Annotated in this window: 179 protein-coding genes, 4 tRNA genes, 1 pseudogene and 1 riboswitch; of the genes and pseudogenes, 74 read left to right on the forward strand and 110 right to left on the reverse strand. The window is 63.2% G+C overall.

What is annotated here, in order from left to right:
* Positions 1-172: 172 nt before the first annotated feature.
* The 4 genes from AQ12_RS22455 to AQ12_RS10495 all read right to left on the reverse strand — a co-directional run bounded on the left by AQ12_RS22455 (position 173) and on the right by AQ12_RS10495 (position 2645).
* On the reverse strand, positions 173-499 hold the full coding sequence (locus AQ12_RS22455; RefSeq protein WP_082151546.1) for a hypothetical protein: 327 nt from the start codon (positions 497-499) through the stop codon (positions 173-175).
* A 668-nt stretch (positions 500-1167) separates the two neighbouring features.
* Complete coding sequence (locus tag AQ12_RS10485; RefSeq protein ID WP_048439862.1) at positions 1168-1536, reverse strand: hypothetical protein; 369 nt, start codon at positions 1534-1536, stop codon at positions 1168-1170.
* 97 nt (positions 1537-1633) lie between these two features.
* On the reverse strand, positions 1634-2077 hold the full coding sequence (locus AQ12_RS22750; protein WP_152682751.1) for a hypothetical protein: 444 nt from the start codon (positions 2075-2077) through the stop codon (positions 1634-1636).
* Between the two features lie 130 nt (positions 2078-2207).
* Positions 2208-2645, reverse strand: a complete 438-nt coding sequence (locus AQ12_RS10495) for a hypothetical protein (protein ID WP_048439864.1) — start codon at positions 2643-2645, stop codon at positions 2208-2210.
* Between the two features lie 337 nt (positions 2646-2982).
* On the opposite strand from AQ12_RS10495, the gene AQ12_RS10500 reads away from it, so the two are divergent.
* Positions 2983-3876: a dienelactone hydrolase family protein gene (locus AQ12_RS10500; protein WP_048439998.1), complete on the forward strand. Its 894-nt coding sequence runs from the start codon at positions 2983-2985 to the stop codon at positions 3874-3876.
* A 29-nt stretch (positions 3877-3905) separates the two neighbouring features.
* Here AQ12_RS10500 and AQ12_RS10505 read toward each other — a convergent pair whose 3' ends face one another.
* The 7 genes from AQ12_RS10505 to AQ12_RS10535 form a co-directional block, all read right to left on the reverse strand.
* Positions 3906-4289: a YXWGXW repeat-containing protein gene (locus AQ12_RS10505; protein ID WP_048439865.1), complete on the reverse strand. Its 384-nt coding sequence runs from the start codon at positions 4287-4289 to the stop codon at positions 3906-3908.
* A 138-nt stretch (positions 4290-4427) separates the two neighbouring features.
* On the reverse strand, positions 4428-5426 hold the full coding sequence (locus AQ12_RS10510) for an aldo/keto reductase (protein WP_048439866.1): 999 nt from the start codon (positions 5424-5426) through the stop codon (positions 4428-4430).
* A gap of 109 nt (positions 5427-5535) precedes the next feature.
* Complete coding sequence (locus AQ12_RS10515; RefSeq protein WP_048439867.1) at positions 5536-6321, reverse strand: 2-keto-4-pentenoate hydratase; 786 nt, start codon at positions 6319-6321, stop codon at positions 5536-5538.
* Between the two features lie 4 nt (positions 6322-6325).
* The gene (locus AQ12_RS10520; RefSeq protein ID WP_152682752.1) at positions 6326-6904 is read right to left on the reverse strand and encodes a hypothetical protein; all 579 of its coding nucleotides are present in this window, start codon (positions 6902-6904) and stop codon (positions 6326-6328) included.
* A 56-nt stretch (positions 6905-6960) separates the two neighbouring features.
* Positions 6961-7794, reverse strand: a complete 834-nt coding sequence (locus tag AQ12_RS10525) for a lytic transglycosylase domain-containing protein (protein WP_048439869.1) — start codon at positions 7792-7794, stop codon at positions 6961-6963.
* A gap of 176 nt (positions 7795-7970) precedes the next feature.
* Positions 7971-8771, reverse strand: coding sequence for an SDR family NAD(P)-dependent oxidoreductase (locus AQ12_RS10530; protein WP_048439870.1), 801 nt, complete (start codon positions 8769-8771; stop codon positions 7971-7973).
* Positions 8768-9421, reverse strand: a complete 654-nt coding sequence (locus tag AQ12_RS10535; RefSeq protein WP_048439871.1) for a glutathione S-transferase — start codon at positions 9419-9421, stop codon at positions 8768-8770. The genes AQ12_RS10530 and AQ12_RS10535 overlap by 4 nt, the downstream gene beginning before the upstream one ends.
* Before the next feature lie 149 nt (positions 9422-9570).
* Between AQ12_RS10535 and AQ12_RS10540 the strand changes: the two genes are divergently transcribed.
* A complete protein-coding gene (locus AQ12_RS10540; protein WP_161799014.1) occupies positions 9571-11460 on the forward strand; it encodes a TonB-dependent siderophore receptor in 1890 nt (629 codons plus the stop codon).
* Positions 11384-12037 (forward strand): annotated as a pseudogene (locus AQ12_RS23305) (YfiR family protein); the annotation flags it as partial. The gene AQ12_RS10540 and the pseudogene AQ12_RS23305, both read left to right, overlap by 77 nt.
* A 69-nt stretch (positions 12038-12106) precedes the next feature.
* Here AQ12_RS23305 and AQ12_RS22465 read toward each other — a convergent pair.
* From AQ12_RS22465 to AQ12_RS10560, 4 genes are all read right to left on the reverse strand, one after another.
* Positions 12107-12688 (reverse strand): DUF2889 domain-containing protein, encoded by a 582-nt coding sequence (locus tag AQ12_RS22465; RefSeq protein ID WP_082151547.1) that lies wholly within the window; start codon positions 12686-12688, stop codon positions 12107-12109.
* Positions 12689-12724: 36 nt separating this feature from the next.
* A complete protein-coding gene (locus AQ12_RS10550) occupies positions 12725-13723 on the reverse strand; it encodes a tripartite tricarboxylate transporter substrate binding protein (RefSeq protein WP_082151532.1) in 999 nt (332 codons plus the stop codon).
* Between the two features lie 191 nt (positions 13724-13914).
* Positions 13915-15951: a penicillin-binding protein 1A gene (locus tag AQ12_RS10555; protein WP_048439874.1), complete on the reverse strand. Its 2037-nt coding sequence runs from the start codon at positions 15949-15951 to the stop codon at positions 13915-13917.
* Between the two features lie 76 nt (positions 15952-16027).
* Positions 16028-17440, reverse strand: a complete 1413-nt coding sequence (locus tag AQ12_RS10560; RefSeq protein ID WP_048439875.1) for a coniferyl aldehyde dehydrogenase — start codon at positions 17438-17440, stop codon at positions 16028-16030.
* A 112-nt stretch (positions 17441-17552) separates the two neighbouring features.
* Between AQ12_RS10560 and AQ12_RS10565 the strand changes: the two genes are divergently transcribed.
* Complete coding sequence (locus tag AQ12_RS10565; protein ID WP_048439876.1) at positions 17553-18236, forward strand: glutathione S-transferase family protein; 684 nt, start codon at positions 17553-17555, stop codon at positions 18234-18236.
* A 9-nt stretch (positions 18237-18245) separates the two neighbouring features.
* Here AQ12_RS10565 and AQ12_RS10570 read toward each other — a convergent pair whose 3' ends face one another.
* The 3 genes from AQ12_RS10570 to AQ12_RS10580 all read right to left on the reverse strand — a co-directional run bounded on the left by AQ12_RS10570 (position 18246) and on the right by AQ12_RS10580 (position 21697).
* Positions 18246-19406 (reverse strand): Fic family protein, encoded by a 1161-nt coding sequence (locus AQ12_RS10570; protein WP_048439877.1) that lies wholly within the window; start codon positions 19404-19406, stop codon positions 18246-18248.
* An 88-nt stretch (positions 19407-19494) separates the two neighbouring features.
* Positions 19495-21147: a M20/M25/M40 family metallo-hydrolase gene (locus tag AQ12_RS22095; RefSeq protein ID WP_053076671.1), complete on the reverse strand. Its 1653-nt coding sequence runs from the start codon at positions 21145-21147 to the stop codon at positions 19495-19497.
* A 7-nt stretch (positions 21148-21154) separates the two neighbouring features.
* A complete protein-coding gene (locus AQ12_RS10580; protein WP_161799015.1) occupies positions 21155-21697 on the reverse strand; it encodes an SRPBCC domain-containing protein in 543 nt (180 codons plus the stop codon).
* Between the two features lie 119 nt (positions 21698-21816).
* Here AQ12_RS10580 and cls point away from each other — a divergent pair, with 119 nt between their 5' ends.
* The 4 genes from cls to AQ12_RS10600 all read left to right on the forward strand — a co-directional run bounded on the left by cls (position 21817) and on the right by AQ12_RS10600 (position 27769).
* Complete coding sequence (gene cls, locus AQ12_RS10585) at positions 21817-23082, forward strand: cardiolipin synthase (RefSeq protein ID WP_161799016.1); 1266 nt, start codon at positions 21817-21819, stop codon at positions 23080-23082.
* Between the two features lie 13 nt (positions 23083-23095).
* Complete coding sequence (locus tag AQ12_RS10590) at positions 23096-24367, forward strand: BNR repeat-containing protein (protein ID WP_048439878.1); 1272 nt, start codon at positions 23096-23098, stop codon at positions 24365-24367.
* A gap of 29 nt (positions 24368-24396) precedes the next feature.
* Entirely contained in the window at positions 24397-25713 is a 1317-nt protein-coding gene (locus AQ12_RS10595) for an LLM class flavin-dependent oxidoreductase (RefSeq protein WP_048440003.1), read from the forward strand.
* Positions 25714-25777: 64 nt separating this feature from the next.
* Positions 25778-27769, forward strand: coding sequence for an ATP-binding protein (locus tag AQ12_RS10600; protein ID WP_053076674.1), 1992 nt, complete (start codon positions 25778-25780; stop codon positions 27767-27769).
* A 2-nt stretch (positions 27770-27771) separates the two neighbouring features.
* Here the strand turns inward: AQ12_RS10600 and AQ12_RS10605 are convergent, their stop codons facing one another.
* Positions 27772-28134 carry a translation initiation factor Sui1 gene (locus AQ12_RS10605; protein ID WP_048439879.1) on the reverse strand — a complete coding sequence of 121 codons (363 nt, stop codon included), beginning with the start codon at positions 28132-28134 and terminating at the stop codon, positions 27772-27774.
* 48 nt (positions 28135-28182) lie between these two features.
* Between AQ12_RS10605 and AQ12_RS10610 the strand changes: the two genes are divergently transcribed.
* The gene (locus tag AQ12_RS10610) at positions 28183-28722 is read left to right on the forward strand and encodes a M15 family metallopeptidase (protein ID WP_048439880.1); all 540 of its coding nucleotides are present in this window, start codon (positions 28183-28185) and stop codon (positions 28720-28722) included.
* Here AQ12_RS10610 and AQ12_RS10615 read toward each other — a convergent pair whose 3' ends face one another.
* Positions 28723-29721 carry a tripartite tricarboxylate transporter substrate binding protein gene (locus tag AQ12_RS10615; protein WP_152682754.1) on the reverse strand — a complete coding sequence of 333 codons (999 nt, stop codon included), beginning with the start codon at positions 29719-29721 and terminating at the stop codon, positions 28723-28725.
* Between the two features lie 169 nt (positions 29722-29890).
* On the opposite strand from AQ12_RS10615, the gene AQ12_RS10620 reads away from it, so the two are divergent.
* Genes AQ12_RS10620 through AQ12_RS10630 form a run of 3 tightly spaced genes read left to right on the forward strand, consistent with a single transcriptional unit; the run spans position 29891 to position 32257 of the window.
* Positions 29891-30310 (forward strand): hypothetical protein, encoded by a 420-nt coding sequence (locus AQ12_RS10620; protein ID WP_048439881.1) that lies wholly within the window; start codon positions 29891-29893, stop codon positions 30308-30310.
* Positions 30311-30345: 35 nt separating this feature from the next.
* Complete coding sequence (locus tag AQ12_RS10625) at positions 30346-31461, forward strand: NADH:flavin oxidoreductase/NADH oxidase (protein WP_048439882.1); 1116 nt, start codon at positions 30346-30348, stop codon at positions 31459-31461.
* Between the two features lie 58 nt (positions 31462-31519).
* Positions 31520-32257 carry a metallophosphoesterase gene (locus tag AQ12_RS10630; RefSeq protein WP_048439883.1) on the forward strand — a complete coding sequence of 246 codons (738 nt, stop codon included), beginning with the start codon at positions 31520-31522 and terminating at the stop codon, positions 32255-32257.
* Here AQ12_RS10630 and AQ12_RS10635 read toward each other — a convergent pair.
* Both AQ12_RS10635 and AQ12_RS10640 read right to left on the reverse strand, forming a co-directional pair.
* On the reverse strand, positions 32251-32745 hold the full coding sequence (locus AQ12_RS10635) for a Crp/Fnr family transcriptional regulator (RefSeq protein WP_048440006.1): 495 nt from the start codon (positions 32743-32745) through the stop codon (positions 32251-32253). The genes AQ12_RS10630 and AQ12_RS10635 overlap by 7 nt on opposite strands.
* A 14-nt stretch (positions 32746-32759) precedes the next feature.
* Positions 32760-33947, reverse strand: coding sequence for a PLP-dependent aminotransferase family protein (locus tag AQ12_RS10640; RefSeq protein ID WP_048440007.1), 1188 nt, complete (start codon positions 33945-33947; stop codon positions 32760-32762).
* A gap of 179 nt (positions 33948-34126) precedes the next feature.
* On the opposite strand from AQ12_RS10640, the gene AQ12_RS10645 reads away from it, so the two are divergent.
* Positions 34127-34429, forward strand: coding sequence for a helix-turn-helix domain-containing protein (locus AQ12_RS10645; protein ID WP_082151535.1), 303 nt, complete (start codon positions 34127-34129; stop codon positions 34427-34429).
* Positions 34430-34487: 58 nt separating this feature from the next.
* A complete protein-coding gene (locus AQ12_RS22470) occupies positions 34488-36167 on the forward strand; it encodes a dienelactone hydrolase family protein (protein WP_082151536.1) in 1680 nt (559 codons plus the stop codon).
* 177 nt (positions 36168-36344) lie between these two features.
* Here the strand turns inward: AQ12_RS22470 and AQ12_RS10655 are convergent, their stop codons facing one another.
* The 4 genes from AQ12_RS10655 to AQ12_RS10670 form a co-directional block, all read right to left on the reverse strand.
* Positions 36345-37928 (reverse strand): trans-aconitate 2-methyltransferase, encoded by a 1584-nt coding sequence (locus AQ12_RS10655; RefSeq protein WP_048439884.1) that lies wholly within the window; start codon positions 37926-37928, stop codon positions 36345-36347.
* Between the two features lie 89 nt (positions 37929-38017).
* On the reverse strand, positions 38018-39127 hold the full coding sequence (locus tag AQ12_RS10660; RefSeq protein ID WP_082151537.1) for an ABC transporter substrate-binding protein: 1110 nt from the start codon (positions 39125-39127) through the stop codon (positions 38018-38020).
* A 142-nt stretch (positions 39128-39269) separates the two neighbouring features.
* On the reverse strand, positions 39270-41261 hold the full coding sequence (locus AQ12_RS10665) for a S9 family peptidase (RefSeq protein WP_053076677.1): 1992 nt from the start codon (positions 41259-41261) through the stop codon (positions 39270-39272).
* Between the two features lie 27 nt (positions 41262-41288).
* Positions 41289-42896 (reverse strand): gamma-glutamyltransferase family protein, encoded by a 1608-nt coding sequence (locus AQ12_RS10670; protein WP_048439886.1) that lies wholly within the window; start codon positions 42894-42896, stop codon positions 41289-41291.
* 58 nt (positions 42897-42954) lie between these two features.
* On the opposite strand from AQ12_RS10670, the gene nth reads away from it, so the two are divergent.
* Positions 42955-43593 carry an endonuclease III gene (nth, locus tag AQ12_RS10675; RefSeq protein WP_048439887.1) on the forward strand — a complete coding sequence of 213 codons (639 nt, stop codon included), beginning with the start codon at positions 42955-42957 and terminating at the stop codon, positions 43591-43593.
* A 20-nt stretch (positions 43594-43613) separates the two neighbouring features.
* Here nth and AQ12_RS10680 read toward each other — a convergent pair whose 3' ends face one another.
* From AQ12_RS10680 to AQ12_RS10745, 14 genes are all read right to left on the reverse strand, one after another.
* On the reverse strand, positions 43614-44000 hold the full coding sequence (locus tag AQ12_RS10680) for a RidA family protein (RefSeq protein ID WP_048439888.1): 387 nt from the start codon (positions 43998-44000) through the stop codon (positions 43614-43616).
* 5 nt (positions 44001-44005) lie between these two features.
* Positions 44006-45142: a DSD1 family PLP-dependent enzyme gene (locus AQ12_RS10685; RefSeq protein ID WP_048439889.1), complete on the reverse strand. Its 1137-nt coding sequence runs from the start codon at positions 45140-45142 to the stop codon at positions 44006-44008.
* A gap of 42 nt (positions 45143-45184) precedes the next feature.
* Complete coding sequence (locus AQ12_RS10690; protein ID WP_048440011.1) at positions 45185-46594, reverse strand: efflux transporter outer membrane subunit; 1410 nt, start codon at positions 46592-46594, stop codon at positions 45185-45187.
* 5 nt (positions 46595-46599) lie between these two features.
* The gene (locus AQ12_RS10695) at positions 46600-49872 is read right to left on the reverse strand and encodes an efflux RND transporter permease subunit (protein ID WP_048439890.1); all 3273 of its coding nucleotides are present in this window, start codon (positions 49870-49872) and stop codon (positions 46600-46602) included.
* Positions 49869-52946 carry an efflux RND transporter permease subunit gene (locus AQ12_RS10700; RefSeq protein ID WP_048439891.1) on the reverse strand — a complete coding sequence of 1026 codons (3078 nt, stop codon included), beginning with the start codon at positions 52944-52946 and terminating at the stop codon, positions 49869-49871. Before AQ12_RS10700 ends, AQ12_RS10695 begins: the two co-directional genes overlap by 4 nt.
* Entirely contained in the window at positions 52943-54664 is a 1722-nt protein-coding gene (locus AQ12_RS10705) for an efflux RND transporter periplasmic adaptor subunit (RefSeq protein WP_048439892.1), read from the reverse strand. Before AQ12_RS10705 ends, AQ12_RS10700 begins: the two co-directional genes overlap by 4 nt.
* 154 nt (positions 54665-54818) lie before the next feature.
* On the reverse strand, positions 54819-56462 hold the full coding sequence (locus tag AQ12_RS10710) for an alkaline phosphatase family protein (protein WP_053076678.1): 1644 nt from the start codon (positions 56460-56462) through the stop codon (positions 54819-54821).
* 9 nt (positions 56463-56471) lie between these two features.
* Positions 56472-56909, reverse strand: coding sequence for a universal stress protein (locus AQ12_RS10715; RefSeq protein ID WP_048439893.1), 438 nt, complete (start codon positions 56907-56909; stop codon positions 56472-56474).
* Positions 56910-56974: 65 nt separating this feature from the next.
* A complete protein-coding gene (locus AQ12_RS10720; protein WP_048439894.1) occupies positions 56975-58408 on the reverse strand; it encodes a cobyric acid synthase in 1434 nt (477 codons plus the stop codon).
* Positions 58405-59196, reverse strand: a complete 792-nt coding sequence (locus AQ12_RS10725; protein ID WP_238587698.1) for an ABC transporter ATP-binding protein — start codon at positions 59194-59196, stop codon at positions 58405-58407. Before AQ12_RS10725 ends, AQ12_RS10720 begins: the two co-directional genes overlap by 4 nt.
* Positions 59193-60200, reverse strand: a complete 1008-nt coding sequence (locus AQ12_RS10730; RefSeq protein ID WP_048439895.1) for an iron ABC transporter permease — start codon at positions 60198-60200, stop codon at positions 59193-59195. The genes AQ12_RS10725 and AQ12_RS10730 overlap by 4 nt, the downstream gene beginning before the upstream one ends.
* Entirely contained in the window at positions 60197-61120 is a 924-nt protein-coding gene (locus AQ12_RS10735) for an ABC transporter substrate-binding protein (RefSeq protein ID WP_238587699.1), read from the reverse strand. The genes AQ12_RS10730 and AQ12_RS10735 overlap by 4 nt, the downstream gene beginning before the upstream one ends.
* A gap of 55 nt (positions 61121-61175) precedes the next feature.
* On the reverse strand, positions 61176-61988 hold the full coding sequence (locus AQ12_RS10740) for a cobalamin-binding protein (RefSeq protein WP_048439897.1): 813 nt from the start codon (positions 61986-61988) through the stop codon (positions 61176-61178).
* A 21-nt stretch (positions 61989-62009) separates the two neighbouring features.
* The gene (locus AQ12_RS10745; protein ID WP_082151538.1) at positions 62010-63824 is read right to left on the reverse strand and encodes a TonB-dependent receptor domain-containing protein; all 1815 of its coding nucleotides are present in this window, start codon (positions 63822-63824) and stop codon (positions 62010-62012) included.
* Between the two features lie 84 nt (positions 63825-63908).
* Positions 63909-64175: riboswitch (cobalamin riboswitch) on the reverse strand.
* A 35-nt stretch (positions 64176-64210) separates the two neighbouring features.
* Here AQ12_RS10745 and zapB point away from each other — a divergent pair.
* The 5 genes from zapB to AQ12_RS10770 all read left to right on the forward strand — a co-directional run bounded on the left by zapB (position 64211) and on the right by AQ12_RS10770 (position 68373).
* Positions 64211-64423 (forward strand): cell division protein ZapB, encoded by a 213-nt coding sequence (gene zapB / locus AQ12_RS10750; protein WP_048439898.1) that lies wholly within the window; start codon positions 64211-64213, stop codon positions 64421-64423.
* A 41-nt stretch (positions 64424-64464) separates the two neighbouring features.
* The gene (locus AQ12_RS10755; RefSeq protein ID WP_048440015.1) at positions 64465-64818 is read left to right on the forward strand and encodes a cell division protein ZapA; all 354 of its coding nucleotides are present in this window, start codon (positions 64465-64467) and stop codon (positions 64816-64818) included.
* A gap of 356 nt (positions 64819-65174) precedes the next feature.
* Positions 65175-66587, forward strand: coding sequence for an adenylate/guanylate cyclase domain-containing protein (locus AQ12_RS10760; protein ID WP_048440016.1), 1413 nt, complete (start codon positions 65175-65177; stop codon positions 66585-66587).
* A 14-nt stretch (positions 66588-66601) separates the two neighbouring features.
* The gene (locus AQ12_RS10765; RefSeq protein ID WP_048439899.1) at positions 66602-67414 is read left to right on the forward strand and encodes a sulfite exporter TauE/SafE family protein; all 813 of its coding nucleotides are present in this window, start codon (positions 66602-66604) and stop codon (positions 67412-67414) included.
* A gap of 26 nt (positions 67415-67440) precedes the next feature.
* Complete coding sequence (locus AQ12_RS10770) at positions 67441-68373, forward strand: methionyl-tRNA formyltransferase (protein WP_048439900.1); 933 nt, start codon at positions 67441-67443, stop codon at positions 68371-68373.
* A gap of 132 nt (positions 68374-68505) precedes the next feature.
* Here the strand turns inward: AQ12_RS10770 and AQ12_RS10775 are convergent, their stop codons facing one another.
* A complete protein-coding gene (locus tag AQ12_RS10775) occupies positions 68506-69405 on the reverse strand; it encodes a LysR family transcriptional regulator (RefSeq protein WP_048439901.1) in 900 nt (299 codons plus the stop codon).
* 116 nt (positions 69406-69521) lie between these two features.
* Between AQ12_RS10775 and gcl the strand changes: the two genes are divergently transcribed.
* The 7 genes from gcl (at position 69522) to AQ12_RS10810 (ending at position 76917) form a co-directional block, all read left to right on the forward strand.
* A complete protein-coding gene (gene gcl / locus AQ12_RS10780) occupies positions 69522-71318 on the forward strand; it encodes a glyoxylate carboligase (protein ID WP_048439902.1) in 1797 nt (598 codons plus the stop codon).
* A 109-nt stretch (positions 71319-71427) separates the two neighbouring features.
* Positions 71428-71688, forward strand: a complete 261-nt coding sequence (locus tag AQ12_RS10785; RefSeq protein ID WP_048439903.1) for a hypothetical protein — start codon at positions 71428-71430, stop codon at positions 71686-71688.
* Between the two features lie 24 nt (positions 71689-71712).
* Entirely contained in the window at positions 71713-72480 is a 768-nt protein-coding gene (locus AQ12_RS10790) for a fumarylacetoacetate hydrolase family protein (RefSeq protein ID WP_048439904.1), read from the forward strand.
* Positions 72481-72497: 17 nt separating this feature from the next.
* Positions 72498-73604, forward strand: coding sequence for a 2-dehydropantoate 2-reductase (locus AQ12_RS10795; protein ID WP_082151539.1), 1107 nt, complete (start codon positions 72498-72500; stop codon positions 73602-73604).
* A gap of 155 nt (positions 73605-73759) precedes the next feature.
* Positions 73760-74704 (forward strand): tripartite tricarboxylate transporter substrate binding protein, encoded by a 945-nt coding sequence (locus AQ12_RS10800; RefSeq protein ID WP_238587705.1) that lies wholly within the window; start codon positions 73760-73762, stop codon positions 74702-74704.
* Between the two features lie 133 nt (positions 74705-74837).
* Positions 74838-75359 carry a tripartite tricarboxylate transporter TctB family protein gene (locus tag AQ12_RS10805; protein WP_048439906.1) on the forward strand — a complete coding sequence of 174 codons (522 nt, stop codon included), beginning with the start codon at positions 74838-74840 and terminating at the stop codon, positions 75357-75359.
* 28 nt (positions 75360-75387) lie between these two features.
* Positions 75388-76917, forward strand: coding sequence for a tripartite tricarboxylate transporter permease (locus AQ12_RS10810; RefSeq protein ID WP_048439907.1), 1530 nt, complete (start codon positions 75388-75390; stop codon positions 76915-76917).
* A 108-nt stretch (positions 76918-77025) separates the two neighbouring features.
* Here AQ12_RS10810 and AQ12_RS10815 read toward each other — a convergent pair whose 3' ends face one another.
* Positions 77026-77634, reverse strand: a complete 609-nt coding sequence (locus AQ12_RS10815; protein WP_048439908.1) for a Crp/Fnr family transcriptional regulator — start codon at positions 77632-77634, stop codon at positions 77026-77028.
* Positions 77635-77784: 150 nt separating this feature from the next.
* Between AQ12_RS10815 and oxc the strand changes: the two genes are divergently transcribed.
* The 6 genes from oxc to fdhF all read left to right on the forward strand — a co-directional run bounded on the left by oxc (position 77785) and on the right by fdhF (position 87263).
* Positions 77785-79494 carry an oxalyl-CoA decarboxylase gene (gene oxc, locus AQ12_RS10820; RefSeq protein WP_048439909.1) on the forward strand — a complete coding sequence of 570 codons (1710 nt, stop codon included), beginning with the start codon at positions 77785-77787 and terminating at the stop codon, positions 79492-79494.
* Positions 79495-79542: 48 nt separating this feature from the next.
* The gene (gene frc, locus AQ12_RS10825; RefSeq protein ID WP_048439910.1) at positions 79543-80805 is read left to right on the forward strand and encodes a formyl-CoA transferase; all 1263 of its coding nucleotides are present in this window, start codon (positions 79543-79545) and stop codon (positions 80803-80805) included.
* Between the two features lie 104 nt (positions 80806-80909).
* Positions 80910-81377 (forward strand): PAS domain-containing protein, encoded by a 468-nt coding sequence (locus AQ12_RS10830; protein ID WP_048439911.1) that lies wholly within the window; start codon positions 80910-80912, stop codon positions 81375-81377.
* 73 nt (positions 81378-81450) lie between these two features.
* A complete protein-coding gene (gene frc, locus AQ12_RS10835; protein ID WP_048439912.1) occupies positions 81451-82698 on the forward strand; it encodes a formyl-CoA transferase in 1248 nt (415 codons plus the stop codon).
* Between the two features lie 7 nt (positions 82699-82705).
* Complete coding sequence (locus tag AQ12_RS10840) at positions 82706-84421, forward strand: NADH-ubiquinone oxidoreductase-F iron-sulfur binding region domain-containing protein (RefSeq protein ID WP_048439913.1); 1716 nt, start codon at positions 82706-82708, stop codon at positions 84419-84421.
* A 10-nt stretch (positions 84422-84431) separates the two neighbouring features.
* Positions 84432-87263 carry a formate dehydrogenase subunit alpha gene (gene fdhF / locus AQ12_RS10845; RefSeq protein WP_048439914.1) on the forward strand — a complete coding sequence of 944 codons (2832 nt, stop codon included), beginning with the start codon at positions 84432-84434 and terminating at the stop codon, positions 87261-87263.
* A gap of 43 nt (positions 87264-87306) precedes the next feature.
* On the opposite strand, the gene AQ12_RS10850 is transcribed toward fdhF, so the two are convergent.
* The gene (locus AQ12_RS10850) at positions 87307-87648 is read right to left on the reverse strand and encodes a DUF86 domain-containing protein (RefSeq protein ID WP_048439915.1); all 342 of its coding nucleotides are present in this window, start codon (positions 87646-87648) and stop codon (positions 87307-87309) included.
* On the reverse strand, positions 87638-87946 hold the full coding sequence (locus AQ12_RS10855; protein ID WP_048439916.1) for a nucleotidyltransferase family protein: 309 nt from the start codon (positions 87944-87946) through the stop codon (positions 87638-87640). Before AQ12_RS10855 ends, AQ12_RS10850 begins: the two co-directional genes overlap by 11 nt.
* Before the next feature lie 103 nt (positions 87947-88049).
* Between AQ12_RS10855 and AQ12_RS10860 the strand changes: the two genes are divergently transcribed.
* On the forward strand, positions 88050-88964 hold the full coding sequence (locus tag AQ12_RS10860; RefSeq protein WP_048439917.1) for a transglutaminase family protein: 915 nt from the start codon (positions 88050-88052) through the stop codon (positions 88962-88964).
* Positions 88965-88995: 31 nt separating this feature from the next.
* Here AQ12_RS10860 and AQ12_RS23310 read toward each other — a convergent pair whose 3' ends face one another.
* The 5 genes from AQ12_RS23310 to AQ12_RS10880 form a co-directional block, all read right to left on the reverse strand.
* Positions 88996-89172 carry a hypothetical protein gene (locus AQ12_RS23310; RefSeq protein ID WP_238587701.1) on the reverse strand — a complete coding sequence of 59 codons (177 nt, stop codon included), beginning with the start codon at positions 89170-89172 and terminating at the stop codon, positions 88996-88998.
* A 94-nt stretch (positions 89173-89266) separates the two neighbouring features.
* The gene (locus AQ12_RS10865; RefSeq protein ID WP_048439918.1) at positions 89267-90067 is read right to left on the reverse strand and encodes an enoyl-CoA hydratase/isomerase family protein; all 801 of its coding nucleotides are present in this window, start codon (positions 90065-90067) and stop codon (positions 89267-89269) included.
* Positions 90064-91272: a CaiB/BaiF CoA-transferase family protein gene (locus tag AQ12_RS10870; protein WP_048439919.1), complete on the reverse strand. Its 1209-nt coding sequence runs from the start codon at positions 91270-91272 to the stop codon at positions 90064-90066. Before AQ12_RS10870 ends, AQ12_RS10865 begins: the two co-directional genes overlap by 4 nt.
* A gap of 7 nt (positions 91273-91279) precedes the next feature.
* Positions 91280-92254, reverse strand: a complete 975-nt coding sequence (locus AQ12_RS10875; RefSeq protein WP_048440018.1) for a tripartite tricarboxylate transporter substrate binding protein — start codon at positions 92252-92254, stop codon at positions 91280-91282.
* A gap of 147 nt (positions 92255-92401) precedes the next feature.
* Positions 92402-93631: an alanine--glyoxylate aminotransferase family protein gene (locus AQ12_RS10880; RefSeq protein ID WP_048439920.1), complete on the reverse strand. Its 1230-nt coding sequence runs from the start codon at positions 93629-93631 to the stop codon at positions 92402-92404.
* 127 nt (positions 93632-93758) lie between these two features.
* On the opposite strand from AQ12_RS10880, the gene AQ12_RS10885 reads away from it, so the two are divergent.
* From AQ12_RS10885 to AQ12_RS10895, 3 genes are read left to right on the forward strand one after another with little or no spacing between them, the layout of a single operon-like run.
* Entirely contained in the window at positions 93759-94463 is a 705-nt protein-coding gene (locus AQ12_RS10885) for a GntR family transcriptional regulator (protein ID WP_048439921.1), read from the forward strand.
* 53 nt (positions 94464-94516) lie between these two features.
* Positions 94517-97528, forward strand: coding sequence for an FAD-binding and (Fe-S)-binding domain-containing protein (locus AQ12_RS10890; protein ID WP_048440019.1), 3012 nt, complete (start codon positions 94517-94519; stop codon positions 97526-97528).
* Between the two features lie 26 nt (positions 97529-97554).
* A complete protein-coding gene (locus AQ12_RS10895) occupies positions 97555-98010 on the forward strand; it encodes a GNAT family N-acetyltransferase (protein WP_048440020.1) in 456 nt (151 codons plus the stop codon).
* 62 nt (positions 98011-98072) lie between these two features.
* Here AQ12_RS10895 and AQ12_RS10900 read toward each other — a convergent pair whose 3' ends face one another.
* The gene (locus AQ12_RS10900; RefSeq protein ID WP_048440021.1) at positions 98073-98255 is read right to left on the reverse strand and encodes a ribbon-helix-helix protein, CopG family; all 183 of its coding nucleotides are present in this window, start codon (positions 98253-98255) and stop codon (positions 98073-98075) included.
* A gap of 240 nt (positions 98256-98495) precedes the next feature.
* Between AQ12_RS10900 and AQ12_RS10905 the strand changes: the two genes are divergently transcribed.
* The gene (locus tag AQ12_RS10905; protein ID WP_048439922.1) at positions 98496-99845 is read left to right on the forward strand and encodes a protein kinase; all 1350 of its coding nucleotides are present in this window, start codon (positions 98496-98498) and stop codon (positions 99843-99845) included.
* 32 nt (positions 99846-99877) lie between these two features.
* On the opposite strand, the gene AQ12_RS10910 is transcribed toward AQ12_RS10905, so the two are convergent.
* Positions 99878-100693 carry a beta/gamma crystallin-related protein gene (locus AQ12_RS10910; RefSeq protein WP_048439923.1) on the reverse strand — a complete coding sequence of 272 codons (816 nt, stop codon included), beginning with the start codon at positions 100691-100693 and terminating at the stop codon, positions 99878-99880.
* 164 nt (positions 100694-100857) lie between these two features.
* Between AQ12_RS10910 and AQ12_RS10915 the strand changes: the two genes are divergently transcribed.
* Positions 100858-101580, forward strand: a complete 723-nt coding sequence (locus tag AQ12_RS10915) for a ribonuclease activity regulator RraA (RefSeq protein WP_048439924.1) — start codon at positions 100858-100860, stop codon at positions 101578-101580.
* A 21-nt stretch (positions 101581-101601) separates the two neighbouring features.
* Here the strand turns inward: AQ12_RS10915 and AQ12_RS10920 are convergent, their stop codons facing one another.
* From AQ12_RS10920 to AQ12_RS10955, 8 genes are all read right to left on the reverse strand, one after another.
* Positions 101602-102873: a type II toxin-antitoxin system HipA family toxin gene (locus AQ12_RS10920; RefSeq protein ID WP_048439925.1), complete on the reverse strand. Its 1272-nt coding sequence runs from the start codon at positions 102871-102873 to the stop codon at positions 101602-101604.
* On the reverse strand, positions 102870-103247 hold the full coding sequence (locus tag AQ12_RS10925) for a helix-turn-helix domain-containing protein (protein WP_048439926.1): 378 nt from the start codon (positions 103245-103247) through the stop codon (positions 102870-102872). Before AQ12_RS10925 ends, AQ12_RS10920 begins: the two co-directional genes overlap by 4 nt.
* A 98-nt stretch (positions 103248-103345) precedes the next feature.
* Entirely contained in the window at positions 103346-104872 is a 1527-nt protein-coding gene (locus AQ12_RS10930) for a malonyl-CoA synthase (RefSeq protein ID WP_048439927.1), read from the reverse strand.
* Positions 104873-105856 carry a tripartite tricarboxylate transporter substrate binding protein gene (locus AQ12_RS10935; RefSeq protein ID WP_048439928.1) on the reverse strand — a complete coding sequence of 328 codons (984 nt, stop codon included), beginning with the start codon at positions 105854-105856 and terminating at the stop codon, positions 104873-104875. It lies immediately after the preceding gene.
* Between the two features lie 52 nt (positions 105857-105908).
* Entirely contained in the window at positions 105909-107213 is a 1305-nt protein-coding gene (locus tag AQ12_RS10940; protein ID WP_048439929.1) for a malonyl-CoA decarboxylase domain-containing protein, read from the reverse strand.
* Positions 107210-107878 (reverse strand): GntR family transcriptional regulator, encoded by a 669-nt coding sequence (locus AQ12_RS10945; protein WP_048439930.1) that lies wholly within the window; start codon positions 107876-107878, stop codon positions 107210-107212. The genes AQ12_RS10940 and AQ12_RS10945 overlap by 4 nt, the downstream gene beginning before the upstream one ends.
* A 263-nt stretch (positions 107879-108141) precedes the next feature.
* Positions 108142-108969, reverse strand: coding sequence for a prolipoprotein diacylglyceryl transferase (gene lgt / locus AQ12_RS10950; protein WP_048439931.1), 828 nt, complete (start codon positions 108967-108969; stop codon positions 108142-108144).
* A gap of 36 nt (positions 108970-109005) precedes the next feature.
* The gene (locus tag AQ12_RS10955; protein ID WP_048439932.1) at positions 109006-109950 is read right to left on the reverse strand and encodes a LysR family transcriptional regulator; all 945 of its coding nucleotides are present in this window, start codon (positions 109948-109950) and stop codon (positions 109006-109008) included.
* Positions 109951-110021: 71 nt separating this feature from the next.
* Between AQ12_RS10955 and ilvD the strand changes: the two genes are divergently transcribed.
* Positions 110022-111716, forward strand: a complete 1695-nt coding sequence (ilvD, locus tag AQ12_RS10960) for a dihydroxy-acid dehydratase (protein WP_048439933.1) — start codon at positions 110022-110024, stop codon at positions 111714-111716.
* On the opposite strand, the gene AQ12_RS22100 is transcribed toward ilvD, so the two are convergent.
* From AQ12_RS22100 to AQ12_RS10980, 4 genes are all read right to left on the reverse strand, one after another.
* Positions 111710-114349 (reverse strand): 7TM diverse intracellular signaling domain-containing protein, encoded by a 2640-nt coding sequence (locus AQ12_RS22100; protein WP_161799017.1) that lies wholly within the window; start codon positions 114347-114349, stop codon positions 111710-111712. The genes ilvD and AQ12_RS22100 overlap by 7 nt on opposite strands.
* Positions 114346-114948, reverse strand: coding sequence for a response regulator (locus AQ12_RS10970; protein WP_053076681.1), 603 nt, complete (start codon positions 114946-114948; stop codon positions 114346-114348). The genes AQ12_RS22100 and AQ12_RS10970 overlap by 4 nt, the downstream gene beginning before the upstream one ends.
* A gap of 14 nt (positions 114949-114962) precedes the next feature.
* Positions 114963-116075 carry a transporter gene (locus AQ12_RS10975; protein ID WP_048439934.1) on the reverse strand — a complete coding sequence of 371 codons (1113 nt, stop codon included), beginning with the start codon at positions 116073-116075 and terminating at the stop codon, positions 114963-114965.
* A 125-nt stretch (positions 116076-116200) separates the two neighbouring features.
* On the reverse strand, positions 116201-116443 hold the full coding sequence (locus tag AQ12_RS10980; protein ID WP_048440024.1) for a TIGR04438 family Trp-rich protein: 243 nt from the start codon (positions 116441-116443) through the stop codon (positions 116201-116203).
* Positions 116444-116539: 96 nt separating this feature from the next.
* On the opposite strand from AQ12_RS10980, the gene AQ12_RS10985 reads away from it, so the two are divergent.
* Positions 116540-116851 carry a c-type cytochrome gene (locus tag AQ12_RS10985; protein ID WP_048439935.1) on the forward strand — a complete coding sequence of 104 codons (312 nt, stop codon included), beginning with the start codon at positions 116540-116542 and terminating at the stop codon, positions 116849-116851.
* Between the two features lie 207 nt (positions 116852-117058).
* Here AQ12_RS10985 and acs read toward each other — a convergent pair whose 3' ends face one another.
* On the reverse strand, positions 117059-119044 hold the full coding sequence (gene acs / locus AQ12_RS10990; protein WP_048439936.1) for an acetate--CoA ligase: 1986 nt from the start codon (positions 119042-119044) through the stop codon (positions 117059-117061).
* Between the two features lie 209 nt (positions 119045-119253).
* On the opposite strand from acs, the gene AQ12_RS10995 reads away from it, so the two are divergent.
* Entirely contained in the window at positions 119254-119859 is a 606-nt protein-coding gene (locus AQ12_RS10995; RefSeq protein WP_048439937.1) for a TIGR00645 family protein, read from the forward strand.
* Positions 119860-119880: 21 nt separating this feature from the next.
* A complete protein-coding gene (locus tag AQ12_RS11000) occupies positions 119881-120966 on the forward strand; it encodes an FAD-dependent oxidoreductase (protein ID WP_193387970.1) in 1086 nt (361 codons plus the stop codon).
* 1 nt (position 120967) lies between these two features.
* On the opposite strand, the gene AQ12_RS11005 is transcribed toward AQ12_RS11000, so the two are convergent.
* Positions 120968-121852 carry a hypothetical protein gene (locus AQ12_RS11005; RefSeq protein WP_048439939.1) on the reverse strand — a complete coding sequence of 295 codons (885 nt, stop codon included), beginning with the start codon at positions 121850-121852 and terminating at the stop codon, positions 120968-120970.
* A 2-nt stretch (positions 121853-121854) separates the two neighbouring features.
* Positions 121855-123234 (reverse strand): class II fumarate hydratase, encoded by a 1380-nt coding sequence (fumC, locus tag AQ12_RS11010; protein ID WP_048439940.1) that lies wholly within the window; start codon positions 123232-123234, stop codon positions 121855-121857.
* A gap of 141 nt (positions 123235-123375) precedes the next feature.
* On the opposite strand from fumC, the gene AQ12_RS22985 reads away from it, so the two are divergent.
* Positions 123376-125238 carry a FimV/HubP family polar landmark protein gene (locus AQ12_RS22985; RefSeq protein WP_053076682.1) on the forward strand — a complete coding sequence of 621 codons (1863 nt, stop codon included), beginning with the start codon at positions 123376-123378 and terminating at the stop codon, positions 125236-125238.
* Positions 125239-125333: 95 nt separating this feature from the next.
* Here the strand turns inward: AQ12_RS22985 and AQ12_RS11020 are convergent, their stop codons facing one another.
* From AQ12_RS11020 to AQ12_RS11035, 4 genes are all read right to left on the reverse strand, one after another.
* Complete coding sequence (locus AQ12_RS11020) at positions 125334-131102, reverse strand: S-layer family protein (RefSeq protein WP_048439941.1); 5769 nt, start codon at positions 131100-131102, stop codon at positions 125334-125336.
* A 66-nt stretch (positions 131103-131168) separates the two neighbouring features.
* On the reverse strand, positions 131169-132494 hold the full coding sequence (locus AQ12_RS11025; RefSeq protein WP_048439942.1) for a CsgG/HfaB family protein: 1326 nt from the start codon (positions 132492-132494) through the stop codon (positions 131169-131171).
* 17 nt (positions 132495-132511) lie between these two features.
* Positions 132512-133159, reverse strand: a complete 648-nt coding sequence (locus AQ12_RS11030) for a hypothetical protein (RefSeq protein WP_053076683.1) — start codon at positions 133157-133159, stop codon at positions 132512-132514.
* A 203-nt stretch (positions 133160-133362) separates the two neighbouring features.
* The gene (locus AQ12_RS11035) at positions 133363-134097 is read right to left on the reverse strand and encodes a glycosyltransferase family 32 protein (RefSeq protein WP_048439943.1); all 735 of its coding nucleotides are present in this window, start codon (positions 134095-134097) and stop codon (positions 133363-133365) included.
* 64 nt (positions 134098-134161) lie between these two features.
* Here AQ12_RS11035 and AQ12_RS11040 point away from each other — a divergent pair, with 64 nt between their 5' ends.
* The 10 genes from AQ12_RS11040 to murI all read left to right on the forward strand — a co-directional run bounded on the left by AQ12_RS11040 (position 134162) and on the right by murI (position 140522).
* Positions 134162-134815, forward strand: a complete 654-nt coding sequence (locus tag AQ12_RS11040) for a trimeric intracellular cation channel family protein (protein ID WP_048439944.1) — start codon at positions 134162-134164, stop codon at positions 134813-134815.
* A 55-nt stretch (positions 134816-134870) separates the two neighbouring features.
* The gene (locus AQ12_RS11045) at positions 134871-135572 is read left to right on the forward strand and encodes a DUF937 domain-containing protein (protein ID WP_048439945.1); all 702 of its coding nucleotides are present in this window, start codon (positions 134871-134873) and stop codon (positions 135570-135572) included.
* The gene (locus AQ12_RS11050; RefSeq protein ID WP_048439946.1) at positions 135572-136237 is read left to right on the forward strand and encodes a sulfotransferase; all 666 of its coding nucleotides are present in this window, start codon (positions 135572-135574) and stop codon (positions 136235-136237) included. Before AQ12_RS11045 ends, AQ12_RS11050 begins: the two co-directional genes overlap by 1 nt.
* A gap of 3 nt (positions 136238-136240) precedes the next feature.
* Positions 136241-137038, forward strand: coding sequence for an FkbM family methyltransferase (locus AQ12_RS11055; RefSeq protein WP_152682759.1), 798 nt, complete (start codon positions 136241-136243; stop codon positions 137036-137038).
* Positions 137039-137100: 62 nt separating this feature from the next.
* Entirely contained in the window at positions 137101-137382 is a 282-nt protein-coding gene (locus AQ12_RS11060; protein ID WP_048439948.1) for a zf-TFIIB domain-containing protein, read from the forward strand.
* Positions 137375-137515, forward strand: coding sequence for a hypothetical protein (locus AQ12_RS23140; protein WP_193387972.1), 141 nt, complete (start codon positions 137375-137377; stop codon positions 137513-137515). Before AQ12_RS11060 ends, AQ12_RS23140 begins: the two co-directional genes overlap by 8 nt.
* Complete coding sequence (locus AQ12_RS22990) at positions 137512-137679, forward strand: hypothetical protein (RefSeq protein WP_161799018.1); 168 nt, start codon at positions 137512-137514, stop codon at positions 137677-137679. The genes AQ12_RS23140 and AQ12_RS22990 overlap by 4 nt, the downstream gene beginning before the upstream one ends.
* Before the next feature lie 71 nt (positions 137680-137750).
* Positions 137751-138077 carry a c-type cytochrome gene (locus AQ12_RS11065; RefSeq protein ID WP_048440027.1) on the forward strand — a complete coding sequence of 109 codons (327 nt, stop codon included), beginning with the start codon at positions 137751-137753 and terminating at the stop codon, positions 138075-138077.
* Between the two features lie 106 nt (positions 138078-138183).
* Positions 138184-139737, forward strand: a complete 1554-nt coding sequence (locus AQ12_RS11070) for a fumarate hydratase (protein WP_048439949.1) — start codon at positions 138184-138186, stop codon at positions 139735-139737.
* A 14-nt stretch (positions 139738-139751) separates the two neighbouring features.
* Positions 139752-140522, forward strand: coding sequence for a glutamate racemase (gene murI / locus AQ12_RS11075; protein ID WP_082151540.1), 771 nt, complete (start codon positions 139752-139754; stop codon positions 140520-140522).
* Between the two features lie 29 nt (positions 140523-140551).
* Here the strand turns inward: murI and AQ12_RS11080 are convergent, their stop codons facing one another.
* The 18 genes from AQ12_RS11080 to AQ12_RS11165 form a co-directional block, all read right to left on the reverse strand.
* Entirely contained in the window at positions 140552-141850 is a 1299-nt protein-coding gene (locus AQ12_RS11080) for an MFS transporter (RefSeq protein WP_048439950.1), read from the reverse strand.
* Between the two features lie 12 nt (positions 141851-141862).
* Positions 141863-142492 carry a DUF6806 family protein gene (locus tag AQ12_RS11085; RefSeq protein ID WP_048439951.1) on the reverse strand — a complete coding sequence of 210 codons (630 nt, stop codon included), beginning with the start codon at positions 142490-142492 and terminating at the stop codon, positions 141863-141865.
* Between the two features lie 48 nt (positions 142493-142540).
* The gene (locus tag AQ12_RS11090; RefSeq protein ID WP_048439952.1) at positions 142541-146170 is read right to left on the reverse strand and encodes a calcium-binding protein; all 3630 of its coding nucleotides are present in this window, start codon (positions 146168-146170) and stop codon (positions 142541-142543) included.
* A gap of 155 nt (positions 146171-146325) precedes the next feature.
* Positions 146326-146417: transfer RNA gene (locus tag AQ12_RS11095), tRNA-Leu, on the reverse strand.
* 89 nt (positions 146418-146506) lie between these two features.
* Positions 146507-146580 (reverse strand) — tRNA-Cys (locus tag AQ12_RS11100).
* Positions 146581-146666: 86 nt separating this feature from the next.
* Positions 146667-146742: transfer RNA gene (locus AQ12_RS11105), tRNA-Gly, on the reverse strand.
* Positions 146743-146803: 61 nt separating this feature from the next.
* On the reverse strand, positions 146804-149254 hold the full coding sequence (gene lon / locus AQ12_RS11110; RefSeq protein ID WP_048439953.1) for an endopeptidase La: 2451 nt from the start codon (positions 149252-149254) through the stop codon (positions 146804-146806).
* Between the two features lie 66 nt (positions 149255-149320).
* A complete protein-coding gene (gene clpX, locus AQ12_RS11115) occupies positions 149321-150586 on the reverse strand; it encodes an ATP-dependent Clp protease ATP-binding subunit ClpX (RefSeq protein ID WP_048439954.1) in 1266 nt (421 codons plus the stop codon).
* Between the two features lie 123 nt (positions 150587-150709).
* The gene (gene clpP / locus AQ12_RS11120) at positions 150710-151318 is read right to left on the reverse strand and encodes an ATP-dependent Clp endopeptidase proteolytic subunit ClpP (RefSeq protein ID WP_048439955.1); all 609 of its coding nucleotides are present in this window, start codon (positions 151316-151318) and stop codon (positions 150710-150712) included.
* A gap of 185 nt (positions 151319-151503) precedes the next feature.
* Positions 151504-152814: a trigger factor gene (gene tig, locus AQ12_RS11125; RefSeq protein ID WP_048439956.1), complete on the reverse strand. Its 1311-nt coding sequence runs from the start codon at positions 152812-152814 to the stop codon at positions 151504-151506.
* A 70-nt stretch (positions 152815-152884) separates the two neighbouring features.
* The gene (locus AQ12_RS11130) at positions 152885-153778 is read right to left on the reverse strand and encodes a class I SAM-dependent methyltransferase (protein WP_161799019.1); all 894 of its coding nucleotides are present in this window, start codon (positions 153776-153778) and stop codon (positions 152885-152887) included.
* The gene (locus tag AQ12_RS11135) at positions 153769-155730 is read right to left on the reverse strand and encodes a tripartite tricarboxylate transporter permease (protein ID WP_048439958.1); all 1962 of its coding nucleotides are present in this window, start codon (positions 155728-155730) and stop codon (positions 153769-153771) included. The genes AQ12_RS11130 and AQ12_RS11135 overlap by 10 nt, the downstream gene beginning before the upstream one ends.
* 22 nt (positions 155731-155752) lie before the next feature.
* On the reverse strand, positions 155753-156799 hold the full coding sequence (locus AQ12_RS22995; protein WP_161799020.1) for a tripartite tricarboxylate transporter substrate binding protein: 1047 nt from the start codon (positions 156797-156799) through the stop codon (positions 155753-155755).
* A complete protein-coding gene (locus AQ12_RS11145) occupies positions 156796-158595 on the reverse strand; it encodes an acetate--CoA ligase family protein (protein ID WP_048439959.1) in 1800 nt (599 codons plus the stop codon). Before AQ12_RS11145 ends, AQ12_RS22995 begins: the two co-directional genes overlap by 4 nt.
* A gap of 4 nt (positions 158596-158599) precedes the next feature.
* The gene (locus tag AQ12_RS11150) at positions 158600-159862 is read right to left on the reverse strand and encodes a porin (RefSeq protein ID WP_048439960.1); all 1263 of its coding nucleotides are present in this window, start codon (positions 159860-159862) and stop codon (positions 158600-158602) included.
* Positions 159863-159874: 12 nt separating this feature from the next.
* A tRNA-Leu gene (locus AQ12_RS11155) sits at positions 159875-159961 on the reverse strand.
* Between the two features lie 68 nt (positions 159962-160029).
* Positions 160030-163263, reverse strand: a complete 3234-nt coding sequence (locus AQ12_RS11160) for an efflux RND transporter permease subunit (RefSeq protein ID WP_048439961.1) — start codon at positions 163261-163263, stop codon at positions 160030-160032.
* 21 nt (positions 163264-163284) lie between these two features.
* The gene (locus tag AQ12_RS11165; protein WP_082151543.1) at positions 163285-164430 is read right to left on the reverse strand and encodes an efflux RND transporter periplasmic adaptor subunit; all 1146 of its coding nucleotides are present in this window, start codon (positions 164428-164430) and stop codon (positions 163285-163287) included.
* A gap of 132 nt (positions 164431-164562) precedes the next feature.
* On the opposite strand from AQ12_RS11165, the gene AQ12_RS11170 reads away from it, so the two are divergent.
* A complete protein-coding gene (locus AQ12_RS11170) occupies positions 164563-165612 on the forward strand; it encodes a squalene/phytoene synthase family protein (RefSeq protein WP_048439962.1) in 1050 nt (349 codons plus the stop codon).
* Positions 165609-166448, forward strand: a complete 840-nt coding sequence (gene hpnD / locus AQ12_RS11175; RefSeq protein ID WP_048439963.1) for a presqualene diphosphate synthase HpnD — start codon at positions 165609-165611, stop codon at positions 166446-166448. The genes AQ12_RS11170 and hpnD overlap by 4 nt, the downstream gene beginning before the upstream one ends.
* Here hpnD and AQ12_RS11180 read toward each other — a convergent pair.
* Both AQ12_RS11180 and AQ12_RS11185 read right to left on the reverse strand, forming a co-directional pair.
* Complete coding sequence (locus AQ12_RS11180) at positions 166390-167133, reverse strand: hypothetical protein (protein WP_048439964.1); 744 nt, start codon at positions 167131-167133, stop codon at positions 166390-166392. The two genes, hpnD and AQ12_RS11180, sit on opposite strands and share 59 nt — an antisense overlap.
* 135 nt (positions 167134-167268) lie before the next feature.
* The gene (locus tag AQ12_RS11185) at positions 167269-167961 is read right to left on the reverse strand and encodes an HAD family hydrolase (RefSeq protein WP_048439965.1); all 693 of its coding nucleotides are present in this window, start codon (positions 167959-167961) and stop codon (positions 167269-167271) included.
* A 17-nt stretch (positions 167962-167978) separates the two neighbouring features.
* Here AQ12_RS11185 and hemH point away from each other — a divergent pair, with 17 nt between their 5' ends.
* A complete protein-coding gene (gene hemH, locus AQ12_RS11190) occupies positions 167979-169082 on the forward strand; it encodes a ferrochelatase (protein WP_048439966.1) in 1104 nt (367 codons plus the stop codon).
* 110 nt (positions 169083-169192) lie between these two features.
* Here the strand turns inward: hemH and AQ12_RS11195 are convergent, their stop codons facing one another.
* The 8 genes from AQ12_RS11195 to AQ12_RS11230 form a co-directional block, all read right to left on the reverse strand.
* Entirely contained in the window at positions 169193-170104 is a 912-nt protein-coding gene (locus AQ12_RS11195; protein WP_048439967.1) for an alpha/beta fold hydrolase, read from the reverse strand.
* Positions 170105-170169: 65 nt separating this feature from the next.
* Complete coding sequence (locus AQ12_RS11200) at positions 170170-172395, reverse strand: 3-hydroxybutyrate oligomer hydrolase family protein (RefSeq protein ID WP_048439968.1); 2226 nt, start codon at positions 172393-172395, stop codon at positions 170170-170172.
* Positions 172396-172447: 52 nt separating this feature from the next.
* Positions 172448-173512 (reverse strand): branched-chain amino acid ABC transporter permease, encoded by a 1065-nt coding sequence (locus AQ12_RS11205; RefSeq protein ID WP_082151544.1) that lies wholly within the window; start codon positions 173510-173512, stop codon positions 172448-172450.
* Entirely contained in the window at positions 173509-174486 is a 978-nt protein-coding gene (locus tag AQ12_RS11210) for a branched-chain amino acid ABC transporter permease (protein WP_152682761.1), read from the reverse strand. The genes AQ12_RS11205 and AQ12_RS11210 overlap by 4 nt, the downstream gene beginning before the upstream one ends.
* Before the next feature lie 17 nt (positions 174487-174503).
* Entirely contained in the window at positions 174504-175229 is a 726-nt protein-coding gene (locus AQ12_RS11215; RefSeq protein ID WP_048439970.1) for an ABC transporter ATP-binding protein, read from the reverse strand.
* The gene (locus AQ12_RS11220) at positions 175230-176033 is read right to left on the reverse strand and encodes an ABC transporter ATP-binding protein (RefSeq protein WP_048439971.1); all 804 of its coding nucleotides are present in this window, start codon (positions 176031-176033) and stop codon (positions 175230-175232) included.
* Positions 176034-176156: 123 nt separating this feature from the next.
* The gene (locus tag AQ12_RS11225; RefSeq protein WP_048439972.1) at positions 176157-177359 is read right to left on the reverse strand and encodes a substrate-binding domain-containing protein; all 1203 of its coding nucleotides are present in this window, start codon (positions 177357-177359) and stop codon (positions 176157-176159) included.
* 165 nt (positions 177360-177524) lie between these two features.
* Positions 177525-178973, reverse strand: coding sequence for a sigma-54-dependent Fis family transcriptional regulator (locus tag AQ12_RS11230; protein WP_048440032.1), 1449 nt, complete (start codon positions 178971-178973; stop codon positions 177525-177527).
* Positions 178974-179133: 160 nt separating this feature from the next.
* On the opposite strand from AQ12_RS11230, the gene AQ12_RS11235 reads away from it, so the two are divergent.
* Both AQ12_RS11235 and AQ12_RS11240 read left to right on the forward strand, forming a co-directional pair.
* Positions 179134-179571 (forward strand): CesT family type III secretion system chaperone, encoded by a 438-nt coding sequence (locus AQ12_RS11235; protein WP_082151545.1) that lies wholly within the window; start codon positions 179134-179136, stop codon positions 179569-179571.
* Between the two features lie 19 nt (positions 179572-179590).
* Positions 179591-181930, forward strand: a complete 2340-nt coding sequence (locus AQ12_RS11240) for a hypothetical protein (protein WP_152682762.1) — start codon at positions 179591-179593, stop codon at positions 181928-181930.
* Here the strand turns inward: AQ12_RS11240 and AQ12_RS11245 are convergent.
* From AQ12_RS11245 to AQ12_RS11255, 3 genes are all read right to left on the reverse strand, one after another.
* A complete protein-coding gene (locus tag AQ12_RS11245; protein WP_048439975.1) occupies positions 181927-183429 on the reverse strand; it encodes a tripartite tricarboxylate transporter permease in 1503 nt (500 codons plus the stop codon). The two genes, AQ12_RS11240 and AQ12_RS11245, sit on opposite strands and share 4 nt — an antisense overlap.
* A gap of 1 nt (position 183430) precedes the next feature.
* Entirely contained in the window at positions 183431-183943 is a 513-nt protein-coding gene (locus AQ12_RS11250; protein ID WP_048439976.1) for a tripartite tricarboxylate transporter TctB family protein, read from the reverse strand.
* Positions 183944-184080: 137 nt separating this feature from the next.
* A complete protein-coding gene (locus tag AQ12_RS11255; RefSeq protein WP_048440033.1) occupies positions 184081-185040 on the reverse strand; it encodes a tripartite tricarboxylate transporter substrate binding protein in 960 nt (319 codons plus the stop codon).
* Positions 185041-185168: 128 nt separating this feature from the next.
* On the opposite strand from AQ12_RS11255, the gene AQ12_RS11260 reads away from it, so the two are divergent.
* The 6 genes from AQ12_RS11260 (at position 185169) to AQ12_RS23000 (ending at position 191327) form a co-directional block, all read left to right on the forward strand.
* On the forward strand, positions 185169-185843 hold the full coding sequence (locus tag AQ12_RS11260) for a response regulator transcription factor (RefSeq protein ID WP_048439977.1): 675 nt from the start codon (positions 185169-185171) through the stop codon (positions 185841-185843).
* Positions 185843-187291, forward strand: coding sequence for a sensor histidine kinase (locus AQ12_RS11265; protein WP_048439978.1), 1449 nt, complete (start codon positions 185843-185845; stop codon positions 187289-187291). Before AQ12_RS11260 ends, AQ12_RS11265 begins: the two co-directional genes overlap by 1 nt.
* On the forward strand, positions 187291-187704 hold the full coding sequence (locus tag AQ12_RS11270; RefSeq protein ID WP_048439979.1) for an RNA-binding S4 domain-containing protein: 414 nt from the start codon (positions 187291-187293) through the stop codon (positions 187702-187704). Before AQ12_RS11265 ends, AQ12_RS11270 begins: the two co-directional genes overlap by 1 nt.
* A gap of 117 nt (positions 187705-187821) precedes the next feature.
* Positions 187822-188775, forward strand: coding sequence for a TAXI family TRAP transporter solute-binding subunit (locus tag AQ12_RS11275; RefSeq protein ID WP_048439980.1), 954 nt, complete (start codon positions 187822-187824; stop codon positions 188773-188775).
* A 75-nt stretch (positions 188776-188850) separates the two neighbouring features.
* Positions 188851-191061: a TRAP transporter permease gene (locus AQ12_RS11280; protein WP_048439981.1), complete on the forward strand. Its 2211-nt coding sequence runs from the start codon at positions 188851-188853 to the stop codon at positions 191059-191061.
* Between the two features lie 110 nt (positions 191062-191171).
* Entirely contained in the window at positions 191172-191327 is a 156-nt protein-coding gene (locus AQ12_RS23000) for a hypothetical protein (RefSeq protein ID WP_161799021.1), read from the forward strand.
* A gap of 80 nt (positions 191328-191407) precedes the next feature.
* Here AQ12_RS23000 and AQ12_RS11285 read toward each other — a convergent pair whose 3' ends face one another.
* Positions 191408-191590, reverse strand: coding sequence for a hypothetical protein (locus tag AQ12_RS11285; RefSeq protein WP_048439982.1), 183 nt, complete (start codon positions 191588-191590; stop codon positions 191408-191410).
* A gap of 138 nt (positions 191591-191728) precedes the next feature.
* Between AQ12_RS11285 and AQ12_RS11290 the strand changes: the two genes are divergently transcribed.
* Genes AQ12_RS11290 through AQ12_RS11300 form a run of 3 tightly spaced genes read left to right on the forward strand, consistent with a single transcriptional unit; the run spans position 191729 to position 193963 of the window.
* Positions 191729-191986, forward strand: a complete 258-nt coding sequence (locus AQ12_RS11290) for a helix-turn-helix domain-containing protein (protein ID WP_048439983.1) — start codon at positions 191729-191731, stop codon at positions 191984-191986.
* A gap of 3 nt (positions 191987-191989) precedes the next feature.
* The gene (locus tag AQ12_RS11295) at positions 191990-193333 is read left to right on the forward strand and encodes a type II toxin-antitoxin system HipA family toxin (protein WP_048439984.1); all 1344 of its coding nucleotides are present in this window, start codon (positions 191990-191992) and stop codon (positions 193331-193333) included.
* A 9-nt stretch (positions 193334-193342) separates the two neighbouring features.
* Positions 193343-193963, forward strand: coding sequence for a LysE family translocator (locus AQ12_RS11300; RefSeq protein ID WP_048439985.1), 621 nt, complete (start codon positions 193343-193345; stop codon positions 193961-193963).
* A gap of 157 nt (positions 193964-194120) precedes the next feature.
* Here AQ12_RS11300 and AQ12_RS11305 read toward each other — a convergent pair whose 3' ends face one another.
* The 4 genes from AQ12_RS11305 to AQ12_RS11320 form a co-directional block, all read right to left on the reverse strand.
* Positions 194121-194447, reverse strand: a complete 327-nt coding sequence (locus AQ12_RS11305) for a hypothetical protein (RefSeq protein WP_048439986.1) — start codon at positions 194445-194447, stop codon at positions 194121-194123.
* Positions 194444-194641 carry a hypothetical protein gene (locus AQ12_RS11310; RefSeq protein ID WP_048439987.1) on the reverse strand — a complete coding sequence of 66 codons (198 nt, stop codon included), beginning with the start codon at positions 194639-194641 and terminating at the stop codon, positions 194444-194446. The genes AQ12_RS11305 and AQ12_RS11310 overlap by 4 nt, the downstream gene beginning before the upstream one ends.
* 119 nt (positions 194642-194760) lie before the next feature.
* Positions 194761-195129 (reverse strand): hypothetical protein, encoded by a 369-nt coding sequence (locus tag AQ12_RS22770; RefSeq protein ID WP_152682763.1) that lies wholly within the window; start codon positions 195127-195129, stop codon positions 194761-194763.
* Complete coding sequence (locus AQ12_RS11320; protein WP_048439988.1) at positions 195126-196010, reverse strand: hypothetical protein; 885 nt, start codon at positions 196008-196010, stop codon at positions 195126-195128. The genes AQ12_RS22770 and AQ12_RS11320 overlap by 4 nt, the downstream gene beginning before the upstream one ends.
* A 104-nt stretch (positions 196011-196114) precedes the next feature.
* On the opposite strand from AQ12_RS11320, the gene AQ12_RS11325 reads away from it, so the two are divergent.
* Positions 196115-196540 (forward strand): transcriptional regulator, encoded by a 426-nt coding sequence (locus tag AQ12_RS11325; protein ID WP_048439989.1) that lies wholly within the window; start codon positions 196115-196117, stop codon positions 196538-196540.
* 473 nt (positions 196541-197013) lie between these two features.
* On the opposite strand, the gene AQ12_RS22775 is transcribed toward AQ12_RS11325, so the two are convergent.
* The 3 genes from AQ12_RS22775 to AQ12_RS23010 all read right to left on the reverse strand — a co-directional run bounded on the left by AQ12_RS22775 (position 197014) and on the right by AQ12_RS23010 (position 198056).
* The gene (locus AQ12_RS22775) at positions 197014-197325 is read right to left on the reverse strand and encodes a hypothetical protein (RefSeq protein ID WP_152682764.1); all 312 of its coding nucleotides are present in this window, start codon (positions 197323-197325) and stop codon (positions 197014-197016) included.
* Positions 197322-197477 (reverse strand): hypothetical protein, encoded by a 156-nt coding sequence (locus tag AQ12_RS23005; RefSeq protein ID WP_161799022.1) that lies wholly within the window; start codon positions 197475-197477, stop codon positions 197322-197324. The genes AQ12_RS22775 and AQ12_RS23005 overlap by 4 nt, the downstream gene beginning before the upstream one ends.
* A gap of 276 nt (positions 197478-197753) precedes the next feature.
* The gene (locus AQ12_RS23010; protein ID WP_048439992.1) at positions 197754-198056 is read right to left on the reverse strand and encodes a hypothetical protein; all 303 of its coding nucleotides are present in this window, start codon (positions 198054-198056) and stop codon (positions 197754-197756) included.
* Positions 198057-198564: 508 nt separating this feature from the next.
* On the opposite strand from AQ12_RS23010, the gene AQ12_RS11345 reads away from it, so the two are divergent.
* From AQ12_RS11345 to AQ12_RS23145, 4 genes are all read left to right on the forward strand, one after another.
* Positions 198565-198996 (forward strand): DNA-binding transcriptional regulator, encoded by a 432-nt coding sequence (locus AQ12_RS11345; RefSeq protein ID WP_048439993.1) that lies wholly within the window; start codon positions 198565-198567, stop codon positions 198994-198996.
* 153 nt (positions 198997-199149) lie between these two features.
* On the forward strand, positions 199150-199548 hold the full coding sequence (locus AQ12_RS11350) for a hypothetical protein (RefSeq protein WP_152682766.1): 399 nt from the start codon (positions 199150-199152) through the stop codon (positions 199546-199548).
* Positions 199549-199588: 40 nt separating this feature from the next.
* Positions 199589-200137 carry a HEPN domain-containing protein gene (locus tag AQ12_RS11355; protein ID WP_048439995.1) on the forward strand — a complete coding sequence of 183 codons (549 nt, stop codon included), beginning with the start codon at positions 199589-199591 and terminating at the stop codon, positions 200135-200137.
* 14 nt (positions 200138-200151) lie between these two features.
* Positions 200152-200697 carry a hypothetical protein gene (locus tag AQ12_RS23145; protein ID WP_152682767.1) on the forward strand — a complete coding sequence of 182 codons (546 nt, stop codon included), beginning with the start codon at positions 200152-200154 and terminating at the stop codon, positions 200695-200697.
* On the opposite strand, the gene AQ12_RS11365 is transcribed toward AQ12_RS23145, so the two are convergent.
* Positions 200690-201187, reverse strand: a complete 498-nt coding sequence (locus AQ12_RS11365; protein ID WP_238587703.1) for a putative molybdenum carrier protein — start codon at positions 201185-201187, stop codon at positions 200690-200692. The genes AQ12_RS23145 and AQ12_RS11365 overlap by 8 nt on opposite strands.
* A 41-nt stretch (positions 201188-201228) precedes the next feature.
* Between AQ12_RS11365 and AQ12_RS11370 the strand changes: the two genes are divergently transcribed.
* A complete protein-coding gene (locus AQ12_RS11370; protein WP_238587704.1) occupies positions 201229-204327 on the forward strand; it encodes a DEAD/DEAH box helicase family protein in 3099 nt (1032 codons plus the stop codon).
* Positions 204328-204372 lie beyond the last annotated feature (45 nt).

The raw sequence follows: 204372 nt of genomic DNA on the forward strand, positions 1-204372 counted from the left end.
GTTCGACGCTGCTTTGACGGGGTCCCATTCAAATCTCATCCATACATTGTATGGATGACGACACAGCCGTCAAGCACGGGGTTTCTGCGCTGCCTAACGCAAAGATGACCGGACCACAACAGAATACGGCGAAGCCGCAACCTGGTGTGGGGGGTCCGTGTCGGTTGACATGTTATGCAGCTTCATCGGGAAAGTGAGTGAGATTCTTTGCCCAAAGCGACATTGGTTTGAGCTTCGAGAACAGCCAGAGGCCAAGCACGCAGGCACTGCCAAGAAAGGCCGTTAGCGAAACTGCAAACAATCCGCCCAACAGGGGTCCTAGTAGAAAACCAGCAATGCCATGAACGGCAGCGCCATTCCAGCTAACTGTGTTTGCCCCAAACGCGGCAAGAAGCCCAAACACGAGGCCGAGTGGTACTAACGAAAAGATAAGCCCGACAAATACAAGCTTGTAAATAGAGCCCACGTACAGGCGAGTTAGAGAGATTCTCGTAAACATGCGCTCATCCCGCCTCTGCGGCATAACGTTCGAGCTAAGCGGGCGACAGCGGTAGGACGCCAGGCCCGTGCGGCGCATGATGAACAGAGGCGCCGCGCGGGCCTGGTGGCCTGCCGATGGCGCTCCGCTTGAGCGAGGGGTTAGGCCTCATTGTTTGGAGGTTTCGTGCCAGGCGGTGGATTGTAGGAGGACATTAATGCGGGTGACTCGGTTGATTCGGTGCGTTTGGCCGAAGTGCTTTCGAACTGACGTAGAAGAGCAGCCCGCGCGACAGGTGCTAGCTTTGACTCGTTGATGCCGTTCCTTGCGCAGTAGTCTGACTTGAGCCATTCACCCAGGGTCTTCTTTCTCTTGCTTGAGTTACATCCCGTGCAGCAAAGAGCGATATTGTCCAGGGTAATGAGCGCCGGGTCATTGATGATGTGCTCCCAAGACGCCCGCCTATTACCGGCAGGACCGATTGGAGCAAACTCGCTACCGCAGTAGACGCAGACCAAGTCTCTGCTGGCGACTTGCAGTGCGAGTTCCTTTCGGATTCCCCATTGGTTGCGCGGCGGAATGTGAGACGGAAAGGTATTCATGAGGCCTAACGTAGAAATGACCGGCGCACCAGAGAAGGAGCGACCGCAGGGAGTGGACGCACTTGTGCGTCCGTGTCGATTGCCAAGTTAGACCTCACGATGCCTCCACCAGTCGGCAACATCCCAAATGACGTTTTCGTCTGTCAGTTGGTGACTCTCGCGAATCGTAACGATGCAGCAGTGGTTGAACACGAAATATCCGGCGTGCTGAGCGAAAACGGCGACAGCCTCGCGAGTTAGCGAGATCAGCGCGAATGCATACCCAAAATCCCAAACGCTATCCGGGAACTGTCGATCATCTCCGTAGCAGACGCGCACGCGCTGATAGGGGAACTCGGATTGAAGAATTCCGGTTCGCTGAACGTCCTCTATCGAACGCTCCAGGTGTGAAGCGAGTTCAGGAAGAAACGCATCGAAGACCAATTGGTTTTGAGCGCGCCAGATATCGAACGCCATGATGCCTAACGTAAAAATGACCGGCGCACCAACACTTGCGGCAAAGCCGTCTCCTGCAGTTGTGGGTCCGCGTCGATTGACATGTTAGACAGCAGCCCTAGAAATGCACGCATATCCCGAAATAGAGATCATCGTTCTCGAGAAAGACGAATGGTTTGTTGGTACTGCGTACAAATTCATCAACTACCAGCACATAGACGTTGGTCCCGTACCCTGCCCCTTGCTGCAGCCGCATTGTGGTAACTGCCTTGAATGAATTTCGGTCCGAGCCGACGTCGATAACATCTGGTTTGGTGACATAGGCGTTCTTCAACGCGCCCGCCATCAAACCAGTTCGACGTTCCACCGTGAACTCTCTGCCGATGTATGAGTTCCGAATAGTGGTCGACCCGCGAGATGGATTCGCTTCTGCGGTTGCCACGCGATCAATTTTGCACCGATAGTCTTGCAGGAGCTGCGCCGAAACTGATGCGGCACATGCCCAGCCCGCCAAAATCAGAGAAGCAGTAGTGAGTGAGAAAGATACGCCGAGACGAATCATGCTGTCTAACGTTCGAGGTAACGCGGGACCGGCGGTGGGGTGCTTGGCCCGCGAAGCCGATGATGCAGCACACGGCTTCGCGGGCCAAGTGCCCCGCCGCTGGGCCTCGCGTTGACCGAGGGGTTAGGCCTCACTGTGCGCCGCCGTTCGAGAACTGGCATTCGTGTCCTTCCGCACTCCACTTGCCTCCACCGTCTAGGCACTTGTCTTGGGCGATGAAGTCACGCGCCGACGAGAAGCCGCTCCACATCGCTGCGGCAACTGTGGTGAACACGACGAAGCCAAGGACTGCGCAGAACGCATACCAGGCTGCTCGCGCGGCTGAGTAGTCCTTGCCTTCAGCCCTTCTTTCGAAGTAGCGCGTTCCTTGTTTCAGTCCAGGCAGTGACATGAAGAGGGACGCAGTTTGCTCAACGACAGCGTTTGCCAAGAGGCACGCGGGTACGAAGGCAACGGCACGCAAGGCCCACTTCACTGGACCTTCCGGTTGCAGTAGCGCCAGAGCGATCGCCGCACCGATGGCGACTGCGAACCAGAGCCACAGCAGTAGAAGCAGTTTGCGCGGCATGAGGAACGGGGGCTGGACTTGAGGCCTAACGTAATGTAGCCAGCATTCCACCCTGCCGGATAAAATCGCCCACCGCCACACAAAGTGCCTCCGCACCCGCGCAATTCCCGCTCATCGCCCGACTCTTCATCACTCGCCTCCCCTTGTAACCCGTTCCCGCCAATATATCCCGCAACCTCCCAAGTGCCGGATAAAACTGCCGGATAAAACTGCGTACCCCTAACGGCGTGCGTAATTTGCGTCGAGCATTCGCCCTCATCTATAGGGGCTTGCGCACGAACCCGCGCTCAAGAACTGCGCTTGTCGGTACCCTCCGATCCCTTTTGGAGTGAAGTACATGCAGCCTCGCCTGACCGCCAGAGATTTCGACCAGGACCTGCTCATCCTTTTCGATGCCTATGTTCACGGCGACCTCGATCGCCGGGGCTTTCTCAACAAGGCGCAAAAGTTCGCGAAGGCGGGTGTCACCGCTGCGGGCCTGCTTGCAGCACTCAGTCCCAACTTCGCCGCCGGCCAGCAAGTGCCCAAGGACGACGCGCGCCTCAAGACCGAGTGGATCACCTTCCCTTCACCGCTGGGCAATGGCACGTCAAAGGGCTACCTGGCACGACCGGCCAGCGCAGGGACCAGCAAGCTTCCCACCGTCCTGGTCATCCATGAAAACCGGGGACTCAATCCGCACATCGAAGACATCACGCGCCGCCTCGCGCTCGACGGCTTCATGGCTTTCGCACCTGACGCGCTGACACCGCTGGGCGGCTATCCCGGCGATGAAGACAAGGCCCGCACGCTGTTCGCGCAGCTCGACCAGACCAAGGCTCACCAGGACTTCTTTGCAGCAGCGGCCTACCTGCGCGCGCGCCCCGACTCCAACGGCAAGATGGGCGCAACCGGCTTTTGCTATGGCGGCGGCGTGGTCCACACGCTCGCCACGCGAATGCCCGACCTGGCCGCAGCGGTCCCCTTCTACGGCAACACGCCCGCCCCGGAAGAAGCCGCCAAAGTGAAAGCGCCGTTGCTGGTGCAACTCGCCGCCGTGGACGAGCGCATCAACGCGGCGTGGCCTGCTTATGAAGCGGCGCTGAAGGCCGCCGGCGTCAACCATGTGATGCACCAGTACCCCGGCACGCAACACGGCTTCAACAACGACACAACCCCACGCTACGACCCCGCCGCCGCAAAGCTGGCGTGGGATCGCACCGTGGGGTTTTTCAAAGCCAGGCTCGCGTAGGTGCTACGCGGCGCGGCTCCCCGGCAGCTTTAGCTCCTGTTGGGGTTGTTCGGACGCGCGTCGTCGCGGTTGCGCACGCCGTCACCATCACGGTCGCGATTGCGCATGCCGCGCTCCCAATGGCCGCGCACCAGCATCCAGCGGCCATTGCGCTCGACCCACTGATCGGGCACCCAATGCGAACCGCGGCGCTCACGGATGTAGCGCCCTGCAACCCACACATGCTTGCCGCCACGCCATTCCCAATGGCCTGGCGCCCATTCAGAGCCACGACGCTGCGGCGGACGGGTCTCATCACGCGGAGGCGGCGGCGCTTCGCGGATGATGATGGTGCGGGTTTGTGCAGACGATGCGAAAGGCACCGATGCGAATGTCGCGCCAATCACGGCGGCGAGCAGGATCTTCTTGAACATGTAATTGATCTCCTGAGGGCTGGTCGAGCAACAGGATTGAAGCTCTCCTTGACCAACGCCCACAGTCACGCCGCGTTGACGGCCACCATGTAGGACAGGACCGCCACTCGCACTGTCCAATGGCTGAACTTCAACCCATCAGTTGCGCGCCGGCAGCGGATACGCGGGGTCGTTGAATCCCGGCGTCGAGGGGTGGCCCGCAGCCACGAACGAATCGACGATCGCTTCATCTTCGGCAGTCCACCGGTATTCAAGCGCAGGCAGATAGTCCTGCCACTGCGCAAGCGTTCGCGGCCCCGCAATGACCGCACTCACCGCGTTGTGCGCCAGCACCCAGGCCGTCGCAAACTGCGCCAGGCTGATGCCCTGTTTCGCGGCATGCGCCTTGAGCTTGTCTGCGATCACCAGCGACTCCGGTCGCCATTCGGTCTCGGCGATCCGCTTGTCTCCACGAGCCGCACGCGTGCCCGCCGGTGCTTCCTGGCCGGGTGCATATTTGCCGGTGAGAACACCACGCGCAACCGGGCTGTAGGGCACAACGCCGATCCCGTAGTTGCGGCACGCCGGAAGAATCTCGACCTCGGGCATGCGGTTGAGCAGGTTGTAGTAGGGCTGGCAAACCACCGGGCCGGGCATGCCGAGCTGGCCGGCGAGCCGCATGATCTCGGCAATACGCCAGCCACGAAAGTTGGAAACGCCCCAATACCGGATCTTGCCCGCACGCAGCAATGCATCGATGGCACGCAGCGGCTCTTCCAGGTCCATGCCGTTCTCATCGCGGTGCAGGTACAGGATGTCGATGTGATCCATCGCCAGGCGCGCCAGACTCTCATCGACCTCGCGCAGCATCCAGCTGCGCGAGTAGCTTCCTTCATTCGCGCGGCTGGACATCTTGTTGCCCAGCTTGGTAGCGACCACCCAGTCATGGCGCCCCGACTTGAGCAGTTGCCCCACCATCGCCTCGGATGCACCACGCGTGTAGACGTCGGCTGTGTCGATGAAATTCACGCCGTGTTCGTGCGCGTGGGCGACGATGGACTTCGCCTCATCGATGTCGGTCTGGTCGCCGAACATCATGGTTCCAAGGCATAGGGCAGAAACTTGCAGCGGGCTTTTACCCAGGTGTCGATATTGCATGAATGTGTGTTTACCGTTTAAGCCTGCACGTCGATGAAGTCAAGCGCCGCACCTGCCACGCCTGCTACACCCAGAAAATTGCGCTTGTCCATTTCCCAGTTTCCTCTTTTCAGCTGAAATTGATTTCGAGCGGCGGCAATGCGCTGTCGAACCGCGCGGTCCAGCGTTCACCGGGCGCTACCGGCCACGCGTCAGTCCATGTGCCGGTGGTCACCACGTCGCCTGCTTTCAGGTCGGGCGACCCGGGGCAATTGCGCAGGGCCTCCAGGAAGTGCAGCAGTGCATGCAGCGGCCCATCGAGCACGTTCGCACCCACGCCCTCCTCCACAGCCTCATCGCCCTTGCCGAGCACGACACGCGCCTTTGCCAGATGCTGGTCGAACTCGTCCGCATGACGCGCGATCGCGAGGACCGGCGTGCGAGGCCCCACCAGCAGCCTCGCATGCAAGCCACCGTCGGCCACGGTATCGGCTGCGACGAACTTCCAGCCCGGCTGGTGCGAATCGACCACCTCGAAGCCGGGCGCGATCCACTCGACCGATTCGAACAACTGCTGCAGGCTTGCGTGCGCAGGTGGCGTGCTGCGCATGCCGAACACAGCCTCGGGCTCCAGGCGCGGCTGGCAGGTGCCTGCAAGCGACACAACCGCCTTGCCCTCGCAGTGGGTCACTGTCGTGCTCCAGACCGTGCCCCAGATCGGCGCAAAGACGTTGTAGCGCGGCCAGATGGTGCGATTGGTAAAGCCTATCTTGTAGCCCAGCGGTTGCTCGCCACGCGCGATCCGCAGTTCGCGTACGGTCAGCGCGTGTTCATAGGCAACCCCCAGGTCCAGGCCGCTTCCTGCGTCCCACAGGGTGGCCTGGTCGTAATGGGCCAGAAGTTCTTGCGGCGACATGCCGTCAGTCGCCCATGTGGAACCAGTCCGTTTCGGGCAGGCCACGCATGAACGAGAGCACCGCATCGAGGCGTCCGTGCTGCGCGGCCCATTCCAGGTGTTCGCGCAGGCACATCCGCTTGGAAAGCGATGGCGTGTTGGCCCACGACGAGCCGACGAGAGGCGGCGGCGGCTTGCCCTTTTGCACATCGGGCAGCATGGCAAAGAGTTCTTGCCAACGCTCGGGCTTGGGGCAGACACGGTTGTTGCGGCGTGCCTCGACCATCGCGTCCTCGACCGTGGCCGGACCGACGGCCGGTGCGGGCGTCAACGCAGGGGTGCTCGCCATCGTGAGCCCACCCGCAGCGGTACGCGCATAGCGGCGGTCGCCCGGGGTGTCCTGCGGGGTGCTCGAAAGAGGTGCCGTGTCGGCGAAGCGGCGATCGGCGTGGGCCTCCATCTCCTGGAAACTGGCCCAGGCCGAGTCTGTGTCTCGCTCGACGGCCTCGGTGCCGGCGCGAAAATCGCGGGGGAGATAGAGCTCGCCTCTGTCGGTCAGAAGCGAGTCTTTTCTTCGTTTGGGTTTACCAGGCAGAGTTGACATGTAGATGCCAACTCTACCGCGCCAAGCCCCTGCGCGCCACGAGAACCAAAGACCGCCTAGCTGCCGTCCTGCGGGGACGCAAGCGATGCGACTGTGTCTGCGGCGCGGCCGGTCACACGGGTGACGCGCTGCTGTGCGTCGATGAGCGCGGCTTCAACGGCACCATTGCGTGCGTTGGCGATGTGCAGCTGCGTCTCGCGCGGCAGCTTCTCGGTGTTCTTGCCGTTCCAGGTGTTGCGGCCCTTGGTGGACAGGTTGTAGTAGATCGAGACGCCTTCACGCAGCTTTTGCGCACGCTCGGCAGAACTCAGTTTCAGGCCGTCCAGGCGGTCGTCGCTCCATTTGGCGGCTTGCTTCATGTGCACCGCGGCCACGTGGATCGCCTCGACAGGATCTTCCGGGTTGGTCAGGCCCAGCGCACGCGCAGTGGCGGGTTCGAACTGCGCGATGCCCAGGTTGGGCGTGCCGTTCTTGCTGGCACCCATGCGCGGGACCCACGAGGTCTCGGCGTAGATGATGCCGTACACATCCTTGAAACTCAGGCCCACTTCGGAAAGCCCTGCCTGCCTGGCAGCGGACTTGGCCAGGATCATCCGCGAGTTCATGTCTGGCGTGAGCAGCATCGTGCCGCCCATGCGGGTCTGCACCCATTGCAGCTTGGCGCGCACCTCCGCGTAGTAACCGGCCTTTGGCGATGGAGGCAAAGCCTTGGCAACCGCGACAGGCGCAGCGGGTGCAGCGGCAGGCGCTGCTGGCGCAACCGGCGCGGTAACCTGGGCAAGGAGTTCCTGCGTTTGCAGCTCATCTTGCACTTCGAGTGCAACAAAGCTTGCAAGCGCAACAGCAGTGAATCCAGCAACGGCAAAGGAGGCAGACCAGCGAAGCGTCATGTGTGTAGTCCCTTTCTTACATCAGGTAGGAAAGGACCGGCACACGTGTCAGGAGTTCACCGGTGTTTCAAGATGATTTGCATTGAGGCCGCAAAACGCCAACTATTCCACGCGTAAACCCGGATAAAACTCAGCCGTTGCGCAGTGAAAACCCTGCTGTCAATCGCCGCTCGAACTCAGCGTTGGGGCTGCGCCATGGGCCTCGATCCCAGATGAGTTCCCGCATCGAGCAGCAGCAATTCACCCGTCACGGTACGCGCGCCATCGATGAGCCAGGCGATGGCCTGCGCCACATCTTCAGGCGAACACGCGGTGCCCAGCGGCGTTGCGTTCTCGTACGCAGCGAGAGTCTTTTGGTAGCCCGCCTCACCGATGCCCTCCACGAACCAGCGCGAGGTGATCAGGCCCGGACACACGGCGTTCACGCGCACTTCGGGGGCCATCGTTCGCGCCAGATGAAGCGTCATCGAATTGAGCGCGCCCTTCGATGCGATGTACGGAATGGACGAGCCGATACCCAGTGCACCGGCAATGGATGAGACATTCACAATGCATCCACGCGAACTCTTGAGGTGCGGCGCGCAGGCGCGAACCATCTGGAAGGAACCGATGACGTTCACGCCCATGATGCGATTGAATGCCTGGGCATCCAGCGCATCCCAGGCTGCAGCTTGCGCAAAGACTGACACGCCCGCGTTGTTGACCAGCGCATCGATGCGCCCCCACTTGTCGAGCGTGGCCTGCACCATCGCCTTGCAGTCATCATCGTTGGACACATCGGCGCGCACGAGCAGCGTCTGTGCACCTGCATCACGACATCGCGCTTCGGTCTCGCGTGCCTCTGCCTCGCTGCGCGAATAGTTGATGACCACGTGATGGCCGCGCGTGGCAAGGTCGAGCGCGCTCGCGGCGCCCACACCCGTGGCCGAGCCGGTAATCAGGACGACCTTGCCCGCAGTCCTGTTCGCGCTTGTCATGGCTTGGCCTTGGGCTGCGTCGCGGCCTTGCGGTCGGCGGAAACACGCTGACCCGAGGGCCGCTCCGAGATCATCTTGACGTAACCCTTGTAGTCAACGCCGCCAGCAAGCAGCAGGTCCTCACCGAACACGATCTTGGTGGCCATGCCGATCAGGGGCAGGTGATTGAACGCGGCGCAGTCGGCTTGCGTCAGCGAGTCCCCTGCAACGTAGGGCGAGAACCTGGCAAGCCGCTTGAAGGCCGCGATGTTGTGTTCGAGCTGCTTGCGAATGCGCGCTGCATTCGATTCGCTCAAGGGCGCTGCGCCAAAGAACGCTTGTCCGTAGAGCTGGCGCGCGACGATCTCCAGGTGCCAGTCGATGAAGGTGGTGAGCTCACGCACTTTGGCCGCAGCGAACGCATCGGCAGGCATGAGCGCCGGCTCGGGCCACTTCGCTTCAATCCATTCCAGCATGGGCTGGCTTTCGCAGATCGCGCCTTCATCGCATCGCAAAAACGGAATCTTGCCCAGCGGCGATGCACCGAGCACGGCTTCTTCGGTGCTGTGCGTGGCTGCGTGCACCTCCTCGAAGGGCACGCCCTTTTCGAGAAGGACGAGCTTGACCTTGTTGTAGTAATTCGAAATAGGCAATCCGTGCAGCGTCAGCATTTGTGATGTCTCCTGGTAAGTGGCAATTCGCATTTTGCCCAAGGGTGAATTGAAAACAACAGGTGCGGGTAATGCGGGCGACAGGCCTGTTGCGGCTGCTTTGCATGGCTAATAATCATTGCTTTTTACAGCGAGGCACCATGGATTTCATGCCCAAGCGCCTGTCTGTCATTGCGATGGGTGCAGCCCTTGCCGCGTTGGCGCATCCATCGGCGTCGGCACAACAGGTCGCCAGCCTGCTCGACCTTTCACTCGAGCAGCTCGCCAACATTGAAGTCACCACCTTTTCAAAGCGCGCGCAGCGCCTGGCCGACGTACCGGGCTCGGTGTATGTCATCAGCAGCGAGGACATCCGTCGCTCGGGCGCAGTGAGCCTGCCCGAAGTGCTGCGCCTGGCACCCAACCTGCAAGTGGCCCGCGCCGACGCCAACCAGTACGCCATCACCGCGCGCGGCCTCAACACGGTGCTGGCCAACAAGATGCTCGTGCAGATCGACGGCCGCACGGTTTACTCGCCGCTGTTTTCCGGCGTGTTCTGGGAAGAACACGACCTCATGCTCGAAGACATCGAGCGCATCGAAGTGCTCAGCGGCTCGGGCGGCACGCTCTACGGATCGAACGCGGTCCACGGCGTCATCAACATCATCAGCAAGCCGGCACTCGATACGCAGGGGGCGCTGGTCAGCGGCACCGTTGGCTCGAACGAACGAAACCTCGCCGCACGCTACGGCTCCCGCACTGACAGCGGGACACCGTTCAGGCTCTATGCCAAACGCACGCAGCGCGATGCGTTTTCCCTCACCAGCGGCGCATCGGTGCGCGATGCCGCGTCACACACCCGCGCGGGCTTTCGCGCAGATCACAGCGACGGGGCTCGCGCACTCACGCTGCAAGGCGATGCGTACCAGGCCGACATCGACCAGGGAGCCACGACGCGGCGCCTGCAAGGCATGAAGCTCGCGGGCCGCTGGACCCAGGACCTCGGCGACAACGGACGCACGGAAGTGCATGCCTATTTCGACCGGACGGTGCGCGAGCAGCCCGGTTCCATCCACGATCAGATCGATACATTCGATCTCGAATTCCAGCACGCATTCACACCCCGGCGCGGACACCAGTTGGTCTGGGGTGCGGGCTATCGCTGGCAACACGACAAGGCGCAAAACATCGCGCCCGCCTCGCTCGCGTTCCTGCCTGCCGACAAGCGGCTGGATCTGGCCAACGTGTTCGCACAGGACGAGATCTCCATCACCGACACCCTCAAGTTCACGCTCGGCGGCAAGCTGGAACACAACGTCTACACCGGCACCGAGTTTCTGCCCAATGCGCGCCTGGCCTGGAACATCACGCCCAGTCACTTGCTGTGGGGCGCCGTTTCGCGGACCGTGCGGGCACCGTCGCGCGTCGACCGGGAGTTCTTCTCGCCTGGCACGGCGCCCTTCAACATTGCGGGCGGGCCCCGCTTCGACTCCGAAGTGGTGCGCGTGATCGAAGCCGGCTTTCGCGCACAACCGACGTCGGCCATCACGTACTCGGCCACGATCTTTCATCACGACTTCAGCAAGCTGCGCTCGCTCGACGCCATGCCGGGTGGCGCCACGCTCAACAACAATCTCGAAGGCCGCCTCTACGGCCTGGAAGCCTGGGGCACATGGCGCGTGACGGACAACTGGAAACTCAATGCGAGCACCGTCCACCTGCGCGAGCGCTTTTCGGCGCTGCCGGGTACGGCGCCCATCAACGCGCTCGCATCGCTGGGCAACGACCCGCGTTCACGCTGGGCGCTGGGCACTTCCTACGATTTTGGTGGGGGCCACGAAATCGACCTGCAGGCTCGTCACATCGGTCGCCTGTCCAATCCGGTGGTGCCGGCCTACACGGCCGTTGATGCACGGTGGGGCTGGCATGCCAGTCCCGGCGTGCAACTGTCGCTTGCGCTGCGCAACCTGGGACGCGCCCGCCATGTCGAATGGGGACCGCCGGCAACGCGCGCCGAGGTGGAACGAAGTGTGTTGCTCAAGGCAACCTGGCGCTTGTAGGAGGCCGAACGTGAACCACAGCACCCTCACCTCGTGGACCGCGACGAAGTTGCGCTGCCTGGCGCTGGCAGCCGTCCTGCTTGCAAGCCTGGGCGTGCTGGCCGCGCTGCTGCCCCAGACGGCGCAGGCACAAGCCACCGAGCGCCAGCGCAGCGCGCTGGTCAAGGCTGCGTTCCTGCACAAGTTTTTCAGCTTTGTGGAATGGCCCGACGGAACCTTCGCGCGGCCTGACACGCCGGTGCGCATCGGCGTGATCGGCGACGATGAAATCCTGGCGGACCTGCAGGAACTCGCGAAAGACCGGGCACGCGACGGCCGGCCTGTGACTGTCGTGAAGATCGCGCCTACCGAAGCGCCGGGCGGCGTGCACATCCTGTACATCCGGCAGTCGAGCGCGGCGCGCATGGCCGACACGCTCAGTGCGGTGCCCGAAGGCGTGCTCACCGTGGCCGATGCAGACTCGGCGCATCCCAAAGGCAGCGTGATGAGCTTCTTCCTGGAAGACGACCGGGTGCGGTTCGGCGTCTCCATCGAAGCAGCGGTGCGCCAGCGGCTGCGGCTGAACTCCCGGCTGCTGTCGGTGGCACGCAAGATTCAGGGTGCGCTCGACCTGCCTTCATTGTTTGCGGCAGTCGGCCGCAGCCTGTCAGATGCGGCGCTTGAGGGGCTGCCATCCCACGAAGCGTGGATAGTGGCGCTGCGTGACCGGGCCGTCGAAATCCCAGGCGATGCACTTGCCCAGGTGGTAAGGCGGCTGGTCGCTATTCGACTCGGTTAGGCCGGCCTGGCGGCGCAGGCGGTTCTGGTAAGAGGGAATCGTCTGGTAGGCGGCCGTGGCCATGTTGAACAGCAGTTCGCGCAGGTGCGTGCAGCCGCGCACGCCGCCCAGCGCCTTTTCGATCGCCTGACGCCATCCCGGCCCCATCGTCGCGCCTATCATTTTCTGCATCGGCGCCTTGCCCTGCTGGCATTCGTCGAACGGTGTGTCGTCCGATGAGCTTTCTATCGCCTGAATGACGAACGAATCGTTCACGGTGACCCGAATCGACATGCCATGGATAGGCGTGCCCGGCGGCATCACGCCGCGTTCGGAACGCTCGATCTGGTAGGCCTTGACGTCGGTGAGTTCGGCCTCGATATCCCACATGCCGTCTTCGCGATGAAAGCCGCGATAGACAACGCTGCGGGTGTGGAGGTGCGTGCGGGGTGAGGCGGGTGAGAGGGGCATGGGCAACATTGTCCCACCAGCATGACAGTGCCGACCCTAGTCCGGCTTGGCCCCGGACTCTTTCACGACCTTCGCCCACTTCGCGGTTTCAGCCTGCATCAAGGCCGTCAGCGCCTCGGGCGTACCGGCCGCGACCTCCAGGCCCAGGCCGCCCAGCTTTTCCTTCACGTCGGGCATGGCCAGCACCTTCAGCGCTTCCTGGTTGATGCGCATCTGGACATCGCGCGGCATGTTGGCCGGGCCCAGCAAGGCGAACCACGATGTCGCCTCAAAGCCTGGCAGGCCCGACTCGGCAATCGTCGGGATATTGGGCGCGGCTGGCGAGCGGGTGGCGCTGGTCACTGCGATGGCCTTGAGCTCGCCCGACTTCACCAGCGGCAATGCCGAGGGCATGTTGTCAAAGATCATCTGGATGCGGCCGCCCAGCAGGTCCGGAATCGCCTGCGCCCTGCCCTTGTAAGGCACATGCTGCATCTTCACGCCGGCCAGCGTATTGAACAGTTCACCCGACAGGTGGATCGAGGTTCCGCTGCCGGACGAGCCGAAGCTGAGCGCCGACTTCCTTGCGAGTTCGACCAGTTCCTTCACGTTGTTGGCGGGCACTGTCTTGTTGACCACCAGCAGGTTGGGCGTGGACGCGAGAAACGTGATTGGCGTGAAGTCCTTGATGTGGTTGTAGGGCAGCTTGTCGTAGAGCGCGGCGTTGATTGCGTGCGTCCCCACGGTGCCGATGATGAGCGTCGCGCCATCGCCCGGGCTCTTGGCGACAAAGTCGCTGCCGATGTTGCCGCCTGCACCGGGCTTGTTGTCCACCGTGACCGGCTGGCCCAGCGATGCCCACTTTTCGGCGAGCACGCGCGCGAGGGTGTCCGGCGCGCCGCCCGGCGGAAAGGTGACGACGATTCGAATCGGCTTGGTCGGCCAGACCGCTCCCTGGGCCTTGGCGTGTTGAGTCCACGCAAGGCCTGCAACCACGATACCGGCGCCGACCAGAAGATGCCGCAGGTGTGCGCGGCGGACAGTTGGATGCTTCATTGGCGTTGTCTCCTTTTGCCAGCGAGCTTACGGCGGGGCGCTGCGCTTGTCAGTGAGGGTTTGACCCCACGGCCGTGCGTGCCACGGCACAAGGTTGTCATTGCGGGCTCGACCGGCAATCCATCTTCAATCAACCGCAGTCGCCGCTTCGCGGTGGATGCCGGATCGAGTCCGGCATGACAGGCAGTGGGTCAAAACCCTCGCAACAATCGCCCCAGGAACCCACGCACAAAGTCCTCGGGCCGCTGCCTCTGCACCTGCTGCTCAGGTGCTGGGCGGGGCTCGGGCCTGGGCCTTGGAATTGCGAACTCGGCGCGCGAGTCGATCCACTTCGCTCGCAGCGACTGCTGGAAATAGTCGCCGACCATCGGCAACGCACTGCGCGCGCCCTGCCCCCAGGTCCCCATGTTCACCGTGTTGTCGTTGTAGCCGACCCACGCGCCCGCCACGATCTGCGGATGCATCATGATGAACCAGCCATCGCTGTTGTCCTGGGTCGTTCCGGTCTTGCCGGCCACATCGGCCTGGATGCCGTAGCGGTTGCGAATCGCGGTGCCGGTGCCGTTGTCGATCACGCCGCGCATGGCATCGACCAGCATCAAGGCACTGCCGCGCGGCATGCCCTGTTCGGCCACCGGCGGCGCAAAGGTTTCGAGCACATTGCCCTTGCGGTCTTCCACCCGCACCAGCAGCACGGGTTCGGAGTACATGCCCTCGTTGGCGATCGCGCCATACGCCGCGACCATTTCCTTGAGCGTGACCGGGCTGGTGCCCAGCGCGAGCGACGGGACCGCTTCGAGCTTGCTCTGGCGCACGCCCATCGCCCGCGCCAGATCCACCACCCGCTGCGGCCCCACACGCTGCATCAGCTGCGCCGTGATCGTGTTCTTGGACTGCGACAGCGCCTCGCGCAGCGTCATCGTGTCGCCGGTCGGCGGCGCCTCGTCGGTGGGCGTCCAGATATCGCCACCGGAAATCTTGTAGCTCACCGCCTGGTCGATGAACGTGGAAGATGCATCAAAGCCCTGGATGAATGCCGCGCCATACACGAACGGCTTGAACGTGGAGCCGGGCTGGCGCCTGGCCTGCACGACGTGGTCGAACTGCTCTTTCTCGAAATCGCGGCTGCCCACCCACGACAGGATCTGACCGTTGCGTGGGTCCAGCGACATGAAGCCGGCCTGCAGCATTCGCCGCTCATCGCCCTTCTTGCGCTGTCCGTCGGCCAGCGCCTGCAGGTTCGCCATGTTGCGCGCAACGGCTGCGTTGGCCGCGCGCTGATGACGCGAACTGATGGTCGTGCGGATCACCAGACCGTCGGCATAAATGTTGTAGCCCTTGCGGTCGGCCCAGCCGATCAGCCACTGACGCACGAACTGGGCAACGTGCGGCGCCTGGCCCGGTGGCTCGACCTGCCGCTCGAAATTGGTGACGAGCCTGCGCGACTGCAGCGACGCCAGGCGTGCCGGATCGAGCTTGCCGTTCTTGGCCATCTGCGAGAGCACGACGTTGCGCCGCTCCAGCGAACGCTCGGGGTTGAGCACCGGGTTGTAGATGCTGTTGCCCTTGAGCATGCCGATCAGTGTCGCGCTCTCCAGGATGTCGAGCTTGTCGGCCGACTTGTCGAAATAGGTGCGGGCCGCCATCTCGATGCCAAACGCGTTGTAGAGGAAAGGCACCGTGTTGAGGTAGGTCTCCAGGATCTCGTCCTTGGTGTAGACGAACTCGATCTTGATCGCCGTGATGGCTTCTTTCACCTTGCGGTTGATCGAGCGCGCGCGGCCGATCTCTTCGGGGTACATGTTTCGCGCGAGCTGCTGCGTGATGGTCGAGCCGCCCTGCATGTCGCCCGTCAATGTCTGGCCCATCGCGCCAATCGTGCGGCGCACATCCACACCGTGGTGGCTGTAGAAGCGCTTGTCTTCGGTGGCGATGAGCGCATCGATCACATACGGCGAAATCTTCTTGCGCGTGACCCATTGCCGGTTGATGCGCTTGAACTCTGCAAGCACGACGTTGTCGGACGACATGACCACCGCCGGGGTTTCGCTCTTGCCCTTTTTCAGGTCACCGATGCCCGGCGTGAACGGAATCATGAAGAGCACGTATGCCAGGACCAGGCCCGGCAACACCAGGGCGGCTCGCACCGGATGGCGCCTGGCGGCCTCCCAAAGACGTTCTAGAGCTAGGCGCGCCGATACGGCAGCGCGTCGGATGGCCGGGTGCATCAGGCGAGGCTAAAGCGGAGCGCGGCCATGCGCTGTAGGACTGCGGCGCGAACGCAACCTTGCAAGGGCCGGGGCATCACGCGGCCAGCTTCCTGAGCAGGCCGATCATCCGGTCGAAGGTGCGTCCGTAGGGCGGGTGAAACAGGCGTGTCCCGGCGAAGCGCGACTGCACGAACACCGGCTTTTCCTTGCTGAAGGTGCGAAAACCCCACTCACCGTGATACGAGCCCATGCCGCTTGCGCCCGTGCCGCCAAACGGCTGCTCTTCCTGGCCCAGGTGCCAGATGCAATCGTTGACCGTCACGCCGCCCGCGTGCGTCTGCTCCAGGGCGTGCTGCTGCGCCTGCGCGTCTGCGCCGAACCAGTACAGCGCCAGCGGACGTTCGCGCCTGCGGATATAGGCCAGCGCTTCATCTGCCTTGTCGTACGCGATCACCGGCAGCAGCGGGCCGAAGATCTCTTCCTGCATCACCGTCATCGTGTCGTTCACGTCGAGCAGGAGCTGCGGCGCCAGCTTGCGACCATCTGGCACTTCATCGTGGGTGGACACGACACGCGCGCCCTTGGCCTGCGCGTCGGCCACCAGCGCCTGCAGCCGCGACAGGTGACGCGGCGTCGCGATGCTGGTGTAGTCGGGGTTGGCGCCTATCGTCGGGTAGAGCGTGCGCATGCGCTGCACGATGGCATCGACCAGCGGCTGCACCATCTCGCGTGGCACCAGCAGGTAGTCGGGTGCAACACAGGTCTGCCCTGCGTTGAGCAGCTTGCCGAACGCAATACGCTCTGCCGTCAAGGCGATGTCTGCCGTGCGGTCAACGATGGCCGGCGACTTGCCGCCGAGCTCCAGCGTGACAGGCGTCAGGTTGCGCGCCGCCGCCTGCGCGACCATGCGGCCCACCGCCGTGGACCCGGTAAAGAACAGGTGGTCGAAGGGCAGCGCGGTGAAGGCCTTGCCCACTTCAGCATCACCCACGATCACCGTCATTTCTTCGGGCGCGAAATGCTCGCGCACCATGCGAGCCATCAATTCGGACGTGGCCGGTGTCAGCTCCGACGGCTTGATCATCACGCGGTTGCCTGCAGCGAGCGCGGCAAGCGCAGGGGCCATTGCCAGGTAGTACGGGTAGTTCCAGGGCGACACGACGCCGACCACGCCGACCGGCTGGCGCAGCAGGCGGTTGCTCGCAGGCCAGAAGTGCATCGCCGTGGGGACCCTGCGCGGCTTCATCCAGCCGCGCAAGTGGCTCATTGCGTGCCGCACGCCTGCCTGCACGGTGAAGATGTCGGCCAGCAAGGTTTCCTGATGGGCGCGATGTCCGAAGTCCTGGGCAATGGCAGCGATCAAGCCGTCGGTGTGTTGTGCAGTCATCGCCTTCAGGCGTTTCAGGCGATCAAGGCGAACCGCCTCGCTGGGGAATGGGTCGGCGTTGAAGGCCGCGCGCTGCTGCTCCAGCGAAACCTGCAGGTGTTCGGCGATGTCCTGTTTCATGGCGGCCTCTCGTTTGGCGGGAGCTTAAAGCATTACTCCCGGCAGCACAGGCCCCGGTACAAGGGCCAAGTCCCTAAACTGTGCTTCCGACAAAAACCCCAAGGAGCATTGCGTGGCGCTGACCCTCTACTTCCACCCCCTGTCCTCTTGCTGCCACAAGGTGCTGATCGCCTTGTACGAGATGCAGATTCCGTTCGAGGGGCGCCTGCTCAACCTGGGCGACGAGAAGGAGCGCAGCGATTTCGTGGCGCTGTGGCCCACCGGCAAGATGCCGCTGCTGCAAGACGGCGACCGCGTGGTGCCCGAGACCACCATCATCATCGAATACCTCACCCTGCACCATGCGTCGCGGAACTACCGTCTCGTGCCCTCCGACCCGGACGCAGGCCTTGAAGTTCGCCTGTTGGATCGCCTGCTCGACCTGTACGTGATGACGCCGATGCAGGCCATCGTCGGCGACCGGCTGCGGACGGAAGCCGACCGCGACCCGATCGGTGTCGCGAAGGCACGTTCAACACTGGCCATGGCCTACGACATGCTGGAGCAACGACTGGCAGGCCGCACCTGGGCGGCGGGCGAGCACTTCAGCATGGCCGATTGCGCCGCCGCGCCTGCGCTTTTCTATGCCACGACCCTGGTGCCGCTGACGCAGGCGCATCCACTGCTGGCCGCGTACTTCGAGCGGCTGGTGACTCACCCGGCCGTCGCACGCACGCTGGAAGAGACCAAGCCGTACCTGCAGTTCTATCCGTACAAGGAAGCGATGCCCAGGCGGTTCATGCCGCAGGCCGCGTGATCAGCAATTTCACCTGAGAAAGAGCAGCGCGCGCTTGTCGGTCGGCCTGCGCCCGGTGTTGATGAACTCGACGAGGTCACGCGCAACGGACTCAATATCGAAGCCGTGCGTTCGCATGCGAACGGGAATGTCACTTCCCCGCACCACTGATCGTGCGTAGCCCTCGATGAACGTCTGCTCCATGACCAGCGTATTGCCAAGTTCGTAGAACGATGCCATCCCGCGTATGTAGTCGGCCTTGTCCACATCGGCGAATGAAAAGGGCAGCAGTCCACCCGCAAGCAAGGCAGCGTTGGCCGCCAGGCGTGAGGTCCGCTTGTTTCCATTGGCAAATACCTGGACATATGGAATGCGCGTCATCAGGTACAGCGCAGCCTCCACCGGACGCAACCCGCGCGCCTGCGCAACGATTGCATCCAGCATGGCGGACGCGAAACCGGTGCCCGGACGAAACGGGGGAAGGTAAGCCGACGCCCCAAGATTGACCTCTTCGTACTCGCGTGGTTTGCCGCGTTGATGCACAGGCAGGAAATGGTCCGACTCTGCCGCTTCGGCCACGCCATGATCATGGGTGACCAACGCGTGCATGGCGCAAATGTTGTCCCGTGTCACCTCGCGATGAGTCCACAGAAATTCAGCAGCCGTCTTGTGATTGAGCACGAGCAGCGCGTCGGCTGTCGGCTTGTCCTTGTTCTTCTGGCCGTACTGGATCAACGCCTGGGTATCCAGGGCCGAATAGCTTCCTCCCTCAAGGATCGACGAGCCCCAGGAAAAATCCACCAGAAAATTCGTCAGAAACCGCTTGTCCACAGGCGTCGCGATCGCCTGGATGCTTTCGCAGCGGACAGCTTTTTCTTCGGCGAGGTTCGGCTGCGAGGCGAGCAGCTCTGGCTTGAACACGGCGACCTGCCGCTGCTGCGCAGCTACCCGGAAATAGGCATCGATGTCGGAGCGTGTCAGCGGTGAAGCCGAAACATAGCGCGTGGCCCTGCCCGCGCCGACGCGCCTGGCAACGCCTTCGTTGACCAACTCTGCGAGACGCCGGTTCAGCGTTGAACGGCTGACATCCGCAAGCTCATGCCCCAGGTCTTCCGGCGAAATGCCGACCGGACCCGCAGCCGCGATGGACTCGGCGAGCAGGGTGCGAAGCGTTAAGCGGGAATCATCCATGTTTGACAAGGTTTATACATCGCAAGTCATTGATTATTATGATTTTTTCAAAATCCTGTCATCAAAAATGCTCTTACGCGTATTCGAGTCAATAGCGCCGCGCCATCGCCCGGATCATCTCCGCCACCAGCACCAGCCGCCGGGGAATCCGGTCGATCAGCACGAACTCTTCGTCGGACGAGTGATAGTTGCCGCCGGGCAGTCCCATGCCCTCGACCACCGGTTTGCCCGACTGTGAAGCCCACGCCGCGTCGGTGCCGCCATAAGAGCGCGCATACAGGGTGAGGCTTGCGCCAAGCTGCCCGTTGATCGCCTTGGCCAACAACGCCAGGTCGCGCCCCTCGTCGGTCGCATTGAAAGGCGGGAAGAACAGCCCATCGGTCACCGTGATTTCGGAACCGGCGAACCGGGTCTGCGCGATCTTCGCGCGCACCACATTCACGAGGTCGGCGTAGGCCTGCGCATCGGGCACTCGCTGGTCGGCGGACGCAAACGCCTGGCTCACACCCTCCAGGCGCTCCGGCAAGCCGGGCCGGGTGACGGCAGTGATTTCAGCGCCGGAGATCATCGCCTTTGCGCCGGCTGCGGCCAGGGTCTCGATCACCGCGCGCTCATCCGCTGCCGCAGGCATGGCCACCACCCCGATCAGGTTGCCGCGATCGGGAATGATGTTGGGAACCATGCCGCCCGACGCATTGCGCCAATGCACCTGAACGCCGTTGATCCGCGCTGCCGCCGCGCCCACCCGTTGCACGATGGCGGCGACCTCCTCCACGGCATTGACACCCAGTTGCGGTGCGACGCCGGCATGGGAAGCACGTCCCTTCACTGCAAAGACAAGCGTCGTGTACTGGAAACCGGGCACGGGCAATTTCTCGACCGCGGCCGAATCCTCTGCACGCAGGATGGTCCAGTTCATGCGCGTGCCCTGCACTTCGCGCTGCGCGTCGCGCGTGCGCAGGATCATGTCGGCCAACTCCTCGATCGGCCGGGCGACAGGGCCAGCCGACGCGCCTGACGCGCCAGACACGCGAGGCCGGATGCGCGCGGCCAGCTGGCCCACGCCCGAAGTCCCGAGCACGATGCCCTCGTCGATGCCGGTGGGCTCGCCATTGAGCACCACATCGTGCTCGCGGGCCAGGCTGCGGATCAGGTCGCGCGAGCCCACCGAGCCCCGCTCCTCGTCGCTGGTGAATGCCATCGTCACGCGCTCGTAGTCGGTGAACCCTCGCGCCTTCAGCAGCTTCATCACATGCAGGAAAACGGCGATACCCGACTTGGCGTCTGCAATTCCCGGCGCAATCGCGCGATTGCCGGCGATGCGAAATGGCCGCGAAGCCGCAGTGCCCTGCGGATACACCGTGTCCATGTGGGCGATGAGCAGGATTCGCGCCTTGCCAGTGCCCTTGAACGTGAGCACCAGGTTGGGTCCCACCACGCCGTCGGCGGGTCGAATGCGCTCGACTTCGCCGCCCATGCCTTGCGCCATCGCCGCAATGGCAGCCACCACTTCGCCAAGTCCTTGCGCCTGTCCCGAACCCGAATCAAACGAGGTGAGCAGCCTGAGCGTGTCCACAACCTGCGGTGCTTCCTGCTGCGCCAGGGGCAGCAGCTGCGCATCGAGCTGCGGAGCCAGCGATAGCGAAGGGGCAGGAGCAAGGGAGGCAGAAGGTGCTTGCCCAAGCGCAGGCCCAACCGCACAAACCAGTGCGGCAGTGGCGAGGACGCGGATCGCCTTCACGGCCTTCTCATGAAGCCTTCTTCATGCGTTCCAGCCACTCGGTCCAGTCGACGGGTCCGCTGGCAAAACGCTTTTTCAGGCTGGCCAGCACCTGGGGCCAGGCACGTGAAAAATAGTCATGGGTCTTGTCCCATTCGCCGCCATCGCCCCACCCCACGTGGTGCAGGCGAACGCGTGTGGCGGCCCCGTCAGGCTCGAACCTCAGAATGACCACCGTGCGCTGCCTGCGCGCCTGCGCCAGGTGCGGCGGCGCATTCCAGGTGAAGGTCAGCATCCGGTTCTCCTGGAAGGCGAGGATGCGCATGTCGTCCGCGCCCTTGAGCCCCGGCGGCGCGTACGGGTTGATATAGATCTGGAACGGGCCGTCGACCGCGAGTTCGACTTTCGCGTCGGGTGCAAAGAAAGTCTTGATCCCTTCGGACGTGGTCCATGCCTGCCAGACGGCTTCGACTGGCGCGGCAACGACCACTTCGGCTTCAATGGCGCGCTCGGCCGCGCTGGCCGAAAGAGCGGCCACGGACATGGCAGCGGCTATCAACGATTTCTTCATCAAAGGTCCTTTCGCCAGGGACATCAACCTGCCCATGAGCCACTTTAGTTCAATGCGGCGCGTCAAATGACGGCTTCTTCCTACCCCGTGGCTCTGCAGCGACGCCCAGAATGGCGCCCATGCATATTTCTCTCTGGATTGGTTTGGGGGTCCTGGCCCTCATCGCGGTGCTCATCCTCACGATCTGGTCGATACGCCGCCACCGCGACCCGAACCTGTGTATCGAGTGCGACGAAAGCATCGACAGGCTCGTGCCATCGTTGTCCGGGCTGACGCTGGGTAGCGCACTGGGGGGCAACTCGGTTGAAGTCCTGCAAAACGGCGCGTTCTGGGACGTGCTCCTTGACCGTATCAATACGGCGGAAAAATCCGTCCACTTCGAAACCTTCCTGTGGAAGGAAGGCGAGCTCGGCACGCGCATGGCTCAGGCCCTGGCCGGGCGTGCGCGCGCTGGTGTCAAGGTGCGCGTGCTGCTCGACGGCAACGGGTCCAAGAAGGTCGGTGAAGCTTCGGTCCAGCTGATGCGCGACGCCGGTGCCCGCGTCAAGATGTTCCACAAGACCTCACTGCGCAACCTGGGCGTGCTCAACGACCGCGACCACCGCAAGCTGGTCGTGATTGACGGCAAGGAAGCCTTCGTCGGTGGTCACTGCGTGGTCGATGAGTGGCTGGGCGACGCCGAGGACGGCAAGCATTTCTCGGACGTCAGCGTGCGCTTGCACGGTCCCATCGTGCACAGCATCCAGGGCGCATTCAGCGAAAACTGGGTGGGCACTTCCGGCGAGATTTTCGTGGGGGAAGACTACTTTCCTGAAATCGAAAAGGCCGGCGATGTCACGATTCACGCCGTGTTCGCAAAGCCGGAGAATTCGGCGCCCACCATCAAGATCCTGCACCACACCGCGATCTGCCTGGCGCGCAAGAGCATCTGGATCCAGAACCCGTATTTCATCCCGGAAGCCGAGGCCATCGAAGCCTTTGGCGAGGCCGTCAAGCGCGGTGTCGATGTGCGGGTGCTGATGCCTTCCACCGGCGGCTCGGATAACCCCATGGTCCAGCACGCGGGGCATCGCAACTTTGAAAAGCTGCTCAAGTGCGGCGTGCGGCTGTTTGAGTATCCGCACACGCTGCTCCACCAGAAGATCATGACGGTCGACGGTGTCTGGAGCGCCATCGGTTCCAGCAATTTCGACAGCCGCTCGTTCGAGACCAACGACGAGATCACGCTGGCGATCAATGACGAAAACGTCACCCGGCAGCTCGACGCCGTCTTCGAGCGATACGTCAAGCGCGCGGAAGAAGTGAAGCTGGAAGAATGGAAAAAGCGCAGTCTCTGGCTCAAGGCCAAGGAGCAGGGTTTCTACTTCTTCCACGAGTTGCTTTAAGCGCCCGCGACTCATGACGGGTGAAGTTGTTTTCATTGCTGATGAAGGCTGGGCCGCCAGCTCTGTGAATGTGCTGGCGAACCAGTGCAATACCCTGGTGACAAGCGGCGAGCACCAGTGGGCCGTTTTCTACGACGCCACCGGCCATCTGGTCATCGCGCGGCGTTTGCTGGGCCAATCGCACTGGGATCTGTCACGAACACCGCACACCGGCCGCGTGAACGATGCGCACGACACAGCGGTGATCGCGGTGGATGGCGACGGTTATCTCCACGTCGCCTGGGACCATCACTGCAGCCCCCTGAACTACGCGCGGGGCGTCGCGCCGGGCGCGCTGGAGTTGAGTGCGCCCGAGCCGATGACACGCAGCAACGAGCAGCGCGTCACCTATCCCGCCTTTCTTCGCCTGCCCGATGGCGGCCTGCTGTTTTTCTATCGCCATGGCGCGCCCCGCAACGCGGTGCTTGTCCTCAATCGATACGACCTTGCGACCAGGCGATGGCGCCAGGTGCATCGCGCCGTCGTCAGTGGCGAAGGCACGGGCAGCGCCTACGCGGCCATGCATCTGGATGAATCGGGCACCTTGCACCTGGCATGGAACTGGCGGGACAACGCAGACGTGGCGAGCAATCACGACCTTTGCTATGCCAGCTCCAGCGATTTCGGAGAGACCTGGTCCACAACGCGTGGTCAACCGCTTCAGATGCCGATCACCAGCCAGACCGCAGAGTACGCGCTGCGACTGCCGCAGAACCATTCATTGATGAACCCGCCTGCCCTCACGGCCGATGCAGACGGCAGGCCGTGCCTGGTTTCTTACTGGGCGCCGCCCGGCACCGATGTACCGCAGTTCCACCTCGTCCGTCACGACGGCATCGGATGGTCGGTCTCGCAGATCACCCGGCGCCGCGCTGCATTTTCCCTTCACGGAAAGGCGACGAAGCACCCGCCCATCTCGCGCGCCGCCATCGTCGCGCGCCGGTCGAGTCACGGCGGCAACGAGCTGCACATGATCTATCGGGACGACGAACTCGGTGAACATGTGTTTGCCGTCTCATGCAACGATGTTGAACGGCCCCGGTGGATCTGGACCCAGCTCACCGACGCTTCGGTGGGCGCATGGGAGCCCTCGGTGGATGCGCAGCAGTGGCGGCTGCACGGCAAGGTGCACATGCTTTTGCAGAACGTCCGCCAGCGAGATGGAAACGACAACGAAGGGGGCAAGGTCGCCGCCACGCCCGTCTCGGTGCTGTCGTGGGGTACGCTTGTGTTCATCACGCGCTGAATCCCTCGCGCGCCCGGATGAAAGAGCCCATGCCACGCCAGATCCACGTCAACGCCTTCGACATGAACTGTGTCGGCCACATTCAGCAGGGCCTGTGGACGCATCCGCGCGACCAGTCGATGCGCTACACCGACATCCATTACTGGACCGACTACGCACGGCGGCTGGAGGCGGGCCTGTTCGACGGCATCTTCTTTGCCGATGTGCTGGGTGTGTATGACGTGCTCGGTGGCAGCCCCGATGCGGCTGTGCGCCATGCGGTGCAGGTGCCGGTCAACGATCCGATGATGCTCATCCCGGCCATGGCCGCAGTGACCGAGCACCTGGGTTTCGGCGTCACGGCCAACCTCACCTATGAGCAGCCGTTCATGTTCGCGCGCCGCATGTCCACGCTCGATCACCTCACCAAAGGCCGCATCGGCTGGAACATCGTCACAGGGTATCTCGACAGCGCAGCGCGCGCGGCCGGCTTCACTGGGCAGATGGCGCACGACGACCGCTACGACATGGCCGATGAATACATGCAACTGGTTCGCCAGCTGTGGGAGGGCAGCTGGGACAGCGATGCGGTCGAGCGCAATCGCGAAACGGGCCAGTACGCCGACCCCGCCAAGGTGCGCATGATTCACCACCAGGGCAAGCAGTACAAGGTCGATGCCATGCACCTGAGCGAGCCCTCGCCGCAGCGCACGCCGGTGCTCTACCAGGCCGGCGCTTCTGCGCGCGGCTCGCGCTTTGCAGCCACCCATGCCGAGTGCGTGTTCCTCAACGGCCAGAGCCAGCCGGCAGTCAAGAAGATTGTCGAAGGCTTGCGCGCGCAGGCCGTCGAGCAGGGCCGGCGGGCCAACGCCATCAAGGTCTTTCTGGGTGCGACCATCATCACCGGCCGCACCGACCAAGAGGCGCAGGAAAAGTTCAGGGACTACGAGCGGTATGCCAGCTCCGAAGCCGCGCTGGTGCACGCGGCCGCATCGCTGGGAATCGACTTCAGCAAATACGATATCGACGAGCCGATCGACACCGGCAAGAGCAACGCCATCGTCTCCAATGTCGAGGCGATGACCCGGGCCGCAGGCCCGCAGTGGACACGCCGCAAGCTGCTGGATCAACTGGTGCTGGGCAGCCGGCAGGCACCCTGGGTGGGGAGCGGAGAGGCGATTGCCGGGCAGATGATCGAGTGGTGCGAAAGCGCGGATGTGGACGGCTTCAATCTGTCGCGCACCGTCGTGCCCGAATGCTTCGATGATTTCATTACTTTTGTCGTACCGCAATTGCAGGAACGTGGCGCATTCAAGACGGGCTACGCCAGCGGAACGCTCCGCCAGAAACTCTTTGGGCAGGAGTAAGCCCCGTCCTACAGCGTTGCGCGCAGCTGTGCCTTAACCTACGGGGCTCAATAATCCGGCCCCGATGCCGCCTGACGTGACCCGCGACGACATCCAGCGCCTCTTTCGTACCCTGCCCGGCCTCTTCCTCGTGCTGGAACCGGGCCCGGACTTCATCATCGTGGCGGCAAGCCAGGAATACCTTCACGCGACGCACTCGGACACCTCCATCTTCGGCCAGCCCGCATTCGAGGTTTTTCCCGAAAGCATCCAGACCTCCGGCAGCGCCGGTGCCTCCAGGGTCGAGCAATCGTTCCAGCGGGTGATCGACACCGGCCTGCCCGACGAGATGCCCCTGCAACGCTATGACGTTCGAGCGCCCGACAGCAACGCGTTCGAGGAAAAATGGTGGGCCGCCGTCAATGCGCCTGTCCTGGACGCCCAGGGCAAGGTGCAATATGTGGTTCATCGCGTCGTCGATGCGAGCGCCCATGCGAACAGTGAATCAGTCGAGGTCCTGGTCGAACGCGCGCGCCTGGTCGCCGAATCCGAGAAGCAGCGCCGCATCTACGAGACCGTGCTCAACAGCACGCCGGACCTGGTCTATGTGTTCGACCTGGACCACCACTTCATCTACGCCAATGAAGCCCTGTTGAAGATGTGGGGCACCAACGATTTCTACGGCAAGAAACTGCGCGAGCTGGGCTACGAAGAGTGGCACGCGGCCATGCACGACCGCGAAATCGAGCAGGTCAAGGCAACGCGGATGCCCATACGTGGCGAGGTCCCCTTCAACGGCACGGACGGCAGGCGGATCTACGACTACATCTTCGCGCCCGTCATCGGCCCCGACGGGCGCGTCGTCGCCATCGCGGGCACCACCCGCGATGTCACCGACCGGCAGGCCGCCGAGCAGGCCATGCGCGAACAGGCGCAAAAGCTTGCCGAGTCCGACCGGGCCAAGGACGACTTCCTGGCCACGCTGTCGCACGAACTTCGCAACCCGCTTGCACCGCTGCGCAACTCGATCGCGCTGCTGCGCATGGGTGCGGGCGATCCGAAGTCGGCGCCTATCCACTCGATGATGGAACGCCAGATCAACCATGTGGTCCGGCTGGTCGATGACCTGCTGGAAGTCTCGCGAATCAACCGGGGCCTGTTGTCGCTGCGCAAGGACCGGGTCTGCGTCGCCGATGTGGTGCGCAACGCGCTGGAGGCCAGTGAAGGGCTCATACAGGCGGCCGGCCACACGCTGTCGGTTGACCTGCCCACGCAGGCCATGTGGCTCGATGGTGACGCGGTGCGGCTGTCGCAGATATTGGACAACCTGCTCAACAACGCGGCCAAGTACACGCCCGGCGGCGGCCAGATTGCGGTGACGGTTCGAAGCGAAGCGGGCCACGCAGTCATCAGCGTTCGCGACAACGGCCCCGGCATCAGCGCGGGGGCCCAGGCGCGGCTTTTCGAAATGTTCAATCGCGGCGACCAGAACGTGGCGGGCGTCACCGGCGGCCACGGTGGGCTGGGCATCGGCCTGGCGCTGTCGCGGCGCCTTGCCGCCATGCACGACGGCACGCTGGATGCGCGCAGCGACGGCGCGGGCAAAGGCAGCGAATTCGTGCTGCGCGTTCCATTGGCAGGGCCATTCGATACGGCCCCTGCGGTCCCACCGCAATCCACGACACAATCTTCACCTATACATATGCCACTCGACAAAACGCGCGTCCTCGTCGTTGACGACAACCATGATGCAGGCGACACCATGGGCCAGATCCTGGAACTGCTGGGCGCCGACGTGCGCACGGCCCGCGACGGGCTGGAGGCGCTTGCCACCTTCCAGGACTACCGGCCTTCAGTCGTGTTGCTCGATATCGGCATGCCGGGTATGAGCGGCTATGAAGTCGCGCAGGCCATTCGCACGCGCTACCCGGGCGATACCACCAAGCTCGTCGCCCTGACCGGATGGGGCCAGGACGACGACCGTCGCCGGGCGCGCGACGCGGGCTTCGACCACCACATGGTCAAGCCTGCCGATATCGCCGCACTCGAAGCGCTGCTTGCGTCGATGCAGGCCTGAGCCTAGCCTCCTGCGCGCTTGACCTTGTGTCCTTGCGCCGTCAACAGCGCCACGACCTTGTCGCAGTGATCGCCCTGCACTTCGATCACGCCGTCTTTGACCGTACCGCCCGAGCCGCATGACGCCTTGAGCTGCTGCGCGAGCTTGACCAGGTCCGCCTCTGCCAGCGCGACGCCCTTCACCACCGTGACGGCCTTGCCGCCGCGCCCCTTGGTCTCGCGCGAGACGCGCACGATGCCGTCGCCCGCAGGCACGGCAGCGGCTTTCTTGCAGCCGCAGCGGTCGACCGAGTTGCGGCACACGGGGCACATGCGGCCAGCGTCGGTGGAATAAACAAGGCCGCCAGAGGTTGATCGCGATTTCATCGGCAATATTTTGCGCGAGCCGGCCTGGCCCCGTATATTTGACTCACGATGGCCATCGACCTGAATCTTCTCGACCCCGCGTTTGCCGCGCAGGTCACCAGGTTGCTGCAAAAGTGCAGCTCGCTCGGTTACGAGATGCGCCCCTATGCAGGCATGCGCAGCCCCATCGAGCAGGCCAGGCTCTGGCGGCAATCACGGCCCATCGAAGAGATCAAGGCAAAGATCGCGGCCTTCGATGCCGCAGGCGCGAATTTTCTGGCGTCGTGCCTGCGCAAGGCCGGGCCGCAAAACGGCGACCACGTCACCGACGCCCCGCCGGGCTACTCATGGCACCAGTGGGGCGAAGCCGTCGATGTTTTCTGGGTGGTCGGGGGCAAGGCGCAGTGGTCGACCCGCACCCTCATCAAGGGCCGCAACGGCTACCGCGTTTACGCCGATGCTGCAGCAGCGATGGGCTTGACTGCAGGTGGGCTATGGCCCCGGTTCAAGGACTGGCCGCATGTGCAACTGCGTGCGACGGGCAGCCCGGCCAGGGCCCTGACCCTGCTGCAGATCGATTCAGCGATGAAGGCGCGCTTCGGCCACTAGCTAGTCCAGCGGCTTGATGTCCAGCTCCTGGGCGAGCTTGACCCACTGCTGCGCATCGCCTTCGACCTTGCGTTTCATCTCGACCGGGCCCGCAACTGCGACATCCATCGCCATGCCCACAAGCCGCTCCCGCACATCCGGCATGGCCAGCACCTGCTCCATCGCCGATGCCAGCTTGTCGACCACCGGCCGTGGCATGTTGGCCGGGCCCATCACGCCGAACCACTGCTCGTAGTCCATGCCATTGACGCCCAGTTCAGCGAAGGTGGGGACATCCGGAAAATCGACATTGCGTCTTGCGCCCGTCACTGCGAGCGCGCGCAGCTTGCCCGACTTGACCTGGGTCCCGGCGCTTGCCATCGTCGTGATCATCACGTTCACCTGGCCGCTCATCAGATCGACCAGGGCGGGCGATGAGCCGCGATACGGCACGCTCACGAACTTGAGCCCCGTTCGCGCGCGAAACAGATCGACCACCACGCTGCCGGTGCCTGCGATCGCCATGGACATCTTGCCCGGCTGCGCCTTGGCGAACGCGAGCGTGTCCTTCGCTGTCTTCGCCTCGAAGCCGGGGTGGGACACCAGGAAAGCGGGTGAACGGCCGATGAGGGAGATGGGCGTGAAGTCCTTCACCGCGTCGTAGGGCATCTTGCGCGTGTAGATGGGCGTGCTGGTGTGAAACACATCGACCAGAACCAGCGTGTAGCCGTCGGGCGGGGATTTTGCGACGAAGTCCGCGCCGATCATGCCGCCGGCGCCGCCCTTGTTTTCCACGACGACGGTTTGCTTGAGCACCTGTCCGAGTTTCTCGGCGATCTGCCGGCCGATGCCGTCGGAACTGCCGCCAGCCGGGAAAGGAATCACGAGCTTGACCGGCTTGCTGGGATAGTCCTGCGCCGATGCAGCGCCGCAGGCCAATACCAATGCAACGGCCAGGATGGCGGATACGGCCTGGCGTCTGCGGGTGAGTGCCAAAGTAGAAGTCACGTCGTGGTTCATGGATGCCTTTGTGGTGAGCACGCCATCAGAAACAAATTGGCGTGCAGATTCAAGAGCGCAAGCCCTGATACCGGTGGAACGCAACGCAGGGCCGCGTTACCAATTGTTCACGGGGAGTCCGCAGTGAGAACAGTGCACCGCACGCCACTGGCATCCGGCTTCATTTGGCATGGACAACATCAACAGCAAGTTCCAGCGCAACGGCAATCTCCCGCCGGCGCAACGCGGCATCGCCACACAGGCAGCCGCAGCAAACAGGTATTCGCAGGAAGCCATTCGCAAGGGGGACAACGGCCGAATCCAGGCGCACCTGCAAAGGCTTTTCGAAAATAACGGCGTTCCCGCAGAGCGGGCAAAGCTGCTGGCCGAGCGATGGCGTACGGCAACCGACTTCAAGTACGCCAGCGAACAGGCGCTTGGCCGCAGGGACCTCTCGACGGAAGATAGAGCCACGCACCAGGACCGCATCGACGTGGCTGACGTGACGATCCTGCAGGTTGAAGATCTGGCCCGCAGAAACTTCAGGCCCCCAAGTTCAATGGCGCAGCAGGCCGAACTGCGGCAGGACGCTGCACCCGACAATTCATAAGCTGCTAGCCTCCATCTCCAACATGGAGTTTGAAGATGAGCAGATTGTTCGAGCCCTGGGTCCTGGGCGGATTGAGCCTTTCCAATCGCATCGTGATCGCGCCGATGTGCCAGTACTCGGCCGACCAGGGCTCAGCCACTGACTGGCACCAGATCCACCTGGGGCACCTCGCGCTGTCGGGCGCAGCGATGCTCATTCTGGAAGCGACCGCTGTTTCGGCTGTCGGTCGCATCACTCCCGCAGACCTGGGCCTGTATTCGGACGCCAACGAAGCCGCACTGGCCCGGGTCGTCCAATCGATCCGTGCCCATTCACCGATTGCGATCGCCATCCAGTTGGCGCACGCAGGGCGCAAGGGTTCGAGCCAGGCCCCGTGGAATGGCGGCGCGCAGATCGCACCCGGTGAACCCACCGGTTGGCTGGCCGAGGCGCCGAGCGCCGTGCCGCATGCGCAGACGGAAATCGCCCCAGCCGCACTCGAGCGCACAGGCCTGCAGCGCGTGAAAGCCGACTTCGTGCGTGCGACCGAACGCGCGGCACGCCTGGGGCTCGATGGCATCGAAGTGCATGGCGCGCACGGCTACCTGCTGCACCAGTTCCTGTCGCCCATCGCCAACAAGCGGACCGACGAATACGGCGGCAGCCTGGAAAACCGCATGCGATTCCCGCTGGAAGTTTTCGACGCGGTGCGCGCCGCCTTTCCGGCGGACAAGCCGGTGTGGATGCGCGTCTCGGCCACCGATTGGGTGGAAGGCGGCTGGGACCTGGAGCAAACGATAGCGCTGGGCCGCCAACTCAAGGCACGCGGCTGCGCCGGCATCCATGTGTCCAGCGGCGGTGTTTCGCCTGCGCAGAAAATCAAGGTCGCTCCGGGCTACCAGGTGCCGTTTGCCGAACGCATCAAGGCTGAAACCGGACTGCCGACCATCGCAGTGGGTCTGATCACCGAGCCCGCGCAGGCACAAGAGATCATTGCATCGGGCAAGGCAGATGCGGTGGCCCTTGCCCGCGCCATTCTCTACAACCCGCGCTGGCCCTGGCACGCAGCCGCTCAACTCGGCGCGCATGTCTTCGCCCCCAAACAGTACTGGCGCTCGCAGCCGGCCGAGTACCGGGACCTGTTCGACGGCATGCAGCACGGCCAGCGCTGATCCCGGAAAAAAATCGCTGCCACGCGCGCATGGCCCGACGATTGCTTGAGCCTGCAGCATGCAAATTCTCCAGACCTCTGACCTGCACTATCGCCTGCGCCATTACGACTGGTTGATCGCCGCGGCCCCGCGCTTCGACGCCGTCGTGATTGCCGGCGACCACATGGATATCTCGTCGGCTGTGTCCGAAGGCGTGCAGATCGCCGCCTTGTCGGCGAGCCTGACGGCGGTGTCCGCCAGGACTCACCTGCTGGCGTCTTCGGGCAACCACGACCTCAACGCACGCACGCCCGACGGTGAAAAGACCGCCAGCTGGCTCGCCCCGCTGCGAAGTGCTGCGCTGGCGGTCGATGGCGACACGGTCAATATCGGTGACACGCTCTTCACCGTCTGCCCCTGGTGGGACGGCCCGCATTCGCGCGAAGACCTGGCACGGATGCTGGACGAAGCGGCCAGGCAGCGCACACACCCGTCGCACAAGTGGGTCTGGGTCTATCACGCCCCGCCGGTCGGGCCGCTCAGCTGGACGGGCAAGCGCCACTTCGGCGACGACGCCCTGCCCGAGCTGATCGCGCGGCACTCACCCACCGCCGTGCTCTGTGGCCACATCCACGAAGCGCCCTACCGGAACGGCGGCTCCTGGGCCGACAAGGTGGGCCAGACCTGGCTCTTCAACGCAGGCAACCAGATCGGCGATGTGCCTGCGCGCATCGAAATCGACTTTGATGCCGCCGTGGCACGATGGATCACGATGGAAGGCGTCGAGGAACGGTCGCTGTTGCCCGAACCTCAGTAGTCGGGTACGTCCGCGCGCTCCGACCCGCGCGAGCCGTTGTCAGCGCGCGGCTGCTGGATCGTCATGAGGTTGGCCAGCACCTGGTCCATCAGCGCGAGGTGCGTGTCGGTGCCTTCGTACTGGCGCTTGATATCGACGAGGTACGAAGTGACGGCCTGCAGGCGGCGCGCCAGCAACTGCGCGATGGCGTAGGTGATCTGCGGGTCACGATGGGTCGCGGCTTGCGCATCTTCGATGACATGCACCACGCTGTCAGCCGTGGCGATGACGTCGGCCATGGGTGCGGTGCCCAGCAGCGCGGAGATTTCACCGAGAAAGGAACCCGGCTCGGTGATGGTGACGATGCGCACCCCGTTGCGAATGACGTCGAACGAGCCCTGCTTCAGGACATAGATGCGCCCCATCGGCACGCCCTCTTCGATCAGCAGCGTGCCCGCAGCCACCGGCAGTTGCGCGAGCGCGGAGCAAAGATCGAGGACGGCAGTCATCGCAGCATTGTTCATCAAAGCGCCTTGCCAAGCCTGGCCACCCCGTCCAATATCCTGTCTATACCCACGGTCGCGAAGCTGAGCCTGAAGGTGCTCTTGTCCGCATCCTTCGCAAAGAACGGTGCGCCCGGCACAAAGGCCACGCCCTGCTCGATGGCCCGCTTCGCAAACTCGCCTGCGTCAGCGATCTTGCCGCCCGCCCCGGTCAACCGGGCCCAGATGAAGAGGCCGCCCTGGGGCGCAGTGAATTCAACCGCATCGCCAAGCTCGCGCCGCAGCGCCTGCCCCATCGCATCTGCTCTTTCGGCGTACACCTTGCGCACCTTGTCCAGCGCCTGCGGCATGCGCCCGGCCTTGAGGTATTGCGCTGCAGTCGCCTGTGCCAATGTGCTCGTCGCGGCGTCGTTGAATTGCTTGCACATCACGCACCGGGCCATCAGCTCGGGCTGCGCCACCATCCAGCCCACGCGCAGGCCGGGGCTGAGCACCTTGCTCAGGCTGCCGCAATAGGCAATCAGGTCGCGGCTGCCGGGGACTTCGCTGCTCAGGGCGAGCAGGCTCGGCGGCGGCGCCTTGCCGAAGTAAAGGTCGCCGTAGGGGTTGTCTTCGACCACCAGCACGTTGTGCTTCACGGCCAGCTCGAGCACGCGCTTCCTGCGCGCCAGGCTGAGCGTCGCGCCGCTCGGATTGCCGAAGGTGGGAATCAGGTACACGAGCTTGGGTTTGTGCTCTTCGATCAGCCGCTCCAGCTCATCGACCCTGACGCCATCGGCATCGACCGGCGCGCTGACCAGGTCTGCGCCATACAGGCGAAAGCACTGGATCGTGGCCAGAAACGTGGGGCCTTCGACGATCACCTTGTCGCCGGGATCGATCATGGTCTTGCCGATCAGGTCGAGCGCCTGCTGGCTGCCAGTGGTCACGATCAGGCCGTCGTGCTTGACCTCGATGCCGGTCGCGGCCATGAACTGCGCCAGCTGCATTCGCAGCGGGTCGTAGCCCTCGCTCGCGCCGTACTGCAGCGCAGGGCCCGGCTCTTCGTCCAGCGCCTTGTTCACGGCCTCACGCATGCCCTGCACATCGAACAGCGCCGCATCCGGAAAGCCGCCGGCAAACGAAATGATGCCGGGCTTGCCCAGGAGTTTGAACAGCTCGCGGATCGCCGAGGTTTCGACGTTGTTCAGGCGTGCCGCGTAGGGCAGCGACGGGTGAGGCTGGGATGACATGTGTTGGCGCTTGGGGTGTTGTTGCATTGCAATGGTAGCCAAACCCGGGCCGCACATCGAATGAGATAAAAAGTACGTAAAACATCTCGGATCGACAGTATTATTTGAGAACTTTCAATTTCATTCAGGCCGCAACTGCGCGTTGAACCAAACCCATGAAAATCCCCAAACTCATCCAGATCCAAAGCTCCGCTGAACTGTCAGGCTTGGTCAGGACGACTCGCGTCGCCCTGGGCCTGACCCAGGCTGAGGTCGGCACCCTCGTGGGCGTCAAGCAGTCGCGCATGGCCCAGATCGAAAATTTTCCAGGTCTCGTCAGCTGCGAACAGATGCTGCAGGTGCTTCATGCACTGGGCATCCGGCTGTACCTGTCGCAGCCCCTGCCAAACGCGGGCACGCACGGCGCACCTGGCGCGCCGCTGACCACCGCGCAAGACCTCCCCGATTCGCAGTGGTAGCGCGCGGCGGGCCTGCCTGACAGGGCAGAATGCGTGCTTCCTTCCGAATGCAGTGCCCATGATCGAGAAACACCTGGATATCGCCACGGCCGACGGCGAGATGAATTCCTTCGTCGCGTACCCCGAGTCGGGCGGACCTCATCCGGTGGTGCTCTTCTACATGGACGCACCCGGCAAGCGGGAGGAACTGCACGACATGGCCAGGCGGCTTGCGGCGGGCGGCTACTACGTGGTGCTGCCCAACCTCTACTACCGCCGCACGCGTGACTTCTGGCTGCGCGAGCGAACCGAAGAGAGCATGGCCGTGATGTTCGGGCACATGGATGCCACCACCAATGCCATGGCGGTGAGCGACACGGCGGCCCTGCTGGCTTTTGTCGATGCGCAACCCGAAGCCGATGGCAAGCGCATCGGCGCTGTCGGCTATTGCATGAGCGGCCCCTTTGTCGTGCACGCGGCCGCAGCATTCCCGGATCGCTTCGCCAGCATCGCGTCGATTCATGGCGCGCAGATGATGACGGATCGCCCCGATTCGCCGCACCGGGTCGCATCCACCATCAAGTGCGAGACCTATGTGGGCTGCGCCGAGATCGACAAGTGGGCGCCGAGCGCGCACATCGACGCGCTCGAAGCAGCCATGAAGCAAGGCGGTGTCAACTACCGCATCGAGTGGTACGGCGGCGCGCAGCACGGTTTTGTGTTTCCGCAGCGGGCGGGCGTTTATGACGAGGCCAGCGCAGAGCGGCACTGGGAGCGCCTGTTCGATCTTTTCGGGCGCACGCTCGGCCTAGAATCAGGCGAACAAGGGGATTCGATGGGCAGTTTGAATTTGAAGATCGGCATGCCGATCCTGAAGCGGCTTCTGTGGGGCCCGCGGGAAGAACGGGAGCTGATACAGGGAGCCGGAATCAACGTGATTCCCGCCAATTTCTACTCCAGCATTCCATCGATTGCCGAGGTGCGCGAGTCCTACGAATACGTAGAAGGCGCGGTTCCTTATCTGGACGAGAGCATCTTCGATCCGCAGACGATGCGGGGCACACTGGCCGAGCTGGTGCCCTGGTCGGCCGACTTCACGCCGGAACTCGAAGGCGACCAGGAAACCTGCCGCTCTTACTTCTGGAAGAACAGCCAGTTCTCTTTCAGCGACTCGATGTCGTACTGGGCGTTCGTGCGCAAGACGAAGCCGAAAACCGTCGTGGAAATCGGCAGCGGATTTTCGTCATTGGTCGCCATGGAGGCGCTGGAGAAAAACGGCGCGGGCACGCTGCGATGCATCGAGCCCTATCCGCGTCCGTTCATCACCGGCCTCGCATCCGAGGGGCGCATCAAGCACATCCCCGTTCGCGCCCAGGACGTCACGCCCGACATGCTCAACGACATGCTGGAGGATGGCGACATCCTCTTCATCGACTCGACGCATACGGTCAAGTCGGGAAGCGACTGCCTGCATATTTACCTGCGCCTCTTACCAGCCATTCGCAAAAAGGTGCTGGTACATGTGCACGATGTATTCCTGCCGTTTGGCATGCCGCAGGCCTGGCTGCTCGACATGCACATCTACTGGACCGAACAGTATTTGCTGCTGGCTTTTCTCACCGACAACCCGCGCGCGCGTGTTCTGTTTGGCAGCGCCTACAACGAGCACTTCAACAAGCCCTTGCTTGAAGATTTCATGCACGGCCGCTTTGCAAGTGGCGGCGGAAGTTTCTGGTTCGAATACGACGGGCGTCGGTAGGTGTTGGGACAGGCGTGACATGAAAGCTGCATGAAGGCTGTCATGCCGGACTCGATCCGGCATCCACCGCGAAGCGGCAACGGCGCCTGATCGAAGATGGATTGCGGATCAAGCCCGAAGGAAGTCATGGATTGCGGATCAAGTCCGCAATGACAGCCTTCTTGAACCGCAGGAATCTCAGCGCCGCCAGAAATTCCCAACGGTCTTCTTGCGATACACCCCATGAAGCTCCGTCGAACGCCCGCCCGTTGCCCAATGGGTGATCTCCGCCGCGATCAGTCGCCGGATCCACTGCAGATCTTCGGCCTTGGAGAGATCGAAGTTGTCGCCGTACGTGAGCTCCACCAGCCGCCACAGGAAGGCGTTGCGTTTGTAGACCATCTCCGGAATGAAATGGGCTTCCAGCAAAGGCTCCAGCTCTTCGCTTCGGATCCCCTCGAAGCAGCCGATCGAAAAATCGCGATCGCTCAGCACCGTGTCGATGGAACCCGTATGGCCATTGCGGCGAAACCGCTGCGGCAAACCCGCGAACAATTCACTGGCCACCTTGTACGTGTCGGGCCACAGCCGGTTGCCGTTGCGCCCGATCTGCTCGCCAATGCTCCAGAACTCGCCGTCGTCGGCAAGGCGTTCATTGACCTGCGAGAAGACGCGCTCCAGGTTGGCCACGTGATGCAGGGCCGACACGCACATGATGATGTCGAACTCGCCCTTGCCCGGCAGGCCCATGTTGATGTCGCCGACCAGGCACTTGACCTTGACGTCGCGCTTGGCTGAGGCGAGCCGGTCGGCGGCGCGCTGGATCAGCTCGGGGCTGGCGTCGAGCAGCGTCAGCTCCACGGCGCTCGTGCAGTGCGACAGCAACTGCTCTTCCACTCGCGCAGCGCCGGCCAGGATCGACAGGATCCGAAGCGGCCTGAGCCTGTTTCTTGTTTTGGATTTCGCAAGGGCCCGCCCGAAGAAGTCGGGCGCCTCCATCGGCAGGAGCGCGCCGAGGGCCCTCATGGAATAACTGAACGCGGCTTCCGACGGCATGGGCTTGAGCGTCTTGAGCCGCCTGTCAACCCGTCCGCGCAAATCGTCGACCCAGCGGTTTTCGCGTGCGACGGGCATGAACCTGGACAGCTCGACCTTCCCCGAACCGGTGACGGCAGTCTTGCCGGTGGCGTAGATCTGGTGACTGTACGAACTGCCGGAAAAAATGCCGACCTCGGTTTTCAGCCGGAAGTCATACGACGCGAGCGCATTCATGCGGCCCATGCGGTGAGAAGGCGAAATGCGCAGCATCAGCACATTGAGCAGTTCGCCCGTGCCATCTGCGCACACCACCCGAAAGCGCGCTTCATGCCCCGCCAAAGCGGCGAGCGAAATGTCCAGCCGCTGGTGTAGCAAGGGGGCAGCCAGGCCTACCGTCGTCAGTGTGTGCCACTGGTCTCCACCTGCAAGCGCCCAGTCCACGTTGACCCGTGCGCTGCCGAACGCCGTCCCGACGACCAGAAGGGCCAGGACGGTTTCGGAGCTGACCTTGAGCTGCGGCGTGAGGATGTATTCGCCCGCCTGCAGGCCAACGCCATATTGGCCTTGCCATGCGTCGCCGATCGCGCATGGCGCAACCGGAAAATCCTGCGCGCCGAGCCACTTCGAGACAACGACGTCGGGCGACAACTCCAGCTGGTATTCGGTCGGGCATTCGAATGGCACCACCGTCGCGGGCCCCCGATGCGCCAGTGGCTCGAGATACCTCGTGAGTTGTTGCAGCATGAAAGAATGGCTATTGTTGGTAAACCATTCTAGGAGTGCCCCGCAGGGGCAACATCGCTGTTACACAAGGATGAGTAGCTTATTCACACTCACCTGCTGAGCAACTTGCCTTCGCGCGTCACCATCGCAAGGTCGACAAACTTGCTGCCGTGCTGTGCACCGGCCCCGAAAGCGACCTTGTGTCCGCCCAGGTCGTAAGTGCCCAGGTTCTGCAGCGCCTCGAGAACGGTCCTGGCCGATACAGGCTTCTTTGCACGGCGTATGCCTTCAACCAGCACCTTGGCAGCAAAGCATGCTTCGAGCTGCGTGCTGTTCATCGGCGTCTTGCTGCCGGCTGCTTCCATCGCCTTGGCGCATTCACGCACGGCGGGCACGTTCGAGTTGGGGTTGGGCACGACCTGCGCGATCGACACGCCCGAGGCGCTCGCGCCGGCTGCCGTGATGAACTGATCCGCACCAATGAAAGACAGGCTCGATGTCGGCACCACGCGCCCGGCTTCGACCATTTCTTTCTGCATCTGCGCAGCCGCGCCGGACAGCACCGTCGTGAGGATCAGGTCGGGGTGATGCGCCATGATGGCCGCCACTTCTGCCTTGCCCACCGGCGCATTGCGCTTGAGGGCGAGCGCCTGAGGCGCGAGGTTGATCTTCTTGAGGTACTGCTCGACCACTGCGAGATTCTGCTTGCCCACCTCATCGTCATAGTGGACGACGGTGACCTTCTTCAATCCGAGGCTCATCCAGAAATTGAGGATCTTCTCCATCTCTTCACCGTAAGACGCGCGCACCGTGAAGAGCACCGGGTTGTTCACCCGCACGGGGTTGGCCCCGGAAAACGGTGCGAAGAACGCGACATCGGCTTTCTCGGCTTGCGGGATGGCGTCGAGGCTGAGCGTTGCAGAAGCGAACCCGAAGAGCGCGAGCACGCTCTTGTTTTCAAGCAGTGTCCTGGCATTGGCGCCGGCGATCTTGCGATCGTTCTTGTCATCGAGTGACAGCAGTTCGATCTGCTTGCCCTGCACGCCGCCCCTGGCGTTGACGCTGGCGAAATAGGCGTTGGCGCCATCGCGGATGTCCTTGCCGAACACCGCATTGCCGCCCGACAGCGGTGCCGACTGGCCAATCACCCACTTGTCCGACTGCGCCTGTGCGCCGATGGCGGCTAAAGCGAGCGCCGCGCCCATCCAGATTGTTTTCATGAGATCCCCCGTTTACTCCAACGCAGACGGTAACGCGAGTTACAGCCGGATGCGTTAGGGGTTCTCGCTAACCCCTGCGCAACAGAGTGTTAGACCGCAGGGTGGTGTGCGTTTGTTCGCATGCCACCTGTGTCCCAAAGTTCTACTGCGCTGGCTGGCCGATGTTCTTTTGCAGGAATTTGTCCACCCGCGTCCAGAAGTCGACCCGGTTTTTCACCAGCTGCCAGCCATGGCCTTCATCGAGATATTCGACCCATTCGACGTTGGGATTGGTCTTCTGGACAGCGTCGCGCAATCGCGTGCCGTGAACGATCTGCACGCGGCGGTCGGCGCCGCCGTAGGCCAGCAGCAATGGCTGCTTGATGCGCGCCGCCTGCACCAGAGGCGATGTCTTGTTCAATTGCTCTGCATCGCGTTGCAGGTCGCCGACCAGCCGGGGCATGCCGTATGCCTTGTATTCCATGCTGAAGTCACCCCACCCGGGTTGATAGAGCAGGCTGATGTCGGTCACGCCGACCCAGTTGACGCCGCACTTGAACACATCGGGGTCGTTGAGCAGCCCCATCAACGCCGAGTAGCCGCCGTAACTCGCACCGGCAATGCAGATCCGCGCGGGGTCCGCTATGCCTTGCGCAACCGCCCAGCGTGCGCCGTCGGCAATGTCGTCCTGCATGGCCAGGCCCCATTGCTTCCAGCTGGCACGAAAGTGCTTCCAGCCAAAACCGGCGCTGCCACGAAACTCGGGCTCCAGCACCGCGTAGCCGCGCGATGCCAGGAACTGGCTGTCGGCGTCCCAGTTCCACTGCCCGCCTCGAACCCAGGGCCCGCCATGCACCAGTACCACCAGCGGCAGCTTTTTGCCCTTGCTGCCACGCGGCACGGTGAGCCAGCCCGGAATCTCCAGGCCGTCGCGCGCCTTGTAGCGCACGAAGTCGCGGGTCGCCATCTGCCTGGGCTCGATGTCGCGCATGACAGCGCCCAGCACGGTCTGCTTGCCGGTCTCGTAGTTGTAGAGGATGTAGCGACCGGGGTCCACATCGGAGTACGCATGCACCAGCACAAAGGGCACTTCGGGCCGGCGCGCAATCTCCATCAGGTTGACGGTGTTGGGCAGCAGCGCATCGACTTTGGCTTGCACAGCCTTCCACTGCGGATCGAACCAGATCGTGCCAGCTGCGTCGCTGACATAGCGCACGCCCAGCAGACCCTTGGGACCCATGATCAGCGAGCCGTTGAAGTCGAAGCCCTTGAGCGACACGATCGGCTCCGGGTCCAGCGCCTTCTTCACGAGGTCGTAGCGATAGAGCGAAGCCGTGTCGCCGCCCGCATTGCTTCGCACGTAGAGCGAGCCGTCGGGCGACATGGCCACGGGCGTGAAGCCCCTGCCGGTGTACGCGTCGAAATCGGCCAGGCTTTCCCATTTGCCGTCGGCGCCCAGAACATGCACAGCGCCCCGGCCCTTCTCATGCGACGTCGCCACGCGCGGCGTGTTGGTGTGATCGATGACCCAGCCCCAGGTCAGGCCCGGACGCTGGAAGCTCACCGTCTGGCCGGTCTTCGTGTTCAGGCGCAGCACGTTCTGCGCCTCGAATTCGCGGTTGTTGTTCCAGGTCAGCTGCGTGACGAACACATCATCGGAGTTCACGTCATAGGTCGGCGCGAGCAGGCGTGACCAGAAGTCGAGCATCCGGCCGCGGACACCGATCTCGCGCAGCCACGGCATTTCACGATCGACGAGCTGGCGATAGTCAGAGCCGTCACGCGACACCGCGTAGAGCCCGTTGGCCAGGTACGACTGGCCCTGCGGCATTTCCTTGTCGTTGATGGAAAACACCAGTCGGTCGTCACTGATCCAGGTGATGTTGTCCACGTCCGCATCGGTCGGCGCGACCAGCGATTTCGCGGTGAGCTTTTCGACGTCGAGCACGACGAGCTGGTAGCGGCCGTTCTTCGCGGCTACCCGTATCGCAAGATGGCGGCCGCTGGGTGACAGCTTGCCGCCGCTGAATGCAGGGTTCTGGAAGAACGCCTCGACCGGCACCGGGGTCTGGGCCGAAGCGGGGATAGCGGCGCACGCAATCAGGATTGCGCACAGGCAAGCAAAGGCGTTGCCAAAGGTGTTGCGGATGAGCATCCGCCGGTTATACCGCGACGACCGCCGTCAGAACCCCGCAACCAATCCGTCTCGACGCGAATCGCTGGCAGCGACATAGCCCTCACGAGACGGATCGCCTGCACGCCAGATGAACTGGCCCGAGCCGAAGTCCATGTAGCTGTCGTTGATGACTTCCATCTGGTGGCCGCGCGAGGCGAGCTCCGCCACCACTGCCTTGTCCATCTGCTGCTCGACGTTCAGCTCCAGCCCTGCATTGAAGCGCCAACGGGGCGCGTCGCACGCAGCCTGCGGGTTCTGCTTGTAGTCGATCATGCGAACGAGCGTCTGCAGATGGCCCTGGGGCTGCATGTTGCCGCCCATCACGCCGAACGACATCACCGGCTGGCCGTCCCTGGTCAGGAACGCAGGGATGATGGTGTGGAAGGGCCGCTTGCCCGGCGCCACCTGGTTGGGCCCTGCATCAATGCTGAAGCCGTGTCCGCGATTTTGCAGGCTGATGCCGAAGTCGGGCTCCACGCAACCCGAGCCGAAGCCCATGTAGTTGCTCTGGATGAAGCTCACCATCATGCCGTTCTCGTCGGCGGCCGTGAGGTAGATCGTGCCGCCCTTGACCGGATTGCCCGCCTTGAAATCCTGCGCGCGCTTCATGTCGATCATGCGGGCGCGCGATGCGAGGTAGCTGTCGTCCAGCATCTGCTCGGGCGTGACGGTCATGCTCGAAGGCTCCGACACATATTGATAGACGTCCGCAAACGCGAGCTTCATCGCTTCGATCTGGATGTGCTGCGAATCGGCGCTGTCCACAGCGTACGAAGCGATGTCGAACTTCTCGACGATGCCCAGCGCGATCAGTGCAGCGATGCCCTGCCCGTTCGGCGGAATCTCGTGAAGTGTGTAGCCGCGATAGTTGCGTGCGAGCGGCTTGACCCACTCGGGCTGGTAGGCGGCCAGGTCGCTGGCCTTCATGCTGCCGCCGTTGGCCGTGGAAAACTTCTCCAGAGCCGCTGCAATCTCGCCGCGATAGAAAGCATCGCCCTTGGTCTGCGCGATCAGGCGCAACGCCCGGGCCGCTGCCTTGAACTGCCACAACTCGCCCACATTCGGCACGCGGCCATGGGGCATGAACGCTTGCGCAAAGCCCGGCTGGTCGCTCATTTCCCTTGCGCCCGAGTCCCACTTCTGCTGCACGACCACCGGCAAGAGGTAGCCGCGCTCGGCGATCTCGATGGCCGGCTCCAGCAGGTCAGCGAACGGGAGCTTGCCGAACTTGTCGCTCATTGCCCGCCAGCCGGCAACCGCGCCCGGAACCGTCACGCTGTCGAGCCCGCGCTTGGGCGGCTTCGGGTCGGCGCCGTACTTGCGCTTGAAGTAATCGGGCGTCCACGCCTGCGGCGCAGTGCCGGATGCGTTGAGCCCGTGCAGTTCCTTGCCGTCCCAGATGATCGCGAAAGCGTCGCTGCCCAGGCCGTTGCTCACAGGTTCGACGATGGTCATCGCTGCAGCGGCTGCGATCGCCGCATCGACGGCATTGCCACCCTTGAGCAACATCCGCAGGCCGGCCTGTGAGCCGAGCGGGTGCGAGGTCGAACAGATGTTGCGCGCAAAGACCGGCAGGCGCGTGGTGGGATAGGGGTTGTTGAAGTCGAAGTTCATGCGTGGATTATTGCGCCGCCCGGCGATGCCCGCTTGTCACAGCCTAGACTCTGCAGCCATGAAAAAGGAATTGATCACCCCGTTCTTCGAAACGCTGCGCACCGCCAACCCGCTGCCCACGACCGAACTGGAGTTCACGACGCCCTTCGAGCTGCTGGCTGCCGTGCTCTTGTCGGCGCAGGCCACTGATGTGAGCGTGAACAAGGCGACCCGCAAGCTCTTTGCAGTTGCCAACACGCCGCAAGCGATTCTTGACCTGGGTCAAGCCGGGCTTGAGGCGTACATCAAGACGATCGGCCTTTATCGCATGAAGGCCAAGCACCTCATCGAAGCGTGTCGCATCCTGGTCGAGCGGCATGACGGTGTGGTGCCGCGCTCGCGTGAAGAGCTGCAGTCGTTGCCGGGCGTGGGTCGCAAGACGGCCAATGTCGTGTTGAACACGGCGTTCGGACAGGCGACGATGGCGGTTGATACGCATATCTTTCGCGTCAGCAACCGGACGGGGCTGGCCCCAGGCAAGGACCCGCTAGCAGTGGAACTGGCACTGCTCAAACGCGTGCCCGACGAATTCATCCACGACGCGCACCACTGGCTGATTCTTCACGGCCGCTATGTGTGCGTCGCGCGCACGCCGAAGTGCTGGGAGTGTGCGGTGAGTGCGTATTGCGACTACCGGCCCAAGACGCCTGCGCCCTGAGAGATGGCGCCGCCTCAAAGTCACAAAACCCCGACCGCCTCGACCTCCACCTTGAACCCATAGTGCAACGGCCCTGTCGGCACCACCGCGCGCGACGGCTTGGCCGACCCGGCCCATCCGGCGTACACCGCGTTGAACGCGGGCCAGTTGTCCAGGCTGTCCACGTACACCCGCACCTGTACCAGCTTGTCCACACTGCTGCCGGCGGCTTCGAGTGCGGCCTGCACATTGGCCAGTACCTGCACCGCCTGGATCTCGAAGCTGGCATCGCTCAACTTCGTGCCGTCAGGCCGTATCGGCAACTGGCCCGAAACGAACACGAAGCCGTTGGCCACCGTCGCATGGCTGTAGTGGCCGCCCGGCTTGGCCATGGTGGGCGGATTGACGCGGGTGGGTTTGATTGCCATGAGATTCACCAGCCGTAAAAGCGAGGCCACGCAGTCGTCGCACCGTCGGTGCCCACTGCGTGGTACTCAGGAAACTGCGCGCCGGTGGCGCACGCGTGATTGGGAAGGATGCGCAATTGCGTGCCGACCGGCAGCACTGCCGCTATATCCAATGCGACGTTGCCACCAGCAGACGCCGTCACCACACCATGCTCCTGGTTCGCAGAACTCAGCACGAACCCCTGCATGGGCCGGCCTTGCGCATCGCAGACCTGCCCGTAGCCGTAGTCATGCGCCTGCGATTGCGTGCCCCGGTCGCGGCTCATTGCCATCCAGCCCGCATCCACAATCGCCCAGCCCTTTTCGCGCTGGTGGCCAATCACCGTAGTGAGCACGCTCAGCGCGATGTCGTCTTGCGTGCAGACACCCACGTTCGCCATCACCAGGTCGAAGAACACATACACACCGGCTCGCACTTCGGTGACGCCTTCGAGTTGCTCGGCAGACAACGCAGTCGGCGTCGACCCGACGCTCACCACGGCGCAGGGCAAGCCAGCATCGCGAAGGCGCTGCGCGGCGCGCACGCAGCCCGCGCGTTCCTGCTCGGCCATCTTGCGCAGCGCGTGCGGCGTGCTGCAGTTGTAGCTCTCGCCCGCATGGGTCATGACGCCGCCGAGCTTTGCGCCGCCGTCAACCAGCGCGCGCCCGACATCCAGCAGCAAAGCGTCTTCAGGCTTGACGCCCGAGCGGTGACCGTCGGTGTCGATCTCGATCCAGGTCTCGAACACTTCGCCATGCTCACGGCCGAACGCTGCAATCGCCTGCGCGCCCTCCACGCTGTCCGTCACGATCTTCAGGTCGCAGCCCTTGCGGCGTAGCGCCAGCGCCTGTGCCAGCTTGTTCGGCGCCATGCCGACGGCGTAAAGAATGTCGGTGATGCCCGCAGCGAAAAACTGCTCGGCCTCTTTCAATGTGGACACCGTGATGCCCGAAGCGCCAGCCTCCACTTGCGCACGAACCACTTCGACGCACTTGGATGTCTTGACGTGGGGACGGAACTTCACGCCAAGCGCGTTCATGCGGTCCTGCATGCGCCGGATGTTGGCTTGCATGCGCGCTGTATCGACCAGCGCGGCGGGAGTGGAAATATCGGATAGCGTCATTGCGCCAATCCTACAGCCCTGCAACCCTGCACCGCTGCCTGCCTAGAGTCCGCGCCAGCCGCCGCCCAATGCCTGGATCAACGCGACCGCAGCCACTTGCCGGTCAGACTGCGCCGTCACCACGGCGCGGCGCGCATTGGCAGCCGTGACTTGCGCATTGATGACTTCGGTGTAGCTCACCTGCCCAGCCAGGTAACGATTGAGCACCTGCTGCTCGACCAGGTTCGCTGCCGTCACCGCCTGCTGGCGCAGCACCAGTTGCTGCTGCAGCACGCGTGATGCAACCAGCTGGTCCTCGACATCCTGGAAGGCAGACAGCACCGTCTGGCGATACCGCGCAGCCGCTTCTTCCAAGCCCGCGCGGGCGCTGTCGACACGCGCACGATTCGCGCCTGCATCGAAGATCGTCTGCGCCAGCGATGCGCCAATGGACCACGCAAGCGCCGATGCGCTGAACAGGTCGCCAATGCTGGCCGCGCCCAGGCCGACCTGCCCCGAGAGCCGGATGTTCGGATACCGCGCCGCCTGCGCGATGCCGATCTGCTCATTGGCTTGCGCCGCACGACGCTCGGCTGCTGCAATATCGGGCCTGCGCAGCAGCAGCGTTGAGGGCACATCAAAAGGCACATCCGGCACGGCGCCCATCCACGTCGTGCGCGGAGCCAGCGTGAAGTTGGCAGGCGCCTGGCCGATCAGCACCGCAATCGCATGTTCAAGCACCGCACGTTGCCGCTCGATGGTGAGTATCTCGGCGCGCGCATTGATCAGCTGCGTCTGGGCCTGCAACTGGTCAGTGCGCGCGACGATGCCTGCGTTGTACCGGTTGGTCGCGATGTTGAAGGTGCGCTCGTAGCCGGCGATGGTCTGCAGTTGCAACTCGCGCTGAACGTCGAGTTCGCGCAGGTTGAAGTAGTTGATGGCGAGTTCGCCCTGGGCCGATAGCTTCGCGGATTGAAGATCGGCAGCACTGGCCTGCTCGCCCGCACGCGAACTATCGACACCCCGGCGCAGACGGCCCCACACATCGGGCTCCCATGCGCCGCCTATGCCCACGCTGTAATTGCTGCGCGATGGCGTGCTGCCGCCGCCGCCACTGCGCGATGCGCCGGAATCGAGATTAACCGTCGGAAAAAGCGAAGCACGCTGCTCGGCCACCAGCGCGCGAGCCTGCGCGTACGAAGCAACCGCGGCGGCCACGCTCTGGTTGGAGACCTCCACACGCGAGGTCAGGTCGTTCAGCACCGGGTCTTCAAACAGTTGCCACCACGGACCACGCTCCAGCATGTCGGCGGGCACGGCCCTGACCCATTCGCCGCGGCCTTCCTTGAAAGCCACCGGGGTCTCGACCGTTGGCACCTGATAAACGGGCCCCACGGCGCAGCCAGACAGGACCAGCGCGAGCACGACCAGTGAAAGGCGGGAAGGAGTAAAGGAAGGAGAAAGTGATTTCATGTGCGTCATGTTCCAGCGGGGCTGGCGGAGGTGGCCGCAATAGGCGCGTGACGGCCCAGCTCGCGTTCGTGCGGGCTGCGGCGACGCAGTTTGTCGAGCAGCAGGTAGACGACCGGTGTCGTGAGAAGCGTGATCACCTGGCTGGCGATCAGCCCGCCGATGATGGCGATGCCCAGCGGCTTGCGCAGCTCCGCGCCCTCGCCGAAGCCGATGGCCAGCGGCAGCGCGCCCAGGCCTGCGGCAAGTGTCGTCATCAGGATCGGACGAAAGCGCAGCAGGCACGCCTCACGCACGGCGGCATACGGCGAGAGGCCGCGCGAACGCTCGGCATCGAGCGCAAAGTCGATGATGAGAATCGCGTTCTTCTTCACGATGCCGATCAGCAGGAACAGGCCGATCAGCGCAATGATGGACAGCTCCATCTTGAACAGCAGCAGTGCCAGTGCGGCGCCCACGCCCGCCGATGGCAGCGTTGAAAGCACCGTGATCGGATGCACCAGGCTTTCATACAGCACGCCCAGCAGGATGTAGATCACGACGATGGCCGCGAGGATCAGCATGGGCTGCTCGCCTTGCGATTGCTGCGCCGCCCGCGCCGTGCCCTGGAAGCTGCCGCGCACGTTGATCGGCATGCTGATGGACGCTTCTGCCTGCCGCACTGCGTCCTGGCCGTCCTGCAGGTTGCTGCCTTCTGCGAGGTTGTAGGAAATCGTGGTGGCGAGCTCGGCGTCCTGGTGGTTCACCGAACTGGCGGTGGGGCGTTCGCTGAACTTCGCGATGGCTGACAGCGGCACCATCGTCGTCGCCTTGCTGCCCACGGCCTGCCCCGATGACTGATCGCGCAGGCCCGGGTTGATGGGCGCACTGCCTGTTGCGGCTGTGGTGGTTGTAGCGGTGGTTGTCGACGTCGTTGAATTGAGCGGCGTGGTGATGCTGCCGGTCGTGCCGCGCGCGGGAACATAAATGTCTTTCAGCGCTTCGGGGCTTCGCGTGTACATCGGTGCCACACCCATGATCACGCGGTATTGATTGAGCTCGTCGTAGATGGTCGCGACCTGCCGCTGGCCGAAGCCGTTGTACAGGGCGTTGTTGATGTCACGCGAGTTGATGCCCAGCCGCGCCGCCGATTCCTTGTCCACATCGACGAAAACTTCGACGCCGTTTTCCTGCTGGTCGGTGTCCACGTCGGTCAACGCGGGCTGCTGCTTCATCGCTTCGGCCAGGCGCGCGGCCCAGTTGCGAAGGTCGGCGACGTTGTCGCTCTTGAGCGTGTATTGATAGGTGCTGTTGCTCTGGCGGCCGCCCATGCGCAGGTCCTGGACCGGGTTCAGGAACAGGCTCACACCGGTGATCTGTGCGAGCTGTGGTCGCAATCGCGCAATCACCGCCTGGCCCTTGTCGGTACGGTCTGCGCCGCGCTTCAGATTCACGAACAGAAAGCCGCCACCCGCGCGCCCGCCGCCGGTGAAACCCACCACCGTGTCGACCGCAGGATCGGCCCGGATGATGTTGACCAGCTGCCTGAGCTTTTCCTGCATGGCCTGGAAAGAGATGCTCTGGTCGGCACGCAGTCCGCCCTGGATCTGCCCTGTGTCCTGCTGCGGAAAAAAGCCCTTGGGGATCATCGTGAACAGGTAGGCGTTCAATCCGATCACCAGCACCAGGATGGCCAGCACGAGCCAGCGCATCGACAGCGCCCAATCGAGGCTGTGTTCGTACTGGCGCTGCATCCAGTTGAAGCCGCGCTCGAAGGCACGCGAGACGCGGCCCGGCGGTTTTTGCTCGTCATGCGGACGCAGCAGCCATGCGCAGAGCATCGGGGTGGTGGTGAGCGAGATGACCAGCGAGATCATGACGGCTGCCGACAGCGTCACCGCAAATTCGCGAAAGAGCCGCCCGACCTGTCCACCCATGAACAGCAGCGGGATGAAGACGGCCACCAGCGAGAGGCTGATCGACAGCACGGTGAATCCGACTTCGCGTGCGCCCAGCAAGGCAGCACTGAAGCGATCCATGCCGGCTTCGATGTGGCGGCTGGTGTTTTCCAGAACCACGATCGCGTCATCGACAACGAAACCGGTCGCCACGGTGAGCGCCATGAGGCTCAGGTTGTTGAGCGAAAAGCCCAGCAAGTACATCACGGCAAATGTGCCGAGCAGCGACACAACCGTGGCGACGGCCGGGATGATGGTGGCGCGAACGCTGCGCAGGAAGGCGCTGACCACCAGCACGACCAGCACGATCGCGATCACCAGCGTGACTTCCACCTCGTGCAGTGAAGCGCGTATGGAGTGGGTGCGGTCGGTCGCGACCGACAGCTTGATGTCGCCGGGCAGTTGCGCCTGCAACTCGGGCAGGAGCGCGCGAACGTTGTCCACCGTCTCGATCGCGTTGGCACCCGGCTGCAGGGTGACCAGCACGATGACGGCCGGCTCGCCGTTGAACAGGCCCAGCGTGTTGATGTTCTCGACGCTGTCGTTGATCTCGGCCAGATCGGACAGGCGAATCGCCGCGCCGTTGCGCCATGCGACCACCAGGTTGCGATAGTCAGCAGCGGTGGGCCGCCCTTCGCGCACGCCGGTGCCGGTGTAGATCTGCAGTTGCCGGCCCGAGCCTTCGATCGTTCCCTTGGGCCGATTCGCGTTGCTGGCCTGAAGCGCAGCGCGCACGTCTTCGGAGCTGACGCCGTATTTGCTGAGCGCGAAAGGCAGCAGCTCGACGCGGACGGCAGGCAGCGAACCACCGCCGAGTTCGACGTCGCCCACGCCCTGCACCTGTGCCACTTTCTGCTGCACGACGTTGGACACGGCGTCATAGATCTGGCCAGGCGAGCGCGTCGGCGAGGTCATGGCCAGGATGATCACGGGCGCGGCGGATGGGTTGGCCTTGCGGTAACTCGGGTTGCTGCGCAGGGTCGAGGGCAAGTCGGCGCGCGATGCGTTGATCGCGGCCTGCACTTCGCGTGCGGCGGCGTCGATCTTGCGGTTGAGGTCGAACTGCAGGCTGATGCGGGTGGAGCCGTTGCCGCTGGACGACGTCATCTCGTTGACGCCTGCGATCACGCCCAGCCTTCGCTCCAGGGGTGTGGCCACGCTGGACGCCATCGTGTCCGGGCTGGCACCTGGCAGGTTCGCGCTGACGGAGATCACCGGGTAGTCCACCTGCGGCAGCGGCGCGACGGCCAGCACGAAGAACGCGCCTATGCCGGCCAGCGCGATCCCGATGGTGAGCAGGATCGTCGCGACGGGGCGGCGGACGAAGGGCTCGGAAAGGTTCATCGAATACCGCCCCACCGCCTGGCCAACCCATCAAACCCCAGATAAATCACCGGCGTCGTGAACAGCGTCAGCAACTGGCTCACGATCAACCCACCAAAGATCGCCAGCCCCAGCGGCCTTCTCAGCTCCGCGCCGTCGCCCCACCCCAGCATCAGCGGCACCGCCGCAAACAGCGCGGCCAGCGTCGTCATCAGGATCGGCCGGAACCGCAGCAGCGCCGCCTGATGAATGGCCTCGCGCGCCGACTTGCCTTCCTTGCGTTCGGCCTCGATCGCGAAGTCGATCATCATGATCGCGTTCTTCTTGACGATGCCGATCAGCAAGATGATGCCGATGATGCCGATCACGCCCAGGTCATTGCCGGTGACCAGCAGCGCCAGCAATGCGCCCACCCCCGCCGACGGCAGCGTGGACAAGATCGTGAGGGGATGGATGTAGCTCTCATACAGCACGCCCAGCACGATGTACACGCACACCACCGCCGCAAGAATCAGCCACAGCTGGTTGCTCAGCGATGCCTCGTAAGCGCCCGAAGCGCCCAGGAAGGTCATGGTCACGCTGCTGGGCATGTTGAGCTCTTTGGCCGCGACGCGAATCGCATCGACTGCCGTGCCCAGCGAAACACCCGGCGCCGTATCGAAACCCACCGTGGTCGCCGGATATTGCGCGACGTGCGTGATCTGCAGCGGCGCGCGGCGCTCGACGATGGTCGCCACTGCCGACAGAGGCGTAGCCTCACCCGACGATGTGCGCAGTTGCACCATGCCCAGCGAAGCGGGCGATGCCTGCGGATCGGGCCGCGCTTCCAGGATCACGCGGTACTGGTTGGTCTGCGTGAAGATGGTGGACACGATGCGCTGGCCGAACGCGCTGTAGAGCGCTTCATCAATCGCCGATGCCGAAATGTTCAGGCGTGCCGCCGTGTCGCGGTCGATATCGACATACACCGCTGCGCCTGATGCATCGGCATCGGTGGTCACATTGCGAACCTTGCCCACCGCCTGCAGCTTGCGCGCCAGCGCAGTCGCCCATTGCGTCACCGTCGCACCGTCGGCGCCTTCGATCGACAGGCGGTATTGCGTCGGCCCCGACTCGGCATCGATGGTCAGGTCTTGTGTTGGCTGCAGGTAGAACACGATGCCGGGCACGCGTTGCGCGCGCTGGCGCAGCCGGTCGATCACCTGTTGCTGGTTGTCGTGGCTCTTTTTCAGGTTGATCAACATGCGGCCGGTGTGCAGCATGGTGTTGTTGGCCGCATCCACGCCCACAAAGCTGCTGAGGGTCTCGACGTCCGGGTCTTCCATCACCAGCCGCGCAACCTCCTGCTGCATCTGCGCCATGGCGGTGTACGACACCGATTGCGATGCCTCGACCCGCGCCTGCAGCTGCCCGGTGTCCTGCGTGGGGAACAGGCCCTTGGGAATCCAGATGTAGAGCAGCACTGTCAGCACGAGCGTGGCGAGTGCCACCAGCAGCGTGAGTTTTTCGCGGGCGAGCACCCACTGGAGCCAGCCGTCGTAGTGCTCGATGATGCGGTCGAACTTGCGCTGCATCCAGCCGCCCCAGCCCTTTTCGCCGCCCTCGTGCGCCTTGATCCAGCGGCCCGACATCATCGGCACCAGCGTCAGGGACACCACGGCAGAAATCAGGATGGTGATCGCCAGCGTCACCGCAAATTCGCGGAACAGCCGCCCCACCACATCGCCCATGAAGAGCAGCGGAATCAGCACCGCAATCAGCGAGACCGTCAGCGAGATGATGGTGAAGCCGATCTCGCTCGCACCCTTGAGCGCCGCTTCCATCGGCGGGTCGCCGTCCTCGATGTGGCGCGAGATGTTCTCGATCATCACGATGGCGTCGTCCACCACGAAGCCGGTTGCAATCGTGAGCGCCATCAGGCTCAGGTTGTTCAGGCTGTAGCCCAGCAGGTACATCACGCCGCACGCACCGATCAGCGAAATCGGGACGGCAAGACTCGCAATGACGGTCGCGCGCAGGCTGTGCAGGAAAGCAAAGATCACCAGCACCACCAGCACCACCGCCAGGATCAGCTCGATCTGCACATGGTGAACCGACGCGCGGATACCGGTCGTGCGGTCGCTCAGCACATCGACCTTGATCGATGCCGGCAGGCCGGACATGAGTTCGGGCAATCGGGCCTTGATGCCATCGACCGTGGCGATCACATTGGCACCGGGCTGGCGCTGAACGTTGAGGATGATCGCGGGCTTGAGCTGCCCATCGACTACGGCCCATGCACCGAGCTTGACGTTCTCCGCGCTCTCCACCGCCTTGGCCACATCCGACAGGCGGATCGGCGCGCCGTTCTTGAAAGAGACGATCAGGTTCTGGTAATCGGCTGCCGCCACCAGCTGGTCATTGGCATTGATGGTGTAGGCACGGGTCGCGCCGTCGATGCTGCCCTTGGCGCTGTTGGCGTTGGCCGCCGTGATGGCCGTGCGTACGTTGTCCAGCGTGAGGCCGTAAGAAGCCAGCGCGCGCGCATCCACCTGGATGCGAACCGCCGGGCGCTGCCCGCCCGACAAGGTGACCAGGCCCACGCCCGACACCTGGCTGACCTTCAGCGCGATTCGCGTGTTCGCGATGTTCTGTACTTCGGTGAGCGCGAGCGAATCGGAGGTGATCGCCAGCGTGAGCACCGGTGCATCCGCCGGATTCACCTTGGCATAGACGGGCGGTGCGGGCAGGTCGGCAGGAAGCAGCGATCCACCTGCATTGATGGCCGCCTGCACCTGCTGCTCGGCAACATCGAGCGCCAGGCCCAGACCGAACTGCAGCGTGACGATGGACACGCCCGCCGCACTGGTCGAACTCATGCGCGACAGGCCCGGCATCTGCCCGAACTGGCGCTCCAGCGGCGCGGTGACGGTTTGCGCCATCACCTCCGGGCTTGCGCCCGGGTACAGCGTCTGCACCTGGATGGTCGGGTAATCGACCTGCGGCAGCGCCGACAGCGGCAGGAACCTGAAGCCGAGCACGCCTGCCAGCACGATGGCCAGCATCAGCAGCGAGGTCGCGACCGGCCGCAGGATGAAAGGACGCGACGGGTTCATTGAGGCTGCGCGCGTCTGCCTTCACCGCGGCCGCCGCCCTCGGCACGCCGCTGCTGCATCTGCGCCCAGCGCTCCAGCGCGGCCGGGTCGCCCTTGTCGAGCCGCTCCAGGAACGCCTTGCGGCGGGCCAGCATTTCAGGGTCATCCTTGGCCGACTCCAGCATGCGCTGGCGTTGCTCGGGTGTGGGGCCTGCGACCGGTGCTGCGGCGGCGGGCGCAGCAGCAGGAGCAGGACCGGCAACAGGAGCCGATGCGCCGCGAGGCGCGCTGCCCGCAGACGCAGCGCTTCTGGCCCGTGGACCAGCAGTGGCACCCGAGGCCGCACCCGAGGCCGCCGGCGCGACCGGTGCAGCAGGTGCAAGGGATGCACCCGCAGCAGCCGAAGCCGCGCCATCGGCACCCCGCATGCGGCGTCCGCCGCCTGGCCTGCCCGCACCCGGTGCATCGCCCGGTAACACGACGCGCGAACCATCGCGCAGCCTGTCAGCGCCTTCGGTGATCACACGTTCGCCCACCTGCAGGCCCGTGGCGATCTGCACCTTGTCCACCGTGGCGATACCGCGCGTCACCGTTCTTTGCGTCACGGTGCGGTCATCGTTGAGCACGAACACATAAACCCCTGCCGGTCCCTGGCGCACGGCAGCCACAGGCACGACGACCGCATCGCGGATCGTCTTCATGTTCAGCTGGACATTGACGAACTGGCTGGGGAACAGCGACTGGCGCGCATTGTTGAAACGCGCCTTGGCACGCACGGTGCCGGTCTGGGTGTCGATCTGGTTGTCGAGCGAGGCGAAGGTGCCCACATCGAGCACCGTGGTGCGCGTGCGGTCAAAGGCCTTCACTTCCATGAAGGCCCCCACGTTCTGCTGCAAGGTCACGGCCTGGTCCTGCGGAATCGCGAACTCCACATCGATGGGCGACAACTGCGTGATGAGGGCGACACCATTGGCGTCACCGGTGCTCACCACATTGCCGACATCGACTGCCCGCAGGCCGATGCGCCCTGCAATGGGCGCGGTGATGTTGGTGTAGCTCAGGTTCAGGCGAGCCGCGCCTTCGTTGGCCTTGGCGATCACCACGGCGGCTTCGAGCTGCTTGACCAGCGCCGCCTGTGTATCGACTTCCTGGCGCGCAATGGAGTCCTGCCCGAGCAAGGTGCGGTAACGCTCCAGCGTGACCCGGGCCGCTGCAAGCTGCGCTTCATCGCGAAGCCGCTGGCCTGCGGCCTGCTGCACCGTCATTTCAAACTGGCGCGGATCGATCACGGCCAGCAGTTCGCCCTTGCGGACCATCTGCCCTTCCTTGTAGATCACGCGCTGCAGCACGCCAGACACCTGCGGGCGCACGCGCACGCTGGCCTGCGGAATCACAGTGCCGAGCGCATCGACCACCACCGGGATTTCCATGCGTTCGGCAATCGCAACACCGACCGTGGTCGCGGGGCCGCGTCCACCGGCCCGGCCGCCTGCGCCCCCACCGCCAGGGCCACCCCCACCGCCTGCCGATGCGCCGCTCGCGCCGGGCCGCGCGCCGCCAGCGCCCGCAGCGGGGGTATCGGGATGGGTGAGACTCCAGGCCAGCCAGCCGATGCCCGCGACCGCCAGCAGCGCAATCACGCTGCCGATGATGGTCGACCGGCGGCTCACGGCTCGCCGGGGGGGCTCAGCAATTGTTGTGGTGGATACGGTTTCGCGATTGACGGGTTCTTGATCCATCGGTGTCCTTGTTGTGCCCGCACTGCGGCATGAACAACAGGGACGCGCGCGGCTTGGAGAGTCTGATCCTAAATGCGCTCACTGCCGATCAGTGTGTAGCGCGTGGGCCTGTAGGTAAATGTCCTGCAAAGATTCGGGCCCTGCGCCGTCAACCTCATGGCAGCGGCAGTTGCCTTCCTTCCGACATTGCCGGCGCAGCGACGCCCAGGATGCGCGACAGGCTCGGTGCGATGTCCACCACCTCCACCCGCGTGTCCACCCGACCTGCCCTGACCCACTTCGGCCCGTAAACCAGGATGGGAACGTGCGTGTCGTATGGATGAGGCGAGCCGTGCGTGGCAATCGACGTGCTCGATCCGAACATGAAGTTGGGTTTGATGGTGAACTGGACTTCGCCGGCGACATCGGGATGCCAGGCCTTGCGCGATGCCTCGAAGAAGGGCGCGCCGGCGCGGCTGTTGGACAGCAGTTCGGCGCGGGTGTAGGCCGTGCCTATGCTGGGCTCCAGCAGGATCAGGCGTCGCGACTCCTCGGCCACAGCGTCCAGGCTCACGCCCCTTGCGGCGATCAGCTTCTTGTCGAGCAGGAGCGAGGCGCCCGAAGCGCCCAGCAGCCATTTGCCTTCACCGAACTTCTGGACCAGGCCAGCGCTGATCCTCGTGAGCATCTGCGACGAACTGATGCGGCCCGACTCGACGCCGCGCGCCTGGTTGAATTCAGGCGCCGGCATGAAGCCATGGTCCGCCGTCAGCACCGCGATGTAGTTGTCCTTGCCCACGGTGGCATCGAGGTCCCGCAAGAACGACTGCAGCATCCGGTCGAGGTGAAGAAAGTGATCGTGCGACAGGCGCGACTCGGCGCTGAAGCGGTGATTCACATAGTCGTGACCGGACAGGCTGACCGCAAGCAGGTCGGGCGCATCGTCGCGGCCCAGGCCTTCGCCTGCGATGGCCGCACGCGCGAATTCCAGCGACAGGGCATCGGCGAACGGGCTGGCGAGCAGCGCCGAATAGAACGCCGGGCCGGGCACATCGTCGGCTGCCACACCCATCATCATCGGCAGCTTGCCGCCGCGCGGCCCGTACCAGGGCTGGTTGTCGGCGACCGAGCGGGCGTAGGCTGCTTCGGGCAGGACCGGCTTCCACTCGGTCTTGAAATAGGTGTCCGCGAGCTTGCGGCCGTTGAACTGCGTGACCCAGGTCGGGTGCGCCGGCATGTAGAACGAGGTCGATGCGAACTGGCCGCTTTGCCCCATGTACATATAAGCCGTGCCGGTCTTGCCCGCAGGAAGGATGGCGCCGCGGTCCTTGCCCGAAATGGCGATCACCTTCGAGCGAGCGTCGAGCCGGCGAAGCACATCGCCCACGGTTTCGGCCTTGAGATTGCGCGGGCTGGTCCCGTCGAGCGGCCTGGTGCTGTTGCCCAGATAGGTGGCGCTCGTGTCGCCGGTGTTGTAGACCGGCTCGCCCGTGGCCTGGTCACGCCACTCGTTGCCGATGATGCCGGTGCGATGCGGATACGCGCCGGTGAGCATGGTGGCGTGGCCTGCCGCTGTCACGGTGAATGCATGCCCGTACTGTGCATCGGCAAACCACGCGCCCCGGTCGAGGAAGCGCGCGAATCCATCGGGGGCGAGCTGGTCGCGATAGGCGAGCACCTGCCGCTGGGGCAGGCCGTCCACGACAAGCAAGACGACCAGTTTGGGCTTGTCCGGGGTTGCGGGCGGCGTTGCGCAGGATGCGAGCAGCGCGCAAACGAGCGCAGCAAAAGATGTGCGAATGAGTTTGTGCGACTTCATGCCGCAGGATCAGGAAGTGATCACGACCAGCACACTGCACGGCGCCTGTTCGATCAGCGCCCCCGAGATCGAGCCGCGCCACCATCTGGCGGCCCAGCTGTCCAGGTGCTTGTGACCCACCACGACCAGGTTGCAGTCGATCTTGCGGGCGAACTTCGTGATCTCGTCCACGGCCTCGCCCACCAGCACTTCGCCTTTGGGCGCGTAGCCTGCGCTGGTCAGGCGCTGCAAGCCGTCTTCCAGCACGGCAAGGTGTTTTTTCTTTTCGCGCTCTTCCAGCTCCATGTCATACACACCGCCTTCGAGCCCGACAAAGCTCATGGCCGATGGCATGACTGCGATCAGGAACAGCTCGGACTGACTCCATTGCGCCAGGTCCTGGCAATCGAGCAATGCTTTCTGCCCGGCATCCGAGCCGTCGTAGGCCAACAAAATTCGCTTGTACATGACACACCCCTTCGACTGATGGTTTGGGGCAAGCATAGACGCAGTTACCTGCTTTGTCGAAGCGATCAGCCTTGGGGAAAGTGCCTATCCAGAAAGTCGGCCATGCCGTCGAACACATCATCGAGCGTGCGCGCTTTTGTGCCAAAGAGCGCATGCAGCGCGGCCGCATCCTCGAACAATCCGTGCAGGTAAATGCCCATCACGTTGCCGCGCGCGTTGCACCAGCCGAGGCTGTCGGGCAGCACCGCAATTGCCGCTTCCATGCCCGCATGCTGCGCCGTGCGGCCATGGTGAATCTCGTAGCCCGACACCTCCACTCCGCCGTTGGCCCTGAGCCTGCCGAAGGGCATCGTCGCATCCACCGCCGGCAGAAATTGCGTGGTCGTGCGCCTGACGATCTTCTCCTTGCCGAACACCGTCACCAGCGGCAGCAAGCCCAGCCCCGGCCCATTGCCGTCAATACCATGAGGATCGATCAATGCCTCGCCCAGCATCTGCAAGCCGCCGCACACGCCCAGCACCGTACCGCCTCGCGCGGCATGTTCGGCAATTGCGCGGTCCAGGCCCTGCGTACGAAGCCACGACAGGTCACCGGTCGTGTGCTTGGAGCCCGGCAAGATGATCCAGTCGGCACCCGCGACATCTGCAGGACTGCGTGCCCAAACCAGCCGCACACCTGCCACATTCTTGAGCACCTGGAATTCATCGAGATTGCTGATGCGCGGATACGCGACGACAGCAATGGTCGTGTGAACCGGGCCGGCGCTGAGGGTGCGCTCGTCAAAGACGCCGTCTTCATCGGGCAGCCCGTGGTCGCGCCACATCGGAAGTGTCGCAACCGTGGGGATGCCGGTGAGTTGCTCCAGCATCTGGGGCCCTGGCGCGAGCAGCGCCGCATCGCCGCGAAACTTGTTGAGCACGAAGCCGTCGATCAATGCCTGCTGCTCTGGCGGCAGCAGCGCCCAGGTGCCGTAGAGATGCGCGAACGCCCCGCCCCTGTCGATATCGGTCACCAGCAGGCAGCGCGCATTGGCGTGCTGCGCCACACGCATGTTCACGATGTCACTGGAGGCCAGGTTGATCTCTGCGGGTGAGCCGGCTCCCTCGATCACCACGATGTCGTTTTCCTGACGCAAATCATCGAGCGATTGCGCGATGAACGGCCACACCTGGCCGCTTCGTTCACGCCAGGGCATCTGCGTGAGCCTGTCGTTGACCTCGCCGAGCAACACCACCTGGCTGTGCGTGTCGCGCTCGGGCTTGAGCAGCACAGGATTCATGCGCACATCGGGCACGGCGCGTGCTGCCAGCGCCTGGAAATACTGGGCGCTTCCGATCTCGCCGCCCGCCACGACGCGGGCGTTGTTGCTCATGTTCTGCGCCTTGAAGGGCGTCACCTTCAGGCCCTGCCGCGCATAACGACGGCACAGGGCCGTGACAAGCCAGCTCTTGCCCGCGCCGCTGGTCGTGCCCAGCACCATCACGCAGCGTGCGGTCATGGCGTGCGCTGCGCAGGCTGCATCGGCAGCGCCACCCAGTGCCCGTCCAGCGGGCGAACGCCGATCCGGTTGTCGAACACTTTTTCCAGCGCACGATGCGTGTCGCTGTGCGCGCATGCGCCGTGATGCGAGATGCGGCCTTCCTGCATCAACACCATGTCGTCGGCATGCAGCGCCATCGTGATCTCGTGCAGCACCGATACAGCCGTGCCGCCGCGCTGCACATGGGCCCTGACGATGCGCAGCCAATCGGCCTGGTGGGGAGGGTCCAGATTGCCCAGCGGTTCGTCCATGATGAGGATAGCTGCCTGAACCGCCAGGGCACGCGCCAGCAGCACGCGCTGGCGCTCGCCGCCCGAGAGCTGGCCGAGCGGCCGGTCGCGCCAGTCCCATGACTGCGTCTCGCGCATGGCGGCTTCGACTGCGCTTCGATCGGCAGCGCTGGGCGAGCCGAGCCAGGCTTGATGCGGAAGGCGGCCGAGCATCACGACGTCATAGGCAAGCAGGTCCTGCGCACCCGGTTCGTTCTGGCCGAGCCATGCGATCTGTCGTGCGCGCTCCCTGTTGGGAATCGTTGCGACATCGCGGCCGTCGATCTGTATCAGCCCCTTGAAGGCAATGAGGCCCGCCAGCGCGCGCAAGAGGGTTGTCTTGCCCGCGCCATTGGGGCCGACGATGGCAGTCCAGCGTCCAGTGACGAGCGACAGGTCCACCTCGCGCACGACTTCGCGTGTCCCCAGAACAATGCTCAGCTTGCGCGCGGCAATGGCATGCATTGCGTCGTTCATAACGGCCGCCTATGCATCAACCACAACAGATACCCGCCACCCAGCACCGCCGTCAGCACGCCGACGGGCAGCTCCTGGGGCGCGAGCAGCCACCGCGACAGCACGTCGGCCGCGAGCAGGAGCACACCGCCTGTCAAAGCCGCGAGCGGAAGCAGCCAGCGATGCGTGGTCTTGACCCTCGCGCGCACCAGGTGAGGCGCGACCAGCCCGATGAAAGCGATCAGGCCCACTTGTGCCACGGCTGCAGCGGTCGCAAGGGCCATGGTCGCCACCAGCACGAAACGCAGCGGCGCGAGCGAGATACCCAGGCTGGACGCGGTGTGCTCGCCGAGCGCGAGCGCATCGAGTGCCGGGCTGAACCCGATTGCAACGACGGTGGTGAGTGCGAGCAGCGCCGCCAGAAGCAGCACGCTTTCCCATCCCAGGAAACCTGTGGTTCCGAGAAGAAACGCCTGCAGCGTCCGCATGATGTCGGGCGTCCAGAACATGATGAGCGCGGAAAGCGCGCCGAACACCATGCCCACCACCACACCGGCCAGCAACAGGCGCAGCGTGTGTTGCACGCCTTTTGCCAGCGCGAGCGTGACCAGCACCGCGCCGACGGCGCCCGCGAACGCGGCGCCCGTGATGCCCAGCTGCGCCGTCCAGCCCGATGCGGCCATCGGCGAAACGCCCACCACGGCCAACAAAGTAGCGACACCCAGCGATGCGCCCGCCGCACTGCCCAGCAGATACGGATCTGCCAGCGGGTTGCGAAACAGCCCTTGCGCGATCGCCCCGCCCAGGCCGAGCAGCGCACCCGCCAGCCACGCGCCTGCCGTGCGCGGCAACCGGATGTCCCAGAGGATGGCGTTGTCCGGGCCTGCGCCCGAGCGCCACACGGGCTCCCAGCCTGTGCTGCCGACGGCCGCGCCTGCGACGATGAGCAGCGCTGTGAGAACCACCAGCGCGATCACGAGCAGTCCCTCGCCTCGTCCGCTCACGCTGCCCGGTGCGACACTCATCTGCGCGCCTTCATCTGCATGCACTGGGCGAGGATGCGGGCCGCCTGCACCAGGCGCGGTCCGGGTCGGGCGATCGCGTCGCCTTGCTGCGGATCGAGCGCGCAAATACGGCCTTCGCGCACTGCGCGGATGTGTGACCAACCTGGCCGCGACTTGAGCGACGCGGCTTCACGCTGCGAAATCACGATCACTTGCGGATCGGCGCGAACAACGAATTCCGGGTTGAGCCGGGGCACCGTGCCCAGGCTTCCCGGCACGATGTTCGCTGCGCCCAGCCGCGCGAGGATTTCACCGATATGGGACGACTCGCTGGCGGCGTAGGGCCCGTTCGCGACTTCAAAATAGATGGACACACCTTTGGCCGACGCGGGCACCTGTTTCGCCGTATCGGCGATACCCGCATCGATCTGGGCCGATATGGCTTCGCCACGCGTCGTGCCGAGCACACGGCCCACGTTAGCCAGCGCGCGATGCACATCGGGCAACGTCTTCACATCGATGCCGAAGACCGGAATGCGCAGTGCCTGCAGGCGCGAAATCGCACGCGAGGTCGATGACAACAGCACGAGATCGGGCTTGAGGCTCACGATGGTCTCGATGCTGGCATCTTCCACGCCGCCCACATGCGGCAACTGCCGCACGCTCTCGGGCCAGTTCGAAAACGTATCGACGCCCACGAGGCGCTTGCACTCGTCCAGCGCGCAGACTGTTTCCGTGAGCGATGGAAGCAGCGTGACGATGCGCTGTGGCGGTTGAGCAAATTCCACAGTCACGCCGCGATCGTCGGTGACCGGGTAGGCTGCGGCGACACCCGCACAGAAAGCAAGTGCAGCTGCGAACCAGCGCTTTCCGCTCCTCGGCTTGTCATGCCGGACTCGATCCGGCATCCACCGCGCAGCGGCTACGGCCGTCGAAGTCATGGTTGCGGGGGATTCGAAGGATCCCTGCGATCTCGGCCCGCAATGACAGCCGGGGTCAGACCGCATGCGCATCCGCCCATCGCCTGATGATCGCGTGCAATTGCTCCACCCCATCGGTCAACGCGGCTGGTCCGGGCTGCAGGATGTCGGGCGACTTGATCTCGAACAACTGGCCATCGCGAACAGCATTCACTGCATCCCAACCCGCACGCGCAGCCACCTTCTCAGACCTGAATTTCTTGCCGCACCACGACCCGATGATGATGTCCGGATTACGGCGAACGATCTCGGCGCTATCGGCGATGATGCGGTCCCGACCCATGGGCATCACCCCCAGTTCGGCAAAGCAATCGTCACCGCCCGCGATGCCCACCAGCTCGGACACCCACCGGATCGCACTGATGTGCGGCTCGTCCCACTCTTCGAAATAGACGCGGGGACGCCGCCGCAAGGCCCGCCCCTGCTGCTCAATCACCTCCAGCCGGCTGCGCATCCCGGCCAGCAATTGCTCACCGCGCTCAACCTCGCCCACCATCGCTGCCACCTGGTAGAGCATCGAGAAAATCTCGCCGACGCTGCGCTGGTTGAAGATCGTGACCTGCACGCCACGTCTTATCAGCTCAGCAGCAATATCAGCCTGCAGGTCGGAAAAGCCGAAGACACAGTCGGGCTTGAGGTCAATGATCCTGTCGATCTTCGCCGAGAGAAAAGCGCTGACCTTCGGCTTTTCCTCGCGGGCCTTGCGAGGGCGCACCGTATAGCCGGAAATGCCCACGATGCGCTCTTGCTGCCCCAGCAAATACAGCCACTCCGTCGCCTCTTCGGTCAGGCAGACGATGCGTTGGGGACCGCGAGAAAACTCGATCATGGGCAGGGCTTTCAGGCGAGCTTACTTCGGCTGCCAGCGCAGCGTCACAAAGACGCTGCGTCCAGGCTGGTTGTAGCCCAGCGCGGTTTCATAGGTGCGATCGGCCAGGTTGTTCACCTTGGCCTGCACATGGAAGTCGCGCGCGAACTGCCAGTCGGCGTAGATATCTGCCGTCGTGTAGGCCGCAAGCGGTTTCAGGTTGGCAGCATCATCGAATCGGTCGCCGACATGCAGCACCGATCCGCCAAAGCGCCACGCACCCATCGTGTAATCAGCACCGGCCGTCAGCTGGGTCTTGGCGCGGCGCGGCAACTGCCTGCCGTTGGTTCGCATCGGGTCCAGCGAATCGGCGCTCGCACGCAACTCAAGCGCATTGAACTTGCCGGTGTACTCCAGCGTCCAGCCCTTGATGCGCGCATCGACGTTGATCGGCAAGGTTGTGTTGGTCATGAACCCGCGAATCTTGTTGTCGTAGCGAACCAGTTTGGCCTCATGCCCGGCCGCCGACCAGGTCACGCCCAGATCGGTGTTCTTGCCATGCTCCGGCTGCAGCGCTGGGTTGCCAAAGAACGGGTAGTAGAGCTGGTTGAACGACGGCGCGACAAACGACGTGCCATGCGACGCATGCACGCGCCACTGCGGCGAGACGCGAAAGCCGTAGCCCGCGAATCCGGTGGTGGCATCGCCGAACTGCGAATTGGAATCGCGGCGCACATTGAACTGCCAGCTGTGCCGCTCGTGCTTGCCGTTCAACCCTGCGAACACCGCATTGATCGTGCGTTTGCCCACCGTGAAGACGGTGTCGCTCTTCACGCGCTGCACCCGCTGCTCGACACCCGCGAGCACCACGCCAATCGGCGTCGCGATCTCGTTTTGCCAGGTGAACTCCGACTGCTCGGTCTTGAACGAACCGTCGAAACTGGAAGCGTATGAATTGTTCGTGTCGTTGCCCTGGGCCAGGCGCAGCTGCGTCTGCCAGCGGTCGTTCACCTTGCCTTGGACCGCGACGTGCGCAGTCGCCGTGCGCAACGCGCTTTTCGGATCGAAACCCGGGCCATCGTCGTACGAAGCAGTGCCTTCGGAGTAAACAAGGCCCCCATCGATACGCCAGTTGCCGGACAACTGGTAGCGCGCCGTCGCGGAGATCGCGTGCTGGTTGAACGGATCGACATCGGGCTCGAAGCTGCCGAACGGCACGCGCGGGTTGGTCGCAGAGAACCCGCGCACCCTCAGCTTGTCCACACTGAGCGAGTAACCAAGATTGCCCTGCCCGCCCTGGAAGCCGGCGCCGACCCTGGCGTAATGATCGCTGCCGAGCGCCATCGACGCATAGGGATGAAAGCCCTCCTTGCCCTTGCGCAGGAACACCTGGACCACACCCGCGACACCTTCGCTGCCGTACAGGGCAGACGCAGGTCCTTTGAGCACCTCGATGCGCTCGATCATGTCAACGGGAATCGAATCCCAGCTGGGCGTGCCAGCGGTGGCCGATCCCAGTCGCACACCATCGACCAGCAAGATGGTGTGGCGGTTCTCACCGCCGCGGATGAACACGCTGGAGAACTGGCCGGGACCGCCGTTGGCGCTCATCTGCACGCCGGCCGTGCGCGCCAGCAACTCGGGCAAGGTGCGGGCGGCAGAGGCTTCGATGGCCGCGCGGCCGATCACCTTCACATCGCTCACCAGCTCGTCAGCGCGGGTGGGGTTGCGGGTGGCAGTCACGACGACGTCCTGCAAGGTGGTCTGCGCAAAGGCAGACGAAAAAGTGCAGGGGAAAGCGGCCGCGCAGGCGGCCATGATTGCGCTGTTGCGCAGGACAAAGGCAGAAGATTTCATTGATGGAGACACACGAAACGAATACCCGGGCCCGGCTTCCCCGCCAGGCAATGGGCTTACAGCCGCGTGCTTCTTTTTCAAGGCGCACGCAACCACCGTGTTGGCCGGTATCCGGGCTGGCGGGTCAACTCCATCGCCTTCCCAGGCACGCGCTGTGTCGACGCGCGCCCAGTGGCATTTGCTGATGGAGCGGAATTTCCTGCATGCGAAATTCTTCCGCTTACCGTTGCGGGGGCAGCGCAGGTTGGCCCTGGGCCACACACCTTGCGGCATGTGGCATGGAGCGCCCTGCTTCCCGTTGAACTGCGGCATGCGAACCACACCGCGAGCACCAACCCGGGCATTTTACGGTTGAATTCCTGCGCAAACCCTACAATCATCCGCGTATGCCCAGTGCCTCCCAAATCGACCGGATCGCTGAACGCGTTGAGCGGCTCCTCGTGCGATACGAAGAGCTTCAACGCACCAACGCCCTGCTCGCCGAACAAGTCGACGTGCTCACGCACGAGCGCGATTCGCTCAAGTCGCGCCTGTCTGCAGCCCGTTCGCGGGTCGATGCGCTTCTTGAGCGCTTGCCTGAAGTCAAGAGCGCCGCTTGAGCCTGGCGCAACCCGACACCACCCAATCCATGAGCGCAAAGATGAAGCAGCTGGAGGTCCAGATCATGGGCCAGAGCTACCTGCTGGCCTGCCCCGAGGGCGGTGAGCAGCGCCTGCTCGACGCCGTGGAACGCGTTGACACCGCCATGTGCAAGATCCGCGATGCCGGCAAGGTCAAGGCCCGCGATCGCATCGCGGTGCTGGCTGCGCTCAATCTCGCGTTTGATGTGAGCGATCGCGGCGCTGCCGCGATGACGGCGCCGGTCATTGTTGCCGCGCAGGTTCCGCCTCCCGCTGCGGTCAATGGCAGTGGCCATGAAGGCGATGACCCGCGCCTTGCAAGCCTGCTGCAGCGGCTCGATGGGGTGCTCGGCGGCGACGGCCAACTGCTCTGACCCCCCGGCTGTCATGCCGGGCTCGACCCGGCATCCACCGTTCACTTGCCGGCAAGCCTGTCAAGCAATTTATATTTTTCTCCTCATCCCGCGCATGGACAGCCCACGCGCTGAATTTCGCGGCCTAGAATGGCCTCGTCTGCAGTGCGTATCGGGCCTTATATGTCCTTGAACCAATGCTCATTGAGCACGGGCCTGGAACATCGCCAATCGAGCGTGATCGTCTCGCGTTAGATGAACCCAACGACTGGCTGACCTAGCCCACCTGAACCACGGTTCAGGCTGCCGGCCCGGTGGCACTTGCAGACACCTTTTTTTCGCCCAAGAATGCTCCCATCTTCTGCATGGGGATTGGCATGAGCGAACTCGAAGCCCGATTCAATGTGCTGCGCCAGTCCGCCGACGCGGCTGCAGCCGCCGCCATCGAGGCGCTGGTGCAAGACGGCGCCGACGCAAGCCTGCATCGAATCAACGTGATCGAGTTTGCCGCCGATCGCGCGCTGCCCACCGACACCGTCCTTGACGCATTCCTGCACGCGGCCAAGCTGGGCCTGTTCGAGATGTCGTGGAACCTGCTGTGCCCCGGTTGCGGCGGCGTCCTCAATGCCAACCAATCCATCAAGACGATAGAGCAGCACGATTACGCCTGCGCCATCTGCGCCGCAGGCTACGAGCCATCACTGGACGGCATGGTCGAAGTGGCATTCACCGTCAGTCCACGCGTGCGCAAGATCGCCGCGCACACACCCGACACCCTGCCGATCTGGGACTACATGCGCCAGATCTACTGGAGCTCGGGCATCGCCTTTCCCAAGGACGTGCCACTCGATGAATTGATGAAAGACATCGTGATCGACTGGATGGAACTCGGCGCGGGCGAAAAGGCGACCATGTCGCTGCAACTGCCGCAAGCGTTTGTCATCGTGTTCGAGCCCGTCACCCACGCAGCGCATTTCATCGACGTGCAGGGCGAACCCACGCGCGAACGCCAGGAACTGGGCATGGTGTTCAACGCTGTGCAGGCCCCCACCGGCACCTTGAAGATGCGGCCGGGTCCCCTGCGACTCACGCTGGAAAACCGCACCGACCAGCGCGTGTTGCCGCAGTTGTACGTGGCAGGCGACGAACTGCATCACATCCTCGGGCAGCGTCGCAAATTTTTGTCTGCGCGTCACCTGCTGACCAACCAGACATTCCGCGATCTCTTTCGCTCGGACATGCTGCAAATTGACCAGCGCCTGAAGATCACGAGCATGACCTTCGTGTTCACCGACCTGAAGGCATCGACCGCCCTTTATGAGCGCGTCGGCGATCTGGCGGCCTACGACCTGGTCAAGGCGCACTTCGCGGTGCTCAATGAGGTGATTGGCCGCCAGTCGGGCGCGGTGGTCAAGACCATCGGCGATGCGGTGATGGCGAGTTTTCCGACGCCCGATCGCGGCATGGCCGCCGTGCTTGCGATGCGCGACGCCATGAAAAAACTCAACGCCGACCGGCCCGCGCAAGACCTGCTGCTCAAGATCGGCATCCACGAGGGCCCCTGCCTGGCCGTCACGCTGAACGACCGGCTCGACTACTTCGGCCAGACGGTCAATATCGCAGCGCGCGTGCAGGGACTGGCGACCTCGCATGCCATCTTCGCGACAGCGCCCGTCGTGAACGACCCCGCCGTCGCGGGTATGCTCGCGGATGCCGGGCTCACGCCGGTGCCGCAGCGAGCCAGCCTGCGCGGTATCGCCGATGAGCTGACGGTGTATGAAATTGCCTGAGTGACACCATCCTGATCGCCTTTTTCTCCCTGATCGAACCCCAACTCGTCGTCGAACTCCTGGCCCTGGGCCTTGCTACCGGCTTTCTCGCGGGCCTGCTGGGCATCGGCGGCGGCATGCTGATGGTGCCGTTCGTCACCTTCATCCTCACCTCCAAAGGCTACCCTGCCGAATACGTGGTGAAGATGGCGGTCGCCACCTCGCTGGCCACGATCTGCTTCACGTCCCTGTCGTCCGTGCGGGCGCACCACAAGCGCGGCGCCGTGAAGTGGCCCATCGTTCGATTGCTCGCGCCGGGCATCCTGTTCGGATCGCTCCTGGGCGCGCAAATCGCCGTGGCCTTGCCGGGCAAGGTGCTGTCCATCCTGTTTGCGATCTTTGTCGCGTTCTCGGCCACGCAGATGTTTCTGGACCGAAAGCCACATCCCTCGCGATCCATGCCGGGAGCGGTCGGCACGTTCTCGATGGGCACGCTGATCGGGGGCTTGTCGTCGCTGGTGGGCGCAGGCGGGGCTTTCGTTTCGGTGCCGTTCATGACCTGGTGCAACGTCAAGATCCACGATGCAGTGGGCACCTCTTCGGCGCTGGGTTTTCCGATTGCCTTTGCGGGCACGCTGGGCTACATCTGGGCGGGCCAGGGTTTGCCGCAGATGCCGCCGGGATCGTTCGGCTACCTGTACCTGCCAGGATTGATCCTGATCGCGCTCGCCAGCATGACCATGGCGCCGATCGGCGCGCGCACCGCGCATCGCATGGATATCCGGCCGCTCCGGCGGCTGTTTGCTGTCGTGCTCTATATCCTCGCGGCATACTTCCTGCTGCGTTAATTCCTGCGTCTCGAGGAGTAGTCATTTTGAGAATCGCAATCATCGGACAGCAAGATTTCGGCAAGGCCGCGATGGAAGCCTTCATTGCGCGCGGCGACGAGGTCGCTGGCGTCTTCTGCATCCCGGACAAGCCCGGCACCAAGATCGACGCCCTGCGCGAAGCCGCCCACCTGCGCGACCTGCCGGTGCTGCAATTCAGCAGCCTGCGCAGCAGCTTCGCGCAAGACGCGCTGCGCGAACTGAAGGTCGACCTGGGCGTGATGGCCTATGTCGTGCAGTTCGCTCCGCAGGAATTCGTGAACATTCCCAAGCACGGCACGATCCAGTTTCATCCCTCGCTTCTGCCGCGCCATCGCGGGCCTTCGTCGATCAGCTGGCCGATTGCGCTCGGCCAGACAGAGACCGGCATCACCATCTTCCGTCCGACCGACGGGCTCGATGAGGGTCCCGTGATCCTTCAGAAGTCCTGCCCCATCGGGCCGGACGAAACGCTGGGCGAGCTCTACTTCAACAAGCTGTTCCCGATGGGCGTTTCGGCGCTGCTGGAAGCCGCTGATCTGGTCGTTGCCGGCAAGCACGAAGAGCGGGTGCAGGACGAATCGCTCGCTACCTACGAAGGCTGGTTCCACGACGAAGAGTCGCGCATCAACTGGGCCAACCATGTGGACCAGGTCTACAACCTGATCCGTTCCTGCAACCCGGCGCCGGGGGCGTGGACCACGCTCGCGGGGCAAAAGACCTGGGTTTATGACTGCCGCAAGATTGCAATGGGCAAGTTCGCGGGGGTGGGCCACAAGCCGGGCGATATCGAAGCAGTGACCGAGACGTCGATCATCGTCAAATCGCATGGCGGGTTGATCGAAGTGTTGAAGGTCAAGGCCGAGGGTGGCAAGAAGATGAATGCGGGTGAGTTCGCGCGCATGCACGGATTGGTCGCGTCGACCTCCAGCCCGGCATGACAAGTGTGGAGGCTGTCATTGCGGGACAAATGTGGAGGCTGTCATTGCGGACTTGATCCGCAATCCATCTGCGATCAAGCGCAGCAGCCGCTTCGCGGTGGATGCCGGGTCAAGCCCGGCATGACAGCCTTGCTAAATCAGCTCCGCGCAATCGTTGAGCAAAAACGTCTTGAACGCCTGCGCCACAGGCGGCAGCCGCTTGGACTTGCGGTGCACCACATACCAGTTGAGCATCATCGGAAATCCCTGCACGTTCAGCACGGCAAGGCTCCCATCCTGAACCTCGCGCCGTATCGTGTGGGCCGATAAAAAGCTCACGCCCATTCCCGCCATCACCGCCTGCTTGATGGTCTCGGTGCTCCTGATTTCCATGGCAATGTTCAGCTCGGCCATGTGATCGCCGAAGGCTTCAATCATCGAGTTCGATGTGTCGGATCCCTTCTCGCGCACAACGAACGCCTCACGCGCGAGCCGCGCCACCGGGATGCGCTTGCGTCCGGCCAACGGATGATTCGGCGCGGCCACGATCACATACGGATGCGGTGCGAAAGGCTCGTTGACCGTGTCCTGGTCCAGCGGGGGCCGCACCATCACCGCCAGGTCGGTGAGGTTGTCCGCCAGCTGCTCCAGCAACTCCTCGCGGTTGCACACATGGAAGTTGAGCGTGACGCCGGTATGCCGGCTCGCAAACTCCACCAGCAGGCGCGGAAAGAAATAATCGCCCGCGCTGATGACCGCCACATTGAGCGTTCCGCCCGAGACGCCCTTGAACTGCGTCATCGTGTTTTCGACCTCACGGAACTGCTGGATGATCACGCGGCTGGCATGCAGCATCTCCGCACCGGCGGGCGTGAGATGGATCTTCTTGCCCAGCTGCTCGAACAGCGGCAGGCCCGCATGGTCCTGCAATTTCTTGACCTGTATCGACACGGCCGGCTGCGTCAGGTGCAGCTCTTCCGCGGCACGCGAGAAGCTCAGGTTGCGGGCCACGGCTTCGAATACCTTCAGCTGGCGCAGCGTCGCGTTCATCATGGCAGTTGCCTTTCACTCATAAGCCTTTGCAAATGAATAGTATGAACTACTTTAACTATCATTAATCGTCTTGCCTTCGTACATTGGCCTCGTCGAACAATAAATGGAGACAGGCGATGACGAAGATGAAAGCGGCCATGGCCGCCGTGCTCGTGATGGAAAAAGAAGGCATCACCCATGCCTTCGGTGTTCCGGGTGCCGCCATCAATCCGCTCTATGCGGCGATGCGCGAACGCCAGTCCATCACCCACATCCTGGCGCGCCACGTCGAAGGCGCATCGCACATGGCCGAGGGCTATACCCGCGCAAAGGCCGGCAACATCGGCGTGTGCATCGGCACCTCGGGCCCCGGCGGCACCGACATGATCACCGGCCTGTACTCGGCAGGCGCCGACAGCATCCCCATCCTTTGCATCACCGGCCAGGCACCGCGCGCGCGACTGCACAAGGAAGATTTCCAGGCGGTGGACATCGAGGCGATCTCCGCGCCCGTCACCAAGTGGTCCTTCACCGTGCGAGAGCCGGGCCAGTTGCCCGGCGCGTTGCAGGCGGCCTTCCACCTGATGCGATCCGGGCGGCCCGGCCCTGTGCTGCTGGACTTGCCGTTTGACGTGCAGATGGCCGAGATCGAATTCGACATCGACACCTATGAGCCGCTTCCGGTTCACAAGCCTGCCGCGACCCGCAAGCAGATCGACAAGGCGCTGGACATGCTCACTGCAGCCAAGCGTCCGCTGATCGTCGCAGGCGGCGGCATCATCAACGCCGACGCCAGCGACCTGCTCGTGGAGTTTGCAGAACTCACCGGCATCCCGGTCATTCCCACCCTCATGGGCTGGGGAACGATCCCCGACGATCACCCCTTGATGGCTGGCATGGTCGGCTTGCAGACCAGCCACCGCTACGGCAACGCCACCATGCTCGCGAGCGATTTCGTGCTGGGCATCGGCAACCGCTGGGCGAACCGCCACACCGGCTCGATCGAGGTCTATACCCAGGGCCGCACTTTTGTGCACGTCGACATCGAGCCAACACAGATAGGCCGCGTGTTCACACCCCACTACGGCATCGTCTCCGATGCCAGGGCTGCCCTGCAGCTTTTCGTGGAAGCCGCGCGTGAACGCAAGGCCGCGCAGCGCATGCCCGACCGCAGCGACTGGGCCATGCGATGCGCCGAACGCAAGCGCCTGATGCTGCGCAAGACGCACTACGACAACGTGCCGATCAAGCCGCAGCGCGTGTATGAAGAGTTGAACCTCGCCTTTCCGCGCGACACGATCTACGTGAGCAACATCGGCAACAGCCAGATCGCGGCCGGCCAGTTCATGAACATCTACGGCCCGCGCCAATGGATCAACTGCGGCCAGGCCGGGCCGCTGGGCTGGTCGATGCCTGCGGCACTGGGCGTGGTTGCGGCCGACCCATCGCGCACGGTCGTCGCGATCACGGGCGACTACGACTTCCAGTTCCTGATGGAAGAACTTGCCGTGGGCGCGCAGTTCAAGCTGCCCTATGTGCATGTGCTGGTGAACAACTCCTACCTCGGGCTGATCCGCCAGAGCCAGCGCGGATTCGACATGGATTTCTGCGTGCAGCTCGCGTTCGACAACATCAACGTGCCCGCGTCCGACGACCAGCTTCGCGGCTACGGCGTGGATCATGTAGCCGTGGTGCAGGGCCTGGGTTGCAAGGCGCTGCGGGTGCAGGACCCGTCGCTACTGCAGGCAGCGCTGCTGCAGGCCACCGCTCTTGCGAAAGAGCACCGGGTGCCGGTGGTGGTCGAGGTCATCCTGGAGAAGGTGACCAACATCGCCATGGGGACCGAGATCGACAAGGTCAATGAATTCGAGGATGTCGATTGCCGCCACCCCGGCGGCCTCAAGGGCCTGGAGCTTGCGGGCCTGCTCGAATGACAGCGTCACAGCTTTGTCCAAACCATAAGCGTTTGTAAATCAATCCATCAAATACTTTAACTATTCTTAAATCGTTTGTTTTCCTAGGATAGTCCCAAAGGAGCACCTCATGACCACTCACCACGCCGCCACCATCGACCCATCTGCCCAGTCTCACCTGCACGCCTACAACGCGGCATTCGAAGAGCTCGACCTGCCGTGGCACTGGGATGCGGTGACCTTCATGCGCCTGCGCGAGTCGGGCGATTGCTGCGTGCGCCGCTACCTGGAGACCGAGCACGCGCACCTGCTTCGCGCCTACGACGCCGACTTCCTGGTGCAGGCGGTGGAAACCGCCAGGAAGCGATGCCACGCGGTCCTCGCGTCCTGAACGCCTGACCGCCTGAAAGCCGCCATGACCAAGCACTGGGTGAGATTCACGCACGATGGCACCCAGGGGTTCGGGATGCTGGAAGGCGACGCGATTCGCGTCTGCGCAGGCAGCATGTTCTCGGGCGCGCAGCCCACCGGCCAGGTCGTGCCGCTGGGGGCGGTGCGCCTGCTCACGCCGGTGGTGCCCACCAAGGTGATCGCGCTGTGGAACAACTTCCATGCGCTGGGCGAAAAGCTCAACCTGCCGGTGCCTGCCGAGCCGCTGTACCTGCTCAAGGCACCCAACTCGTTCCTGGAGCCGGGCGGCATCATTGCCCACCCCGGGTGCGAAGGCAGGGTTGTGTTCGAAGGCGAACTCGCCGTTGTCATCGGCAAGACCTGCAAGCGGGTCAGCGAAAGCGACGCGCTCGACCACGTGCTGGGCTACACCTGCGTCAACGATGTGACCGCCGCCGACATCCTGCACCGCGACGCTTCGTTTGCCCAATGGGTGCGCGCCAAGGGCTTCGACACCTTCTGCCCTTTCGGCCCGTCGATAGCGACCGGCCTGGACCCCGCCACGCTCGTCGTGCGAACCCTGCTCGATGGCGTGGAGCGGCAGAACTACCCCATCAGCGACATGCGCTTTCCGGTGCAGCGGCTGGTCAGCCTCATCTCGCAGGACATGACCCTCAACCCCGGCGACCTCATCCTGTGCGGCACGTCGGTGGGCGTCGGCTCGATGAAGCCGGGCAGCACCGTGCAAGTCGCGATCGCGGGCATCGGCACGCTCACCAACCGGTTTCTTTGATTATTTTTGGAGCTGTCGTGAAAATTGCAATCATCGGGGCGGGCGCCATTGGCGGCTACGTCGGCGCGAAACTCGCGCTGGCCGGCGAGGACGTGACATTCATGGTGCGGGGCGCCAACCTGTGCGCGATCCGCAACAACGGAATCAGGCTCATCCTGGCCGACGGATCGGAACACGTTGCGCACGGCGTCCGGGCCAGCAACGACTATGCAGCCACCGGCGAGCAGGACCTCGTCATCGTGGCCGTGAAAGCCCACCAGCTCGAAGCCGTCGCCTCGGACCTTGCGCACCTGCTCGGCCCGCAGACCAGCGTGGTCACCATGCAGAACGGCATTCCGTACTGGTACTTTCACAAGCACGGCGGTGAGCTTGAAGGCACCGTGGTGCGCAGCGTGGACCCCAGCGGCCGCCTGGCCGATCTGATTGCACCCGAGCGCGTCATCGGCTGCGTGGTGTACCCGGCCTGCGAGCTGGTCGAGCCCGGCGTGGTGCGCCATGTCGAAGGCGAGCGGTTTCCGCTGGGCGAACTCGACGGCACGACCAGCGAGCGCGTCACGAGCATCTCGCAGTGCTTCATCCGCGCCGGGCTGAAAGCGCCCGTGCTGGACAACATCCGCAGCGAGATCTGGCTCAAGCTCTGGGGCAACCTCACCTTCAACCCGATCAGCAGCCTTTCGCATTCCACGCTGGTGGACATCTGCCAGTTTCCGCTGACCCGCGAACTTGCCACCAGCATGATGCTGGAAGCGCAGGCCGTCGCGCATCGCCTGGGCATCGCATTTCGCGTGTCGCTGGAGCAGCGCATCGCGGGCGCCGAAAAGGTCGGCAAGCACAAGACCTCGATGCTGCAGGACATCGAAGCCGGCCGCGATCCGGAGATCGATGCGCTGGTCGGTGCGGTCGTCGAGCTCGGCCGCCTGACGGCAACGCCTACCCCACATATCGATACAGTTTTTGCGCTGGTCAAATTGCTGGCAAGAACCATGGGCGCGCAAGAAGGGCAATTGCGTATGGAGCCCCGGCGCGACGACGACGCACCCAGCGCCTCCTCGGGACAAACCCTTGGACGACCCCAAAAATGCGCAAACTTGATCGGTGTCAAGAGTGTTTCGGCCACTCAGTAAGACCATGATGTGGTCGTGTGCTTCCGGAGCGTCCATTCTCCGGCGGCCCCACAGCATCACACACAGGAGACAAACCGATGAACACCCGATTCAAGGCAGTTGGAAAACATTTCGCCAAGGTGGCAGCAGGAACGATCGCATCAGCCGTGCTGGCCATGATGCCCGCCCACGCAGCATGGGAGCCGTCCAAGCCGGTTGAATTCGTCGTGCCCGCCGGCACGGGTGGCGGCGCGGACCAGATGGCACGCTTCATCCAGGGCGTGATCGTCAAGCACAAGCTGATGAAGGAATCGCTGGTCGTGGTCAACAAGTCCGGCGGCGCAGGCGCCGAAGGCTTCCTGGCCGTCAAGGAAGCCAAGGCCGACCCGCACAAGATCATCATCACGCTGTCGAACCTGTTCACCACGCCGCTGGCGACCGGTGTCCCGTTCAACTGGCGTGACATGACGCCGGTGTCGATGATGGCGCTGGACCAGTTCGTGCTGTGGGTCAACGCAGAGTCGCCCCACAAGACGGCCAAGGACTACTTCGCTGCCGTCAAGGCCGCAGGCCCGAGCAAGTTCAAGATGGGCGGCACCGGCTCCAAGCAGGAAGACCAGATCCTGACCGTCGGCATCGAAAAAGCCACCGGCACCAAGTTCATCTACATCCCGTTCAAGGGCGGCGGCGATGTGGCTGTGCAGCTGGTGGGCAAGCACATCGACTCCAGCGTGAACAACCCGATCGAAGCTGTCGCCCAGTGGCGCGCAGGCCAGTTGCGCGCGCTGTGCGTGTTCGACGACACCCGCATGCCTTACAAGGCGAAGGTGACCGACACCATGTCCTGGGGCGATATCCCCACCTGCAAGGAGTCAGGCGTCGCGACCGACTACGTCATGCTGCGCGGCATCTTCATGGCACCGGGCGTGACCAAGGACCAGACCGAGTACTACGTCAACCTGCTCAAGAAGGTTCGCGACACACCGGACTGGAAGGAATACATGGAAAAGGGCGCGTTCAACCAGACCGCCATGACCGGCGACGAGTACACCAAGTGGCTCGGCGCGGCAGAGAACATGCACCGCGACCTGATGAAGGAAGCCGGCTTCATGGCCAAGTGATGCAAGGCGCCCCGTTCGTGGGCGCTTGCGGTTTTTGATGCGGGCTGCGCCGGTCGGCGCGTCCGCCCTCACCCCTTCATATTTTTCACTGTCGGCCTTTTCGGGGGCGGACGGCAACCCAGCGGGAGTTCATATGGAACCAGTCGAAGAAAACGGCGGCGCACCGCGCGTCGGAGTACCCACCTACATCGTCGAGGGCGTGGTTGCAGCGCTGATCCTCGTGCTGGGCCTGATCGTGATTTTTGGCAGCCGGTCGCTGGGCTCCGGCTGGACCACCGACGGACCGGGCGCAGGCTACTTTCCGTTCTACATCGGCCTCATCCTGTGCATTTCGGCAGTGGGTGTTTTCTGGCAAAACGTCCTCAGCAAAAAACGCAGCACCGAAATCTTCGTGGACAACGTGCAGCTGGGCCGCGTCATCTCGGTGCTGGTTCCGGCGCTCGTCTATGTGGCGGCGGTGCAGTTCCTGGGCCTGTACCTCGGCTCTGCGATCTACATCGCGCTGTTCATGATCATCATGGGCAAGTACTCCTGGATCAAGAGCGTGATCATTTCCGTGGCAGTCATCACGCTCTTTTTCTTCATGTTCGAAGTCTGGTTCAAGGTGCCGCTGTTCAAGGGCATGCTCGATCCGCTGCACTTCCTCGGCTACTGAACCACAACACCTAAAAAGAGACTACGTCATGGACGAAATAAGCGCGCTCATACAGGGATTCGGCGTCATCCTGACGCCGATGAACATCCTGCTGATGTTCGTGGGCATCATCCTGGGGGTGCTCATCGGCGTTCTTCCCGGACTCGGAGGCGCCAACGGCGTCGCCATCCTGCTGCCACTGACCTTCAGCATGTCGCCCACTTCGGCGATCGTCATGCTGTCATGCATCTACTGGGGCGCCCTGTTCGGCGGCGCGATCACCTCGGTGCTGTTCAACATTCCGGGTGAGCCCTGGTCTGTTGCAACCACCTTCGACGGCTACCCGATGGCGCAAAAAGGCCATGCCGGTGCCGCGCTGACGGCAGCATTCACGTCGTCGTTCGTCGGCGCCTTCGTCGCGGTGGTGATGATCACCTTCCTGGCGCCGATGGTTGCCAAGTTCGCACTGAAGTTCGGTCCGCCCGAATTCTTCGCGGTGTACCTGCTGACCTTCTGCAGCTTCGTGGGCATGGGCAAGGGTTCGCCGTTCAAGATCCTGGCCTCGATGACGCTCGGCTTCGCACTCGCAGCGGTGGGCATGGACACGGTGACCGGCCAGTTGCGCCTGACGTTCGGCATCCCCGACCTGATGCGTGGCTTCGACTTCCTGATCGGTGTGATCGGCCTGTTCGGTATCGGCGAAATCCTGATCTCGATGGAAGAGGGCCTGGAGTTCTCGGGCAAGAGCGCCAAGATCAATGCCAAGGTGGTGTTCGAGACCTGGAAGAAGCTGCCGCAGTACTGGATGACCTCGATCCGCAGCTCGCTGGTGGGCATCTGGATGGGTATCACGCCCGGCGGTGCGACACCGGCTTCGTTCATGAGCTACGGCCTGGCCAAGAAGATGTCCAAGAACGGCGCGAATTTCGGCAACGGCGAAATCGAAGGCGTGATCGCCCCCGAGACCGCTGCCCACGCAGCCGGCACGAGCGCCCTGCTCCCGATGCTGGCGCTGGGCATCCCCGGTTCGCCAACGGCCGCTGTACTGCTGGGTGGCCTGCTGATCTGGGGCCTGCAGCCCGGACCGCTGCTGTTCGTCGAGCAAAAGGACTTCGTGTGGGGCCTGATCGCCAGCATGTACCTGGGCAACCTGGTCGGCCTGATCGTGGTGCTGACGACCGTGCCGCTGTTCGCTTCGATCCTGCGCATCCCGTTCTCGATCATTGCGCCGATCATCGTGGTCATCTGTGCGATTGGTGCCTACACCGTGCACAGCGCGATGCTCGACATCTGGTTCATGATGCTCTTCGGTGTGGTTGGCTACCTGTTCAAGAAGCTCGACTACCCGCTTGCACCGCTGGTGCTGGCACTGGTGCTCGGCGACAAGGCAGAAGATTCGTTCCGCCAGGCGATGCTGGTCTCGCAAGGCGAGCTGTCGATCATGTGGTCCAACCCGCTGGTGGGCGGCATCACGACGCTGGCGCTGATCCTGCTGCTCTGGCCAGTGATCTCCAAGGTGATCGCCAAGGTCCGTCCGCCAAAGGGTCCGGACCTGCCTGCAGAACAGCCGGTGGATTGATCCCACGGGTTGGGACGAAAAGAAAGGGGCCGCAAGGCCCCTTTTGTTTTGGTCACCCCGGTTGTCATGCCGGACTCGATCCGGCATCCACCGCGAAGCGGCTCTCGCTCAGATCTTGCCGCGCTGCTTCAACCGGCTCAGCGTCTCGGCCGAAAGATTCAGGTACGACGCGAGTTCTTTTTTGGGAATGCGCTCGAACAGCTCTGGTTGCTTGCGCAGGAAGCGCTTCACCCGCCCCGGCGCATCGAGCAGGTGCAGCGTGATGGTGTGCGCCATGATTTCACTCATGAGTTCCATCACCTGGTATTCGAACGATTCCTTGATGCCGGGATTCTTGGCCAGAAATGCGACCCACTCGGGCATCGGCAGCTTGGCAACCCGCGCCTTGGTCACGCAAACAATGCTGTAAGGCGCCGGGGTTCCAAGCCGCCACGCGGCATAGCTTGTTTCCATATTTCGCTCATCGGCAAAACGCAGGATCATTTCCTTGGCTTGCTGATTGGCCACGACGCGCTTCAAGATGCCGTCCAGGATGAAGTACTGCTCCATGTCGTGCACGCCCTGATGGAGCAGGTAATCGCCCTTCTGGCAGTCAACGACCACCAGGTGCGACTCGAGTTCAGCGCTCTGGCCCGAATTCATTCCTTTCAAGACCATGTTCTGCGCGAGTTGCACGCGAATGACATTTCGTTCTGAATGGTTTTGGATGGCCGTCATGCGAGAGGAAAAGAGACCGATTACCCGAAAGTTGACCGTGGTCAATGGAGGTTGAGAAAGCGATTCCTATGATACCCCGACGCTTCCATTGCGCCCTGAAGGCCATAGGGCGCCGGCCCTTCGTGCGAAGACCCTAGAAGAGACATCAACATGACCAACGAAACGCAATCCGCAGAAACCATCGACGGCTTTCACCTGCTCATCGAAGCACTGAAGCTCAACGACATCGACACGATCTTCGGCCTGCCGGGTATCCCGATCACCGACCTGACGCGCATGGCCCAGGCCGAAGGCATGCGCATGATTTCTTTCCGCCATGAGCAGCACGCCGGCAACGCCGCAGCCGCCGCTGGCTTTCTCACGCAAAAGCCCGGCATCTGCCTCACGGTCTCTGCACCCGGCTTCCTCAACGGCCTCACGGCCCTGACCAACGCCACGACCAACTGCTTTCCGATGATCCTGATCAGCGGCTCCAGCGAGCGCGAGATCGTGGACCTGCAGCAAGGCGACTACGAAGAGATGGACCAGCTGGCCATCGCCAAGCCCCTGTGCAAGGCCGCCTACCGCGTGCTGCACGCAGAAGACATCGGCGTGGGCATTGCACGCGCCATTCGCTCGGCCGTCTCGGGCCGCCCCGGTGGCGTTTACCTGGACCTGCCAGCCAAGTTCTTCGCGCAGACGATGGAGCTGCAAGCGGGCCTGAAGTCACTCATCAAGGTGGTCGATCCGGCTCCCCGCCAGATCCCCGCACCCGACGCCGTGCAGCGCGCGCTCGACCTGCTCAAGAATGCCAAGCGCCCTCTCATCATCCTGGGCAAGGGCGCAGCCTACGCACAGGCTGACGCCGACATCCGCGCGCTCATCGAAAAGTCGGGCATTCCGTACCTGCCGATGTCGATGGCCAAGGGCCTGTTGCCCGACACGCACGCGCAGTCGGCCTCTGCCACCCGCTCGTACGCACTGGCTGAAGCCGACGTGGTCATGCTGGTCGGCGCGCGCCTGAACTGGCTGCTGTCGCATGGCAAGGGCAAGACCTGGGGCACGCCCGGTTCCAAGCAGTACATCCAGGTCGACATCTCGCCAATCGAAGCCGACAGCAACGTGGCGATTGCCGCGCCGCTGGTGGGTGACATCGGCTCCTGCGTGGGCGCACTGCTGGCCGGCATGGGCAACAGCTGGGCCAAGGCGCCCGCCGACTGGACCCAGGCCGTGGCCGAGCGCAAGGACAAGAACCTGACCAAGATGGCCGAGACGCTGGCCAAGGATCCGGTTCCGATGAATTTCCACAGCGCGCTCAACGTGATCCGCAACCAGGTGAAGGCTCGCCCGGATGCGATCGTCGTGAATGAAGGCGCCAACACGCTGGACTTCGCGCGCAGCATCGTGGACATGTACGAGCCGCGCAAGCGCCTGGACGTGGGCACCTGGGGCATCATGGGCATCGGCATGGGCTTTGCAGTCGCTGCCGCCGTGACCACCGGCAAGCCCGTGATCGCAATCGAAGGCGACAGCGCGTTCGGCTTCAGCGGCATGGAAGTCGAAACCATCTGCCGCTACAACCTGCCCGTGTGCGTGATCGTGTTCAACAACAACGGCGTCTACAAGGGCACCGACGTGAACCCGACCGGCGGCGATCCTGCCCCCACGGTGTTCGTCAAGGGCGCACGCTACGAAATGATGATGCAGGCCTTCGGCGGTGTGGGCGTCGTGGCCAACAACCCGCAAGAGCTCGAAAAGGCGCTGACCGAAGCCATCGCATCGGGCAAGCCGACGCTGATCAACGCCATCATCGATGAAACCGCCGGCACCGAAAGCGGTCGCATCACCAGCCTGAATCCGCAGACTGCCAAGAAGAAGTAACCGGTCTACGCATTCAGCGATTTTTTGAAAATTCCAAGGAGCAAAGCAATGAGCAACAAACCCCTCAACGGCATCAAGATCATCGACTTCACGCACGTGCAAGCCGGTCCCGCCTGCACCCAGCTGCTGGCCTGGTTCGGCGCTGACGTGATCAAGGTCGAGCGTCCCGGCTCCGGCGACGTGACCCGCACGCAGCTGCAGGACATCCCCAATGTCGACGCGCTGTACTTCACCATGCTCAACAGCAACAAGCGCTCGCTGACGCTGGACACCAAGAAGCCGCTGGGCAAGGAAGTGCTGGAAAAGCTGATCAAGGAATCCGACGTGATGGTCGAGAACTTCGGCCCCGGCGCGCTGGACCGCATGGGTTTCACCTGGGCCCGCATCCAGGAACTCAACCCCAAGATGATCCTGGCTTCGGTCAAGGGCTTTTCTGACGGCCACCACTACGAAGACCTGAAGGTCTACGAAAACGTTGCGCAGTGCGCAGGCGGCGCCGCATCGACCACCGGCTGGTGGAAGGGCGAGAACTCCGGCCCGATGATTTCGGCTGCAGCCCTGGGCGACAGCAACACCGGCATGCACCTGGCCATCGGCATCCTGACGGCCATCATCGGCCGCCAGCAGACCGGCAAGGGCCAGAAGGTCGCCGTCTCGATGCAGGACAGCGTGCTGAACCTGTGCCGCGTGAAGATGCGCGACCAGCAGCGCCTGGATCGCCTGGGCTACCTGGAAGAGTACCCACAGTACCCGCATGAGACGTTCAGCGACGTGGTGCCCCGCGGCGGCAATGCCGGCGGCGGCGGCCAGCCAGGCTGGATCCTGAAGTGCAAGGGCTGGGAGACCGACCCCAACGCCTACATCTATTTCACGGTGCAGGGCCACGCCTGGGCACCGATCTGCGACGCGCTCGGCAAGCCCGAGTGGAAGACCGACCCGGCGTACATGACGCCCAAGGCACGCCAGCCGCACATCACCGAGATCTTCGCGACCATCGAAGACTGGCTCAAGGACAAGACCAAGTTCGAAGCCGTGGACATCCTGCGCAAGTTCGACATTCCTTGCGCCCCGGTGCTGTCGATGAAGGAACTGCTCCACGACGAATCGCTGCGTGCCAGCGGCTCCATCGCCGAAGTGCAGCACAAGACGCGCGGCAGCTACTTCACCGTGGGCAGCCCGATCAAGTTCTCGGACATGAAGCCCGAGATCACCGGCTCGCCCCTGCTGGGCGAACACTCGGACGAAGTGCTGGCCGAACTGGGCTACACCAAGGAACAGATCGCCGAGATGCATTCCAAGGAAGTCGTCTGATCTAGCTGCCCCACGGGGCACACTGGCAAAAGACGGCGTCAATTTCGGCGCCGTCTTTACTTGAGCACGCCTTGTCCAGGCGCGCCGCAACAGGAGAACTGCAGATGAAATCGTCAATCGACTATGAAGCGCTGGTCGGCGCGGTGGGCGACGCCATCGTCGCCTGCGATGCCAAGGGCGCGATCGTCTTGTGGAACCCCGCGTGCGAGCGCCTGTTCGGCCACACCGAAGCCGAGGCCCTGGGCCAGTCGCTGGACATCATCATTCCCCAGCGCCAGCAGCAGCGGCACTGGGACGGCTACTACAAGACGATGGAGACCGGCATCACCCGCTACGGCAACGACGTGCTGCGCGTGCCGGCCGTGCACAAGGACGGCCACACCATGTCCATCGCCTTCACCGTCGCCATGCTTCACGGCGGGGATGGCAAGGTCAGCTCTATCATTGCCGTGGTCCGCGACGAATCGGCCAAATTCGCCGAAGACCGCGCCCTGAAAAAGCGCCTGACCGAACTCGAAGCGGCTGCTGCTGCGGCAAATCCTGCCCCAGCAGTACCGACTGCCGGAACCTGAGGTTCAAAGTGGCCTATTGCAGAGTGACTACCATCGAAGTTGAGCGAAACGTTTTCAACTTACGGGGTTTTTCATGAGCAAAGCATTGGACGGGGTCCGCATCCTCGATTTCACGCATGTCCAGTCCGGGCCGACCTGCACGCAGCTGCTGGCCTGGTTCGGCGCGGACGTCATCAAGGTGGAGCGCGCCGGCGAAGGCGACGCCACACGCGGGCAACTGCGCGACATCCCCGGTGTGGACAGCCTGTACTTCACCATGCTCAACCACAACAAGCGCTCGATCACGCTGGACACCAAGAAGCCCAAGGGCCGCGAGGTGCTCGACAAGCTGATCGAGACCTGCGATGTGCTGGTCGAGAACTTTGCGCCCGGCGCACTCGACCGCATGGGCATCACCTGGGAACACATCCAGAAGATCAACCCACGCATGATCGTGGCCTCGGTCAAGGGCTTCGGCCCCGGCCCCTACGAAGATTGCAAGGTGTACGAGAACGTGGCGCAGTGCGCGGGCGGCTCTGCATCGACCACCGGCTTTGACGACGGCCCTCCGATGGTGACCGGCGCGCAGATCGGCGACAGCGGCACGGGCCTGCACCTGGCGCTGGGCATCGTCGCTGCGCTCTACCAGCGCAACACGACCGGCCGCGGCCAGAAGGTGCTGGCACCCATGCAGGACGCCGTGCTCAACCTGTGCCGCGTCAAATTGCGCGACCAGCAGCGGCTGGAACGCACGCACACCATGCACGAATATCCGCAGTACCCGGACGGCAAGTTCGGCGCTGCGGTGCCGCGCGCGGGCAATGCATCGGGCGGCGGCCAGCCCGGCTCCATCCTCAAGTGCAAGGGCTGGGAAACCGACCCCAACGCCTACATCTACTTCATCACCCAGGCCGCAGTGTGGCCTGCCGTGTGCAAGGTGATCGGCGAGCCGGACTGGATCGAGGACGAAGCCTATGCAACGCCGGCTGCGCGCCTCTTGCACCTGAAGCCGATCTTCAGGCGCATCGAGGAATGGACCATGACCAAGACCAAGTTCGAGGCCATGGACATCCTGAACAAATACGACATTCCCTGCGGCCCCATCCTGTCGATGAAAGAGATCGCGGAAGAACCCGCGCTGCGCGAGACCGGCACCATCGTCGAGGTGGACCACCCCACGCGCGGCAAGTACCTCACCGTCGGCAACCCGATCAAGATGTCGGACAGCCCGACCGACGTTACCCGCTCACCCCTTTTGGGCGAGCACACGGAAGAAGTGCTGGGCCAGTTGGGCTTTAGCGCCGAAGCCATCTCGGCGCTGCGGGCCGAGCGGGTGATCTGAAAGAAAAATGAACCATCCTGTCATCCCCATTGCAGTCCATCGCGCCGAAGTCAACGCCCCGGTTACCAAGGAGCGCAAACGCCAGGCACCCAAGGGCCGGCGGGTCGATCCCGCTGCGCTGGCCGACGTACAAAGACTGCTGGGCGATGAGCCGCGCCGTGCCGATCTGCTGATCGAGCACCTGCACAAGATCCAGGACGAGTTCGGCCACCTGCCCTCCACCCACCTGGCCGCGCTCGCGCAAGAGATGCGCCTGGCGCAGACCGAGGTGTATGAAGTGGCGAGCTTCTATCACCACTTCGATGTGGTGAAAGAAGGCCAGGATGCGCCTGCCCCGCTGGCGGTGCGTGTGTGCGATGGACTGGCTTGCGAGATGGCCGGCGCGAAAGAGTTGCTGGCAAAGTTGCCTGCGCTGCTGGGCCGCGAGATCCGTGTGATCGCCGCGCCCTGCATCGGGCGTTGCGAGCAGGCGCCGGCTGCGGTGGTGGGCCAGCACCCGGTCCCCAACGCAAGCTGCGAGACCATCGTGGCCAAGGCGCAGGCAGGCACGATTCATCACATACCCGAGGCCTACACCGGGCTCGCTGAATATGAAGCTGCCGGCGGCTACGCGCTGCTCAAGGAATGCATCTCGGGCGCACGCGATGTCGAGTCGGTGCTCAAGACAATGGAAGATTCCGGCCTGCGCGGCCTGGGCGGCGCGGGCTTTCCATCGGGGCGCAAGTGGCGCATCGTGCGGGCCGAGCAAGGCCCTCGCCTGATGGCTGTGAACATCGACGAAGGCGAGCCCGGCACCTTCAAGGATCGTGTCTACCTGGAGCGCGATCCGCACCGTTTCCTCGAAGGCATGCTGATCGCGGCGTGGGCCGTCGGCATCGAAAAAATCTACGTCTACCTGCGCGACGAATACCACGGTTGCCGCGCGCTGCTGCAGGCCGAACTCGAAAAGCTGCGCCAGTCGCCGCATTTCGTCGGCATGCCCGAGGTTGACCTGCGCCGCGGCGCGGGCGCGTACATCTGCGGCGAAGAGTCCGCGATGATCGAATCGATCGAAGGCAAGCGCGGCATGCCACGCCTGCGCCCGCCCTATGTGGCGCAGGTGGGCCTGTTCGGCCGCCCGACGCTGGAGCACAACTTCGAGACGCTGTACTGGGTGCGCGACATCCTCGAAAAAGGCGGCGAATGGTTTGCATCGCATGGGCGCAACGGCCGCAAGGGCCTGCGTTCGTTCTCGGTATCGGGCCGCGTGAAAGAGCCGGGCGTGAAACTCGCGCCGGCCGGCATCACGATCCAGGAACTCATCGACGAATATTGCGGCGGCATGCAGGACGGCCACAGCTTCTATGCCTACCTGCCGGGTGGTGCGTCTGGCGGCATCCTGCCAGCGACGATGAACCAGATTCCGCTGGACTTCGACACGCTGCAGCCGTATGGCTGCTTCATCGGCTCGGCGGCGGTGATGGTGCTGTCGCATCACGACACGGCCACCGATGCGGCTCGCAACATGATGCGGTTCTTCCACCACGAATCATGCGGCCAGTGCACGCCCTGCCGGGTCGGCACCGCAAAAGCTGCGCACCTGATGGAGCAACCCAAATGGGATCTGGCCCTGCTGGCCGACCTGTCACTGGTCATGCGCGACGCATCCATCTGCGGCCTGGGCCAGGCTGCGCCCAACCCCATGGATTGCGTGGTGAAGTATTTCCCGCACGAGCTGAAGTAAGGGCCCGATCATGAACGCCATCACACGACAAGAACTCGCGCAACTCGATGTGCCCACCGTCACCTTCAGCCTCAACGGCAAGGACGTGACCGGGCGCGCCGACGAAAGCATCCTGGACATCTGCAAGCGCGAAGGCGTGGCCGTGCCGCACCTTTGCTACAAGGACGGCCTCGAAGCCGTCGGCAACTGCCGCTCCTGCATGGTCGAGATCAAGGGCGAGCGCGTGCTGGCGCCCTCTTGCTGCCGCACCGCTGCCAATGGCATCACCGTCACCACCGACAGCGAGCGCGCCGTCGCATCTCAAAAGCTGGTGCTCGAACTGCTGCTGTCGGACATGCCCGAGGCAGACTTCACGCGCCACAACGAAGTCGATGAATGGGCCGCAAAGATCGGCGTGGGCAAGCCGCGATTCGAAGCGCGCGCAAGCACGCCGCCCGATCTCTCGCATCCTGCCATTGCAGTGAACCTGGACGCGTGCATACAGTGCACACGCTGCCTGCGTGCCTGCCGCGACGAGCAGGTCAACGACGTGATCGGCCTGGCCTTTCGCGGCGACTCGGCCAAGATCGTTTTTGACATGGACGACCCGATGGGCGCGTCGACCTGCGTGGCTTGCGGCGAATGCGTGCAGGCCTGCCCCACCGGCGCGCTCATGCCCGCGCGCGATGCGGCGCTCAGCGTTCCGGACAAGCAGGTCGAATCCGTCTGCCCGTATTGCGGCGTCGGCTGCCAGCTCACCTACAACGTCAAGGACGACAAGATCCTGTTCGTCGAAGGACGCGATGGTCCGGCGAACCACGGACGCCTGTGCGTCAAGGGCCGCTATGGCTTTGATTACGCGCACCACCCGCATCGCCTGACCAAGCCACTGATCCGCCGCGAAGGCGCCCCCAAGACCGGCGACTTCGAGATGGACCCGGACCGCGTGATGGAAGTGTTCCGCGAAGCGACCTGGGAAGAAGCGCTTGAATTTGCAGGCGGCAAGCTCGCTGCAATCCGCGATCAATACGGCAAGAAATCGCTGGCCGGTTTCGGCTCTGCCAAGGGCAGCAACGAAGAGGCCTACCTGTTCCAGAAACTGGTGCGCACCGGCTTCGGCAGCAACAACGTCGATCACTGCACGCGGCTGTGCCACGCATCGTCGGTCGTGGCGCTGCTGGAGGGTATCGGTTCGGGCGCGGTGTCCAACCCGGTGATGGACGTGACCAAGGCGGATGTCGTCGTCATCATCGGCGCGAACCCGACGGTGAACCATCCCGTGGCCGCGACCTGGATCAAGAACGCGGTGAAGAACGGCACGACGCTGATCGTGATGGACCCGCGCCGCTCGGACCTCACGCGCATGGCGCATCGTCATCTGCAATTCAAGCCCGACACCGATGTGCCGATGCTCAACGCGATGATGCACGTCATCGTCAATGAAGGCCTGGTCGATGAAGCCTTCATCGCCGAGCGCACCATCGGCTACGAAGAGCTGCGCAAGAACGTCGAGGGCTACAGCCCCGAGGCGATGGCGCCGATCTGCGGCATCGACGCCGACACGCTGCGCTACGTCGCGCGGCTGTACGCCAAGTCCAAGGGCTCGATGATCCTGTGGGGCATGGGCGTTTCTCAGCACGTGCACGGCACCGACAACGCACGCTGCCTGATTGCACTCGCACTGATGACCGGCCAGATCGGCCGGCCCGGCACCGGCCTGCATCCGCTGCGTGGACAAAACAATGTGCAGGGCGCGTCCGATGCGGGCCTGATCCCGATGATGCTGCCCGACTACCAGCACGTCACGCGGCCTGAAGTGCGCGCCAGTTTCGAGAAGGCCTGGAAGCTCGCGCCCGGCACGCTGGATGCCGACGTGGGCCTCACGGTTGTGGAAGTGATGCACGCGATCAAGACGGGCGGCATCAAGGGCATGTACGTGCAGGGCGAAAACCCGGCCATGTCCGACCCCGATGCCAACCACGCACGCGAAGCGCTGGCAGCGCTCGATCACCTGGTCGTGCAGGACATCTTCCTGACCGAAACCGCCTACCTTGCCGACGTCATCCTGCCCGCGAGCGCCTTCCCTGAAAAGGACGGCAGCTTCACCAACACCGACCGGCTGGTGCAGATGGGCCGCAAGGCCATCAACCCACCGGGCGATGCGCGCCAGGACCTCTGGATCATCATCCAGATCGCGAACCGCCTGGGCTGCGGCTGGCACTACAACCATGTGTCCGAAGTGTTCGACGAGATGCGCCACACCATGCCGAGCATTGGCGGCATCACCTGGGACCGGCTGGACCGCGAACACGCGGTCACCTACCCTTGCGTGAACGAAGGCGATCCGGGCGATCCGGTCGTGTTCATGGAAACATTCCCGCGTGACAGTGGACGCGCGAAGTTTGTTCCGGCCGACATCATCCCGGCCAACGAGCGGCCCGATACCGAATACCCGATGGTGCTGATCACCGGGCGTCAACTGGAGCACTGGCACACCGGCAGCATGACGCGCCGCGCGACGGTGCTCGATGCAATCGAGCCCGATCCGGTTGCGCTGGTGCATCCGCTGGACCTCGCGGCCATGGGTGGACAGCCCGGCGACCTGGTCACCATCGAATCGCGCCGGGGCCAGGTGGCCTTGTATGCCCGCGCTGATGAAAGCTCGCCACGCGGCGCGGTGTTCGTGCCGTTTTGCTACTACGAAGCGGCGATCAACAAGCTGACGAATGCCGCCCTGGACCCGTTCGCGAAGATCCCGGAGTTCAAGTACTGCGCGATCCGCGTGTCACTGGGTGGGGTGCCACCCGAGCAGGTGAGTTATGGCGGTGGGCAGGCGCTGGTGAATTCGGTGGCGGCGGGCTGACGTCTGAGTCATCGCCTGCCGTGTACGGCGCGCGGGCGACCTCTCAAACTTGTGACAGCAGGCTTTCAAGGGAACTGCGCAACGAACCGAGACTGCCTTCAATCACACCCCACACAATTCGGTTGTCGACACTGGCATAGCCATGGATCAGCACATTACGAAATGCGACGATCCGGGGAAGATCTGGAATGAGCCTTGCAGCGGAGGGCTCGATTCGCGACAGTTGGTTGAGCGCCTCTCCCACAATTTCAAACTGACGCTCCACTGCGGATCGAAGCAGGTCGTCCACTTCGTAGTCAGCAAACGTCTTTTGCGTTGTGTAGCGCGCGATGCGTTCAGCCGCCTGCTGCGCGTCCCAGAGAAGCTTCCCAGCGTCAGGATGCATAAACCGTTTGGCGCTCTGCGGCGATTCGGCGTGAAAGATAGGGGTTTGCCAGACTGCTGGAGGTGAGCAGGTCAACCGGCCGGCCGAAGAGTGTCTCGAGGCCTTCTTTCAGTTCGAAATAAGCTTGGGCATACGCCGCTGGCGGAGCGTTCTCGAACTCCACCAGAAAATCCAGGTCACTGCGCAGAGGGTCGAAATCTGCACGCGTCACCGATCCAAACGCATCCAGCCGCCGCGCACCAGCGCGACGACAGAGGTCGGCGACTTCACGTTGTTTGTTGTCCAGCAGGGGGCTCATATTCGGTCTCTGGGAGGATTATGCAACCGGCTCCCGTGCCACATGCGCCGCATCACGGCGACCCGGGCCACAGGCTGGCACATAACCTGCACAATCGAGTGCAATGACACCTGCTACCCCTCCCAACCCAGCTCCCCCGATCCGCCTGCGCTACCACGTCGAACTCAACTATGTGGTGAATTCCCCCACCTGCGACTTCATCTTCAACGTCCAGGCGGCTCGCACGCCGGCCCAGCGCATCGTCTGGGAACGCATTGACTTCGGCCAGCGCGCGCAGGCCACGCCGTGGATCGACCCGGCCACACAAACCCGCTGGATGCGCGTTCGCGCCACCGAAGGCCCGCTGCGGGTGCACTGCGAAACCGTGCTGGATCTGGTGCAGCACCACGCACAGCCTTCGAGCTTGCCGGAAGTGCCGATCTCCGCGCTGCCACCCGAGGTGCTCCCCTACCTCTACCCCAGCCGCTATTGCGAGTCAGATCGCCTGCATCGCTTTGCCTTCGCGCAATTCGGCGGCCTGTGGCAGGGCTACAACCGCGTGCGCGCGATCCGCGACTGGGTGCAGCAGCACGTCGAGTTCACCTCCAACTCATCGCAAGGCACCACCTCGGCCTGTGACACGCTGTTGACCAAACAAGGCGTCTGCCGCGACTTCGCCCACCTGATGATCGCGCTGTGCCGCGCGGTCAATATTCCCGCGCGCTTTGCCACAGGCTTTGACTTCGGCGCCGACCCAGCCCTGGGCCCGCCCGATTTCCATGCATACGTTGAAGCGTATGTCGGCCATCGCTGGTTCATGTTCGATCCGTCGGCCACAGCCATCCCCCAAGGCTTTGTTCGACTGGCCACCGGCCGCGACGCAGCAGACGCAGCCTTCGCCTCCATCTTCGGAAGCGTCCACTGGGACCCGCCCGTGATCGGCATCGAAGCCATCCCCGGCGAAGACGGCGTGCTGCGAGCACCCATGCACATCGAAGACGCCCTTTCCACCGACGCCGGCCCCGGCAGCACCGCCTGACCCGAACCAATTAATTGGAATCTGACCCCAATTAATTATTGGGGTCAGATTCCAATTTTCCCGATGGAGCGGGCTGTGCTGGCGGCTTGGCTGGCGCTGGTTTGATCCGCGTCAGGTCGATGGAGGCGCCGGGGTCTTCCTCGCCTGCTACCGATTGGGTGAGGTCGATTTTTTTCAGGGGGATGGGGGGTGGTGTTGCGGCGGACATGCAGGCATTGCACACCTAAACAGCACCGGCAGGTGTTACCGAGGGCTGCCCTCACCCTAACCCTCTCCCAGAGGGAGAGGGAATTGAAGACCCCTTACCGGCCGCGCCAGGCTGGCGGGCGTTTGGCGGTGAAGGCTGTCACGCCTTCGCGGAAGTCTTCGCTGCCGTAGGCGCGCGCGATCAGGTCGCTCACATCGGGCAAGTCGGCCAGCAGCAAGCGGTGCAGTGCCTGCTTGCTCACGGCCTGCGTCACCGGGGCCAGGGCCGCAAGCTTGCGGCACAGCTCATCGGCTCTGGCATGGATGAGCGAAGGCTCGATCACCTCGGACAGGTAACCGCAGGCCAATGCCTCTTGCGCGCCCAGGATCTCGGCCGCAAGCAACATGCGTTGCACACGCGGCCTGCCGAATGAGGCCACCAGGCGAGTGAGGTTGGACGCCGACAGGCAATTGCCCAGCGTCTTTGCAATCGGCACCCCGAAGCGCGCAGACGGCGTGGCAATGCGCACATCGCACGCCGTTGCGATCACCAACCCACCGCCCACGCACCAGCCTTCGACCAGCGCGACTGTCGGGATCGGCAGTGACTCTAGCGGCCCTACGCACTCGTCGATGCGCTGCTCGTACGCCACGCCATCGCGGCCATCCTTGAATGCCTTGAACTGCTCGATGTCGGTGCCGGCAACGAAAGCGTCGCCGCCTGCCCCGCGAAGCAGTGCCACACGCACGCCGGGTTCCCGCTGCAGTTGTTCGCAAGCGGTGACCAATCCCTCGTACATCGCCCACGTCATCGCGTTGCGTGCCGCAGGTCGATCGAAAGTGATGGTGGCTACCGGGCCATCGATGGCCAGCCGGGTTGCGCCTTCGACGGATGGAGTTTTTGCGTTGTCGCTCATGCTTCGAATGCGCCCTGCTCTCGCAATGCCGCCTGCGCCGCCTCGTCAAAACCCAGCTCGGACAACACCTCGCTCGTGTGTTCGCCCAGCAGCGGCGGATGGCGCTGCACCTGTTGCGGCGTACCCGAGAGCTTCACCGCAAATCCGATGTTGGGCACCTTGCCCTCGATCGGGTGATCGATCTCGATGCGCATCTCGCGCGCGCGGCCATGTTCGCTTTCGAACGCTTCGGGATAGGTGAGGATGGGCCCCGCCGGAATGCCCGCAGCCAGCAGCGTCTCGACCCAGTAATCCTTGGTGTTCTGGCGGAAGGTCTGCTCCAGCTCGCCTTCGAGCTCCGCGCGATGTTTCAGCCGCAATGAAATCGTGCTGAAGCGCTCATCGGCCAGCAGCTCGATACGGCCGATCACGTTGCACAGCAACTGCCAGAGCTTCTGGTTGTTCGCGCCCATCACGAAGTAGCCGTCGGACGATCGCATCGCCTGGTACGGCGCGGTCATCTTGTTCGATGTGCCCAGCGGCTCGGGTGGTTTGCCGGTGCCCCAGTAATCGCTGGTATCCCAGATAGAGAACGCGAGTGCCGAATCGAACAGCGATGCATCGATGTGCTGCCCCTGCCCCGACTTCTTCGCGCCGATGTGCGCGGCGAGCGTGGCGTACACCGCAAACAGCGCGCAACCAATGTCAGCGACCGGCACGCCTGCCTTGACCGGCGGCCCGCCGGGGTAGCCCGTCACACTCATCACACCGGACATCGCCTGCGCCATGAGATCGAAACCCGGGCGATCCGACCACGGACCCGTCTGGCCGAAGCCCGAGATGCTGGTGTAGACCAGCTTCGGATTGATTTCCTTCAGGACCTCGTACCCCAGGCCCAGCCGCTTCATCGCGCCGGGCCGGTAGTTCTCGATCAGGATGTCCGCGTCTTTCGCAAGCTGCAGCAGCACTTCGCGCCCGGCTTTGCTCTTGAGGTTGAGCGCGACGCTGCGCTTGTTGCGGTTCATGTTGAGGAACCCCATGCTGTCGGGGCCTTTCATCTTGAACCCCATCGAGCCGCGCGTCTGGTCGCCGCCACCGGGCGGCTCGATCTTGATCACGTCAGCGCCCAGGTCTCCGAGCAACATGCAGGCATAAGGGCCTGCCATGACCTGGCAGACATCGAGGACGCGTACGCCCTCCAAAGGTAAAGGGCGCAATGAAGTCATCTACGGTTTAGCCTTCGCCCTTGACGCCGCCGTCCTTGATGATCTTGGCCCACTTGATCTGCTCGGCATGCATGAAGTCGCCGAACTTTTCGGTGGAGCCGCCGCCGTCCTGCGCGCCCGAGGCAGCGAGCCGCTCCATCACGTCGGGCATCTGCATGACCTTGTTGATGTCTTCGTTCATGCGCTTGGCCATGGCCACTGGCATCTTGGCCGGGCCGGCAAGGCCGTACCAGGTCGTGGCTTCGAAACCGGGGAAGCCCGACTCGGCCATCGTCGGCACATTGGCGTAGGCCGGCACGCGCTGCTGGCGGGTCTGCGCAATCGCAATCGCCTTGCCGCTCTTCACGTGAGGCGTCGCAGCCGTCATCGTGTCAAAGCTGTACTGGATCGTGCCGCCGATCAGGTCGGTGAGCATGGGGCCCGAGCCCTTGTACGGCACGTGGATCGCCTTGACGTTTGCCGCCAGCATGAACATTTCGAGCGCGAGGTGCTGGGCGCTGCCGGTGCCGGCAGAACCGAAGCTGATCTTGCCGGGGTTGGCGCGGCACAGCGCGACCAGGTCCTTCACGGTCTTTGCAGGCTGGCTCTCATTGCAGATCAGCAGGTTGGGTGTGACGCCTACCAGCACGATAGGCTGGAAATCTTTTGCGGGGTCGTAGTTGACCTTTTGCAGGCCGGGCGTGATCGCCTGGCTGTTGATGTGCGCCATGAGCAGCGTGTTGCCATCGCCGGGTTGCTTGGACACATAGTCGGCGGCGATGGTGCCCGAGGCGCCCGCCCTGTTCTCGACGATGACCTGCGTCTTCCACATGTCGGCCAGCTTTTGCCCGATGACGCGCGCCAGGATGTCAGTGCCACCACCGGGCGCGAAGCCCACGATGATGCGCACCGGGCCTGCGGGCAAGCCCTGCGCGCGAAGCATCGGGGATGCAAGGGATGCGGCTGCGGCAGCAGTACCGGCGACGAAAATTCTGCGTTGCATGTTTGTCTCCTTCATTTAAATCAAATAGATGCGGATGTCATTGCGGGTGAGGCTGTCATTGCGGGCTTGACCCGCAATCCATGCATTCCACGGCCGTTGCCGCTTCGCGGTGGATGCCGGATCGAGTCCGGCATGACAGCCAGTACCTCACGCGGCCTTCTTCAGATTGACCACCGCCGGATGCGACGCGAAGAAATCCATCGCGGCTTGCACGCCTGAGCCGGCGAGCTTCACGCCCGACAGCTTCATGCCCATCTCGCAGCCGGCAAGCGCGCCCATCAGCGTGAGGTCGTTGCAATCGCCCAGGTGCCCGATGCGGAACATGCGGCCCTTGACCTTGCCCAGACCCGTGCCCAGCGAGCAATCAAAGCGTTCATAGATCACGCGCCGGACCGCATCGGCGTCAATGCCCTCGGGCATCATCACGCCGGTCAGCACCGGTGAATAAACAGCCGGGTCCGCGCACTGGATCTCCAGCCCCCAGGCCCGGACCGCCGCGCGAACGCCCTCGCCCCAACGCTGGTGCCGCTCGAACACCGCCGGCAAGCCGCCATGCTCCGGAGCAAGCAGCATGTCGCAGGCTTCGGCCAGGCCGTAGAGCAGGTTCGTGTTAGGCGTGTAGGGCCAGTAGCCGCTCTTGTTCATCTCGATGATTTCGTCCCAGGCCCAGAACGCCTTGGGCAACTTCGCAGACTTGCTCGTTTCGATCGCCTTGGGCGACACCGCATTGAAGCTGATGCCCGGCGGCAGCATGAGGCCCTTTTGCGAGCCGCTGATGGTGACGTCCACGCCCCAGTCGTCGTGCTTGTATTCCGCCGAGGCCAGGCCCGAGATGCTGTCGACCATGAGCAGGGCCGGATGCCTGGCGGCATCGATCGCCTTGCGCACCGCGAGGATGTTGCTGGTGACGCCGGTCGAGGTCTCGTTGTGCACCACGCACACGGCCTTGATCGCATGCTGCGTGTCGGCCTTCAGGCGCTCTTCGATCAGATGCGCCTGCACGCCCTTGCGCCAGCCCTCGATGCCGGGCAGCCCCAGGAACTCGGGCTTGAGGCCCAGGCGCTGCGCCATCTTGTTCCACAGCGATGCGAAGTGGCCGGTCTCATACATCAGCACCTGGTCGCCAGGGCTCAGGACGTTGGCCAGCGCTGCTTCCCATGCGCCCGTGCCGGACGCGGGATAAATGATGACCGGGTGCTTCGTCTGGAAGATCTGGGCAATCCCCTTGAGCACTTGCAGGCCCAGCACACCGAACTCGGGACCCCGGTGGTCGATGGTCGGCAGGCTCATCGCGCGCAGGATGCGATCGGGTACGGGCGACGGCCCGGGAATCTGCAGGAAGTGGCGGCCGGTGGGGTGAAAGTCGAGCGTAGGCATGGCAGGTCTTAGATCCGTGATGGGTTGAATTTTTGCATACAAAAATGGATTGTCAACTAGTGGTCAATACCGATTCACTACCGACAGCACGCTTTACAGCTGACTTTTTTGCATACAAAATAACGCCATGACCGCAGAAGTGATAGCCATTCCCCGCGCCGCCTTGCACGACCAGGTGGCCCACCGCCTGCGCCAGATGCTGGTTGAAAACCGGATTGCACCGGGCGCCAAACTCAATGAACGCGAACTTGCCGAAGTGCTGCAGGTGTCCCGCACGCCGCTTCGCGAGGCCATCAAGATGCTGGCAGCGGAAGGCTTGGTAGAGTTGGTGCCCAATCGCGGCGCAATCGCTGTTTCGCTGACTGAGGCCGACGTGCTCAACACCTTTGAAGTGATGGCCGGGCTCGAAGCCCTGTCCGGCGCACTCGCAGCCGAACGCATCACCGATGACGAGCTGGCGGAGATCAAGGCGATGCACTTCGAGATGATGGCCGCCTACACACGCAAGGACTTGTCGAGCTACTACCGGCTCAACGCAAAGATCCACAGCGCGATCAATGCCGCTGCCAGGAACCCGGTGCTCTCCAGCACGTACAACCAGGTCAACGCGCGCCTGCAGGCACTTCGCTTTCGCTCCAACCAGGACGGTGAAAAATGGAAGCGCGCCATGGAAGAACATGACCGCATGATCGAAGCCCTGTCTGCGCGTGACCCACACGCGATGCGCGATGTGCTTGTCATGCACCTCAACAACAAACGCGACGTGGTGGTGGACCAATTGCGCCGGGGTGTGAACACGCAGGTTGCCAGCGCTGCGGGAGCCGGCGAATGAACGCGCCCCTGCCCCTGAAAGTTGCACGGCAGGCCGAAGGCAAGGCCTACGAGATGGTTGCGCGCGCAAGCAATGAAGTCGCAGGACGACTTGCCGCGCGCCTGGCCTCCGAGACACAGGGCGAAGTGCTGTTTTCAGCGGCCGATCGCGGACGCTATTCAACCGACGCGTCGATCTACCAGGTGATGCCCATCGGTGTGTTCGTGCCCCGCTCCAGTGACGAGGTCAAGCTGGCGCTGGACATCTGCCGCGACCTGAAGGTGCCTATCGTGCCGCGCGGCGGCGGCACCAGCCAGTGCGGCCAGACTGTCGGCGCGGGCCTGGTCATCGACCACACCAAGTACGTGCGCAACATCCTGCAGGTCGATGCGAGCGCGAGCACGGTCGTGGTCGAGCCCGGCATCGTGCTGGACCATCTCAACGCAGCGCTGAAGAACTCCGGCCTGTGGTTTCCGGTGGATGTGTCCACCAGCGCGCAGGCCACGCTGGGCGGCATGGCGGGCAACAACTCGTGCGGCAGCCGCAGCATCGCTTACGGCAACATGGTTCACAACGTGCTGGGCATGACCGCCTGGACGGCCGATGGCGCTTTGCATGATTTCAGGCGCTTCGAAGATTGCGTGGGCACCGCGCGCGAACTGGGGCTTCGCGTGCGCGACCTCGCCCTGGCGCTCGCCCCCGAGATCGACAAGCGCTGGCCCAAGGTGCTGCGCCGTGTCGCGGGCTACAACCTGGACATCTTTCGCAACCAGAACGAGAAGCCCTACACGGCTGACGGCTCTGTCAATCTCGCGCACCTGCTGGTCGGCAGCGAAGGCACGCTGGCGCTCACGAAATCGCTCACGCTGCAACTGTCGCCGCTGCCAAGACACAAGGTGCTGGGCGTCGTCAACTTTCCGACCTTCTACAAGGCGATGGACACGGCGCAGCACATCGTGGCTTATGGCGGCGCGGGTCAGGACGCCGTGCTGTCGGCGGTCGAGCTGGTCGACCGGACGATGATCGACCTGTCGCTGCAGAACCCGTCGTTTGCACCGGTCATTCGCAGCGCCGTCATCGGCCAGCCCGACGCGGTGCTGCTCGTTGAATTTTCTGGTGACGACCGCGACGTGCTCGTGCGCAAGCTCGCGGGCCTGGTCGAATTGATGGGCGACCTCGGCTTGCCGGGCTCGGTCGTGCAGATGACCGAGGACGGACCGCAAAAGAAGCTGTGGGATGTGCGCAAGGCGGGCCTGAACATCATGATGAGCCTCAAGGGCGACGGCAAGCCGGTGAGCTTCATTGAAGACTGCGCCGTGCCGCTGGAGCATCTTGCCGAATACACGGACGGCCTCACGCAGGTGTTTCGCAAGTACGGCAGCAAGGGCACCTGGTATGCGCATGCGTCGGTCGGAACGCTGCATGTGCGGCCCATCCTGGACATGCGAAACGACGGTGCGCCCAAGATGCGCGCGATCGCCGAAGAAGCATCCGCCCTGGTTCGCAAATTCAAGGGTGCCTACAGCGGCGAGCATGGCGACGGCCTGTGCCGCGGCGAGTGGATCCAGTGGCAGTTCGGCCCGAAGATCACCGAGGCATTTGCCCAGATCAAGACCTTTCTCGATCCGCAGAACCTGCTCTCCCCCCAGCGCATCATCGACCCGCCGCGCATGGACGACACGCGCCTGATGCGCTTCGCGCCGTCCTATCGCGTGATCCCGGTCAAGACCGCACTGGACTGGAGCACCTGGAATGTGCAAAACGATCCGGCCACCGAACGCACCTCTGCGCCCGGCACAGGTGGCGACCCCGCGCAAGGCTTGGCCAAGGCCGTGGAGATGTGCAACAACAACGGCCACTGCCGCAAGTTCGATGCGGGAACCATGTGCCCGAGCTACCGCGTGACACGCGACGAGCAGCACCTCACGCGCGGCCGCGCGAACACCCTGCGGCTCGCGCTCTCAGGCCAGCTGGGCGCAGAAGGGCTCGCCTCCGATACGGTGAAGGATGCCCTCGATCTGTGCGTGAGCTGCAAGGGCTGCAAGCGCGATTGCCCCACCGGCGTGGACATGGCGAAGATGAAGGTGGAGTTCCTGCATCACTACAAGGCAAAACACGGCTACACCCTCAAGGACAAGCTGATTGCACGACTGCCCGACTACGTGCGCAGCGCCAGCCGTTTTGCGTGGTTGCTGAATCTGCGCAACAAGAGCCCGCTGCTCGCATCGCTGGGCGAAAGGGTGCTGGGGCTGTCGGCCAAACGCAGCCTGCCCGAGTGGCGAGCCGATCACTTCTTCAACAGCAACACCCCATCCGCAAGCCGGGACGAAGTGCTCGCGGCCGCGCAACCGGTGGTGCTTTTCGTCGATACCTTCAACGGCTTCTTCGAATCGGAAAACGCGCATGCCGCGTTCAAGCTGCTGCGCGCGGCGGGCTACACCGTCCATATCGCTGCCAAGGCCAAGCCGGACGGCGGGCACCTGTGCTGCGGCCGTACCTACCTGGCCAGCGGCATGGTCGATGAGGCGCGCGCCAGGGCCCGGGAAGTTGTCGAGTCCCTGCTGCCCTTCGCGCAAAAGGGCATCGCCATCGTCGGGCTGGAGCCGTCGTGCCTGCTGACACTGCGCGATGAAACGCTGGCCATGGGGCTGGGTGACGACGCACAGCTCATCGCCAGGCAGGCACTGCTGCTCGAAGAATTCCTGGCGCGCGAATTGAAACTCGGCAAGCTCGATGCGCTGAAGTCGCGCTTGAAGCCGCTGGGCAAACAGGTGCTGCTGCACGGTCACTGCCACCAGAAGGCCTTCGATGCGGTCAACCCGATCATCGACGTGCTCAAACTCATTCCGGGCGTGCAGCCCGAGCTGATAGAAAGCAGCTGCTGCGGCATGGCCGGCAGCTTCGGCTACGAGGCCTCGCATCACGAGGTCTCGATGCAGATGGCGGAACTCAGCCTGTTGCCTGCGATCAGGAAGCAGCCCGATGCGATCGTGGTTGCCGACGGCACGAGTTGCCGCCACCAGATCCACGATGGCGCGCAGCGCGAGGCGATTCACGCCGCCGTGTTGCTTGCGCGGCAACTGTGACGGCCGGGGCGCGGCACAATCGTGCGATGGCTGCGCCCCTTATACGATCCGCCCTTCCCTCCGACGAAACCGCATGGCGCGCGCTATGGCGCGGCTACTGCGATTTTTATGACACCCAGCTTCCCGATGCCATCACCGACAAGACCTGGCAGCGAATCCTGGACCCTGATTCGGCGGTGATGTGCCTGCTCGCCGAGGTCGAGGGGCAGGTCTACGGATTTGCGGTTTGCATCGTTCATGAGCACACCTGGGAGACGCAGCCGGTGTGCTACCTCGAAAACCTCTATGTCACGCCCGCCGCACGCAGCCGGGGCATGGGCCGGGCCATGATCGACTGGTTGTGCAATGCGATGCGTGCAGAGGGCTGGTCGCGGGTGTACTGGGTGACCCGCGAGGGCAACACCCGGGCCCGTTCGCTCTACGACCAGTTCGTGCCGGCCGATGATTTCGTGAGGTACACGGTGCGGCAAAAGCCGGCCTGACCTCTGCGCTGCACGCGCTTTTTGGCATGCGCGTTTTGGCACGCGCTTTTTGCCACGCCCGCCTAGCGGGCACGCCCCTTCCTGACTTCCACGGGCCCCTGGCGAACCCCGTGTTTCTCCAGGTATTGCCGGATGAGCATCCGCACCACCTGCGAGGACGTGACGTCCTGCGATGCACACAGCTCTTCAAAAGCCTTTTTCTTCTGTGGATCGATCAATATCGTGAGACGCGCTTTTTCTTCCATTGTTTCTGCCATAAGTTGATAACACGCTGACACTTTGCCTTTCGCGCCAGGCGCAGCCGGTAGTGGTTTAGCGCCCGTCCCGCTAGGACCGAACCTCAGCGCAGACGAGCCTCAACCGTACCCGCATGTCAGCTTTTTTCCACTGCGCGCATGGCTGCTTTAACGCGCCAGTGGCCGCGCCAGTGGACGCGCCGGTAGAAGCCAATTGATATTGGCGGCGTTTCCAAGTAACGTCCGTTCATGGTTACCCAGCTCAACGCTACGCCGGCGTATATCGGAAAGTACACCGTCGAGCGCGAGGTCGGCAGGGGCGCAAGCAGCACCGTCTACCTCGGTTTCGATCGCTTCAACCAGCGACCCGTGGCCATCAAGCAGATCCACGCGCACCTGCTCGAAGATCCGTTCCAGGCACAACGCTACCGCCGGCGCCTGCGCAATGAAGCGCAGATGGCCGGTCAGCTGAACCATCCACACGTCGTTCGCCTGTTCGACGTGGATGAGGACGCGAGCCCGCCCTACCTGGTGCTCGAATACATCGACGGCGCGCCGCTGACCGACTTTGCCAAGCCCGACAAGCTGCTGCCGGTGTCGCAGGTAATCGAGATCGCGTTCAAGTGCTGCAGCGCGCTGGAGCATGCCCAGCAAAAAGGCCTGGTGCACCGCGACATCAAGCCTGCCAACCTGATCCTGCAGGAAAACGGCGCAGTGAAAGTGACCGATTTCGGCACGGCGCTGTCGCTTCGCAGTGAAGTGACGCAGCTCACCGGCCTGGTCGGCTCGCCGTCGTACATGTCCCCCGAACAGGTGCGCGAACAGGTCTGCACCCACCAGAGCGACATGTTCTCGCTGGGCATCGTCATCTATGAACTGCTCACCGGGCGCAACCCGTTCGAGGGCGAAAACGATTTCACGACGCTCTACAAGGTCAACACCGAAATGCCGCCGCCTCCGCGCGTGCTGCGGCCGGACCTGCCGCCCGCGCTCGACGAGGTGGTAATGAAGGCGTTATCGAAGGCGCAAGCTGACCGCTATGCGCAGTGGCAGGATTTTGCCGATGCGCTGGTGTCGGTCAGCAAGGCGCTGCCCGAACGCCGTGCCAGAGACAGGGATGCAGAGCGCTTCTCGCAGATGCGCGCCCTGCCGTTTTTCGCGGGCTTTCACGACGCGATGCTCTGGGAATCCTTGCGCCTGGGCACACTGCACACCCACGCCAAGGGCGATGTGCTGATGCAGGAAGGCGCCGAAGGCAAATCGTTTTGCATCCTGCTCGAAGGGTTTGTTGCGATCCGCCACAACAACTTCACCATCACGGTGCTGGGACCGGGTGTGACGCTGGGGGAGATGTGCTACCTGCAGGCGGACCGTCCGGCGCGTACAGCCACGGCGCTGGCAGAGTCGGAGGTGCTGGTGCTGGAGATCCAGAACGCGGCGCTCAGGCAGGCCTCGGAAGGTCTGCAGACCTCGTTTGACAAGGCGTTCATCCAGCTGCTGGTGTCGCGCCTGATCAAGACCAACGAAAAAGTGGGCAACTGGGACATCCTTGCAGGACAAACCCAGACTGCCCACGGCAATCTCAACCGCCCGGCCTGAGGGCTCTCGCATCAGGCCGGTGTTGATGCTGTTTACTGGCGCGGCTCGCCGCGCTCGTTGACGATGAGGGTGCGGCCGGGAGGCGCGCTCATCTGCACACGGTGCTCGGCGCCACGGTAGTTGTAGGTCACGTCGTAGTACTCGACGCGATCGTTCGTGGTGGTCTGGCAACGCTGCACGTCGCGCTCGACGATGGTGGTGCCGCCGGGGCCGCGACCCTGGTTCGCACCAATCGCTGCGCCACCGATCACGCCAGCCGCAGTCGCTGCGTCCTTGCCGGAGCCGCCACCGATCTGGTGACCCAGGATGCCGCCGATGAGCGCACCTGCGACCGCGCCACCCACGTTGGGCTCACCGCGCGATGGCTCGGCAACCGCCTGGCGCTCGACCCAGCAGCGCTGGTTCGGCGGGCCGACCACGGCGCGAACCGAAGTGACCGGCACTTCATACACGCGCTCGTCGGCGCGGCGGCGGTACTCATAGACCGGCGCCACGGCGATGGGTTCGGCGATCTCGTTCTGGTAGCGGCGGCCACCCTCGACCGGGCGCACCGACGAGATGCGGTTGTTCATGCCGAATTCTTCCAGCGACGCATAGTTGCCACGGCGCAGCACGACGCAGCGGCCACGGAAACGCGAGTCTTCGCACACTTCCCAGCGGCCGCGATCGACGACGATGGACGAGATCTTGTCGTTCATGCCGGTGCGGTCGAAGTTTTGCACTTCGTTGCTGGCGGTGAAAGCACGTCCGCGGAATTCGCGGCCCTCGTAGAACGTGATCTGCGCGGCGGCATGACCGGCCAGCGTGAGCGCGCCGATGGCCATCGCGTATTGAAGAGTTCTTTTCATGTGTCGCTCCTGTTGTGGTTTTACGAGCCGCCAGTTTGGCAGATGCGTGTACCCACAACGGATGGGGCAAGCCCCGCGCCGACCACGTTTTTGCATACGGCTCGTAAAGAGATGTGAGCAGGTTGTGCGTACCATCGCAGTTCTATTCAAACGTGGAGCAAACAATGACCGTGGAATCCCTTGCCCTGGATGAGCAGACCCGGCGCACGCTGGAAGGCATCACGACCGCAACCCTCACGACCGTGCTGCTCAAGAAGGGCCTGCGCAACGTCTGGCTGCGGGGCACTCGACCTCTCGCGCCGGGCCTGCCGCGTGTCGCGGGACGCGCCTTCACCTTGCGGTTCGTGCCGGCGCGCGAAGACCTGGCAACGCCCGCATCGTGGGGCTCGCCGATCTCGACGCGCGCAGCGATCGAAGCCATGCCCGCCGGTTGCATTGCGGTCGTGGGCGCGATGCGCGTGACCGATGCAGGCATCTTCGGCGACATTCTCTGCGCGCGTATGCAAAAGCGCGGGGTCGCAGCGCTGGTCACCGATGGCGTCGTGCGCGATGTCGAAGGCGTGCTCGGCACAGGCCTGCCCGTGTGGTGCCAGGGCACGGCGGCACCGGCATCGGTCAACGGCCTGACGTTCGTGGGCTGGCAGGAGCCGATCGACTGCGGCGGCGTGGCCGTGTTCCCGAACGACGTGGTGGTGGTCGATCAGGACGGTGCGGTGTTGATTCCGGCAGCGCTGCTCGATGAGGTGATCGAGTCGGGCGTGGAGCAGGAGCGGCTGGAGGGCTGGATCATGTCCGAGGTGATGGCCGGAGCGCAGTTGCCGGGGCTTTATCCGCCGAATGCGGAGAACAAGAAGCGGTATGAGGATTGGGCCGCAGACAAGCGGTGAGCCGCAGTCGCGAGACCGGCTCTAGCTTCCCAACGTGGCTGCAGACCGAAACTCCGCGTGAGCGGAGAACGCCCCGGCGGTGAGTTGCACGTCGGCGCGTCCAATGCCGGCTTGCCTGGCTGCGTCTTCCCACCCATCAACCGCAGCAGCGACCTCCTCGACAATCTGTCTTGCGCGTTCTTCGCTCAGGCCATAGAAAGCCGCGGTGGTCAGGACGGTGGCGAAGCTGGGGCGGTTGTCGGCGTCGTCGATGTTGAGGACGTGTTCTGCCTTGTCGATGTTCGGGTTGACGTCGAATGCTGGTGCCAGGCGCCAGCCGGTTGCGCCCAGCACGAACCCGTGGTTGCGCAGATGGTCGTCGCGATTTCCAACCGCCACATTGAACGCGACCCGGCGGAACAACTGCTCCAGGTCCGCATTCGCGTGGGCACCGTCGCCCTTGGCGCGCAGGAACTGGGCGAGCTCAAGGTAGCTCGTGCCCTCGCTCTGTTCCTTGCGAAGCAGGGTCATCGCGGAGGCATAAAAGCGTCGCCCGCCGTTCACGCGGTCAAAGCGTTGCACGCAGAATGTGTGGAACTCGTTGTTCAGCCGCACGACCCTCGCAGCTGGAACATCCACTCCTGCCTTCAGTGCCAAGCCGTGCACAACGTGCTCCCAGGCACCCATGTCCCGGTCGTCATCTCGTGCCGGGAATTTGCCAATCCACAGGGAGCCATCCGCCTGCGTGAAGTTGGCTTTCGGCCGTGCGCCACCCAGGGACGCGCCAGGGGCAACCAGGACCGTGAGCCACTTCCTCAGCGCGTCGAGGTCGTCGATTCGGCGGCTGCTTAGCTGGTAGGCGACCGCCTCCAGCTCGCGCAGGCTGGTGATGGGCGGCGCTGCCATCTTCTCGTTGCCCAGGAACTCCTCGGTGCCGACAGGTCGAAAGCGCAGTCCACCCTGCCGGGTGAAGTCCTGCACGCCGACGAGGAAGTCCCATGCGTAGAGCGTCCTGGGAGTGCGTTTCTCGTCTTTCGCTTGCAGGGCCTCCCGACGCTTCATCAACGTCTGACCCCATCTGTCCGGTGACGAGTCCAGGAAGATGCCGAAGTTACCCAGTTCGGGCTTGGGAAAGAACGGCGACTCGTCCAACGACAGGTCCGGGTCAAGCGCGAATGCGCGTGCGTCGCGCAGCCACTCACGCTCGTAGCGAAATCGGATCTGCCCACGGTCATGCGCCAGAGTGCCTACCATGCACTTTGGCCCCAGGTCACAGTCGAGCCAGACCTCCAGAACGTTGTCGTGGCCGCTCATGACGTGCTCCCGGTGCCTTTGTCAGCGTCTGCAGGAGCTATGGCCACATCGCCGGTAATGCGCCGGCGGCGGGGTGCCGTCGTTGGCGCTTCAAGTGCCAGGTCCTGCAGTTTGCGGCCGACCTTGTCGTCGGCGGCCAGCCCATTGATGTCAGCCTCCAGGCCGAGGACGGCCAGCACTCGCAGATACATCCCCAGAGTTGCGCCGGCGTCGCCTGCTTCCACCTTGTAGAGGGACGTTCTTGAGATTCCCGCCCGCTGCGCCACGACTGCGTTGCTCAGCTTCCTGCGCAGCCGCGCGAGTTTCAGCCGCTCTCCCAACTGGGAAAGCAGCCTCTGTTCCTGCGGAAAAACAATAGGAGGCTTGCGCGGCATTTCTCTATTATGGACATTTAGACCAATCTTTGTCCATAATAGAGAACATATGGCCGGCGTGGCAACTCGTGGGCAGCGCCGGCAGCTCAGCAACGGCCTCAGCCAAACAACCCCTTGTGCTGCTCGCGCAGCAGGTTCTTCTGCACCTTGCCCATGGTGTTGCGCGGCAGCTGGTCCACCACGAAACAGCGCTTGGGAATCTTGAAGTTCGCCAGCTGCGACTTGAGTTTTGCCACGATCTGCTCGGCGTCCAGCTTCGCGCCGGGTTTCGCGATGACGACTGCCACGCCCACCTCACCGAAGTCCGGATGCGGCACACCAATCAGGGCGCTTTCGGCAACGCCGGGCAGGTCATTGATGTAGCCCTCGATCTCTGCCGGGTACACGTTGTAGCCGCCGCTGATGATCAGGTCCTTGCTGCGGCCGACGATGGTCACATAGCCGCGCTCGTCGATCTTGCCGACGTCGCCGGTCCTGAACCAGCCGTCTGCCGTGAACTCTTCCTTTGTCTTTTCCGGCATCTGCCAGTAGCCCTTGAAGACGTTGGGGCCGTTGACTTCGATGCCGCCGATTTGGCCCGCAGGCAGTTGTTGTCCGTTGTCACCCATGACTCGCACGCCGACGCCCGGCAGCGGGAAGCCCACGGTGCCGCCACGACGCTCACCGTCTGCTGATTCATACGGGTTGGACGTGAGCATGATGGTCTCGCTCATGCCGTAACGCTCCAGGATCGTCTGGCCGGTGCGCTCTTTCCAGTCGTTGAAAGTCTCGATGAGCAGCGGCGCGGAACCCGAGATGAACAGGCGCATGTTGCGCACTGCATCACGGTCGAGCGACGGTTCGGCGAGCATGCGCACATACAGCGTGGGCACGCCCATGAACACAGTCGCCTCCTTCATCTTTGCAACGGCCAGGCGAGGATCGAACTTCGACATCCAGATCATCTTGCTGCCGTTGATCAGCGCGCCATGCAATGCCACGAACAGGCCGTGCACATGAAAGATCGGCAGTGCGTGAATCAGCACATCGCCCGGCTTCCAGCCCCAGTAGTCCTTGAGCACCAGCGCATTGGACAGCAGGTTGCCGTGCGTGAGCATCGCGCCCTTGCTGCGTCCGGTGGTGCCGCTGGTGTAGAGGATGGCCGCGAGGTCATCGGCATTCGCTTGCGCGATCGTGTGTGTGTCGCGCTGATGCGCCGCACGTTGAAGCAGCGACCCCGTGCGGTCATCGTCCAGCGTGAAGACGTGGGCGGTGCCCGCCTTGAACGCGAGCTTGCTGACCCACCCGAAATTCTTGCTGCTGCACACCACCACCGAGGGCTCGGCGTTGCCGATGAAGTACTCGATCTCCGCGCTCTGGTAGGCGGTGTTGAGCGGCAGGAACACATACCCCGCGCGCAAGGTCGCCAGGTACAGCATCATAGCCTCGACCGATTTCTCGACCTGGACTGCAATGCGCGCGCCCTTGGGCAGGCGCAGCGATTGCAGCAGGTTGGCCATCATGGCGGTCGCGCGGTCCAGGTCGCGCCAGGAATAGGTCAGGCCGTTGTCGGTCTCGACCGCTGCCGCGTCCAGGTCGTCGGGAAACGCCGCGCGCAGCGCAGCGAACAGGTTGCCGTTTTTCATTCAGTCCAGTTTCGCGCCAGAGGCCTTGACCACGGTTGCCCAGCGCTTGACCTCGGCGCTCACGAACGAGCCGAACTGCGGCGGCGTCATGTTCGGGAACTCCGCGCCGTTGCTGGCCCAGATCGCCTTGAGTTCATCGGACTGCAGCGCCTTGCGCACTTCATCGACGATGTGGTTTTGCATGTCCACCGGTGTGCCCTTGGGCGCCCAGAGGCCGTACCAGGTCGTGACGGTGTAGTCGGGCATTCCCATTTCGGCGGCCGACGGAACATCAGGGAACGCAGCGTTGCGCTTGTTGCCCGACACCATGAGGGCGCGGATACGTCCGCCCTTGATGTGCGCCGATGACGAACCCAGGCCGTCGAACATCATGTCCACCTGTCCGCCCACCAGGTCGCGCAGCGCAGGACCTGCGCCGGTGTACGGAATGTGCGTGATGAAGGTCTTGCTCTGCTGCTTGAACAGCTCGCCCGCCAGGTGATGCGAGGTGCCGGTGCCGGCCGAGCCGTAGTTGTACTTGCCGGGGCTTTTGCGCAGCTCGGCCAGGAACGACTTGAAGTCCTTCATCGGCATCTTGGCCGGATTGACGACAACCACCTGCGGCACGCTGGCAACCAGCGTGAGAGGGATCAGGTCCCGCTCCAGGTCGTAGTCGAGCTTGGGATACATCGAAGGCGCAATCGTGTGGTGCACCGCGCCCATGAAGATGTTGTAGCCGTCCGGCGCCGCGCGCGAAGCGATGCCCGCGCCGAGCGTGCCGCCTGCACCACCCTTGTTGTCGATGACCAGCTGCTTGCCGGTCTGCTTGGCGAACTGCGCTGCCAGCGGGCGGGCGAACGCATCGGTTCCGCCACCGGCAGGAAACGGCACGACCATCATCACCGGCTTGGCCGGCCATGCCTGCGCATGGGCGAAAGGCGCGAGCGATGTCGCACCGGCTGCTGCTGCGGCGCGCAGGACGTCACGGCGGTTGAAGTTGTTCATTTGTGTTTGTCTCCTGTTGGATGGATTTACTTCACGCTTGCATGAGCGATGCCTAAAGGTACAGGTCTTCGATCGCTCCAGAAATCGGGATTTGTCCCTGAGCCAGCAGGGTGCGGTGCTTGTCCAGGCGCTTGAGGTCGTACAAATAGTTCACCATGAGGCCGTAAGACTGCTTGATGCCCTTGGTTGAAGGGTCGCCCAGCCAGTTGATCCGCTCGACCCTCGCGCCATTGCCCAGGTGAAAACGCGCGACGGCATCCAGCGGTTTGCCATCTTTTGTTTCCTTGCCCAGGTACTGCGCGGCCCAGCCGAGCAGGGCTTTGCGATGCGGCGACTGAGGCGGCAGGGATTGGGGGTCTTCAATCGCCTGGATCAGCTCGGCAGGCGCGTTCTTCGCCATCCAGCTGCGAAGGCCCGGGATCGGCGACAGCGTTGCAAAGGTTTTGAGCTTGGGGAACTCTTCCTTGAGTGTTTCCACCACCCGCTTGATGAGCGAATCGCCAAAGCTCACGCCGCGCAGGCCGGCCTGCGTGTTGCTGATCGAATAGAAGATGGCGGTGGTGGCTTTTTTCAGGTCGCTGGGAGCGGCATCTTCATCGAGCAAGGGCGTGATGGAGCCTGCGATGTCATCGACCAGCGCCACTTCGACAAAGATGAGCGGCTCACCTTCCAGGCGCGGGTGGAAAAAGCCATAGCAACGCCGGTCGCTGTCGAGCCGGTTCTTCACATCGGCCCAGCCTCGGATGTCGTGCACGGCCTCGTACTTGATGAGCTTTTCGATCAGGGACGCAGGCGAATCCCAGCTGATGCGGCGCAAGTCGAGAAAGCCCACATCGAACCAGGTCGAGAACATGTATTCCATCTCGACATCGAGCGCAGCCAGGCGCTTGTCCGACTTCAGGAAAGGCTGCATTTCGGCGCGCATGTCGACCAGGAAACGGATGCCAGCCGGGTCGGCGCTGAACCGCTGCAACAGGCGCCGGCGCGGCGAGACAGTGGCGCGGCGGTAGAGCACTTCGGCGGCGGCTTCATCGGGGGTGCCGACGGCAGCGGCGTACTTCGCTTGCGCCGCCTTCACGCGCTCGGGGTCTGCGGTGAACTGCTCGCTCATCAGCAGCCAGATGTCGTGACGCTGCTCCGGCTCGGTCGTGCGGTACCAGTCGGCGACTGCCTTGGCGCGGCGCCCGCCCTCCACTTCGCTCACGTTCGGATCGACGATGGCCTGCAGCTCGCCCAGCACGCGGCGCAACACGCGTGGCGACAAGGCCTCCTTGCTGCGGCGCAAGGTAGCCTGCAGGCGCTCGCGCGTCGAACGCGGATTGGTGCGGGGAGAAACAAGCCAGTCGGTTGAAATCATCTGGAGAGCCCGGTGCGGTGGTTACGGCTGAGCGCGCGCAGTGCTTCGCGCTGGCGCGTGAGGTGGGTGCGCATCGCCGCTTCGGCGCCGGCAGGGTCTCGCGCCTTGAGGGCAGCAAACACGGCGAGATGCTCGGACAGGCTCTGGTCGAGGCGGCCGGGTGCATGCAGTTGCTGCAGCCGCGCCAGCTTGAGGATCTTGCGCAGGTCGGCGATGACGATGGCGAGCCAGTGGTTGTCCGCCAGCTGGATGATCGCCTCGTGAATCGCGAAATTCACCGCGTAATAGTCATTGATTCGCTTGGCCCTGGCGTGCTTTTGCAGCTTGTCGTGCATGTCCTGCAAGAGCGCGATGTCTTCATCGGTTGCGTGGGCAGCGGCCTCGTGTGCGCAACGGCCTTCCAGCAGCGCGATCACCGGAAATATCTCGTCGAGGTCTTTTTCTGTGACCTCATAGACGAATGATCCGCGGCGCGGCTCGTGCCTGACCAGGCCCTCGGCGGTCAGCACCTTGAGTGCTTCGCGAAGCGGCGTGCGCGAGATTTGCAGAAGCTCTGCGAGCTTCACCTCGTCCAGGAACGTGCCTGGCATCAACTCACCGGCGAAGATCCGCTCGCGCAACTGCGCCGCGACTTCATCGTGCAGGGAGTTGTGAACCAGGCGCATGCCGTAATTTTCTATAATTATGCGTAATTATGTAGAGGGTTAACGCGTAGGCGCAATAGCTGAGTAGGCCGTCATTGCGGACTCGATCCGCAATCCATCTGTGATCAAGCGCAGTCGCCGCTGCGCGGTGGATGCCGGATCAGGTCCGGCATGACAACGGGGGGCAGGCTGTCATTGCGGACTCGATCCGCAATCCATGTTTTTCAGCAGCCGCAGCCGCTACGCGGTGGATGCCGGGTCAGGTCCGGCATGACAACCTTCTTTCAGGTCCGCGATGACGAGGTCTGACGCGCGCCACCCCAGAACCACAATCCAATCCCCGCCAGCACCATCGGCACGCACAACCACTGCCCCATGCTCAGGCCCATCGACAGCAGACCCAGATGGCTGTCGGGCTCGCGGAAATACTCTGCAATGAACCGGAACACGCCGTAGCCGATCAGGAACACGGCGGACACCTGCGCGGGCTTGCGCTCCTTGCGGGCGTACACCCACAAGATGATGAAGAGCAGCACACCTTCCATCAGGAACTGATACACCTGCGACGGATGGCGCGGCACCATCGAACCGCTGTGCGGAAAGATCATCGCCCACGGCAGCGACGGGTCGGCGGCGCGGCCCCAGAGTTCGCCGTTGATGAAGTTGCCGACACGACCTGCTGCCAGCCCCGTTGGCACACACGGCGCCACAAAATCCATCACCTGCCAGAACGGCCGGCCCCGCGTGCGGGCATACCACCACTGCGCCGCGATCACGCCCAGCATGCCGCCGTGGAAACTCATGCCGCCCTGCCAGATGTAGAACACCTCCAGCGGATGCGCAAGGTAGTACTCGGGCTTGTAGAACAGGCAGTAACCGATGCGGCCGCCGAGCACCACGCCCAGCACGCCGAGAAACAGGATGTCCTCGATGTCCTTGCGGCCCCACGACATGGGCGGGCGGACCGATGCAAACGGCTCATGGCGCAAGCGAAGCATGGCCAGCAGCATGAACAGGCCAAATGCGGCGAGGTATGTCAGGCCGTACCAGTGGACAGCCAGCGGGCCGATCTGCAGGGCAACGGGGTCGATCTTGGGGAAGGTGAGAACCATGCGCCGTATTGTGAAGCAAGCCCGCCTGACGCTTGCTCAACCACGCGGCGCCGCCACCCTCGCCTGCCTGCGCGCGAATTCAATGAAACGCTCCAGCGTCGGCCGCGTGGACTGGGTATCCCAGACCAGCGTGGTTTCGCATGACGGCACTTGCAGCGCCTGCTTGCCTGCCGGTTGCCGATAGACGACGCCGGGCCGCTGGAACTGGCGCACGCTGTCGGGCACCCAGGCGATGCCCAGCCCGGCGGACACCAGGTTCACGATCGTCTGCATCTGTATGGCCTCTTGCGCGACCTGCGGTGTGCGCCCTGCGGCGTGATACATCCCGAAAATCGCGTCGTGCAGCGAAGGCACGATGCGGCGCGGAAAGATCACCAGCGGCTCGGCCAGCACTGCAGCAAGCGACAAGGTGCGCGCAGTGGCCAGCCGATGCCCTGCCGGCAAAGCCGTCACCAGCGCTTCGCGCGTGATGCGCAGGTGTTGCAGGTCGGCGGGCGCAAAGCCAGGCGAATGCAGCATGAAGCCCGCATCGATCTCACCGCGCTCCAGCAGCCGCAGTTGCACATCGCCGGTTGCCTCCACCAGTTCAAATTCGACCTGCGGGTACTGGGACCGAAATGCCTGCACCCACTGCGGCAAGAGACTGAACCCGGCTGTGGACACAAACGCCAGCCGCAAGCGCCCCACCTCGCCCTGGGCTGCCGCTCGCGCCTGACCCGGCAGTGCATGGGCACGCGCGAGCAGGTCGCGCGTGTCGGGCAAGAGGGCCGCGCCCGCCGGGGTGAGTTGCACGCTGCGCTTGGTGCGGTCGAACAGGCGCACGCCCAGCTGCTGCTCCAGGTTGGCAATCGCCTGCGTGAGTGGGGGCTGCGTCATGTGCAGGCGCATGGCAGCGCGGCCGAAGTGAAGTTCGTCGGCGACCGCAATGAACTGACGCCACAGCCGCAGCTCGATGGGATGGTCGCCGGTGGTGTTTCTCATATGCCCTGCATATTAATCGCCCCACAAAATCGGATTGGAAAGAATCAGTGTGCAGGAGCACAATCGCCGCCATGGACAAGAAAATCATCCCCATCAATTCGCGCAGCGCCACCATCACCGAGGGCAAGTCGCGTGCCCCCAACCGTTCCATGTACTACGCCATGGGTTACGAGGAGTCCGACTTCAAAAAGCCCATGGTCGGCGTCGCCAACGGGCACAGCACGATCACGCCGTGCAACAGCGGCCTGCAGAAGCTGGCCGATGCTGCCATCGCCGGCATCGAGGAAGCCGGTGGCAACGCCCAGGTCTTCGGCACGCCCACCATTTCGGACGGCATGGCGATGGGCACCGAGGGCATGAAATATTCGCTGGTGAGCCGCGAAGTCATTTCGGACTGCATCGAAACCTGCGTGCAGGGCCAGTGGATGGACGGCGTGCTGGTGGTCGGTGGTTGCGACAAGAACATGCCGGGCGGCCTGATGGGCATCCTGCGTGCCAACGTTCCCGCCATCTATGTTTACGGCGGCACCATCCTGCCGGGCCGCTGGAAGGGCCAGGACCTGAACATCGTGAGCGTGTTTGAAGCCGTGGGCCAGAACGCTGCGGGCAACCTGAGCGATGAGGACCTGCGCGAAATCGAGATGCGCGCGATTCCGGGCACGGGATCGTGCGGCGGCATGTACACGGCCAACACCATGTCCAGCGCATTCGAGGCGCTGGGCATTTCGCTGCCCTACTCGTCCACCATGGCGAACCCGCACGACGAGAAGATGAATTCGGCAAAGGAATCGGCCAAGGTGCTGATCGAGGCGATCAAGAAGGACATCAAGCCGCGCGACATCGTCACAAAAAAGGCGATCGAGAACGCTGTGGCCGTCATCATGGCAACCGGTGGCTCCACCAACGCCGTGCTGCACTTCCTGGCGATTGCGCATACGGCAGGCGTCGAGTGGACCATCGACGACTTCGAGCGCATTCGCCAGAAGACGCCGGTGCTGTGCGACCTGAAGCCGTCGGGCAAGTACCTGGCCGTCGACCTGCACCAGGCGGGCGGCATTCCACAAGTGATGAAGGTCTTGCTCAAGGCCGGTTTGCTGCACGGCGACTGCATCACCATCACTGGCGAGACCATCGAGCAAGTGCTGAGGGACATTCCCGATGAGCCACGCGCCGACCAGGACGTGATCCGCCCGATCAGCAATCCGATGTACGAGCAGGGTCACCTGGCCATCCTCAAGGGCAACCTGTCGCCCGAAGGCGCGGTCGCCAAGATCACCGGCCTGAAGAACCCGGTGATCACCGGCCCTGCACGCGTGTTCGACGACGAGCAGTCGGCCTTGAAGGCCATCCTGGACGGCAAGATCAAGGCGGGCGATGTGATGGTGCTGCGCTACCTGGGCCCCAAGGGCGGCCCGGGCATGCCGGAAATGCTGGCGCCCACCGGTGCGCTCATCGGCGCAGGCCTGGGCGAAAGCGTGGGCCTGATCACCGACGGCCGTTTTTCAGGTGGTACCTGGGGGATGGTGGTGGGTCACGTGGCGCCCGAGGCGGCGGCGGGTGGCACGATTGCCTTCGTCCATGAAGGGGACTCGATCACGATCGACGCGCACGACCTGAAGCTGGAACTCAACGTTCCCGAAGCTGAAATTGAAAAGCGCCGTGCCGCGTGGAAGGCACCCGAGCCGCGTTACACGCGTGGTGTGCAGGCCAAGTTCGCGTTCAACGCGAGCAGCGCAAGCAAGGGCGCTGTGCTGGACAACTACTGAGCTTCTTCCAGAGCGTGGGCCAGAACCAGGGGCAGCTCCAGCGTGAAGGTGGCTCCCCGGCCCACGCCATCACTGTGCACACGGAGACTGCCGGCCATTTCATTTGCTGCCAGGGCGCAGCTGTGCAGACCGAAACCATGGCCTGACTCTCGCGTGGTGAACCCGTAGGAGAACACGCGCGCCAGATTGGCGGAAGGGATGCCGCACCCCGTGTCCGACACCTGGAATCGGAGGCGGTCGCCCACCGCCTCCATGTGTAGCCGCAGGGTCCGCTCCTGCCTGACCTGATCCTCCATGGCATGAATCGCATTGCTCATGAGGTTGACCAGGATCTGCAGGACACGTGTCTTGTCGAGTATGACCTGAGGGATGTCGGCCCAGTGCTTGACGACATTGACCTGATGCGCCTGGAAGCCATCGCTCGCGATACGCAATGCGTCCTCGAACAGCGCACGGGGCGACAACACCTCCGCCAGCACCGACGGCCCTGCATACGACTGCTGGGTGGCCACGATCTTCTTGATGTGGTCGATGCTGGTGACAAGGCTATTCAAATGCGCCATCAGCTCGGTTTGTTCGTTGTGCAGCACGACCGACAGCTCCTTCATGTAAGCCGGCAGCATCGAGCCCCTCGGGTCATGGAGCAGGTAGGTGCCCAGGTCATCACGATGAGACTCCATCAGTTCGACCACACGCTGCAGGCCCCCAAGCCTCGACGCGGCAAGCGACTGGCCCATGAGCTGCGCCGAGACGTTGACCGTGTTGAGCGTGTTGCCGACGTTGTGCAGGACGTTGGTGGCAATCTCGGCCATTCCTGAACGGCGCGCAGCGGCGACCAGCTCCCGCTGGGTCGTGCGCAACTCCTGCGTCTGGCTCGCAACGCGTTGCTCCATGTGTTCGTACAGCACGACGTTTTGAAGAGAAACCGCCAGCGGTCCAGCTACCGCCTCGACCGCGCCGAGCACCGTCTCCGTGAAAGCGCCGCGTTCGAGCCGGTTTTCCAGCAAAAGCATTCCGATGACCTCGCCGTGGCTGATGATCGGCATCGCAAGAAGCGAGCATCGCGACGCGTCCCGGAAGACCATGTCCGACCTGAATCTTTCGTCGCGCACGACATCGTCCACGACCAGCGGCGCGCGCGTGGAATCGACATGCGAAAAGGCAGGCCCGCAGAGCAGTCCGGAGTTGATCGCCTCCTCGACCGGCATACGAAGGCCTTTATCACCGGCGCCGTACATGAACCAGCCATTGGCGTCCGCATCGCGCAGCAGGAACGTGACGCCGGTCGCCCCGGTGAGTTCGGCCATCACCTTGCACAACCTCTCGTGGAGCCGGTCCAGCCGCGTCTCGGAGCTGAGAGCCTGCGAGGTGTGCAGGATCGCCAGCGTCTGCGCCTGCGCTTTCTCCTTTTGCCGCCGCTGTTCATTGATCCGGTCAGCCAACGCGAGCGACAGCAGGATCATCTCGATCGCCGCACCCAATGCGATGACCTCGGGAGGCCGGATTCCATCAGGCAGCAGCCGAAAGTAGCTGAAGCCGCCGAGCGTGATGGTCAGGTAATGAGCGACCCAGGCCGCCAGGAAATACCGGACGCCCGCCCATCGGCGCAACACCGCGGTGACCAGGACGCCCGCGACAACAAAGCCACCGGCCAGGCTTAGAGTGACCATCAGCACGGTCACTGTCAAAAGGTGCTCGGAGAAAACCAGCGATGCGATTGTCACCAGCATGCCGACGAGAGCGACTACGAGCAAGGCCTTGTCCGCGCGCGGCAGCCGCTGCCGCGTGGACATGAATTGCCGGGTTAGCAACGCAGAAAAGACGACTGCACTGGCGTAGCCGAAAACGGTCGCCCGGTGGTTCAACCAGGGCGAGTCACCCCAGAGAAATTGAAAACCCAGTCCGGAATTGCCGGCCACCCCAATGCCGTTGCAAACTGCAAAAGCGACGTACATGAGGTAGCCCACATCGCGCACCACGACGTACAGCAGCAGGTTGTAAAGGACCATCCCGCCCAGGAGTCCGAAGTAGAGTGCAAACAGCCCCAGTGCGCGCTGGTGCGCGGCATGCATCGCGTCAGGTTGCCAGAGCGCGACCTGAAACCGGCGCGTTCGCGAGTCCTGCATCTTCAGGAGCACAGAGGTGGTGCGCCCGGGCGACAAGTGCACCGGGAAGGCAAGGTTGGCGCTCGAAATCGCCCGCGCGGAAAAAGGCAGTGCAGCGCCCGCCTCGGGCGAGGCCTGCCACTGGCCATTGCCCGAAAGCACGAATGCCTGCGCCCTGTCGGGCACAGGCATTCCAAGGACCAGCATCCACTCTCCAGGCGCCGAATCGGCCACCGCAAATTCAAGTGACAACCAGATCGCATCCTTGGACACAAGACGCGACATGGAGGAATCGGAGGTCAAACGTTTGACACGTCCTTGCTGCACCAGAGCCGCAACCTCGGCTGCAGTCAGGCGGCCGGACGGGTCCTCCAGGTAAGTGATCGACTGCGTGAGCGACAGTGTGCGGGTATCTTTCGTTACCTGTCGCACGTCGGCGTCATTCATTCGTGCGAAGGCGGACTGCGTGCACCACAGGCCCAGGACCACAGCCAACGCGCGCAACCAGAAAGTTGCGGCCTGCCTCACGCGCGATCCTGCCTTGCGCGGCCCGGCTGCGACAAACCTGCAGACGAGAGCAAGCCGGCGCATTCAGCCAGCGTCCGCTCCAGATTGGCGAATCTTGATTCTGCGTCGCGGGAGAGTTTCCACTTCGCGCAGAACATTCGTGCCGCTTGCCAGACTTCAACCGGATCGAACGGCTTCTTGATCACCAGGAGACGCTCGGACCCATCGAGCTTGTGCAGAGCCGACTCCCACGAATAGTCGCCATGCGCAGTGCAGATCACCACCTGGACATGCGGGTCTGCTGCCCACAGTTCCTGGATGGTTCGCAGCCCATCCCAGCCGGGAGGCATTCGCATATCGACAAATGCCAGCATGAAAGGCGATCCGGCCTGATGGGCGGCCCGAGCCAGCTCAACCCCCTCCTGCCCCTGGGAGGCGAAAGCAAGGTCGAACGACTGCCGCACCGGCATGTTCGCGCTGCCGAACATGCGTGCTTCAAGCTCGCTCAGGGAATTCGCAGCGCTCTCGCCTGCGCTGGCCCCCAGCACGCTCATGAAATCGCCATGCAACGAAGCGTCGTCATCGATCACCAGGATTTTTCCAATGCGATCCAATGCCATCTGCTACCCCGTCGCTAGTGAAATTGCTTTGACAGGCGCATCTGGTAGAACGCGCCAGTCTGTGCGTTGCGGGTTTCCAACATCTTCATGTACTGCAGGGTCAGCGCCAGATCGAGCGCGCGCACCGGCACGGTGTAGAAGACGCCGATACCCGTGGAGCGAAAACGGTTCGCCCCGTAAATGCCACCCGAATCGTCCTGAAACTGCTGCACCCGGACCAGCTGGCTCCCGACGGCTCCGAACGAAGTGCGTAGCGCGGCGCCCGCCTCGATCGCTACAAAATTGCCGCTTCGGATGTCGCTGTCGGTGTTGCGCGAATTCAACCCGACGGTCAGGCGCGAACCCACCGTCAGGACATCGTTCGGGCTGTACGCCAGGAGTACCGAAGGGCGCAGGGTCACGTACCGGCCGAAGCCGATGTTGGCAGGTGCGGCAGGGTCATGCTCTCCGGTGGGGATGCCCAGCGACGCGCCAACGGCCACCTTGACTTCTTGGATCTGCTTTTGCCAGAACAGCGCGACATCCATGTCGCCCAGACCGTGCTTGCCTTCGAACGTGCCTCGGGCAGACCGCGTGGCGAGGTCAGCCTGGAAGGCCGTGTCAAAGCTCGCCTGTGCTCCGGCCTGGGCCTGCTGCGCAGCAGCCGCAGGCACCGCAGGCTGCAAGCTGGTGAGCGTGGGCGTGCTGCCGGTGAGCGCCAGCGTGCGGTCCAGGTTAAGCGTGTACGGCAGGCTCACCGCAAATGCCCATCTTCCTCCTGCAAGGGCGGGCCCGGTGCGATAGCCGAGAACCAGGTTGACGCGCGACTGCTCTTGCCGGGCGTCCACATCGACAACCCCAGTGAAGCTGGCCGTACGGGTTTGTCCGGCGATCGGAGCCACGAACGGCCCCGACACGCCCTGTTGGCGCCTTTCCCCCGTGTCGTCGGTCAGTTTGCCTGCGGTGACATGCGTGACGCCGATGTTGCCGAACCATCCGGACCGGTCCGCTGGCGCGAGCAACTCTGCGCCCAATGAGCCGGCCAGTGGATATCTCAGCTTGAATCCGTCAGCCGCAAATGCCGCCTGGGCAAATACAACAGCAAGGCCACAGGTGGAGATCGGCCTCCACGACGAAAAATATCCCATGCACTCAGCCCCCCTCGGAAGTGCAACTCCATATTCCCTGTCATTTTGTTGCGCCACTCCATGATGCTCAGGACGCCGGCTGATGGCAACTGTTTAGCGCGCAGGCTCAGTGGCCCGCGCCACCTCTACCGCTTGTTACGCGGTTTGATCCCCAGGGATGCCTTGTTCTTGTCGATGCGATTTTGTTTCTTTTCGTCTTCGCGCTGTACTGCTTTTTTCTTGGTGTAGCCTGACCAGTCGGCCCAGGCCCACCACGCCACCGCGAGCGCGAACGGCGAGAGCACCCACATCCAGTCCAAACCGGCGACAGGGCCGATTTCAAGGTACTTCATCGCGAGCAACAGAATTCCAAGGCCGAGAAACAGCATCACATTTCCTTGCGCGGTTGCCGCCGCACGCGTCAACCGCAATCACTACAATCACGTTGGAACAATGTACCCCAACTCCCATCCCAGGATTCAAGAATGAAACGTGCCCTGTTTGCACTGGTTGCCGTCTCTGCTGCAGCCGCTTCCATGCCGGTCTTCGCCGACCAGGCCCTGGCAACCGCCAAGAATTGCATGGCCTGCCATGCCGTCGACAAGAAGCTCGTCGGCCCGTCATACAAGGACGTTGCCACCAAGTACGCCGGCCAGAAAGACGCCGTCGACAAGCTCGCCGTGAAGATCGTCAAGGGCGGCTCGGGTGCGTGGGGCGCGGTGCCCATGCCGGCAAATACGCAGGTGAGCGAAGCTGAAGGCAAGAAGCTCGCAGCCTGGGTTCTGACGCTGAAGTAAGTCGCGCTTCTGCCAATAAAAAACCCGCTTTTCAGCGGGTTTTTGCTTTCTGGCCGTCATTGCGGACCTGATCCGCCATCCATGTCTTTCAACGGCCGCAGCCGCTTCGCGGTGGATGCCGGGTCAAGCCCGGCATGACAACCGGGGAGAGGCTGTCATTGCGGACTCGATCCGCAATCCATGACTTCAACGGCCTTCGCGGCCAACTCAGAGCTTCTCGGCCAACTGATCCAGAATCGCCGGGTTTTCCAGCGTGCTCGTGTCCTGGGTGATCGCCTCGCCCTTGGCAATCGAGCGCAGCAGGCGCCGCATGATCTTGCCGCTGCGGGTCTTGGGCAGGTTGTCGCCAAAGCGGATGTCCTTGGGCTTGGCGATCGGCCCGATCTCCTTGGCGACCCAGTTGCGCAGCTCGTTCGCGATCTGCTTGGCCTCTTCTCCCGTGGGGCGGGAGCGCTTGAGCACAACAAAGGCGCAGATCGCCTCGCCCGTCAGGTCATCGGGGCGGCCCACCACGGCCGCCTCTGCCACCAGGTCGGTCTTGGACACCAGCGCCGATTCAATCTCCATCGTGCCCAGGCGGTGCCCCGACACGTTCAGCACATCGTCGATGCGCCCGGTGATGCGGAAATACGCGTTGTCGGCATTGCGCACCGCGCCGTCGCCCGCGAGGTAGAGCGTGCCGCCCATCTCTTCGGGGAAATAGCTCTTCTTGAAACGCTCCGGGTCATTCCAGATCGTGCGGATCATCGAAGGCCACGGACGCTTGACCACCAGCATGCCGCCTGCGCCATTGGGAATATCCTTGCCCGTCTCGTCGACGATCGCGGCCATGATGCCCGGCAGCGGCAGCGTGCAGGAGCCCGGCACCAGCGGTGTCGCACCCGGCAGCGGCGTGATCATGTGGCCGCCGGTTTCGGTCTGCCAGAAGGTATCGACGATGGGGCAGCGCTCGCCGCCCACATGGCGGTGGTACCACATCCAGGCTTCAGGATTGATCGGCTCGCCGACCGAGCCCAGGATGCGCAGGCTGCTCAGGTCAGAGCGCGCGGGATGCACTTTCTCATCGCCTTCCGATGCCTTGATCAGCGAACGGATCGCTGTCGGCGCGGTGTAGAAAATCGTGACCTTGTGCTTCTCGATCATCTGCCAGAAGCGGCCGGCATTCGGGAACGTCGGGATGCCTTCAAAGATCACCTGCGTCGCGCCTGCTGCAAGCGGCCCGTAGGCGACATACGTGTGACCCGTGATCCAGCCGATGTCGGCAGTGCACCAGAACACATCGCTGGGCCGGATGTCGAAGGTCCAGTCCATCGTGAGCTTGGCCCACAGCAGGTAACCGCCGGTGGAATGCTGCACGCCCTTGGGCTTGCCGGTTGAGCCCGATGTGTAGAGGATGAACAGCGGATGCTCGGCACCCACAGGCTCGGGCTTGCACTCGGTGCTCTGACCCTGCAGCACTTCGGTGAACGTCTTGTCGCGCCCCGCGACCATGTTGCACGCGGTCGGCGTGCGCATGAAGACCAGCACGCTTTTGAGCGTGTCGCATCCGCCCATGGCGATGCCTTCGTCGACGATGGATTTGAGCGGCAGCTCCTTGCCGCCACGCATCTGGAAGTTGGACGTGATGACGGCAACTGCGCCCGCGTCGATGATGCGTTCATTCAGCGCCTTGGCCGAGAAGCCGCCGAACACCACGCTGTGCGTTGCGCCGATTCGCGCGCAGGCCTGCATGACCACCACGCCTTCGATCGTCATCGGCATGTACACGATGACGCGGTCGCCCTTCCTGATGCCCTGCGCCTTGAGCGCATTGGCAAACTGCGAGACCCGTGCGAGCAATTCCTTGTAGGTGACCTTGGTCACCGCGCCGTCATCGGCCTCGAAGATGATCGCTGTCTTGTTCTCGACCGGTGTGCCGATGTGCTTGTCCAGGCAGTTGGCCGATGCGTTGAGTTCGCCGTCGGCAAACCACTGGTAGAACGGTGCGTTCGATTCATCGAGCGTCTGGGTGAACGGCTTGTTCCACACGACGTTCTCGCGTGCCAGGCGTGCCCAGAAACCCTCGAAGTCTTTCTCGGCTTCTGCGCACAGCGCGTTGTAGGCGTCCATGCCGGAGATGCGCGCGCCTTTCATGGCCGCCTCGGACGGCGGGAACACGCGATTTTCGACCAGGACCGACTCGATGTTGCTCATGGATTTGTCTCCGCAGGATTGAACTAATTTGGCCGTAATGTCAGGGTTAGCACTTACAGCGTACTGACACGGCGCACCGACGCGCCCCGCCCCCCGGTCGCCTTCCAATTTATACCCCGCAGGGCTGTCATGCGCGGACCCTACAATGATCCGCCAGCCGGTACTAACCCTCTCTTTGCACTGCCCACGCCTCTCACCTGGCCCGCTCCATGAAACCCGATCCACTCCTGAAAACAACCTCTCCCTTGCGCCCTCTTCCCAACCTGATTTTCATGAGCCGGTGGCTGCAGCTGCCGCTGTACCTCGGCCTGATCGCGGCGCAAGCCGTCTATGTCGTGCACTTCCTGCTGGAACTGTGGCACCTGATCGAAGCCGCAGCCGGCAGCCAGGCCGCGTTGCAGCAACTCATCTCCAGCATCGGCTACAAGGTCACCACGCCCGTCGTGTCGCTGAACGAAACCATCATCATGCTGGTGGTGCTCGCGCTGATCGACGTGGTCATGATCTCCAACCTGCTGATCATGGTGATCGTGGGCGGCTACGAAACCTTCGTGAGCCGCATGGGCCTGCAGGGCCATCCCGACCAGCCCGAGTGGCTAAGCCATGTGAACGCATCGGTGCTCAAGGTCAAGCTCGCCACGGCCATCATCGGCATCTCGTCGATCCACCTGCTCAAGACCTTCATCAATGCCGACAACTACTCCGACCGGGTACTGATCGCGCAGACCGTGATTCACATCACCTTCCTGCTGTCCGCGCTTGCGATTGCCTACACCGACAAGGTGATGTCGGGTATTGCCGAGCGCAAGCACTAGAGCGCTGGCGGGGCGTTGCCTGTGCGCGCTGACTACATCGTGGTTGGCGCAGGCCTGACGGGCGCCACCATCGCGCGACTGCTCACCGATGCAGGACGCGATGTGCTGGTGCTCGACCGGCGCGCGCACGCAGGCGGCAACGTGCACGATCATGTGCACGAGAGCGGCGTGCGCATCCACACCTACGGCCCGCATTACTTTCGCACCAACGACGACTCGATGTGGGCCTTCGTCAACCGCTTCGCGCGGTTTCGGCGCTGCGAGGCGCAGGTGCAAACCCTGGTGCGTGGCCAGTACGAACACTGGCCCATCAATGCACGCTACATACGCGAGACGATAGGCCAGGACTGGCAGCCCGCATTCATCGGCACGCCGCGCAACTTCGAAGAGGCCTGCCTTTCGATGATGCCGCGCGCGGTGTACGAGGACTTCGTCAAGGGCTACACCGAAAAGCAATGGGGCATGAGCGCCACCTCGCTGTCGCCTGCACTGGCGAAGCGATTTGATGTTCGCGCTGACGACGACTCGCGCTTTTCGACGCACCGCCATCAGGGTCTGCCCGAGGCTGGCTACGCGGCGTTCATGGACAGCCTGCTCGCGGGAATCCCGCTGGTTCTCGACTGCGACTACCTGCTTCAGCGTGACGCGTTTGACGCAGCGCGCGCGCTGATCTTCACCGGACCCATCGACGAATACTTCGGCTTCGACCTCGGTCGCCTGGGCTGGCGCGGCCAGCACCGCGAGCACACCTGGTTGCGCGATATCGATCAGGCACTTCCATGCGGACAGGTGAACAACCCCGACCCCGCCAATGGCGCGCACATCCGCACGCTGGAATGGAAGCACATGATGTCGCGTGAAGAATGCGCAGGTGTCGTCGGCACGGTGCTCACGCGCGAGTTTCCACACTCGCCGCAGGACCCGGGTGCCTTCGAATACCCGGTGCCCGATGACCGCAACGCCGCGCTGCACGAGGCCTACCGGACTCGCGCGGAATCAATTCCGGGCCTGCTGGTGTGCGGCCGCCTGGGCGACTACCGCTACTACGACATGGACCAGGCGATCGCCCGCGCGATGTTGCACGTGCGGCGGCTGCTGGCGGCGTAGTTCAACCGCCCATCTTCTGGTCTTCGACAGGCGCATCCGGATCTTCTGGAGGATCAGCCCAGCGAACAAGCTTCTCGCCATCGAATGCCCAGTTGCGCTTGACCGGGTGAAACAAAAGCGGTCCCTTGTCGCGGGTCGCGAACTCCTTGGCAGTGATCGGGGGGCGCCACCGCATCGTCGACTGCAACGGGATGATGCGTTGCGGATTCTGGCTTCCGCCGACATAGCAGCGGGTGACGTTGCGCAGGCTTTCAACCTTCAATCCTGCATGCGCCAGCGCGGTCGGCACCGACACTTCGAAGTGCCCCGACCAGCCCTCGCGATGCGCGTTGTGGGTTGCGGCCACGGCTTCGCGCGACATGCGAAAGACCGGCATGAACGCCTTCAGCAGCTTGTCTGCGTCCGGCTTCATTGCGCCAGGTGCGGCCAGGGTCGACCACCAGGTCCATGTGGGCCAATCATCGAACTTGTGAATATGCGACGCCAGAAACGGCGCATCGCTTGCCTCAAACGCCTGGAGAAAATCGCGCCAGTTGCCGCGGTATTCCACATCGGACTCGATCTGCCAGAACCACCGGTAGCTCTGCGCGTTGCGCGCGAAGGCAAGCATCGGAAAATGTGTGTTGCCCAGGATCTGGCGGTCGCCATAAAACGGGTAACCCAACTGCACCGGAAGGTCCGCAGGCGTGAAGGGGGCCAACGCATGGGACAGCCCCTTCTCACCGAGAAAGTCTTTCCATGCCGCGATGACAGGCCCGCCGTCATCCTGCAGCCGCACAAAACAATCGGCGTAGCCCGCCAGCTGCGCATGCAGTCGCGCAAACCGCCGGGATATCGACTCGCTGAACTGGTGGGTGAGAAATCCGACCGCGATTGAGTTGACCATCGCTAGACCATCCTTTCGGGCCGAACCCATTGATCGAACTGCTCGGCCGACACATGGCCCGATGCGATGGCCGCCTCGCGCAGGCTGGTGCCTTCCTTGTGCGCCTTCTTGGCTATCTGCGCGGCCTTGTCGTAGCCGATGTGCGGATTGAGCGCGGTGACCAGCATGAGCGAGCGGTCGACCAATTCGCCGATCCGCTCGCGATTGGGCTCTATGCCCACGGCGCAGTTGTCATTGAAGCTGGCCATGCCGTCGGCAAGCAGGCGCGCGCTTTGCAGGAAGTTGTGCGCGATCATCGGCCTGAACACGTTGAGCTCGAAGTTGCCCGACGCGCCGCCGAAATTGATGGCGACGTCGTTGCCGAACACCTGGCAGCACAGCATGGTGAGGGCTTCGCTTTGCGTCGGGTTGACCTTGCCCGGCATGATCGACGAGCCGGGCTCGTTCTCCGGGATGCTCAACTCACCGATGCCGCTGCGCGGGCCGCTCGCCAGCCAGCGGACGTCGTTGGCGATCTTCATCAGGCTGGCTGCGAGTGTCTTGAGCGCGCCGTGTGCATGCACCAGCGCATCGGCCGCTGCCATCGCTTCAAACTTGTTGGGTGCGGTCACAAACGGCAGGCCCGTCAGGCGCGCGATCTCGGCGGCGACCTGCTGCGCATAGCCTTGCGGCGCATTGAGCCCGGTGCCCACTGCGGTGCCGCCCAGGGCCAGTTCGCACAGGTGCGCGAGGCTTGCATGCAGGTGCCTGTCGGCCTGCTCCAGCTGCGCGACGTAGCCCGAGAACTCCTGCCCCAATGTGAGTGGCGTTGCATCCTGCAGGTGCGTGCGGCCGATCTTCACGATGTCCCTGAACGCCTGCGACTTGGCGGCGAGCGTGGAACGAAGTTTCATGAGCGACGGCAGCACGCGATTGCGGATCGCGTCCACCGCGGCCACATGCATCGCCGTCGGAAACACATCGTTGGACGACTGGCTCATGTTGACGTCGTCGTTGGGGTGGACCTTGCGCGCTTCGCCCCGCACGCCGCCGAGCAATTCGCTCGCCCGATTGGCCAGCACCTCGTTGACGTTCATGTTGGTCTGCGTGCCCGATCCGGTCTGCCACACGACCAGCGGAAACTCGTCGTCATGCTGTCCCGCGAGCACTTCGTCGGCGGCAGCGATGATGGCCGATGCCTTGTCTTGCGCAAGCAGTCCCAGCAGGTGATTGACCACGGCTGCCGATCGCTTGACCTGCACCAGCGCACGGACCAGCTCAGGCGGTTGCCGCTCGCTGGAGATGGCGAAGTTGCGCAGCGAGCGCTGCGTCTGCGCGCCCCACAGCCGGTGTGCCGGCACTTCGATGGGGCCGAAGGTGTCTTTCTCGATGCGGGTGTTCATGCCCGCGAAAGTAACATTTTTCTGGTGCCTTCCGGCCCTTCCCCATGGTGGGTTCCTCCATGATTTGCGCACAGGGTGCGCGGATAATCATTGAACCGCTGGTGACAGCCCCATCCATCCCATTTCTTCATCTTCCACCCCATGCAGTCCCCTTCCTCGCGTTCCTCACGTCTGGCCGCGCTCGCAGTTGGAATTTCTGCTGCATTCGGCGCCACCTGCGCAAACGCGGTCGCGCTCGGCGCGGCCCGCGTGCTGTCCGGCAGCGGTGAGCCGCTGGTCGCTGAAATTGAAATTCCGGCCTTGTCTGCCGAAGACCTGGCGAACTTCAAGGCGGGCTTTGCCAGCCGGGCCGAGTTCGACGCGGCCGGCATGGCGATACATCCTGGATTGCAGGGTGTCTCGTTCACGATTCACAAGCGCGCCAACGGCCAGGCGTATCTCAGGCTGGTTGGCACCCGCCCTGTCGGCGAAGGCCCTATTGCCATCATCCTGCACGCCGAAGGCGCGACCCGAACCGTGATGCGCGACTACACGCTGGTCGTTGCGCCGCGCGTGGGCGCTGCAACTTCTCCGGCGACCGCTGCGGCTGACACCTCCCTTCCGGCGCTCGCGCTGGGTGCCGCACGTGTGCTGTCGCTGCGCGGTGAGCCGCTTCGCGCGGAGATCGCGTTGCCCACCATGACGCAGGCCCAGGCAGCCCTCATTGCCGCGAGCATTGCGCCCTCGGCAGATCACGCCGCCGCCGGTGTGCCGTACGACCCTTCGCTGCGCGACATACAGGTGCGTCCCGAAACGCGCCCCGACGGCCGGATGGTGCTGAGCGTGACCAGTGCCAACCCCGTCAATGAGCCCAGGCTGGAGCTGCTGCTGGAAGCTCGATCGGCTGCCAGCCGCCTGGTTCGCGACTACACGCTGAACCTGGCCGCACCGGCGCCTAGAAATGTGGCACCGCCGACGGTGGTGGTTGCTGCGGCGCCTGTCGCTGCTGCGCCGGTGACGGCCGCCGCGCCGCCGGTGGCAGCGGTAGCGGCTCCGGTGGCAGCGGTGGCGCCGCCTCCTGCGGTGGCAGCCGTAGCACCGCCCGTGGCAGCTGTCGCTCCTTCCGTGGCGGCACCTCCCGCAATGGTTGCGGCCCCCGTCACACCTGCGGCTGTTGTGGCCGCCGCGCCTGCGCCTGCGCCTGCGCCTGCGCCTGCGCCTGCGCCTGCGCCTGCGCCTCCGCCTCCGCCTCCGCCTCCGCCTCCAGCTCCCCCGACAACCGCACCCGCCTCGCCCCCGGCTGCGCCTTCACTGCCGGTCATTCCTCCCGGCTACGCGACCGGGCCTGGCGTCACGCCGGTCATTCCACCGGCAGCGGTTGCACTTGCACCTGCGCCCCCTCCAGCGCCCGCACCGACGCCGGTGCCCGCTGTTGCGGCAGCGACCGCGGCCGTGCCTGCAGCGCCTGCCGTCGTCAGCAAAAAAGTCGTCGTCAAGACCGGCGACACCGCCACACGGATCGCTTCAGCCAACCTCGTCTCCGGTGCCTCGCTCGACCAGATGCTGGTGGCCATGATGAAGGCCAATCCCCACGCCTTTCTGGCCGGCAACGTGAACCGGCTCAAAGCTGGCTCGGTGCTGGAAATCCCGGGTCAGCCGGACGCATCGGCCACGAGTCCGCAAGCGGCCAGGCAAGAGATACAGCTGCAAGCCACGAACTTCGATGCCTACCGCCGCCGGCTCGCCGGACTTGCTGCGGCTACCGCGCAAACACCGGGACGCACCGCAGCGGGCACCATCCAGACGCGCGTCGGCGAACAGAACGCAGCGCCCCGGCGGCCCGACAAGCTGAGCATTTCTTCCGGTGCAATTTCGGGCTACCGCGCAGAAGACCAGCGAATCATGGCAGAGCGTCTCGCGATCGAGGCAGCCAAGGCCGCCAAGCTGGCCGAAGACATCAAGGCATTGACGCCGGCGGCACCCGCATCACGGCCCGCTTCGCAGGCACAGCCTGCGCGCAAGTAGCTGACTGCGCGCTGCCGCCCACACGGGCCGCAGCGTCCCGCACAAAGAAAAAGGGCCTGCTTTCGCAGGCCCTTTTCGATGGGAGTGTGAACCGCTTACTTGATGCCGATCACGTTCGAGCCGGAGTTGCCGACTGCGCGGGCGGTGATCGCGTTGTTCACGATCGTGGTCGATCCGCCGGTGGTGCCGCCACCATTCATGCCGATCGACACGCCCGTGACCGTGGCCGTCATGCTGGCTGTGTTCAGCTGCGTGTTGCTCACCATGGCGCTGGCCGTGTTCAGGCCGCCGGCCAGGGCGCTCATCAGCAGCGAGTTCGAAGCGCTGTTGCCATAGCTGGTTGCAGCTGCCTGGTTACCCGTGACGGTGGTCGTCGTTGCCGTTGCCGTACCGCCAACCGTGTTGCCGATGTTGGCGTACGACACGGTGGTGGTCACAGTGGCGGCGTTGTTCTGCAGGTTCAACACACCATAGGTCGGGAACACCACGCTGCCACCGATGCTGCTGTTGGCAGCGGCTTCGAGGCTGTTGGCTGCCGTGTTGCCACCGCCTTGCGCGGCGAGCGTGTTGCCGGTGACCGTGGCAGCCAGATCGTTCTGGGTGTTGCCAGCGGTGAACGGCGTGACGCCGATCGTTGCAGGGGTTCCGATCGTGCCGCCGACCGTCGCAGTCACCGCGGTCGCACCGGTCATCCCGGAGTTCTGCGTGTTGCTGACCTGGCCCGTGCCGGTGAGCGAGCTCACTGCATTGAGCACCATGCGGTTGGTCGCGATGTTCACGTTCGAAGCAGCCAGCGCCAGGTTGTCCACCACGCCGAATGTCGTTCCACCGAAGGCGCTGTTTTGAGTCGCGCCCACCAGGCCCAGGCTGTTGGTCGTGGTCACGTTGCCGTTACCCGACTGGTTGCTCAGGATCGTGAAGCTGGCCGGAGCGCCTGCTGGCGTTCCTGCCACCGTGCTGCCAGCAGCCGCGAGGATGTTGGTCGTCACGTTGCGGCTTGCTTCGGCGTTCATGATGTTGCCGGCCACTGTCACTGGCGTGTTGTCCAGCGCGACGCCGCGAAGGCCCACGTTGGTGGTCGTCACGGTCGCGCCGATCGCGCCGCTGTCAGCCGTCTGCGTGTTGTTGACGCGGCCCGTACCGGACAGCGCACTGGCAGCAGCAAGTCCCAGCGTGTTGGTGCTGGTGTTGGCGTTGGACAGCGACGATGCACGGTTGCCGGCAACAGTGAAGCTGTTGTTGGTCGAGCTGTTGGCAAACGAGCCGATGGTGCCCACGGTCGTTGCCGACGTGATGTCACCCACTGCGGTCTGCGTATTGCGCGACTCGAAGCTGGCAGGCAGCATGGCTGCGTTGCCGGTGACGGTTGCACCCTGGGCCGTCAGCGCATTGGTAGCCGTGTTGCGGCCTGCTTGCGACTCGACCACATTGCCTGCAACGGTAACCGAGCCAGGGACCAGGCCGCTGGTGAAGAGGCTGGAGCCAGCGCCGTTGAGGCCGTCAGGAATCGTGCCCACGGCAACGACATTGGTCGTTGCCGACAGCGTGCCGCCGGGCGAAGCCTGCGTGCTCGACACGATGCCGGAGCCCGTGAGCGTGGACACTGCCGACAGGGCCTGCGTGTTGGTCGCCTGGTTGACGTTGGCCGCAGCGCTGACGCTGTTGGCATTGACGTTGATCACGGTGACGCTCTGCGCCAGGCTCACCGGCGTGCCGATGACGCCCACTGCTGCCGTGCCAGTCACGTCGCCGGTACCCGTTTGCGTGTTCACCGTGGTGAAGCTCTGCGTCAGGCCGCCGACACCGGTGGTGCCGCCGGTCACGTTGGCACCACTGACCGTCGTGCTGTTGGTAGCGCTGTTTCGCGAAGCCTGGGCACGAACACTGTTGGCATTGACGGTGACCGTCGCGGCCGCCAGATCAGGCGCCGAGGCGCCGACCGTGGCTGCTGCAAGTCCGATGCTTGCGACATCGGTGACACCTGCGACAAACGGTGCGCCGACCGTTGCGGACACTGCGCCCGAATTGGCGTTTTGCACGTTGTTGGTGGAACCGTTGGCGTTGACGCCGGCGGTGGAAGCAATGCCCAGCGAGTTGCTGGCAGCGTTCACGCCGGCTGCAGCGAGCTGGACGTTGCCCGACACGGTGATGACGCTGGTATCGACGAGGTCGGCCAGCAGGCCGGTATGGCCTGGCAGTGCAAGAGCCGTCACGGCGCCGGTGCCGGTCTGTGCGTTGTCAGTCACGAAGTCAACGCTGTCTGCCAGGTTGCGGCCTGTGATGCCGCCACCGGTGACGGTCTGCGTGTTGGTCGCGCTGTTCTGGCCTGCGCCAGCTTCCACACGGTTACCGGTGACGGTGACCGGCGTGTTGGTGAAGGACAAACCGTCGACCGAGATGACAGCGGTCGTCGTCACCGGCTCAGGACGCACGGTGGCAGTGACTGCACCCGAGGTGGTCTGGGTCGAGCCGATGGCGCCCGTCAGCGCGCTGGAGGCGCCGGTTGCAGCCAGAGTCAGCGTGTTGGCGGCGCTGGTGCCCTGTGCAAGAGCCGAGGCGGTGTTGCCTGATGCAATCACCGAGCTGCCGGTGAAGACCGTGCCTGGCGCCACGATGCGGATCGGCGTGCTCAGGAAGGACGATGCCGTGCCCGACTGCGTCTGGCTGTTGGCGATGCCGTAATCGGCGCTGACTGCACCTGCCGTCACACCACTGGTGACCAGCGTTGCATTGCCCGACAGCGTGCCTGAACTGGCAGTGACGGTATTGGCAGCAACGCTGCCGGTCGCCTGGCCCTGCACGATGTTGTCGCTCAGCAAGAGGTTGCTGCCACCACTGACGGTGGGCGCAACGCCAGCCACGCGGATGCGGATGCGGCCTTCGGTCACGTTCGCGGCAACGTTGGTGCTGCTGGTCTGCGAGTTCAGGACGCCGACACCGGTCGACAGGGTCGAGAAGCCGGTGAGGTTGAGCGTGTTGGTGGCATTGTTGTTGCGGGCATCGGCCAGCATCTGGTTGCCATCGACGGTCAGGTCGGAGTCGCTCACCGTGGTTGCACCGACGGCCTGCGAGATGCCAGTCGTCACACGTTGCACGAGGGCCGTGCGGCCACCGCTGACGGCGTCATTCTGGACATTGGCGATCGACAGCTCGTTGTTGACTGCGCCGGTGGCCGGGTTGATCGATCCGGTCGTGACGCCGGCAGCAGCCGAAGTCAGCGTGGAGCCGGCGGTCGCGATGCGGTTCGTCGCGTCGTTGCCGACGGTCGAGGCAGCGACGTCGTTGTCGGTCACGTTGAGCGTCGAGCCGGTCAGTGCGCCAACGTAGGTGATGCCCACGCCAGTGACCGCAGGGCTGCTGCTGTCGATGGTGGCGTTCGCCACGCCGGTCACAACGTTTGACTGCCCGGAGGCGATCGATGCAATGGCCATTGCTGCGTTGGCAGCGGTGTCGACGTTGGAGCCGCCAAACGACACGCCGTTGTTGACGACGTTGCCACGGGTGGTCGAGGTCACATCATTGCCCGACACCGTGATGGTGCTCAGGCCCGATACGTTCGGGCTCGCGGCGGTGCCTGCGTACACCGTTGCGAAACCGCCGCCGGTGCCAGCCGACAGCAGGTTTTGGGTCAGCGAGCTGACCGAAGCGGTGTTGCTCTGGGTGCTGGCGATGCCGAATGCGGCATTGCTGGTGGCCAGGCCGGCAGCAGTGACGCTGGCCGAAGGTGTCGCGGTCAGCGGATTGCCCGGCAGCGTGAGTGTGCCGACGGTGGATCCAACCGAATTGAACGCGTCGTTGGCAACGCCACTGGAGCTCACAGCGTTGTTGGCAAGCGTGACCGTCGAGGCGCTGACTGCACCGGAGGTGATGCGGATGCCGGAGTCGAGCACCTGGCCGTTCACCGTGTTGGTGTTGATCTGCGCATTGGCAACAGTGGCTTGCGCCGTGCCGACGGAGCCGCCGAGGGCGACGACCGAGCCTGCTGCGTTACCGGTCGCGCTGCTGTCGATGGCATTGCCGTCGAGCGTCACGGTGGCACTCGTCAGGCCCACCAGCGGAACCGCTGCCGTGCCTTGCATGTTGGCTGCAACAAAGCTGCTGTACACCGTGGAGGAGACGGCGCCGACGCCGTAGTTGCCCTGCAGGTTGGACACCGAAGTGCCGCTGGTGCTGGCGACCGATCCGCCGGCAGTGATGCCTGCCGTGGCAGACGCTGCACCACCGGTTGCAGTGGTGAGGTTGGCCGACGTGATCGAGATCGACGTGGCAGCCACGCTGCCTTCAGCCGATGCCGCAACGACATTGCTGTCCATCGTGATGGGGCGGGTAACCGCGCCGGACGTGGTGTCGCCAACGTTGACCGTGACCGATCCGAAGTTCACGGTGCCGGTGACGGAGGTGGTGTCGTTGACCTGGTTGTTGGCGGCTGCCACCGTGCCGGTGAACAGCGAGTTGGTCGCGGTGATGATGTTGCCAGCGAGATTGCCGGTCGCACCTGCCGTGACTGCATTGCCGTTGGAGGTGATGCTTCCACCGGCGCCGATGGTGTCGGCACGCGTGGTGATGACGCCGTTTTGCAGCGGCGTTGCGCCATCACCCTGGGTCTGCGAGGTGAAGTAGGTGCCCAGGTTGCCCTGGCCGTTGAGCAAGACCATGTCGCCCGTTGCCGAGGAAGTCTGGGTTGCGCCGGGGTTGGACGACGTGTTCGTGGCACCGGTGACCGCGCCGGTGAACGACATGCCGTTGGCGATGGTGATCGAGTTGCCGGCAACGATGCCGGAGCTGGTGCGCACGCCGGCCGCGTTGCCGGTGGATGTCGTGCCGACCGAGTTGTCATTGACGACCAGCGCAGCCGTCAGCGCGCGGTCTGGGCCTGCGCGGCTGGTCACGTCAGCGTTGATCTGCGAGGTGGTGACCAGGGCCGTGGCCACACCACCGGCGCCTGCGGTTTCGATGTTGGCCTGTGCATTGGTCAGCGCCATGCTGCCGGTGAAGCTCGATCCGCCGGTGGCAGCGAGCGTGTTCGTGCTCTCGTTGCCGGTGTAGGCAGCGGAGATGGAGTTGGTCGACAAAATCAGCGGGGCCGAGAGCGCCGTGGTGCTGGCGTCCAGGTCGAGCGTGATCTTGCTGGTGTCGATCGTCGAGATCGAACCGTTGCGGCCGCCCGCGTTCAGCGACACCTGGTTGGAGTTGATGCCGAGACTGCCTTGCGTGGACGTCGCCAGCGTGGTGCCGTTGTAGGTGCCGCTGACTGCGCCGTCGGTGGTCGAAACGTAGTTCGCTGGCACCGAACCGGTGATGGTCGAGCGCTGCTGGTTCAGCAGCGTTTCGGTGGCAATCGAGTTGCCGGTGACGGTGATGGTGGCAGCCGCCTGGTTGGCTGTGTCCACGCCCATGGTCACTGCCGTCTGGGCAGCGGAGTTGGTGGAAGTCAGCCCGCCCACACCGGTGCGAATCTGGCTGGACAGGATGCCTGCCGAGCCGGTCGGCTGCATCAGCAGCAGGTCGATCGAGTTGGGCTTGACGGTGTTGCCGATCGACGAGGCCGTGGTCGAGTTACCGCTCACCAGGACCGACGTGCCGCCGACCGCCGTGACATAGGTTGCCGTGACGGTGACGTTCGAGATCAAGGCGCCCATCATGGCGGCCAGATTGCTCTGATCGTTGGGGACATACTTGTCCAGATAACCGCTGTTGGTCAGCAGCGCCGTGGTAGGAGGCGTGTAGAGGTACGTCGCCTGCTGCGCATAAGCGCTCTGCAAAATCATCGGCGTGATCGCCAAAGCAACCGCCGAAGCCATTGCTGTCCTGCGGAAACTGCTGGCCGTGGGCTGGCCCTTGCGGCCTCGTGCATTGTTCGTCATGGCTTCTTCTCTCCTGGAGTGTTGCTTGGGGAAAAACGAAAGGGGTTAAGGAAAATCGACCGGGCTCTACGGAGCCACGACCATCGTGGAAACAAGCTGGTATCCGGCGCTATGCCGCGTGATCGAGCCATCGGTGGGCGATGGAACCCACGTCACGCCGATGCGGCTGGCTGCGATGCCCTTTGCAATCAGAAAGTCGGTGACCGACTTGATGCGCTGGTTGGTGAGCTCACGGCGCTGCGTGGGCGGAAGCATCTCGTTGTCGCGTGCGAGCAGGTGGAATGTCACCGGCTTGCCCTGCGATGCCTGCGCAGCCACGCGATCGAGCGCCGACTGCGAATTGACCGAGACAGCGCCGCTGGTGAAGTCGAATGGCACGAGGTTGGTGCCGTTGGTGCCGCCGGCACCCGAATTCTGCGGAACGAGTGCGCCCGGTGTCGGCTCTTCGATCTGCAATGCAGCCCCGGGCCGCGCGGCAGCCGATGGCGCTGCGACCGGAACTCCAACAGCGGCGACAGGCACGGCAGCGGGCCGTGCAGTGGCGGGAGATTCCAGGCACGGACGCGAGTCCACGCCGGCAATGGCCGAGATCAGTTCGATCACGCCGTGCTCGATGGTTGTGCGAACGCCCAACTGCAGCGGCTCCTGGTTCTTGGTGCCAACGTTGATGTCGAGCAGGTCATTGCCGAAGAACCGGTAGACGCCCGCGCCGACTTCCTCACCGACGATCTGCTTTTGCAGGCTCACGGTGCGCGCGACGATCAGGGTGCGCGTGTCGACAATGCGCAGGTCAACGCCGATGTTCATCGTGAACGTACGGCGCTTGACGCCAACGCCCGACACAGCGAGTTCAGTGCCGTGCGAGGCGATGTTGTAGTTCAGCTCGGTGATGCCGCCGACGATGTAGTAGCTCGAGCGCAGGATGGTGCCGCCGAAATACGGAACCCATGGCACGGCCGGCTTGCCTGCTTCGACCGCATGCTGCTTGCCGTCGCCCAGTTGGCGCCTGTCGGTGTAGGCCAGTTCGAGTTCGGCGATGCGGGTGTCGAAACGCTCCTGCAGGAGGATCGTGTCGCCCATCTTGCCCAGCGCCGAATAGATCATCAGGGCGCCGCCCTGGGTGATCGCGTTGCCTTCGTTCTGGCTGTACTTGCCGGTGTAGTCCTTGACGTCGCCCACCGCGATGGCCATCTGCGGCAGCTTGCGATCGCGCATAGTGTCGGCGATGCAGGCAAATGACGGCTCCAGCGGCGTGTAGTTGCGCCGCGCAGCCGAGCCGGTGATGACGAGCGCCTCGTCCTGCTGGAGGCGCTGGGATGGGACTGTCGTGCAGCCTGCGATGGCGAGGCAGACGCCCGCGATCGAAATGGATTTTGAGAATCGGATATTCACTGAGTCTTCCGTGTCGGTCAGTTACTGACCAGGGGGCCGTTGCAGGCTGTGCTACCCGCGACGCTGGACGTCTGGTAACCCTGGTTGCTCTGATTGGAATTGAGGACTTGATCTGAAACGCCGCCGCCTGCAGCGATGGCGCCCGATGTCGAACTGGTGGATGAGCCGCTGACGCCCGAATTGAGGGCACCCGAATTACTCTGGTTGTTGCCTACGCTGCCGGCCGCCGGGTTGGCCGAGGCCAGCAGCACGCCCGGAAAGCCGGGCATCGAAACGCCGTTGGTGGCGGCGTTGGCATTGGTGTTGGCGCTGGTGGTGCCGGTGTTGGTGACCGAAGGCGACGACGTGGCCGCGTTCATTCCGTTCTCACCGGTATTACCAGCAGAAGTGGCACTCACGGCGCAATTGAACTGTTTGTCGATGTAAGTGTTGTTCGTGTTGTTGATCGTGGTGCGGAAGGAGTCGTAGTAGCCACCCTTCTTGCGCTCGATCAGGTCGACGACTGCGCCCTTGTTGACTTTGTCCTGCGTGGTCTGGAACTGCCACGAGGCGCTTTCGCCAAAACCGTTGGCATGCACAAGGCTGGAACTCGACAGCAGCGCCACGCCAACGAGCAGCGCAGATGCCAGCGAAGGATGAAAGCCGTAGCGGTGGATGGTCATCATTGCCTTACAAATATCCGGTGACGGTTACAACGAGTTTCATTCTGTGACTGGTCTTGACTCGGGTCAAGACTTTTGCATAGGTATCGGGTAAACCCTCTCCTGCAGTCGCAGGAGAATACCGTTTTGACAGATACAAAAGACTTCATTCGCCGTCGGGGACGTGTCGCCCTGCGACGACGTCGATAACCCGACAGCGGCCGAGGCTATTGCTGTTGCATGACCAGGGGCTCGACAAGGGTCGTGTAGTGGCGCTGCGCCAGTAGCTGCTGATGGGAGCCTTTGCCCTGCGAATCGACGGTGCTGTAGATCAGGCCCAGCTCCTGGTGCGTGGGCACGAAGCGGTGCCTTGCAGGATTGAATTGCGATGCAATCGCGAGCGAGTACGCAATCGGACCGGTCATGCGCCATACGCCGTTCCTGCCGACTCCATCGCGCAAGGCGTCGTACTTGTCGATATTGCGCAACACCGAGCGGATCACCGCTCGCAGATACGGGTGCCCGGGCTGCGCAATGATGTGCCACTGCTGGAACTCGCCTCGGGCCAGCTGCTTCAACTCAGGATGCAGGCCATAGCCAGCGTACGCCTGCGAGCGGCGATTGGGCCACTGCGACAGCACGAACCGGTCACCGGGCAGCACCACCTGGTCGAGCGGCCGCATCGCAGAACTCTTGACGTCCAGGTAGACGCCGCCCTGGAGGTACATCAACGCATAGCGAAAGAGGTCCGCCCGGGCGGGACCGTAGTCGGGGTTGATGCGAAAGAACGCCGTGCGGATCTCGGGCGGGCACTGCTTCCTGATGAAGGCGCCCACCGCCGCGTCGTCATAGAAACGGTAGTCCCAACCCGGATTGCTGCGCTGCAGGTCGCGCACACCGGACGCGATGGCAGCAGGGAGGCGGGCCGTTGAATGGGTCTGGTGAAGGATCCTGGGAATCATCGTTTCGCGTACTCTAAATGAACCTCGCGCTTGCCCCGCTCCTGCGCAAGGAGACAATCCGTCCATGCCGAACCCGCCCCTGCTGTCCTTGCTCCAGACTGCCGTCGAAGCCAGTGCCACCCTTGCCTTTGCCTTGTCCGGATTGCTGGAGGCGGCGCGCAAGCGGCTGGACCCCGTGGGTGTCTGCGTGGTGACGGGGCTCGCTGCGTTCGGGGGTGGAACCCTGCGCGATGTCTTGCTGGATCGCCGCCCCTTCGTGTGGGTGGCCAATCCGCAATGGTTGTGGGCGCTGCTGGCCTTGTGCATCTTCGCGATGGCCTTTCTGAGGGCGCGCCACTTCGCTCCCACCGAACGCGCGATGCAATGGCCCGACGCCCTGGGCCTGGGACTTTTCAGCGCGAGCGGAACGCAGCTCGCGCTGGCCGATGGCATGCCCGGCATCGTCGCTGTGCTCATGGGTGTGTTCACCGCCACTTTCGGCGGCGTGCTGCGCGACATCGTCTGCAACGAGATTCCGAGCGCGCTGCGCGATCACCGTCCCTATGCGATCTGCGCATTTGCAGGTGGCTGGGTGCTGGTCATTGCCACCGAATGGGGCATGGCACAGGCATGGGCGCTGGTGCTGGCAGCTGCCGTGGCAACCGGACTGCGCGCGGCGGCGCTCCTGCTGGACTACAGCCTGCCGCGATGGTCTTCGACGCCGGGTAACGACAACTGAACGCCTGCATCTATAGTGTTTCTTTCGCAAGCCATCTGTGGCGAAGGAGCACACCATGAACATCACCGACATCCTGGCGCAGGCCGGCGGCCTTCAATCGGTCGCACGCGACCTCGGCATCAGCGAGTCACAGGCAGCCTCGGGGGCTGAAGCACTGTTGCCGGCCATCCTGGGCGGAATGAAGAAGCAGGCGCAGGGCCAATCGTCGGACCTGGGAGGGCTCGAAGCACTCGGCGGTCTGGGCGGCCTTGGCGGACTGCTGGGGCAACTGGGCGGAGGCGGACTGCTCGATCAGGTCCTGAGCCCGCAGCCCACCGACCCAGCCCCGGGCAATGACGTGCTGGGCCAGATCTTCGGCTCTAAAGATGTGAGCCGCGCGGTCGCCGCCGACGCTGCGGCGAAGTCCGGCCTGGACAGTGGCCTGCTGCGCAAGATGCTGCCTTTGCTGGCGATGGTGGTGACAGGCTACATGGCCAAACAGCTCGGCGGTGCTGCGCGGGCCCAGCAAAGCGAGGGCTCGGGCGGTGGCTTGGGCGAACTGCTGGGAAGCCTGGGCGGTTCAGGCGGACTGGGCGGCCTGGGTGGGCTGGCTGGTGCACTTGGCGGCGCGCTCGGGGGAGGCAACGCGGGCGCAGCACCGGCCCAGGGCTCCGGCGGTTTGGGCAGCCTGGGTGGGCTGGCTTCGATGCTGGACATGAACGGTGACGGCAACGCGCTGGACGACATCCTGCGAATGGCCGGCAAGCGCAGCGCATAGTGGATACAACCGCGCGAGGTAACCCGGTCGCGCCAGCCGGCGCCGCACTTCCGTACGTCTTCGTGATTGGCTTCAACAAGACGGGCACCACATCGATCGATGGCTTTTTCAGGGCCAACGGATTTCCGTCCATTCACTGGGGCAACAACAGGCTGGCCGCGCACATGTTTGCGAACTGCCTGCAGGGCCGCCGCGCGCTGGAAGGCTACGACCAGTCCTTCCGAGTGTTCTCCGACATGGTCTATCGCACGCGCCGGGCCTGGTTCGAGGGCAACTCGCTGTTCCGCACGATCGACGCCGACTATCCGGGCTCTTACTTTCTGTACAACACCCGCCCGATGGAGGACTGGCTCGCCAGCCGCGAGAAGCATCGGGGCGCGATGGTGGGCGAATCCCTTCTTGGCTTTTACCTGCGCTACCTGAAGACGCAGGATATTCAGGTGGTACGCGACCACTGGCGGCGCACGCGCGAGCATTTCGAGCAGGAAATCCGCGCCTACTTCAGCGGTAACCCCAGGTTCATGGAGATCAGCATCGACGACGAGGATTTCGCATCGAAGGTGTCGTCGTTCATCGGCGTCCCGCTGGATGGGGCGCACTGGGTGGCTCGCAATGTGACGCCGGGGTGGCTGCGGGCACCGGCAGCTTCCGTGACTGATCGATGATTGATGCTTGAGACGATCACCAGCCGCGCCGTCAAGTTGCGCCGGAACATTCCCCTGTACTTGCGTACCTTCGGCCTGAGGGGCTTGCTCGCGTTCGCCTCCATGCGGTATTTCGGGTCGCGCGAGCCGCATCGTCTCTTTTTGCGCGGCAACCCGCGGCCCATCTGGGTGCGTCCGGAGAGCACCGACTTTCTGACCTTCAGGGACATCTTCGTAGACCGCGAATATGCATTCGAGCTGGGCGACGGGCTGCGGCTGATCGTCGATGCGGGCGCGAATGTCGGTCTGGCCGCCATTTACTTCGCCAACGCATTTCCCCAGGCACGCATCATCGCGATCGAGCCCGAGCACGAGAACTTCCTGCTCCTGCAGAAGAACATAGTGGGCTATCCGCAAATCGTCGCAGTGGAAGCCGCGCTCTGGTGGCGCTCGGGCCAGATCCACCTGACCGACCCGGGTCGTGGCCAGCATGGTTTCATCACGCGCGACGACGCGCAATCGGGCAGCGGCGGTGCGGACGTGGGACTGGTTCGCGCCGTGTGCATCGAAGAGCTGCTCGCAACGCACGGCGTGGACCAGATTGACCTGTTGAAGGTGGACATCGAGGGCTCGGAGAAGGAAGTCTTTGAAGCTTCGCAGGGATGGATCGACCGGGTGTCGGTGGTGATCGTCGAACTGCACGACCGATTCAAGCCTGGGTGCGCCGCCGCCTTCGCGCAGGCGACACGTGCGATGGTGCCGGTTGCCGAGCGCGGCAAGGTGGTGGTCAAGGCCAGGGCGGCTTATCCCGGCAAGGCGTAGGCGAATCCGGCCGCTTCTATAGTGGTTCTTTCGCAGGCCATCCACGACGAAGGAACCATTGAATGAAATGCCCGAATTGCACCGAAGCCACCCTGGTCATGTCAGAGCGCCAGGGCATCGAGATTGACTATTGCCCGCAGTGTCGCGGCGTCTGGCTGGACCGGGGCGAACTCGACAAGCTGATCGAACGCGGCGCTGCCACGACAGCTCAGGGTCAGACTCAACAGCCACAAAGCCCACCACCGCAGAGGCGCCCGGATTTCGTCGATTCAGATCACGGCCGTTCGCAACACGGCGGCTACTACAAGAAGCGCAAGTCATGGCTCAACGAGATCTTTGACTGAAGGGCAGGCGGCGCGAGGCGGGGGCGTTCGGGTGATGAAGGTGCGCTTTCGCGGGCTGGAGAAGAACACCGCGCATCTGGTCACGCTGTTCGCGCTGTCGAATCCGTGGATGGCGCGCAAGAAATTGATATGAGCGGCCCGTTCGCAACAAGCCGCTCATCGCATGGCCAGGTGGCTTTTGGGGCGCGCGATCTCGGGCAGCGGCGTGTCGGCGTCGCGCGTGAGTTCAACGAGCCGCGCATCGTGTTGCCGCGCCTTGTCACGCTCGCCAGCAGACTGAATGCAGCCGGCCTTTGATCTGCGTCAAGAACGGACTTTTCCACAGGCATAGCGTGAAGCTGGCGCCTTTGCCATATGGAGGTTTGATGATGAGACAGCTCTCAACGGTAGCCCTTCTCGCCGTCCTGGCGTTTTCGGAAGGGGCGTTGGCCAACGCCGAACTGGCTGCGGCCAAGCAGTGCATGCAGTGCCACAAAGTCAAGGAAGACTTTGCCGGTCCCTCGTTCCACAAGATCGCCGCGTCGCTCAAGGGAAAGCGCGATGCCGAGTCGCGGATGATGGCGACCATCCGTCGCGGCACCGATGGGTCGGGCGGCCCGCATTGGGGCGCAGCAAAGATGCCCGACACCTCGGAGCGACCGCTTGTGAGTCCGGCGGAAGCCCGTCAACTGGCGCGGTGGATACTGACGCAGTAAGGCAAACGCTAAACGCTGCTTGCGGCTTGGCGCGCCGTGATGGGGGCGCGAGCCACCGTTGGCGTCTGGGATAATCCGGCAAGCCTTTCTCACCCCCTCCAAGACCATGACGACAACGATCAAATACGACGACCTCGTCGAATCCGTGGCAGCTGCGCTGCAGTACATCAGCTACTACCACCCGGCCGATTTCATCGCGCATCTCGCGCGCGCTTACGAGCGTGAGCAGAGCCCCGCCGCAAAGGACGCGATCGCGCAGATCCTCACCAACAGCAAGATGAGCGCGACCGGCCATCGGCCGATCTGCCAGGACACGGGCATCGTCAACGTCTTTCTCAAGGTCGGCATGGATGTGCGCTGGGAAGGCTTTCCCGGCAGCATCGAAGACGCAGTGAACGAAGGCGTGCGTCGCGGCTACAACCACCCCGACAACATGCTGCGCGCATCGGTCGTGGCCGATCCGCAGTTCGAGCGCAAGAACACCAAGGACAACACGCCGGCCGTCGTTTCGATGCAGATCGTGCCCGGCGACAAGCTCGATGTCACGGTCGCGGCCAAAGGCGGCGGCAGCGAGAACAAGAGCAAGCTGGTGATGCTCAACCCGAGCGACTCGGTCGTCGACTGGGTTTTGAAAACCGTGCCGACGATGGGCGCGGGCTGGTGCCCACCCGGCATGCTGGGCATCGGCATCGGCGGCACCGCAGAGAAGGCCGTCGCGCTCGCCAAGGAGTCGCTGATGGACGACATCGACATGTACGAACTGCAGGCCAAATCGGCCAGCGGCGAGAAGCTGTCCAAAGTCGAAGAGCTGCGGCTGGAACTGTTCGACAAGGTGAACGCACTGGGCATAGGCGCGCAAGGGCTGGGCGGGCTCACCACCGTGCTCGATATCAAGATCAAGATGTTCCCCACCCATGCAGCCGGCAAACCGGTCGCGATGATTCCGAACTGCGCCGCCACGCGTCACGCGCACTTCGAGATGGATGGTTCGGGCCCGGTTTACCTCGACCCGCCGAGCCTGGATCTCTGGCCCAAGGTGGAATGGGCGCCCGATACGCAAAAGAGCCGGCGCGTCAATCTCGACACGTTGACCAGGCAAGAGATCGCGACCTGGAAAGCCGGCGAGACGCTGCTGCTACAGGGCAAGATGCTCACCGGGCGCGACGCAGCGCACAAGCGCATACAGGACATGCTGGCCAGGGGCGAATCGCTGCCGGTGGACTTCACCAATCGTGTGATTTATTACGTGGGTCCGGTCGATCCGGTTCGCGATGAAGTCGTAGGTCCTGCCGGCCCGACCACCGCCACGCGCATGGACAAGTTCACCGACCTGATGCTGTCCAGCACCGGCCTCATCGGCATGATCGGCAAGTCCGAGCGCGGACCGGAAGCCATCGAGGCGATCCGCAAGCACAAGGCGGCGTATCTGATGGCTGTCGGTGGCGCGGCGTATCTGGTTTCCAAGGCGATCAAGCATTCGCGCGTCGTGGGCTTTGCCGACCTGGGCATGGAAGCGATCTACGAATTCGACGTGGTCGATATGCCGGTGACGGTTGCCGTCGATTCGACCGGCACCAGCGTGCACAACACCGGCCCGGCCGAGTGGCAAAAGAAGATCGCCACCGGCGAGTTCAAGGGCATTGCGGTCGCCGCGGCCTGAAGCCGGCGAGTCGCTTGAAACCTGTCGGCGTCTTCGATAGCGGGTTGGGCGGCCTGAGCGTGTTGAAAGCGCTTCGGGCCGAATTGCCGCACGAGCACTTCGTGTACTTTGCCGATACGGGGCATGCGCCCTACGGCGAGCGCGATGACGAGTTCGTTGCGCACCGATCGCGCGACATCGGACGTGAGCTGGTCGACAAGCACGAAGCCAAGGCACTGGTGGTCGCCTGCAACACCGCAACCGCGGCGGCGATCCACCTGCTCCGGCAGGAGTTCCCGATGCTTCCCATCGTCGGCGTCGAGCCGGGATTGAAGCCCGCTGCCGCACTCAGCCAGACGAAGCACGTCGGCGTGATGGCTACGCGCGGCACGCTTGCCAGCGCGAAGTTTCGCGCGTTGCATGAATCACTGAACGGACAGGCTGAATTTCATTTGCAGGCTTGCGATGGATTGGCCGATGCCATCGAGCGCGGCGATGAAAACCGCATTGAAGCGCTGTGCCAGCAGTACACCCGCGCGCTTGGCGAATCCGGAACGAACGCAGGACAGATCGACACGATCGTGCTGGGCTGCACGCACTACCCGTTCGCGCAAGCAGTCCTCGCTCGCCATCTGCATCCTGCAGTGAAGATGGTCGAAACCGGGCTTCCTGTTGCACGGCAAACGAGATCGCTTCTGGATGCCGCCGGTTTGCTCAACACGGATGGCTGCGAGGGTAGCGTCACGCTCCTGTCGACCGGCGACCTGGCGACCCTGCAGGCCGCTGCCGATCGCTGGCTGGGCTGAACGGCCCAGGGCCAGACGGCTTTTGCGGATCAGGCGGCCATTGCCGCTTCTCGCCCCCGCTGCACATTGACCTTCGCCAGCACGATGAGCCCGACGATGAAAAGCACCGCGGTCGAAAGGATGGCGGTGCGCTGGTTGCCGCCGGTCGCCCAGGTGATCGCACCGTAACTCAGGGGTCCGATGATGCTGGCCAGCCGTATCGCAAAGGTCCACAGGCCGTAGAACTCGGCCAGTTGCGCGCGCGGCGCGAACATACCTGCCATCGCGCGGCCGGCTGACTGGCTCGACCCCATGCACAGGCCGGCAATCGCCGCAGCCCACCAGAACCCGCCCTTGGTGGTCGTGATGGCGGCGATGACACAGGTTGCAATCCAGCCGACAAGCGTCATGGCCAGCGCCACCTTGTGTCCGATGTGGTCCTGCAGGTAGCCCCACGCAAATGCACCTGCGGCAGCGGCCAGGTTGAGCACGAAGATCATCACCATCGTTTCCTGTTGCTTGAAGCCGATTTCGGTTTCAGCGTAGATCGCAGCCAGCGTGATCGCCACGGCCACACCGCCCTGGTAGAACACGGCGCACAGCAGCAGCCACATGAAGTCGGTGTACTGCCGGGCGCGGCTGAAGGTCTTGCCGAGTTGATCGAGGGACGCCTTCAAGCCGCCGTGTCGCATGGCGCTGGGGTTCAGTGTTGCGCGTTCGCCCAGCAGCCTGAATGTCACAAGTGCGGCGGTTCCATACAAAACGGCCGTGATGAGCATGGTGACGGGCACGAAGCTGTCTGCCTTGATGCCCTGACCCTGCGCCCAGATCACATAGCCCAGGCAAAGTCCCAGCGCGAGCATCCCGCCGAAGTAGCCAAAGCTCCAGCCCCAACCGCTCACCTTGCCGAGCGCCTCGGGTTTGGCCAGCTCGGGCAGGAATGCTGCCGTGAGCGATTCGCCGTATGAAAAGAAAGTGTTGGAGATGATGATGAGCACCATCGCCAGCGCCACGCTGCCCGGCCCCGCAAGTGCGAGCGCGGCTGTCGATATCACGCAGCCGATGGTGAAGAAGGCGAGCAGCTTTTTCTTGGCGCCTTTGAGGTCTGCGTAGGCGCCGATGCTCGGCATCGTGAGCATGACGATGGCGTAAGAGATGCTCAGGGCGGCGGTCCAGGCAAATGTTGCCCAGGGCGCCTTGCCCGCAATGCCGCCGACGAAGTACGCGGCGAACACCGCCGTGATGACAACTGTCGTGTAGCCCGAATTGGCGAAGTCGTACATCGCCCAGCCGAACACCTCGCGCTTGCGTACACCCGGGTTCAGCGCATCCTGCGAGAAGACGGCCACGAGGCTTTGGCGTTAGTGGAGGTGCCGGGGACGGCGCCCACCGCCGTGGCCGCCTGGATTGCCGCCGCCCGAGCCGCGCGGGGGCTTGCCCAGCTCCAGCGAATTCACCAGGGCATCGAAGCGCTGGCTGAAGAGCTTGTCGATCTCTGCGACGACGCCGCCGAGCTCGGCGCCATCGAAGTGGCGCTCCATGAGGTTCACCACATCTTCGACCAGCAGGTCACGCTGCACCTGCATGATGGCCGCTGGGGTCGGGCCCACGAACAGCATCACGAAGTCGTCGCGCGATTCGCCTTCAGGCGAATCTTCTTCGTCGTCGAAGTCGGCGTCGTAGAAGGTGATCTCGACGGCAGCGCCCTGCTCGGCCAGCTCGTTGAGGTTCATGCACATCTCGTCGAGCGACTGCCGAAAATCTTCATCGCCGGGGACGGTCCAGCACATGCGCAGCAGGTGCTCGGCTGCGTCGAACTTGATGCCCGGCTCTTCTTCGTAGGAGCTGGTCGCCCCATCGGCGAGCGACTTGGCGCCGGCGTATTTCCAGATGGGCTTGAGCGCGTCCTGCAACTGTGCGTAGGTCACGTCCGCGCGCAACGGCACATCGCCGTGGACGTGGATTTCAAAGGGTGCGTTGTAGCGGGACATGGGGCGATTGTGCCACCGCGCAAAGCCGGCTTGCGCGCATTGCAACGCTTACATCCAGCCGAAATTGGCCGCAGTGACCGTGCCCTCGACGCCCGTCAGCAAGGCCAGCTGGACGGCTGCTGCAGGACCGGTTCCATCGGCATCGTACTTGAGCACTCCGGTGGCCGGGTCGTAGAGTATCCGGTCCCCGGGTTCCAGCGCATCCGGCCCCAGGACCAGGGAGTTCACAAACCATTGCCCGGGCGCACTCCTGGGGATGTTGTATTGCAGACGGCTGAACTCGATGACGTCCTGGGACGCGTCAAACGACTCAATAGTGTCAAATACACCGGCGACGTTCTTGACGTCCATGATGAACCTGTCTGCGCCGTTACCGCCGATCAGCACATCGGAACCCGGCCCGCCGTACAGCGAGTCGTTGCCGTCCCCACCCACCAGCGTGTCGTTGCCGTCCTTGCCCTTGAGCGCATTGGCCATCGCATTGCCGACCACCAGGTTGTCAAGGTTGTTGCCCGTGCCCGACCGGGCCGCGCCGACCAGGATCAGGTCCTCGACGAAAGCCGCACCATCGAGTGTGAAGTCGGTGCTTGCGATGACCGTGTCGTGGCCTCCACCGAGGTATTCCGTTGGCTTGTCGGACCTTTCGCCAACCAGATAGTGGTCGTCACCATCGCCCCCGATCAGCTTGTCCCCGGATTTGTCGCCAAACAGCCAGTCATCGCCTGCACCGCCGTCCAGCACGTCCTTGTAGATCGAGCCGATCAGGTACTCGTCCTCGTCGCTGCCAGCCAGCCTACCGCCCGTCCTGGCCACCCGCAGGACCAGCAGGTCGTCGGGCGGCACCGTGCCGTACATGACCTCGCTCACGCTGGAGATCACTTCCTCGTGGGCGCCCCAGCCGTCGGTGTAGGAAGCAACCACGCGAATGTAGAGGTCTTGCTGAGCCGCGCCCAGTGTCAGCGCGCTGCCTGTCCCTGCGCTGATGTCGGCCCATCCGTCCATGCCATTGACTGACTGCTGCCACTGCAGGGCGATAGCGCCCATTCCATCCTCGTCGGTGATGCTGGTCACCGCATTGACAGTGGAACCCGGCGCGACCACTCCACGGATCGTCACGCCGCCCACCGGTTCATCGTTCGCGTTCGCAATGGGCCCGGCTGCGGTACTCGCGAACACTTCGGCAGTGCCGTGGCCGTCTGTGTATCGAACCTCGAACGAGACTGTCTTGTCCACCTGCGCCTGCCCCGGCGTGAAGATCGATCCGGTGGCGCCTTCGATTTCCTCGCCACCGGCCATCCATTGCACGGTCAGGTCGGCATCGGAGAATCCATCGACATCGGTGAAGCTGAAAACCGCATGAAGGTCCTCGCCCTGCACGAGCGGGTTGGCAACAGAGGCCGTACCGGTGGGCAACTGGTTGACGTTGAGGACCGGGCCTTCGTCGTCCGAGGAATAGATGGCTTCTTCGGCGCCGAAGTCGTCGGAGAAGGTCACCCGCACGGACATGTATGCGTCCACGTCGTCGTCAGTCAGGGTGTACGAGGTGCCAGTGGCGCCTTCGATGTCTGAGCCATCGCGCATCCACTGGTAGTTCAGCCCACCGGCGTCGAAGCCGTCTTCGTCTGTGACGTGCTGAACGGCATGGAGCGTCTCGCCCTCTTTGGCCAGGCCGCTGATACCGATGTAGCCTTGGGCGTCATCGTTGACGTTTTCGACTGTAGCGTCCGGCAACACGAACCCCAGCACCGACTCATGATTGCCCAGGTCATCGTCGAAGCTGATCTCCACGCGAATGAACTTGCCGACTTCATTTTGCGTGAGCGTGACGCTGTCGCTGTATGCGCCGGCAATCTCCACACCATCGGCCAGCCACCTGAAGCTGTAGACCGCGCCGGTGAGGCCGTCGGCATCGCTGAATCCGAAGTCGGTCAGGGTCAGGGTGCCATCTTCGACCAGGTCACCGACCACCGTCGAGAATCCGCTGGGCGGGTGGTTCGGCATTCCGATCTCGGTCGGGGCGCTGGTGACGGTTTCATCCTCGCCAAAGTCGTCCTGGTAGCTCGCAACCACCTTGATTGCGGCGCCGGTATGAGCGCTTGTCAGCAGGAATGTCGATGTGATCGCACCGTCGATCACGACGTCATCCGAGAGCCACTGGAAGGTCACTTCGCCCGGGTCGAAGCCATCTTCGTCGCTGAACTGGATGACCGCCGTGAGCGTCGAGCCCGCCGACGGGATTCCAATGATTCCGAGCTGGCCATCGGGCAGGTCATTCACGTTGTGCACGGCATCGCGCGGCACTTGGCTCGAAACACTCTCAGGGGTGCCATGGCCGTCGATATAGCTCACCGTCACGGACAGCTGCTGGCCGACCTGGGCCTGGCCGGGCGTGAACGACGCTTCAGTGGCTCCGTCGATCGGTTCTGCGCCTGCGTACCACTGGTAGCTGAGCGGGCCCAGGCCATCATCGTCGCCGAGCGAACCTGTTTCAGCGTAGAGCGTCTCGCCTTCCGAATCGGCGAAGTCGAACGCGTCGGTGCCGCTGATCGTGACGGTACCGGTCAGGGGGTCATTGGTGTTGTCCACCCAGGCCGAGTCGCTGCTCGTGACCGACTCGGACGTACCGAACCCATCGACGTAATCGACGCGGACCGTGATGAGGGTGCCAACCTGGGCTTCGGTAACGGTAAAGGTGGCGTCAGTCGCGCCCGCAATCTCAGCGCCATCGGCCAGCCATTGATAGTAGATAGTGCCCAGACCGTCGAGGTCATCGAGTGCATCGACGCTCGCCGTCAGCAGGTCGCCCTGCTCCACGTGGCCGGCGACGATCGTGGTGAAACCTGGATAGCCTGCAGGGGCGTCGTTCTGGTTCTGGACTTCGACCGAATCGGTGCTCCAGAACGACTCGGCTGCACCATCGCTGTCGGTGTAGGTCGCCCTCAGCGAAATGGTCGCACCGATCAGGGAGGCATCCAGGGAGACGTTGTCACCGGTGCCCAGCAAATCGGAGCCTGCATACCATTCGAACGACACGTTGGACTCGTCATAGCCATCCGAGTCGTCGATCCACAGGTTGGAGGCGTAGAGCGTCGAGTATTCCGTGGCCTCGCCAGCAAAGGTGATGTCGACGGTGCCATCTCCCGCATGGTTGGGGCCGATCGCGATCACAACGGGCGGGCTGGTGATCCGCTCAAGGTTGCCGTAGTTGTCGGTGAACGAGACCTCGACGGTCAACTCGCCTTCGTCCATGCGTTCGGTGGGCACGTACGAATCCCCGGTCGCGCCTTCTATCAACAGTCCGTCCAAGTACCAGGAATAGCCGAGCGTGGTCCAGTCGGGTCCGTCTTCATCGTCAAGGCCCGTGCTTCCGGCCCAGACCGTGAGGCCTTCCTGGACGACGCCATCGACGCTGGCCGAGCCCGTCGCGTCATCATTCAGATTGGTGACGGCTTCGGACGGAGAGCTCAGGACATAGGCGTCTTCGCCGTTCCCGTCGCGGTAGTAGGCCTGCGCCGTAATGACCCGGCCCACTTGCGACTGGGACAGCATGACCCACTCCCACTCGGCGCTGGTTGAGGTGAACCACTCTCCGTCAGCGTACCAGTCGATGTAGTCGATGCTCGCGACCCCATCTGGGTCGCTCACATCCGCCGATAGTTGACCGTCCTCTTCGAACAAGCCAGAAATTGAAATACTGCCGAGTGCCATAAGCGCTCCTTCGCATTTGCGTAACAATCTGTAGAGAATGTCAGCGAAGGTGAAGCTATGCAAGAGGATTTGCAGCGCCGAATGGCGTACGCCAGGCCGTGGAACCTGGTTGGCTGCCTGCGGATTGGTGCCTCGAGCCGGGGTCGAACCGGCACGCCCGTTTTCACGAAGCGGCGGATTTTAAGTCCGCTGTGTCTACCAATTTCACCATCGAGGCTGGCGGGATTTCCGCACTGATTGTGATCGCGATTGCAGCGCGTCCCAACAAAAAAGCCCCGACGAACTCGCCGGGGCTTCTGGACATTCTGGAGGCGCGCACCGGAGTCGAACCGATCTAGAAGGATTTGCAATCCTCTGCCTAACCGCTTGGCTAGCGCGCCGTGTTCATCACGACCTGCCGCCGTGTTCATCACGGCTTGCATCACACAGAAAAAAGGGAAGCATCAGCTTCCCTTTTTCGAAAATATGGAGCGGGAAAAGAGTCTCGAACTCTCGACCTCAACCTTGGCAAGGTTGCGCTCTACCAACTGAGCTATTCCCGCATTTCGAGCCTCGAATTATAGCGCACTTTTTTGCGCCATCTCAAGGTTCGCAATCAACTTTCTAATGCTTCACGGATCCCGGTGTTTGAACCGCCGGCGCGCCCTCGGTCACAGGTGCAATCGGAGCCGCAACTGCGACTGCCGGCTCATCATCCGGCAACGGCGTCGGCATGCGCTCGAGCGCAACTTCCAGCACCTTGTCGATCCACTTGACCGGCACGATCTCCAGCCCGTTCTTCACGTTCTCTGGAATCTCCTGCAGGTCCTTGGTGTTCTCTTCAGGGATCAACACCGTCTTGATGCCGCCACGAAGTGCAGCCAGCAGCTTTTCCTTGAGGCCGCCGATAGCAGTGACTTCGCCGCGCAGCGTGATCTCGCCTGTCATGGCGACATCGGCCCGCACCGGAATGCCGGTGAGCGCGGAAACAAGAGCCGTGGTCATTGCCGCGCCGGCGCTCGGGCCGTCCTTGGGGGTCGCGCCATCGGGCACGTGGATGTGGATGTCCTTCTTTTCGAAGACGTCATCCGCGATTCCGAGCCGGCGCGCACGGCTGCGCACCACCGACCTGGCTGCGGCGACCGATTCCTTCATCACGTCGCCCAGCGAACCCGTGGTGGTCGCCACGCCCTTGCCGGGCATGACCGCCGCCTCAATGGTCAGCAGGTCGCCGCCGACTTCAGTCCACGCCAGGCCGACGACCTGGCCCACCTGGTTCTGCGCTTCCGCACGACCGTAGCTGAACTTGCGCACGCCCAGGAAGTCGTTGAGGTTCTCGGCATTGACCGTCACAAGCGGCGTGTACGTCTTGAGCAGCAAGCCCTTGACGACCTTGCGGCAGATCTTGCCGAGATCGCGCTCAAGCGAACGCACACCGGCTTCGCGGGTGTAGTAGCGAATGATGTCGCGCACTGCATCTTCCGTGACGAGCAGCTCGGTGTCTTTCACGCCGTTGTTGGCCATCTGTTTGGGCAACAGATAGGTCAGCGCGATGTTGGTCTTTTCGTCTTCGGTGTAACCCGACAGGCGAATGACTTCCATCCGGTCCAGCAGGGCCGGAGGGATGTTCATCGAATTGGACGTGGCCACGAACATCACGTCAGACAGGTCGAAATCAACCTCGACGTAGTGATCGCCAAACTTGTGGTTCTGCTCGGGGTCTAGCACTTCGAGCAGCGCGCTCGACGGGTCGCCACGGAAATCCGTGCCGAGCTTGTCGATCTCGTCCAGCAGGAACAGCGGATTGCGCGTGCCGGCCTTGTTCAGGTTCGACAGCACCTTGCCCGGCAACGCGCCGATGTAGGTACGGCGATGGCCGCGAATCTCGGCTTCGTCGCGCATGCCGCCCAGGGCCATGCGCACGTACTTGCGACCCGTGGCCTTGGCGATCGACTGGCCGAGGGACGTCTTGCCCACACCCGGAGGGCCGACCAGGCACAGGATGGGTGCCTTCACCTTGTCCACACGTTGCTGGACCGCGAGATATTCGAGGATGCGGTCCTTGACCTTGTCCAGGCCGTAATGGTCTTCGTTGAGGACCTTTTCGGCGAGCGCCAGGTCATGCTTGATCTTGGTCTTCTTGGCCCACGGCAGGCCGGTGAGCACCTCGATGTAGTTGCGCACCACGGTGGCTTCAGCCGACATCGGCGACATCAGCTTGAGCTTCTTGAGCTCGCCGTCGGCCTTCTTGCGCGCTTCCTTGGGCATCTTGGCGAGCTTGATCTTTTTCTCGATCTCCTCGATGTCCGCGCCCTCTTCGCCTTCGCCCAGTTCCTTCTGGATGGCCTTGACCTGCTCGTTCAGGTAGAAGTCGCGCTGGTTCTTTTCCATCTGGCGCTTCACGCGGCCGCGAATTTTCTTGTCGACATTCAGGATGTCGACTTCGCGTTCGATCTGCTCGAACAGGTTCTCAAGACGCAGCTTCACATCAGACAGGTCGAGCACGATCTGCTTGTTGTCGAGCTTGAGCGGCAGGTGCGCCGCAATGGTGTCTGCCAGGCGACCCGGGTCATCAATGCTGGAGATCGACGTCAGGATCTCGGGTGGGATCTTCTTGTTCAGCTTGACGTACTGGTCGAACTGCTGCATCACGGCACGGCGCAGGGCCTCGACTTCGCTGGACTTCGGATCCTTCGCATCGCGCTCGGCGATTTCAACTGGCGTGACATTGGCGGTGAAGTGCGCTTCGCCATCTTCGATGTGGTTCACCACGGCGCGCTGCTGGCCCTCTACCAGCACCTTCACGGTGCCGTCAGGCAGCTTGAGCATCTGCAAGATGGTGGAGACACAACCGACCTCGAACATGTCGGAGACCAGCGGCTCATCTTTTGCAGCGGCTTTTTGCGCCACCAGCATGATGCGGCGCTCGGCCTCCATCGCAGCTTCCAGCGCCTTGATGCTCTTGGGCCGTCCAACGAAAAGCGGGATGACCATGTGCGGAAAGACCACGACGTCGCGCAGCGGAAGCAGCGGCAGGTCGATGGCAATCGGTGGCAGTGGAGTGTGGCCGGACATTGGAATCCTTTATGGGAGCTACCCCTCCAATATGGAACGGGTACGCTCGTTTTCAACCCAGGCCGATCAGGCCTTTTTGGCCGCTTCGCGGTAAACCAGCAACGGAGGCTTGCCCTCATCGATGGTCGACTCGTCGACGACCACCTTGTCGACGTTCGTGGCATTGGGCAACTCGAACATCGTATCGATGAGCGACTGCTCCAGGATGGATCGCAGGCCCCGGGCACCCGTCTTTCGCGCAAGCGCCTTGCGTGCGATGGCGCGAAGCGCGTTGGGCCGAATTTCCAGGTCCACGCCTTCCATCGCCAGGAGCTTGCCGTACTGCTTGACCAGCGCATTCTTGGGCTCGGTCAGGATCTGGATCATCGCGTCTTCGGACAGCTCCGACAGCGTCGCAACGACCGGCATGCGCCCCACCAGTTCAGGAATCAGGCCGAACTTGATCAGGTCTTCCGGCTCGACTTCGCGGAACACGTCCGTGAGGCTGCGCTGCGCCTTGCTCTTGACCGACGCGCCAAAGCCGATGCCGGACGCCTCGGTGCGTTGCTCGATGACTTTTTCAAGGCCCGAGAACGCACCACCGCAAATGAACAGGATGTTGGTCGTGTCGATCTGCAGGAAATCCTGGTTGGGGTGCTTGCGCCCGCCTTGCGGCGGCACGCTGGCCATCGTGCCTTCGATGAGCTTGAGCAGCGCCTGCTGCACGCCTTCGCCGGACACATCGCGCGTGATCGACGGGTTGTCCGACTTGCGAGAGATCTTGTCGATTTCGTCGATGTAGACGATGCCCCGCTGCGCCCGCTCAACCTCGTAGTTGCAGCTTTGCAGCAGCTTCTGGATGATGTTCTCGACGTCTTCGCCGACGTAGCCGGCCTCCGTCAGGGTCGTTGCATCGGCCATGACGAAAGGCACGTCGAGCATGCGCGCCAGTGTCTGGGCCAGCAGGGTCTTGCCCGAGCCGGTGGGACCGATCAAGAGGATGTTGCTCTTGGTGAGCTCGACATCGTCCTTCTTGGCCTTTTCCTTGTGGCGCAGGCGCTTGTAATGGTTGTAGACCGCGACTGAAAGCCCACGCTTGGCCGGCTCCTGGCCGATCACGTAGTTGTCGAGGTTGGCCTTGATCTCGGCGGGTGTCGGCAGGTCGGTGCGCTGCTCACGTGCCTCATCGCCCGCAGGCAACTCATCACGGATGATCTCGTTGCACAGGTCAATGCATTCGTCGCAGATGAAAACGGAAGGCCCGGCGATCAGCTTCTTCACCTCATGCTGGCTTTTGCCGCAGAAGGAGCAGTAGAGGGTTTTCTCGCTGGATGAGCCTTTTTTGTCGGCCATTGGGACTTGCCTTATATGGAGATTCAATGATACCGAAATAAAAACGGCGCCCTCCCCGTGACGGGAGGCGCCGTTGCTGAGCTGCAACCGCCCAACGCGACTGGTCGCGCGGCGTCAGGGCGCTCAGGCGCGCTTGGCAAGCACCTGGTCCACCAGGCCATACGCCTTGGCTTCCTCGGCATCGAGGAAGTAGTCACGCTCGGTGTCGCGCTCGACTTTTTCGATCGGCTGGCCCGTACGCTCGGCAAGGATGCGATTCATCACCGCCTTGGTCTTGAGAATGTCCTTGGCATGGATCTCGATATCGGTCGCCTGGCCGGACGCGCCGCCCAGGACCTGATGGATCATGACCTTGGAATTGGGAAGCGCAAAACGCTTGCCCTTTTCGCCCGCAGCCAACAAAAACGCGCCCATGCTGGCTGCCATGCCGGTGCACAGCGTCGAGACCTGCGGCTTGATGAAATTCATCGTGTCGTAGATCGCCATGCCGGCGCTCACGCTGCCACCGGGGCTGTTGATGTAGAAGTGAATGTCCTTGTCCGGGTTCTCGCTCTCCAGGAACAGGAGCTGCGCCACCACAAGGTTGGCCGTCTGGTCGTTGACCGGGCCCACCAGGAAAATCACACGTTCGCGAAGCAGGCGCGAATAGATGTCATACGACCGCTCGCCGCGGCCGGATTGCTCGATGACCATCGGCACCATGCCGAGGGCCTGGGTATCAAGTGCGCTCATTGGGAATTGACTTTCGCTTTCGGTTCGTCAGGAGGATTACTGTATTCCAAAAGCACATGGGGACTGCCAGACCTTTGACAAGCCCCGAAAAGCTGTCATGCCGGGGTTGACCCGGCATCCACCGCGCAGCGGCCCCGACATCGAATACATGCATTGCGGGTCGAGCCCGCAATGACCAGCTTCGATTACTGCTGCGCCATCAGGTCGTCGAAAGACACCGTCTTGTCGACAACCTTGGCCTTGCCGAGCACAAACTCGGTGACGTTGTTCTCGATGACGATGGCTTCCACTTCGGCCAGGCGGCGGTTGTCGCCGTAGTACCAGCGGACCACTTCAGCAGGCTTTTCGTAGCTGGCCGACAGCTCTTCCACATGCTGCTTGATCTGCTCGGGCTTGGCCTGCAGTTCGTTGGAGCGAACCAGCTCGGCAACGACCAGGCCCAGGCGGACACGGCGCTCGGCCTGCGGGCGAAACATTTCTTCGGGGACGGGCACCTTGTCGGCGTCCTTGATGCCGCGCTGCTTCAGGTCGGCGCGGGCGCTTTCGATCATGCGATCGACTTCGGCCTGCACGCTGGACTTGGGCAAGTCCAGCTCGGCCTTGCTCACGAGCGCGTCCATGACAGCGGTCTTGTTACGGGCGAGCAGGCGGAACTTCACTTCGCGCTCGAGGTTCTTGCGGATGTCGGCGCGCAGGCCTTCAACCGTTGCATCGGCAATGCCGAGCGACTTGGCCAGCGCCTCGTTCACTTCGGGCAGGTGCGCAGCTTCGAGCTTCTTGACGGTGACCATGAAGTCGGCCTGCTTGCCGGCAACGTCCTTGCCGTGATAGTCCTCGGGGAAAGCCAGCGGGAACGTCTTGCTTTCGCCAGTCTTCAGGCCGCTAACGGCTTCTTCGAATTCCTTGAGCATCTGGCCATCGCCGACGATGAACTGGAAGTCTTCTGCCTTGCCACCGGAGAACGGCTCGCCGTCGATCTTGCCTTCGAAGTCGACGGTGACGCGATCGCCTGCTTCGGCGCCGGCATCCTGCGCGCGCTGCGAGAACGTGCGGCGCTGCTTGCGCAGAATGTCCAGGGTCTTGTCGATGGCAGCTTCGGTGACTTCGGTCTGCAGCTTTTCGACCTCGGCCGTGGCCAGGTCACCAATGACGACTTCAGGAAAGACTTCAAAAATGGCATCGAAAGCGAGCTGGCCTTCAGGCGACTGCTCGGCTTCGGTGATCTTGGGCTGGCCCGCAACGCGAAGCTTGGCTTCGTTGGCGGCAACGGCAAACGCCTCGCCGACCTTGTCATTCATGACTTCGTAGTGAACGGAGTAACCATAACGCTGCGTCACAACGGTCATGGGCACCTTGCCTGGGCGGAAGCCGTCCATCTTGACGGTGCGCGCCAGGCGCTTGAGGCGGCTATCGACTTCCGACTGGATGACGTTGACGGGCAGCGTCAGCGTGATCTTGCGTTCGAGTTTGTCCAGGGTTTCCACGTTCACGGCCATGATGAGTCTCTCTTGCAGGAATTCGGGGGGTGCGCAGCCCTCAACGGCCCGCGCGACAAAGCTCTCGATTCTAACTGAGCGCTCCGGGACGCACGGCAATCGCCTCGGCCCTGTAGCGGCGCTTGCCCACGGGCGTGCCCAGATTGCTGGGCGACGGGATGGGCTCATGAATATCGATGCTTCGCAGCTCGAACCCGGCCTGCGCCAACGTATCGACAAAGACCTGCCGGGTCAGCGCAGGCGCCCTGCGTCCCGAGACCGACCATGCGGCTGCGGCCCGCGCGCCCAGCTCGGTCGCCTCCTGATGAGGCCAGCCGGCATGCACAGCAGCAGCGACCAGGGCGCTGCGCCGCTCTTCAATGGACACTGGATCGGCGATCCGCGTCCACTCGGCGTCGTTCGGTGCCAACGGCGTGGACATAACCATCACACCACCCGGCGCCAGCACCCTGCCCCATGCGCCCAGCAGCAGCGTGCGCTGCACCCCGTCAAAAAAGTGCAGGAACGAATGCCACACGATCGCGTCGAACGGGCCGCCATCGATTTGCGTGGCATCCATGCAGCGAACCTCGCCCTCGATACCGAGTTCGCGCAGGAGCATTCGGTTCTGCTCGCACGACGTCTCGCAGCGATCAACGAATGTGATGTGAGGCTGCACGCCAACGGCAAGATAGCTGTGCGCAACCATGGCTGTCACTCCGGCATCGGCGCCGCCAGACACCAGCACACGCGTCTTGCCCGCCAGCGCAAGCGCTCCAAGTTCGCGCCGGAAGAATTCCACGCCCGCCGGCAGAGCACCGCCCAGCTGCAGCAGGCGGACCATGCTCCAGGTCTGGTGGTAATCAACACAGCCGTCCTCGGGCCGGCACAGCGACCTCGCGTTTTCCCAGCTGAAGCGGGCCAGTTGCTCCAGCGGCTCGATGTGCGCCACTGGCTTGTTGTCTTGATCTGTCGTTATTGCCATAACCATCCCTGCGGCAGCGCTACATCGGCCACCTCGTTGACGAACCAGAAGATCAGCGCCGCGTAGACAGCGCTGAGGGCTGCGGCGACAGCCAGCGATTTCGCGCCGGGGCGCCCCGCCCGAAACGCGTGCCATGCAAACACGGTGAGCGCTATGCCCGCGACCAGGCCCGTCGCCCAGACGAGCACCGGCAGCGCAGCGACTATCCATAGCGGGAGCCGATGCGCAGGCGGTGGCGCCAGCGGCGTCCACCAGAAGCCGGTTGGGGCGGCTGCCTTGCGTTGCATGACTGCTCGCATCAGCACAGCAGCCACCAGCAGGAACGCGCCTGCCGCCACCGACTTGGCATATCCCGTGTACGAGGCGCCGCCTGCCAGTGCAATCGCCAGCAGTGAGCCCGCCACAACGATGACCATCGCACCCAGAGGCAAATCAGCATCGGGCGCCTTGCCCGCCCTGTCCGCCTTGCGCCCGGACGTACGGTTCCTGCGCATCCACAGCAGCGACAGGACGATCAGCACGCCCAGCACCAGGGCGGCAGGACGCTCCAGCGGCTGTACCCGGCCCAGTTCCACAAGCTGCACGGTCAATGTCAGGTTGGTTTCGATCAGGCTGCCGAGGATGAACGCGATAACGAATGGAGCCCGGGGCCAGTCGTGGCGCCGCCAGAAATACGCCGCGATGCCAAAGCCCGCCGCCGTGTACAGATCGAACAGCTGGCCATTGACCTGGACCACGGTCACGAGACCCGCGATCAGGCACGGCAATGCGATGAGGTCGATTCGAAGATCGCGCAGCCGCGCCAGCCACGGCGTGAGCGCGACGCCGACGATCGAGGTCAGGATGTTGGAAAACAGCAGCGCGAAGATCAATGTGAAGGTCAGGGGAAGCTGCGTGGTGAGCATGGGGATGCCCGGCACGATGCCGTGAATCGCAAACAGTGCAATCAGCGCGACGCCCGCCTCGCTGCCCGGCAACCCGAATGCCAGCGCCGGCAGGAGCGAGCCGCCATCCTTCGCATCGATGGCCGCCTCCGGTGCGATGACTCCGCGTATATCGCCCTGGCCGAAAGACGACTTGTCGCGCGCGCCTTGCGCCGCATGCCCGTATGCAACGAACCCCGCCACCGTGCCGCCTACACCCGGAATCATTCCCACCAGCGTGCCGATGGCCGAGCATCGCAGCGTGAGGCCCCAATGCTGGAACACCGCGCGGATGCCCTTGCGGGTCGAGTCTTGCGGCGAGGCAGTCGCGGGTCCGGCCTTTTCGAGATGCACCTTGCGCATCCACTCGACCAGCTCGGCAAACGTGAACAGGCCCAGCATCACCGCCACGATGTTGAACCCCTGCGACATGGCAGGCAGCCCGAAATCCCAGCGCGGCTGTCCGCTGGCCGGATCGACTCCGACCGAAGCTGCAAGAAGCCCGAGCGCAGTCATCGCTGCGGCTTTCAATCGGGACGAGCTGGGAATCGCGATGATGGTGACCAGACCCCACAGGCCGACCAGCAGGCGTTCGAGCGGGCCGAACTGCAAGAGCAACGGCTGCACCGCCGGCAACACCGCCAGCAGCACGAGCACACCAAACAACGAGCCAACGGCCGAAGCCGTCGCGGCACATGCAATCGCCGTCCGTGCGAGACCCTGCCGGGCCATCGGGTGACCGTCGAGCAGCGTGGGCGTGCTCGACACATTGCCGGGGATGTTGAAGAGGATCGCGGTGATCGAACCCATGAAGGTCGCGCCGCCAGTCAACGCACCGAACATGAGCAGCGCCGACACCGGGTCCCAGCTCATCGTCGCAACGAGCACGAGGACCGCGAGGCTCGCATTGCCGATGCCGGGCAGGAACGACGTGACCATGGCCAGCAGCGTTCCGGCAACCGGGATCAGGATGCCCGGCCACGAAAACACATTGCCGGCACCGGCAAGAAATGCCTCGGACCAGCTCACGGCTTCGACGGGGCGGCCCGTGTCATGAGGCGGGACCGGCCTTGGCGGCGAGTTGCTTGAGCAGCGGCAGGTTGCGCGCGACCGCCGCTTCGATGCGGCCGAGTTGATCGCGCACGACAGGCGCACGCGTCGGCTCCAGTGCCTGCCCTTGCCTTGCAGCCGCTTCGCGCAGCGCGTTGCCATGCAGCGCGCGTTCTAAGGTTTGCTCCAGGCAGGCACGAACCGCGGGGGGTGCCTTTTTAGCGACGGCAATGGTGCGCTCGGATGCAGAAAGTTCTGCCGCAAGTCCGGCCAGTTCCAGCCGGGTGCGTCGGGCGGCCGCGTCGAGCTGGCGGCTTCGCTGCGCGACCAGTCCATCCGGCCCGGCCAGGTGTGGCACACCGGCAAAGGCGGGATGCGACTTCGAGGAAAGCACCAGGATCGGCCGGGTACCCGGCGAGCTGGACACAAGCCGGGAGACCGTGTCGTGCGAGCCATCGACCACATCGACGTCGCCGCGCAGCAGCGCAAGCCAGCGATCGGACATGCCCTGGAAACCGCGCACGACCTGCACCTCGCGCCCGAGCAGCATGGCCGGCAGCAGCACGCGGGGCACGATACCGGTCGCCATGCCCGCAGTCAGCGCACCGGACCCATCGAGCGATGCGCCGCCTTCGAGCGAGGCCCAGACGCCATGGGTTGTTCCCACCGAACCGAGCACAGTGAAGTCGGAAGCGGGTGGCAATGTGCTGTCGGTCAGGCGTGCCACGATCACGTCCCTCAAGTCGAACACGCCCAGTGTCAGGCTGTCGGCCGGCGCAGCCGCAACCGCCCTCACCCCGATCATTCCATTGGCACCGGGCATGTTGGCGACCGACACGCGCGCACCCGTCTGCTCCTGCAGGACAGGCGCGAGCATTCGCGCATACGCGTCGTAGCCGCCGCCCGGCTTGAAAGGCACGACCAGCGTGATCTTCTTGCGCGCGAAGACAGCGGTGCACTCGGCAGCGCTGACGGGCGTGACAGCGCCCATCGTTGCAAACGAAGCGATCACCATTGCCAGCAATCCACGCCGGATGGAACTACTCATGACACTCCTTGAACCTGGGTCTTGATGTGACGACGGGCCATCGCCATCAGCGCGCGCAGCCGCTTGCCTTGCGCACTTTGCGGATCGAACGGCTCTGCACTTTCGATACTGTCCCACAGGTCGAGCGGCAAGCCCTTGCGCTCGAGGTCGCCCAGGCTCATCAGGCAGGTTGCTGCGGTCACATCGGTGCGCCTGAGCAGCGCCAGGGTCGCAGCGAAACCATTGGCAAATTGCAAGGTGCTTCGCTGGCCGTTGATCCACAGGCCGAATCGGCTCGACACCGAAGTAGTGGGCGCCTGGCTCGCCAGGGCCCGAACGGCTGCCATTTCACGCGCGTCGTCATCGGCAACGATCAGCAGTCGCGCCGGAATGCGGCTGCAGGGCCCGACCATTTCGGACACCACGCGGTCCCAGAGTTCGGGCTCCTTGCGTGCGCCCATCTGGGGCTTGGCATTCACTTCGCAGATCAGGCCGCCAACCTCCAGCCAGCTCGAGGCGATGTCCGTGGTGATGAGGTCCACACCCGCAAAATCCAGCCGCATCAACCGGGCCGCATCCCGTGCCAGTTGCAGGTTGGCCGGATGAACGTCGCCGAGCGGGATGGTCTCCGAGGAGCCACCCGCATTCATGTTGTCGCGCCGCCGCAGGCGCACATACGCGCCGGCCGCAGGAACGTGGGACGCCTGCAGCCCTTCCTGCTCCAGCAGGCCAATCGCTTCTTCGTCGAGCGCAAGCTTCGCCTCGCCATGACGCCGCTGCGAGCGCCTGTGCAACTCGGTCTGCTGCGCCAGCGTGACCAGCTCGGCCACATTTCGAATGCCGTCACCGGTCACGCCACCGGCGATGCGCCGCGACACGCGGATCACCTCGCCCTGGAACACAGTCAACCGGTGCGTCAGGCCGGGCGCAAATTTTTCGACCAGCACGTTCGCCGACACCGCACGCGCGGCTTCCCACGCACCCCGTACCGCGTGATCGTCGCGAAGATCAGCCGAGACACCGACGCCCCGGTCCTCATCAGCCGGCTTGACCACCACCGGATACCCCAGTTGCGCTGCGCATTCGACGGCCTCTTGCGGCGTGCCGACCAGCTTGTGTTCACCGCCGGGCAAGCCCCCGGCTCGCAGCACGCGTGCCGTGTGGTGCTTGAGCTTGGCAAAGCGTACGCCGATGGCAGGCGTCAGGTCCGTCAGGCTGCTTTCCATCCACCGGGCGTGGCAGCCGGTGCCCAGTTGCATCACCTCCATGTCGAAGGTCAACACAGGCACGCGCAGGCGATAGGCCGCCAGCAGGATGCAGTATTTGTTGACGCTGGGGTTGGCAAATCGCGCCAGCTGGTCGAGCACTTCCTGGCGCAGTGTATGCAGCGACGCCAGGCGTTCGCCTTGCGCACCCTGCAGCAGCCCATTGCACAGGGTGCGGGCCCACTTGAGCGCCAGTGGCGATGCCTCGAACGAAGCAGCCGGAAGGCACAAGTCGAACGACGGAGCCTGCCCCGCCTGTAGCTGTCGACGCTGCAAATGGAATGGGTTGCTGACCGGGATGCGGCCCTCGCGCTGGATCGCAGCATGAACGAATGCAAACAGCGTCAACAGGCGTTCTTCGGCTGGCTGCCCCTGTCGCGGCGCAGGCACGGGTTCATCGACGAAATCCGGCAGCGCCGCCTCCAGCCGCGGCAGCCCGTGGATGGCGCGTGCATCGAGCGACACCACGCCCACCACCGACTGCTGCAGCAGCCCATAGCCCAGGCCCCGCTTCGGACGCCAGACTTGGCCCGGCTTGAGCAGTTCGAGCACCCGGCTACCTCGCGCTCAGCTGGATTCCGATGGCGTAGGCGCTGGTGTTCGCGCCTTGCGCGGACGATCCGTACTGCGCGCCCGGATTGTTGCGGGTGTGGGTCGCCAGCACGAACGCATGGAGGATATCGGTCACGCTGTACATCGCGCCCAGGCTGGTGTGATTGCCGCCGAGTCCACGCGTGCTGCAGGCGACACCGCCACTCAGGCTGCAGCTGCCCGCCGAAGCACGCGCATGATTGGCCGCGAGCCGCAGCCTGGCGGTCAGCTTGTACTCGGCGCTCACCTGCGCGGCCACGTTGCCGTACGACCTGAACTTGCCCGGCGGCCCACCGCCGGCGACGCTGTCCGATTCGCTGTAGCGCATGCGTGCGATGTCGGAGCCTACGCGCCAGGGACCCTTGATCCACGCGCCGGAAAGCCGCCATGCGTGGTCGCGCGAAGTCGCGGTTGCTGCCGGGTTCTTGATGGACGTTGCCGCAGGCGCAGGTGCATCAGGCCCGAAACTCATGGGAAGCCAGTCGCGATGCTGCTCGGTGACGAGCGCCGCATACCAGGGGCCGTCCCGCCACTGCACACCCACTGCGGTCAGCGTGGACTTGAGCCGCGTCGCTGTCTCGACCGGCCGCACCGCGTGCGAGACGCCCAGGTTGAAGCCGGACCACTTCGGGCTGACCCAGGTGAGCATGCGGTTCGTTCGGTTGTTGAACGACGCCTCGCCTGCCGCACGCCAGCCCACGCCCGACACGATGCGCGATGTGGACACGATGTTGCTGGAACTCACCCGCAGCATTCGCACCGGGTCGCCCCAGTCCTTGTAGACCGTGTCCATCTGGCCCAGCATGAAACGTCCGATGTTGCCGTGTTGGACAAACACGAACGCGTCACGGGTGCGGAAATTTTCCTGGAAGCTGCCCTGGAAATCGACGAGGCCCTGCACGTCATAGCCGAAGCTCAAGGTGCCTTGCGCAAAGGTGCCGCGAAAACCGATGTAAGAGTTGGACCACTCATGGTCCTCTGTGTCGGCTTTCGGGTTGGCATTGGACGTGAGCACGACCCGGTCATTGCGCAGCGTCCCCATGTTGCCGACGTTCGTTCCAGCCGTCGATGGCGTGCCGAAGGTCTGCACCTTCCACTCGGGGTAGAGGTTGTAATAGAACTCGAAAGGCGATGGGCCTGGTTCCTGGGCAAATGCCGGGATGGCCGGAAGGGCACAGGCGCCGATGACGAAGAGCAAGGCGGCGGGTAGCTTGCAGGCGGGGATCATCGATGTCCTTGGTGGTGCGCGGGGGGGGACTCGAACCCCCACACCATTGCTGGCGTCAGGACCTAAACCTGGTGCGTCTACCAATTTCGCCACCCGCGCTTGCCCTGAAAGGCAAAGCGGGCAGCCAGTCGCCTGGCGGCCCGCGTGAATTTCGGTCCAGCGCGATTTTACGCGGGAACCATGGCGCTTTCGGCCGCAGATGCAGTCTTGGGCGTCTCGTCTCGCCTCACCCGGAACCATGCGGCGTACATCGCAGGCAACGCGAGCAAGGTCAGCACCGTCGCCACGATCAGCCCGCCCATGATCGCGACCGCCATCGGCCCCCAGAACACCGAGCGCGACAGCGGAATCATCGCCAGCACCGCAGCCGCCGCCGTCAGCACGATGGGACGCAAGCGGCGCACCGCCGACTCCACGATCGCATCCCAGGCCGGCACACCGCGCGCCCGGTCCTGCTCGATCTGGTCGATCAGGATCACCGAGTTGCGCTGGATCATGCCCATGAGTGCGATCACCCCGAGCAAGGCCACGAAACCAAAGGGCCGCCCCAGGAGCAGCAGCGCGCCAGCGACGCCCGCGATTCCCAGAGGACCGGTGATGAACACCAGCATCGCGCGGCTGAAGCTATGCAGTTGCAGCATCAACAAGGTGAAGGTGATGAACAGCATGATGGGCACGCCCGCTGCAATGGAGCCGGTCCCCTTGGAGCTCTCCTCCACTGCGCCTGCGACCTGGATCGCATAGCCCAGCGGCCACTTCGCCTCCAGCGCTTTCAGCCTGGGCATCAGTTCAGCGGTCACTGTCGCTCCCTGCAGGCCCTCGACGATATCGCCCTGCACGGTGATGGCGTAGTCGCGGTTCTCGCGCCACATCACGCCCGGCTCCCAGGTGAATACCGGCTTGGCAATCTGCGTGAGCGGAATCGACTTGCCCGTCGCCGTGGGCAGGTAGGCATTGCCGATATCGGTGATGGCATTGCGTTCGTCGAGCGGTTGCCGCAGCAAGATTTCGATGAGCTTGTCGCCCTCGCGGTACTGCCCGATCGCGGTGCCGGAAAGAATCGTGCGGGACGCCTGCGCAATCGACTGGCTCGTCACGCCGAGTGCTCGCGCCTTGGACTGATCGACCTCAAGCCTGAGCACCTTGACCGACTCGTTCCAGTTGTCGTTGACGCCTCGCGTGTTGGGGCTGGCACGCATGATCGCCTTCACTTCATCGGCGCGTTCGCGCAATGCAACAGGGTCAGGCCCGACCACGCGAAACTGCACCGGGTACGGCACGGGCGGGCCGTTGGGCAGCAGCTTGACGCGGCCCCGCACTTCAGGAAATTCTGTGGCCAGCAGCGCAGGCAGTTTCACCCGCAGCGTTTCGCGAATCTTCAGGTCCCTGGGCATCACGATGAACTGCGAAACGTTGCTCTGCGGAAAGACCTGGTCGAGCGGCAGGTAGAAGCGGGGAACTCCCGATCCGATCCAGGTGCTCACGCCAGTGACGCCGGCTTCACTGCGCAGGCGCTGCTCGACGCGCTTGGTCACCTCTTCATTTGCCGCAAACGATGTGCCTTCAGGAAACCAGATGTCGACCATGATTTCAGGCCGGCTCGAATCGGGGAAGAACTGCTGCTGCACCTTGCCCATACCCACGATGCCCAGCGCAAAGATCAGGATGGTTGCGCCAATCGTGATCCAGCGATGCTCGACGCACCAGTTCACCGCGCGGCGAAAGGTGCGATAGAACGGCGTGTCGAAGTGTTCGTGGTGATCTTCGCCACTGACTGCGTTGGCCGCAGCCTTGGGCGGCGCCTTCAGGATCAGCGTGCCCAGGTACGGCACAAAGTAAACCGACACCAGCCAGCTGAGCACCAGCGCCGCCACCGTCACCGCGAAAATCGCGAAGGTGTATTCGCCCACCGTCGATTTCGCCATGCCGATCGGAAGGAACCCCGCAGCAGTAATCAGCGTCCCGGTGAGCATGGGCATCGCGGTGATCTCGTAGGCAAACGTGGCGGCACGAACCTTGTCGTAGCCCTCTTCCATCTTGCGCACCATCATTTCCACCGCAATGATGGCGTCGTCGACCAGCAGGCCCAGCGCGATGATGAGCGAACCCAGCGAAATCTTGTGCAGGCCTATGCCCCAGAAATCCATCGCCAGGAAAGTGACCGCCAGCACCAGCGGAATCGTGATGCCCACGACCAGGCCCGGCCTCATGTCGATGTAATAGCGCTTCCACAGTGGCAGCGCCGCAGAGTCGGGCCGCTTGTGAAACCCGAGCGCGATGAAGCTCACCGCCAGCACGATCACCACGGCTTCAATCAGCGTGCTGACAAACTCATTGACCGAGTTCGACACAGCCCGCGGCTGGTCCTGCAACTGCACGAGCTTGATGCCGGCGGGCAAGCCGTCTTCAACGCGACGCGAGACGGTCTTGAGCGCACCGCCCAGCCGGATGATGTCGCCGCCTTTGGCCATCGACACGCCCAGCGCAATCACTTCCTTGCCCTGGTGGCGCACTTTCACCACCGGCGGGTCGACATAGCCACGCTTGATCTCGGCGATGTCGCCCAGCTTGATCTGGTTGCCGGAAGTTCCTCGGATCGGCATACTGCGCAACTGCTCGACGGCCTGGAACTGGCCGCCCACTCGCACCTGCACCACGTCAAGCGGCGTCTGGACTGCGCCAGCGGACTCCACCGCATTCTGCTGGCCGAGCTGGGCCAGCACCTGGTTGAAGTCCAGGCCGAGCTGGGCCAATCGCTTCTGCGAAATCTCGACAAAGAGCTTTTCTTCCTGCGCGCCGAACAACTCCACCTTGGCGACATCAGGTACACGCAGCAGCTGCTGGCGTACGTCGTCTGCAAAGCTCTTGAGCTCGGCGTAAGAAAACCCATCGGATTCCAGCGCGTAGATCACGCCATAGACATCGCCGAAGTCGTCGTTGAAAAACGGCCCCTGCACACCGCCCGGCAGTTGCCCGCGCATGTCGCCGATCTTCTTGCGCACCGTGTACCAGACGTTGGCGACCTCAGAGCCCTTGGACGAATCCTTGATCTGGAAAATGATCTGCGACTCGCCCGGTTTGGAGTAGCTGCGGATCTTGTCGGCGTAGGGTGCTTCCTGCAGCGCGCGCTCCAGCTTGTCTGTCACCTGCTCGGCCACTTGCTGCGCGGTTGCGCCCGGCCAGTAGGTGCGAACCACCATCGCACGGAAGGTGAACGGCGGGTCCTCGTCCTGCCCCAGCTGGAAGTACGACGCGACCCCCAGGATCATCAGCACGATCATCAGGTAGCGCGTGAGGGCCGGATGTTCCAGCGCCCACCTGGAAAGATTGAAACGCTCGCTGGGCTGCACCCGCGCGGCGTCTGCCGGCTGCTGCTGCGCTTGTGCTTTCTGCTCTGTCATGGTCACCCCTGCGCCCTGCTTTTATTTGCTGGACGCAGTGAGCGCCACGGCCGCGCTGCTTGCCAGCTTGTCCTGGTAGATCGCAACCTTCTGGCCCGGCGAAAGCACGTGCACACCGGCAGAGACCACCAGCATTCCGGGTTGCAAACCGCTTGCGATCACGGCTTCGTTGCCGTCGGCCGTTGCAATCTGAACCGGCTGTGACTTCACGGTCATCGTGGCCTTGTCCAGCACCCAGACTGCGGTCCCCTGCCCGTCCTTGCGCAACGCGCTGGTGGGCAACTTGATCACCGGGGTTCCCACGGCGCTGAGCGCTTGCGGCGACACGTAGGCTGTGGCGCCCAGCGGCGCTGCAACTCCCGCCTCCAGCGCAACCTTGACCGAATAGGTACGCGTCACCGGGTCTGCGCTGGCGGCGACTTCGCGCACCTTGCCGCTCAGGTTCGTCTTTTCGCTGGCCCATACCCGCACCGTGACATCGGACCCCGGCTTGATCGCCGCGACCTTGTCTTCCGGCACCGAAAACACGACATCGCGAGGGCCGTCCTGCGCGATGCGAAACACCGGCGTGCCCGCCGTCACCACCTGCCCCGGCTCTGCCTCGACTGCGGTGATCACGCCCGAAACATCGGCTACCAGATTGGCATAGCCCGCCTGGTTGCCCTGCGAAGCGAGCTGCGCACTGGCCTGGTCGAGTTGCGCCTGCGCGGCCTTGAGTGTGGTCTCGCGGCGCTCCAGCTCTGCGCCGCTGATGAAGTTCTGGTCTTTCAGGGCGGCGTAGCGCTTGAAATCTCCGGCCGCCAGATCGCGATTGGTCGATGCCGCAGCGACCTGCGCGCGGGCGGCATCGGCTGCAAGCTGGTAGTCGCGCGGATCGAGCTGTGCCAGCAACTGACCGGCCTTCACGTGTTGGCCGAGCTCAGCCTGGCGCTTGACGATCTTGCCGGCCACACGAAACCCCAGGCGGGACTCGACCCGGGCACGCACATCGCCAGAAAACTCATGGACGGACTGGATGCTGCCCACGCCAACGGTCATGACCTTGACCGACCGGATGGGCTCGGGCGCAGGCGCGGGTTTGGAGCAGGCAGTGAGAACGGCAACAGAGGCTGCGAGAGCCAGGCTCAAAACAACACGAGCGCGGCCATGAGAGGTCAGCTGGGGCATGGCAGTCCTAGGGGTATCAATACAGGGTGGCAATGCGGAGAAATCGGGCTGGATCAGTTCGTTACTGACTGACCGGTTAGTAATCTATGAGAATCGCTGAGCCTTGTCAAGCGACAATGACGGGTTCAACCAATGCCTCGCGCGCCCTTGCTCCAACCCGAACTGCTGTCGCTCTTGCGCGGGGTATCCCGGTCTTTCTATCTCTCGATCCGCGTGCTGCCCGGGCAGCTGCGCCTTCCGATCGCCGTGGGCTACCTGCTCGCGCGCGCCACCGACACCATCGCGGATACATCGCGCCTGCCGGCAGACGAAAGAGCGGCCCGCCTCGATGCGCTCATTGCGTTAATAGAAGCCCCACCCGACCCCGAAGCTGCCAGCCTGCTCGCCGCCGCCGTGCTGCCCTATCAGGACGACATCCATGAGCGCGCGCTTCTCATGGCGCTGCCCGAGTGCCTTCACTGGCTGGACGAACTCCAACCCCCGGACAAGGCTGATGTGCGCCAGGTTCTCAGGCACATCACGCGCGGACAAAAGCAGGATGTCCTTCGATTCGCATCGCCGGGCCAGGCGCCCATCGCGCTGCCATCGGCGTCCGACCTGCATGAATACACCTGGCTGGTCGCAGGCTGCGTGGGCGAGTTCTGGACGCGCCTGTGCGTGCGACACCTGCCCAACTTCGCCAATCTCCACGAGCGCGAGATGCGATCGCTGGGCCAATCGTTCGGGCAGGCACTGCAACTGGTCAACATCCTGCGCGACCTGTCAGCCGACCTCGCCAACGGCCGCTGCTACCTGCCTGCCGATGAACTGTCCGAGGTGGGCATCACACCGGCCACGATTGCCGAACGGCCGGAGGCCCTCGCCCCGATCTGGTCACGCTGGATGGAACAGGCGCAGCAGGGCCTGGACGACGGCATGGGCTACGCAGACGCGGTCAACAGCGCGCGCGTGCGAGCCGCCAGTGCGCTGCCGGCGCTGCTGGGCGCGCGCACGCTGGCGCTGCTGCGCGAAGCGGGCGTACGCGGCTCCATGGAACGCAAAGTGAAGATGGAGCGACGCGAAGTGCGCGCGGTGATGCTGCGCCTCGCACTGACCCTGGGTGGGCGCGATGCCCTGTGGAAGCAGTTCATGCGCCTGCGCGGCGCGGGTGACACAGACGGATGGGACAATCCGCGGCCATGACACCGCAAGAGTACGTCCAGCAAAAGGCCGCCGCCTCAGGCAGCAGCTTCTATTACGCCTTCCTGTTCCTGCCGGCGCCGCGCCGCGCGGCCATCACCGCCTTCTATGCGTTTTGCCGCGAAGTCGATGATGTCGTTGATGAAGTGACCGACCCCGGCGTGGCGCAGACCAAGCTCGCATGGTGGCGCTCCGAGGTTGCCAAATCGTTCGACGGCTCCCCGAGCCACCCGGTGATGAAGGCCCTGATGCCCAGCACTGGCACCTTCAACATCCGCCAGGAGCAGTTGCAGGCCGTGATCGAAGGCTGCCAGATGGACCTGGAGCAGACGCGCTACCTGGACTTCATCGCGCTGGAGCGCTACTGCCATCTGGTCGCCGGCGTCGTGGGCGAAGTGGCCGCGAGCATCTTCGGCCAGACCGACCCGCGCACGACCGACTATGCGCACCGCCTGGGTCTTGCATTCCAGCTGACCAACATCATTCGCGATGTGGGCGAAGACGCGATGCGCGGGCGCATCTACCTGCCTGTGAACGAGTTGCAGCAGTTCGACGTGAAGGCCCACGAAATCCTCAACCGCATCTACTCCGATCGCTTCGTGGCCCTGATGCAGTTCCAGGCGGCGCGGGCGCATCGCCTGTACGACGAGGCTCTGGCCATGCTGCCGGAACCCGACCGGCGTGCACAAAAACCGGGGCTGATGATGGCCAGCATCTACCGCACGCTGCTGCGCGAGATCGAAAGCGATGGATTCAAGGTGCTCAACCAGCGCGTCAGCCTCACGCCCCTGCGCAAGTTGTGGCTGGCGTGGAAGGTGCAGGCGCTGGGCCGGATGTAGGGCCCGTGCGGTAGTTCGGGTTGGCGATTTCCGAATCGACCTCCCAGTCGAAGTCGTTCTTCTTCATGATGAATGCGCGCACGATGAATTGCGGTGCGACTGCGCCCAGCACGACGACTTCAGTCTCCCAGCGGTAAGGCGCGGCTACTTCCGAATTGAGGCAGTACACGCGACCTTTCGATTTCACGATGGCGGCCATGTCGATCTGGTAGACCACACGCATCGCGGGCTCGCGCGAGTCCTTGGGGTGATAGTACGGATCGGTGAATTCAAGCGTCGCACTGAACACCTTGGCCGTCGGCACAAACGGGGTCGAGTGGCAGAACATCCGCCCCTGCCTGGCAGCGTTCTCAAATCCACCGTCTTCGCCATACGCGTGATCGATCAGCACTTCCAGCAGGCGTTGCTCGGGACCATCAGCAAGACCCATGCAGGCCGGGTCATCATCCATCGGGCGCAGGCCCTTGCTGAATACTTCACCGGGGGACAGGGTGCAGCCGTGATAGCCCGCCTGCGCGATCGCGACCTTTCGATGGGTCCAGATGATGGCAACCGGATCACGCTCAGGCGCGCCTTTGATGGGGATTGCGTGGTTGGCACGGCGTTGTGCAGGAACGATGGTGAAACGCCGGGCAGTCGCAACACCGGCCACAGCCGAGAGCCGGCCAAAACCTCTGATTTGCATGAGCGATGACCTTCCTGTGAAAGGTCGCCATCCTATGGAGCGGACCCTGAAATGCGGCCCATACGCAGGTCTTGGACTGTCATGCCGGACATGATCCGGCATCCACCGCGAAGCGGCGACGGCGCCTGATCGTGCTTACTCGAACAACTCGCAAAGCTCGGTGAGATTGGTCAGCGTCACATGAGGTTCAAGCTCATGCGGCCACAAGTGATCCGAGCGATTGACCCACGCGGCCTGCATGCCCGCATTGAGCGCGCCCAGTGCGTCGAGCGTTGCGTCGTCACCGATATGCAGCACCTCCTCAGGCGCGACCTCCAGGGCCCCAGCAGCCGCATGAAAAATTCGCGGATCGGGTTTGCCCACGCCGAACTCGCGCGCACTGATCGCCGCGCGAAAAAACGGCTGCAAGCCGACACGCCCCAGATCGGCATTGCCGTTGGACAGGCTCACCAGCGGAAAGCGCTGCGCCAGGAATCGGATGGCCGGCATGGCATCGTCAAAGAACGTGACCCGCTGGCGTTCCGCAAAAAACACATCGAACGCCTGTTCGGCCAGCAGCGGGTTCTCGCCGGCCCGATAGAGCGCCAGGCGGATCGACTCACGCCGCACGGCGGACAAATCGTATTTGAGGTCGGGCCGGCTCATGGCCATGTGGTTGCGGATTTCGCGCAGAGCCGACGGATTGGAAAAAAGCGCCGCAGCCATCGGCGCGTGCCGCCCCATCCAGTCGTGCAGCACTTTCTCGGCGCTCTCGATCGTCGGCCAGATGGGCCACAACGTATCGTCGAGGTCCAGCGAGATGGCCTTGATTCTTGCAATGTCGAGCATGTCAGTGAGAATACCGCATGCCCCCATCGACGAGCCCCCAGACCGAGCCCCGTTACAAACACGGACAACCGGCCCGAACCGCGATCCTCTATGTCAACCTCGGCACCCCCGACGAACCCACGGCCCCCGCAGTCAGGCGATACCTCGCCGAGTTCCTGCGCGATCCGCGCGTGGTTGAAATCCCCCGGCTGGTGTGGCTGCCGATTCTGTATGGACTGATACTGCCGCTGCGATCGGGCAAGTCGGCGCACAAGTACGCGTCGATCTGGACCAAGGACGGCTCGCCGCTTCGTGTGTGGACTGAAAAACAGGCCACGCTGCTGCGCGGCTGGCTGGGTGAACGCGGCCACCAGGTCATGGTGCGCTACGCAATGCGCTATGGCTCACCGTCTGTCGCATCGCAACTCGATGCGCTCAAGGCCGACGGTGTAACGCGCATCCTGATCCTGCCGGCCTACCCGCAATACGCGGGCTCCACCACGGCGAGCGTGATCGACGCGGTGACCGCCTGGACCGCGCGCACGCGCAATGTTCCCGAGCTGAGGTTCGTCAACCACTATCACGACGATCGCGGCTATCTGCAGGCGCTGGCCAAACGCATCGAGCGCCACTGGCAGGAGCACGGGCGGCCACGTCATCTGCTCATGAGCTTTCACGGCGTGCCCGAGCGCACGCTGCAGCTGGGCGACCCCTACCACTGCGAGTGCCACAAGACCGGCCGCATGCTGGCCGAGTGGCTGAGCCTTGCACCCGATCAATACAGCGTCTCGTTTCAATCACGATTCGGCAAGGCGAAGTGGCTGGAGCCCTACACCGAACCGACACTTCGAAAGCTCGGCGCGGCAGGCGAAGGCCGGGTCGATGTGGTGTGCCCCGGCTTCACGTCGGACTGCCTGGAGACGCTGGAAGAAATTGCCATGGAAGGCCGCGAGGCGTTCATCGCGGCCGGTGGCAAGGAATTCAACTACATCCCTTGCCTGAACGATGAACCCGCATGGATTGCTGCGCTGGGAGCGATCGCAGAAAAACACCTGGGCGGATGGCCCACGCGCGAGATGCCCGATGCGCAGGCGCTTGAGCGGTCACGTGCGGCGGCGATAAAAATGGGCGCGCCTCAGTAAAAGGCAATCCTGAAGGCTGTCATGCCGCACTCCGATCCGGCATCCACCGCGAAGCGGCGACTGTGCTTGATCATCGATGGATTGCGGATCGAGTCCGCCATGACAAACTCCTAAATACCACCTCTAGTCCGGCATGACAGGGCTGACTCCCCCTGCTGCGCATGCTGGTCGATGAACGCTGTCACCAGGTCCAGTTGCTCGGGCACGTTGAGCGCGGGTGCGTGGCCGCAACCCGGCACCTCCACGACCTGCGCAAGACCGAGCAACCCCGGTCCGCGCTGCATCATCTCCTGGGTCGTTTCGCGAAGGACCAGATCCGAGTTCTCGCCGCGCAGGCAAAGCACCGGAATGCGAATCGCGTCGTAGTGGTCCCAGATCAGGTAGTCGTCGGTGTGGTCGGTGAACTGGCGCACCATCTGCGGGTCGTAGTGCGGCGTGAGGCGCCCATCGGGCAGGCGCCGCGCCGAGGTCTCTGTCAGCCGGCGCCATTGGGCGTCGCTCAGCCAGCCGAAGGGCTTGTAGACCTCGCGAAAGAAGGCCTCCAGCTGCGCCATTGTGTCGAAAGCCGGCGGGTTGCCTGCATACGCACGAATCCGGGCCAGCGCAGCATCTGCCAGGCGCGGCGCGTTGTCGTTGAGGGTGAGGGACTTGATCCGTGATTTGAGCTGCGGCTGCAAAAGCCCTGCCGCACAGACCGTACCGATGGCCCCGCCCATCGACGTGCCGACCCAATGCGCTTGCTGGATGTCCAGGCGATCGAACAGTTCAGCGGCCAGCCGCGCGTAGAACGCCAGCGTGTACTCGTTGACCGGGTCCGCACTCCACTGGCTCAGGCCCCGTCCCACCGTGTCGGGGCAGATCACCCGGTACCGCGCAGACAGGTGCCCGGCCAGCTCGTCCATGTCGCGCCCGGTCCGCGCCAGGCCATGCCAGGCCACGACGGTCTGCGAGTGCTGCGAGCCCCATTCGGTGAAATGGATCTCGCGGCCCGCGCAGGTCGCGTAACAGGAGCTGTAGTTCATCGCCTTACCCTTCACTTTCCTGGCCCGACACTCATGGGCCGCCGGGCTTTCGCCCGGCGTTGCGATCAGTTAGGAACCGCGAGCGACGTGCCCGCAAAGCCGATCTGGTTGCCGGCCGTCGGAGCCGCCACAAGCGCCGGCACGTTGGCCGAAGTGATGGCAGGCGCTGCGCCCGGAACGCCGCCGCGTGGTGTCGTGCGAACCACCTGGCTAGCTGGCAAGGCTGCGCCGCTCTTGAGGTGCGCGTACATCGCGTCCATCGCCTGGTTGAAGTACGGGTGCAGCGGCACGAAGCGCGTATCGAAGCCCGACAGCGGGATGAAGGTGTCGAAGTGCTGTGCGTTGGTCACTTCGATGTAGCGCACGTTCGAGGCATTGCCTTCTATCGTCTTGTTGAGCGCCACGTAGGCCCGCGAGTTGTTGTTGAGCGGCACGAGCGCATCGCTGCGACCGCTCACGATCAGGGTCGGCTTGCCGCGCAGGTTGCCGGTCAGCAGCACTTCGGCGATGCCCGCGCGAACGGCAGCGCTCTGGGCTGCGCTCGGCATGAGCGACGGCGTGGTGGTTGCGGTTGCACCAAGAGCGACACCTGTCACCGGATTGGTTCCGGTCACCAGTGCGCGCTGGCACAGCGCGTTGTCCAGGCCGAAATCAGCCGTGCCGGTCGAAGGCGAAACTGCGAACTGCCATGCGCGTGCGCCTGCGGCCGAGTCGTTGTAGACAACCGATGCGGGCGTGCCGTTGGCCGTTCCGTTGGCAATCGCAAAGCTGAATGCCTTGGTCGCCGGGTTGACTGCCACCGGAATGCCGGCTGCATCGACCTGCGCGAAGCTGGTGTTGCAGACGTTGTCCAGCACCGAGAAGCGCCCGTAGCTGACCGGGTACATCGCCGACAGGATAGGGCCGTTGCCCAGCGCGTAATGCGCGTTGTGCATCTGGTCGCTCTCCGGGCTCCAGCCGAACGCACGCAGCTTGTTCAGTGCGTCGAGCGAGCGCTCTGCCGTCGTGGCGCCTGCAACGAGGCCCTTGGCAGCCAGGCTGTCGCAACGCGCCGTGGCACGTGCCGTCATTCCACCGAGGCCGATGAAGTTGAAGAACGTGACTTCGGTCAGTGCGGCAGGAGCAGCCAGCGCAGCGCACGGCTGGTAGATGTTGCCGTAGGTCACGTAGTCGGCCAGCGTCTTGCCGTAACCGGCGACCGCAACGCCGCCCTGCGTGATGCCGTAGCCGGCGGCGGTTGGCATTTCAGCGACGGGCTCGGAGGCCACGATGCCGTCGATGAGACCGCTGCCGTCCTGCTCGCCTGCACGCAGCGACGCCGCGCCGCCATTGGAGGCAGAGCCTGCAATCACCAGCGTGTTGGCCGCGTTGAAGCGCAGCGGATTTTCTGCGGTGCCGTAACGGTCGTTGAGCACGAACATCGCATAGCGCGCAGCCATCAGCGTGTCGGTGCCCCAATCCTTTTCAGGGTTGAGCTGCGAATGCACCTGCTTGAGTGCGAGGCGATTGGGGAACAGCGCGTTGTACGCAGTGCGTGCAGCATCGGTCACGTTGGCAGCGAAGTGACTCAGCGCGCCGGCAGCCGCGCGCGTGGCACGGGGGCCGTCCACCTTGTTCACGGTGTCGTCCATCAGGTCGTACAGGCCCACGCCCTTGCCCGCATCGGTCAGGGCGACAGCGCAACCCTTTTTCAGGCCCCACTCGCCAGCGGTGCCGATGGCACCATACACGCCGCGCGAACCCGACGATGCGCCCAGCACGACGCACGGATTGGCAACGTCGAAACTGTCAGGCACCTGCACCGCCATCACGACGCGTTTGCGGCCGGAGCCGTCATCGGCCGAGGCGAGGTACTCGCGGCCGGGAATCAGTCCTTCACTGGACGTGACGGAACCGCTTGCAGTGATGTTGGGGCCGTACAGCGTTCCGTAGCCGCCGTTGGCGCTCGGATCGAGAATGGCACGGTAGTTGGAGTGCAGCGCGTTGCGGCGCAGCTCGGCCGCGGTCGGGTTGAGCGGGTCCGCATAGGTCGGGGCCGCTGTGGTGCCCAGGCCGGTCTTGCCGATGCCGCCTGTGAGCAAATCCTGCTGCGCGGCTGTGGCGCCGTTGCTCACCGATGTGGCGCCGTAGACCGTCATCGAATGCTGCGTCACGCCGTCCGGCAGGCTGTTCAGGGGTGCGGGGGTGCTTGATCCACCGCCACCGCCGCAGCCCGCCAGCGCAATCGCGCCCAGGCCTGTCACCGTAGCCAGCCGTGCAGCACGCTGCAGGCGAGAGTTCGTCTTCTTCATTTGAGTCTCCTTCATTTGGAAAGGCACCACACACACATCAGCACAACATCAATCACGCAGGGCTGCGCGCGGCGCGCAAACGCCCCACCACACCTGTCGGGAAGTAATAGACCGAGAGAACAAAAAGCAGGCCCAGCCAGAGCAGCCAGCGGTCGGGCGAGAGCAAGGCCGACAGCCAGGGCAAGCCACTGGTCGCATCGCTGGCAAGCTTGAGCAGGTCCTGCAGATAGCTTTGCGCAACGACAAAGATGCCCGCGCCAATGGCGGCGCCATAGATGGTTCCCATGCCGCCGATGACGACGATGAGCAGCACGTCCAGCATGATCTCGAATGAGAGCGATGTGTCCGGCCCGTTGTAGCGCAGCCAGATCGCGAGCATGGCACCGGCAAGCGTTGCGAACAGCGCCGACAGGATGCTGGAGGTGGTGCGATAGACCACCACGCGATAACCGATGGCTTCGGCGCGAAATTCGTTTTCGCGGATCGCCTGCAGCACGCGCCCGAACGGCGAATTGACGATGCGCAGCATGGCCAGCAGCAGCACCAGCGCGGTGATGAACAGCAGGTAGTAGCAGATCAACCGACCGTCGATCGACACCCCGAGAAACTCGCCGAGCTGATAGCTGGGCGACAGCACTTCGGGCATCTTGAAGGTGAGGCCGTCTTCACCGCCGGTGATGTCCGACAGCTGCGATGCGAGCGTCTGGAACGCAGCCGCAACGGCCAGCGTGATCATCGAAAAGAAGATCGCGCGAACCCGCAGCGAGAACAGGCCTATGCCCAGGGCGAGCACGAACGACAGCGCCAGCGCAACGCCGATGCCCACGAAGATCGCCGACCAGCCCGCACCCATCTTGCTCGACGCAATCGCCACGCCGTAGGCACCGATGCCAAAGAACATGGTGTGCGCAAAACTCACGATGCCGGTGTAGCCCAGCAGCAGGTCGAAGCTGGCGACCAGCACAACGAACACGAGGATCTTGGCGGCCACGTTCAGCGCCTTGACGCCGGGTATCAGGAATGGCGTCAGTGCGAGCGCCAAAAGCAGCAGCACGAGAATCGCCGCGAGCACACGGCTGCGCGGGAAGTCGGCGGAAAGAAGTCGGTTCAGCATCATTTGGAGAGTGCGTAAACACCCTGCGGACGCCACAGCAAGATGGCCATCATCAGCGCGATGTTTGAAAAGAGCGCCGCCTTGGGCACCAGGAAACCGGTGTAGTTCGCCATGAGGCCCACCAGCAACGCGCCGATCAGCGCACCGGTTGTGGACCCCAGCCCGCCGATGATCAGCACGATGAAGATCAGCACGTTGACCTGTGCGCCCATCTGCGGAATCACGTTCTGTTGGTAGAGGCCCCACATGACGCCACCCAGGCCAGCCAGCGCACTGCCCACGACGAACACGCCAATGAACAGCAGCTTGATACGGTAGCCGAGTGACTCGACCATCTCGCGGTCCTGCACGCCCGCGCGGATCAGCAGGCCGATCTTGGTGCGTGTCAGCACCCACAGCAATACGCCGAACACCAGCAGGCCGACGACCACCGCGATCACGCGGTATTTCTCGATGCCCGCGTCCCCGATGAAGAGACTCCCGCGCATGCCTTCGGGCAGCGGCAAGGGAATCTGCAGCGGACCCCAGATCACCTTGATCAGCTCTTCGCCGATGATCATCCCGCCCATCGTGATCAGGATTTGCTTCAGGTGATTGCCGTACACCGGCCGCACGATGAAGCGCTCGAACGCGAGCCCCACGGCGGCAGCCACCAGCATCGCGATCACCATTGCAGGCAGCACCGCCATCATGTTCACCAGCAGGCTGGCCGACGAGGTGTAGTCGCCCATCGCGCCCAGCACGCTGGTCGCCACGAATGCACCGAGCGCGATGAACACGCCATGCCCGAAGTTCAGCACGTCCATCAGGCCGAACACGAGCGTCAGGCCCGAGGCGATGATGAAGATGATCATGCCCATCGCAAGGCCCGCCACCGTCAACGTCACCCAGGTCGAGCCCGAGCCGATGAAGGGAAACACGGCAATCGCCAGGATGGGCACGAGCGCCATCGGCTTCCAGTCGAAATCTTTTTTCATGGTGCCTGTCACATCCGTCATATCGCCAGCCCCAGCAGCGAGTGCTGCAGCGCCTCGTCTTCGGCCAGCGCCTGCATGGCACCGGCATGCACGACGACGCCGTTGTCCATCACGGCCACCGTGTCGCCCAGCCGCTTGGCGAAATTGATGTTTTGCTCGACCAGCAAGATGGTCACGCCGCTGGCCTTGAGCTGTGCGAAGGCGTCGATCATGTTGTTGATGATGGCCGGCGCAAGGCCCTTGCTCGGCTCATCGATGATGAGCAGTTCGCGCGGCTCGACGATGGCGCGTGCAACCGCCAGCATCTGCTTTTGCCCACCCGACAACTTGCCGGCCGGGTGGTTCCAGAATTTCTCGACTGCCGGGAAGAGCCTGAAGATCCATTCGAGGCGCGTGGCGTCGATCTGCGATGCGGTGCGTGCGCTGCGGGCGGCCAGCAGCATGTTCTCCTTGACGGTGAGGTCCGAGAAGATGCCCATGCTTTCGGGCACATAGGCCACGTTCAGTCCCGCGATCTGCGGCGTCGGCATGGCCGTGATGTCCTGCCCGTTGAAGGTGATGCTGCCCGCCGATGCCTTCCACAGGCCCATGATGGTTCGCAGCGTGGTCGTCTTGCCCGCCCCATTGCGGCCCAGCAGCATGGTGAGCTTGCCGCGCGGCACTTCGAGATCAACGCCGTGGAGGATGTGATACGCGCCGATGTGGGTCTGCACGCCTTTGAGCGTCAGGAGGTTGTCGCTCATCTAGAAACCTCCCTGTCGTTCTTCACCCGGCACCGGTGCTGCGTCCGGTGCGATACCCAGGTACGCCTCCTGCACGATCGGCGATGCAATCACCTGCGCCGGCTCGCCATCTGCCACCAGCGATCCGTTGTGCAGCACGATGATCCGGTCGGCCAGTTCGCGCACCACATCCATCTTGTGTTCCACCAGCAAGATCGTCTTGCTCTTGTCTTCCTTGAGCTTGCGGATCAAATTGAGAATGACGGGGGCCTCGGCGGCATTCATGCCCGCGGTCGGTTCGTCGAACATGAAGACCCTGGATTCGAGCGCCATCAACAGGGCCACCTCCAGTTTTCGCTGGTCGCCGTGCGGCAGGTTCGCGACCATCTCGGTCGCCTTGTGATGCATGTTCACCGCCACCAGGATCTCGTCGGCCCGCTGCATCAGGTCCTTGTGATCGCTCCAGATGCTCCAGAGGTTCAAGCCGTGGTGGTGCGCGCCGTCTCGCGTCGCCTGCACCGCCAGCCGGATGTTCTCCAGCACCGACAGGCGCGGAAACAGGTTGGTGAGCTGGAACGCGCGCCCCAAACCCGCGCGCGTTCGCTGCGATGCCGAAAAGCCCGACAGGTCGCGCCCATCGAGCGTGACCTGTCCGGCAGAAGCCTTGAGCTGCCCCGAGATGAGATTGAAATAGGTGGTCTTTCCAGCGCCGTTGGGGCCGACGATGGCGGTCAGCGTGCCCGGCTCGAAAGCACAGGTCACGGCATTGACTGCCACGTGGCCGCCGAAGCGGATGGTCAGGTCCTTGGTTGCAAGCAGGCTCATGGTCTCGGTTTCAAGTCCCAAAAAAAGAAAACACTTCGCCTCACCCCCGCGTGTTGCGGGAGCGGAAATACTCGACTGCCGATAAAAAAACAGGGACGGTGAATCGTCCCTGCTGACCTGGCCCTAGCGCTTGTTGCGGATCGGGACGTTCATCTCCGATGGCTTGATTTCCTTCACGAGGTGAAGGTCAGCCATCGCGCCGGGACGCGCACCGGGCGCCACGCGGAAGTGGTACATCGACTGCATCGCCTGATGGTCTTCCTTGCGGAAGGTCATCGTGCCCTTGGGCGTGTCGAAACTCATGCCTTCCATGGCGGTGATGAGCTTGTCGGTGTTGGTGTCGCCGTTGGTCTTCTTGAGTGCCGCGACGATGGCCATGGCCGACGAGAAACCGCCAGCGGTGAAGAAGTCGGGCGGGCTCTTGAAGCGCGTGTAGTGGTTGGTCACGAGCCAGAGGTTGGCCTGGTTCTTCGAGAAGCCGTAGTAGTAGTAGCTCGCGCCTTCCATGCCGGGGAAGTTGTTGTACGGAACCATGGCCGGCAAGATGTTGCCGCCCGTCGCCACTTCGATGTTGTAGCGCTTCTTCAGGTCCAGGTCGGCGAGCTTGGCAAACGGCGGCGTCGCACCGGCCCAGATCACGAAGATCACCTTGCGGCCCGGCTGGTCCTTCAGGCGGTCAACGATGCGCTGGAAACCGGCGGTGAAGTCGGTGGTGTTTTGCGGCAGGTACTCTTCGTGCACGACCTTCGACTTGCTGATCGCGTCCTTGAAGGCCTTCACGCCGTCGCGTCCGAATGCATAGTCCTGGGCCAGCGTGGCAACCGAGGTGCCCGGCTGGTCAACCGTCACGGCATTGGAGATCGCGTCCTGCGAGCTGCTGCGGCCGGTGCGAAAGATGTACTTGTTCCAGCGTTCGCCGGTGATCGAATCGGCCACTGCGGGCTCGACCAGGAGGATCTTCTTGTATTCCTCGGCGACCGGCAGCATGGCCAGCGCAACGCCCGATGATGTGGGGCCAATGGCGAGGTCGACCTTGTCGTCGGCATAGGCGGTGCCGAGCAACGACTTGCCCAGGTCAGGCTTGCCCTGGTCGTCTTTTTCGAGGATCACGATCTTGCGGCCGTTGACCATCATCGTGCCGTTGGTGGCGTATTCCAGGCCCATCGTGAGGCCGGTTTGCGTCTGCTTGCCGTAGGCTTCGAGCGGGCCGGTGCGGCTGTAGATGTGGGCAATCCTGATGTCCTTGCCGGCCTGCGCAAATGCGGCAGGGGCGGCGAAGGCGGAAGTGGCAAGCGCGGCTAACGCAACCCAGATGCGACGTTTCATTGATCGTGTCTCCTTGTACTGATCTCGAATGGACTTTGGTCTATTGCACAGCCCGTGCCAGCCCGATGACCGTTGATTTCAAAGGAGATTTTGCTAAGTGAAAACCCGAGTGCGCCTGAATTTCAGACATTTGATATGTCTTAATATCAGGCATATGACTGAAATTCAGACAGTCAACTCAAGCCGTTCATAGAGCTTGGCTCGGGAAATTCCCAGCAGTTTTGCCGCAGCAACCTTGTTTCCGCCGGTCGCCGTCATGGCGGCAGCAATGGCTTGCTGCTCCAGTTCAGCGACCTGGTCGCCCAGCGATCGCAGCAGGTCACCGCGCTGTCCCACGCGCTGGCCCAGGGGCAGCGGCGCCACGCGCTCGATGCCGGCCTCCCGCAGCACCTGCTCCAGGTGCACGGCTTCGATGTGGCGCGAGTCGCTGCGCATGGCCGCCTGCTCCAGCACGTTGCGCAGTTCGCGCGTGTTGCCGCGCCAGGGCTGCGCAGCCAGCATCGCCACTGCCTCCGGGCTCAGTTCGAGGGGACCGGTCTGATTGCGCGTGGCGATGTCCTCGGCCAGCACTTCAACAAGAGCCGGGATGTCGTCCCTGCGCTCGCGCAAGGGCGGCACGCGAATCGGCAGCACGTTCAGGCGGTAGTACAGGTCTTCGCGGAACTTGCCCTCACGCACCAGCTGACCCAGGTCACGCGACGTCGCCGCAATCACCCGCGCATCGAAGCGGATGAGCTTGTTGGAACCCAGCGGCTCGATCTCGCCTTCCTGCAGCGCGCGAAGCAGCTTGGCCTGCAGCGATTGCGGCATGTCGCCGATCTCGTCGAGAAAGAGGGTGCCGCCATCGGCCAGCTTGAACTTGCCGTCACGACCCTTGCGGTCAGCGCCGGTGAACGCGCCGGGCGCAAAGCCGAAGAATTCGGATTCGAGCAGCGTGTCGGGCACGGCTGCGATGTTCACGCTGACCATCGGGCCGTCGGCGCGCTTGGATGCGGCGTGAATCGCCTGCGCCAGCAGCTCCTTGCCGGTACCGGTTTCACCCAGCAGCAACACCGGACTCGATGACATCGCCGCGCGCCGCGCCTGCCGCTTGACCTCGACAGCCGCATCGCTGCTGCCGACAAAACTTGCCAGGGTGTACTTGGTGCGCCGCTGGCTCGCCAGTTCGCGGCGTGCGTCGTCCAGGTCACGATGCAGGGCCGCAAACTTTTCGATGAGTGGTTGCAGCGTGGTCTCGGGATGGTCGAACAGCACGATCCCCAGCGCGCCAATCACCTGCCCCGTTTCATCGCGCAGCGGAATACGGCTGACCACAAAGGTGCCGGCCCGGTTGGACAGCAGGTCGATCAGGATGGGCTTGCCGGTGCGGATCACGCGGTCCATCTGCGTGTTGTGCACGACTTCGGACACCGGATGGCCCACGAAATCTTCCACGCGCGGAAACCCGAGCGCCGGCAGGAATCGCTTGTACTGGTCGTTGATCCACACCACGCGTGCCTCGCGATCGACCAGCAGCATGCCTTCACTGGCGTTGGCGAACATGTCGAACATCGAGCGAGCCGCCAGCTCCAGGATGCGTTGGCCGTCAAGCGGTAGCGGGTCGGTGGTAGCCATGCGGCCGATGGTAGCGGCAGCGCCGGTGCCGGCCACCGGTGGAAAACGCTAGCTCGGTGTAACCACCAAGCGAGTTCGAGACTTCCGGGTAGTGCAAGTCTTCAAGGGCCGCGCTTACCCTGTCTCCTCGTCAGTCGACAGCCCGGCACAAGGAGTCCCAATGAGCGTCGCGAATTTTCAGGCCTTGTGCGACGGGTTTTGCGAAGCGGCCAATGCACCGGCACCGCAGCTAGCCCCCGACAGCCAGGGCGTGATGGTCTTCTCCACCGAGATCGCAGATGTTGCCGTCAACATCATGCACACGCAGGCCACCCACCCCGACAGCGCGTTTGTGCTCATCGACTTCGGGCCGCCGCCGCCCGAACACGAGGCCCAGGCCCTTCGCGCATTGCTCCTGATCAACTTCACCATGCTGGGCGAAGAAACCGCGTCCACATTCAGCATTCATCCGGTCTACGGCAATGTCACGCTGCAGGCCAGGTATCCGTTTCAGGGACGATCGGGCGTGGAGCTCCTGCGGTCGGTGCGCACCCTGGTGGCGATGGCATTGCAATGGCGCGATACCTACTTCCTGCAAACAGCTTCGCACGCCGCCTGAGAGCGGCAAGGCGTTAAACATGACCGGCAGTACTTCCCTTCCCTCCCGAGCCGGGCCGCTGCGGGCCGGTCCCCGCAACCCCATGCGGGCTGCACTCCCTGTACCCCATGCCAAGCTCGCGTCCGACCGGGACGGCGCAGCTGCTGCGGTCGACCCGACTACCGCGCCAATCGTTGTCAAGGCGCACCCCACAGAGCCGCAAAGGTGCGCGGCAACGCACGGCACACTGCCCTCTTCGCACCCCGGCGCCAACGACATCGTTGATTCGATCCTGTCGTACCGGTTTCCGGCCACGCCAGAGGCCTACGAAATACTGCGCACCGGCGCGGTACTCCAGCCCGTCGCCGAGCCTGCAACGTTCACCATCCCGATCAATGAACACGAGCTGGCAAACCCTGCCGCCGACTCGCCCCAGGAGTCCTCCCACGAGTCGTCCCCTGCCTCACCCCACGACGGACCGGCGTGGCATTGGGCGGACGTGCGGGAGTACATGCCCCACATGCCGCACATCCCGCATCTGCCGCATTTGCCGCAGCTCCACCTGCCCGAGTTCCATCTGCCGCGAATGCCGTGGAGCAGCATCTGCAGCACGCTCGAGCTGGCCGGCGGCAGCGGCCTCAAGACGCTCGGCGCGATCTTCACGATCCGCCAGTTCGCATCGGTGGTCACCTACATCACGATGCTCTACATCAACGACCTGCTCGATGGCAGCGACCCCGCAGCCGACAATCGAAACGCGTTGTTCCTGAGCGCGCCGTTCTTTCTCGCGCATGTGGTCATCTCCCACAAGTACGCGGGCCGCGCCTTTTCGTCGATGCTGACTTTCAAGGCGAAGGACGAAGATGGCGACGAATACATTCATCGCGTCGGTGGCGAACACCACGACAAAATTACTGCTGCCCTCGGGCAATTACCGACGGTCTTCACCCTCGGGCTGGCACTGACGAATGGCTGGAATCTCACGGGCACCGAGTTCAACAAGGTGATGCTGACGTCCCTGGTTGCTGCGGCCAACAAGACCCACATCTACTGCCTGGGGCGCGGCGTTCTCGAGAAGTTCGGCGCGAGGCTGATGCCCGATATCGTTTTTGTCGGCAAGGAGGGCCGTGAGCTTGGGGCAGACAGCGTCGAGAAACTGGCCGGCAAGACTGCCATGTTCATGGCACCTTTCGTCATCGTGAACGCCGGCTTCGTGGTTGAAGCCTTGCTCAATTTCAAATGGGCCGATGCATTGACCATCCACGCCGGCGACGGTGCGCCCATGACCTCGCCTACGGTCGACATGCATGTGGGGCTGTACGAATGGACGCTCTATCCGATCATCATGTTTTCCATGTGGGCGGCCGCCAGGACCGAAGGCGGCTCGATCGCCCTGCGCTCGAAATTGCGCAGGACCGATGCAGCCGATGAAATTCCGCCGCCTCCCGACGAACCTCCACCGCCTCTGGAGGACGCCATACCAGGCCCGCCACCGGAAGAAGAGCTTGACGCAGAGGTCGTGCGTATCCACATCACGCCCGAGGTGACCCAGCAGGTCGCCGACGCAGCCAATTCCCTGCAGAACCGGAAGTTCATGTCGTGGTGGCGCTGGCTCGTATCGTCGCCAGCGGCGCCGCACGTCTATTCGAGCGTGGGGGGCTTTCGCATCCTGATGAATGACTGCCTGAACTGGACACTTTGCGATCCGGCGATTGCTGCGCTGAACGCCAGCAGCATGCCGTTTGGCATCGCCGGATTCCATGCCATCCTGATGGGCCCTTTCGAGCTGGTGCCCGGGCTTCGCCTGATTCCCGGCATCAGCGCCCAGGCCACCGAGGGTTCGGCCAACCGGCTTCTCTTCGACAAGCTCCTGCACCTGTTCAAGTGCCAGGACCTGCTTCACGTGGCGCGTTTCAACACGCCGCCTACACACTGGGAAGTCCCCATTCTTCGCAGGACGCTGGACCCCGAGATTCTGGGCTTCGTGAAGGGCAACGAAGCCTTCGACGACGTCAGGGAGCATGTTGAACGGCTCGCCAATGCCAATCGACCCAGACGGGCAGAACAGAATCCGCACACGGCAACCCTGCTCAGCGAGGGCCAATATCCCCCAGCCGCGATGACGCGCAAGTTCGGCCGCTATATCGCCCGATCGAAGTTCCTGCCGAACTCGCCATTCACCAGCGGCATCATGGCCCTGGCCAAAAAGCTGCACGAAGAAGCCGAGGAAGGCCTGCGGCGCTACAACGAGGCCGTGTCACAAGGACGGGCCGAACCGCAGACCGCCACGCAGGTAGGGGACGACGATGAGATCCCCCCGCCGCCCACGCGAAGCCCGACCATGGACGAAGGCGTCGCCCGGCCGTCGTCCAGGTCCTAAGCCGCCGCCCGCCTGCGACTCATCATCCGCGACAGGCGCGGCAGCACCAGCACCGCAATCACCAGGATCAGCAGCGACAGCGACATGGGCCGCTGCACGAAGACCGCGAAGCTGCCCTCGCCGATCGACACGGCATTGCGCATCTGCGCTTCGGCGAGCGGCCCGAGGATCATGCCCACCACCACCGGTGCTGTGGGGAAGTCGTAGCGACGCATCAACACGCCAATCAGGCCGATGACATACAGCAGCACCAGGTCGAACGCGCTTTGCCGCATGCCATAAGCGCCCACCGTTGCGAAGATCAGGATGCCTGCGTAGAGCTGCGGCTTCGGGATCTTCAGCAGCATCACCCACAGCTTGACCAGCGGCAGGTTCAGGATCAGCAGCATCACGTTGCCGATATAGAGCGACGCAATCAGCGCCCACACCAATGCAGCTGATGTGGTGAACAGCTGCGGACCGGGTTGCAGGCCGTAGTTCTGGAATGCGCCCAGCAAGATGGCCGTGGTGTTCGACGTGGGGATTCCCAGCGTGAGCAAGGGGATGAGCGCCGCAGTCACGGTGGCGTTGTTCGCCGCCTCAGGACCGGCCACACCTTCGATGGCACCCTTGGTGCCGAACTCCGCCAGGTCTTCTCCCTTGGCGAGCTTCTTTTCCATGGCGTAGGAAAGAAACGTCGGAATCTCGGTGCCGCCTGCCGGAATGCAGCCAAACGGCGTGCCGATGGCAGTGCCGCGCAGCCACGCAGGGATCGACCGCTTCCAGTCGCGTTTGGTCATGTAGACCTTGGTCAACGCGTTCTGTTTTTCGACAACCTTGCCCTCGTACATGCCGGCGTACAGCACCTCGGCCACGGCAAACAGGCCCACCGCCACCAGGACGATCTCGATGCCGTCGAGCAGCTCGGCCTTGCCCATGGTGTAGCGCGGTTGGCCCGAAATCTGGTCCAGGCCGATGCAGCCGATCGCCAGGCCGATCATCAGCGCGGTCATGCCGCGCAGCGTGCTCTTGCCGAGCACCGCGCTCACCGTGGTGAATGCCAGCACCATCAGCATGAAATATTCAGGCGGGCCGAGCTTGACCGCAAACTCGGCAACGACCGGCGCGAAGAGCGTCACGATGATGGTTGCAATCGTTCCTGCCACGAACGAGCCGATGGCCGCTGTCGCAAGCGCCGCGCCGGCTCGCCCGCTCTTGGCCATCTTGTTGCCCTCCATCGCCGTCACCATGGTCGCGGTCTCACCGGGTGTGTTCAGCAAGATGGAGGTGGTCGAGCCGCCGTACATCGCACCGTAGTAGATGCCGGCAAAGAAAATCATCGATGCCGTGACTTCGACCTTGGCAGTGATCGGCAGCAGCATGGCGACAGCCACTGCGGGCCCGATGCCGGGCAGAACACCGACCGCTGTGCCGAGCACGCAGCCGACAAAGGCCCACATCAGGTTGACGGGCGTGATGGCGACGGCGAAACCGTGCAGCAGTGCGTTGAGGATTTCCATGTCAGAGCCACCCGGTCGATGTGAGGCCCGGCAGGTTGATCGCCAGGAATTGCGTGAACATCCAGAACACCGGCGCGGCAATCGCTGCACCGGTCACCAGGTCCATCAGCAGCGCGCGAGCGGATGTTGCATGCAGCCCCTGCGCACGCTTGAGTCCTTGCACCGCGAGCATGTAGCACAGCGTGCAGCTCAGGATGAATCCGATGGTGGTGATGAGCGCGGCGTTGGCCAGCAGGCCGGCGGAGATCCAGGCCAGCGCGCCCCAATAGGTCTTCGCGTCACCCGAAGGCTCTTCCATGTTGCGAAAGCCGCCCGTGAGCGATTCGTACAGGATCATGCCGCCGCACAGCACGAGCGATACGGCAACGACCCAGGGCAGGAAGTTCGGCCCCACGCCGCCATAGCCTGCAGCCGACGGAATGCTGATGGCGCCGGCAGCCAGCGCCAGGCCCAGCAGGAGCACGCCAGCGCCCACCGCCACTTGCGCCGGATTCTTTGAGTGTTGTTCTGTCATGGCGAGTTTCTCCAGCTCTTGTCTGGCAACGCGAAAAAATGGCGCCCGGTGATGAGCCGGGCGCCGCTGGTGACCGCTGATGACCGCTGTGGGCCGCTGATGACCGCTGGTACTGCGCGGGCATCAGGCCCCGGCGATCAGACCATGCCGGACTTGACCATGGTTGCGCGCAGGCTGGCGAAGTCGTCATCGACGAACTTCTCGAACGCGGCGCCCGACAGGACAGCTGGCGTCCAGTTGTTCTTTTCGAGGGCCTCGGTCCAGCTCTTGGTCTTGAGCGCGGCCAGCACCATGTCGGTCAGTGCCTTGCGCTGTGCGTCGGTGATGCCGGGTGCGCCATAGACGCCGCGCCAGTTGCCGATCTCGACATTGATGCCCTGCTCCTTGAGCGTGGGCACATTCACGCCCTTCAGGCGAGCGCCCGAAGTGACGCCGATCGCCTTCATCTTGCCGGTGTTGATGTACTCGGCAAACTCGCTGTAGCCACTGCCGCCGACCGTGACGTTGCCGCCCAGGATGGCCGCAGTCGCCTCACCGCCCCCACGGAACGCAACGTAGTTGATCTTGGCTGGGTCCACGCCCACTTCACGCGCAATCATCGCGGCTGCGATGTGCTCGGTGGAACCGCGCGAACCGCCGCCCCACTTCACGCTGCCGGGGTCTTTCTTCAGCTGCGCGACCACATCGGCCATCGTCTTGAGCGGCGAATTGGCAGGCAGCACGAACACGTTGTATTCGCTGGTCAGGCGTGCAATCGGCGTGGCTGCCGACAGGCTCACCGGCGGCTTGCCGGTGATGATGCCGCCCAGCATCACGGCGCCCATCACCATCATGGCGTTCGGGTCGCCCTTGCTGCCGTTGACGAACTGCGCCAGGCCCAGAGCGCCGGCGGCGCCGCCCTTGTTTTCGTAGTTCACCGAGTCAGCGACCTTGGAGTCGATGAGCGCCTTGCCCAGTGCACGGCCTGTGGTGTCCCAGCCGCCGCCGGGGTTGGCCGGGATCATCATCTTGACGTTGGCGGCTGCGCGGGCTGTCAGCGGCAGGGCGCCGGCTGCGGCCAGGGCGGCCATGGTTCTGAGGAATGTGTCTCGACGCATATTGGTCTCCATTTGGTTTTTTTCAGACCTGGCAATCATGCGCCGTCTGCCTGTCAATCGGCTGTCCGGGGCATTGGGGAAACTACTGAAACGCGGCTCGCTACCCTCAGCCTTTAACCTGTGCACCCATGAAGCTGCTTCTTGTCGAGGACGATCCATCCATGCAGGCCACGCTCGAGCGCTCGCTCACGCGGCGTGGCATGCAGGTGCACGCCTGCTCGGACGGCCGCCAGGCGCTGGAGCGATGGCGCTCGCATGAGCCCGATGTCGTGCTGCTCGATCTCACATTACCGGGCCTGGACGGCCTGCAGGTGCTGGAGCGCGCCCGGGGCGGCGGCCTGGCAACGCCGGTCCTGATCCTCACGGCGCGAGGCACCGTGGGCGACCGGGTCATCGGCCTGAACACCGGGGCCGACGACTACCTGGCCAAACCCTTCGACCTGGACGAGCTCGAAGCGCGATTGCATGCGCTGCATCGGCGGCGCGCAGCGGGCCAGCGCGAGACGCCTTCGCACACGGTCGGAAACCTGCGCTACGACAGGGACAGCGGCGCGATCTATCACGGCGCACAGGTGCTGGAGCTGACCCCGCGCGAACTTGCCCTGCTGCAAGCCCTGATGGTCAAGCCGGGCCACGCGGTGAGCAAGGAGCGCCTGTTCGAACTCGTGTTTCCCGGCGAGGCGGATGTGCAGTACGAGGCGGTGGAAGTCGTGGTTTACCGGTTGCGAAAGAAGCTCGCGCCCACCGGTGCCACCCTGATGACGCTGCGCGGCCTGGGCTACCTGCTCAAGGCGCAAGCCTGATGACTGAACCGGGCCGTGAGCGCGAAACGCCAACCCAGCGGGAGCGTCCCATTTCGCTGCGCCGCTACCTGTTGCTGGGCATCCTGGTGCCGGTCGGGCTGTTTGTCTTCATCAATGCATTCAGCCTCTATGCGCAAACGCTGGCAGCCGTGAACACCGCGTATGACCGCACCCTTCTCGCCTCGGCCAAGTCGATCGGCGAGTTGCTTGATGTGGAAGGTTTCGACGAGGCCGCGAAACTGCGCGTCACCGTTCCCTATGCCGCACTCGAAGCGTTCGAGGCGGACAACCAGAGCCGCATGTTCTATCGCGTGTCCACGCAAAAGGGGCAGCTCATCTCGGGCTTCGAGGAGCTGCCCGCATGGACAGGAACACTGCCGGACCGCAACACCTACGCTGCCCTGGTGGATTTCTACGACGGCACGTTTCAAGGTGAGCCGGTCCGCATTGCCGTGTTGCTGCAGCCCGTCGCCAGCCAGGCCGGACGCGGCATGGCCGTGATCCAGGTTGCCGAGACGCTGGAGCTGCGCCAGACGCTCACCCGCAAGATCCTGGTCGATACGCTGTGGCGTCAGGCTGTGCTGGTGGCGGTGATTGCGCTGGTCGCCATCGTGGTGGTGCAACGCGCGACGCGCCCGGTGCGGCGGCTGAGCCAGACGATGGAGCAGCGGCCCGAGGGCGACCTGAGCCCCGTCGACGTGCCGGATGCGCCTCGCGAACTGTTACCGCTCGTGGAAGCGACGAATCATGTGATGGCGCGGCTGGCTCATCTGCTCGATAACCAGAAACGATTTGTGCGCGACACCGCACACCAGTTGCGCACACCGCTTGCCGTGCTCAAGGTGCAAGTGCAATCGGCGCTTCATGGCGACATGGAGCCCCGGCAGGCGCTCATCGAAATCAACGATACGGTCGATCGCGCCACGGTGCTGGCCAACCAGATGCTGTCGCTGGCCAAGGTCGAGCAGATCCGCGAACAGGGGGACGTCCGTGTCGAGGACTTTTCAGAAATCGTGCGTACCATCGCGCTGGAGCTATCGCCGCTGATCGCGGGCAAGGACATCGACTTCGGCATCGACACCGTGCCCGCCCCGGTCCTGGCCCACGAATGGATGCTGCGCGAGCTCACGCGCAACCTGCTGCACAACGCGATCAAGCAATCGCCCCAGGGCGGCGCGATTTCGGTGCGGGTGGTGGCCGGCAACAACGCGGTCGCCATGACCATCACCGACAGCGGCCCGGGGATTGCCGCCGAGCTCAGGGCGCGGCTGTTCCAGCCGTTTTCTCCCGGCGATGCGCGCAGCGGATCAGGTCTGGGGCTGGCGATCTGCCTGGAAATCGTGAGCGCGCTCAAGGGCTCGATCAGCCTGGACAACCGCGAGTCGCACGGCGTCGTGCAAGGTCTGGATACAACTGTCCGCCTGCCACTGGCAGACAATGGCAATTGATGGATAAATTGCGTATCGACAAGTGGCTGTGGGCGGCGCGCTTCTACAAGACGCGAAGCCTCGCTGTGGATGAGATCGTCAAGGGGCGCGTGGAAGTCAATGGCGCCGAAGTCAAGCCTGCGCGCGAGGTCAAGGCGGGCGACACGGTTTCGGTCAGGCAAGGCGCGATCACCCGCGCGGTCGTGGTCAAGGCGCTGTCGGCCATGCGAGGACCTGCTCCCGTTGCGCAGCTGCTCTATGAAGAAACGGCTGAGAGCGTGAAAGCGCGCGAGGCCTCTGCTGAACAACGAAAGCTCTCCCCCGAACCCGCGCGCTCGATCGAACACGGCCGCCCCACCAAGCGCGGACGGCGCGAGCTCGATGACGCGCAGCGCGGCTGGGGCGACCGGTGGAGCGCATCGGTCGATGAGTAGTTAAGCGCTCACCTGCCCTGGCCCCAGCGCTGCGGGCTTTCACTAGGCGCGTGGCGCGCCGCCTCATGGTGTACTTCTTGCTCGTCCGATGGACAAGACTTTCCAGGAGTACCTTTCATGAAATTCAAGCTCTGGGCAGCAGCCCTTGCCGCCACTTTCGCATTCGCGGGCGCCGCCAACGCACAGCAGTTCTTTCGCATCGGCACGGGCGGCACCGCCGGCACCTACTACCCCGTCGGCGGCATGATCGCCAATGCCGTGTCGCAACCGGGCAAGCTCGTCGCCACGGCGCAAGCCACCAACGGATCGCTCGCCAACGTCAACGCTGTTGCCAGCGGTTCGATGGAAGCCGGCTTCTCGCAATCGGACGTGGCCACCTGGGCCTACACCGGCACCGGCGCGTTCGAAGGCAAGCCCAAGGTCACGGACCTGCGCATGATCGCCAACCTGTATCCCGAGAGCATCCACCTGGTGGTCAAGAAGGGTTCGGGCATCAAGTCCGTGGCCGACCTCAAGGGCAAGCGGGTCGCGCTCGATGAGCCGGGCTCGGGCACGCTGATCAATGCACGCATGGTGCTGGCCGCTTTCGGCGTGAAAGAGTCGGACATCAAGCCCGAATACATCAAGCCCAACCAGGCCGGCGACAAGCTCAAGGACGGCGCGCTCGATGCGTTCTTCTTCGTGGGCGGCGCTCCTGCAGGCGCCATCGCTGAGCTGGCCTCGGGCGGCACCGGCATCGAACTCGTGCCACTGGTCGGCGCACCTGCCGATGCGCTGCGCAAGTCCAATCCTTACTTTGCTGTCGACACCATCGCCGCGAACACCTACAAGGACATCGGCGCCGTGCAGACCCTGGCCGTCGGCGCACAGATGGTGACCAGCGCGAAGATCGACGCGGAAACCGTCTACCAGGTCACCAAGGCGATGTACAGCGACGCGACGCAAAAGTCGCTGCAGGCGGGCCATGCCAAGGGCAAGTTCATCACCAAGGAAAACGCTGTGCAGGGCGTGGGCATCCCCTACCATCCTGGCGCCGAGCGCTTCTACAAGGAAGTCGGCCTGCTGAAATAAGCCGGCTGCACAGCAGTACAAAAAAACAGGGAGGCACACGCCTCCCTTCTTGTTTGAGGGAAAGAGGAAACACCCATGACGGAAACCGTCGCCACACTCGACGAGAAGAAGCTGCAGGAGCTGGAAGAGAAGTTCGATCCCGAGATGCGCTTTCGGCCCACCGTGCCGCCTGCGCTGCAGATCATCAAGTGGCTTCTGATCATCCTGTCGTGCTTTCACTTCTACACGGCGGGTTTCGGCCTGCTGCGCGAGACCACGCACCGGGGCGTTCACCTGGCCTTCGTCCTCGGGCTGATTTTCCTGGTGTTTTCTGCGACGAAAAAATCGCATGAGCAACCGGCGCGCAATACCTGGCTCTCGCCGGGGGGCGTGCCACTGGTCGACTGGCTGCTGGGCCTGGCCTGCGCGGCCAGCGTGCTGTACATCCCCTACGTTTTCGACGATCTCGCGTTTCGCGTGGGCAACCCGGATACGTCGGATGTGGTCATGGGGTCCATCCTGTTCATCACGCTGCTGGAGGCGACGCGCCGCTCCATGGGATGGCCGCTGCCGCTGATCGCGATTGGCTTTACTGCGTACGCGATGCTCGGCCCCTATTTCCCGGGGCTGCTGAAGCATGCAGGCGCGAACTGGAGCCAGATGATCAACCACCAGTACCTCACCAGCCAGGGCATCTATGGGGTGGCGGTGGGTGTCGTGGCAACCTATGTCTTTCACTTCGTGCTGTTCGGGGTGATGGCCACGCGGGTCGGGTTGGGCCAACTCTTTCTCGACATCGCGGCCAGCATCGCCGGACGATTCGCGGGAGGCCCCGCCAAGGTGAGCGTGTTCGGCTCTGCGATGTTCGGCATGTTGAGCGGCTCTTCGGTGGCGAACGCGGTCACCGTCGGATCGCTCACGATTCCCGCAATGATCCGCGTGGGCTACAAGCGCGAATTCGCAGGCGCGGTGGAAGCGGCTTCATCCACCGGCGGACAGATCACGCCGCCGGTGCTGGGGGCGGCGGCGTTCCTGATGATCGAGTTCCTGAACGTGCCCTACCAGACGATCATCATGGCCGCCGTCATCCCGGCGTTCATGCACTTCTTTGGCGTGTTCATGCAGGTGCACTTCGAAGCCAAGCGTTACGGCCTGCGCGGCCTGACCGACGAAGAGATGCCCAAGCTGCGCGAGTCGCTGCGCATGCGCTGGCCCACGCTGATTCCGCTGTTCCTGCTGATCGCGATCCTGGTGTCGGGTCGCACGCCCTACCTGGCCGCCTTCACCGGCATCACATCGTGCGCGATCGTGGGCCTGGTGACCAAGACCAGCGGCAACGACGCGCGCAACTGGACGCTGATGGTCGTGCTGCACGCGATGCTCGGCGTGCTGTGCTTTGCAAACCTGGGGCAGCAAAGCGAGTGGATCAAACTCGGCATCTTTGCTGCTGGCGTGGTGATCGCGCTTGTCGCGTGGCGCGTGTTCGGCGTGACCGGGCGCATCCGTCATGGCGTGCTGGTCGAGGCATTCGAGACCGGCGCGAAATATGCGCTGGCTGTCGGCGCGGCTGCTGCAACCGTCGGCATCGTGATTGGCGTTGTCACGCTCACCGGCGTCGGGTTCAAGATCAGTTTCATCATCACCGGATGGGCCACTGCGATCGCAGGCGTTGTGTCGTCGGTGGTGCCCGAAGGCATCGTGACATTGAAGGGGCTGACGCTCTTCGCAGCACTAGTCATGACGGGCATGGTCTGCATCCTGATGGGTTGTGGCATCCCCACTACCGCCAACTACATCATCATGGTCACGGTCGCCGCGCCGACGCTCGTGCAGCTGGGTGTGGAGCCGCTGGTCGCGCACTTCTTCGTCTTTTATTACGGAGTCCTCGCGGACATCACGCCCCCGGTTGCGCTGGCGGCTTATGCCGCGGCCGGAATGGCGGGAAGTGATCCGTTCAAGACGGGCAACATGGCGTTTCGGCTGGGCCTGGCCAAGGTGCTGGTGCCGTTTGTGTTCGTGTTCTCGCCGTCGCTGCTGCTGGTGGCCAAGGGCTTCACCTGGTATGACTTCAGCGTGACCTTCATCGGATGCATCCTGGGGATCACCGTGCTCGCAGCGGCTCTGAGCAAGTTCTTCCTGGTCGAGTTGAAGCGCTGGGAGCAGGTGCTGTGTGTTGCTGCAGCGCTGCTGCTGATCGCGCCGGGGCTGGTCGTCACGATCATCGGCGCGCTGATGGCGCTGCCGGTGCTGTTGCGGCAACTGGCGGCATGGAAGCTGGCGAAGGCTTCCACAGCGGCGCCTGCCTGAAAAATGTCGGACCGCGCCGACGGAAACTGCTGAACCCTGCTGTCACACCGTTGCCATGAGCTTGTTCAATACTGCGTCTCGCCTCGAATGAGTAACGGAGACAAAAGACAATGAACGACATCAAGACAGCATCCATCCTGCAGCGGGTTCCGCGCATCCTTGCGGTGACGGCGGCTTCGTACGGGCTCGCGCATGGCACAGCTTCGAATGCCTCCCGTGTTCTGCCTGCCGGCTCGAATGCGGGCGCGCAGCACAAGCCGCATTGAGGTTGCGGGATATTCGCGCGTTGTTCGCGCCAACAGCAAGGCCGCCCTCGGGCGGCCTTTGTTTTGCCAGGCGCGGTTGACTATCGTGGCCCGGATTTGCGCTCGCGCGCGCGGCGCATCTGGCGCGTTTCTGCAGCGAGCGCCTGGGCCTGCATTTGCCCGGCCTTGCGCTTCATGAACCACTTGCGCAGCAGCCGTGCGACGATGAAGGTGACCACGAAACTGGCGAGCGCGAACAGGATGGCGGGGAGCGAATAAGGCATGGGTCAGGAGCGGGTCACAACGATGGGGTGATTATCGTTGCGGGCGGTAGCCGGGCAATTGCAGTATCGGTAATACAGATATTTGCTATTTATCGTTATTATCGATAAATTACATTTATCCGTAATACCGATATTTTTATGACGCACATCCAGCCCATCCTCACACCCAGCCAGCTCGGGGTGCAGCTGCAGGGCGCACGCAAGAGCCAGAAATTGACACAGGCCCAACTCGCGGCACGGCTGGATATCAGCCAGAACCGGTTGTCGGACCTCGAGCGCAATCCCGGCACGCTCAACGTCGATCAGCTCCTGGCCCTTTGCAACCAGCTCGGCTTGCAGCTTGCGCTCCAGGTTGCGGACGATACCAAGCCAACCCCCACCAGGGCGCAGTGGTAAGCCGTGGGTCGAAAGTCCCACACCCGAACCCTGGCCGTCTGGGCCAACGGCGAGCGCGTTGCAACCTGGCAAGCGGCCGGTCGCGGGCCTGCAGAGCTGCGCTACGAGCCCTCGTGGCTGGCGTCGCCGCTAGGACGACCCCTGTCGCTGTCTCTGCCGCTTGCGCTGGTTGGCAACGAACCATTGCGCGGACCTGTGGTCGAGAACTACTTTCACAACCTGCTGCCCGAGAACGACAACATCCGCCGCCGGCTGGCAGCCCGCTATGCCGCTGGATCGCAGGATCCGTTTGACCTTCTCGCCGCCATAGGACGCGATTGCGTGGGCGCCATCCAGTTGCTTGCCGAAGGTATTTCGCCCGAGGGCTTCAACCGGATCGAAGGCACGGCGATGACAGATGACGACGTCGCGCGCCTGCTGCGCAACGCTGCCGGAACAGCCCTGCCCGGCAAGCAGGACGCAGATTGGGACTTCCGCATCTCGATCGCCGGCGCGCAGGAAAAGACCGCGCTGCTGCGACACGGCAACCGATGGATGGCCCCGCACGGCGCCACCCCCACCACACACATTCTCAAGATGCCTCTGGGCCTGGTCGGGAACATGCAGGCCGACATGCGCACGTCCGTGTACAACGAGTGGCTTTGCCTGCGCCTGCTCGATGCATTTGGCGTTCCGGTTGCGCACGCCGAAATCGTCACCTTCGCGGACCACCCGGCCGTGCTCGCTGTCGAACGTTTCGACCGTCGGCTACATGAATCGCAAACATGGATCACGCGCCTGCCGCAGGAGGACTTCTGCCAGGCGCTGGGTATCAGCCCCGATCAAAAGTACGAGGCAGATGGTGGTCCGGGAATCCTGGACGTAGCCCGCATCCTGGCGGGTTCGGAGCGTGCGCGAGGCGACCTCAAAACGCTGCTGCGAAGCCAGATCCTGTTCTGGTTGATGGCGGCCACCGACGGGCATGCCAAGAATTTCAGCATCCACCTGATGGCAGGCGGCAGGTTCCACCTGACGCCGCTCTATGACGTGCTGTCGGCCTGGCCCGTCATCGGCAAAGGCAAAGGCAAGCATCATCTGCCACTGCGCCGGGTGAAACTCGCAATGGCGATTCGTGGAAGCAATCCGCACTACGAGTTGGCGACGATCATGCGGCGACACTTCGATGCACTCGCGGCGCGCGCTGGATGGGGTGCCAGCGCTGATGACCTCATTGAGGAACTGCTCGACCAGGTGGAGCCAGCGATCGAGACGGTCAGTCACCAGATCCCGAACGAATTTCCGCAAGACATCGCGCATGCGATTTTTGAAGGTGTGCGATCGCAGGCCCTGCGGCTCGATAGCCAGTAGCATCACGCCATGACCTTGCTCACCTTCGCCATCGCAGCACTCGTTCTGGCCATCACGCCAGGCCCCGGCATCGCCTACGTCGTTGCCCGAACCGTCGCCAGTGGCCGCAAGGAGGGGTTGGCGTCCTGCCTGGGCACGGGCATAGGCGGCATGTTCCATGTCCTGGCCGCTGCGTTGGGGCTGTCTGTACTGGTTGCGCAATCGGCGTTCGCGTTCAGCCTGGTGAAGTACCTGGGCGCTGCCTATCTGATCTACCTGGGCATACGGATTTTGCTGCGCAAGGATGCAACCACGGCGGCGGTCCAGCCCATCGCCACGCAGGGCGTGCGACGGGCGCTGCTCGAGGGTGTTGTCGTGGAGGCGTTGAACGTCAAGACCGCTCTCTTCTTTCTGGCGTTCCTGCCGCAATTTGTGTCGCCATCGGAGCCGCTGGTGCCGCAACTCATCCTGCTGGGCACGATCTGCGTCGCGCTGAACACCATCGTCGATGTGGTCGCGGTGTTCGCGGCGCATCGGCTGTTGCGGTCGGATGCCGCTCGCAGTGCGCGCGCCCGATGGCTCACGAGAATTTCGGGTGGGACGATGATTGCGTTGGGGGCGGTGTTGGCGCTGACGCGGCAGCGGACGTAACCCCATCCGGACAAAAAGAAACCCGCTGACTTCGTAACGAATTCAGCGGGTTAGATTGGCGGAAACGGAGGCAGCAGTATCGAGAGCCTAAGTACCTGCAACGATTGAACATTTTCGGTTCATCGTTTGCCGGTACCTGAAACTATACCCCGTTAGCTCAAACGGTCCAAGCCCCGACCGATGCCTGCGGATCGAAAGGCGGCGTCTGGAGAGACCAACGACTCCACCGGGGCAGCACTGTTAGAATTTTTTCAACGTAACGGGTAGGCACGTAATGGTCGTCTATCCAATGCTGTATTTCGACTTCCTCAACGCCCAGGATTCCCTCGGCCTTTCCCGAACCTCCTAGGATTTCAATCACAGCCATCACGTCATTAGGGCTGGCGCTTAGTCGCAGATTCCCGGTGACAGGGTTCTCCTCGATCAGCTGACTCCACCCGGCGTCTCTAGCGCCTTGAATCATTGCTTTGGGCGTGTACTTCATATCGCCCTCAACTTCTCAACAGCCACTTTCGAGAGTTCGGCTAGCTTTTTGGCTTGGTCAATGTCGGGCACTCGCTCTGCTGCAATCCACTTATGCACACAGGCGTTTGAAACCCCAAGCAGGTTCGAAGTCTTCGTCGGGCCACCTACGGTGTTCACGGCCAGTCTTACCTGGTTTTCTGGGAAAAAGAACATGGTTTGTCTCCTCTTTTTGTTCTAGTCTTCGGTCGATACGTTGTCGACCTGTTATCAATATGTTAGCTCGGAGAATTCGAGTTTGTCGCTTTATTCGAGTCTTCAAAACTCATCAAGCCTCACTTGAAGAACTTGGCGTGAAAACCCGTGGCGTCGGGAAATGTTTCGGCCACCTTGGAGCCGTCATCTCCGAAAACGCTTTGCCCACCAAAGATGTTGGGCGTCGTGTGGGCCTCTAGCAGTCCATTGTCGAAGACGTTGATGCCGCCGAAGATGTTCGGAGCTGTTGTGTGGGCCAGATCACCGGTTGCGTCATAGTGATTCATTCCTCCAAAGATATTTGGGGTGGAATGGTCAACAACCTGACCGTCCTGATAAACATCGACTCCACCAAAGATATTTGGCCGAGTGTGTGCAAGTTGCCCATCGTCGTCGGTGAAGTCAACGCCGCCGAAAATATTGAAAATGCCGTGAATGGTGTCGTTCACGTTTTGGCTCCTAGCCCTGCTTGGGCCTCTAGTTCATCCAATTCGTTTAAATCCATTTCGTCAAGATAGTGCTGAACACTGTGTCCAGCGGCAGCCAGCTCAGAAAGTACTGTCATGATTGCCCGTACGTTTATCTCTCGCCACTTCTCAAGGACGTATCTCTCACTTTGGTCAGCCGCATTGAGCAGTTGCTCTCGGAACGCTTCGACCCGCTCGTAGAACTGGGCCATTGCCTCCTCGTACTTCGCATCTCGATCAGTTGCTGCCTTTTTTTGCTTGCCATCATTGGCCCAGTTGCTTATCAGCGCCGGTACCCCGAGCAATGGATGGGCGAAGGCTAGCGCCCCAAGTCCGAATCCTCGGGCGACTTGGCCGATGTCCATCTCCTCGCCTGGAAGCACCGAGTAAGCCTCCAAATTTGACGCAAGCCATGCCCTCCTTAGTTCAACGTCACGTGCGTCTGACACCGCTGGAGCGAAGAAGTTGATGATGATGGAAGATATCGTTGCTTCCTGCGTAACCCGAAGATCGGCACCTAACCGATACTTTCCCACCGGGAGGCGTTGCGCCCCACCTTCGATCTCGTCCAGCGTTTCGGTGAAGCCGCAGATGATCATGCGAGCCACGTCCCCTGCTGCTCGGGTAACTGCATTCTGTGCGTGACCGAACCTAGCGTCGTCGACCAATGAACGGTACAGGCTTAGGTATTCATCCCAGCTTTGCCCCTCCTTGTCGAAGTCGAACCTCTCGTATGCGTCATTAACCTTTCCGAAGGGTTCTTCAAATGAGGCGAGCAATTGATTTCGTGCAGATCGAGCCCCTACCAGGGCCATCCGCTGCAGATAGTTCTCGGCGTGTATGGGGTCGAAGTGCGTGGGCATCTACTTGAACAATAGGGAGAGAACTCACAGCATAAACCGGCTGGTTATTATTCACAACTACATGGTTCCCAATCGAACCAGCCTCGCTCACACACTCCTCGTCCATGCCCCTGGACGAGAAACTTGCCTTTGCCGAACGCCTACGTTCAGCCCTAAAGCGGGCTCCGAAGTCCATTCAAACTGCCTCGCAGCTGGCCCATGAATTTAATCTGCGCTACAGAGGGGAGCCGGTAACGGATCAAGCAAGCCAGAAATGGTTGTCCGGCAAGGCTCGACCTACGGCGGAAAAGCTGGAAACCTTGGCTGAGATGCTTGGAGTCTCTTCGTACTGGCTCAAAAATGGTAGTCCACCCACTGCCGCCAAGAAGACAGCCAAAGCGAAACGGGGCAGCCCGACGTCTGTGCCAGGTCAACTCACCGAGCCTGAAGCCAAGCTCCTTTCGAGGCTCAGAACGCTGTCGGAGCACCAGGTTGGCCTCATTGTCGAATTGGTGGATCAACTGGCCTTGGAGCGGGAGTTGGCGGGTTAGTCGCACAGGTTCACGAAAATGTAGACCCGACAAGATGGGCACCGAAGAAAACCCAAAGAGCAACAACGGCGGCGAAGTAAACCACTACAGCGAGAACACCGAGACTGCGAGAAAAGCCGAGTTGATTGCTCGTCAGACCTCAATACGAACTCTCAGGTTACGACCGAAGAACTTCTCCAAACCTGAGTCGAGCTTGGATGCGGTCCACGTCTTAGAGGCGACGGCACCTTGGCGGGGGTCTAGGTAGACCGTTGCAGTCACTTCGAGCCTGGAACCCTTCTGGCGCTTCAGTACCTCAACGTAGCCACTTGATGGATCCCGAGACACCCGGCTGCCGGAGTACCCCGCCCCATGGCGATCCTTGTCGGAGTGTTGTGTGATCCAGTCCTGAACACTTTCAAGCTTTACCGTGCCGAAAGAGCGAAATACCCTCCTGGCCACTGCGACGGCCACGATAGCTATTGGGTTCAAGCTCACTTTAGATACTCGTCCAGCATCGCTCTTAGAGTCTTCTCTCCACGTTGAACGAATGCATCGGCAGTTTCACCAGAAAGCGGCTGTCCGACCTTGACGCTCAACTCTCTTAAGAATTCGTCCCCGAGGACAAGACCGGCTAAGTCTCTTGCGACTTGCTGGCATTCTTCAACTGGAAGGGCGAGCTGGTTCATTCCAGAAGTGAGAGCACTTAAGAATTCACCAGGAGCTGCTTGATTGCCGGGACCAGGCAGTTGCAAAGGATGCCCCTCTTTGGCCCGGACGAACTCAAAGAACGAGGGCCGAGTCACGTCGCTGCTCCTTCATTGCCTAGGTCGAAGAAGACTCGCAGGAGCATCCTGAAGGCAGCAACGACGGCGTCTTTCATCACCTCCCTATCGTCGTCGGACATTTTCGCCCAGACCTCACGGAGCCAGTTGAACAGTTTTTCAAGCCATTCCATTCAAAACGCTCCCACAACAAGATGAAGCTTCAGCATAAACCGTAACGTGGCCGGTTACAACTGTCTGGTCTCCAAAGGTCCTTGGGCATTCGGACACCTCTTGCATGTCTGCAGGGGCGACAAAGCCGCCTCCGCCGAAAGGCTGAGGACGTTGTCAGAACATCAGGTCAGCCTCATTGTCGAATTGGTGGATCAACTGGCCTTGGAGCGGGAGTTGGCTGGGAGCAGCTAGGTCCGGTTCAACGCACGCTGCACAAGCTCTGTCGGATCGGATTCCTAGACATACCAGGGAAACCGGCTGCCGTGAATCACCGTCACAACCGCCACACCCTCGCTGTTGACATGGGTGTAACTTCGGTACCTCCGGTTGTTCCTTTCACGCACTTCGTCCACGAGTTCACTGGCCTGCAAAAGCTTGCGCACTTTTGCCCCGGTTCCTCTCTCAAAGCAAAGGACGACCTTGGTCCCGAGATCTGAAATCAATTTCTCATGAACCGGCCAGCAATCTTCAATGAGTTTTGGAAGTTCGGGCTGAATGCTCTTCGCATCGCTAGACCGCTTGAAAACGAGGTTGCTCATTGGGACTCTGGCGGGATTGAATCCAAGCAGCCCCATCATGTGAAGCACGCTCTTTTGCAGTGGTGCGGTTCCAGGCTCCCTCCCATCCCACGAGTTGTCTCGATAGGCGCACCATTCCGTGTTACGAGCAAGCACTGACTGCGTGTGTCCCCACACCCTCTCGTGCTGGTGCGTTGCGGGATCTCCACCGGGGTTCAAACCCAAGATGTAAAGGGGAGACGAAGAGCAAAAGGCCTCCTTTCCTGAATTGAAAACCACTCCGGAGACCTCATGCAAAGAAGATGGGATCAGAGATACGAGGGTTTCAATAGTCATGTTGTTCGTCCGTTCGTTAACCACGACACCCCCCGGTGCTCACCGTGCAGTTTCCGGATATCTGGAATTAGAGTAAATCTAGAGCCGAGTAAGCTGAGGGACCATCGATGGGTACTAATTCACAGAATTTATAGGTCATACTGCATATCAAATTCAGGGAATAAAAACAACGCAGTTACTAGTTCTTCGCCCTATGCCAAACATCGCTTCAGTTCTCAAGGCTGAAATCGCCCGCATCGCCCGCCGTGAAGTCCGATCTGAAACGGACATGCTCAAGAAGCAGGTCACCAGATATCGATCCGACATCGCTAATTTGAAACGCCAGGTCAGCGGCCTGACCAAGCAGCTCAAGGCCAATTCGAAGGCATCCCGCCACAAGCCAGAGCCTCAAGGGTCCGCTCCTGAGGGCCTTCGCTTTAGAGCAGCAGGCTTCGCCGCACATCGCAAGCGGCTGGGACTTTCGGCTGCTCAGGCAGGTGCTTTGATCGGCGTCTCTGGTCAGACTATCTATCACTGGGAAGAGGGCAAAGCAAAGCCTCGTGCCAGTCACATGGAGAGGATCGCTGCGCTACGGAAGCTGGGGAAGCGACAGGCTGCAGCGGCTGTGAGCCAGGTTATAGGCTAACTTGCAGAACCACGTGCCATGCCGAGACAAACGGTAGCGAAGGACCGGAGCGCTGATCGGGACGATCTCCGCATCTACCCCTCTCGATTCCGACTTCCGCAATTTCTTTGCGGAGGTCCGCTTCTACGATGGCGTTTGTTGTACAAGGGAGGGATGCGCATCTTCGTCACCGCAATAGCTGCAGCGGCAGTTCAGTTCTTTTGCCCAATTTCCAACGCGGGCCAAGAAGAAGGCTTCATATGCCAGGGGGAATTTCAATACAGCTCACATTCTGCGGATCAGAAGCAAAACTATATGCGCCGCCCTTGTAAAGAACTGCCGTTCGAAGCAGCGTGCATAAAGGTTTTTCTGGAAACGAGTAAGGCGACGCCTGTCGGAACGGGCCTGGAGTGGGCGGGGTCCGCCGAACGCGACCAGCTCAGCCCTGAATTTAAGATGACATGGCTTGTGGATCCTGAGCTCAAGACATTCTTAGTCGTCAGCCGATCAGTATCGCGTTCTGGAACGATTCGAGAGAAGCACACTATTGGCAAATGCACCCCTAAGCAGTAGCAAGCAGAACTCAGTAGATTTCGCCGCCGGTCGCAACCTCATGCCCACCGCCAAAGAGACCTTCGAGAGTTCCATCAAGGACGCGTCTGACTTGCTGGACTTGTTCGACAAGATCAACACGAAGCCTCCCCCACCGAATGCAGAAGTTCTCAAACGAGCTGGGCTCATCATGGCTTGCACTGCATGGGAGACCTATGTCGAGGACCGGTTAAGAGAAGCCGTTCGAGTTCGACTCGGCATTGACCAGGTCGGCTTCAGCGGCCAGTACGTTTTGCGCAACCTGGCGAAAGAGCTGAATCAATTTAACAACCCGAACAGCGAGAAGACACTTCGGGTGTTCAAAGATTTCCTCGGGATTGACGTCAGCCTGGGTTGGGCGTGGAACAACTACGATCCCGACCGGGTAAAGACTGAGCTGAATGCACTGATGAAGAAGCGAGGCGACGCAGTTCATCGATCTAAGCCTGCAGTGAATGGGGATCCGCAGCCTCACTTGATCAAGAGAAACGAACTGGAAAAAGCAATTCGATTTTTGAGATGCTTGGTCGATGCCACGGACGTTGCCACACAATCTCAAATTACAACGTAGTGAAGGAGACCATCATGTCGAAGAAGGATGATGACGATAACCGGTCCAATCAGTTGAACCCCAACAACGATGCGTACCGAAGTTCCAGAGGTTACGGCGGGTCAGATGATGACGACGATGACTATGTGCCGATTAGCGTCGCAGAGCCCAAAGCCTGGCGGCCAATTACTGACGACCGGCCCTCGGAGCCCGAGGAAGTCTTTGTGTTCCCGGCACCACCCGAAGTGCTTTCCGTCGAGTTCGCCACGCAGACGGCAGCCGGTCAAATTTCTGTGGAGGGACCAAGCCGCCACGAAATCTTAGAGAATCTTCGAAGGCTTTGGGACGCTAGTACCTCCGTTTTGTATCTGCGAGCAGCATTTGGAAGGGAAGTGCTATTTTTAGAAGAAAGAGTTCCATCAACAGCCAGCGCATTGAGGAACGTTGCGTTGGCGAGATCCCGACATGATGGCACTTTCCCCAACGACGGATTTTCTATTCATCCGTTCTCCTTTTCAGAGGATAGGTGCGACCTCAACCAGCTTGCCCAGCGGATCGAAGCCTCCCGTTGCGCTAGCTAGGGGGAGCCCTAAGAGACCCTGCCAAAACTGCAGTGGTGTGTGCATGGATACCGGGCCGCTTTTCTTCCCTCGGTCCTGCCACGTTCAAGACCTGGATCTTGTTCAGTGACAACCAGGCCTTCACTTGCTCGGCAATCTCTTCGACATTCGTCTCATCGGGCTGCACGACTAAGTACGGCTTGGCAGCCTCTGCGCAAAACTTGGTCGTCAGCAACGTCCCGCCAGAGAGTTCTCCCAGGTTGACGATCAACGTCCCGTCCGAGTCCCTTACGTTCCACTTGTTTCGTTGCCGGTAGCCTGGCGACGGGGTCTCCTGTAGCTGGTACTTGGCGTCCAAAGGACCGTCAACGGCCAAACGGCCCTTCGGACACCAGCCGCCATGAGGAATGCCATTGGCAATGGCGAAGTCCAGCCCCGCACGATCTGCGCCAGTCTGGCCTCCGGAGACGAGTTTCGAGATCAAAGCAACATCAAGGTTGAGGTGCGGCAATTCCCGAGTCTACCGGCTTATGACGCTGGCAGAATCCCCGCATGACACCGCTGCAATCACTGCTCCATACCTATCGCACCGAGGCTCACTCCGAGCGTGAAAAAGGGACCTACTTCGAGGAGCTGATCGCCTGCTACCTCAGAAACGAGGCAACGTACCGGGACCTGTACAGCGACGTCTGGACGTATTCCGACTGGGCTGCTCTCCAGAAGTTGAACAGGCAGGACGCTGGCATCGACCTGGTTGCGAAAACCCACGGCACCGGCGAAATTCACGCCATCCAGTGCAAGCTGTATGCGGAAGACTACAAGCTGCAGAAGACTGACATCGACAGCTTCTTCACCGCCTCTGGAAAGAAGCCCTTTGCCCACCGACTCGTCGTGAGCACGACCAATCACTGGTCGGTCCATGCTGAGGAAGCCCTTCGTGACCAACAACCTCCGGTCAGCAAGATCGACCTCAACGACCTTGAGAACAGCCAGATCGATTGGGCCAAGTACAAGCCCAAGACACTGCCGCCGCTGAAGCCCAAGAAGGAACTTCGGAAGCACCAGGTCAAAGCCCTCGATGACGTCGTTGCAGGGCTGAAAGAAGCCGACCGGGGCAAGATGATCATGGCTTGCGGTTCGGGCAAGACGTTCACCAGCCTGAGGATCGCAGAAGCCATTGCTGGCAAAGGCAAACGGGTTCTGTTTCTGGTTCCTAGCCTCTCGTTGCTCTCCCAGACACTCACCGAGTGGACTCAAGAGAGCGGCACACCGCTTCACAGCTTCGCCGTCTGCTCAGACGCTGACGTGGGCAAGAAGCGCAAGAAGGAAGACGACAGCGTTCAGACATTCACGCATGAACTTCGCTATCCGGCCACCACAGAGCCCGTCAGGCTCGCCGTCGAGATGGCAAAACGCCATGACGACGAACATATGAGTGTGGTGTTCAGCACCTATCACTCGATTGACGTGATCAGCAAGGCCCAGAAGGCACACGGGTTGGCCGACTTCGACCTCATCGTCTGCGACGAGGCTCACCGAACGACTGGGGCAACGTTTGGCGACGACGACGAGAGCAATTTCGTCAAGGTCCACGATGCAGACTTCATTCGGTCTGCCAAACGTCTGTACATGACCGCCACGCCCAGGATCTATGGGGACAACGCAAAGGCCACGGCGGAACGGGACAACGTTGCGTTGTGCTCAATGGACGACGAAGCTTTGTACGGAAACGAGCTGTACGTCATCACCTTCTCCGAGGCCGTGAAGCGAGGGCTGTTGGTGGACTACAAGGTGATTGTTCTGGCTGTGGAGGAAGCACACGTCAGTCGGCGACTGCAGACCCTGCTTGCAGACGACGACAACCAGCTCAAAGTGGACGACGCCGCCAAGATCATCGGATGCTGGAAGGCATTGGCTAAGCAAGGCATGGACACCGCACTGAACGGCGACCACGAGGCCATGAGGCGTGCCGTGGCGTTCTGCCAGGTGATCGAGATCAGCAAGGGGGCCAAGACTCACAAGGTCAGCTCAAAGAACATTGCTGGGATGTTCCAAGCGGTGGTTGAGGCTTACCAGGAAACCGAGGACGACGAGGCGGCCACGAAACTGGCTTGCGAGGCTGCACACGTTGATGGCAGCATGAACGCCAGCGAAAAGGAAGAGAAGCTCAATTGGCTAAAGGCCGAGCCACCGGAAGACACCTGTCGCATCTTAAGCAACGTTAGATGCCTGTCAGAGGGCGTCGATGTCCCAGCTCTGGACGCAGTTCTCTTCTTGACGCCTCGCAACTCCCAAGTTGACGTGGTGCAGTCGGTGGGTCGGGTTATGCGAAACGCACCCGGCAAGAAGCTGGGCTACGTCATTCTCCCGGTCGTCATTCCCGCTGGCGTTGAACCCCATGAAGCTTTGAACGACAACAAGACCTACTCAGTGGTCTGGCAAGTGCTACAAGCCCTACGCTCACACGACGACCGCTTCGACGCAATGGTGAACAAGCTGGACTTGATCGGCAAAGACACGTCCAAGATGGAAGTAATCGCCATCACGGACAAGATTCAGAAGAAACAGGAGAAGACAAAGGGTACGCAGAACAAAGACGCTGGCAAGGGTAGCTTCATGGTCGGTGAGCCTGTCCCGAAGCCATACGTGCCCGACACTCAAGTTCCGCTCCAGTTCGAGATCGGTGAGATCGAAAAGGCTATATACGCCAAGCTAGTCCAAAAAGTGGGAAACCGTCACCATTGGGAGGACTGGGCCAACGACATCGCCAAGATCGCTCGTACTCACATCGCACGCATCACCGCCATTGTCGAAGACGAAAGAAACACTGCCGAGCAAGAGGCATTCTCTTCCTTCGCCAAAGAACTGCGTGATGATTTGAACGGAAGCATCACAGACGGGGAAATCATCGAGATGCTTGCGCAGCATCTGATCACCAAGCCGGTGTTCGATGCATTGTTTAGCGATTACAGCTTCGCCAAACACAACCCCATGTCAAAGGCAATGCAGGGCGTCCTTGATGTCTTGCAGGAGCACCGTCTAGACAAGGAAACGGACACGCTGGATCGCTTCTACGACAGCGTGAAGATGCGAGCGGATGGCATCGACAGTGCGGCTGGAAAGCAGAAGATCGTTGTCGAGCTTTACGACAAGTTCTTCCGCAATGCTTTTCCTAAGATGACCGAGCGGCTCGGGATCGTCTACACGCCCGTCGAGGTTGTGGACTTCATCATTCACAGCGTCGATCACATTCTGAAGACTGAATTCAACCAAACTCTCGGCAGTGAAGGCGTTCACATCATCGATCCCTTTGCCGGAACCGGTACCTTCATTACGCGCCTTATCCAAAGTGGTCTTATCACGAAGGAGCAGTTGCCGAAAAAGTACAAGCAGGAAATCCACGCCAATGAATTGGTACTGCTCGCTTACTACATTGCCGCCATAAACATTGAAGCCGTGTACCACAGCATCGTCGGTGGGAACTATGAGCCGTTTGAAGGTATTTGTTTGACGGATACCTTTCAAATGTACGAGAAGGATGATTTGGTTAATGCGCTGCTTGAAGACAACAGCGCACGTCGCAGAAGACAAAGACGGCTCGACATTCGAGTCATTATGGGAAACCCACCCTATTCCGCCGGACAGACTTGAACCACCCCGGATCTCGTGGAGGCTGTTTGGTTTAAGTCAGACCGA

Origin of the sequence: Caenimonas sp. SL110 (assembly GCF_001044395.1) — a bacterium.
Classification (GTDB): Bacteria; Pseudomonadota; Gammaproteobacteria; order Burkholderiales; family Burkholderiaceae_C; genus Ramlibacter.

Excerpts from the sequence above, each read along its gene's own strand:
- AQ12_RS22455 (WP_082151546.1), bottom strand. The coding sequence starts at position 499 with ATGTTTACGAGAATCTCTCTAACTCGCCTGTACGTGGGCTCTATTTAC.
- AQ12_RS10485 (WP_048439862.1), bottom strand. The coding sequence starts at position 1,536 with ATGGCGTTCGATATCTGGCGCGCTCAAAACCAATTGGTCTTCGATGCG.
- AQ12_RS22750 (WP_152682751.1), bottom strand. The coding sequence starts at position 2,077 with ATGATTCGTCTCGGCGTATCTTTCTCACTCACTACTGCTTCTCTGATT.
- AQ12_RS10495 (WP_048439864.1), bottom strand. The coding sequence starts at position 2,645 with ATGCCGCGCAAACTGCTTCTACTGCTGTGGCTCTGGTTCGCAGTCGCC.
- AQ12_RS10500 (WP_048439998.1), top strand. The coding sequence starts at position 2,983 with ATGCAGCCTCGCCTGACCGCCAGAGATTTCGACCAGGACCTGCTCATC.
- AQ12_RS10505 (WP_048439865.1), bottom strand. The coding sequence starts at position 4,289 with ATGTTCAAGAAGATCCTGCTCGCCGCCGTGATTGGCGCGACATTCGCA.
- AQ12_RS10510 (WP_048439866.1), bottom strand. The coding sequence starts at position 5,426 with ATGCAATATCGACACCTGGGTAAAAGCCCGCTGCAAGTTTCTGCCCTA.
- AQ12_RS10515 (WP_048439867.1), bottom strand. The coding sequence starts at position 6,321 with ATGTCGCCGCAAGAACTTCTGGCCCATTACGACCAGGCCACCCTGTGG.
- AQ12_RS10520 (WP_152682752.1), bottom strand. The coding sequence starts at position 6,904 with ATGTCAACTCTGCCTGGTAAACCCAAACGAAGAAAAGACTCGCTTCTG.
- AQ12_RS10525 (WP_048439869.1), bottom strand. The coding sequence starts at position 7,794 with ATGACGCTTCGCTGGTCTGCCTCCTTTGCCGTTGCTGGATTCACTGCT.
- AQ12_RS10530 (WP_048439870.1), bottom strand. The coding sequence starts at position 8,771 with ATGACAAGCGCGAACAGGACTGCGGGCAAGGTCGTCCTGATTACCGGC.
- AQ12_RS10535 (WP_048439871.1), bottom strand. The coding sequence starts at position 9,421 with ATGCTGACGCTGCACGGATTGCCTATTTCGAATTACTACAACAAGGTC.
- AQ12_RS10540 (WP_161799014.1), top strand. The coding sequence starts at position 9,571 with ATGCCCAAGCGCCTGTCTGTCATTGCGATGGGTGCAGCCCTTGCCGCG.
- AQ12_RS22465 (WP_082151547.1), bottom strand. The coding sequence starts at position 12,688 with ATGCCCCTCTCACCCGCCTCACCCCGCACGCACCTCCACACCCGCAGC.
- AQ12_RS10550 (WP_082151532.1), bottom strand. The coding sequence starts at position 13,723 with ATGAAGCATCCAACTGTCCGCCGCGCACACCTGCGGCATCTTCTGGTC.
- AQ12_RS10555 (WP_048439874.1), bottom strand. The coding sequence starts at position 15,951 with ATGCACCCGGCCATCCGACGCGCTGCCGTATCGGCGCGCCTAGCTCTA.
- AQ12_RS10560 (WP_048439875.1), bottom strand. The coding sequence starts at position 17,440 with ATGAAACAGGACATCGCCGAACACCTGCAGGTTTCGCTGGAGCAGCAG.
- AQ12_RS10570 (WP_048439877.1), bottom strand. The coding sequence starts at position 19,406 with ATGGATGATTCCCGCTTAACGCTTCGCACCCTGCTCGCCGAGTCCATC.
- AQ12_RS10580 (WP_161799015.1), bottom strand. The coding sequence starts at position 21,697 with ATGAAGAAATCGTTGATAGCCGCTGCCATGTCCGTGGCCGCTCTTTCG.
- cls (WP_161799016.1), top strand. The coding sequence starts at position 21,817 with ATGCATATTTCTCTCTGGATTGGTTTGGGGGTCCTGGCCCTCATCGCG.
- AQ12_RS10590 (WP_048439878.1), top strand. The coding sequence starts at position 23,096 with ATGACGGGTGAAGTTGTTTTCATTGCTGATGAAGGCTGGGCCGCCAGC.
- AQ12_RS10595 (WP_048440003.1), top strand. The coding sequence starts at position 24,397 with ATGCCACGCCAGATCCACGTCAACGCCTTCGACATGAACTGTGTCGGC.
- AQ12_RS10600 (WP_053076674.1), top strand. The coding sequence starts at position 25,778 with ATGCCGCCTGACGTGACCCGCGACGACATCCAGCGCCTCTTTCGTACC.
- AQ12_RS10605 (WP_048439879.1), bottom strand. The coding sequence starts at position 28,134 with ATGAAATCGCGATCAACCTCTGGCGGCCTTGTTTATTCCACCGACGCT.
- AQ12_RS10610 (WP_048439880.1), top strand. The coding sequence starts at position 28,183 with ATGGCCATCGACCTGAATCTTCTCGACCCCGCGTTTGCCGCGCAGGTC.
- AQ12_RS10615 (WP_152682754.1), bottom strand. The coding sequence starts at position 29,721 with ATGAACCACGACGTGACTTCTACTTTGGCACTCACCCGCAGACGCCAG.
- AQ12_RS10620 (WP_048439881.1), top strand. The coding sequence starts at position 29,891 with ATGGACAACATCAACAGCAAGTTCCAGCGCAACGGCAATCTCCCGCCG.
- AQ12_RS10625 (WP_048439882.1), top strand. The coding sequence starts at position 30,346 with ATGAGCAGATTGTTCGAGCCCTGGGTCCTGGGCGGATTGAGCCTTTCC.
- AQ12_RS10630 (WP_048439883.1), top strand. The coding sequence starts at position 31,520 with ATGCAAATTCTCCAGACCTCTGACCTGCACTATCGCCTGCGCCATTAC.
- AQ12_RS10635 (WP_048440006.1), bottom strand. The coding sequence starts at position 32,745 with ATGACTGCCGTCCTCGATCTTTGCTCCGCGCTCGCGCAACTGCCGGTG.
- AQ12_RS10645 (WP_082151535.1), top strand. The coding sequence starts at position 34,127 with ATGAAAATCCCCAAACTCATCCAGATCCAAAGCTCCGCTGAACTGTCA.
- AQ12_RS22470 (WP_082151536.1), top strand. The coding sequence starts at position 34,488 with ATGATCGAGAAACACCTGGATATCGCCACGGCCGACGGCGAGATGAAT.
- AQ12_RS10655 (WP_048439884.1), bottom strand. The coding sequence starts at position 37,928 with ATGCTGCAACAACTCACGAGGTATCTCGAGCCACTGGCGCATCGGGGG.
- AQ12_RS10660 (WP_082151537.1), bottom strand. The coding sequence starts at position 39,127 with ATGAAAACAATCTGGATGGGCGCGGCGCTCGCTTTAGCCGCCATCGGC.
- AQ12_RS10665 (WP_053076677.1), bottom strand. The coding sequence starts at position 41,261 with ATGCTCATCCGCAACACCTTTGGCAACGCCTTTGCTTGCCTGTGCGCA.
- AQ12_RS10670 (WP_048439886.1), bottom strand. The coding sequence starts at position 42,896 with ATGAACTTCGACTTCAACAACCCCTATCCCACCACGCGCCTGCCGGTC.
- nth (WP_048439887.1), top strand. The coding sequence starts at position 42,955 with ATGAAAAAGGAATTGATCACCCCGTTCTTCGAAACGCTGCGCACCGCC.
- AQ12_RS10680 (WP_048439888.1), bottom strand. The coding sequence starts at position 44,000 with ATGGCAATCAAACCCACCCGCGTCAATCCGCCCACCATGGCCAAGCCG.
- AQ12_RS10685 (WP_048439889.1), bottom strand. The coding sequence starts at position 45,142 with ATGACGCTATCCGATATTTCCACTCCCGCCGCGCTGGTCGATACAGCG.
- AQ12_RS10690 (WP_048440011.1), bottom strand. The coding sequence starts at position 46,594 with ATGAAATCACTTTCTCCTTCCTTTACTCCTTCCCGCCTTTCACTGGTC.
- AQ12_RS10695 (WP_048439890.1), bottom strand. The coding sequence starts at position 49,872 with ATGAACCTTTCCGAGCCCTTCGTCCGCCGCCCCGTCGCGACGATCCTG.
- AQ12_RS10700 (WP_048439891.1), bottom strand. The coding sequence starts at position 52,946 with ATGAACCCGTCGCGTCCTTTCATCCTGCGGCCGGTCGCGACCTCGCTG.
- AQ12_RS10705 (WP_048439892.1), bottom strand. The coding sequence starts at position 54,664 with ATGGATCAAGAACCCGTCAATCGCGAAACCGTATCCACCACAACAATT.
- AQ12_RS10710 (WP_053076678.1), bottom strand. The coding sequence starts at position 56,462 with ATGAAGTCGCACAAACTCATTCGCACATCTTTTGCTGCGCTCGTTTGC.
- AQ12_RS10715 (WP_048439893.1), bottom strand. The coding sequence starts at position 56,909 with ATGTACAAGCGAATTTTGTTGGCCTACGACGGCTCGGATGCCGGGCAG.
- AQ12_RS10720 (WP_048439894.1), bottom strand. The coding sequence starts at position 58,408 with ATGACCGCACGCTGCGTGATGGTGCTGGGCACGACCAGCGGCGCGGGC.
- AQ12_RS10725 (WP_238587698.1), bottom strand. The coding sequence starts at position 59,196 with ATGAACGACGCAATGCATGCCATTGCCGCGCGCAAGCTGAGCATTGTT.
- AQ12_RS10730 (WP_048439895.1), bottom strand. The coding sequence starts at position 60,200 with ATGAGTGTCGCACCGGGCAGCGTGAGCGGACGAGGCGAGGGACTGCTC.
- AQ12_RS10735 (WP_238587699.1), bottom strand. The coding sequence starts at position 61,120 with ATGACTTCGACGGCCGTAGCCGCTGCGCGGTGGATGCCGGATCGAGTC.
- AQ12_RS10740 (WP_048439897.1), bottom strand. The coding sequence starts at position 61,988 with ATGATCGAGTTTTCTCGCGGTCCCCAACGCATCGTCTGCCTGACCGAA.
- AQ12_RS10745 (WP_082151538.1), bottom strand. The coding sequence starts at position 63,824 with ATGAAATCTTCTGCCTTTGTCCTGCGCAACAGCGCAATCATGGCCGCC.
- zapB (WP_048439898.1), top strand. The coding sequence starts at position 64,211 with ATGCCCAGTGCCTCCCAAATCGACCGGATCGCTGAACGCGTTGAGCGG.
- AQ12_RS10755 (WP_048440015.1), top strand. The coding sequence starts at position 64,465 with ATGAAGCAGCTGGAGGTCCAGATCATGGGCCAGAGCTACCTGCTGGCC.
- AQ12_RS10760 (WP_048440016.1), top strand. The coding sequence starts at position 65,175 with ATGAGCGAACTCGAAGCCCGATTCAATGTGCTGCGCCAGTCCGCCGAC.
- AQ12_RS10775 (WP_048439901.1), bottom strand. The coding sequence starts at position 69,405 with ATGATGAACGCGACGCTGCGCCAGCTGAAGGTATTCGAAGCCGTGGCC.
- gcl (WP_048439902.1), top strand. The coding sequence starts at position 69,522 with ATGACGAAGATGAAAGCGGCCATGGCCGCCGTGCTCGTGATGGAAAAA.
- AQ12_RS10785 (WP_048439903.1), top strand. The coding sequence starts at position 71,428 with ATGACCACTCACCACGCCGCCACCATCGACCCATCTGCCCAGTCTCAC.
- AQ12_RS10790 (WP_048439904.1), top strand. The coding sequence starts at position 71,713 with ATGACCAAGCACTGGGTGAGATTCACGCACGATGGCACCCAGGGGTTC.
- AQ12_RS10800 (WP_238587705.1), top strand. The coding sequence starts at position 73,760 with ATGATGCCCGCCCACGCAGCATGGGAGCCGTCCAAGCCGGTTGAATTC.
- AQ12_RS10805 (WP_048439906.1), top strand. The coding sequence starts at position 74,838 with ATGGAACCAGTCGAAGAAAACGGCGGCGCACCGCGCGTCGGAGTACCC.
- AQ12_RS10810 (WP_048439907.1), top strand. The coding sequence starts at position 75,388 with ATGGACGAAATAAGCGCGCTCATACAGGGATTCGGCGTCATCCTGACG.
- AQ12_RS10815 (WP_048439908.1), bottom strand. The coding sequence starts at position 77,634 with ATGACGGCCATCCAAAACCATTCAGAACGAAATGTCATTCGCGTGCAA.
- oxc (WP_048439909.1), top strand. The coding sequence starts at position 77,785 with ATGACCAACGAAACGCAATCCGCAGAAACCATCGACGGCTTTCACCTG.
- frc (WP_048439910.1), top strand. The coding sequence starts at position 79,543 with ATGAGCAACAAACCCCTCAACGGCATCAAGATCATCGACTTCACGCAC.
- AQ12_RS10830 (WP_048439911.1), top strand. The coding sequence starts at position 80,910 with ATGAAATCGTCAATCGACTATGAAGCGCTGGTCGGCGCGGTGGGCGAC.
- frc (WP_048439912.1), top strand. The coding sequence starts at position 81,451 with ATGAGCAAAGCATTGGACGGGGTCCGCATCCTCGATTTCACGCATGTC.
- AQ12_RS10840 (WP_048439913.1), top strand. The coding sequence starts at position 82,706 with ATGAACCATCCTGTCATCCCCATTGCAGTCCATCGCGCCGAAGTCAAC.
- fdhF (WP_048439914.1), top strand. The coding sequence starts at position 84,432 with ATGAACGCCATCACACGACAAGAACTCGCGCAACTCGATGTGCCCACC.
- AQ12_RS10850 (WP_048439915.1), bottom strand. The coding sequence starts at position 87,648 with ATGCATCCTGACGCTGGGAAGCTTCTCTGGGACGCGCAGCAGGCGGCT.
- AQ12_RS10855 (WP_048439916.1), bottom strand. The coding sequence starts at position 87,946 with ATGAGCCCCCTGCTGGACAACAAACAACGTGAAGTCGCCGACCTCTGT.
- AQ12_RS10860 (WP_048439917.1), top strand. The coding sequence starts at position 88,050 with ATGACACCTGCTACCCCTCCCAACCCAGCTCCCCCGATCCGCCTGCGC.
- AQ12_RS23310 (WP_238587701.1), bottom strand. The coding sequence starts at position 89,172 with ATGTCCGCCGCAACACCACCCCCCATCCCCCTGAAAAAAATCGACCTC.
- AQ12_RS10865 (WP_048439918.1), bottom strand. The coding sequence starts at position 90,067 with ATGAGCGACAACGCAAAAACTCCATCCGTCGAAGGCGCAACCCGGCTG.
- AQ12_RS10870 (WP_048439919.1), bottom strand. The coding sequence starts at position 91,272 with ATGACTTCATTGCGCCCTTTACCTTTGGAGGGCGTACGCGTCCTCGAT.
- AQ12_RS10875 (WP_048440018.1), bottom strand. The coding sequence starts at position 92,254 with ATGCAACGCAGAATTTTCGTCGCCGGTACTGCTGCCGCAGCCGCATCC.
- AQ12_RS10880 (WP_048439920.1), bottom strand. The coding sequence starts at position 93,631 with ATGCCTACGCTCGACTTTCACCCCACCGGCCGCCACTTCCTGCAGATT.
- AQ12_RS10885 (WP_048439921.1), top strand. The coding sequence starts at position 93,759 with ATGACCGCAGAAGTGATAGCCATTCCCCGCGCCGCCTTGCACGACCAG.
- AQ12_RS10890 (WP_048440019.1), top strand. The coding sequence starts at position 94,517 with ATGGTTGCGCGCGCAAGCAATGAAGTCGCAGGACGACTTGCCGCGCGC.
- AQ12_RS10895 (WP_048440020.1), top strand. The coding sequence starts at position 97,555 with ATGGCTGCGCCCCTTATACGATCCGCCCTTCCCTCCGACGAAACCGCA.
- AQ12_RS10900 (WP_048440021.1), bottom strand. The coding sequence starts at position 98,255 with ATGGAAGAAAAAGCGCGTCTCACGATATTGATCGATCCACAGAAGAAA.
- AQ12_RS10905 (WP_048439922.1), top strand. The coding sequence starts at position 98,496 with ATGGTTACCCAGCTCAACGCTACGCCGGCGTATATCGGAAAGTACACC.
- AQ12_RS10910 (WP_048439923.1), bottom strand. The coding sequence starts at position 100,693 with ATGAAAAGAACTCTTCAATACGCGATGGCCATCGGCGCGCTCACGCTG.
- AQ12_RS10915 (WP_048439924.1), top strand. The coding sequence starts at position 100,858 with ATGACCGTGGAATCCCTTGCCCTGGATGAGCAGACCCGGCGCACGCTG.
- AQ12_RS10920 (WP_048439925.1), bottom strand. The coding sequence starts at position 102,873 with ATGAGCGGCCACGACAACGTTCTGGAGGTCTGGCTCGACTGTGACCTG.
- AQ12_RS10925 (WP_048439926.1), bottom strand. The coding sequence starts at position 103,247 with ATGCCGCGCAAGCCTCCTATTGTTTTTCCGCAGGAACAGAGGCTGCTT.
- AQ12_RS10930 (WP_048439927.1), bottom strand. The coding sequence starts at position 104,872 with ATGAAAAACGGCAACCTGTTCGCTGCGCTGCGCGCGGCGTTTCCCGAC.
- AQ12_RS10935 (WP_048439928.1), bottom strand. The coding sequence starts at position 105,856 with ATGAACAACTTCAACCGCCGTGACGTCCTGCGCGCCGCAGCAGCAGCC.
- AQ12_RS10940 (WP_048439929.1), bottom strand. The coding sequence starts at position 107,213 with ATGATTTCAACCGACTGGCTTGTTTCTCCCCGCACCAATCCGCGTTCG.
- AQ12_RS10945 (WP_048439930.1), bottom strand. The coding sequence starts at position 107,878 with ATGCGCCTGGTTCACAACTCCCTGCACGATGAAGTCGCGGCGCAGTTG.
- lgt (WP_048439931.1), bottom strand. The coding sequence starts at position 108,969 with ATGGTTCTCACCTTCCCCAAGATCGACCCCGTTGCCCTGCAGATCGGC.
- AQ12_RS10955 (WP_048439932.1), bottom strand. The coding sequence starts at position 109,950 with ATGAGAAACACCACCGGCGACCATCCCATCGAGCTGCGGCTGTGGCGT.
- ilvD (WP_048439933.1), top strand. The coding sequence starts at position 110,022 with ATGGACAAGAAAATCATCCCCATCAATTCGCGCAGCGCCACCATCACC.
- AQ12_RS10970 (WP_053076681.1), bottom strand. The coding sequence starts at position 114,948 with ATGGCATTGGATCGCATTGGAAAAATCCTGGTGATCGATGACGACGCT.
- AQ12_RS10975 (WP_048439934.1), bottom strand. The coding sequence starts at position 116,075 with ATGGGATATTTTTCGTCGTGGAGGCCGATCTCCACCTGTGGCCTTGCT.
- AQ12_RS10980 (WP_048440024.1), bottom strand. The coding sequence starts at position 116,443 with ATGCTGTTTCTCGGCCTTGGAATTCTGTTGCTCGCGATGAAGTACCTT.
- AQ12_RS10985 (WP_048439935.1), top strand. The coding sequence starts at position 116,540 with ATGAAACGTGCCCTGTTTGCACTGGTTGCCGTCTCTGCTGCAGCCGCT.
- acs (WP_048439936.1), bottom strand. The coding sequence starts at position 119,044 with ATGAGCAACATCGAGTCGGTCCTGGTCGAAAATCGCGTGTTCCCGCCG.
- AQ12_RS10995 (WP_048439937.1), top strand. The coding sequence starts at position 119,254 with ATGAAACCCGATCCACTCCTGAAAACAACCTCTCCCTTGCGCCCTCTT.
- AQ12_RS11005 (WP_048439939.1), bottom strand. The coding sequence starts at position 121,852 with ATGGTCAACTCAATCGCGGTCGGATTTCTCACCCACCAGTTCAGCGAG.
- fumC (WP_048439940.1), bottom strand. The coding sequence starts at position 123,234 with ATGAACACCCGCATCGAGAAAGACACCTTCGGCCCCATCGAAGTGCCG.
- AQ12_RS22985 (WP_053076682.1), top strand. The coding sequence starts at position 123,376 with ATGCAGTCCCCTTCCTCGCGTTCCTCACGTCTGGCCGCGCTCGCAGTT.
- AQ12_RS11020 (WP_048439941.1), bottom strand. The coding sequence starts at position 131,102 with ATGACGAACAATGCACGAGGCCGCAAGGGCCAGCCCACGGCCAGCAGT.
- AQ12_RS11030 (WP_053076683.1), bottom strand. The coding sequence starts at position 133,159 with ATGATGACCATCCACCGCTACGGCTTTCATCCTTCGCTGGCATCTGCG.
- AQ12_RS11035 (WP_048439943.1), bottom strand. The coding sequence starts at position 134,097 with ATGATTCCCAGGATCCTTCACCAGACCCATTCAACGGCCCGCCTCCCT.
- AQ12_RS11040 (WP_048439944.1), top strand. The coding sequence starts at position 134,162 with ATGCCGAACCCGCCCCTGCTGTCCTTGCTCCAGACTGCCGTCGAAGCC.
- AQ12_RS11045 (WP_048439945.1), top strand. The coding sequence starts at position 134,871 with ATGAACATCACCGACATCCTGGCGCAGGCCGGCGGCCTTCAATCGGTC.
- AQ12_RS11055 (WP_152682759.1), top strand. The coding sequence starts at position 136,241 with ATGCTTGAGACGATCACCAGCCGCGCCGTCAAGTTGCGCCGGAACATT.
- AQ12_RS11060 (WP_048439948.1), top strand. The coding sequence starts at position 137,101 with ATGAAATGCCCGAATTGCACCGAAGCCACCCTGGTCATGTCAGAGCGC.
- AQ12_RS22990 (WP_161799018.1), top strand. The coding sequence starts at position 137,512 with ATGAGCGGCCCGTTCGCAACAAGCCGCTCATCGCATGGCCAGGTGGCT.
- AQ12_RS11065 (WP_048440027.1), top strand. The coding sequence starts at position 137,751 with ATGAGACAGCTCTCAACGGTAGCCCTTCTCGCCGTCCTGGCGTTTTCG.
- AQ12_RS11070 (WP_048439949.1), top strand. The coding sequence starts at position 138,184 with ATGACGACAACGATCAAATACGACGACCTCGTCGAATCCGTGGCAGCT.
- AQ12_RS11085 (WP_048439951.1), bottom strand. The coding sequence starts at position 142,492 with ATGTCCCGCTACAACGCACCCTTTGAAATCCACGTCCACGGCGATGTG.
- lon (WP_048439953.1), bottom strand. The coding sequence starts at position 149,254 with ATGTCCGGCCACACTCCACTGCCACCGATTGCCATCGACCTGCCGCTG.
- clpX (WP_048439954.1), bottom strand. The coding sequence starts at position 150,586 with ATGGCCGACAAAAAAGGCTCATCCAGCGAGAAAACCCTCTACTGCTCC.
- clpP (WP_048439955.1), bottom strand. The coding sequence starts at position 151,318 with ATGAGCGCACTTGATACCCAGGCCCTCGGCATGGTGCCGATGGTCATC.
- tig (WP_048439956.1), bottom strand. The coding sequence starts at position 152,814 with ATGGCCGTGAACGTGGAAACCCTGGACAAACTCGAACGCAAGATCACG.
- AQ12_RS11130 (WP_161799019.1), bottom strand. The coding sequence starts at position 153,778 with ATGGCAATAACGACAGATCAAGACAACAAGCCAGTGGCGCACATCGAG.
- AQ12_RS22995 (WP_161799020.1), bottom strand. The coding sequence starts at position 156,799 with ATGAGTAGTTCCATCCGGCGTGGATTGCTGGCAATGGTGATCGCTTCG.
- AQ12_RS11150 (WP_048439960.1), bottom strand. The coding sequence starts at position 159,862 with ATGATCCCCGCCTGCAAGCTACCCGCCGCCTTGCTCTTCGTCATCGGC.
- AQ12_RS11160 (WP_048439961.1), bottom strand. The coding sequence starts at position 163,263 with ATGACAGAGCAGAAAGCACAAGCGCAGCAGCAGCCGGCAGACGCCGCG.
- AQ12_RS11165 (WP_082151543.1), bottom strand. The coding sequence starts at position 164,430 with ATGCCCCAGCTGACCTCTCATGGCCGCGCTCGTGTTGTTTTGAGCCTG.
- AQ12_RS11170 (WP_048439962.1), top strand. The coding sequence starts at position 164,563 with ATGCCTCGCGCGCCCTTGCTCCAACCCGAACTGCTGTCGCTCTTGCGC.
- hpnD (WP_048439963.1), top strand. The coding sequence starts at position 165,609 with ATGACACCGCAAGAGTACGTCCAGCAAAAGGCCGCCGCCTCAGGCAGC.
- AQ12_RS11180 (WP_048439964.1), bottom strand. The coding sequence starts at position 167,133 with ATGCAAATCAGAGGTTTTGGCCGGCTCTCGGCTGTGGCCGGTGTTGCG.
- AQ12_RS11185 (WP_048439965.1), bottom strand. The coding sequence starts at position 167,961 with ATGCTCGACATTGCAAGAATCAAGGCCATCTCGCTGGACCTCGACGAT.
- hemH (WP_048439966.1), top strand. The coding sequence starts at position 167,979 with ATGCCCCCATCGACGAGCCCCCAGACCGAGCCCCGTTACAAACACGGA.
- AQ12_RS11195 (WP_048439967.1), bottom strand. The coding sequence starts at position 170,104 with ATGAACTACAGCTCCTGTTACGCGACCTGCGCGGGCCGCGAGATCCAT.
- AQ12_RS11200 (WP_048439968.1), bottom strand. The coding sequence starts at position 172,395 with ATGAAGAAGACGAACTCTCGCCTGCAGCGTGCTGCACGGCTGGCTACG.
- AQ12_RS11205 (WP_082151544.1), bottom strand. The coding sequence starts at position 173,512 with ATGATGCTGAACCGACTTCTTTCCGCCGACTTCCCGCGCAGCCGTGTG.
- AQ12_RS11210 (WP_152682761.1), bottom strand. The coding sequence starts at position 174,486 with ATGAAAAAAGATTTCGACTGGAAGCCGATGGCGCTCGTGCCCATCCTG.
- AQ12_RS11215 (WP_048439970.1), bottom strand. The coding sequence starts at position 175,229 with ATGAGCGACAACCTCCTGACGCTCAAAGGCGTGCAGACCCACATCGGC.
- AQ12_RS11220 (WP_048439971.1), bottom strand. The coding sequence starts at position 176,033 with ATGAGCCTGCTTGCAACCAAGGACCTGACCATCCGCTTCGGCGGCCAC.
- AQ12_RS11225 (WP_048439972.1), bottom strand. The coding sequence starts at position 177,359 with ATGAAACGTCGCATCTGGGTTGCGTTAGCCGCGCTTGCCACTTCCGCC.
- AQ12_RS11230 (WP_048440032.1), bottom strand. The coding sequence starts at position 178,973 with ATGGCTACCACCGACCCGCTACCGCTTGACGGCCAACGCATCCTGGAG.
- AQ12_RS11235 (WP_082151545.1), top strand. The coding sequence starts at position 179,134 with ATGAGCGTCGCGAATTTTCAGGCCTTGTGCGACGGGTTTTGCGAAGCG.
- AQ12_RS11240 (WP_152682762.1), top strand. The coding sequence starts at position 179,591 with ATGACCGGCAGTACTTCCCTTCCCTCCCGAGCCGGGCCGCTGCGGGCC.
- AQ12_RS11245 (WP_048439975.1), bottom strand. The coding sequence starts at position 183,429 with ATGGAAATCCTCAACGCACTGCTGCACGGTTTCGCCGTCGCCATCACG.
- AQ12_RS11250 (WP_048439976.1), bottom strand. The coding sequence starts at position 183,943 with ATGACAGAACAACACTCAAAGAATCCGGCGCAAGTGGCGGTGGGCGCT.
- AQ12_RS11255 (WP_048440033.1), bottom strand. The coding sequence starts at position 185,040 with ATGCGTCGAGACACATTCCTCAGAACCATGGCCGCCCTGGCCGCAGCC.
- AQ12_RS11260 (WP_048439977.1), top strand. The coding sequence starts at position 185,169 with ATGAAGCTGCTTCTTGTCGAGGACGATCCATCCATGCAGGCCACGCTC.
- AQ12_RS11265 (WP_048439978.1), top strand. The coding sequence starts at position 185,843 with ATGACTGAACCGGGCCGTGAGCGCGAAACGCCAACCCAGCGGGAGCGT.
- AQ12_RS11270 (WP_048439979.1), top strand. The coding sequence starts at position 187,291 with ATGGATAAATTGCGTATCGACAAGTGGCTGTGGGCGGCGCGCTTCTAC.
- AQ12_RS11275 (WP_048439980.1), top strand. The coding sequence starts at position 187,822 with ATGAAATTCAAGCTCTGGGCAGCAGCCCTTGCCGCCACTTTCGCATTC.
- AQ12_RS11280 (WP_048439981.1), top strand. The coding sequence starts at position 188,851 with ATGACGGAAACCGTCGCCACACTCGACGAGAAGAAGCTGCAGGAGCTG.
- AQ12_RS23000 (WP_161799021.1), top strand. The coding sequence starts at position 191,172 with ATGAACGACATCAAGACAGCATCCATCCTGCAGCGGGTTCCGCGCATC.
- AQ12_RS11285 (WP_048439982.1), bottom strand. The coding sequence starts at position 191,590 with ATGCCTTATTCGCTCCCCGCCATCCTGTTCGCGCTCGCCAGTTTCGTG.
- AQ12_RS11290 (WP_048439983.1), top strand. The coding sequence starts at position 191,729 with ATGACGCACATCCAGCCCATCCTCACACCCAGCCAGCTCGGGGTGCAG.
- AQ12_RS11300 (WP_048439985.1), top strand. The coding sequence starts at position 193,343 with ATGACCTTGCTCACCTTCGCCATCGCAGCACTCGTTCTGGCCATCACG.
- AQ12_RS11305 (WP_048439986.1), bottom strand. The coding sequence starts at position 194,447 with ATGAAGTACACGCCCAAAGCAATGATTCAAGGCGCTAGAGACGCCGGG.
- AQ12_RS11310 (WP_048439987.1), bottom strand. The coding sequence starts at position 194,641 with ATGTTCTTTTTCCCAGAAAACCAGGTAAGACTGGCCGTGAACACCGTA.
- AQ12_RS11320 (WP_048439988.1), bottom strand. The coding sequence starts at position 196,010 with ATGCCCACGCACTTCGACCCCATACACGCCGAGAACTATCTGCAGCGG.
- AQ12_RS11325 (WP_048439989.1), top strand. The coding sequence starts at position 196,115 with ATGCCCCTGGACGAGAAACTTGCCTTTGCCGAACGCCTACGTTCAGCC.
- AQ12_RS23005 (WP_161799022.1), bottom strand. The coding sequence starts at position 197,477 with ATGGAATGGCTTGAAAAACTGTTCAACTGGCTCCGTGAGGTCTGGGCG.
- AQ12_RS23010 (WP_048439992.1), bottom strand. The coding sequence starts at position 198,056 with ATGAGCAACCTCGTTTTCAAGCGGTCTAGCGATGCGAAGAGCATTCAG.
- AQ12_RS11345 (WP_048439993.1), top strand. The coding sequence starts at position 198,565 with ATGCCAAACATCGCTTCAGTTCTCAAGGCTGAAATCGCCCGCATCGCC.
- AQ12_RS11350 (WP_152682766.1), top strand. The coding sequence starts at position 199,150 with ATGCGCATCTTCGTCACCGCAATAGCTGCAGCGGCAGTTCAGTTCTTT.
- AQ12_RS11355 (WP_048439995.1), top strand. The coding sequence starts at position 199,589 with ATGCCCACCGCCAAAGAGACCTTCGAGAGTTCCATCAAGGACGCGTCT.
- AQ12_RS23145 (WP_152682767.1), top strand. The coding sequence starts at position 200,152 with ATGTCGAAGAAGGATGATGACGATAACCGGTCCAATCAGTTGAACCCC.
- AQ12_RS11370 (WP_238587704.1), top strand. The coding sequence starts at position 201,229 with ATGACACCGCTGCAATCACTGCTCCATACCTATCGCACCGAGGCTCAC.